This is a genomic window from Arthrobacter sp. 4R501, assembly GCF_002929755.1.
In the GTDB taxonomy this organism is placed as follows: Bacteria; Actinomycetota; Actinomycetes; order Actinomycetales; family Micrococcaceae; genus Arthrobacter.
In genome coordinates this window covers 1-228,938 of the sequence record NZ_PJIW01000001.1, presented here as the reverse complement: position 1 = coordinate 228,938, position 228,938 = coordinate 1, and the positions used below count along the sequence as shown (strand labels likewise).

Here is a 228,938-nt window from a genome sequence, read left to right as displayed (position 1 = left end):
GGAAACACCCATCCCACGGGATGAAACGCCGCCGGAAACCCCAACCCAACCCACGGAGAACCCCTTGACCCTGGACCTGCATGCGAACAGCACACGTCCCTTCCTGGCCGCCGGGATGGAGATCTCGATCGACCCCGCGCGTCAAGTCCTCACCCTGGCCACCCCCGACGGCGCATCCCTGGCGCGCCTTCGCCTGCTTGCCAGCGTCAACACGACCGCCGGCACTGACGAAATCCGCGTCACAGACGTCAACGTCAACGCCCCCAACGGGAACTTCACCCAGGTGGGCATCACCGCAACGAGCTCACTGTGGCAGCACCACCACACCCAGCTGCGCGCCGGCGTCGACGCCCTGGAACTGACCACCACCGTTCAGGGCGCAGGCCGCATCACCTCCATCCGCCAGCTCGGCGCCCACGTGGCCGGCTCCGGCCTGCTGCCCAGCGACCTGCTCCACAGCACCGTCTTCTCCCCCAACCCGGACCGGCCATGGCAGGTCCACCGCCCCGCAGGGGAATCCGCAGCCCTGGGCGTAGTGGGAGACGGTGGTCAGCCCGGCGTCGGAAGATGGCTCTTCACCCCACCACCACTGTGCCTGGCCCTCTCCTCCGCGGACCCCGACGCGTCCCCGGCGTCGGGCGGGCCCTGCCTGATGATCGGTGTCGCAGCCAAGCGGCGCCCTTTCACCCAACTCACCTACGATGCCCTCACCCCAGGCTTCTCCCTCCGATACGACTACGACGGACACACCGCAGTAGAGGGCCAATTCAGCACCCCCACACTCCTGCTGTTCCTCGCCGATGACCCCTACGACGGGCTCAAACGCTACCGCGAGCTGCTCGACGCGCGAGGTCTACTGCCCGCCCGCACCCAGGCCACGCCCTCACCAGCGTGGCTCGAGCCGATGTTCTGCGGCTGGGGCGCCCAAAACGCCGACGCAATGGCCTCCATTGGCGGGCAGCGCCCAGCAGTGGACCGGGCACGCCAGGCAGACTACGACGGCTATCTCAACACGCTCGCCATGCACGGAATCGTGCCCGGAACCATCGTCATCGACGACAAATGGCAGCAGGACTATGCCACCTGCCGGCCCGACACCGAAAAATGGCCGGACATGGCCGGATGGATCCGGGAACGGCAAGACGCCGGCCAGCGGGTCCTGCTCTGGTACAAGGCCTGGGACACCGAGGGCGCACCACCGGAAGCCTGCGTCCGTGACCACACCGGTCAGCCGGTCGCCCTCGACCCCGAATCACCTGCCGGGCGCAAGCTGATCCGGCAAGCAGCACGGTCCATGATCGCCGAGCTCGGTGCCGACGGGATCAAAATAGACTTCACCGCCTCCACCCCCGCCGGCTCCGCCCTCACCCATGCCGGGCCGTCATGGGGAATCGACCTGCTCCACGAACTGCTCGCAGTGCTGTACCAGGCCATCAAGGAGATCAACCCCGACGCCCTCGTGGTCACCCACACACCAGACCCCGGCTTCCGCGACGTGACCGACATGCTCCGCCTCAACGACGTGCTCATGCTCGACCAGCCAGGCGGCCACACCGAACCACCCAACACCACCCCCGGCACCGGCGTCGTCGACACCATGACCCACCGGGCCCGCGTCGCCACCTCTGCATGCCCGGAACTGCTGATCGACACCGACGGGTGGGCACTGCCCAGCCAAGCCGCCTACCTGAGCTGGACCTCGGCACAAGCCGGTCTCGGGGTTCCCAGCCTCTACTACACCGACCGCCTCGACGTGCCCGACTCCAGCGAACAGCCCATCCCGCCCTCGTCCCTGCACGCCACCGCACAGCACTGGGCAACCTACCGGGCCACGCTAACCGCCGAGGTTGAATAACATACGAAAAAAGGGGGGCGTGCAGCCTCGGAACGCGGAAGACTGCCCAGCGCAAATTACCGTTTGGGCTTCGATCGACGCATCTCAATACTGTCTGCACCAAGGCGTCAGAGCGACCATGACTTTGTTGCGGCCCTGACGTACCTGCTGTCCTCCTGCACTGAACCATCCGGCCGGTTCAAACTGGCCCTTAACCTCCCGCACCCATGCGCCGGACCGCTTCTTGCCGCGGCCGGCAGAAAGGCACCGATGACTTATTCGGCTGCGAACACCCGCTATGAATCCATGCCCTACCGCCGCGTCGGACGCAGCGGCCTCAAACTTCCCGCCATCTCGCTAGGCCTGTGGCACAACTTCGGCGACGACAAGCGCTTCGATGAACAGCGCGCCATCCTCCGCCGCGCCTTTGACCTCGGCGTCACCTACTTTGACCTGGCCAACAACTACGGCCCGCCGGACGGCTCAGCCGAAACCAACTTCGGCCGCCACCTGCAGGACGACTTCGCCCCTTACCGGGATGAACTCGTCATCTCCACCAAAGCCGGCTACTACATGTGGCCCGGCCCGTACGGCGAGTGGGGCTCCCGCAAGTCCCTGCTCTCCAGCCTGGACCAGTCGCTGCAGCGCATGGGCCTGGACTACGTGGACATCTACTACAGCCACCGCCCGGACCCGGACACCCCGATGGAAGAGACTATGGGCGCCCTGGACCATGCGGTGCGCTCCGGCAAGGCGCTCTACGCGGGCATTTCCTCCTACACTCCGGAGCAGACCATCGAGGCTGCCCGGATCCTGAAGGAACTCGGCACGCCGTTGCTGATCCACCAGCCCAGCTACTCCATGCTGAACCGCTGGACCGAAAACGGAACGCCGAACCTTTACGAGGCGCTGGAAGAGGTGGGAGCCGGGTCCATCGCGTTCTCCCCGCTGGCACAGGGCATGCTGACGGACCGCTACCTGGTCGGAATCCCGGCCGATTCGCGGGCGGCCAAACAACGGTTCCTGTCCAAATCTGCCCTGACGGAGGACAAACTGGACCGTGTCCGCGGGCTCAACAGGATCGCCGCTGGCCGCGGGCAATCACTGGCGCAGATGGCGATCGCCTGGATCCTCCGCGACCAGCCCAAGGGGTCGCCCGTCACCTCCGCCCTCGTGGGTGCATCCAGCGTCAAGCAACTGGAAGACACGGTATGCGCCATAAACAACCTTGCATTTACCGGCGAGGAACTCGCGGCCATCGACGAATTCGCAGCCGAATCAGAGATCACCGTGACCGTCCGCACCTGATGCCCCGCCTATATCCCCGTGGCGCCATGATAGGTGGCATCGAGATGATTAAGTCCTATGGATGAAGGAGTCGAAGGCGATGTGTGATCGTTTCCGTGGCGTGTCGACGTGCCAGTTGTGCCAGATCGCTGCGGCGAGTGCGGAGAGTCTGGCTGCGACTCTCGCGTAGACCCCCGAACGCTGCAAAACCCCGCCAGCTCACTCACCCAAGCCAACGAACAAGTCAACGCCCTCTCCAAATAACGACCCGCCATACCTACTGCGGCCGCGGGCATCGAATCCCCCCCCAGCGCGCAGCCCCACCCCGTTACTCCCACGCAGAAGGACAACATCAATGGATCCCCTCCACCTCCGTTCCGCCGGTACCAGCCTGGTGATCAGCTTCGACAGTGGGGAGGCCGAGGTCATCCACTGGGGCGCGGACCTTGGCAGTACGCTGCCAAACCTCGCTATCCTCACGGCGGCCATCCCGCCGTCGTCCGCCGACGCCACTGTGCCCGCCGGTCTCCTGCCGCAGGCATCCTCCAGCTGGCGGGGCCGTCCTGCCCTGCGCGGTCACCGCATCGCCGATGGCGTGTCCGGCCTGGACTTCTCGGCCCGCCTCCGCGTCGTGAGCGCCGGTGCCGAGCGGACCTCCGCGGTGATCGTGCAGTCCGACGCCGACACTGGCCTGACCGTCTCGTCCGCACTGACACTGCACGACGGCGGCCTGCTGGAACTGCGCCACACCCTCACCAACGATGGCAGCACGCCCTACCAGCTCGACGAACTGGCCACCGTCCTCCCGGTGGCGCCCGACGCCGTCGAACTCCTTGACCTGACCGGGCGCTGGTGCCGGGAACGCCACCCGCAGCGCCGCCCCATCCAGCAGGGCACCTGGGTGCGCACCGGCCGGCACGGCCGCACCGGCCACGACTCCTCACTGCTCTTCGCCGCCGGCACCGCAGGTTTCGGCAACCGACACGGAAAGGTCTGGGCCACGCACCTGGCCTGGAGCGGCAACCACGAACAGTTCGCCGACAGCATCGGCGACGGCCGCACCATGATCGGCGGCTCCGAACTCCTGGGCCCGGCCGAGGTCATCCTCGCACCGGGCGCCAGCTACACCACCCCGGCCCTGTTCGCAGCGTATTCAGACCGCGGCTTGGACGGCATCAGCGAGGCGTTCTACAGCTGGTTCCGGTCCCGCCCGCACCACGTGCTCCCGGCCGCCGCCGCGGGTCTGCCCTCCGGAAAGCCGCGCCCCGTGGTGCTCAACACCTGGGAAGCTGTCTACTTCGACCACAACCTGGCCACCCTGATCGAGCTGGCAGACTCCGCCGCCGAACTGGGCGTGGAGCGGTTTGTCCTCGACGACGGCTGGTTCCGCGGACGCCGCGACGACCACGCCGGCCTGGGCGACTGGTACGTCGACGAAACCCTCTGGCCTGACGGACTCACGCCACTGATCGACACCGTAACCTCCCGCGGGATGGAATTCGGGCTCTGGGTGGAACCGGAAATGGTCAACCTGGACTCCGATATTGTCCGCGCGCACCCCGAATGGATCGTCGGTCCCGCCGCCGCATCGCACAAGGACGGCGGCCGCCTGCCGATCGAGTGGCGGAACCAGCACGTGATCGACCTCGTCAACCCCGACGCGTGGCAGTACATCTTCGACCGCGTCGACGCCCTGCTGCGCGAGAACAACATCAGCTACCTCAAATGGGACCAGAACCGGGACCAGCTGGAACACGGCCACGCCGGCCGCTCCTCGGTCCACGAACAGACCCTTGCCGCCTACCGGCTCTTCGACGAACTCAACAAGTCCCACCCCGGCGTCGAAATTGAAAGCTGCTCCTCCGGCGGCGCCCGCGTGGACCTGGGCATCCTGGAACGCACCGACCGGATCTGGGCCTCGGACTGCAACGACGCCCTCGAACGGCAGACCATCCAGCGCTGGACCGGGCTGGTAGTCCCGCCGGAGCTCGTGGGCGGTCACATCGGACCCACCACCTCGCACACCACGGCCCGCACGCACGATCTGTCCTTCCGCGCCATCACAGCGCTGTTCGGCCACTTCGGCATGGAGTGGGACGTCCGTGAAGTCCAGGGCGCCGAGCGCGAGGAACTCAAACGCTTCATCGGGATCTACAAGGAACACCGCAGCCTGATCCACTCCGGACGCATGGTCCGCGCGGACGTCCCCGACGATTCCCTGATGCTCCACGGCGTGGTTGCTCCCAGCGGTGCCTCGCAGGGCACCGATCTCCCGGGCACGACGGCGGCGCTGTTCGCCCTGGTCAGCACGGGCACCGCGTTCGCGGAACAGACCGGACGGATCACCATCCCCGGTCTGGAACCGGACCGGGACTACCGGGTGGAAGCCATCTTCCCGGCGCCCGGAGACGCCGACTATGCCCACACATTCACTCAGGTCCAGCCCCCCGCTTGGCTAGCGGACGGGGCGGTGGCCGGTGGCCGTTTCCTGGCCGAAGTGGGCCTGCCGATGCCCGCCCTCAACCCGGAACACGCACTGCTGCTGGAATTTACCGCACTGTAGCAACTGAAAGGCCTGCCCCGCCGTTGCCCCTGCTCTTCGCAGCAGCGGAAACGGCGGGGCAGCCTCCACGCAGTCAAAGGAAATCCATGAAGGTTCTGGTCACTGGCGGCACCGGGTACATCGGCTCGCACACTGTGCTGTCCCTGCAGGAGCCGGCCACGATGTGGTGGTGATAGACGACCTGGTGAATTCCAGCGAAGAGTCCCTGCGGCGCTTCGCCGAGCTCAGCGGCAAAACCGCCGAGTTCCACAACGTGGACCTCGTGGACGAGGCCGCCGTCGACGCCGTCTTTGCCGGGCACTCGATCGACGCCGTCATCCACTTCGCCGGCCTCAAGGCCGTCGGCGAATCAGTCCGCGAACCCCTGAAGTACTACTGCAACAACCTCACCGGCACGCTGAACCTCATCCGGGTCATGGACCGCCACGACGTCCGCGCCATGGTCTTCAACTCCTCGCCACCGTCTACGGGGGGCACAACCCCAAACGTTGCGCTTATGTCACGCGCGTAGAGTCGCGGCCAAGTGCTGCCCGCCTCACAAGAGAGATCAAAGATGACCACCACTGTCACCAGCCGGGCCGCCAGAGCGGCTGCGGAAAACCGCTACGAAACCATGCCCTACCGCCGCGTCGGACGCAGCGGCCTCAAACTTCCCGCCATCTCCCTGGGCCTGTGGCACAACTTCGGCGACGACAAGCGCTTCGATGAACAGCGCGCCATCCTCCGCCGCGCCTTTGACCTCGGGGTCAACCACTTTGATCTGGCCAACAACTAGGGCCCGCCGGACGGCTCAGCCGAAACCAACTTCGGCCGCCACCTGCAGGACGATTTCAAGCCGTACCGGGATGAACTCGTCATCTCCACGAAAGCCGGCTACTACATGTGGCCCGGCCCCTACGGCGAGTGGGGCTCCCGCAAGTCCCTGCTCTCCAGCCTGGACCAGTCGCTGCAGCGCATAGGCCTGGACTACGTGGACATCTTCTACAGCCACCGTCCGGACCCCGAGACGCCGATGGAAGAGACCATGGGTGCGCTGGACTACGCCGTGCGTTCCGGCAAGGCGCTGTACGCGGGCATCTCCTCCTACACGCCGGAACAGACCATCGAGGCTGCCCGGATCCTGAAGGAGCTCGGCACCCCGCTGCTCATCCACCAGCCCAGCTACTCCATGCTCAACCGCTGGACCGAGAACGGTGCACCGAACCTTTACGAGGCGCTCGAAGAGGTGGGCGCCGGTTCCATCGCGTTCTCCCCGCTGGCGCAGGGCATGCTGACGGACCGCTACCTGAACGGCATCCCGGCCGATTCGCGGGCGGCCAAACAACGGTTCCTGTCCGAATCGGCACTGACCGAGGACAAACTGGACCGTGTCCGCGGGCTCAACAAGATCGCCGCCGGCCGCGGGCAATCACTGGCGCAGATGGCCATCGCCTGGATCCTCCGCGACCAGCCCAAGGGCACACCCGTCACGTCCGCCCTCGCGGGGGCATCCAGCGTCAAACAACTGGAAGACACGCTATCCGCCATCAACAACCTGGAATTCACGCAGGACGAGCTGAAATCGATCGACAAATTCGCCGCCGAGTCCGACATCAACCCCCGCGCGGAGAAGAGCGCCGCTGTCGGCAGGTGAAGTCAAAGTGTCCGGCTGCGACTACGTTCCGGTGCACGCGCCGCATCGTCACTGAAAACGATCGCCGCGGTCGTCAAGAGCCGGGTGAGTTCGCCAATGGTTCCCTCGCTTCGGGTTAGCAAATACTGCGCCATATCGGGGGTAGCGATGTCCGAGGGGCGCTGCAGCGGCAGGGCGGCGGCGAAGCTGACCAATAACGACAGTGTGTCCTCACCCGTATTCCACAGGGGAAGGACGATGGGCTCGAACCGGTTCTCCAATTGATCATCGGATCTGACCGCAAGATACGCCTCCCGTGTTCCGACGCCGATAATCGGCATGCGCAGCTCGTTGCCCAGGAATCGCAGGAGATTGAGGAACTCCCGGCGGCTGTTGCACTGCCCGGCGAGGACATTGTGCAGCTCGTCGATGACAAGAAACGCCAGCTCGAAGGCCAGGTTCTGGACCGGGTTTTCGAGGACACGGCTTCCGGCAGGGACACGGCCAGGCCCCAGCTCACGGAACTGCTGCGGTTCGCCCGCGACGGGGACACCGTGGTCGTGCACAGCATGGACCGGCTGGCCCGGAACCTCGATGACTTGCGCGCCCTGGTTCAGGGCCTGACCCGCAAAGGCGTGCGGGTGGAGTTCGTCAAAGAGAGCCTGGTCTTCACCGGCGAGGACTCCTCCATGGCCAACCTCATGCTCTCCGTCATGGGTGCCTTCGCCGAATTTGAACGCTCCCTCATCAGGGAACGCCAGAGGGAAGGCATCGCGTTGGCTCAGCAGCGCGGCGCCTACAAAGGGCGTAAAAAGACCCTGACGCCGGAAAGAGCCGCCGAGCTGGTCACACGCGCCGGCAGTGGAGTCCCGAAAGCCGTCCTCCCCCGTGACAGGGAGACGGTCTACCAGTACCTGCGGCAAGCCAAGCTGGGGTGAAACCTTTTCCCTGCCGGCGACGCCGTTAAGCCGTTGCCGAAGCGGCGATAGCTTGACGGGACGTCCGCTATCGCCAGTTAAGCAACGGGAATGGAAGTAGCTGCGAGTACTCCCGTTCCACGAAGAAATCGGCGTTTCTGCAGATAAGACCCCTTTGTGGCGATGATTGCTTTGGACGCAGAACGTGAATTTACTCCTGGATGCCGCTAGGTTTCCTGCATTCATGCAAGTTTCCATGGCGTACATGGTTGCGTTGAGTGGAGCCGTTCTGGGTTCCCGGCGGAACTAAGCCGAGCAGGCCTCCGTCAGTGCGTCGACTGACTCAGCCGGCACCTGGTCTCCGGCTTCGGCGATCTGGCCCAACGGCGTCGTAATTTCAGCGGGCACGCCGGCAGCGTCCGCGGCGGACACCAGCCCGCCCAGGAGCGCCTTGTCCTGAACGCTGACCAGGCCGTCCTCCACCACTGTGCAGACCTGCTTCTTGACCTCGTCCGAGGCCGCGGTTGCCACCTTGGAGGCGGCGTCGTTCGCGGTGTTTTGGGCGACTTCCTGAACCGATCCACAGGCGGAGAGCAGGAGCATCAGGGGGACGGCGGACAGGGCTGCAAGGCGGCGTTTCATCACTTCACCCTACCGGCTCAGTCTGTTCCGGCTTCGCCATGCACTTCGCTCAGGTTGTCTTCGGAGCGGTCCAGGTACGCCAGGAGAAGGTCAGCCGCGCGGTCCAGTTCCCCGGCTTCCAGGGCCAGGCAGATCGCTTCGTTGTCCGGCAGGTAGTGCTGGTAAAACTGCGCGTCCACGGTGGCTTTGTGGAAGAAAAGGCGCATCTCGGCCAGGACCTGGCCCATGATGCTGTTCAGCCGCGGGCTTCCGGCCATGGCCACAATGGCGCCGTGGAAGTGCTGGTTGGCGGTGCCCAGGGCTTCGTCGTCACCGGCTGCCGCAGCTCGTTTGCCTTCCTCAACGGCGGCCCGGACGGCGGCCACGTCCTCCGGGCTGCCTCCGGCACGCAGCGCGCTGACCTCGATGGCGCGCCGGACGGTATAGACGTCGTGGACGTCCCCTGCCTCCATGCTTGCCACGAAGACGCCTCGGTTGGGATGGCGGACCACCAGGCGTTCGCTGGCAAGCTCAACGAAGGCCTCGCGCACCGTGTTGCGGGAGACGCCCAGGTCCTCGGCGATGGTGGATTCGGTGAGCCGCGTTCCGGGAAGCAATGCTCCCTCCGCCAGCTGCAGGCGGAGTTCATCCGCCACCCGCTCAGCCACGGACGGAACGGCCACCCGCAGGCGGCCTGAGGCGGTCCGCGTCGCCGCGTGATTCGCCGAAACGCGGGAAGAGGGGACGATCGGTTCTGAAGAGGCCATACTCGAGAATTTACACGATCGTCACATTGTTGAATCGAAGGATTGTTGAACAATCCGTAAATTTAGTGCATCCTAGTAGGACCACTCAATGAGACGGGGATCACAAATGGCAACGATTGACCTGAACAGCGACGTCGGCGAATCCTTCGGCCGCTGGAGCCTCGGCGATGACCTGGCCATGTTCGGCTCGGTTTCGAGCGCGAACGTGGCCTGCGGATTCCACGCCGGCGATCCCAGCGTCATCCGCAGGACCTGCCGCGAGGCTGCTGCTGCCGGCGTTGTCATCGGTGCCCACGTCGGCTACCGGGATCTCGCCGGTTTCGGACGCCGTTTTATGGACATCAGCCCCGCGGAACTGGCCGACGACGTGGTGTACCAGATCGGTGCCCTGCAGGCCCTGGCCGCCGTTGAAGGAACCCAAGTCCGGTATGTGAAGCCGCACGGCGGACTGTACAACGCCATCGTGACGCACACAGCGCAGGCCCAGGCCGTCGTCGACGCCGTGAAAGCGGTTGACCCCAGCCTTCCGATCCTCGGCCTGCCAGGTTCGGAAGTCCTGCGGCTTGCCGATGCAGCGGGACTGCGCGCCGTGACCGAAGCGTTCGCGGACCGGGCCTACAACCCGGACGGCACCCTGGTGTCGCGCTCCCTCCCCGGAGCAGTCCTTGAGGATCCGGAACAAGTGGCGGAACATGTCCTACGGATGGCCACTGAATCAGCGGTCCGCGCAATCGACGGTTCCATCCTTAGAATCCGCGCGGAAAGCATCTGCATGCATGGTGACTCACCGGGGGCCGTAGCGATGGCCACTGCAGTGAAGTCCGCTCTCGGAGACGCCGGTGTGAGCATCGGCTCGTTCCTCTAGCCCCATCCCATGGCCGCACTCAGGCCCCCCGCACCACCCCTCATCCCCCCGGAGGAAACCATGACCAGCACGAACAAGGCCGCAAAGGCCGCGGCGCGGAAGCCGCCGCCCGGCGCGCTCAAGGCGTACGTCGCCAGCCTCACCGGCACCTCGCTTGAGTACTACGACTTCGCCATCTACTCGGTGGCCTCAGCCCTCGTTTTCCCCAAGATCTTCTTCCCTTCGGACGATGAATTCGTGGGCCTCCTCCTGTCCTTCTCCGCCTTCGCGGTGGGATACCTCGCCCGCCCGATCGGCGGCATCATCTTCGGCCGCCTCGGCGACAAAGTGGGCCGCAAGTACGTCCTGGTCTTCACCCTGGTGCTGATCGGCGTCGCCACCGTCCTCATCGGTGCGCTGCCTGACTACTCCGCAATCGGCATCTGGGCCCCCATCATCCTGGTGCTCCTGCGCCTGGCCCAGGGCATCGGCGTCGGCGGTGAATGGGGCGGCGCTGTGCTGCTGTCCAGCGAATTCGGCGACCCCAACAAGCGCGGTTTCTGGTCCTCCGCAGCCCAGATCGGGCCGCCCGCCGGCAACCTGATGGCCAACGGCGTCCTGGCCATCCTCGCGGCCTCGCTGAGCACCGAAGCGTTCCTCTCCTGGGGCTGGCGGGTAGCCTTCCTGGCCTCCGCCCTCCTGGTGGTCTTCGGCCTGATCATCCGCCTCAAGCTCGAGGAAACCCCGGTCTTCAAGGCCATCGCAGCCCACGGCGACCAGCCGAAGGCGCCCATCAAGGAAGTCTTCACCACCCAGCCCCGTGCGCTGATCGCCGCTGCCCTGTCCCGAGTCTGCCCGGACGTGCTCTACGCGCTGTTCACCGTTTTTGTGGCCGTTTACGCCACCAAGGAACTGGGCATGACCACCGGCAACGTGCTGGCCGCCATCCTGATCGGCTCCGCGTTCCAGCTCTTCCTCATCCCGCTCGCCGGCGCACTCACTGACCGGTTCAACCGCCGCTGGGTCTACGGCATTGCCGCCGCCGCCACGGCCGTCTACATTCCCCTGTTCTTCCTGATGATCGCGGGCAAGTCCGTGGTAATGCTGATCATCGGCGTGGTGATCGGACTGGCCCTGCACGCCTTTATGTATGGCCCGCAGGCAGCCTTCATCACCGAGCAGTTCCCGGCCCGCCTCCGCTACGCCGGCAGCTCCCTGGCCTACACCCTTGCCGGCGTCATCGGCGGCGCTGTGGCTCCGTTGATCTTCACCGCCCTTTACGGCGCAGCGTCCGGCGGCTGGTACCTGATCGCCGGGTACATCCTCCTGACGGCCATCATCACGATCGTGGGCATGCGCCTCGGCCGCGACCCGCAGCCGGAAGAGGACCTCCGCCTGCTGCACGGCGATGACGCGCAGGAGAGCCACGCCTGAGCGGCGCGGCCTGATCCCCATGGAAACAGTCAGCAAGCCCGCTGCCCCGGCCCGGGTGCTCGCCGTCAGGCCGGTAGGTACGACGGCGGTGCTCGCCGAACTCTCCGGGCTCCACGACGTCCTGGCTCTCCAGGCCCTCCTTCTGGAGCAGCCGCTGCCCGGCCAGGTGGACGTCCTGGCCGCCGCCGAAACCGTGATGGTCAAGGCGGATTCACCCGCTGCGGCGCGCCGGATGGCGGCCCGGCTGCTGGAGATGGACCTGACGGTCCAGTCCCACGCCGAAGGCAAACTGGTACAGATTGAGACCGTATACGACGGCGACGACCTCGCCGAAGTGGGGCGGCTCACCGGGCTGGGCGCTGACGGCGTCATTGCGGCCCACACCGGGCAGGTCTGGACGGTCGCATTCGGCGGCTTCGCGCCGGGCTTCAGCTACATGGTGGGGGAAAACCAGGTACTTGAAGTCCCGCGCCGGAGTTCGCCCCGGACCGCCGTCCCCGCAGGTTCCGTGGCCCTGGCCGGCAACTATTCGGCCGTGTACCCGCGGAAATCCCCGGGCGGCTGGCAGCTGATCGGTCGCACCGCAGCCCAAATGTGGGACCTCAGCCGGGAGCAGCCGGCCCTGGCCGCGCCCGGTGACCGCGTGCAGTTCAGTGCGGTACGCGAGCTCATTGAAGTCGCGGTGCCGCACGCTGCCGTGGACGCCGCCGCCCTTGCTGCCCGGGAACCGGATATTCAGTCCGGCCTGCTGATCCTGTCGCCGGGGCTCCAGAGCCTGATCCAGGACCTCGGCCGCCCCGGTCACGCCGGGCTCGGCGTGTCCTCAGCCGGGGCACTGGACCGCTCCTCCCTGCGCCGCGCCAACCGGATCGTGGGCAACGACCCGTCGGCCGCCGTCGTCGAATCCGTTGCCGGCGGGCTGCGCGTCCAGGCCGTGGGGGACCAGGTGCTGGCAGTGGCCGGTGCGCCCTCGGCACTGACTGTGGTGACGCCGTCGGACGTTCCCGACCCGGACGCACCGGACGACGCTGACCAGTCCGATTTTGACCAGTCCGAGCAGGTGCGCGAGGTGCCCATGGCCACCGCGTTTGCCCTGCTGGACGGCGAGATCCTGACCATCGGCGCGCCCGAGCGCGGCTTCCGGAGCTACCTGGCCATCCGCGGCGGGGCAGCTGTGGACGCGGTGCTGGGGAGCCGGTCCACGGACACCATGTCCGGGATTGGACCTGCACCGCTGGCCGCCGGGCAACTGCTGGGAGCCGGCGCCGCCACGTCCTCCAACGTGGTGGGCAACCCCGAACTGCAGCCCGACTTTCCGGACAGCGGCGTCACGGTCCTGGACATCGTTCCCGGTCCCCGCGATGACTGGTTCGACGCCGCCGCGCTGGAATCGCTCTGCGCCCAGGAGTGGGCGGTGACCCCCCGCTCGAACCGCGTGGGCATGCGCCTGGACGGTGAGGCGCTCAGCCGAAGCCGCGACGGGGAGCTGCCCAGCGAGGGAACCATGGCCGGCGCGCTCCAGATCCCGCCGGAGGGACAGCCGGTGCTCTTCCTGGCCGACCACCCCATCACCGGCGGCTACCCGGTCATCGGCGTGGTGGTGGACCACCAGCTGGACCTGGCCGCCCAGGTTCCCATCGGCGGGTCCATCCGGTTCCGCTGGGCTCCCGGCTACGGACTGCCCACCGGCTTTTCCCATTCTTCCCCAGACAAAGTGAGCAACTGATGCGCAAGGTCCTGATCGCCAACCGCGGAGAAATCGCCGTCCGCATCGCCCGCGCCTGCGAGGACGCCGGACTGGAGTCCGTGGCTGTCTACGCGGACGTGGATGCCGACGCCATGCACGTGGGCGCCGCCACCGAGGCGTACAGCCTGGGCGGCAATGCGCCCTCGGAAACGTACCTCGATATCCCCAACCTCCTGCGCGTGGCCGCCGAGTCCGGGGCGGACGCGGTGCACCCCGGCTACGGCTTCCTGTCCGAGAACGCCGGCTTTGCCCAGGCGGTCCTGGATGCGGGCCTGACCTGGATCGGGCCCAACCCGGAGGCCATCCGGCAGCTCGGCAACAAGATCACGGCGCGCGAGATCGCCGTCCGCGCCGGCGCCCCCTTGGTGGCCGGCACCGACGGTCCGGTTGCTTCGGCCGCGGAGGTCCGCGAGTTCGCCGAACAGCACGGCCTGCCGATCGCCATCAAGGCGGCCTTCGGCGGCGGCGGACGCGGGCTGAAAGTGGTCCGCGAGATGGACCAGATCGAGGAGTCCTTCGATTCCGCGGTCCGTGAAGCGGTGGTGGCCTTTGGCCGCGGCGAGTGCTTTGTGGAGCGGTACTTGGACCGGCCCCGGCACGTGGAGGCCCAGGTCCTGGCGGACGAGCACGGCAACGTGGTGGTGGTGGGCACGCGCGACTGCTCGCTGCAGCGCCGGCACCAGAAACTGGTGGAAGAGGCTCCCGCACCCTTCCTGACCGAAGAACAGACCAAACTGATTTACGACGCCGCCAAGGCTGTGTGCCGCGAAGCCTCCTATTCGGGGGCCGGGACGGTGGAGTTCCTGGTGGCCGCCGACGGCACCGTCGCGTTCCTTGAGGTGAACACCCGCCTGCAGGTGGAGCACCCCATCACCGAGGAGACCGCCGGCGTGGACCTGGTCCAGGAACAGCTCCGCATCGCCGCCGGCGAGCCGCTGCGCTTCACCGCCGATCCCACACCGCGCGGCCACTCCTTCGAGTTCCGGCTCAACGCGGAGGACGTGGGCCGGGGCTTCCTGCCGTCGCCCGGAACCATCGCCACCTTCAGCGGCCCGACGGGTCCGGGTATCCGGCTGGACTCCGGGGTCCGTTCCGGTTCGGTTGTGGCGCCGCAGTTCGATTCCCTGCTGGCCAAGCTCATCGTCACCGGCGCCGACCGGCAGCAGGCGCTCCGCCGGGCCCGCCGGGCCCTCGCCGAAATGGAAATCACGGGCGTGGCCACCGTCCTGCCGTTCCACCGGGCCGTTGTCCAGGCGCCGGACTTCACGTCCGAGAGCGCGCTCGGCATCCACACGCGCTGGATCGAGACTGACTTCGCGGATTCCATCGCGGCGGATCCGGAGTTCGGCACGTCCGTTCCGGACGGTGAGCGGCGCACCATTACCGTTGACATCGACGGCCGGCGCCTCGCCGTCGGCCTTCCCGCTGACCTGCTGGATGGCTGGGCGCGCTCCGGTGCGGGCGTTCCGGCGGGGGTTTCCCTTGACGGGGCTGGCTTGGATGGCGCTGCCGACGGCGGTGCTGCCGCTGATGCCGGCGAGCTGCGCGCCGACATGGCCGGGACTGTCGTGAAGTGGCTCGTAGAGCCGGGCGCCGAGGTTTCGGCGGGGGACGCCGTCGTCGTTCTTGAAGCGATGAAGATGGAGACCCAGGTGACCGCCCACCGCGCCGGAATGCTGACCGGGATCCGCGCAGAAGCCGGCGGTGTTGTGAACGCCGGGGCCGTACTGGCGCTGATCGGCTGAGCCGTTCGGGCATGCCTGGCTCCAGCGAAAAGGTCCGGCCGTTGTCCCCACCCGGCCGGGCCTTTCCTGGCTTGTGGAGGTGCTTCAGTCGACGTGCTTGGACAGGGCCACCAGGACGCCTGCCATGGCAGAGTACCTGTTGCTGCCGAGATCGCGGACCGTCTTGATCCCCATGCCAGCAAGGACTTCAGCGTGCTTGTCCGTGAGCCGGCCAGTGCGGACGGCGGGGCGTCCAGGACTTCCTCCAGGCTCTTGCGGCGCAGCCTGGATCCGCGCCGGTGGGGATGAAAGACGAAGGTGCTTGACTATGCGTCATGACACTAAATCGAAATCCGGTGGTCGACTCGTTCCTTGAGTCGCTGGACCACCCGTTGAAGCCTGCGATTGAGCGCCTTCGGCTGGCCATCCTGGACGCGGATGACGCCATCACGGAGCACATTAAGTGGAAGGCGCCGAGCTTCTGCTTCAACGCTGTTGACCGGGTCACCTTTAACTTGCGGCCGCTTCATCACGTGCAGCTGATTTTTCACCGCGGTGCAAAGACCATCGAGGATGACTTCCATTTTGATGCCGCAAAATGGAGCGGGCTGTTGGAAATGATCGCGCAGGACCGCGGCCAGGTGATTTTTCCAAGCGCGGAGGTAGCGGCAGCCCGTCAGGCGGAATTCGTGACGATGGTGCGGGAGTGGGTTCGGGCCTGACCTGCGGGTTGACCTGCGCGCACCGGTAGCGGGTGACACGATTCGACCGCCCTGGCGGGGGTGGGACCCCGGCGGGATTCTGATAGTCTTCAGTCATCCACGGGCCTCCCGGGCGCTTCTTTGGCCGGTTGTAGATAACGAGTGGGAACTCGCGTTTTATCGCGAATGATTAGGAGGCTTTTTATGCATCTAACGCCACGCGAAAGCGAAAAACTGATGATTGTGGTTGCTGCCGATCTTGCACGACGGCGGCAGAAGCGCGGACTTAAGCTCAACCATCCGGAATCCATCGCGATTCTTACGTATGAGCTGGTCGAGGGCGCCCGTGACGGACGCCGGGTCGCGGATCTCATGAGCTATGGCACCACCATCCTGACCAGGGACGATGTTATGGAAGGCGTCGCCGACATGATCCATGACGTCCAGGTCGAGGCGACGTTCCCGGACGGCACCAAGCTCGTCACCGTGCACAACCCCATTCGCTAGGCGAAGGAGAACCCATGAAACCCGGCGAATACGTCCTCCGCCCGGAGCCCATCACGTGCAATGCGGGCCTCATTCCCCGCGCCCTGGCCGTGATCAATCGCGGTGACCGCCCCATCCAGGTGGGGTCCCACTATCATTTCTTCGAGGTGAACGATGCCCTCGAGTTCGACCGGGATGCGGCCCACGGCTTCCGGCTGGACATCCCGGCAGGCACTGCTGTGCGGTTCGAGCCCGGTGATGCCAAGACGGTCAACTTGCTCGCTCTCTCGGGCGAGCGTGCGGTGTTCGGATTCCGGGACCGCATCAACGGCCCGCTCGAGCCGAGCCGCAGCCTGATCTCCCTGCAGGACGACACCAAATGAGCTTCGAGCTGAGCCGCAAACAGTACTCGGACCTCTACGGCCCCACCACGGGCGACGCCGTTCGCCTGGCTGATACTGACCTGTTCCTCGAGATTGAGCACGACCACACCAACTACGGTGAAGAGGTGGTGTTCGGCGGCGGCAAGGTCATCCGTGACGGCATGGGCCAGAACGGGCAGCTGGTCCGCGACGACGACATCCCGGACACCGTGATCACGAACGTGATCGTGTTGGACTACACCGGCATCTACAAAGCCGATGTGGCCCTGCGCGACGGGCACATCTTCAAAATCGGCAAGGCCGGCAACCCCCAGATTTCCCGTGGCGTGAACATCACCATCGGCGTCGCCACCGACATCATCGCGGGCGAGGGCAAGATCCTCACCGCAGGCGGCATTGACACGCACGTGCACTTCGTGAGCCCCGATCAGGTGCCCGTGGCGCTGGCGTCAGGGGTCACCACCATGATCGGTGGCGGCACCGGACCGAGCGATGCGAGTAAAGCCACCACCGTCACGCCGGGTGCCTGGCACATTTCACGCATGCTTCAGGCCATGGAGAACCTGCCGATCAATATCGGACTGCTCGGCAAAGGCCACGCCAGCGCAATGGAGCCCCTCGCGGAGCAGATCCGGGCGGGTGCCATCGGGCTGAAGGTGCACGAAGACTGGGGCGCCACCACGTCCTCGATCGACATGTCGCTGCGCGTGGCCGACGAGTATGACGTGCAGGTGGCCATCCACTCCGACACCCTCAACGAGTGCGGCTTCGTCGAAGACACCATCCGGGCCATCCGCGGCCGCGTCATCCACACGTTCCACACCGAAGGCGCCGGCGGCGGGCATGCCCCGGACATCATCAAGATCGCGGCGCTGCCCAACGTCCTGCCGGCGTCGACCAATCCCACCCTGCCGTACACGGTCAACACCATCGACGAACACCTCGACATGCTGATGGTCTGCCACCACCTGAGCCCGGACATCCCCGAAGATGTGGCCTTCGCCGATTCGCGTATCCGCAAGGAGACCATCGCAGCGGAGGACGTGCTGCACGACATGGGCGTCTTCTCCATCACCAGCTCCGACTCCCAGGCCATGGGCCGGGTGGGCGAGGTGGTCCTGCGCACCTGGCAGGTAGCGGACGCCATGAAGCGCCAACGCGGAAAGCTCGACGGCGATCCCGAAGTGGGGGACAACTTCCGGCTCAAGCGCTACGTGGCCAAATACACGATCAACCCGGCGATCGCCCACGGCATCGCGGACTCGGTCGGAAGCATCGAGGAGGGCAAATTCGCCGACCTCGTGCTCTGGGACCCGATGTTCTTCGGCGTCAAGCCCGAGCTCGTTCTCAAAGGCGGGCAAGCGGTCATGAGCGTAATGGGGGATCCCAACGCCTCGATCCCCACCCCGCAGCCACGCACCCTGCGCGGCAACTTCGGGGCCCTCGGCACCGCCGTACATGCCGCATCGATCACGTTTCTTTCCCAGGCCGCCATCGCCGCCGGAGTCCCCGAGCAGCTGGGCCTGCGCCGCGTGATCCGGCCGGTGAGCGGGATCCGCACGCTCACCAAGGCAGACATGAAATACAACGGCGCAACGCCGGATATCGGCGTTGACCCGGAAACCTATTCGGTGACGGTCGACGGCGAGCCCATCACGGCGGAGCCCTCGACGGTGCTGCCCATGGCGCAGCGCTACTTCCTCTTTTAGACACATATTCCCAAGGGGGCATACATGATCATCGACCACATCATCGCCAACCGGCACGATCTCCCCGACGACGAGCTGGCCGGCCTGCACGAGGAGCAGGTCCTGCTGCCGAGCGCGGAGCTCGTCAAGAAAGTCCAGCGGGTGACCACAGACCACGGCCGCGACCTGGGCATCCGGCTCAGCGATTCCGCGGGCCCGGTACGGGATCTCCGCGACGGCGACATCCTGTTCCGCGACCACAAAACGGTCATCGTGGTGACTGCCCTGGCAACGGACGTCCTTGTTATTGCTGCCCGCAGCATCCGTGAAATGGGGGTCGTGGCGCACAACCTCGGCAATCGGCACATGCAGGCGCAGTTCTTCGACGCCGACAGTGAATATGCCGCCGAGGTGATGGTGGTGCAGTACGACCACACGATCGAGGACTACCTGATCCACGTTGGTGTGCCGTACACGCGCCAGGAACGTGTGGTGCCCGTGCCGTTCCGCCATGCCGAACACACCCACTGAGCGCGTGAACGAGCCGCCGTCGTACCTGCTGCCGCTGTTGCAGCTCTCTGACTCCGCGCTCCCCACCGGCGGGTTCAGCCATTCCTTCGGAATGGAAACGTTCCTGGAACGTGGCCTCATCGACGGCGAAGCGGGCTTCGCCCGCTGGCTGAGCCAGTTTGTGGGCATCCAACTGACGTACAGTGACGGGTTCGCCCTGCGCCTGGCGTACGAGGCGTCCTCGGTGGATGACACTGCCCGCGTCGACCGGATGATCGCCGCTGCGGCGCTGCCCCGTGAGGTCCGCGAGGCGGGGACCAAGATGGGCGCACGGATGCTGGCCATCGCCGGTACCGTGGCGCCAGGTGCGCGGCTCGCGGGCTACGCGGCCGACGTCGGATCCGGGCGTTGCGCCGGGCATCCGGCCGTCGCGTTCGGCGTCGCCGGCCGGCAGCTGGGTGTCCCGCTGGAGGAATTGCTCGCGAGCTACCTCTTCACGGCGGTCACGTCGCTGACCCAAAACGCCATCCGGGCCATCCCCATCGGGCAGGACGCCGGGCAGCGTGTCCTGCTGGGAGCGCATCCGAAGATCATGGACGCAGTCCGCCGGATCCAGGGACTCGAGGCCGACGACTTCGGGATCACGGCCCCGGGCCTCGAAATCGCCCAGATGCGCCACGAACGTCAGCGCGTCCGCATGTTTATGTCTTAGCAGTCCGCGGTTCGCCGCACCCCATACGTAGCAAGGAGCACCATGGAACTCATTAAAATCGGCGTCGGCGGTCCTGTCGGCGCAGGCAAGACCCAGCTCGTGGAACGTCTGACCCGCCACCTCAGCGCCGAGATTTCGATGGCCGCGATCACCAACGACATCTACACCATCGAGGACGCCAAGATCCTCGCGGCCAACGGGGTCCTGCCACTGGACCGCATCATCGGCATCGAAACCGGCGGCTGCCCGCACACGGCCATCCGAGAGGACACGTCGATGAACTCGGCCGCTGTGGAGGAGCTGCGGCTGCGCCACCCCGGCCTCGAAGTCGTCTTTATCGAAAGCGGGGGAGACAACCTTTCGGCCACGTTCAGCCCGGAGCTTGTGGACTTCTCGATCTACATCATCGACGTGGCGCAGGGCGAGAAGATCCCGCGCAAGGCCGGCCAGGGTATGATCAAGTCCGACTTCTTCATCATCAACAAAAAGGACCTGGCCCCGTATGTGGGTGCTGACCTCTCCGTGATGGAGGCGGACACGCTCGAGTTCCGCGGCAACAAGCCCTACTGTTTCACCAATCTCAAGACCGATGAAGGCCTGGAGCACGTCGTCAACTGGATCAGGCGCGACGTGCTCATGCTTGACCTCCGCCAGTGACGGGGGCTCCTGCGCCCGAACTCCCGGTGCGCCGCGCCGCCGTCGAACTCGCCGGTACGCTCGCCCTCACCGTGGGTGTGCGGGGCGACCGCTGCATCGCCACGAGCCAGTACCACCAGGGCGCTCTGCGTATCCTGCGGCCGCACTACCTCGATGACACCAGCCAGGTCTGCTACGTGGTGGTCAATCCCGGGGGCGGGTACGTCGGTGGCGACGAGTATGAAATCGACATCACTGTGGAAACAGGGGCACGGCTCCTGCTGACAACACAGTCAGCGACGAAGGTCTACCGCACTCCCGGGACCCGCGCCGAACAGCGGACGCACATTCGGCTCGGCCCCAACGCGAGCCTGGAATCTGTGCCGGACCCGCTGATCGCCTACCGCGGGGCGACCTACCGGCAAGCCACCGTGATTGAGATGCATGGCAGCGCCTCGCTGGTGATGGCCGAGATCGTCACGCCGGGCTGGTCACCGGACGGCGCCCTGTTTGGCTACGACGAAATCCGCCTGCGGAACGAGATCTCGGTCGACGGGCGCCTGGCGGTGCTCGACAACCTGCTGATCCGTCCGCTGACCGGTGCCGCCCCGATAGACGGCATGGCCTTCCTCGAGGACTACACGCACGTCGGTTCCCTCCTGGTCATGGATGCCCGCGTGGACGCCGCGCTGCTGAACGAGCTGCATGAGCTGCTGGTGCCGCTTGCCGACGGCTGCAACCTGGGAATGTCACTGCTCGACGGCGGCCTGGCCATCCGGGCCCTGTCCCACGCCACCGAGCCGCTGGACGCCGTTATCCGCGCCGGCATCGATTTTCTGCGGTTCCGCTGGCACGGCCAGCCCCGCCTCAACCTTCGAAAGTACTAAATGAAAGCCCTCTTGAACCATCACGAGCGGGAAGCCCTCCCGACGGCCCGCCGCCTGGCGGCCACCTTCGCGGCAGTCGCCGCCCTCCACATCGTTATGCTCGCGCTGCTGGCCGATTCGCTGCGGACAAACCACAACCCTGTGGTGCTCGGCCTGCTCATCACGGCTTACCTGGCCGGTGTGAAGCACAGCTACGACTGGGACCACATTGCGGCGATCGATAACTCCACCCGCCGGTTCGCGGCCCAGGGCCGCAGTCCCGTCAGCGTAGGCTTCGCCTTCAGCATGGGCCACAGCATGGTGGTTGTGCTTGCCGGGGTACTTGTGGTCAGTGGAGCCGGCATCATTCAGGACGCACTGAGCGACGGCTCGTCCGCGAACATGGTTTTGAGCATTACCGGGGCATCTGTCTCGGGCCTGTTCCTGCTGACCATCGGTGTTTACAACGCCGCCGCGTTCCGGCGAACCGCGTTGCTGTACCGCCGGGTCAAGGACGGTGCGACCGTCACCCGCGAGGCGCTGGCACCGACCGGGCTCGTGGCCCGCCTGCTCGACAAACCGCTCTCCCACGTTAACCGCCCACGTGACATCTTTGTCCTGGGCTTCCTCTTCGGACTCGGCTTCGACACGGCCTCGACCATCGCGTTCCTGCTCCTCACGGCGACGGCCGCCCTCGCCGGCATCTCCCCGGTCGCGCTCATGGCCCTGCCCTTCGGCTTTATGGCGGCGATGACCCTCTGCGACACGGTGAACGGCGTCGCGATGATGAAGATGTACCGGAGCGCGGTTGTGGACGCCCGGCGCCGGATCGGTTTCAACATGGTCATCACAGGTGTGTCCGCAGCCTCCGCCCTGTTCATCTCGGTCATCACCATCGCAGGCGTACTGCACGCGATGCTCGGACTCACCGACCCGGTGACCGCATTCCTTGCCGAGCTCGACCTTGGCCACGCCGGGCTGGCCCTTGTGGCGCTGCTGCTGTTCATCTGGGGTGCGCATACCTGGGTGCGCCGCGTCGGCGAAGCCGGCTCAGCCACAACCGGCGGAAACCCGCAGGAATAGGGCTCGACGGCGGGGTCACCGTTTGGTCCCGCCGGCGGGACCGCTGGGCGGCGCTACTCGGCGGACGGCCGCTGCCGTTGCCGTTTCGTCGCCGACCGCTGTTCCTTGGCGGCCAGGCGACGGCGGTTCGAACCCCGGGTGGGTTTGGTTGCCCGGCGCTTGGGGCCTTCGGGTGCCAGGCCTTCCGCCACAAGCTCGGCGAGCTTCGCCAGGGCGGTCTCGCGGTTGCGCAGCTGGGAGCGCTGCTCGGAGGAGGCCACGGTGATCACCCCGGCGACGAGGCGCGGTGCGAGACGTGTCAGCAGCATCTGCCGTTGGGCATCCGTGAGCACGGCGGAGCCGGCGATGTTCCACGAGACTTCCGCACGGCTGTCCGTCGTGTTGATGTGCTGACCGCCTGGCCCGGATGAACGCGAGAACCGCCAGCGGAGTTCTGACGCGGGAATCGTGAGCGCGGGCGACACCTCAAGATCCATGCCACCAGCGTTGCACACTATGGGCGGGATCCAGGCCCGCAGCCTCGCGCAGCAAAGGGAGGTACTGCCAGACCCCTGATAAACAGAGCCCTCGCTAGGTCCGGTGTGACCGGGTTGTATTGACCGTGAACCCCAATCGTTCCCCGTACCCATAGACCGGAGCCAGCGTGACCGCCGTCGTAACCCCGATTCCCGCACGCGAGCAGGCGGTCGGCCGCCCCCTGGCGATCGTGCTTGGCCTGCTGACCATTTTCGGGCCCATCTCCATGGACCTCTACCTGCCGGTCCTCCCAACGCTCACCGTTGAGCTTCAAAGCACGACGTCGGTGGCCCAGTTGACCATCACCGCCTGTCTGCTGGGGCTCGCCATCGGCCAACTAGTGGCAGGGCCGCTTTCGGACCGCCTGGGGCGGCGGATACCGCTGCTGATCGGCATCGTTGCCTACACAGTTACCTCTGCGCTCTGTGCGCTGAGCCCTACCGTCGAGACGCTCATCATCGCAAGGTTTGTCCAGGGCCTGGCCGGAGCCGTGGGCATCGTCATTGCGCAGGCCGCCGGGCGGGACGTCTACTCGGGCGCCAAGCTGATTCGCTACTACGGCCGCCTTACGGTTCTCGGGGGACTGGCTGCCATAATTGGCCCGGTCATCGGCGGGCAACTGGCAACCGTCACCGACTGGCGCGGAGTCTTCCTGTTCCTCGCAGCCGTCGGCGTCGCCGTCCTGGTGGCATCTTTGATGATCTTCCGGGAGACCTTGCCGGCGAACCGTCGGGTGACCGGAGGCCTCTCCCACACAATCCAGGATTTCCGCCGGCTCCTCGCTGACCCGGTGTTCGTCGGAGCAGTGCTGATCACGGGCTTCACGTACTCGGCGGTCTTCGCCTATTTGAGCGGGGCAACTTACATACTCCAAGGCATATATGGGCTCTCCCCACAGGGTTACTCGTTCGCTTTCGGCCTGAATTCACTGGGTTTTGTGGTCTTTGGATTCGTCGCCGGCCGTCTCGCTGAACGGTGGTCCGAACGCGGAACGCTCACCGTGGGCCTGCTCATGACGGCGGCCGGCGCCCTGGGGTTGCTGGCCACGGCGCTCCTGCACCTACCGCTGATTGCCATCGTCCTGGCCCTGTTCACCATGGTCAGCGGGGTTGCGGTGACCAGCCCGCCAGCCACCTCACTTGCGCTCAAGGATTATCCCGATATCGCCGGGACGGCCTCCTCATTGCTGGGGCTGGCCCGGTACGCCTTCGGCGGCATCGCCGCTCCGTTGGTGGGCATCGGCGGCGCCAACGACGCCGTCCCGTTCGGGATCGTTGCGGCCGTTTCCGCGGCAGCGGCCGTCCTTTGTCTGGGGCTGGTCAGGGAGCAGCGGAAACAACACGCCGCGCGGCGAATCCCGTGAGGACCGCTACGGTGCCCGCCATGAGGAGCCCTGCCAGCAGGTAGACGCCGAACAGGGCCGGTGCAGGGGTGTTTTCGTCAATGAACGGCGACGGCACCAGGGTCCACACGATGCCGGCAGCCCAGGCGCCGGCGTTGACAGGAATCCAGAACGCGGTGCGCCGCCGCGGAACCAGGCGGCGAAGGACCAACCACTGGAGCGTCGGGATGGACAGCAGAAGCGCACAGCCGAGCACGGCACCAAGGACGATCATCCCTGGCGAGCCGAAGTCGATCCCGCCCAGGCTGCTGGGGAGCATCCCGATCGACCAGGCGGTGGCCGCACCAGCCACCGTCACCAGGATCCAGCGACCCCTGGGTACCGTCGGCCCGAAACCGATTGACTGGCCGAGCCCCAGCAGGCAACCTTCACCTGCGCCGGCGAGGACCATTGCGGGATAGACGACGCCGGCCGGCGCAGCGAGGACGCTCAGGATGCCGCCGACAATCACGGGAATAGCAAACCCCGCAGCTTCGGCGAGCGTTACGGAGACGAACCAGCGGCGAAGGAAGGGGTCCCGGAGCACCGTCACCCCGTCCGCTCCACCGCCGCCAGGATGGCCTGGCCCAACTCCACAGGCTTGGTGAACTGGGGCCAATGGCCGGTGGGGAGGTCCACGTACTCGACGTCGCGGATGCGGGCCAGCTCGGCGGTGAAGGGATGGCCGGCGTCGATCCATTCGGGGAGGAGTGACGACGGGAACTGGCACGCGATCACAGTCGCCGGAACGTCGTACCTGCGGACGTCATGCAGGCGCTGCCGGCCATGCGCAACGCCCCTGGGCTCGGGGATGGCGCGCGCCCGGAACGACGCGCGCAACTCATCGGTGAGGTCCACCAGATCGGCGTCATCGAAGCCATCCCACGGCGGCAGGGGCACGTCGTCGCCCTCGGTGGGCAGCCCGTCATTGATGACGCCGCCCTCGCCCAGGGGTCCGCTGTCCACGTAAATGTTCCGAGCCACCCGGTCAGGCCGCGCGTCCGCCACGCCGTGGATGACCGCGCCACCACCGGAGTGCCCCACCAGAACCGCCTTTCCGTCGAGACCGTCCAGAACGTCTACGACGGCGGCAATATGGTCCTTCAGAGTGATGCCGCCACGCCGTGCGTCCACAGATTCAAGGCCGGGAAGCGTCAGTGGGTGGGGTGTGTGCCCCGCCGCCGCCAGGGCCGGCGTCACCTTCTCCCAGGATGAGGCGTCCAACCAGAAACCGGGTACCAAGATGATGTCCATGACGGAACCCTACTCCGCGACCCCGGCGCTAAGTAAGGCGCCCGGCAACACCGGGGCGGTCAGGCCGCCGTCGCGCATTACAGCGACGTCGTCGGTCAGCGGCACGAATTCGGTGTCATGCGTGACCATCACCGTGGCCACCTGGAACTCGTCCGTCACCCGGCGCAGCAGCCCGACGATCGAAGCGCTGCGCGCGTGGTCCAGCGCCGCCGTCGGCTCGTCCACCAGCAGCACCTTCGGGCTGCCCATCAGGGCCCGGGCAATGTTCACCCGCTGCCGCTGCCCGCCCGAGAGCTGATGCGGACGCTTGTCCGCGGACGCAGCGAGCCCCACCAGGTCCAGGAGTTCCGCGGCGTGCGAACGCGCGGCCTTCAGGGACTTGCCGCGCAGGTGGTGGCCAATCATCAACTGCTCGACGGCGGTCAGGGAAGCCAAGAGGTTGGGCTGCTGGAAGATGATGCCCACCTTCTCCCGCCGCAGCGCGGTCAGTTCCCTGTCCTTCAGCCCCGCAGTGTTGACCCCGTCGATCATTACGTCCCCGTTGGTGGGGCGGACCAGGGTGGCGGCGACGGCCAGGAGGCTGGATTTGCCCGAGCCGGACGGGCCCACCAGCGAGACCATCCGGCCCCCTGCGGCCCGGAGGCTGACGCTGTCCAGGGCCTTGATGGTTCCGCCCCCGTCCGGGTATTCGAGGGTGACGTTGGTGAGGGTCAGCGGGTGGGCGAGGACGGAGCCGGCAGTTGGCGTTGCGAGCGGTGCACCTGCAGTAACAGACATGAGAGTACCTTTCGGGAGGGTGGAGAAGTGGTCAGTTGCCGCCGAGGGCGATCAGCGGATCGACGGTGGTCACCCGGCGTACGGCCAGCGCGGCGCCCGCCATGCCCAGGGCCACTATTCCCAGCACGGGCAGCAGCGTGGTGGCCGGCGTGACCAGGAAGGGCGCGGCCTGGGCTGCGGCGAACCCGCCCAGAATTCCGACCGCCCCGCCCAGGCCTGCACCGGCCAAGAGCACGATGGCAGCCTGGGTCATGGCATCGCGCAGCACGTATCCGCCGGACGCGCCCATGGCCTTGAGGACGGCGATATCGCGGGTGCGCTGCACTGTCCAGACCGTCAGGAACGCCACGATCACGAGCGCCGAAATCCCGTAGAGGAACGCCTGCATCAGCATCAGCGACCCGTTTTCGCTCTTGAAGGAACCCAGCGCCTGGAACGAACCGGTGCGGGTGGTGCTGACCGTCCGCGCCATCGCATTGGCCGCTTCCTCGTCCACCACGGCGCCGTCCTGGTAGGTGACGGCGACGACTGTGGCCACCGGCAGAGTGCCCGGTGCGCTGCCGGCAGCCGGAGCCAGGTGCGCCACTTCGGCCCAGGTGGGCAGCGCCGTCCACACCACACCGGTGTGCGAATACCACTGGTCATCCACGACGGCGGCGACGGTCACCCCAGTGCCACCCACCGTGGCCGTGTCTCCGACGTCGAGCGAGAGATCCGCGGCGACGGTCGCACCGATCACCACCGACCCCGCCCGAACCGGCGACGGCGCCAGAAGCCCGTCCTCTGCAACGCCGAACACCGCCACATTGGTGGTGCCGCCGTCGCCGCCCTGGAGGCGGGTCTGGCTGATGCCCAGGGCCTCGGCCCGGGCCACCCCGGCGGTGTGCTTCCAGGTGTCCACCTGCGCGGCCGTCACTTCACTTTCGGTGAAGGATGCCGTGGGCTGGTTGGTGCCGGGTGCGCCGAAAACGATGCTGTCCACCGGCTTGGTCGCAGCGCCGGAGCCAGCACCGGAGCCAGCACCAGACCCGGCACCCAGTTTCCCGATGGCGGACGTGGACTGGTCGCCCAGCCCGGCGGTGAGCCCGGACAGCAGCACCAGCAGCAGCGTCACCAGGGCCACCACGCCGCCCATCAGGGCAAACCTGCCCTTGGCGAACCGGATGTCGCGAATAGCGAGAAACACGTTGTACTTCCTTCAGTCGGGGTGGAATTCCTTCTGAATCCACTCTCCGGCGCATCGGCCCGGCCCACATCGTGGACTTGGTTGAGCCGGGCGGGACAAAAGACTGAAGGGGCGGTCAACCTTTTGGTTGATCCGCACGGCCCCGTCGGCGCATAAGCTGGTGAAATGCCTGCCGCGGACCCACAGACCACCCCGTCGGGGGCCGCCATCCTGCGGTTTTTGCGGGTGACGCTGCATGTCGGGTTTGCCGTGCTGCTGCTGGTCGCCATCCTGCGGCTGCACTTCGCTGACGGAGCCGCCGGCACGGACGGCGCCACCGAAGCGGCCGGGCCCGCCACAGCGGACGGCACGGCAGCCGGTCAGCGCCTCGTCTGGTCCGCCCTCGCCCTTGCATTGGCAGCCGCGTATCTCGCCGGCACCGTCCTGGAGAAGCGATTCGCCGCCGGCCGCTCCAGCTTCAACCCGCACCCCTACGCCGCCCCCTGGCTGGGCCTTGTCACGGCACTGTGGGGCGTCCTCCTCGCGGGCAGCGCCGAATTTTCCTGGGTGGCCTTTCCGCTCTTCTTCCTCCACCTGCATGTCCTGCCGCGTCGGATTGCCCTGTTCACCATCGCCGCGATGACGGCTGCCGTCGTGGCTTCGCAGTGGGTGGCCAGCGGGCTGCCGTCGCCCACCCTCCCCATGGTCATGGGGCCGGGGCTGGGTGCCGTTTTCGCCGTGGTCACCGGGCTGGCTTACCGGGCGCTCTACCAGGAGAGTGAAGCCCAGCGGCTGGCGGCGGACGAACTCCGGCGCACCCGCGCAGAACTTGCCAGAACCCAGCATGAGGCCGGCGTCGCAGCTGAGCGTGAGCGCCTCGCCCGCGAAATCCACGACACCTTGGCGCAGGGCCTGTCCAGCATCGTCCTGGTGGCGCGGGCGGCAGAGAAGTCCCTGGCCAGCGGCGACCTTGCCACCGCCGCCGAGCGGTTCGCGATGGTGCAGCAGACGGCGTCGGAAAACCTCGCGGAGGCCCGCAGCTTTGTCCGCGGCCTCACCTCGCCGCAGCTCCAGGAGTCGTCGCTCCCGGAAAGCCTGCAGCGGCTCTGCGGCGAAACCGAAACGCTCGCCGCCCCGCGAAGTGACGGGCTCCGCTGCCGCTTCGAACTGGTGGGCGACCCCGCGGAGCTACCGCCGCAGTACAGCGTCACCCTGCTCCGGGCCGCCCAGGCCAGCCTTGCCAACGTCAGGCTCCACGCCAAGGCAAGCACCGCCGTCGTCACCCTTGCGTTCCTCGGGGACGAGGTCACCCTGGACGTGTACGACGACGGCACGGGCTTTGTGCCGGAAGCGCCCGGTTCCGGCGTGGCCAGCCGAGCGGACGGCAGCGGGTTCGGGCTGCGTTCGCTGGCTGCCCGGGTGGCTGAGCTGAACGGCTCCCTGGAGGTGGAGACGGCACCCGGCGAGGGGACCGTCGTCGCCATCCGGCTGCCGCTCATCGGCGGGGGCGCCGAGGGGGAGCGGGACTGATGAGTAATCTCCGCATTCTCCTGGTGGATGACCACCCTGTGGTCCGCGCGGGCTTGCGCGCCATGCTCACCGAATTCGCTGACTTCGGCGTGGCTGCCGAGGCATCCGACGGGGATGCGGCGCTGCGCGAACTCGCGCGGCTGCGGACGCTGGGGGAGCGCGTGGATGTGGTGCTGATGGACCTGCAGATGGGCGCCGGGATGGACGGTGTCACCGCCACCGCCGCGATCCGGCAGCTGGACGCCCCGCCGCCGGTCCTGATCCTGACCACCTACGACACTGAGGCGGACATCCTGGCCGCCGTCGAGGCAGGCGCCAGCGGCTACATGCTCAAGGACGCGCCGCCGGAACAGATCCGCCAGGCGGTCCTGTCGGCGGCGGCCGGCCAGACGGCGCTGGCTCCGAAGGTCGCGGCACTGCTGATGTCGCGGATCAGCAGCCCGGAAACTGCCCTCACAACCCGCGAGGTCCAGCTGCTTGAACTGCTGGCCACCGGCCTGACAAACCGCGCCATCGCCCGGCGGCTTTTCATTTCCGAGGCCACCGTCAAAACCCACCTCGTGCACATCTACGGCAAGCTCGGCGTGGACAACCGGACCTCGGCCATCGCCTTTGCCACGCGACGCCGGATCATCCGTACACCGGACCAGTAACGGTGCCATACTGAGGTCTGCATCACTCGGCGGTCGGGGGGAACTTCCGAAATGGTCCTGGATACAGCGACTTCGTCTACCGCACCACGCACCCACGGACACGCTGCCGGCGACCTTGCTCTCCAGGCCTTCGCCGACGCGTGCCGGGATACGGTGAGATCCGCGGACCTCGTGGGCAGGTACGGCGGGGAAGAGTTTGTCCTCCTCATCCCGGGTGCCTCCGCCGGGCGGGCGGAGGAAATCGCCGAGGAGGTCAGCAGGCGGCTCGCCGAGGTTCCCACAGCGACCCGCGGGGCTAGCCCGGGCCTTCCGGTGGTTGAGCTTGTCGAAACCCCTGGATCTCGACAAGCTCGATCACCGGGCCGCCGCGGCCATACGTCAGTTGAGCTTCCCCGCCAGCCGTTCCCGCATGGCCACGCTGGCTGCATTCAGCCCGATCAGCTCCACGTCCCGCCCGTGCCGGCGGTATTTCTCGGTCACGGCGTCCAGCACCGCGACGGTTGAGGCGTCCCAGAGGTGCGAGGCGTGGAGGTCCACAGTCACCCGGCTGACGTCCGGCCCGGCGTCCAGTACGTACTCGAACTGCGTGTACAGGTCGTTGGACGAGGCAAAGAACAGCTCGCCGTCCACCGTGTAGGTGGCCACGTTCTCGCCGTTAAGTTGGACGACGGTCCGTTCCACCGTGACGAAGTGCGCCACCCGCCGGACGAACAGCGCCGTGGCCGCCAGCACGCCCGCCCCGACGCCGATGGCCAGGTTGTGGGTGGCCGATACGACTGCCACGGTGATCACCATGACGGCCGTCTCGGACTTGGGCATCCGGCGCAGGGTCCGCGGAGCGACGGAGTGCCAATCGAAGGTAATGGCGGAAACGAAGATCATTACGGCCACCAGCGCGGCCATCGGAATCAGGCCCACAACATCGCCGAGCACCACCACAAGGACCAGCAGGAAAACGCCGGCCAGGAACGTGGACACGCGGCTCCGGGCCCCGGAACCCTTGACGTTGATCATGGTCTGGCCGATCACGGCGCAGCCGCCCATGCCGCCGAAAAAGCCGGTGACGATGTTCGCCACGCCCTGGCCCCAGGACTCGCGGGTCTTGTTGGAGCGCGTGTCCGTGATGTCGTCCACCAGCTTGGCGGTCATCAGCGATTCGAGCAGCCCCACCAAAGCCATGGACAGCGAGAACGGCGAGGACCTGGAACGTCTCCCACGTCAGCGAGACACTGGGGAGAAACACCGAAGGCAGGCTGTCGGGCAGCTGGCCTTTGTCCTGGACGGTGGGCACATCCACGCCGGCCAGCACGGCAAACAGGGTGAGCACCACGATGGCCACCAAAGGTGAGGGCACCGCCGTCGTAATTCTTGGCAGTCCCACCACGATGACCAGGCCCACGGCCACCAGCGGATAGACCATCCACGGCATGCCGATCAGTTCGGGGATTTGGGCCATAAACACCAGGATGGCAAGGGCGTTGACAAAGCCCACCATCACCGAGCGCGGGATGAACTGCATCAGCCGGGTGACGCCGAGGACCGCCAGGAGGATCTGGAAAAGGCCCGCAAGAATCACCGCCGCGATCAGGCGGTCCAGGCCGTGGCTGCGCATCAGGGGGCGATGACGAGGGCGACGGCGCCGGTGGCGGCGGAAATCATGGCGGGCCGGCCGCCCACAAAGGAGATGGTGACAGCCATGGTGAACGAGGCGAACAGGCCGATCCGCGGATCCACGCCGGCGATCACCGAGAAGGCAATCGCCTCCGGGATCAGCGCTAGCGCCACCACCAGGCCTGCCCGCGCCTCGGTCCTCAGCCGCGTGGCGAACGAAGGGTGGCGGGGACTGATTGGAGCTGCTGAGGCGTGCTGGTCCGGGCATCGGGGACGCGTGGTACGGCCATGGCTGGGTCCAGTCGTGCTGGTGAAGACGGCAGTGGGGGGCTTCATTCTGAGGCGGGGATGGGGCGGCGGGACGCCTCATTGCGAAATAGGGGGCACGTCCGCCCCTACCAGTCTGGGGTACGCGCCAAGCCAACTGCTAAAATAACTGGGTTGTAGACCGGCCTATAGCTAGTCCAGCCAGCGCCGTAACGTAAGTAGGGGACCACACAAGACATGACGGCAGGCGGTTCACACATCAGCACTTCGGAGAGCGTCCCCGGTCCGTCGAAAAAGACTGCGGCCGGCACGGAGCTTCCGAAGTCTGCCGCGCCCGCTGTAGCTCCCCCCACCAAGCGCCGGGTGTACATCGCCACCTGGCAGGGGTTCCTCGGCGCCCTCATGATGTTTGTGGGCTCCATCGGAACGGGCTGGATCGCGAACGGCTCACCCATGATCCGCCAGCCGGTGGTCATCGCGCTGCGGACCGAGGGCTGGGGCGTGACGCTGTCCACCGTGCTCCTGACGGTGGGGGCGATGCTCCTGATGCGGTCCTGGCTCCGGCTGGGCCAGCGGCTGGGCGACTGGGGCGAACACTCGCTGCGGTCGGTGGTCATAGCCATCTCCGCCTGGTCCCTGCCGCTCCTGCTGGCCGTCCCGATCTTCTCTCGCGATGTCTACGCCTACACGGGACAGGGCCGCCTGGTCATGGAAGGCCAGAACCCCTACACCGTGGGCATCTCCACCCTCAACAACTGGTTTGCCCTCGGTGCGGACCCGGCGTGGGCCGAGAACAGGACCCCCTACGGGCCTTACTTCCTATGGCTCGCCCGCGGCGTTGTGGAGCTGACAGGGGCACAGCCCGACGTGTCCGTTCTGCTGTTCCGCCTGATCGCCGGCGTCGGGGTTCTGCTCTGCGTCATTTACGTGCCCAAACTGGCCGAACTGCACGGAATCAACGGCGCGCGGGCACTCTGGATCGCGGTGGCCAACCCGCTGTTCCTGATCAGTTTCGTGGCCAGCGCCCACAACGACGCGCTCATGGTGGGCCTCGCCGTCGCCGGTGTCTACTTCGCCGCGACGAAGCGCTACCTGGCCGGAATCCTGCTGGTCACCGCCTCCATCGGGATTAAGCCGATCACCGTGCTGCTCCTGCCGTTCATCGGGGTCATGTGGGCGGGGCACGCCGCCTCGTGGACGCGGAAGTTCCTTATTTGGGGAGCGACGGCGGGAATCAGTTTCGCCGTTCTGGCCGTCAGCGGGATCCCGTACAACCTCGGGTTGGGCTGGGTCTGGGCCATCATGGACCCGACGCCGGGGTACACCGGCTATTCGCCGTCAGGGTTCCTGGGGCAGCAGGTGGAGTTCCTCGGCAACGTGCTGGGACTGCCGGGCGGCACCATCGCGGACCTGCTGCGGACGGGCATGAAGTGGGCGGCCATCGGGCTGGTCCTGCTGCTGATGTTCCGCGGAGACTACTCGCGGGCGGTGCGCCGGCTGGCCCTGGCGTTCACCGCCGTCGTGATGCTTTCGCCCATCATCCAGCCCTGGTACATCCTCTGGTTCCTGCCGTTCCTGGCTGTGACGGGCATCCGGAATGACTGGCAGATCCGGTGTCTCTACGTAGGCGTGACGTTTTTTGTGGTGTTCGGCGCACAGGACCAGCTCTCGGTCTGGTCCTTTGTGGAGCTGGCCATTGACGCGTCGTCGCTGGCGTTCGTGACGGCGCTGCTGTTCACGTTCTATCTGCTGGTCCTGGACATCCACACGCGGAAGCTGCTGATCGAGGGTAAACCGTTGGACTGGGCCCGGCGTGGTTGGCGTTGGGTCCTGGACCAGCGCCGCAGCGCCCGCTGAGGCGAAATCCCGCCACATGGGAATTGGGAACTGCTAAAAGGCAGCTGGCAGACTGACACTGCTTACGCGAGGGTTTCCGGCCCGGCCATCACGAAGGGCCCCTGCCATTCTTGCGGCAGGAGCCCTTGGGTAGGAACTTGGCGGTTTTTAGCTCAGGCCCTGCCGTGTGCGGATCGAGACCGGCGGGAGACTGAGTCGAGGGTTACTGCCAGGAGCAGCACCACACCGGTGACCATGAAACGGAATGACGAGTCGAGATTCAGCAGGGTGAGGCCGCTGGAGATTGACTGGATGACGATGATCCCCAAGATGGCAGCGAAGGCGCTGCCACGGCCCCCGAACAAGCTCGTTCCGCCGATGACAGCCGCAGCGATTGCGTTCAGGTTTACGTCGCCGGTGCCGCTTCCCTGGTTGGCGGCTGCGAGGCGGGCGGCTCCTAGGAGTCCTCCTACCGCTGCGAGGGTTGAGCAGGTGATGAAGACGGATGTGTAAATGGCTTTGACGTTTATGCCGGCGCGCCGGGCTGCTTCTGGGTTGCCGCCGACGGCGTAGACGGAGCGGCCCCACTTGGTTCGTTTGAGGAGGTAGTTGAGGATCAAGGTCAGTGCGATGAACAATATGAACATCCAGCCGACTCCGCGGCTTTGGTTCAGGTAGGAGACAGCTACTCCGAGGACTACCAGCAGGAGAATGGCGCGCAGGGCGACGTTCTGCATGGACATGGCGGACAGTCCGGCGATTCTGCGGGCTCGTGAGTGGAAATAGTCGGTGGCGAACAGGCCTGACGCTGCGGCTGCTACCAGAACGTAGGACAGCCAGATGGGCACGAATGCCAGTTGGGCGAAGTACACCAGGGGTGAGTCGAACGGCAGGTTGATGGATCCCTTGGCACCCAGGATGTAGAGCTGCAGTCCCAGGAATCCGAGTAGCCCGGCGAGGGTGATGACGAAGCTGGGAACGCCGAACCGGTTGAAGATCTGTCCGTAGATCCAGCCGATGGCTGCTCCGAGGGCAACTGTGGTCAGGATAACCAGCCAGACGGGCCAGCCCATGTTGACCGAAGTGACTGCGACGACAGCGGCGGCCAGTCCGCTGACGGAGCCGACGGAAAGGTCGATTTGGGCTACCAGGAGGACGGAGACGATGCCGAGGGCGATGATCCCTACGGCTGAGCTTTCCATGGTGAGGTTGACCAGGTTTGCGGGGGAAAGAAAGATCGGGTTCAGGGCCTGGAGGACTGCCCAGATCACGATCAGTCCGCCGATGACGGGCAGGACACCGAGGTCGCCGGAGCGGGTTCGGTCCAGGAATGCCTGGAACTGGCCTTTGAGTCCTGTCCGGTCTTGCAGCCGTTCGTCCTGCAAGTCCATGGCGAGGGAGGCGGGAGCGGTTTGTGTCTTGTTTTTCATGATGCGTCGGTCTCCTGGGTCGGTCCCTGGCCGGTGCCGCGTGCTGCGGACCGTCGTGAGACGACGTTGTCCGTTGCTCCGGTAATGGCGGCGATGATGTCCTCGGTTGAGACGTCGCGGACCCTGAAGTCTCCGTTGTTGCGGCCAAGGCGCAGTACAACCACCCGGTCCGCGACTGCCTTCACGTCGGCCATATTGTGGCTGATCATAATGACGCCGTGGCCGCGTTCGCGCAGTCTTTCAACGAGGTTGAGTACTTCGGCGGTCTGCGCGACGCCGAGCGCTGCGGTCGGCTCATCGAGGATGACGATTTTGGGGTCTCCGAGCAGGGACCGGGCGATGGCGACGGTCTGCCGCTGGCCGCCGGACAGCGCTGCAATGGGTGTCCGGACAGAGGGGATCTTTGCCGAGAGCTGCCTCAGCAGCTCCCATGAACGGACTTCCATGTCCACTTCGTTCAGCCGGAGCGGTGATATTTCCCGGCCAAGGAAGAGGTTGTCGACGACCGTGAGGTTGTCGCAGAGCGCCAGGTCCTGGAAGACGGTCGCGATGCCGAGGTGCTGGGCGGCCGCTGGACTGGAAATCGTTACTTCCCGGCCTTCAAAGGCGATGGTGCCGGAGTCGGCTGAATGTACTCCCGAGAGTACCTTTACCAGCGTCGATTTGCCGGCGCCGTTGTCACCGACGACAGCGACAACTTCGCCTTCGGCTACGTCCAGCTCAATGTCCATTAGCGCGGCGACGGCACCGAAGGACTTGTTTATGCCGCGCAGTGACAGCAGTTGGGGGCTTCCTGCTGCGGCGATGGGTTCTGATGGCATGTTTTTCCCTGTTGTTCTCTGGGGCTAGTGATGTTGGGGTTGGAGGTTCCGGTGTCCGGACCGGGACACCGGAACCTCCTTGCCGTGATGCCGGCTCTACTTGATGCCGGCCTTGGCGCAGGCTGCCGCGTAGGCGGAGGTGCAGAGCTCGGACGCCTTCACGATTCCGGTGTCCACCAGCGACTCTTTGAGGTTTTCGGCGGTGACCACTGTCGGGACGAAGAGTTCCGACGGGGTGTTGAACAAGGTGGTTTTGCCCGCAGGCTTCTCGCCCTTGGCAAATGAGTAGGCTATCTGTGCGGCGGCTTCAGCCACGGTCTTGATTGGCTTGGAGATGGTGTTGTACTGGTCCCCGGCCACGATGCGCTGGGCGGCGGCGAGCTCGGCGTCATTGCCCGTTACAGGGGGCACTTCGGTTCCGGCAGCTTTGAACGCCGCGATGACGCCGCCTGCCGTGCCGTCGTTTGCCGCGACAACGCCTGCGATTTTCCCGGAGAACTGGGTGATCTGGCCGCTGACCCAGTCCTGGGCCTTGGTCGGTTCCCAGCCCGGGGTGTCAAACTCGGCGAGGAGCTGGAACCCGCTCGGGTCAACGGCGGAGTGGATGCCCTTCTTGATCAACCCGGCGGCTGCGTCAGTAGGGGAACCGTTGACCTGCAGCAGTCCTCCCTGGACGTTGCTCGCCTTGAGGTGGTCGACCAGGGACTGGGCGATCATCGAACCGATTTTTTCGTTGTCGAAGGAAACGTAGTAATCGGCGGGGGCATCGGGGATCGGGCGGTCGTAGGCGATGATCGGCACGTTCTGCACCTTGGCTGAGTTGACGATCGTCGCGGCAGCTGCAGAGTCGACCGGGTCAATCACAATGGCCTTTACACCCTGGGCGAGGGCGGAGTTGGCCTGTTCCTGCTGCTTTGCCGCGCTGGCGTTGGCGTTTGAATACACCACGGTGCATCCTCCGCAAAGCTCCTTGATCTTTGCCTCAAACAGGGGCTTGTCGAACAGCTCATACCGGGTTGAGGCGATATCCGGCATCAGAAACGCTATTTTGGCGGCCGAGGCGTCGCCCGTGCCGGCTCCTGCAGTGCCCTGGGAACCGCAGCCGGTGACGGCAGTGCCGAGAATGGCAGCCGTGGCGGCTGCCGTCATGATGCGCGCGTAGAAGTTCTTCATTGAATTCTCTTTCGTGAGGTGAGCCTAGTGAGTTGGGTTCCCCATGACCTCAACTTGTATGTCGAGAATAACAGAAAAAGTGTGAAATTGGTCACGAAGATTGATAAATTGTTTCATGGCTTGTGCGGGGCATATCCTAAGCACAGGCCTGCCGTATGGGTCCACGCAGTGGTGGAAACCCGCGCGCAGCGACGAAAGTGAGCATGATGAACGACAACCCCGGACTCAAAAAGCCGCGCATCACCCGGCAGCGGCGGATCATCGAACATGTTGTGGGCGCAGGGTTTTCCAGTGCCGCCGATCTTGCGACCCTCACCAACGTCAGTCTGATGACCATCCACCGCGACATCGATGATCTGGCAACTCGGGGAATCCTGCGCAAAGTCCACGGCGGAGTGTCGGCGCTGCCCTCCACTGTCTTTGAGGCGAGCTCTGAGATCCGGATGCAGATCCAGCCGCAGGCCAAGACGGCGCTTGCGCGGAAGGCCCTGGAGATGGTCGAGCCAGGCATGTCCGTGATGCTGGATGACTCCACAACCGTGTTCGCCCTTGCCCGGTTGCTCAACGATGTTGGACCCATGACGGTCATCACCAACTACAGGCAGGCGATAGAGCTGTTCCGGGAGAACGATGACATCCGGCTGATCGTGACCGGAGGCCAGTACTCACGCACCCATGACTCTTTCATTGGCCTGCCGAACGACGGCTCGTTCAGCTCCTACGCGGTGGATGTCGTGTTCCAGTCCACCTCAACGATGGGATCCGAGATGACGTATCACCAGGAGCAGGATGTCGTTCATATGAAGCGGGCCATGCTGAAGGCCGGCACACGACGCGTGCTGATGATGGACGGGTCCAAAACGGGGCGGACATCGCTCCACCACTACGTTCCCGTGAGCGATTTCACCGACCTCATTCTTACTGACGATGTCTCTTCCGAGTTCAGGGAAGCAGTGTCTGAGCACACCACCTTACACATCGCCCCGCTGCATTCCACGCACAGCCAGACAGGTTAATCCGGTCTGCATGAGGGCATTCTCGACGATTCCGATCCGGCACCGAAATGGCGCCGAGGGTTGCGGGCGGGGCCAAACGACCATGCCGGCCCCCGAACCGCGGGAGCCGGCGCGCCCGGGGTGCCAGCGTGGTTCTAGGCCGTGCGAGCTGGCATGAGGGCTTCGGGGTTGGCGCAGTGGGCGAGGGGTTCGCCGTTCAGGTACCTCCGCACATCCGCGGCCACGATCTGGGCGGCCTTGTTCGCGGTCGCTTTGCTGGCCCCGGCCAGGTGCGGGGTCATGACGATGTTGGGGGTGGTCAGCAACCGGGAGGCTGCGGGAACGGGCTCCTCGGGGAAAACGTCAAAGGCGGCGCCGAAGAGGTGGCCGGAGTCGAGGGCGTCGCAGAGTGCGTCGTAGTCCAGGAGGGCGCCCCGTGCGCAGTTGACGATGATGGAGCCGGGTTGCAGGGCGGCGATTTGTTCGGCTCCGATCATGCCGGTTGTCTCGGGCGTGACGCGGGCATGGAGGGTGATGACATTGGAGCGGGCCAGTAATTCGTCGAATTCGACCTTTTCGGCCTGTCCGGCCAGTGCGTCTTCTGTGACGTATGGGTCGTGGACCAGGACTGTTGCCCCGAAGCCTTGAAGCATGCGGGCAACGCGGCTGCCGATGGCTCCGTAGCCGACCAGGCCGACAGTGCTGCCTTCGAGTTCCGGGCCGACGTTTTCGTGCAAGTAGTAGTCACCACGCCAGGTTCCGGCGGACAGATCGGCGTTGGTCTGGGGGATGCGGCGCATGGCGGCCAGCATCATGCCAAGGGTGTGCTCGGCTGTTGCTGCAGCGTTCCGTCCCGGTGCTGACGTTACGGCTACACCGTGCCGGGTCGCTGCTTCCAGGTTTGCATTGACGGGGCCTCCGCGGCTGATGCAGAACAGTTTGAGGTCGGGGCATGCTTTCAGGACTTTTTCGGTCAGGGGGGCCATTTGTGTGATGCAGATTTCCACTCCCTGCAGGGCTTCGATGAGTTCATCTTCGGTCCCGGAGGCTTCATCGACTTCTGCGACTCGGCCGAAGGGCACGACGGGCCAGGGGAGGGTGAGCTCGGTGAAGGACAGGCTGCGGCCGGTGACTTCCTTGGCTACGGCGCCAGTGAGCAGGTCATTGAGTACGAAGTGGTCGCCTGCGGCGAGAATGCGGGTGGTCATGATGGGGATCTCCTTGCTGGATCAGGGGTGGGGCTGGGAGGCCGGCACGCTGCTGGCCGCGACGGGGGTGTTGAACTCGAGCACGGAAACGTAGCCGTCCCTGATGCTGATTTCAGTGAGTGAGCAGTTCCGGATGGCGGGGAAGACCCGCCGGTATTCCCGCAGCGGGATGCCGATCAGCTGGCAGAGGGCGAGCCGGATTGCCGTGGTGTGGGCTACTACAAGCACCCGTCCGTCCGGATGCTCCTTTGTGATGTCCTGAAGGCAGTCCACGAATCGGTCAGCGGCTTTGAAGGGGTCCTCTCCGCCGGGGAGATGGTGCTTCGCCGGATCCGATCGGAAATGGGCCAGGGCCTTCGGGAAACGCTGTTCCATCTCGGAGGTTGTCAGGCCTTCGCCTTCACCGAAGTCCAGTTCACGCAGGCGCGGGTCCACTTGCGCGCTGAGGCTGGTGGCCTTCGCGCTGGCCCCGGCCGTGGCCTGGGCGCGGCTCAGAGTGGAAGTGTAGATCGCGGAGAGCCCGGCTGTTTGGGCCCAGTTTGCGAGCTGGGCTGCCTGGTCATGGCCTCTGGGGGTCAGGTCGATGTCGCTGATTCCGGCGTAGCGGTTTTCGGCGTGCCAGACGGTCTCGCCGTGGCGGCACAGGATGATGTTGGTCATGCGTTAGTCCTTTTGATGGCGTGTTCAGCAGCGGTGGGATCCAGCCAGCCGCGTTGTTCCAGTTCGGTGATGAGGCGGATGTATGAGTCGTCGAACCGCCCGGCTACCTCCGGGCGGGGCTCTATGACTTGGCGTACCTTGACCATTTCTGCTGCGACGTCAGCGGTTTCCCGGTCCGGGGAAGCGGCGAGGACAGCCATGCCTAGTGCGGGTTCTGCATTTTGGGGGAGTGTCACCGGGCGGCCGAGGACATCAGCACGCAACTGGTTCCAGTAGGGGCTTTTGGTGGCGCCGCCGGTGAGCACGAGGCTGCCGTCGGTGGGGGCGCCCAGGAGGTCCAGATAGTCAAAGCAGAGCCGTTCGATGAACGCCACGCCCTGCAGGGCTGCGGCGTAGCGGTCGCCCTCATCTTCGGATGTTCCAAGAGTGAATCCCCGGGCCTGTGGTGCCGCGAACGGGAACCTTTCCCCGGATGACACCAGGGGATAGGTCAGGACGGGCGCGGGTTCCCGTGTTTTTGCCAGGGCCTCCAGGATGCCCAGGTCCATTCCGGCGAAGTCACGGGAAATCACACCTGCCCCGGTGCTGGAGGCGCCTCCTGGCAGCCAATCACCGTCAGGGCTTTTGTGGGAGTAGACCACCCCGAGGGGGTCCTGGATCAGGTTTCGGGTGACCCCTTTGAGGATCAAGGTGGTGCCCAGAACGGAATTCCAGCTGCCGACTTTCAGTGCCCCGGAGCCCAGCTGTGCGGCACATCCATCGGTTGCCCCTGAGATGACAGGGGTGCCGGCCGGGATTCCCGTGGCGCGGGCAGCGTCGGGGGATACGGTCCCGATCCGGGTGCCTGAGCGGACGAGACCCGGAAGCATTTGGCGAGGGACGTCCAACGCGTCCAGCACGTCTTCTGGCCATTTCTCCTCAATCAGGTGTGCGCCCGTTTTGAGGGCGCTGCTCAGGTCCGTGGGGACCGGATGGCCTGTGAGGCGCTCATTGATGAAGTCTGACTGGTGCAGCAACCGTGTCCCGGCAGTCGGCGTTCCTGGATCGTTGAGGAGCCAGAGCAGCTTGGGAAGTGCCCAGGGAGTCTGCATTCGCTGGTAGCCCAGCTCGTTCCAGACATGGGATCCTGCCTGGTTCACCCGGTCGGTTTCGCCGCTGGCACGGCCGTCGTCATACATGAGTCCGGGTGTAACGGGGTTGCCCCGGGCGTCGGCGAGGAGGATCGTTCCCGAGGTGGCGTCCACTGCGACGCCGAGGACGTTGCGGTGTTCGAGGCCCCGAAGTGCTTCCGACGCCGCCGCTGAGACGGCTTTCCACCATTGGTCCGGGTCCTGCTCATGCCTATGTCCGTCGCGGCGGCTGGTGAGCTTTTGGGTGCCGGAGCCGAGGACGTCGCCGTCGGCGTTGACTGCCAGGGCGCGCACGCTCTGTGTTCCCAGGTCCAGGCCAACCCAGATGCTGCCGCCGTTCGTTGCTGTCATGAGGTTCCTTCTAGGGTGGCCGGGTACTTCTTCCCGGGAACAGTCAGGTCGTCGGATCCTTCGGACGGGTGTTCCGGGAGGATGACCGGCAGTGGGTCTGTGGTCTTTGTCCGCGGGCTTCGGCCCCGCATGGCCGCAAGTCGCGGCCAGGCCTGGCTCACGGTGGTTCTGAGAGACAGGAAGTCCTCGTACAGCTCCGAGTATTGAGTGGCCTTCTGCGGGTTCGGGGTGAAGGTGTCCCGGATCCTTACGTACCAGGAGGAAACGTCCTCGACGCGGGCGGCGCCGCCGGTGGCGACCAGTCCGACGAGGAAAGCTCCCTTGGCGCCTACTTCCGTGTCAGTGGACCTCTGCACCGGAACGCCCGTGATGTCGGCGATGAGCTGAAGCCAGATGGGGTTGGCGGCCCCGCCGCCGCAGACCCGGAGTTCGGTTGGGGTGACTCCTGAGGTGCTGAGGCAGTCGCGGATGACCAAGGTCAGGCCTTCCATCACGGCGCGTGCGATATGTTCACGTTTGTGATCGAAGGAAAGGCCCAGGAAGGACCCGCGTGCCTGCGCGTTCAAGAAGGGTGCGCGTTCCCCGGCCGGCGACAGATACGGTATGAACGCCAGGCCGCCTGCCCCCGGGGGGCATGTATCGGCGAGGTCGGCCAGCTCTGTCGGGTTATCCAGATCCAATAGCTGACAGGCCCATTGGATGACTTCACCGCCCGCCAGCGTCGGAAAGGCATTGAGGTATTTGCCGGAAAGGCCCAGGGCCACAGTCAGCCCGGCGGATTTTCCTTCCGTGCTCACGGTGTCGGCGACAATTTCCGTGCACAACGTCGTGCCGAGGATGCAGCAGGCCTGGCCGGGTTCTACCGCCCCGACTCCTATTGCCGTGGATGCGATGTCGTACGAGGACATGACGACCGGCAGGCCGGCGGGCAGGCCCATCTCCAGTGCCGCGTGCTGTGTCAGCGAGGCAACCCGGCGGTCGTCGCCCCGCAGCTCCGGCAGGAAGGGCAGGGCCCACTCCATGTCATAGAGCTTCAGTAGTTCCGGTGAGTACTGGCGGGTGCGGATATCCATGAACGGGGCAGCGCCGTCTGATTCATCGATGGCGAACTGTCCGGTCATCCGGGCAAATAGCCACCCTCCGCAGGTGAGGGAGACGTGGGAGCGTTCGAGCCTCTCGGGGTCGTTCTGCTGCAGCCAGGTGAGTATGGCGTTGGGCAGCCCGGGGAAGGTCTGGGATCCGTTGATTTGGAATGCCTGTTTGAGCAGTCCCTGGCGTGACCATTCCTCCACGATGTCGGCGGCGCGTCCGTCGTTCCACAGGATCGCGGGCCCTGTGGGTTCCGCTGCCTCGTCAACGAGCCAGCATCCGTCACCTTGGGCGGTGATGGCCAGGAAATCGATGTCCGACTTCAGTTGGCGCTGGACGCTGCGGACGCTGAAGACGACGGCATCCCAGACGGCGAGCATGTCCTGTTCGGCCCAGCCCGGGTGCGGGCGGCTTACGGAGGTCGACTGGCGGACGACCACCATTTCTGTGCCTTCTTCGTCGTAGCCGACTGCCTTGATCATTGTGGTGCCGGCATCAACAGCGATGACCGCCATGGCTTGGGCCTTTCTATTGGTGGAAGTATCTTCCTCGTGCGGGTGTGCTTTGGAGTTTGCGGTGGTCGTGGCGGGGGATGCCGTACGGGATGTGGCGGCAGGAGTCCGCCCGCAGCCACTTCAGGTGTAACGCAAACTACTGAGCGTTGCTAGGTGCTGCAGCGTGGCGGGAGGCGGCGGGGAGCTTCAGCTGCCAGGTCAGGACGGCACTGAGCAGATAGAGCCCTGCGAAAATCCACATAACGCCGCCGACTCCGATCAAGGAAAGGAACAGCGTTGCGATCAGCGGGCCAAGGAAGACCGACATGCCGGCGCCGAAGTTCAGGGCGGACATGGCTGCGCCTTTGTGTTCCGGTGCCAGTGACGGCATCAAGGCTGACAGCGGGACGAAACCGGCCAGGGTGGCGCCATAGGCGGCACCAACAGCCATTGCCACGATCAGGTTCGGACCGGCAGCGAGCGGTACGTAGTAGAACGCCAGAGTTGTCACGGCGCACCCGACGCCGCCGAAAAGAGCGATCGTCTGCCGCCAGCCAAACTTGTCGCCGACGATTCCGAAGATCAGGTTGAAGAAAATGTTGGTGAGGAACACCACGCTGAGGATCTGAAGCCACTCGCCAAGTTCGAACCCGATTTCCTTGGTGAAGAAGACAGGGAGGAAGACCAGGAAACCGAACTGGGAGGCGGTGTTGATGGCCCGGACAGCTGCGCCCATGCCGATTCTCGGATTACGCCAGAGGATGGTCAGGCTTGAGGCCAGCGTCGCAACGGGCTTCTCGCCCTCAGGAGCCAGTCGTGAAAAGCCTGTGCGTTCCCGGACCGTAGTGAGAACGACAAGGCCGCCGACAATAACAAGCCCAAAAGCGATCCAGAGTGTATTGAAAGCCCCGAACGCCGGGATGGTCGCGCTTGCCAGCAAGGAACCGAGCGTGGGCAGGCCGCCGGTGAAAGCGAACCAGAACCATCCCACGGCTGAACCCAGCCGGATTGATGGAGTGCAGGCCGCGATCCACACCAGGAAGCCATAAGCAAAGAGCGGATACCCCAGCCCCCGCAGTCCGTAGCTGACCAGCAGCAGGGTGAAGTCCATCGACGGGAGCGCGACCGTCAGAAGGACAAGCTGGAATATCACCCAAAGGACGAGTCCCAGGATCATGACGCGGCGGGGACCCCAGAGATCCGACAGGGCGCCCGAGGCCCAGGCAGCAACGCCGGCCGCGACTCCGTACACCGTGAACAGAAGCCCGACCTGGCCCTGTTCCAGCCCCCGGTCCAGCAGGAAAGTCGAAAGATACCCGGACTCAACTCCGTCGCCGATCATGAAGATCAGCAGCCCGACAAAGCCCCAGCGCAGAAAGTGGGGCATGCCGAGCCGGTCTGCCCAACTGTGGGACGGCGTCAGTTGCGATGTTGACGGACTGGTGGAGGAAACGGAAGGTGCGGCCATTGCAATCTCCTGGGTGGTGCGGCACGAACCGCTTCGTTGCGGAAGGCTTCTGGTGCCGACGGGAAACTAAAGAGTATGTGATCTATCTAACGTCAGATAAGCCATTCTGTCAATTTTTACGTTAGAACTCACATTTTTAATGTTAGTCCGAACGGCCGCCGACATGACAGGTGCGATTCAGCAAGGAGGGAGCTGACGTGAAATTGCGGTGACCGTTTCCCGATGGGCGCCTTGGTGACCTCAGGGTTCCTGGGGAACCAGGCCGGGTTCGTCGGGCTGGTGCTGCTGATGTTCTGTGGTGATTACTCGTGGGCGGTGCGCCGTCTGGCCTTGGCGTTCGCCGCCGTCGTGATGCTTTCGCCCATCATCCAGCCCCGGTACATCCTGTGGTTTGTGCCGTTCCTGGCCGCCACGAATAGGGCCAGCCGGCCGACGGCACGAACTAAGACGCCGCCTTGCGCCGAGCGCCCAAGCGGTATCCGAACCAGAACGCCAGTGTCAGCAGGCCGATTGCAATGAGTAAATAACCGGCCCGTGCACCGCTGTCCATCAGGACTATCGTGTCCGATGTGAAGGTTTGGTGGGACAGGGGCGCGTAGGCGAACCACCCGATCTCCTGCCGGGGCGCCAGGACTGCAGCAAGTCCTGTAGCAACAGCTGCTGCCGCGAGGAGCGGTGCCAGCAGCGGCAGCCAGCGGCGGAGCCCCGGCCTGTTTGTGTTGTCTTCCCCCACAGTCATGGCACTACCCCAGTGCGGCCCGGGTCAGGCGACCCACATCAGGCGGACTGCGGCACAGTCTGTGACTTCCGGCCGAGTTCCGCGGTCCGCTTCACCGACCACCACAGCAGCACCACCAGGAGCACGTTGCGCGTGGTCAGGATGGCGGCCATGACCGGGTGGGCGTGGATGAGGGGCGTGTAGAACAGCGGGTAGATCACAAACGTCGTGATGGCGATCCCCATCAGCAGCGCAGCCGGGACCTTCCACCGCTCCCAGTCGTGCGTCAGGCCGGCGATGATCACCGGGGCCAGCCAGATGATGAACTGCGGCGATCCCACCTTGTTGAACACAATGAACGCCGTGGTCATCATCAGGGCGCCCTCGAGGAAGAGCTCCTCCCGCTCGGCGCCGCGGTTCAGTGCCCGGACCAGCAGGACCGCGGCCACCACGGCGGCGAGGATCAGCAGCGGCTGCATCAGGAACGCGGCCACGTCGGCGCCGGGGCCGTAGACCTCGGTGGAGTTGATGGCCGTGTTGTCCGCCATCTTGGAACCGGCGATGTTGAAGACGCTGAGCCACACCCACGGCGTCGAGAACGTGGCTTCAAGCTGCATGCCACGCTCGCCCTGGTTGGTCAGGAAGTCCATGATGTGCGGCAGCCCGCCGGACAGGTACGTGCCCAGGCCCACGACGGCGGTGACCGCCACGCCGGAGGCCAGCACCTGGATCCGCTTGCGGCTGGCAATGACGATCGGCACCAGGACCGCTGCCGGCCACACCTTGAGCCAGGTGGCCACGCTCAGCAGGATCCCTGCCACCACGGGGCGTTCGGCTGCGTACAGCAGGGCAATCAGCACGATGGGGGCGGTGATGCCCTCCACCCTGGCGAAGCTGAGGTAACCCATAAAGACGGTGAAAAACAGCCACCACCAGGCCGGGGCGATGCCCTTCACCTTCCGCGGTCCGCGCGTCAGGAAAGCAAGCCCGACGGCGTTGAGCGCTGTGATGATCAGGAACCAGCACAGGAGGTACAGGCTGGGTCCGGCAATGTTCGCGAGGAAGATCGGGATCTGCGCCAGCACCGGGTATACCCAGGGGCTGATCTTGCCGTCCAGGCTGTCCGGGTTGTAGCCGTCCATGGCCCACTGGCGGTACTGCTCGGTGTCGCTGAACGTATCGCCGTTGAGGAAGAAGGACGCCATCCAGCCCAGGAAGTAGAGGTGGATGACTGCGAAGCCCCACCAGACGCTGGATGGACGGGCGAACCAGTCCACCACGCGGGCGGGCAGGACGGTGCTGCGGACGCTGACCAGCCGGTCGAAGAACTTCGTGGAAATCTCAGGACTCCTTGAGCGCGGGGACGGTCGCTGAAGTCTTCTTGCCCAGCGAGTACAGGCGCCGGACCGACCACAGGAACAGGACCACCAGGAGGACGTTGCGGATAGTCAGCACGCCGGCCATGAGGGGGTTGTTGTGGCTGAGGGCATCGTAGAACAGCGGGTAGATGAAGAACGTGGCCACCGCGATGGCGATGAGCATGGCCGCGGGGACCCGCCACTCACGCCAGCTGTGCGCCAGGCCCACCGCCACGGCCGGGGCCAGCCACACCATGAACTGGGGCGAGCCCACCTTGTTGAACACCACAAAGGCGGTGGCCAGGGTGAGTGCCCCCGCCAGCAGCAGCTCGGTGCGGTCCACGCCGCCGTCGGCCTTGCCGTTGCCGTTGAGCTTGCCGTTGTGCAGCGCCCAGAACGTCAGGCCGGCCACGAGCAGCGCGGCAAGGATGAGGAGCGGCTGCATCAGCACGGACATCACGGCGGTGCCGGGGCCGTCCACCTGCATGGAGTTGATATCGGTGTTCATGTACATCCGGGAGTCGCCGATGTTCAGCACGGACAGCCACAGCCACGGGGTGGTGAACGTTGCCTCGAGCTGCATGCCCCGGTCACCCTGCTGGGTCAGGAAGTTCAGCAGCTTGGACACACTGCCAACCGCGGCGGCGAGTGCCACCACCACCGCTGACGTGGCTACTCCGGCCAGCACCACCAGCAGGCGGTTCTTGACCACGGCGAACAGGGCCAGCATGACCGCGGCGGGCCAGACCTTCACCCAGGTCGCGGCGGCGAGGATGACCGACGCGATGAACGGCCGGCCCACACCGTAGGCCAGGGCCACCAGGACGATCGGTGCGGTGAGGCCGTCCACACGGGCGAAGCCGAGCCAGCCCATCAGCAGCGTGAAGATCAGCCACCACCAGCCCGCGGGGATCGCGTCCTGGTTGCGGCCACGGTCCGTGAGCTTGGCCAGGGCCCAGCCGTTGAGGAGGGTGGTCATCAGCACCCAGAGGAAGAAAAACGGTCCGGGACCGGCCAGCCCTGCCAGTGCCATGGGGATCAGCGCGAGGATGGGGTACACCCACGGGCTGGGGCCGCCGCTGAGGTGGGTTTCGTCAAAACCCGCCCGGGCCCACTCGCGGTAGATGAAGGTGTCGCTGAAGGCCTCACCGCGCAGGGACAGCAGCGCCGCGAAAATCAGGAAACCCAGGTGCACCAGGATGAAGCCGGTGAGGAGCCCCCGCGGCGTGTTCAGCCAGGACCGTACGGCCGCTGGGAGGATGACGTTGCGGATCCGGGTGAGCGTGGCGAAGAATGCGTCCGTGGAAATGGCGGAATCCTTGTCAGAGAGGGGCATAATCAGGTGCCGGATCTTGCCGCGGGGCTGGAACCGGGAGCATCGGAGGTCCGTGTACAACAGCCTCCACCATGAGTCAAGGGTAGTTGAATGTCAGTGGTGGCCAATAATCCTGCGGCTCCGTGGACGGTCTACTCGGACTTGGCCAGGCGGTAGCGCTCGATCTGTTTCAACCGCCGCAGGAGGCTGTCGCGCCGCGGGTGCGGCACGGCGTCGGGCGCCTCTGCGGTGAGGTCAATGTGTTTGGTGCCGTACTGCCAGAGCAGGAGGTCATCGAGCAGGCGGTCCGGTCCGGGGGAGTAGCGGTGGTCCAGCGCCTTGCGGACCTCGGTGATCCGCTGGGCGCTGAGCAGGCCGGCCAGCTGGACGGTCTGGTTGAGGCCGTGGGCGGCCATGAGCTCGGCAGCCCAGCCCCAGTCGTCATCGACTTTGCGGTCCACGTGCGGCAACAGCGTGCGCCAGACGTCACGGATCCGGTTGGGTGTGAGCTGCGCGGCCCCCTCACCCTCGACGTCCCAGTAGCTGCGGACTTCCTCGTAGCGTTCGTGCAGGTCCGCGAAGGCGCTTTCCACGGTTTCCAGCATGGCGGCGGTGGCGGTGAACTGGCGGTCGAAATGCGGCGTCCAGGCGCGGGGGTCCTCGGCCTTGAAGCGGATGTCGTGCTCGATCTCGCTCCAGGCGTGGGCGAAGACGGTGCGGATCTGGCATTCGAAGAAGTAGCTGCCGTTGGCCGGAATGTCCGGGTTGAAGGCCTGCTGGTAATCCTTGACGGCCTCGTTCTGGATGGTGCGCAGGATGAGGTGGCGGCTGGAATAGCCGTACGTGCCTGACTCGATGGAGCCGATGTCCTTCTCGCGGTCACCGCGGCAGTCGAATATCTGGCGCTGGCGCTTGATGATGTTGGCTACGAGGGCATTCTCGGCCGGCAGCTTGGTGATGACGCGCACGCCCACCATGTCGTTGAGGGTGCGGAACGGGTCCGGGAACTTCAGCACCGGGGGCCCGCCCGGTTCCAGCGGTTCCTCAATCCGGGAAATTTTCTCCCGGAACGATTCCACCGACTTGGTGCGCCCCGTGACAAACAGCGGCGTGACCTCGGTGTCCTTCAACATGTCGCGGAGGATGTGGAGAACGTCCTTGGTGACCAGCTTCAGGGCAGGGCGGACGCGCTCGTAGATCTCCACGTTCTCCTGCACGGATTCGCGCAGGCTGATGTCCAGGCTGTCCCAGTTACTCGGCATGCACCCAGCTTACGGCGGGGGTGTGACACCGGCTCGTCATGCCCGGCGCAGTGTTACGCCGACGTGGAGTTGCGGATCACCAGCGAGCTCTCCAGCGTCAGCTGCGGCTGCTCCAGCTGGCGGCCTTCCATGAGCAGGCGCAGCTGTCCGCCTGCTTTCAGCCCCAGCGAGGTAGCCGGCAGGTGCACGCTGGTCAGGCTGGGATTGCTCGTGGCGGAGTAGGGCAGATCATCGAAGCCGGCGATGGCCAGCTGGCCCGGGATCTGCACGCCTGCCACCCGTGCTTCCTGCAGCACCCCGTAGGCGTGGGTGTCCGTGCAACAGACGACGGCGGTGACCCCGGCCTGCTGCCATGCCGGCCAGGCGGCGGCGAATGCGGCGGCGGACGCCCCGACGTCGATGGTGGTCCTGATGATGTGGCCGGGCCCCACCGATATTCCGTGGGCCGCTGCCTCGTCCAGGAAGGCTTCGCGGCGGATGGCGAACGTCGCTGTGCCGGTGACACTGTCCACGTAGGCCACCTGCCGATGCCCTGCATCTGCCAGGTGTCCCGCCAGCTCCCTCGCGCCGTGCGCAACGTCCAGGTTGACGGACGGCGCATAGGCCTCCAGCCCCGGGGCATCGAGCAGGACCACGGGGCCGGCGGCGGAAAGTTCTTCCAGGAATTCGGCGTTGGGGGCACCCACCAGCAGCCCGGCCGGCCGGAGCGCCATCAGCTTCCGGACGTCGCCGGCCTGCGGAAATTCGCCCGCGTCGGTGACGGACAGCAGCAGCTGGTACTCAGCCCCGAGTGACTCCCGGACACCGGCGATCACCTTGGCGAAAAACGGGTTGGAGATGTCCGGAGACACGAGGATCACGATGGAGCTGACGCCTTTGGCCAGCGAACTGCCCACGCTGTCCACCACGTACCCGAGCTCGGAAATGGCCTCCCGCACCCTGGCGATGTTGTCCTCCGAGACGCGGCCGGCAGTCTTGCCGTTGGCCACCAGAGAAACCGTCGCCGTCGAAACGCCGGCGCGGGCCGCGACCATGGCCGCCGTGATCCGCCGCGAGCGGACGGATTGCTGCACCTGCTCCGCGGATTCCATACCTCGATCGTAGTAGCCAGGCCGCAGGCATGCGCCGCCTTCCGCCCGCCGGTCTTCTAGACGAGAGTGGAGGTGTCGATGACGAACCGGTAGCGGACGTCGGAGGCAAGGACGCGTTCGTAGGCATCATTGATCTTGCTGGCCGGGATGACTTCGATTTCGGCGCCGAGGTTGTGCTCGGCGCAGAAGTCGAGCATTTCCTGGGTTTCGCGGATCCCACCGATCATGGAGCCGGCGAATGAGCGGCGGCCCATGATGAGGGCGAACGCGTTGACCGGGAGCGGTTCAGCGGGAGCGCCGACGTTGACCAGGGCGCCGTCGAGGGTCAGCAACTGCAGGTAGGCGCTGATGTCGATCGATGCGCTCACGGTGTTGATGATCAGGTCGAACGTGCCGGCGAGATCCTCAAAGGTGGTCTCGTCGCTGGTGGCGTAGTAGTGGTCCGCGCCCAGCTTCAGCCCGTCCTCCTGCTTTTTCAGCGACTGGGAGAGTACGGTGACTTCGGCGCCCATGGCGTGGGCGAGCTTGACGGCCATGTGGCCGAGGCCGCCGAGGCCGACGACGGCGACCTTCTTCCCGGGGCCGGCACCCCAGTGCCGCAAGGGGGAGTACGTGGTGATTCCTGCGCACAGCAGGGGAGCGGCGGCGTCGAGCTCTATCCCTTCGGGGATCCGCACAACAAAGTCTTCGGTCACGACGACGTGCGTGGAGTAGCCGCCCTGCGTGATGGTGCCGTCGCGGTCCACGGCGCCGTAGGTGCCGATGTTGCCGTTCAGGCAGTACTGCTCTTCGCCCTTGAGGCAGTTGACGCATTCGCGGCAGGAGTTGACCATACAGCCGACGCCGACCCGGTCTCCGATAGCGTGCTTGGTGACGGCGGAGCCGATTTCGGTGACGATACCGGCGATTTCGTGGCCGGGGGCGAGCGGGTACTGCTGGGGTCCCCAGTCGCCGCGGACGGTGTGGATGTCCGAGTGGCAGATGCCGGCGAACTTGATGTCGATCAGGACATCGTGCGGTCCGACGTCGCGGCGTTCGATAGTGGTGGGGATCAGGTCCCCGGCGGCGGCCGGAGCGGCGTAAGCATTAGCGGTAAACAATATTTTCTCCTGTTTTAGGGTGCCTTCCATCAATATCACCCCATTTTCATCGGCTGAAGAAGGCTGCGTTTATGGGGGTACAAGCTCTCCCCCCTTTAGCCTGGTGAACCGGGGCTATCGTGGATTTATGGACAACCAGCCCGACAACCGCACCGACATCCGGGACTTCCTGGCCAGCCGCCGCGCCAAAATCCGCCCGGAGCAGGTGGGGCTGCCCGCGGGCAGCCGTCGCCGCGTTCCTGGACTGCGCCGCGAGGAGGTGGCGGTCCTCGCCGGGGTGAGCACCGAGTGGTACGCGCGGCTGGAGAAGGGCAACATCAGTGGCGTGTCTGACGACGTCCTCAAGGCCGTCGCCGGGGCACTGCATCTGAACGATGAGGAATGCCTGTACCTTTTCGAGCTGGCACGGGCCGCCCGGCCCATGCGCCGGACGCATTCCCGCCGCAAGGAAGTGGGGCTGGCGGTGCCTGTCCTTTGGCTGCTTGACTCCGTCACCATGTCGGCCGCGTTCGTCCGTAATGGCCGCCTCGATATCATGGCCTCTAATGCGCTGGGGCGTGCACTCCACGCGCCCATGTTTGCCAGCGACACCACCGCTGCCAACGGCCAAGCAAACTTCGCCCGCTTTCACTTCCTCGACCCGGCCGCACGGGAGTTCTTCGTCGACTGGGACGCCGGCGCCGCGGCCACCGCCGCTCTGCTGCGCGCCGAGGCCGGCCGCGAGCCCAACGACCGCTCTCTGCGCGAACTCGTAGGCGAACTATCCACATTGAGCCCCGAGTTTCGCACGCTGTGGGCATCGCATGACATCCGTTTCCGCCACGAGGGAACCAAACGGCTGCGACATCCCGTGGTGGGCGAGCTGGAGCTGACCTACCAGTCCCTGGCGTTGACCGCCTCCCCGGGTGTCGTCTACGACGTCAGCTTCTACACGGCCGAACCCGGGACGACCCACGAAGAGCGCATCAAACTCCTCGCGAGCTGGGCGGCCACGGCGGTTTCGGAAGCAGCAAAACCGAACAATTAGCGTGTTGGCACACGCGTTACGAGTCTTGACTGAAAGGACAGCATGGAACTCGCCGATCTTCTTGAGGAACTGAATGCCGGACATACCATCACCGGGGACTCGCCGTTGCATGAGGTCATGCACCGGGTCAGCCAGGATGCCCTGCGCATCACCGGGGAACTCAATGGCGGATACCAGGAACCGGCGCGGATCCGGGAGCTGTTAGCTCAGCTGACCGGCAAGCCGGTTGACGAGTCCGTGACTGTCTTCCCGCCCTTCTACTCCGACTTCGGGAAAAACATCTCCCTCGGGGAACGGATCTTTATCAATTCCGGCTGCAAATTTCAGGACCAGGGCGGCGTGGTCATCGGGGACGACTGCCTGATCGGGCACAACGTGGTGATCGCCACGCTCAACCACGACCTCATGCCGAGCCGTCGCGCGGATATGCACCCAGCCCCTGTGGTTATTGGCCGCAATGTTTGGATCGGGGCGAACGCCACAATTCTGCCGGGCGTGACTATTGGTGATGATGCCGTGGTGGCGGCCGCGTCAGTGGTCACGAAGGACGTACCGCAAAGTGCCATTGTGGTGGGGTCGCCTGCACAGGTAGTTCGCTCGCTGACCGACTGAACGCGGCGGGGTGGGAAGCAGCCCACCAGGACATCAAGCGCTTGACGTGTGAGGACGTTAAGCGCTTGACGCGCGGCTTGGGCAGGTGTCATGATCTCCGTGAATGCTTTCGGCCACTGCTCCGGCAGGCCCCAATGACGTGGAGATTTAACGTGGAATCCAAACCGACAAAACCCGCCCCCAAGAAGATCATTCTTGACTGCGACCCCGGGCACGACGACGCCGTGGCCATCCTGCTTGCACACGGCAACCCTGACATTGAACTGCTGGCTGTCACCACCGTGGTGGGCAACCAGACGCTCGAAAAGGTCACCCGCAACGCCCTGTCCGTGGGCACCATCGCAGGCATCACCGGCGTGCCTTTTGCCGCCGGCTGCGGCCGGCCCCTGGTCCGCACCATCGAAACCGCGCCGTCCATCCACGGCGAGACGGGCATGGACGGCCCCGCGCAGCCCGAGTCCACCATCGAGCTGGACCCGCGCCACGCCGTCGACCTCATCATCGACACCGTGATGGCCCACGAACCGGGCACGGTCACCCTCGTCCCCACCGGCGGCCTCACCAACATCGCGCTGGCAGCCCGCAAGGAACCGCGCATCGTGGAACGCGTCAAGGAAGTTGTCCTGATGGGCGGCGGCTACCACGTGGGCAACTGGAGCGCCGTGGCCGAATTCAACATCATCATCGACCCCGAGGCCGCCCACATCGTGTTCAACGAAAAGTGGCCCGTGGTGATGGTGGGCCTGGACCTCACGCACCAGGCCCTCGCCACCCCGGAGGTGGTGGAGAAGATTGCGGCTGTGGGTACCGCACCCGCCAAGTTCGTGATGGAACTGATGGAGTTCTTCACCCAGACCTACAAGGACGCCCAGGGCTTTGACTTCCCGCCCGTCCACGATCCGTGCGCCGTTGCCTACGTGATCGATCCCAGCATCGTCACCACCCGCAAGGTTCCGGTGGACATCGAACTCCAGGGCACGCTGACCCTTGGCATGACCGTGGCCGACTTCCGCGCCCCCGCACCGGACGACTGCACCACCTCCGTGGCCATTGACCTGGACCACGCCCGTTTCTGGGACCTCGTCACGGATGCCCTCGTGCGCATCGGCGAACCGGCCGTTCTTGAACCCGCCGGCCTTGCAGCAGCCACGGGAGGCAAGTAGATGAGTGCCACCCTCACCGAGGCAAAGACCAGCCGCGGCAACGTCACCGCCCTGATGGTCGCCCTGCTGGCCGCGTGCGTCGCGTTCCAGCTCAACGCCTCCATGCTCAGCCCTGCCCTGGTCACCATGGGCAAGGAACTGAACACCGATCAGGCCGTCATCGGCCTCTCCCAGACCTGGTTCTTCACCGCGGCTGCCCTGTTCTCCCTCTTCCTTCCCCGCCTGAGCGACATCATCGGCCGCAAGAAAATCCTGATCGGCATGATGCTCCTGATGGCCGTCGGTTCGGTCATTGCGGCCATGGCCCCCGACGTGACCTGGCTCTTTGTGGGCCGCATCATCCAGGGCGTCAGCGGCCCCACCGTGCCGTTGTGCCTGATCATGCTGCGCTCCGCCGTCAGCAACCCCCGCAAATACGGGACGCTTATGGGCCTCATCACCGCCGTCAACGGCGGCGTGGCCGGCGTGGACTCCTTTGTGGGCGGCTACTTCGCCGAGCACTTCGGGTTCCGCAGCATCTTCTGGCTGATGGTGGTCCTGGCCCTCGTCGCCACCGCCCTCATCGCGTTCCTCGCCGGCGAGAGCAAGCCGGCCGCCGGCACCTCCATGGACTGGCTGGGCGTGTTCTTCATTGTCGTCGCCGTGGGTGCACTGCTCACCGCCCTCAACGAGGGCTCCAAGCTGGTGGGAGCCTTCGCGCCTGGCACCCTCCTGCTGGCCATCGGGCTGGTGGTGGTTGCCGCCGTCGCGTTCTACTGCTTCTGGACCGTGGAGAAGCGGGCCAAGCAGCCGATGGTGGAAACCGTCCACCTGCGCCAGCGCTCCACCTGGGCGCCGCTGCTGACCACCACGCTGACCATGACCGGCATCTTCGCCGTCATCAACGGGATCGTGCCGGCGTATGTGCAGGCCGCGGACCCGGGATTCGGCATCGGCCCGACCGAAATGTCGCTCATCATCCTCACCCCGTACGCCCTGCTCGGCTGGCTGGTGGGTCCCCTCAGCGGCAGGCTCGCGCCCATTCTCGGCTACACCAAGGTCCTGCGCATCGGCATGCTGGGAAGCATCGCCGCCCTGGCCATCATCGCGTTCTTCGGCCTCAGCAGCCTGCCCATGATGATCGCCGGAACCGTCTTGCTGGGCATCATGTACGCCGGTACGGTCAACATCATGCTGAACGGACTCGGAGTTGTCCTCTCGCCCTCCGGAAACCCGGGATTCCTTCCCGGCATGAACGCGGGCGCCTTCAACCTGGGCGCCGGCCTGAGCTTCCTGGTGCTGCCGGCAGTGCTGGTGGCCACCTCGGCCCTCGGCGACGCCCAAGCGTCCTACCTCTCCGTGGTGGTAACGGGCCTGGTCATCACGGTGGCCGCGTTCGCCGCGTCGCTCCTGATCCCCAAGCCCGTCGAGGCTGAGGTGACCGAATGAGTTCCGCAACGGCCGGCACCCAAGGCCGGATCGTCGTCGTCGGTTCCCTGAACGCGGACCTGACCATCTATTGCGAGCGGCTGCCGCTGCCCGGCGAGACGGTGCATGGAAACGGATTCGCAGTGAACCCGGGCGGCAAGAGCGCCAACCAGGCCGTCGCGGCCAGCCTGCTGGGCGGGAACGTCAGCCTGGTGGGTGCCGTCGGTGCGGACGCCAACGGCGACATGCTCCTGTCCTCCGCTGCGGGCGCCGGGGTGGACGTCTCCGGCGTGCGGACCTCAGCAACGGAGGCCACCGGCGTCGCCGTCATCGCCGTGGATTCCAACGGCGAGAACAACATCATCATCTCGGCCGGCGCCAACGGCACCCTCTCGCCGGCGGACGTCGCCGCCGCGGCGGAAACGTTCGACGGCGCCGCGGTGGTCTGTCTCTGCCTGGAGGTCAGCCTTGACACGGTTGAGGCCGCCGCCCGGGCAGGGCACGACGCCGGCGGTACAGTTCTGCTTAACCTCTCGCCTTACGCGGAGATCCCGCAGCAGCTGGCGGACCTGACCGATGTCCTGCTGGTCAACGCCCATGAGGCGTCGCTGTTCCTCGGCTCCGCCGGGAATCCTGTCTCCGCCGAAATTCCCGGCAGTGATGCGGATGCCAGCGACTGGGAAGCGGTCAGGCTGCGTTTCGCCGAGCGCGGGCTCGAGCGGGTCCTGGTCACGCTGGGGGCCCACGGCTCGGTGGTGCTGGATTCGCTGGCGCCTGCCGGGCAGCAGCTGGTCCGGGTGGCACCCATCAAAGTCAAGGCCGTGGACACCACCGGCGCGGGCGACGCCTTCACCGGTGCCGTGGCCGCCCGTCTGGCAGCCGGTGCGCCGCTGGCTGACGCCGCCGCCTTCGCCTCGATTGCCGCCGCGCTGGCCACCACCCGCAAGGGAACGCAGGCAGCCTATCCGCAGGTGGCGGACGTGGAGCGCCTGCTCGCTTCGGGTGCCGGCGCACTTTAGCGGACTGAGGGACGGAAACGCGGGAAACGCCGACGGCGACAGGTGACTGTCGCCGTCGGCGTTCCTTGTATTTGGGGTTGCGGAGTTGGGGTTGTGGAGCCGGGGTTACCGGCTTTGGCTACCGGCCGGCTTCAGCTGTCGGACCGCCGCCGGCGTGAACCGGGCCCCCGTGTCCGGGAACGAAGGGACCTCGATCCGGGCGTGCGTATGGACCTCCTCGACGGTCCTGCGGGCGTGTTCGGCGATCTCCTCCATGGTGGTGACCCACATGCCGTCCATTGATTTCACCCGGTCAATCAGCTTTTCCAGGGCGACGGCCTTGGATGGCCGCCCCGAGATGAACGGGTGGTTGGTCAGGACAAAGCAGCTGCCCTGGGCATGGTGTGCCTCCGCCTCGAGGGTCCACATTTCCAGGACCTTGGCCGGGCTTTCGATGACGCCGCTGCCGGTGACTCCGGGGTAGAACGCGTACTGTTCCCAGTCGTCCAGGGTCCAGTCGACCGGGATCTCCACGATGTCCCGACTGTCGCCGGGGGCGACGCTGAAACGGTACGGTGCGTCGCCGTCGAGCAGGCTCGAATCGTAGAGGAAACCTCGGTCCGCCAGGAGCGCAGGGGAGTGCCAGTTCAGTTCCCACCACGGCGCGCGGTAGCCCACCGGTTCCACGCCGACCTTCGCGAGGGCCTCGAGCCCGCGGTCGATGTACCGGGCCTCAGTCTCGGCGTCGATCCCCTGCATGGGTTCGTGCAGGTACCCGTGGTGGGCCACCTCGTGCCCGGCGTCCACGATGCGCCGGACCGTGTCCGGGTAGCAGTCTGCCGTGAAGCCGGGAACGAAGAAGGTGGCCCGGATGTCCTGTCGCTGGAGGATCTGAAGCAGCCGCGGGACCGCCACCTTGGGCCCGTACGACTGGTGCGTCATCAGGGACATCCGGCGCGTGCTCTTCGGATCGTGGGCGATGGTGCAGGATTCGGCGTCGACGTCGAACGTGAACGAGGCTGCTGCCCGCTTGCCCTCAGGCCAGGTGATGGGGTGGGCGGAATCCGCGAATGCTTCAAAGGTCATGTCGTGTTTCCTTGAGGTTCAGTGTCCGGGAAATTTCAGGTCGGGAGCGTTTCAGAGTCCGGCCGGTGCGCTGGGCTGGGTGGCGAATTTCAGGTCGGCGGTGGCCTGCGCAACGGTGGCGGCCGGCAGGGCGGAGTCCAGGTGCCTGCGGTGGAACTTCGGGCCAAGGATGGCGTAGCTGCCGGCGCTTGCCAGGCCGCCTGCGAGCCAGGAGAGGTCCCAGCCGCCCAGCGCCACGGCAATGGGGCCCTGCATGGCCGGAACCAGACCGTACATAAACAGCCAGGTGGCGAAGATGCCCACCAGGAGGGAGACGACGCCGGCCCAGTTGACGTCTGGGAGGCGCTTGGTGCCCACTGCGTCGAAGAGCCTGTCCGGGTTACCCGGCCAGCGCTTCTCGAGCCAGAAGTAGTGGACCAGCATGACTCCGCCCCACGCGGCAACCCAGGCGACCAGTCCGATGAGCCAGGCGTCGAGCACGGTGGCGAAGTCTTCCTGGAAGATGAAGAAGACGACGGCGGCGAGGGAGAATACGCCCACAAAGAGATTGAGTTTGCGGCGGCTGATGGTGATGTCCAACGACTGGGTTGCCACGGAGAACGTGTAGATGTTCAGGATATTGGTGGCGATGGGGCCGTGGAGCACCATCAGCAGCACCGGCAGTGCGAGGATGCCGAAGTTCTGGACGATGAGTTTTCCGGGGTCGATCTCACCGCTGTTGGTAGCCAGGCTGGCGCCCAGGATTCCGAGCCACACCACGGGGATGAACTGGCCCAGAACGGAGGCCAGGTAGACCCTTTTCTTGGGAACTTCCGTGCTCACGAACCGGGAGTAGTCGGCGGCGTAGGTGAACCAGGTGATGCCCCAGCCAATGCCGATGGCGGTCATCACGGCGCTCATGGCCGCGATGCGTTCTGAGCCCTCGAGGATCTGTCCGGCAGGGCCGGCGTAGCCCCAGTCGATCTTCATGCCGAACCAGGCGACGGCGGACATCACGGCCAGGATGATGATGGTGGGCGGCACAGTCCACTTTTCGAACGCGGCGATGGCCTTATAGCCGAACCACGCGATGGCTACCTGCGCGGCCATAATGGCGGTGGCAACGCCGATCTTCCAGCCATAGTTGTGTGCTGTGGGATCCACCCAGCCGAGCGTGCCGAACAGGGCCATGACCAGGTCAAGGATGATCCACGTGTTGACCGCGCACCAGCCGATCACCAGGAGTGCCTGGATGGCTGCCGGGAGGTAGTTGCCGCGGCGTCCGAAGGCTGCCCGGGCCAGGACCATGCCAGTGGCGCCGGTCTTCTGGCCAAGCAGGACGAAGCAGCCGAACAACAGCATGCCGATCAGGTTCCCCAGAACCAGAACGGTGACCGTGTCCGCGAAGCCGAGGCCGAGATGGATGCCGAGGGCGCCCAGTACCCAGTTGATGGGCGCCAGGTTGGCGCCCGCCCAGATCCAGAACTGTCCGGAGACCTTGTGTGTCCGCTGGGATTCGGGGATGGGCTGGAGCCAAGCTTCGCAGTCCTCGGTCGGCGTCATTGCCGACCCTGGCTGCGTTGTGGAGAGGTTGTCTTGCATGGGGGAGCCTCCATGAGTAAAAGGGATAAGCCCAGATTATGTGGCCCAGGCCACATGCACCACATACAATGTGTCTTGAAGTTTATGAGAAGACGCGACGGAGTGTCATGCCAATACGCCTGCAGGATGTTTTGAAACATTCCACCCTCACGCCCGCGGATCCGGTGATCCGCGCAGCGGCGGCCGTTGCGGCCCAGACGCAGCTGCGCTGGATTCATTCCAGTGAGGTTTTGGATATTGCCCCGCTGCTTGGCGGCGGTGAACTGTTGCTGACCGGCGGCCAGGCTCTTGCTTTGGCAACGGACAAACGTCGCGCGGACTACATCTGGGAGCTGGCAGAACGCGGCGTGGCCGCGCTGGCCATAGAGACTGGCACGGAGCTGGCCTCGATACCGTCGTCGATGGTGGCAGCAGCTGAAGCGGCCGGCCTTCCGCTGATAGAGCTTCGCAAGGTGGTGCCCTTTGTAGGCGTGATGGAAGCCATCAACTCACTCCTGGTGAGTGAATCTGCTGCCCAGCTGCAGGAGGCTGACCGGGCCAGTCACGCGATGGCGGTGGAGTTGGCCCACGGCGGCAGCCTTAACCGGATCCTGGCTGTCCTGGCGGACGCTACCGGCGCGGAAGTTGTCCTGACGTCCACCGCGGGCGCCCCGCTGGCCAGCGCACTGCCGGCTGTTCATACGGGGGAGCCGGAGCCCGCAGAATCCGGCGACGCGCCGGACCGTGCCCGGACCATCCAGATTGACGTGTCCGTGCGTGGCATCCCTTCAGCCCGCCTCAGCCTTCATGCCCTGGCGGGAGCGGACGTGAACCTGGCGAGGATCGCGGGGAACCGCTCGGTGGACATTCTGGCGTTGGCCCTGCTGCAGCGCATGCCCCCCGGCCTGAAGGAGATGGCGGGTGCGGCGCTGATCCGCGCCGTCGATTCCGGAACTCAAAACTGGCGTCTCCAGCAGCTCGCTCCGGCGGCCGGGATCCCGTTGGCCGCGCAGCTGGTGGCTGTTGTGGTTCGTTCCCCCGGCTCGCGGCAACCCCGGATGGCTGTGGAGCACCTGCTGGAGCGGGTGGGGCATCACAGTGCAAGCTACGCCGACAACGCGGAACTCTTGGCGCTGGCCGTGCTCCGCCCCGGGAAGACGCAGGAAGACCGGGATGCAATTCTGGCCGGACTGCAGTCGCTGGCGTTGCCGGAGGGAACGGTCAGCGCTGTCGGTCCGGTGGCGACCGGAATATCCGCCGCGCCATGGTCCCTGGCGGAAGCACGGCTGACGCTGGACCTCGCGGCCGGCGCCGGACCGCTCAGGGATGGTTCGCTCAAAGCCGGACAGGGTCGGTCCGGAGTGGTCCTCGACGCCGAGGCGTTCGCGGTGGAGCGGTTCGCTTTCCATTCCCTGGATGACACCCAGCGCACCGAATTTGTCAGCCAGCAGCTCGGTGCCGTCCTGCTCCACGATTCCCAACGAAACTCCGCTCTGGTTGAGACGCTGCGGGTCTGGCTGGATTCCGGCTGCAACACGGCCCAGGCTGCGCGTGAGCTGCACCTGGAGCGGCAGTCGATGCATCTGCGGCTGCAGCGGATCTTCTCACTCTGCGGCGGCGATCCCCGCGGAACGGGCCGTTTGGCAGCGCTGCACCTGGCCACCCGGCTGGCAGCGCTGTAGCCCCGCCCCCCGCAACGCTCTCTCCGTAGTCCGGACTAGTGAGCGAGCGTCGGGGGAGGGGGACCACGAAAGGGGAGCGCGGGGACTACTTCAGCACTACCGTCCTGTTGCCCTGCAGGATCACGCGGCCTTCGCAGTGCCAGCGCACGGCGTTGCTGAGCGCCTTGCACTCGGTATCCCGGCCGGCGGCAACCAGGTCCTCGGGCCCGTACGTGTGGTCCACTTCCACCGTCTGCTGCGAGATGATCGGCCCCTCGTCCAGCTCGGCATTCACGTAATGGGCAGTTGCCCCCACGGTCTTCACGCCGCGCGCGTAGGCCTGGTGGTACGGCTTTGCGCCCTTGAAGCTGGGCAGGAACGAGTGGTGGATGTTGATCGCCCGCCCGTCCAACCGCCGGGTGAGCTCGTCGCTGAGCACCTGCATGTACCGGGCCAGCACCACCAGCTCCACGTCGAACGTGTCCACCAGTTCCAGCAGCCGGGCCTCGGCCGTCGGCTTGGTGTCGGCGGTGACCGGCACATGGAAGAACGGGATGCCGTGCCATTCCACCAGCGCCTGGTGGTCCGTGTGGTTGGAGACCACCGCCGCGATCTCCACCGGAAGCTCGCCGGTTCTGGCCCGGAACAGCAGGTCGTTGAGGCAGTGTCCGAACTTGGACACCATGATCAGCACGCGGCGCTTGGCACCGAGCCGCTCCAGCCGCCAGCTCATCCCGAACCGTTCCGCCACGGGGCCAAAAGCGGCCCGCAACGTGTCCGCGGTGGAGGCATCGCCGTCGGAGGCGAAGTGCACGCGCATAAAGAAGTGCGCCTCAGACCGTTCGCCGAACTGCTTGCTGTCCACGATGTCGCAGCCGTGCTCCAGCAGGAAGCCGGACACGGCGTGGACAATCCCGGGCTGCTCCGCGCAGTCCAAAGTCAGGACGTGTTCCACGGTGGTGACGGGCTGGGGGAGGGACGTTTCAGTCTGGATGGCAGTCATGGCTAGCACTCGATCACGTTGACGGCGAGGCCCCCGCGGGAGGTCTCCTTGTATTTGGTTTTCATGTCCGCTCCTGTCTCACGCATGGTTTTGATGGCCTTGTCCAGCGACACCTTGTGGCTGCCGTCCCCGTGGAGGGACAGTCGCGCGGCGTTGATGGCTTTCACGCTGGCGATGGCGTTCCGTTCGATGCAGGGGATCTGCACCAGGCCGCCCACCGGATCGCAGGTCAGCCCGAGGTTGTGTTCGATCCCCACTTCGGCGGCGTTTTCCACCTGCTCCGGCGTTCCTCCCAGGACCTCGCACAGGCCCGCGGCCGCCATGGAACAGGCCGAGCCCACCTCGCCCTGGCAGCCCACTTCGGCGCCGGAGATGGAGGCGTTGATCTTGAACAGAATCCCGACGGCGGCTGCCGCGAGGAGGAAGCGGACCACACCGTCGTCGTCGGCTCCCGGAACAAACTTGACGTAGTAATGCAGGACGGCAGGGACGATGCCCGCGGCGCCGTTGGTGGGGGCGGTGACGATGCGCCCGCCGGCGGCGTTTTCCTCGTTGACCGCGAGTGCGAACAGGTTGACCCATTCCATGGCGCGGAAGGGGTCGGTGACGCCGGTGTCCGCGGTGAGGGTGCGGAATAATGACGGCGCCCGGCGCCTGACGTTCAACCCGCCGGGCAGGATCCCTTCCGCGGCGCAGCCGTTGTCCACGCATTCGCGCATGACCGCCCAGAGTCCCAGCAGCTTTTCGCGGAGTTCCGCTTCGCTGCGCCACACCAGCTCGTTGGCGAGCATCACGTCGGAGATGGACATGCCTTCGCGGCTGCAGATCGCCAGGAGTTCGTCGGCGGTGGTGAACGGGTACGGCAGCACGGTGTCATCGGCCACCACCTTGTCGCCGGCGCCGGCATCCCCGTCCACCACAAAACCGCCGCCGATGGAGTAGAAGCTCCGCTCGCTGAGGACTCTGCCGGCGTGGTCGAGGGCCCGGAAGGTCATGCCGTTGGGGTGGGCAGGCAGGGATTTGCGGCGGTGCAGCACCACGTCCTCGTCCCAGTTGAAGTCCACCCGGTGGTCCCCGCAGATCCTGAGTTCGGCGTCGAGCGCGGCGGCGGCCACCTGGTCGTCGGCGGTGGACGTGTCCACCGTTTCCGGGTCCAGGCCCTGCAGGCCCAGCACCACCGCCTTGTCGGAGCCGTGGCCCCGGCCGGTGGCACCGAGGGAGCCGAACAGCTCGGCCTGGACCCGGGTGGTGGAGCTCAGGTGTCCGTCGCCCTTAAGCCCGTCGGCGAACAGCTTCGCGGCCCGCATCGGGCCGACCGTGTGTGACGACGACGGCCCGATGCCAACGGAGAACAGGTCCAGGGCGCTCAGCGCCATCAGGGCACCTCGGGGGAAGCGAACTCCCTCATGGCGTCCAGGAGCCACCGGCCCAGGAAGTCCGCGAACGAGGCCCGGGAGAAGAGCCGGAAGCTCTCCTCGCCGGTCTTCTGCAGGACCACCGGGATATTGCCGATCTCCGTGGACAGGGCGGTTCCCACGGTGAAGCTGCGCGGGTGCAGGTCCAGGGCACAGCCCTTTTCCAGGGCGGCGCGGGCCCGCGGGCCGGAAAGCTCGAACGTGGTGCGGTTCGCGGAGAGGTCCACCACCTGGCCCGGAGCCTCACCCAGCGCGGCCACGAGGGAGCCGATGAGGTCACCGCCGAGGGAATCGTGGGCTTCTTCGGGTGCCACCACCAGGAACTCGGAGGGTCCCAGCCAGAGGACGGTGACGCGGTCGGTGCCGCCCACGTCGCCGCAGCGGGCCGGCAGGCCGCCGGTGACGGCGGCGATCCGTGCGCCTTCCTCGGAGCGGGGGTCCACGCGGACGCCCGCCATGGTCTGGAACGGGCCTTCGTTCAGGACCACCGTCCCCTGGATGGAGCCGGCCTCCAGTGCAGCGGCCAGGTGGGAGGCAGGGCTGCGGCGGATGTCCCGGAGTCCATTGATGCCGTTGATTGCTGCTGTGTTAGCCATCTTTGCGGGTCCCTTCGGGGTCAAAAAGTACGGTTTCTGCGACAACAACGTCAACCAGCTGGTCGCCGGCGGCGGCCACCAGGGTCTCGCCGATGCGGTTGCGGCCATTCTTGATCAGTGCCAGCGCGAAGGACCTGCCCAGCGCGGCGCTGTGGTAGCTCGAGGTCACGAAGCCCTGCATGGGCACCGGGCCGTAGGCGGGGTTCGTGGTGATCCCCTTTTCCACGAGCTGGGTGCCTTCCGGCAGCCGGATGGAGCCGTCCACGGGCAGGACGCTGACCAGGTGCTTGCGGTCCCCGCGTTGGGCATCGGCCCGGGCGTAGGATCGCTTGCCGATGAAGTCCTTGGCCTTGGACACCACCCATTCCATGCCCGCGTCCTGCGGGGTGACCGTGCCGTCCGTGTCCTGCCCGACGATCGGGTAGCCCTTCTCGGCGCGGAGGACGTGCATGGTTTCGGTGCCATACGGGGTGATGTTGAATTCCGCCCCTGCCGCGGCCACGGCTTCCCAGGTGTTCAGCCCGTACCAGGCCGGCACGTTGATCTCGTAGGCCAGTTCGCCGGAGAACGAGATCCGGCAGATCCGCGCCTGGACTCCGGAGGCGAGGGTGGTTTCGCGGAACGTCATGAACGGGAAAGCTTCCGCGTCCAGCCCGCCGCCCGCTGCCAGGTCCGGTGCCAGTTTGGTGAGCACCGCCCGGGATTTGGGCCCGACGACGGCAATGGTGCTCCACTGTTCGGTCACCGAGGTGCAGTGCACGTCGAGTTCGGGCCATTCGGTCTGCAGCCATTCCTCCAGCCAGTCCAGCACCTTCGCGGCGCCGCCGGTGGTGGTGGTCATGAAGTACCGGTCCTCATCGAGGCGCAGGGTCACGCCGTCGTCGAAGATCATGCCGTCCGCCATGCACATCACGCCGTAGCGGGCGGAACCCGGCGCGAGCTTCTTGAACGCGTTGGTGTAGATCCGGTTGAGGAACTCGCCGGCGTCCTTGCCCCGGATTTCAATCTTGCCGAGAGTGGTGGCGTCCATAAAGCCCACGGAGTCGCGGACGGCGGCGCACTCGCGCAGCACGGCGGCGTCCATGTCCTCCCCGCCCTGCGGGTAGTACCAGGGCCGCTTCCACTGCCCGACGTCCTCGAACAGTGCACCCTTGGCCTCGTGCCACGGGTGGATGGACGTCTTGCGGGCGGGGTCGAACAGTTCGCCCCGCTGGCGTCCGGCGAGGGCCGCGAAAGCCACCGGCGTGAACGGTGCCCGGTAGGTGGTGGTGCCGATGTCGCCGATGCCACGGGACGCCTCGCCGGCGGTACGGAGCGCGGCGGCGATGACGCCGATCGCGTTGACGCCGGAGGTTTTGCCCTGGTCATTGGCGGTGCTGATGGAGGTGTAGCGCTTGATGTGTTCCACGGACCGCATTCCGGCGCCGGTGGAGCGCAGGACATCGGCCACGGACTGGTCCCGCTGGAAGTCCACAAAGTGGTGGTGCCAGTCGTCCGGGGTGCCGGACTGGCCGGGGACCAGCCAGAGCTGGCGGGTCGGAGCGGAAGCCTTCGGCTCGCCGATCACGGAAGGCTCGACGGCGGACTCGAACCCGGCGGCGATGGCGGCCGAAGCTCCGGCCGAGATGCCCTCGGACAAGACGTCCGCGAGTTCAAAGCTGCCGCGGCCGGAACCGATGGTCTGCTGGTTGGGAACCACGGTGCTCGGCACAAAAGCGGCCAGCTCATCGTCCCAGCGCAGCTTGCCCTGCCGCTGGGAGTGGAGGTGCACCAGCGGGCTCCAGCCGCCGGAGACTGCCAGCAGGTCGCAGGCGATCTCTTCGACGCCGGAGGTCAGTTCGCCGTCGTCGTTAATGCTGCGGACGGTGACGGCGTTCAGCCGGCCGGTGCCGTTCGCGGCGGTATCCGCCACCGCGCTGCCGATCAGCACGCGGGTGCCGGCTTCGACGGCGGCAGCTGCCACTTCAGTGAGGGCGGGACGGGCGTCGACGACGGCCGCCACCTTGACGCCGGCGGCGCGCAGGTCCGCGGCGAGGGCGTAGGCGCTGTCGTTGGTGGTGCTGATGACCACGCGCTGCCCGGCGGCTACGGCGTAGCGGTTGAGGTAGCTGCGGACGGCCGAGGCGAGCATGATGCCGGGGCGGTCGTTGTTCTCGAAGACCAGGGGCCGTTCGTGGGCGCCGGGAGCCAGCACCACCTGACTAGCACGCACGTGCCAAATCCGCTGCCGGGATACGCCGGGCGCGGCCGGGCTGGACAGGTGGTCGGTGCGGTTCTGGACCGCGATGACGTAGTTGGCATCGTAGGCGCCGAAGGCCGTGGTGCGGTTCAGGACCGTGCTTTCGGCTCCGGAAATGAGTTCGGCTTCCACATCAGAAACCCATTCCAGCGCCGGCTTGCCTTCGATGGTTTCGGCCAGCTCAGGTGAGGTGGAACCTGAGAGGAGGCTGCCGCCGAGTTCGGGCTGGTCGTCCATGAGGATGACGCGGGCGCCGGTGCGGACAGCCTCGCGGGCTGCGGCCAGGCCGGCGGGGCCGCCGCCGATGACCAGGACGTCGGTGTGGACGTACTTCTTGTCGTACTCCGCACGGTCTTCCTCCGGGTCCAGCTTGCCCAGGCCGTTAAGCAGTTCAGCCTTCAGGCCGTCCACCAGGGTGACGGTGGTGGCAGGGAGCATGGACTCGGCAACGTCGCCGGGGAAGCGCGGGGAGATCTTGACCATCGCGTTGGATTCCTCAACGCCGGCGGACATGATGCCGCGGGCGCGGTTCTCGTACAGCGAGTTGCCGGCGGAGATCCGGCCGTTGGCAATCAGGGCCGAGGCGAGGGTGTCGCCGGGGTGGCCCGTGAATTCCTCGCCGTCCACGGTGAAACGCCAGGAGATGGTGCGGTCGATGCGTCCGCCGGCGGCGAGGCGGGCGTTCTGGGAAGTCACTTGGTTGCTCCTTCCGGGGCGGTGGTGCTGGGGGCGGTTGCGGAGGCCGGTTGCTCTATCAGTTGTGGTTGCTTCCGGGCCCCGATAGGGACATCAACTGATAGGGCATCGGGGGAGGTGCTGGGCGCGGCGAGGCTGGCGGTGCCGGATTCGGACGCTGCCGGATTCGCGGTTGCGGGCCGGGGCGTGCCCATCGCGTAGACGGCCTGGATGTCGTAGGTGACTGTGTCGCGGAGCATGTTGAACCACTGGCGGCAGCCGGTGCTGTGCAGCCAGCGCTCGGCGAAGGCACCCTTGGTGTTGTCGCGGTAGAACAGGAACTCGGCCCATTCGCGGTCGTTCAGCTCGGTGGGGTTTTCCGGGTAGGCCACGTGGGCCTGGCCGCCGTAGTGGAACTCGGTCTCGTCGCGCGAGCCGCAGTTGGGGCAGGGGATAAGCAGCATGTGCGTCTTCTTTCTAGGGGACGGCGGCTAGTGGGCGACGGCGGCTGCGCCGTGTTCGTCGATCAGGGCGCCGGTTTCGAAGCGTTCCAGCGCAAACGGCTTGTTCAGCTTGTGCGGGGTCCCGGTGGCGATGGTGTGCGCGAACGTGAGCCCGGCGGCCGGGGTGCCCTTGAAGCCTCCGGTGCCCCAGCCGCAGTTCACAAACATGTTGTCCACCGGGGTGAGCCCGACAATCGGGGAAGCATCCAAGGTGGTGTCCACGATGCCGCCCCAGGTCCGGAGCACGTGCGCCCGGGCAAAGATGGGGAAGAGTTCGACGGCGGCCGCCATCTGGTGCTCGATCACGTGGAAGGAGCCGCGCTGGCCGTAGCCGTTGTAGGAGTCCACTCCGGCGCCCATGACGAGTTCGCCCTTGTGTGCCTGGGAGACGTAGACGTGCACGTGGTTGGACATCACCACCGTGGGATGGACCGGTTCGTGCAGTTCGGAGACCAGGGCCTGGAGCGGGTGGGACTGGATGGGGAGCCGGAAGCCTGCCATTTCGGCCAGGACCGAGCTGTGCCCGGCGGCGCACAGGCCCACCTTTTCGGTGTTGATGGTGCCCTGGTTGGTCTTGACGCCCACCACACGGTTGCCATCCTTGACGAAGCCGGTGACTTCGCAGTTCTGGATGATGTCCACGCCCAGCTCGTCGCATTTGCGGGCGAAGGCCCAGGCCACGTGGTCGTGCTTGGCGATGCCGGCGCGCGGCTGGTAGGTGGCGCCCATGACGGGGTAGCGGATGTTGTCGTTGATGTTCAGGATGGGGCAGAGTTCCTTGACCTGCTTCGGATCCAGCCACTCAGCGTCCACGCCGTTGAGCTTGTTGGCCCCCACGCGCCGGATGCTTTCGCGGACGTCACCCAGGGTGTGGGCGAGGTTCATCACGCCGCGCTGGCTGAACAGGAAGTCGTACTCGAGCTCCTCCGGGAGGATTTCCCAGAGCTTGAGCGCGTGCTCGTAGATGGCCGCGCTCTCGTCCCAGAGGTAGTTGGAACGGATGATGGTGGTGTTCCGGGCCATATTGCCGCCGGCCAGCCAGCCCTTTTCCAGGACGGCGATGTTGGTCATCCCGTGGTTCTTGGCCAGGAAGTAGGCGGTAGCCAGGCCGTGCCCGCCGCCGCCCACAATCACGGCGTCGTAGGAGGACTTGGGTTCGGGGTTCCGCCAGAGGAAATCCGGGTGTTCCGGGAGCTGTTGGTTGCTCACTGGGCTGCTCCAATCATGTCTGTATCGAGTTCGGTGAAGGCGGCGATCTCGGCGCCGCTGCCGTCCTGGGAAAGGTGCGCGTAAAGCGGGAACTGGCCGGCCAGGGCGGTGACCCGGGCTCGGAGTACGACGGCGGCGTCGTCGCTGAGGCGTGCACCGCCGGAGGTGCCGTCCCCGGCGTCGTTGTTGGCAGTGCCAGTGACGGCGGCGATGAGCGCCGTCGCGATGATGTCCGCAACCTCGGCGAACTCCACGGCGCCGAAGCCCCGGGTGGCGAGGGCGGGTGTGCCGATGCGGAGCCCGGAGGACACCATCGGCGGGCGGGGGTCGAACGGTACAGCGTTGCGGTTCACCGTAATGCCGATCCGGTGCAGAGCGTCTTCGGCCTGCTGGCCGTCCAGTACAGAGTTCCGCAGGTCCACCAGGACCAGGTGCACGTCGGTACCGCCGTTGACCACGGAGATGCCGGCTGCGGCGACGTCGTCGCGGAGGAGCCGTTCGGCCAGCAGCTTGGATCCCTGCAGGACGCGTTCCTGGCGTTCCTTGAATTCGGGCGTGCCGGCGAGCTTGAAGGCCACGGCCTTGGCGGCGATGACGTGCTCCAGCGGGCCGCCCTGCTGGCCGGGGAACACGGCGCTGTTGATCTTGCGGGCGTACTGTTCCTTGGCGAGGATGACTCCGCCGCGCGGGCCGCCGAGGGTCTTGTGCGTGGTGGTGGTGACCACGTCGGCGTAGGGGACCGGGTTGGGATGCAGCCCTGCGGCGACGAGGCCGGCGAAGTGCGCCATGTCCACCATGAGGTAGGCGTCCACGAGGTCGGCGATCCGGCGGAACTCGGCGAAGTCGAGCTGGCGGGAGTAGGCGGACCAGCCGGCGACGATCAGCTTCGGGCGGTGTTCCAGGGCCAGCGCCTCGACCTCGGCCATATCGATCCGGAGGTCCGATTCACGCACGTGGTAGGGGACCACGTTGTAGAGCTTGCCGGAGAAATTGATCTTCATGCCGTGGGTGAGGTGGCCGCCGTGGGCCAGGCTCAGGCCCATGATGGTGTCGCCCGGGTTCAGCAGGGCGAACATGGCGGCGGCATTGGCCTGGGCGCCGGAGTGCGGCTGGACGTTGGCGAATTCGGCGCCGAACAGGGCCTTGACGCGGTCGATGGCGAGCTGCTCGATGACGTCCACGTGCTCGCAGCCCCCGTAGTAGCGCTTGCCCGGGTAGCCCTCGGCGTACTTGTTCGTCAGGACGGAGCCCTGTGCCTCCATAACGGCGGACGGGGCGAAATTCTCCGAGGCGATCATTTCCAGTGTTGACTGCTGGCGGACCAGCTCATTGTTAATGGCCTGCTGGACCTCGGGATCGACTGCGGAAAGTCGCTCGTTCAACTGCTCAACCACGGATGCTCCTTTGAAATACCACTGTTGTTATGACTGATATATCAGTGTGAGGTCAATGGTATGGTTGGGATCACAGCAGAGTCAATAGCTGGAACCAAAGTGGCATGGGGCTTCCGCTTGTAAGTCGGAGCCTGAAAAGTGAAGAACGGAGCGGCGCCTTGAATGCACTTCTTGCCCTGCCTCAGACGGAAGACGAGGCGCCGTCGCAGGCAGAGGCCGCGTACAGGCAGCTGCGCGACAAACTGATCATGCTGGAGATTAGGCCAGGTGAACCCATCAATGACGGGCAGTTGGCCGCCGAGCTCGGATTTGGGCGCACGCCCGTGCGCGAGGCGATCAAACGGCTGGAGGTGGACCACCTGGTGGTCTCCTATCCGCGCCGCGGGACATTTGCCACCAATGTGGACTTCACGGAGCTCGCCGACGTCTCGGAGATCCGGGAACTGCTGGAGCCGCTGGCCGCGCGCCGGGCATCCAGCAGGGCAAGCGAAAGCATGCGCCGCGAACTGCTGCGCGTCGCCGATGCCATCGCGGAGTTGGCTCCCGGCCAGGGGGAGTCGCGCGACCTCATGCGTTACGACCTGATGGTGCACCGGCTGATTTACAAGGCCGCCGCCAACCCGCACCTGGAAAGCACCCTGATCCGCTACGACAACCTGGCCACGCGCATCTGGTGCGTCGTCCTGGACAAGGTGCCCTCCGTGACCGGCCACATCACCGAGCATGTGGAGCTGCTCAAGGCCGTAGCTGCCGGGGACGCTGACAAAGCCGGCGAACTGGCCCTGCACCACGTCACCAGCTTTGAGGAAACCATCCGCAAGGTGTTGTAACTACCCGGTGATCGTGCTTCGCCGGTGATCGAGCTTGTCGAGATCCGGCGGTGCCTCGGAGCCCCTATTTGTGAAGGCTGGCCATCATCAGCCGGGTGTCCATCGCCGAGCTGGACCACCTCAGGGCGGGGTCGTCGGCGCTGTAGATGGACCCGCCGACGACGGCGACGGCGACACCTGGCGCGGAGAAGCAACGCTCGGCGGCGAACCACGCCCGGTCCTGGCAGTGTCCTCACCCAGCAACGCCGTGCTGGTCCTCGCCAATCCAGAGCCCCGGCCGGACCCCGCCGGCCACGAAGAGGCCGAACGCATGCTCCGCTGTCTCTGGACGCTGGCGGCCGAACGGATCCGGGAAAAGGTGGCTGATGCGCCGCCGTCGTACCTCATCGAATCCCGCGCGGCGTCGGCCGAACGCTTAAGGGTGACCGCCGAACTGGTGGACCGCCACTCCACCACCTTGGAAACCGTGCTTGCCGCGCTGAGATCGCCGGCACTGAGTGACGATTTGGCGCGGGAGTCCGCCACCGACGTCGCCCGGGCACTCGTAGGGCTACGCAGGCTCAGCGACCGCACCACGGAACTCGTGGAGGAACCCGTCGCCACAGCGTTCCAGCGTCTCCGCGAGGACCTCAAACCACTGATGAACTTCAGCGGCATCGACGTCCAGTTCATCGAGCCTCCCGTCAACGGCCGTGCCCTGCCCGGCGAAGTGGCCCATGCTGCCCGGGCGATCGTCCGCGGGCTGGTTCTGGCCATGATGGACCAGGCCGAAGTCCGCCGGATCCGCACGCAGTGGGATTGCGACGGCGAGAACCTCCTGGTCAACGTCCGCGACGACGGGCCCGGCGAACTTTCCGCGACAGCACCTTCCATGGCACGCCTGGCCCAGCGCGTCGAAGCCCTGGACGGCAGCATGTCCGTGGACGTGCTGCCCGGCTGGGGTGCCGACGGCGCCGTCTCCCTCCCGCTCGACCCGCCGGCGAGGCAACTGGCCGACGTCTCCGATTGGAAGCTCGGGGACCGCGAACTGGAGGTCCTCCAGCTGCTGGCATCCAGACAGCGGAACCGCGCCATCGCCGCGAAACTGCACATCAGCGAAAACACGGTGAAGTTCCACCTCCGCAACATCTACCGGAAGGTGGGTGCCTCGTCGCGTACCGAAGCCATCGCGATGGCCCACAACAACGGCCTGCGCTGACTACCGGCCGCGTAACGCAATGCCGGCTCCTGCGCGCCTGGCGGCATAGGATCAAAGCGTCGAACTAACTGATAGGACGCTCTAAGCGGCCTTCGTGGCGGGCAGGCAAGCCGCACATTACTTGAGAGTATGGATCATGGCTTCGAACAATGACCGCGAACCCGACGTCGATGCGGACTCAGGCCAGCACGGCGGTGTCCAGTCCGTGGACCGGGCCCTGGCGGTCCTGGAGATCCTGGCGCGGGACGGCCATGCCGGCGTGAGCGACATCGCCGAAGAGATGGGCATCCACAAGTCCACCGTCTCCCGGCTGCTGGGTTCGCTGGTGAGCCGGGAAATGGTCCACCAGAACAGCGAGCGGGGAAAGTACCAGCTGGGCTTCGGCATCCTCCGGCTGGCCAGCTCCATCCCCGGGCGGCTCAGCCTGGTCCGTGAAGCCCGGCCGGTGCTGGAAAGCCTCGCGGAGGAATTCAAGGAGACGGTGAACCTCGCGGTCCTGCGTTCCAACTACGCCGTCAACGTGGACCAGGCCATGGGCCCGTCCACGCTGGCCACGTATGACTGGGTGGGCAGCCTGACACCCCTGCACGCGACGTCGAGCGGGAAGGTCCTGCTGGCGGCGCTGCCCGCGGACGAGCGGGACCGCGTCCTGAAGGAGACCGGGCTGCCGCCGCGGACTCCGCGGACCATCACCAACAGGAAAGAGCTCGAAACCCAACTGATCGACGTCGCCCGTGATGGTTACGGGGTGGTGCGGGAGGAGTTCGAAATCGGGCTCAACTCGATGTCCGTGCCCGTGTTGAACCATATGGGGGCGGTCATCGGTGCAGTGAGTATCTCCGGGCCGGCCTTCCGCTTTGATCCGGAAACGGCGCCGGGACTCCTCGAGGCACTGAAGCAGGCGGGGCTGCAGATCAGCGCCAAGATGGGCTACACCGGGACCCGGTGACCAGGCCTTCCGGTGATCGAGCCCGTCGAGATCGGTTTCGACTAGCTCAACCACCGGGTTCGCTCAACCGCGGGGCGTGACGTCCCCGACCTTCTCCTGTACCCAGTCGTGGAAGGCGCCGATGTGGTGCTCGCTCGGCACCAGCACACCGCCCTTGGCGTAGACCTTCGAGCCCATGGCCGGCTGGCAGCGCTCGCAGGCGTCGAAGTCCTGCTGGTTGACGCGGTGGAACAGCTCCACCGAGGCGCTGACGTCCTTGCCGCTCTCCACCACACTGGGCAGGTACAGCCAATCGCATTCCACGATGGTGTGGTCCGCGGCCATGGGGAACATGCGGTGGATGATCACGTGGTCCGGGACCAGGTTCACAAACACCGTGGGCTTGATGGTGATGGCGTAGTAGCGGCGGTCCTGGCCCTCCTCGATTCCCGGAATCAGGTCGAGCCCCTCGGAGCCATCGATGGTGAAGCCCTTGACGTCCTCACCGAACTCCGCGCCGTGCCCCACGAAGTACTGCGCGGCCAGGCCGTCCGCGAACTCCGGCAGGACCTCCGTCAGTTCCGGGTGGATGGTGGCGCAGTGATAGCACTCCATGAAGTTCTCAATGATGAGCTTCCAGTTCGCCTTCACGTCGTAGCGGATGCGGCGGCCCAGGCTGAGGTTGGCAACGTCGTAGCCCTCGATCGCCTTCAGGTCGCCGAGCCGCTCCTCGATGGCACCCATCACGTCCTCTTCGAACGACGGCGGCTCGTCCGCCAGGCACACCCAGACGTAGCCCAGGTATTCGCGGATGTGGACCTTCACCAGGCCGTACTCGTCCCGGTCGATATCCGGCATCTTGGTCAGGTTGGGCGCCGCGATGAGCTTGCCCTCAAAGTCGTAGGTCCAGGCGTGGTACGGGCACTGGAACGAGCGTGCAGCTTCACCCTGCTCTTCCATGCACAGCTTGACGCCGCGGTGCCGGCAGACGTTGTAGAAGGCGCGGATCCCGCCCTTGCGGGTGCGGCTGATCAGCACGCTCTCCCGCCCGATCTGGACGGTCCGCCAGGCGCCCGGCTTGTCCAGGTCGGCCGAGCGGACGGCACAGAACCACATCTGCTCGAAGATCCGCTCCTGCTCGGCCCGGAACACGCCCTCATCCACATACGTGTGGCCGGGAAGGGTGGGGATCAGACTCGGGGCACTTACCTCAACAGACAATTTGTCCTCCTAACGAACAAAGATCAACTAACAACACAGGCCATAACGCGGGGTTTCAGGTTTGTAGCGGCGGAGCAGGGTTTCAGGACACGACGGCGGCCCCCACGAGTCCGGGAACGTCCAGCCGGACGGGTGCTGCCACGCCGGGTGCCGCGGCAGGTGCCGCGAGGCTCCGTCGCCACTTGGTAAACAGCCGCGGCTGGTTCATGCCGAGGACCGCCACTGCCACATCATCGCGGTAGTAGACGGCCAGGCAGCAGTGCGCGTTGACGTCGCCCACTTCGATCTCCACCCGGTCGTAGCCGGCGGAATGGCCGGCGAACTGCAGCTTCACGCCGTACTGGTCGGACCAGAAATAGTGCGGCTTGGCCGGGCGGGGCGCGGCGTCGGCATCCAGGAGTGCCTCGACGGCGACGGCGGCCCGCTCCAGGGCGCCGGTCCAGTGCTCCATCCGGCGGTGCGTGCCCGACGCCTGGTCGAACCAGGCGGCGCAGTCGCCCACGGCCACGATTCCTGGCATGCCGGTCCGTCCCATGGCGTCGCACAGCACGCCGCCGCGCAGCTCCAGGCCGGAGCCCTCCAGCCAGCCGGTGTTGGGCTCGGCTCCAATGCCAACCACGACGACGTCGGCGGCCACGTAGCGTCCGCCGGCCAGCCGGATTCCGGTGACATTGCCTTCGCCGCTGTAGAAGTCCTCGATCACGGCAGAGGAAATGAGCTCCACTCCGTTGACGGCGTGCAGGCCGGCGACCACGCCGCCCATCTCGGTTCCGAGCTGCGCGGCGAACGGCACGGGCTTGGTGTCGATCATGGTCACTTCCATGCCCCGCGACGCGGCGGCTGCGGCAACTTCGGCGCCGATGAAGCCGGCACCGATCACGGCCATCCTGCTTCCGGGCACCAGCTCGGGGGCAAGGCTCTGTGCGTCCGCGAGCGTACGGAGCGTAAAGACATTGCTGAGACCGGCCAGCGTGGGCAGTCGCCGCGCCCTGGCGCCCGTCGCGATCACGATGCCGTCCGACTGTATGGTGCGGCCGTCCTTAAGGAGGATGGTCCGGGACGACGCATCCAGGGAAACGGCCTCGGCACCCAGCACCCACTCGGCCGCCAGCTCGTCGGCGTCGGTCTCCAGGAAGAGGTCCTCTGCCGAGATCGCGCCGAGCAGGAAGTCCTTGGACAGGGGCGGGCGGTCGTACGGCCGGTGGGGTTCATCGCCGATGATGACCAGCCGTCCGGTAAAGCCTTGGGCGCGGGCCGCCCGGGCGGCGGAAAGGCCCGCCAGGGAGGCTCCGATAATCGCAAGCGTCTGCATCAATACAGCCTCTTTCAATTGCTTCTTACGCAACAACAATCGCTATATGCAACAGCGTGATCTATGCCACGGTCGCTGTCAAGGGTGGAATGTAGGAAGTCGGGAGCCCGCAACAGAAAGGAAAACCCTTGACAAGCACTGTGAGCTGGCGCACTGTGTTGCATATGGCGATTGCTGTTGTTCACTACGGAACGTTGCGGCCATCGCGGCAGACATAAGGGTCCCCGAAGAAAACAAGAGGTCCACCCATGCACAAGGCATGCCCGCTCAGTGAATTGGCTCCCGGGGAAGCGCTGCGGCTCAATACGTCGCCGCCCATCGCCGTCTTCCACACCGAGGAAGGCGAGCTCTTTGCCATCGACGACACGTGCACCCACCAGGACGCCTCGCTGGCGGACGGCTGGGTGGAGGACTGCTGGGTGGAGTGCCCGCTGCACGCCTCCAGGTTCAACCTGCGCACGGGGAGCGTCGACGCGCCGCCGGCCAAGCTGCCGGTGCGCTCCCACGAAGTAACAGTGATCGACGGCGACATCATGATCACCGAATCCACGGAGGTCCCCAACCTTCCCCCCGGCCTGACAGTGGACGGCCACGTCTAGCACCAGCCCATGCATCCGAACCAAAGGACTTGCTCATGGCTTTGAACAGCGACACCCGCGCGGTCAACGAAATCAGCGTTGACACAGACTCCCTTCCGATAACTGTCCAGGATCAGCTCGCCGAGGCCGAGGACACCGAGCAGATCATGCAGGAACTCCGCCAGGCCCGGTCCGAGCAGGCCGTAGCGGAACGGCGGAACCGCAAGCTCACCCTCGACAAAACCACGTTCGGCATCACCGGAGCCCTCGCCCTGGCGTTTGTGGCCTGGGGCTTCCTCGGCCGGGACAGCCTGTCCGCCACTTCAACAGTCGCCCTCAACTGGGTCATGGAGTACACGGGCTGGCTCTTTATGCTCCTGGCCTCGCTGTTTGTAGCCTTTGTCCTCTGGCTGGCCCTTGGTAAATGGGGCAACATCCCGCTGGGCAAGGATGGCGAAAAGCCCGAGTTCAGGACGGTCTCCTGGGTCTCCATGATGTTTGCCGCGGGCATGGGCATCGGCCTCATGTTCTACGGCGTGGCCGAACCGCTCTACCACTACATCTCCCCGCCGCCCGGAACCGTGGACGGGAGTACTCCCGCAGCCATCCAGACGGCCATGGCCACCTCCATCTTTCACTGGACCCTCCATCCTTGGGCCATGTACGCCGTCGTGGGCATCGCCATGGCCTACGGCACCTACCGCCTGGGACGCAGGCAGCTGATCTCCGCAGCGTTTACCTCGCTGTTCGGCATCAGGACTGTGGAAGGGCCGGTGGGGAAGTTCATCAACATCCTCGCGATCTTTGCCACGCTCTTCGGCACCGCCGCTTCGCTCGGCCTAGGTGCACTGCAGATCGGCAGCGGCCTGACATCGAACGGCTGGATCGGCGAAATCGGCACCCCCGTCCTGGTGGCCATCGTCGCCATCCTGACGGCCTGTTTCGTGGCCTCGGCGGTGTCCGGCATCAGCCGCGGTATCCAGTGGCTGTCCAACATCAACATGGTCCTGGCGGTGCTCCTGGCGCTCATCGTCTTCATCGCCGGGCCCACCCTGTTCATCCTCAACCTCATCCCCGCCGCAGTAGGAGACTACGCCAGGGACCTGGCCGAAATGTCCTCCCGCACGGAGGCCGTCGGTGACGAGGCATTGCGCAAGTGGATGTCCGGCTGGACCATTTTCTACTGGGCCTGGTGGGTATCCTGGACGCCTTTTGTCGGCATGTTCATCGCCCGGATCAGCCGGGGACGAACGATCCGCCAGTTCGTTACCGGCGTCCTGCTGGTCCCCAGCATCGTCAGCGTCATCTGGTTCGGAATCTTTGGCGGAACCGCCTTCCACGTCCAGCAGGAAGCGGACAAGGCGGGCACGCCCGGCCTGGTGTCCATGGCTAACGGAACGCCTTCCATATCCTTCGACGGCGCCCTCTTCGATCTGGTAAAGAACATGTCCATGCCTGCCTGGCTGACTACGGCGGTCATCATCCTGGCCATGGTACTGGTGGCCATTTTCTTCATCACCGGAGCCGACTCGGCGTCGATCATCATGGGGTCACTGAGCTCCAATGGGTCCTCCGATCCGAAACGAGGCCTCGTGATTTTCTGGGGCCTCCTCACCGGTGCCGTAGCGGCGGTCATGCTGCTGGCCGGCGGTGACGAGCCCTCGGAAGCCCTGTCCGGTCTACAACGCATCACCATTGTGGCGGCGCTGCCGTTCGTTCTGGTCATGCTGCTGCTGTGCTTCGCCCTCGTCAAGGACCTGCGCCGGGACCCAATGTCCCTCAGGCGCCGGCTGGCGGACTCGGTGGTAGAACGTGCCATCCGCGAGGGCGTGGACCAGCATGGGGGAGTCCAGTTCGACCTGGTGACCAGGCATGAGTGCGGCGGTCGCTGTTCAGCCGACAGCCCATGTCCTGGCGACGCCACCAAGCCCACACAGGCACTTTAGGAGAAAAACGTGACCACCATCATTGAAAGCCGCTCTCCGCGCAGCGTCACTGCCGTCACGGCCGCTGCGGGTGCTGCGACGGCGGCCGCCAAAACCCGCCGCGCCGAATTTGTCCTCACCCTGTCCTGCCCCGAACAGCCCGGCATCGTCCGGGCCGTGACGGCCTTCCTGGCCGACCGCGGGTTCGACATCGTGGAGCACCAGCAGTTCGACGACCACGTCAGCGGCAACCTGTACCTGCGCACGGCCTTCACCGGCGGCGCCGGTGACCAGGCTCGCCCGGATCCGTGTTTGGGCGGGCTTGACCAGCGGAACCCCAGCACCGCGGAGAGCCTCACCGCAGAGTTCGCGCCGACGGCCCACGAATTCGGGATGGATTTCAGCATCCACGACGGCAGGCCGCAGCGGCTGCTGGTGATGGTCTCGAAGTTCGGGCACTGCCTGAACGACCTGATTTTCCGCTGGCAGGCGGGCAGCCTGGGTGCGGAGATCGCCGTCGTGGTTTCCAACCACGAGGACCTGCGCGCCATGGCCGAAGCCGCTGGCCTGCCCTTTATCCACGTGCCGGTGACGGCCGGCACTAAACCCGAAGCGGAGGCCCGGCTGCTGGAACTCGTGGCCGAGTACAACGCGGACCTGGTGGTCCTGGCCCGCTACATGCAGGTGCTGTCCAACGACCTGTGCACCAGTCTGCGCGGCCGGGCCATCAACATCCACCATTCGTTCCTGCCCGGCTTCAAGGGCGCCAAGCCCTACCACCAGGCCTATGACCGCGGCGTGAAGCTCGTCGGGGCCACTGCGCACTACGTGACGCCGGACCTTGATGAGGGCCCCATCATCGAGCAGGAGGTCTTCCGGGTGGACCACAGCCTGGATGCCGAAGCCCTGGTGACCGTGGGACGGGACGCCGAAACGCAGGCCCTGTCCCGCGCCGTGAAGTGGCATTGCCAGCACCGAGTCCTGCTCAACAACACGCGCACCGTCGTATTCCGCTAACGCGAACACCCTCCAAGCCAACCAGGAGAACCACTTATGAGCGCATCACCACGCGTTGTCATCATCGGCGCCGGCATCGTCGGCACCAACCTCGCGGACGAACTCGCCACCCGCGGCTGGACCAACATCACGGTGGTTGAACAGGGGCCGCTGGAGCTGGCCGGCGGTTCCACTTCGCACGCCCCCGGCCTCGTCTTCCAGACCAACCCGTCCAAAACGATGACCGAATTCGCCAGCTACACGGTGGACAAGCTGCTCTCCCTCAAAAACGACGGAGAGTCCTGCTTCAACCAGGTGGGTGGCCTTGAGCTGGCAACCACCGAGGCGCGGCTGCAGGACCTCAAACGCAAGCTCGGCTACGCCACGTCCTGGGGCATCGAAGGCCGGATCATCGACCCCGACGAGTGCGAGAAGTATTACCCGCTGCTGAACGCGGGGGCGCTTGCCGATGGCCGCCGCATCCTCGGCGGCCTTTACGTCCCCACCGACGGCCTGGCCCGCGCGGCCCGCGCGGTCCAGCTGCTGATCAGCCGGGCACGCCAGGCCGGCGTGACCTTCCTCGGCTCCACCGCCGTGACCGGGATCGAACAGGCGGGCGGCAAGGTTACCGGCGTCGAAACGGCCGACGGCGTGATCCAGGCCGACATCGTGGTGTCCTGCGCCGGCTTCTGGGGCCGCGAACTCGGCAAGCTGGTGGGACTGAAGGTCCCGCTGCTGCCGCTGGCGCACCAGTACGTCAAGACCACCCCGCTGAACGAGCTGCGCGGCGTCAACGATCTTCCCAACGGGGCCAGCAAGCCCATCCTGCGCTACCAGGACCGCGACCTGTACTTCCGCGAGCACGGTAACCGGATCGGCATAGGCAGCTACGCACACAAGCCGATGCCCGTGGACATGGAACAGCTGCCCCGCGTCGGGGCGGAGGAGATGTCCGATCACCACATGCCTTCCCGCCTGGCCTTCACGCTGGAAGATTTCGCCCCGGCCTGGGAGGACTGCCAGGACCTGCTGCCGGCCCTGCACGCAACCCAGATCAATGACGGCTTCAACGGCATCTTCTCCTTCACTCCCGACGGCGGTCCGCTGATGGGGGAGTCGCCCGACGTCGGCGGCTTCTTTGTTGCCGAGGCCGTCTGGGTCACCCATTCGGCCGGCGTGGCCAGGGCGATGGCCGAGCTGCTGATCGAGGGCCAGTCACGCACCGACCTGCACGGCTGTGAGCTCAACCGCTTCGAGAAGGTCCAGACGTCCGACCAGTACGTCAGCGAAACGTCGCAGCAGAACTTCGTGGAAATCTACGACATCCTGCACCCGCTGCAGCCCAAGGAATCCCCGCGGGACCTGCGGGTCAGCCCGTTCAACGCCCGGCAGAAGGAGCTGGGGGCGTTCTTCCTGGAGTCCGCCGGCTGGGAGCGGCCCCACTGGTTCGAGGCCAACCGCGGCCTCCTCAACGAACTGCCGGCCGAATGGCAGGCGCCGGAGCGGGACGAGTGGGCGGCAATGTTCCATTCCCCGATCTCCGCCGCCGAAGCGTGGAAGACCCGCACCGCCGTCGGGCTTTATGACATGACGCCGCTGAAGCGGCTGGAGGTCAACGGGCCGGGTGCTCAGGCACTGCTGCACCGCCTGAGCACCGGCAATATCGCCAAGAAGCCCGGTGCCGTCACCTACTGCCTGCTGCTGGCGGACGACGGCGGCATCCGCAGCGACGTGACGGTGGCCCGGCTCGCGGAGGAGCAGTTCCAGCTGGGCGTGAACAGCAACGTGGACTTCGACTACCTGCGCGTCGAGGCCAGGAAGCAGTCGGCCGCGAATCCCGCCCAGTGGGTGCACGTCTCCGACATCACGGGCAGCACCTGCTGCATCGGGCTGTGGGGGCCGCTGGCACGCGAGGTGATCGGCAAGGTCAGCGGGGACGACCTCACTAAGGATGGGCTGAAGTACTTCCGGACCAAGGAAATCTCGGTGGGCGGCATACCCGTCACGGCCATGCGGCTCTCCTACGTGGGCGAGCTCGGCTGGGAGCTGTATACCACTGCCGAGTACGGGCTGAAGCTCTGGGACCTGCTGTTTGAGGCCGGGCAGGAGCACGGCATCATCGCGGCCGGGCGTGGTGCCTTCAACAGCATGCGGCTCGAGAAGGGCTACCGGCTCTGGGGCACGGACATGACGTCCCAGCACCACCCCTACGAGTCCGGGCTGGGCTTCTCGATCGCCAAGGACAAGGCAGGCTTCGTGGGCTACGAGGCGCTGGCCGCCCGCAAGGAGCAGCCGTCCACCCGGGCGCTGCGGTGCCTCACTGTCGACGACGGCACTTCCGTCGTGCTGGGCAAGGAACCGGTGTACGTGGCCGGGGAAGCGGCGGGTTACGTCACGAGCGCCGCTTACGGCTACTCGGTGCGCAAACCGATCGCGTACGCCTGGCTGCCGGCGACGGTCTCTGTCGGTGATTCCGTGGAAATCGAGTACTTCGGGAACCGCATTGCCGCGACTGTCACGGCCGAGCCGCTATTCGACCCCGGCATGGAGCGCCTGCGCGGCTGAGTTGCCGCCTGGGCCTCGGTGGTTGAGCTTGTCGAAACTCGGCAGGCTCAACCATGTCGCTTGAATGTCAGACCCTCCCGCGATGATGGGTATATGGGGAGAGAAGCGGTGGCGAAGGCATTTGCGGATATCAATGCCGCCGTTGCTGTGCTTGCTGCCGAGGTTAACGGGAACGGCTCGGGGGACGCAGTTGATGCCGACCCGCTGCGGGGCCTGGCGGATATTTGCCTAGACATCCTTGCTGGGACCGCCGGGTCGGAGCCGCGGTTTGCCGCGTTGAAGGCCCAAGGTGCGGCGAAGTACACGGAGATAATGCAGTCGATCGCACCTCCCACCGCGTGGGAGCAGGCGCAGGAGATCGCAGTAGCTGCGGAGATCGCGTGCGTCCTGACCATCGGGCCGCGCGCGGCGAGTGCGTTGCTGTCCGAGTCCCACGAACTCACCACCCGCTTGCCGCTGACCCTGTCCGCCCTGCAGGGCGGCACCATTTCCTGGCAGCACGCCCGAACCATGGTGGACGAAACCGCCGGCCTCGATCCGGCCGGCGCCGCGGCACTGGAAGCGCACTTCCTGGACCCGAACGCACCGAACCCGGCCCGCGGTTGCCCGGCCGGGGAAATGCCCGCCTCCCGGTTCCGCCACAATGCCCGCATCTGGCGCGAACGCCACCACACGGAGAGCATCGAGAAGCGCCACGCCAAAGGCGTCCTGGACCGGCGGGTCGAATACATGCCGGACAAGGACGGCATGGCCTGGCTCTCGGCCTACCTTCCCGCAGACCAGGCGGCAGCGATCTGGAACCGCACCACCGCCCTCGCGCGTGGTCTGCAGGGCCCCGACGAGAACCGCAACCTCACCCAGCTCCGCGCCGGCACCTTCGCCACCGCACTCCTCGGCGGCGGAAACGGCCGCAGTCTCGGCCACGGTGGGGACGCGGGGAACCCCGGCAAAGTCCCCACGCCCCGGGCCGAGGTCCTGGTGACGGTGCCCGTGTTCTCCCTGCTCGGCGCCACCGATGAACCGGCCATGCTCGACGGGTACGGCCCGATCCCACCGTCGATTGCAAGGGACCTCGTCGCCAACGGAGCAGACTCGTTCTACCGGGTCCTGGTTGACCCGCGGGACGGGGCCTCGCTGGAGATCGGCCGCAAGAGTTACCGGCCCAGCAAAGCGATGCGGCGTTGGCTGCGGATGCGGGACGGTCGATGCCCTTTCCCGGGATGTTCAAACCAGTCCCTGGACAACGAAGCGGATCACGTCCTCGCCTGGCACCGGGGCGGAACCACCGGCGTATCGAATTTGGGCCAGCCATGTCCCCGACACCACCGGCTCAGACACACCAGCGCTTGGAGGCCTACACCGGCCACCAAGAACGAGCCATCCGGCTGGATTTCACCCTCCGGCCGGCACTACAAAAGCGAACACCAGGACTGGGAACCACCTCACTGGCCCGGTGAACAAAAACCGGAACCCAAGCCGCAGCTGAAATCCGTGCTGACATCAGACGGGCGCCGGCGCCCAGCGCCGCCTGAAGGCCGCGGTCATCCCGACTTTGTCCACAATGCACTCTCCCTGGGAGAGAAAGGCTTGGAGCGTTTCCTCCACGCCGCCGTCTGACAAGTGCCCGAAAGCAGCGTGTTCCCGGTCTCGACTCGGCTGAGCACTTGAACGAACGTGGAGGCGGGCCGTTGGCTTTTCCTCGGCTCTTTGGCCGTACCCATGGTTGCCGCGGGCCGGAACGGGTACAACTAAGTGATGACGACTTCCCTGGTGCTTGGTCCCATGATGCGGTATGTGGATGAGACCTCGGCGAGCATCTGGGTGGAGACCCGGAGCGATTCCCGCGTCACCGTCCGGGCCGGACAGCAGAGCTGGGCGGCGCGTACTTTCGCCGTGCACGGCCACCATTACGCGCTCGTGGAGGCGGACGGGATGGAGCCGGGATCAGTGCTGCCCTACACGCTGGACATCGATGGCGAACAGGTCTGGCCCGCTCCGGATTCCGGGTTTCCGCCGCCGGTGATCGCCACGCTGAAGCCCGGCAAGCCGCTGCGCATGGCCTACGGCTCCTGCCGCACCAGTGTCCCGCACGACGAGACCGGCAACCGGACGCACGGCGTCGACTCGCTCCGCGCCTACGCACTGGCGATGGCCTCCAGCGGTGACCTGCCGTGGCCGGACCTGGTGGCCTTCCTCGGAGACCAGGTGTACGCCGACCTGACCAGCGAACAGATGCAGCAGTTCATCCGCGCCCGCCGCGACATCAGTGCACCGCCTGGCGAGGAGCTCAAGGACTACGAGGAATACGCCCACCTCTACAACCTCGCGTGGTCCGACCCGGCAAACAGGTGGCTGCTGTCCACCCTGCCCAGCACCATGATCTTCGACGACCACGACATCCGCGACGACTGGAACGCCTCGCTGAGCTGGAAGCAGAAGATGGAAGCCACCTCGTGGTGGCATGAGCGGATAGTCTCGGGGCTGTCCTCCTACTGGGTCTACCAGCACCTGGGCAACCTGTCGCCGCAGGACCGGCTTACCGATGCCATCTGGCAGCGGATCGCCCGGCACCGGGGCGAGGCTGAACTCGACCTCAGCGCGGAACTGGACAGCTTCGCTGAACGCGCTGACCGGGACCCGGAATCCTACAGGTGGAGCTTCTGCCGGGATTTCGGGGACACACGGCTGATAGTGGTTGACTCCCGAGCCGCCAGGAACCTGGTGCCGGAAGCCCGCGCCCTGCTTGATGATGAGGAGATGGCCTGGCTCGACGGCCGGATGCGCGGCGGATTCCGCCACGTGCTGGTGGCAACGTCGCTGCCTTTCCTGCTGCCGATGGGCCTGCACCACGTCGAGTCGTGGAATGAGGCCGTTTCGGAAGGCGCGTGGGGGAAGCGCGCCGCCCGGGTCGGCGAGAAGCTGCGCCAGGCGGTGGACCTGGAACACTGGGGCGCCTTCCAAAAAAGCTTCCAGGAGGTGGCCGTCATGACCGCCGAGGTCGCGGATGGCAAGCGCGGCCCGTCACCGGAGACAGTCACCTTCCTGTCCGGGGACGTGCACTTCTCCTACGTCGCGGAGGTGAAACGCTCCTCGGGCAGCCGGATCCTGCAGGCAGTCTGTTCCCCGATCCGGAACCCTCTTCCCCGCCTGATGAGATACTTCGGGGCCGCCATGGCCTACGGCCTGGCTGCTCCGATTGGGGCCCTGGTGGCCCGCTCGGCGCGTGTGCCGGACCCGCCGTTCCGTTGGACACGCGTCGAGGGACCCTGGTTCAACAACAATCTGGCCAGCCTGGAGATTGTCCCGGAAGGGCTGAAACTGTGGTGGCAGACAGGCGTCGTGGAAGACGGCGACGACCTTCACCCAAGGCTCGAGACTGTGGCATCCTTCACCGTGGCATCCCGGAGGGAAAGCAGGAGCCGATTTAGTGGGCGGGGTTTTGACCGGCTCAACCAACGCCGGGCGGCACGAAGCTAGGCCGCCAGCCACACCGTGCCTTCGAGGTACCGCACGCACGTGCCGGACAGCAGCGTGCGCTCCCCTTCCACACGGCAGAGCACGGTCCCGCCGCGTGCCGAGAGCTGGCGGGCGGCCAGTACCGTGCTGCCCAACCTGCCGGCCCAAAGCGGTGCCAGCTGGGAGTGCGCCGAGCCGGTCACCGGGTCCTCATCGATGCCGGCCCGGGCACCGAAGAACCGTGAAACGAAGTCGTAACCCGTTCCGTCACCCGCAGCGGTTACGACGACGCCCCGCACCGGCAGTCTCGCAAGCGCCCCGAAGTCGGGGGGCAGGTTGCGCACGGTCTCGGCATCCTTGACCACATGGATGAGGTCGGTTGCCAGGAAGGCCTCGAGAGCCGGGACCCCGAGGGCTTCTGATACGGAGGGGTCGACGGCCACGGGTTCAGGGACCTTGGAAGGGAAGTCCAGGATGAAGCCGTCACCATCGCGCTCTACAAACAGCCAGCCGCTGCGGCTCCAGAATTGCAGCCGTTTTGCGTCCGGGTGAACGTCCGTGAAGAGGTACGATGCCGTGGCCAGGGTCGCGTGCCCGCAGAGGTCCACTTCAATGGCCGGCGTGAACCAGCGGAGGTGGTAGGCGGGCTGCGAGGAGTCGAAGGGCGTGGCCTCGTCGGGGATCGCGGCAACGATAAAGGCCGTCTCGGAGAGGTTGTTCTCCTCGGCCAACTGTTGGAGGACGCCGTCACCCAGCCAGCCCTCCAAAGGCATTACGGCTGCTGGATTCCCTTCGAAGGGCTTGGTGGCGAAGGCGTCGATTTGGATCAGGGGTATATGCATGCCTTTCACCGTAGCGGCAAACTGGACTGCAAAGTTAGAGCCAGTTTGAAGAAGTGGCCTGCTTGCCCAGGCCTGGGCAAGCAGGCCCGGGCTCAGCCGCCGGCGTGCGGGACAAAGCGGACGAACATTGCTTTGAAGCCGGGGGTGTTGGATTCGCGGGCGACGTTTTCCTTGTGGACCAGGGCGTTGGCTTCGGGGAAGTATGCGGCGGCGCAGCCCTTGGCTGTGGGGTAGGCCACGAGTCGGAACTTGTCCGCCTGCCGGTCGTGGCCGCGGAAGGTGCTGACGACGTCTACGAGGTCCCGGTCCTGGAAGCCGAGTTCCGCCAGGTCCTCGGGGTGCACCAGGATCACGCGGCGGCCGCCCGAGATCCCGCGGTAGCGGTCATCGAGGCCGTAGAAGGTGGTGTTGTACTGGTCGTGGCTGCGGATGGTCTGGAGGACCAGGTGCCCGTCCGGCGGGGTCAGGTATTCCAGCGGGCTGACGGTGAAGCGGCCGCGGCCGATGTCCGTCTTGAAGGAACGGGTGTCCCGTGGCGGGTTGGGAAGCACGAACCCGTTTTTGGTCCTGACCCGGGTGTTGAAGTCCTCGAACCCGGGGATGACGCGGGAGATGTGGTCACGGACCACGTCGTAGTCCCCGGCCATGGCCTTCCAGTCCACAAGGTGGTCCGGCCCGAAAGTGGACTCCGCCATCCGCGCCACGATGACCGGTTCGGCGAGCAGGTGCTCGGATACCGGCGCCAGCCTGCCCTGGGTGGAGTGGACCACCGACATGGAGTCCTCCACGGACAGGAACTGCGCGCCCTTGGGGTGTTTGTCGTCCTTGTCCGTCCGGCCCAGAGTGGGCAGTATCAGCGACGTGCGCCCGTGCACCACGTGGGACCGGTTCGGCTTGGTGGAGATGTGCACCGTCAGGCCGATCCGCTGCATGCCCGCTTCCAGGGTTTCCGTGTCCGAGCAGGCGAGTGAGAAGTTGCCTCCCATGGACACAAAAACGTCCACGTCGTCGCGTTCGAAGGCCTCCATGGATTCCACGGCGTCATAGCCGTGGTGCCGCGGGGACGTGATCCCGAACTCGGTGTCCAGGGCGTCCAGGAGCCACTCTTTCGGTTTTTCCCAGATGCCCATGGTCCGGTCTCCCTGGACGTTGGAGTGTCCGCGGACCGGGCAGGCCCCGGCCCCGGGCTTGCCGAAGTTGCCCTGCAGGAGCAGGACGTTGACCATTTCCTTGATGGTGTCCACCGAGTGCGGCTGCTGCGTCACGCCGAGGGCCCAGCAGAAGATGGTGGCCTTGGACCTGATCAGCATCCCGGCCACGATTTCGATCTGTTCCCGGGACAGGCCCGTCGCCTTCTCGGTTTCCGCCCAGTCCAGCTCCCGGCGGGCGTCACTGTAGGCATCGAACCCGTCGGTTTGCGCGTCAACAAAGGAACGGTCGACGACGGTGCCCGGGTTGCGTTCCTCCTCCGCCAGGAGCAGGTGGCCCAGTGCCTGGAACAGTGCCAGGTCACCGCCGACCTTGATCTGAAGGTACTCATCGGCCAGCGGCGTGCCGCCGCCGACCACGCCGGAGACAGTCTGAGGGTCCTTGAAGTTGAACAGCCCGGCCTCCGGCAACGGGTTGACGGCCACTACCTTGCCGCCCTTGTCCTTGCATTCCTTCAGGGCTGAGAGCATCCGGGGGTGGTTGGTGCCGGGGTTCTGCCCCACGACGAAGATGAGCTCGGAGTCGTGGATGTCCTCCAGGGACACGGTGCCTTTCCCGATGCCGATGGTCGGATTCAGTGCCGAGCCCGAGGACTCATGGCACATGTTCGAACAGTCCGGCAGGTTGTTGGTGCCCAGGGCCCGCGCGAACAGCTGGTACATAAACGCCGTCTCGTTCGCGGTGCGGCCGGAGGTGTAGAAGACGCACCGGTCCGGCGTGGAGGCCCGGACGTGTTCACCGATCAGTTCGAAGGCTTCAGCCCAGGAGATCGGCGAATAATGCGTCTCGCCTTCGCGGATCACCACCGGTTCGCTCAGCCGGCCCTGGTTGCCCAGCCAGTACTCCGTCTTCGTTGAGAGTTCGGCGATGGAATGCGTGGCCCAGAACTCGGCCCCGACCGTGCGGAGGGTGTTCTCCTCGGCCACCGCCTTGGCGCCGTTCTCGCAGAACTCGGCCGCCTTGCGCTTCGTGGCCGATTCCGGCCAGGCACAGCCCGGGCAGTCGAACCCGCCCTGCTGGTTCAGCCGCAGCAACGACCGGGCTGTGCGGGTCACCCCGGCCTGCGCCACGGCACGTTCAAGGGCCACCATCACCGCCTTGACACCGGCCGCTTCCCTTTTGGGCTTGTGGACTTCGAGGTTGTCCTCATTGATGTCCGCGACGGGGGCGGGCTGCTTGCCGAGCTTCACTGAACCGACCTTCATTGGACTGCTTTCACTGGATCACACGGGTATTACCGGGCTGGTCTCACTAGGCCAGCTGCGCCAGCGTCTCCTGCTCGGCCCCGATGGTGGTGTTGTCGCCATGGCCGGTGCGGACCACAGTACCGGGCGGGAGCGTGAGGAGGCGTTCGCGGATGGAGGCGAGGATCGTGGGGTAGTCGCTGTAGGAGCGTCCCGTCGCACCCGGACCGCCGTTGAACAACGTGTCTCCCGTGAAGACCGTCCCTTCGCCCTCCAGCAGGAAGCAGGTGGAGCCGGGGGAGTGGCCGGGGGTGTGGATGGCCCGCAGGGTGGCGCCGCCCACCGCGAACACTTCGCCGTCGCTGATGCTGTTCTCTGGCTGCTGGTCCGGGTAGACCTGCTCCCACAGGACCAGGTCATCCGGGTGCAGATGGATGGGCGCTTGCACGGCCTCGGCTACGGCACGCGCGGCGCCGATGTGGTCGTTGTGGGCGTGGGTCAGCAGGATGGCCAGGACCTTCCGGCCGCGGACCTGGTTGATGATCGCGGCGGCGTCGTGCGGGCAGTCGATGATCACGCATTCGTCGTCGTTGCCCACGATCCAGACGTTGTTGTCCACATCCCAAGTGCCGCCGTCGAGCGCAAAAGTGCCTGAGGTGACCAGGTTTTCGATGGTGACTGTCATGAGAGGTCCTTTACAGACTGTATTTCAACCACTGAGCGCAGGACTTTGCCCTCGTGCATCTTGGCGAAGGCCTCCTCCACCTGGTCAATGCTGATCCGCTCGGTGACGAAGGCGTCCAGGTCCAGGTTGCCCTGCTTGTAGTGGTCCACGAGCATCGGGAAGTCGCGGGAGGGCAGGCAGTCCCCGTACCAGGACGACTTCAGCGACCCGCCGCGGCCGAAGACGTCCAGCAGGGGCAGCTCAAGCAACATGTCCGGCGTCGGGACGCCCACCAGCACCACCCGGCCGGCGAGGTCGCGGGCGTAGAACGCCTGCTTGTAGGTTTCGGGACGGCCGACGGCGTCAATCACCACGTCCGCTCCGTTGTCGTTCGTGAGGGCCCGGATGGCCTCGACGGGGTCTTCCTTGCTGGAGTCCACGCCGTGGGTGGCCCCGAGGGAGGTGGCCATGGCCACCTTGTTGGCGTCGATGTCCACGGCGATGATGGTAGTGGCCCCTGCCAGCTTGGCGCCGGCGATCGCGGCGATGCCCACCCCGCCGCAGCCGATCACCGCCACCGATTCGCCGCGCTTGACCTCACCGGTGTTGATGGCCGCGCCGATGCCGGCCATCACGCCGCAGCCGAGCAGACCGACGGCGGCGGGATCGACGTCGTCGTCAATCTTGGTGCACTGCCCCGCGGCGACCAGGGTCTTCTCCGCGAAGGCACCGATGCCCAGCGCGGGAGACAGCTCGGTGCCGTCCTCAAGCGTCATCTTCTGCGTCGCGTTGTGGGTGTTGAAGCAATACTGCGGCTGGCCCTTGGCACAGGCGCGGCATTCGCCGCAGACGGCACGCCAGTTGAGGATCACGCGGTCACCGGGCCCCACCTCGGTGACGCCGGGACCGACGGCGCTGACCACACCGGTGGCCTCATGGCCCAGCAGGATGGGGAAATTGTCAGTGATGCCGCCCTGCTTGTAATGCAGGTCCGTGTGGCAGACCCCGCACGTGAGGATGTCCACCAGCGCCTCCCCCGGACCGGGGTCCGGCACCAGGATGGTCTCCACCGATACCGGGGCATTCTTTTCCTTGGCGATGACCGCCTTGACTCTGTGAACCATTAGCTGGTGTTCCTTTCCTGAGTCCAGGGACTCCTGGGCGACGGCGCTCCGGGCAATCCGGCCGACCCGTCGGGTTCAAAAGGTTCTCACGCCGCAGCTCCGGGCCCTCAACCGATGGTTGCCGGAACTGGAGTTATTGCGTATTACACAACTCGGTGCACATAGCGCGTACTCGAAAATATGTCAGCCGTCACGGGGCGTGTCAATAGAACGCTCTTGTGCTGCGTTCGTCTGCTGTCCAAGCGAGGGCTTTGACGCATGCCATTGTCGCAACGTGACTTCATTCTACGCAACTGGGCGCCTTGTCTTCTCTGGATGGGCGCCACCGGGAAGCTAGGTGCTGTCCTCACGGGGATCCGTGTCACGAGCCACAAAATAACCATTGACTGTGTTGCTCATCACGCCTATTCTGGTGCAACAGCGTTGCGCTGATTGCAACCCCAAACAAACTTGGTGGATACATGAGTAACGAAACTTCCTCTCCCGCTCGTGCGGGAGGCCCTGACCCTCAACCGCATGATGTACATAAAGGCCCCCGGGCCGGCCGCAGCACCACGAGCGGCCAGAATTTTGAACCCGCTGACAACGTGGTCAGCAAAGAAACGCGCCGCAGAGTCATTGCGGCCAGCTTCATCGGCAACTTCGTTGAATGGTTCGATTACGCCGTTTACGGCTATCTTGCCGTCACGATCGCCACGGTCTTTTTCCCCGAGTCAGATCCCCAGACCGGACTTCTGCTGACCTTCGCCCTGTTTGCGATTTCGTTCCTGGTGCGCCCGCTCGGCGGGTTCGTCTGGGGCCACATCGGCGACAGGGTAGGCCGGCGGACAGCGCTCTCCCTCTCGATTTTGATCATGTCAGGAGCAACCTTCTGTATTGCCCTCATTCCGGGCTATGCCACGATCGGCATCTGGGCTCCCATCCTGCTTCTGGTCATCCGGGTAGCGCAGGGCTTCTCCGCCTCTGGTGAATACGCTGGGGCGTCGGCCTTCCTGGTCGAGTACGCTCCGGCCAACAAGCGCGGCCTATACGCCGCGGTTGTTCCCGCCAGCACCGCGGCCGGCTTGCTCCTCGGTTCCCTGATCGCAGGCCTGTTGACAGTCCTGCTCAGTTCCGATGCCATGCAAAGCTGGGGTTGGCGCCTGCCGTTCCTGCTCGCAGCCCCGATGGGACTGATCGGCCGCTACATCCGGACCAAGCTCGAAGACACCCCGGTGTTCCGCGAGCTGGCAGCGGAGGACGAGGCAATCAAGGCACCCGTGTCCAGCCTGTTCCGGAACCACTGGCGGCAGCTGCTGCAGGCCGTCGGCGCCGTGCTGCTCAACGCCGTCGGGTTCTACGTCATCCTCAGCTACATGCCCACCTATTTGTCCTCGGAACTGGGCCTTGGCGAAACCGAATCGTTCCTTGCGACCACCATCGCGCTGGTCACGTACATCGGCTTTATCTTCCTGACCGGCATGCTTTCGGACCGTTACGGACGCAAGAAGGTGCTGATCAGTGCATCCATCGCCTTCATTGTGCTGACCGTGCCCGCCTTCGCGCTGCTCGGAACCGGGAATTTCCTGGTCATCGTCCTCGTGCAGATCCTGCTGGGAGCGATGCTCACCCTCAATGACGGAACACTTCCCAGCTTCCTGGCCGAAATGTTCCCCACCCGGGTCCGCTACAGCGGCTTCGCGGTCAGCTTCAACCTCTCCAACGCCCTGTTCGGGGGTACCGCCCCGTTCATGGCCACGCTCCTGATCGCAGCCACCGCCAGCGATCTGGCACCGGCCTGGTACCTCGTCGGTGCCGCGGTCATCTCCCTGATCGCCGTTTCACTTTCCAGGGAAACCTGCAAAGAACCGCTGCGCCACGAATAGCCACCTCTTACAACTGCTTCTCCCCTCAACTACATGCATCAAGTACGTGCACCGCAGAAAGGCATCACCACAATGACCACCACAGCATCTGAAAACGCCACGTCCGTCGCCGAACTGGAGCGACTGAAGGTCCTCAAAAACGGCGAGAAAGTCAGCCTGACCTTCTCCGACACAGAGTTCGAGCGGCGCATTGCCGGTCTTCGCCGGATCATGGCCGAGAAGGACCTGGACGCCGTCGTCCTGACCAGCTACCACTCCATCAAGTACTACTCCGACTTCCTGTTCACCACCTTCGGCCGCTCCTACGCCATGGTGGTCACCAAGGATGACACCGTCACCGTCACCGCCAACATCGACGCCGGCATGCCCTGGCGCCGCAGCTACGGTGACAACCTGGTCTACACGGACTGGCGCCGCGACAACTACATCTTCGCCATCCAGGAAGTCCTGCGGACCCGCGGCATCAACCCGCGCCGCCTCGGCGTCGAGGACGACTCGCTGCCGCTGGATAACCGCAACAAGATCCAGGCCGCCTTCTCCGGCGCGACGCTCGTGGACGTGGCGCAGGCAGCGATGCGCCAGCGCATGATCAAGTCAGCGGAGGAAATCGAGGTCATCAAGCACGGTGCCCGGATCGGCGACCTCGGCGGCGAGGCCATCCGCAACGCCATCACGGCCGGCATCACGGAGTACGAGGTCGCCCTGATCGGCACCGAGGCGATGGTCCACGAGATCGCCAGGACGTTCCCCGACTCCGAAATCCGGGACACCTGGGTCTGGTTCCAGTCCGGCATCAACACGGACGGCGCCCACAACTGGGCCACCACCCGCAAGATCCAGGAACACGACATCCTGTCCCTGAACTGCTTCCCCATGACCAGCGGCTACTACACGGCCCTGGAGCGCACCCTGTTCTACGGCGAACCCGATGCACGCTCGCTGGAACTGTGGAACATCAACGTTGAGGTCCACAAACGCGGCCTTGAGCTGATCAAGCCCGGCGCCGTGTGCAAGGACATCGCCGCGGAGCTCAACGAGATCTACGTGGGCCATGGCCTGCTGGCGAACCGGACGTTCGGCTACGGACACTCTTTCGGTGTCCTCAGCCACTACTACGGCCGGGAAGCCGGGCTGGAGCTCCGCGAGGACATCGACACCGTGCTGGAGCCGGGCATGGTGGTCTCCATGGAACCGATGATCACCGTCCTGGACGGCCAGCCGGGTGCCGGCGGCTACCGCGAGCATGACATCCTCGTGGTGGGCGAAGACGGCGCCGAGAACATCACCAAGTTCCCGTTCGGCCCCGAGTACAACATCATCGGAGCCTAACCGGTGGTTGAGCCTGACTCGTCCGGTGGTTGAGCTTGTCGAAACCCCGCAGGCTCAACCCCTGACCCGGAAAGCGGCGCCGTGTCTGTCGCGGCGCCGCTTTCCGCTGACTATGCGCAATGATAGTGAGCATCATGACCACACCAGATTCCATTGACACCAACGGCAGCGACACCAACGGCAAGGGCGATACCAAGGGCGCCTCAGTCATCGTCAACGCCATCGCCGTCCTTCGATCATTCACGGCCGACGAGCCGCTGCTTGGCGTGACGGAGATCGCCAACCGGGTGGGCCTGCACAAGAGCACCGTGTCAAGAATCCTGGCAACCTTCGAACAGGAAAACCTCGTGGAACGCGATGCGGACACGCGCCGTTTCCGCCTCGGACTGGGCCTGATCGCCGTCGCCGGTCCGCTGCTGGCCGAACTGGAGGAGCGGCGCGTCGCCTATCCCGTCCTGCGCGAACTCACGGAACTGACCGGCGAAACCAGTGCCCTGATGATGTGGGAGGGCAACGAGTCGATCTGCGTGGAGCAGATTGCCAGCCGCCACCAGATCAAGCACACTGCGCCGCTGGGGGCCCGCTACAGCGACGCGTTGAGTTCCTCGGTCCAGGTGTTCCTTGGAATCCAACCGGAGGAGAGAGTGCGTGCCCTCCTGCGCAGCGGAGCCATTACCTACCCCGGGCTGGACGAGGCCTCCCTTGAGGACTATCTGCTCCGCCTTAAGGACGACTCCCGCCGCGGGTGGGCCATCAACTACGGCGAGTCCTCCTTGGATGAAGTCGGCGTCGCCGCCCCCGTCTACGATCACCGCGGCGACCTTGTGGCAGCAGTCCTCATCCCGGCCCCGCGGTTCCGGGTCTCCAAGGAGCGCCTGCAGAGCCTCGGCGAATCCTGCAGGGCAGCGGCGGACAAAGTCACCGCACGGCTGGGCGGCAACGCACCCGGCACCATCAAACGCTCTCTCACTTAACGCAGGAAAATCACCAACGTTCTCTCACTTGCCTCAAGAAAGCGAGAGAGCGTTGGGCTCAAAGCTGCATCAAGCGAGAGAGCGTTCGGCTAAAAGGACTAGTGAGAGAGCGTTTGGCCCGCTAGGGATCCTCGGGGCGGGATGGATCCCCAGACCCAAGCTCGTCCGCGTAGGGCGCGCGGGGGCTGGCCTGGTCATTGAACAGTTCGTTTGCCGCCATGGCCAGGAGGTCCCGTTGCAGTTCGGGGAGCGAGAGAAGCCCCTGCAGGTAGGCCTCCACTTCATACTCACCGACCGAACCGCCGATGCCGAAGTAGTAAAGCCACAGGTCACCCGTGCTGACTTGTGCTGCTGCCAGTGCTGCTTGGAGCCTGCGGCGTTGCTCCGGTTCGCTGCTATCGAAGCCCATCACTACTGCCTCTGCGCCGGTCGGAGGCCACCCCGGCCAGGACAATGGCGCTGACTTCCATAAGCGTGCTGCGCGTCGCGCGGGCCTGCCGCATCAGCTGCTGCAGGGCGGCGTCCTCGGTGATGGTGTGGCGCTCCATGAGGATTCCGCAGGCCCGGTTAATCAGGTCCCTGCTGTAGAGAGCCGATTGAAGGCTGTCACTGATGCGTTCCGGAGTTTCGGCAGTCTGGATATGAGACAGAAGGGTTGCCGCGGGGGAGGCAAAAAGCTCCATGAGGGCAGCGGTGGCATCCTCAAAAGCGCCGGGGGTGGCGGCGTAAATCTTCATCGCACCTATGGCCTGCCCGTCGGCGATCAGCGGGGTGCTGATCACTGAGCGGATTGGCAAGTCAACGACGGCGGCGCTCCAGTTTGGCCAGCGGGCTTCAGTTGCAACGTCATGGATGAGGATGCTCTCTTGGGTGGCCCAGGCTGTCAGGCAGGGCCCCTGGACCAGTTCATACTGAAGGGCGTCGGCGCGTTCCACCACGCTGTCGGTAGATCCGGAGCTGACCGGGCGGGCATGGGGATCAAGCATTGAGACACCTGCCCCAAGAGTCCCCGGGATGGAATCCCTGACGGCGCGGGAGAGATGCTGGACGGCGTGGTCCACTTTTTCTTCCGTGAGGAGCAGCCCCATAATCCTGCCCAAGGCAGTGGATAGTTCATCCAGGGGATACTTCTTGATCATGCTTTTTGCCTCCGGCCATTCTGCGTGACCGGCCTCCGGCGTGCCGGATGAGCCTGTTTGTGACCGTTCAGCGCTTCAGGTAAAGCCTAACGTGCGCGGTGGGCTGCGGACCCGGACCTGCACGAATACCGGCTTTGTGGCTATTCATCGTAAGTGGTGGGAAACACCCGTTCGCCGGCAATTCCAGAAATGATGCCGGCGGCCACCTCCTTTAGCTTCATATTGCGGTGACTGGACGCATTGACCAATATCTGGAATGCCGCATCGCGGCTGCACCGGCTCTGCGCCATTATGACCCCAATGGCCGTGTCAATGACGGTGCGGGACTTCAGGGCGGCGGCGAGGTCGTCACGGGCGTCGCGCAGCTGTGCGATGTTCAGGGCGAGGTCCAGCGCCTTGGCGGCGATGCCCGTCAGGCCAACAGCCGCATCCATCCCGTGATGCGGGAAGCCATCCGTGTTGGGGGAGTAGAGGTTTACCACCGCCTGCGAAGGAGCCTGCAGATGCATTGGGACCGCCAGGATGGAGCCGATGCCCGTCTTGCGGGCTTCCTGGTTATATTTCGGCCACCGGACATCGGCGTCCAGATCCGGGACATGGACCATGGATTTTGTCCGGAGGGCTGTCAGGCAAGGTCCATGGCCGAAGCTGTTTTGCAGTTCGTCCAGGTTCCGGGCGAGTGTATCGCTGCTGGCCACAGCGACGGGCCGCTTTTGCCGGACCACCGTGATCCCGCAGGACAAGTGGTTCCCGGGCTGTGACAGCTGCGTGGCAAAAATCGCGGCGGTGGCGGCCAGGAATTCACGGACGTCGGAGCTTGCCAGGACGAGGTCCTGCAGGTGGAGCACAAACTCATGCAGGCCCGCGCCGGCACGTCCAACTTTGCCGGATTGGGGTTCTCGGATATCAAAGTCCTGAGACATGTGCACTTCCCGGTCCGTCCGCCGTGATCTCCTTGATGGCGGTCTGGATGAGATCCATCTGCAGCGGGGCCAATTCCACCAGCTCGTGCAGATAGGCGTCCACCCCGAGCTGATCGACGTTTCCGCCGATCCCGTAATAGTAGGTCCATAGCGCCGGGAGGCTGATGTTCCCGCTCTGGAACTGGGCGGCCGCAAACTTGCGCTGGTCCGCCTCGAAGGCAGGCTGGGGGGTGCCCAATCCGCCGTCGTCCATCATTTCTCCCCGCCTCCGGTGATGACGGGGATATCTGAGGCGTGGTGCAGGATGTCCCCGGCAATGTCATGCAGCCGGCGGTTGCTGCTGCGGGAGGCAAGGTGCAGGAGCTTGACGGCGGTTTCATGGCTGCAGCGGTTCTGCACCATGATCAGGGCAACGGCCGAGTCCACAACGGCCCGGGACCGCAGCGCCGACCTCAAATGCTCCGGGTAGGGGTCCGAAGGGTGCACGCGGATTGCCAAGCGCAGGATCCGGGACAGCGATGCAGCGTGCTCCTCAATGGCGGTCACCGTGTCCGGGGCAAACGTATCCAGCTGGGTTGAGTAGCAGTTCAGGGCGGAGCGGGAACCGTTGTCGGTGGGGATGGGGACGGCCAGGATTGTCCGGATGCCTTCGTCTGCGACCGCCCCGGCATACCAGGCCCAACTCTCGTCCGCCTGAAGATCACGGATAAGGACTGTGCGCTGCTCCCGCAGCGCCGTAAGGCAGGGACCGTCGTCGAATGCGTACTGGCGTTCGTCCAGGCTCCGGGCCGTCTCCGTGCTGCTGGCTACCGTCGCTGGCCCGGTCTCCCGTTCCACCGTGATGGCACACAACAGGGGCGTCTCCCCGCCCAGCAAGGACGCGGAAATCGCGGTCAGTCCCAGGAGGAATTCGGTGAAATCCGGACTCTCAAGAAGCAGGTCCTGTAATTGCTCCGCCGTCGGCAGGGCATCATTCTCGGCCATGCGGCCTCAATTCCAAGCATCGCCGGGGTCACACGACCCGGCTGGCGGCTGAGCGCTCTCTTCGCGCGCGGCCCGTATATTCAACCCCGGACCTATATGCCACCCCCGAAATCTCCTACTCCTGACACTACGCCCTTCCCCGGTGGCCGCCGGTGGTCCCGGCGAAGTCTTAGCAGCGGGAGCGCCACGGAGCGCCCGCAGGAAACGCGCGACGGCGGCTGTTGCGTCCCGGTAGTCCCTCCAGGTCATCCCGAGGATGGAATTCACGGGCACAAATCTACGGTTTCCTGCTCGGCGACTTTGCCGGGAGGCACCACGCTGTAGGCTCTGCACATGGCTGATCTGCGGCGTCGGGCGTTTGTCTTTCGCACGCTGGTTGGTGCGGCGGCCGCGGCGGCCGTTGGAATTCTCGGCGCCGCGTGTTCGCCCGGCGCCGAGCGGGACGGTACCGCCGGCGGCGGTGCCAAGGGGGATGCAGTGAAGCGGCACAAGTACCAGTACGGCGAGGACGCCAGCCAATGGGGCGAGCTCTTCCTGCCGGAGCTGCCGGCCGGCGGCGAGCACCGCGGTGTGGTGGTGGTGATCCATGGCGGCTACTGGCGCTCGCAGTACGGCGCAGAGCTGGGGGAGCCCATCGCCAAGGACCTGGCCGCCCATGGCATGGCCGCCTGGAACCTTGAATACCGCCGGGCCGGAAACGGCGGCGGCTGGCCAAACACCTTCATTGACGTGCTGGCCGGTATCGACAAGCTGGGTGACCTCGCGGCCAAGCATGCCTTGAACCTGGGTGCGGTGGTGGCGCTGGGCCATTCAGCCGGCGGGCATCTGGCCGCCTGGGCTGCCGGCCGGGGGAAGCTTGCCCAGCTGGGAATGCCGGATGCTGACCGCCAGGTGCCCCGTACCTCAGATGCCTCCGCGGTGCACCTCACCGGGGTGGTCAGCCAGTCCGGCCTGCTCAACCTGGCCGAGGCGGAGAGGCTAAACCTCAGCAACGGTGCGGTGAGCAACCTCCTGGGCGGGTCGTCGTCGAAATATCCGCACCGCTACAGGTACGCCGACCCCATGACCGCCCTTCCGCTGGCCGTGCCGGTCATCGCAGTCCATGGATCCGAGGACACCACCGTTCCCTTGGGCCAGTCCGAGTCGTATGCGAACGCTGGAACCACGGCGAACATGGAGACCCGGCTGGTCAGGGTTGCCGGTGACCATTACGCCCTGATCGACCCCAAAACGCCTGGTTACCGGGCGTGCCGCGAGCTTGTTCGGTCCCTTTTGGGTTAGATTCGGCGCTCCTGGGTTAGATTCGGTCCCTCAGAGTTGGAACTGTTCAAAAAATACGTTCCCCATATCTAGACATTGGACGTCCCATCTCCTGTACTCTTAGATGTAGGACAAGTCGCGACCCCTAAGCGCGGCAAGGAGGAGACCCACGTGGCCATCGCATCGCAAGAAGTATCGCCCGCCCGTTTCAGTGCGCAGCTCCGTTCGCATGCCCTGCAGACGCGGATCATGGACCTCATTCTGGACCGCGGCCTGGACGTCGGTGACGCGCTGCCCACCGAAAGTGAGCTCTCCGCCGAGCTCGGCGTGGGCCGCAACACGGTCCGCGAGTCCCTGAAAGTACTCCAGGCACTGGGCGTCATCGAGATCCGGCATGGCTTTGGCATGTTCGTTGCACCCAACAACTTCAGCGCCCTGGTGTCCGGCCTGACGTTCCGCGGCCGGCTGTCCCTCCGCCACAAGGGCGAGGAAGCCATGGAGCTCATCGACGTGCGCCAGGCCCTGGAGTCCGGGCTGATCGGACCGGCCATTGACTTGCTCACCGACGAGCACGTGGCTGACCTGCGCTCCACCATGGAAGCCATGGAGGACGCGGCCAAGAAGGGGGAGCCGATGCATGAGCACGACGCCGAATTCCACCGCCGCCTGTACGCCCCCCTGAACAATGAGCTGCTGATCAACCTCATGGATGTGTTCTGGCAGGTTTACCGCAAGATCCACCTGGCCATCGGTACAGGCCCGGTCAACCTCGAGCAGCAGACGCAGGACCACTGGGACATCTTCGAGGCCGTGGCCAACAAGGACAAGGCTCTTGCGTCCGAACGCCTGCAGCGCCACTTTGACGGCATCCGCCTGAAACTCAAGGATGTCGCGGCCGCCTAGCCTGTTTCCCTCCGCCTTTCCTTCGCCGCCTGCGCCCGGGCGGATTTAGCCCTGCCCTTTTTCGTAGAGAGTGCCTTCGCCGTGGAAATTTTCGTTGTGCCTACCGCCTCAGCCACCGGTTCCGTCGCCGCCGGGATCCTCGCTGCCGTCATCCGCAGCAAGCCCGATGCCGTCCTGGGCGTGGCCACGGGCGGATCGCCGCTGCCCATCTATGCGGCGCTCGCAAACCACCGGCTCGACACGTCCTCCGTCCGGGCCTTCGCCCTCGACGAGTACGTGGGCCTGCCCGCCGGACACTCCGAAAGCTACGCCGAAGTTGTCCGGCGCGAAGTGACTGAACGGCTGCACCTGGATCCCGTCAATGTTGCCGTGCCGGACGGAAGCGCCGCAGACCCCGAGGCTGCCGCCGCTGACTACGACGCCGCCATTGCCGGCGTTGGCGGCATCGACGTGCAGATCCTCGGCATCGGCCATAACGGTCACCTGGCCTTCAACGAGCCCGGCTCCGCCCTGGACTCCCGGACCCGTGTGGAAGTCCTCACGGAACGCACCCGCGAGGCGAACGCCCGCTACTTCAGCACCACGGAAGAAGTGCCGCTCCGCTGCATCACGCAGGGACTGGGCACCATCCTGGAAGCCCGCCATCTCCTGCTGGTGGTCAACGGCGCGGACAAGGCCGGCATCCTGGCCGCCGCCCTCAACGGGCCCGTCACGCCTGACTGCCCGGGGTCGGTCCTGCAGCTGCACCCGCACGTGACGGTGGTGGCTGACGAAGCCGCCGCGTCGCAGCTGGCGCAGGGGAGCGGGCAGGTCGCCGTGCGCGTGTCTGGGGCGGCCGCCAGCGCCTAGGCGCTGGCTGCTTGCCAATTCTTACTGCGGACCTGATGACTCAGGAATGTGTGAATCGCAGCGGTATATGGCGTTGTTCTGGTCCTGCATCCACTTGTGGCTGATTAGTTGGGTGCTACCGGCTTCGCTGTATGTATGGGACCGTCTGGAACGAACCTGTCGGTAGGCGCCAGGCCACTTCCCGTTGGCAGGTCCGATGACGAACTCCCGACCGCTGCTTTGCCCCGTTGTGTCGTAGACGGGGACCGAGAATGACTTTCCGCGGCGTGCCTTCCTGCCAGGCCACTGCGTGGGCCGGGTTCCTGAAGGTTTTTCACCGCCGCTGTGCCGTCCGCTTCTTCCAACTCCGTTCTATGAACGTAGCAAGGGGTTCCATTTGTAGCCATAACTGGCCCTTCGCATAACTGCGGTCATGTCCGGTGTCCCATTTTCGCTCTGAGCGCCATAAGAGTCGCCCTTGGCGTGGGTTCCCAGTGGTCAAGCGCCAATCTATGTATGTAGCCATAGCATTCCACCGAGGAGTCCGGTCATGGTATTGAATGTACCGTTTGTCCCCCCGCGGGCATTTTTGCGGGCGGGTCCTACGGTAATCGACCCGCTGCGGAAATACAGTGATCGAGATCTGAAAGTTTTGAGAAATGTTTGCACCGGTGGGCGACCGGCTTAGGGGCGGGTCGAACTAGCTAATCTCGGTTGATGAGACTGGTGTGTCAATTTCGGTCTGCTCAACAAAAACATGATGGCCGTGCTTCGTGAGCGACTAAAGCGCCATTAGATGGGCTGCCGCCGGCTCTCTCGGACCCAAGGAAACAGGTAGAGAACGTGACTGGTTCCATCGAACTTCAGCTTGAACCTGCCGCACCAGACAGCTAAATGGTCCGGGGTAGGACGCCTCGTGGTGCACGTAGGCGACGATCACGGACTTTCGTCCCGTTTAGGGTTCGCCTTGCAAGCGTGCGTCAGAGCGATATTGCCTAGGGTTCGCATGGCGATCTTGTCGCGAACGGGACGGCGGTGCGGCTAAACGTCGGCGCCGATGGCCTTGCCGAGCTTGGCTATGGTCTGCTCGTTACGTCGGTAGTGGGAGAACTGGCCGATGCGAGTGCAGATCACAAGATCCGCGCGTTGCAACGTCGCCATGAACTGTGAAGCGGTGGACTGTGACACCTTTGCACGCGCCTGAATGTGTTTCAGACACACTCCGACCTCGTCCGCCGGCCGGTCCTGCGGCGGAAATGAGTCGCCGTCCTTGAGCCAGCTCAGAATTGCCAGGCGGGTTGGGTGGCCGAGCGCTTTGAATGCGCTCACCAGTTGGTCGTCACTGAGTTCTGCCATGCCTCCAGAGTAGCCCGACATCGTAATATCGCGATGTCGCGATGCTGTGCTACAAATTAGATCGGTAAATCACGTTTTTACGATGAAGGAGGAAGCATGGCACCGAGAACTGCATTAGTCGTCGGAGCACGGGGTGTGATCGGCGGAAACTTGATCGAGCACCTCGACCGCGTGGGAGGCTGGACGATCATCGGACTTTCTCGGCGGGGAGGGGCCAATCAGGGCTCGGTTCGGCATATCGCCGTTGACCTTCTGGACAAAGACGACACCGCTTTGAAACTCGCCAGCCTGACTGGGGTCACTCATGTCTTCTATGCCGCTTATCAGGATCGCGCCAGCTGGGCGGAACTGGTGCCGCCGAACTTGGCGATGCTCAGGAATGTCGTCGACGCGATCGAACCCGTGGCGCCGAACCTGGAGCACATCAGTTTGATGCAGGGGTACAAGGTCTATGGCGCTCATCTGGGACCCTTCTCGACGCCGGCCCGTGAGGACGATCCGCCGCATATGCCGCCGGAGTTCAACGTCGACCAGCAGCAGTTCCTTGAGCGCCGGCAGGCTGACGCCGGTTGGTCGTGGTCCGCACTGCGACCCTCGGTTGTGGCCGGCATTGGGCTCGGCAACCCCATGAACCTCGCCATGGTGATTGCGGTGTACGCCTCTATCAGCAAAGAGCTCGGCGTCCCGTTCCGGTTCCCTGGCAAGCCCGGGGCCTACACAAGCCTGATCGAGATGACGGACTCAGGGCTGCTGGCGGAAGCTACCGTCTGGGTTGCAACAAACCCCGGCAGCAGGAACCAAGCCTTCAACATCACAAACGGTGACATGTTCCGCTGGTCCTCGATGTGGCCGAAAATTGCCGCGTTCTTCGACCTCGATGTAGCGCCACCTTTGCCGATGAGCCTTAGCGACGTGATGGCAGACAAATCTGAACTCTGGGATGCAATGGTTGCGAAGCACGCTCTGGCCAAGACCCCCTACTCTGATGTGTCCTCCTGGCAGTTTGGCGACTTCGTCTTTGCGTGGGACTACGACGTCATCGCCGACACGTCAAAGTCGAGGCGTGCCGGCTTCCACACATATGTTGACAGCGAAGCGATGTTCTTGAGAATTTTCCAGAGTCTCCGAGACCAGCGACTGATTCCCTAAGCAAGCGGAAGGGGCCTCGCATTCAAAGCGCCTGCCCGGACGATGTTACAAACTTACGCGGCCGCTGCTCGGGCTGCGGCTGCGTCAGTCGTTCCCGCTGAGGGATCCGCTCGTTAGTGTCAGTTCGATTTTTGTGGAGGCCGGGCCACTTCTGGTGGCCGCGTAGCCCGTGATTTGCCCATAGAAACGGAATCAACCGGGGAGCACCCCTTCGGACCCGAGTGCGGCGAGCCTTTCAGGTTCAAGCCCGTGCAAGTGGCTTTTTACTGAAGCAGCGAAGCTGTCTCTGCCGATGAAGAAGGGCCGGGGTGAAACGATGACCCATGATTACAAGCGCAACGGCACGACGACCCTTTTTGCCGCACTGGACGTCGCCAGTGGAAAGGTCATCGGTTCCTGTTTGCCCAAGCACCGCCACAACGAGTTCCTGACGTTCCTGAAAACACTCGAGAAGGAAGTCCCCGCCGGACTGGCCGTGCACCTTATTCTCGACAGTTACGCGACACATAAACATGCCAACGTCAGGGCGTGGCTGGAGAAGCATCCAAGGTTCCACCTGCATTTCACGCCCACGTCCTCGTCCTGGCTGAACCTGGTCGAGCGTTGGTTCAGGGAGCTGACGGACAAGGCCCTGCGGCGCGGTGCGTTCCATTCCGTGCCCGACCTGATCTCAGCGATCGAGGGATACCTCGCCGCCCACAACGATGAGCCCAAGCCCTTGGTGTGGACGGCGACAGCGTAATCCATCCTCGAAAAAGTCGCCCGCGGCCGAGTCGCACTCCAAGCCGTCAAGCAAAACTGAGACACACCACTAGCGAGGAGGCTGGCGGTCTTTCTAATGGACACTGCGCTGTCTACGCAAGGACTGAGATTAGCCCACGGGTGAGGGGGAGATTCTCGCGGAGCTCGACGGTGTCACTCGCACGGAGGGCGTGCGGTAAGTGGGGCTTCCCGGTACTAACCTGTTCACGGAGAACCAGGGCCCGGCATGGTGGAAGTCCGCCGGCGATGACTGCGGCGAAACTTGAGGCAGCCAGAGACCTATGTCGTCAGGGTAAGAAAACTGCAGGAGATCGCGTACACCTGAGCGTGAGCGTGTCCCACCCGACCAGGGCCCTTGACCCGCGAACGCGTATGTCAGGACCGGTGTCTGAGGCCATCGTTCGGAGCGTCGCTTAAATCACTTCCGTCCGCGTCGGGAGTCGGGTCCGAGAGGTCGGCGATCAGACCCGTGCCCGCACATTCTCGTACGGCATCGATTCCGGCGACGGCTGCTAACCTGTCATCGAAACCGGACGACACGGCCATTACCGCTCCTCTGTCGTCGAGGAGCCGGAACCTGAACTGCGATTGCGCATCAACGAATAACTCAAAAAGACCAGCCATGGTGTTTCCCCCTGCAGGCGGGTGCACCCCGCGCGACAGCCCTCGGTAAGGGCCTGCGAAACCGCCTGCTGCTGGACGGATCCGGACTACTCGAACGCGGCGTTGCGTCGGAAGCGGTCCGTCAAAAAGATGTGGCGACCTGCCCGTCATCTCTCCTCATACAACCATGTCGTGTCAGGGGACCCAACAAGGGCCACAGGTTCCTAGGAAGCCGCTTCTCAAGCGGGCACAAAAACAGCGAGGATTTCCGGGTTTCCGCGCGACGGCGCGGAATTACGAGTTCATGGCCGCCGATGCTGCGGTGAGGGCGCTGGTCGGGGAGGTGGAGCTGTAGATCTGCCAGTCGGCTTCCTAGTTGCGAAGCGCCGGCCAACGGTCCGTCGAATGGTGGTGGCCACTCAGGCCCGATTCCGTGTGGATTTCACAACGGATCCCTGGGTTTCACCCCGCATTGCTTTCAATCCGGAACAATGAGAACCCTTCAAAAGTTGCTCATTCCATTCATTGACCTTCACGTTGTATTCGTGGATTGTTTGCTTCATGAGCCGGGGGACGCGAATCACCCTGACATTGATAGTTTCCACGTTAGTTCTTGTAGGCGTTGTCGCCGGTGTGCGGTTATGGGGCGTCCATCAACAGACATCAGACTGGGTCCTGTGGCCTGTGGCCTGAGGAAGTTCCTTCCAAAGTGCAGTTTGCCGACCGCGAATATAACTGTGGTCCCGACGCGAAGCCACGTGAACACGATATGACCGGCCTATCTGCACAGGGCAGGACAGTGGGAGGGGCTGAGGTATTTGCGCAGCCGCCGTCTGATGACGCCGGAGTCTTTATCGTCGTGCGCACCGATCAGGGCGCCGCCGGTTGCGGCCTAATGGGTGGACCCTAGCTGCTGTCAGACCCAAGGTAATGTCCGGCCTCTCATTTCTCCTCGTCGTCGCTGGCCTTTTGGCTTAGCCGTTATCGGCGTACTCCTTTACGGACAGTCCCGATCCGGTCTCGACTATTACTGCATAGTGACCATGCTGGCATTGGACATTCCGCGCGGTCGACTTCGGAAAATGAGCTGCCAAGCTGCGCCGGTCCGCGAGGATACTCGAGTCGATGCCCTCAAGTGAGCCCGCGTGCAGCTCTCGGAAATAGTGCTTGTCTCCGAAGACGATGTCGCGGAGCGCGATCAGGGTCCAGCGATCGCCGAACGCCTCCACCGCGCGTTGATCGGGCACCTTGACTGCGGCTCATCCGCTTCGCCCATAGTGCTTGCAATCTACTACCGCCAGCTAATACCGTCTCGACAAGGGGTTGCAAACCACAAGCGGAAGGCATTCCATGCTGGAGGAAGTCGCTGAGGGCGTTCTGGTTCACGAGAGCGAGTTCATCCAGAGTAATTCCGTTGTCGTGCAGGGCCGGGACGGTGTGTTGCTCATTGACCCCGGTATTACGGGCGATGAAATGTCGGCCCTCGCGAACGACCTTCGCGAGTTGGGCCAGCCCGTCGTGGCAGGCTTCTCGACGCATCCTGATTGGGACCACGTGCTCTGGCACGCGAACTTCGGCGACGCGCCCCGTTACGGTACAGCCCGCTGCGCGGCCTCTATCCAAGATCTGCTGTCGAACGCGGACTGGAAGGCCCGCATAGCCGAGGGGCTCCCGCCGGAGTACGCCGAGGATATCCCGATGGATCTGCTCGGTCTCATTACCGGTCTGCCCGCCGATACGGCGCAGATTCCTTGGGATGGCCCCACAGTCCGGATCATCGAGCATCAGGCTCATGCCCCCGGCCATGCGGCGCTGTTGATCGAGGAGCGCCGCGTCCTCGTCGCCGGCGATATGCTTTCTGACATCCTGATGCCGTTCCTCGACCTGGAGGCCGCGAATCCGATCGAGGACTACCTCGCCGCGTTGAGGCTGTTTGACAGCGTGGCCGACGACGTTGATGCCGTCATCCCTGGTCACGGCTCGGTCGGCGGAGCTGGGCAGCTACGAGCACGTATCAACCAGGATCGCGCGTACGTGCTGGCCCTGCGAGACGGCGGTGTTCCCGACGACCCGCGTGTCGGCCCATCGGCCCCGTTGGATTGGCTGCCCGACGTGCATAGATGGCAACTCCAGCGGCTCGCCGAAAGAGAACAGAACGAGACACCCAAATAGCGGTCGCATACCGGGCACTACGGGCTGTCCCGTGCAGGGTTCTTCAAACGGATACCGGCATCTACCGCTGACAGAACAAGGCCAAATGCCTCTTCGATTCACAACCAAGCAGGCTGCTGATTGCAACTCTAGTGGCAGCACTTCGCGACAAAGTCTGTCGGATTCGCTTGGGGTGGAGCAGCGCTCGACGACGGCCCGCCACCTGAGCTGGCCTGACCGAATGTCGCCGAATCCGTCTAGGCCACAACGAAGAGTCGACTGGCTCGCTGCGCATCGGTGGCGGATCCGTCAGCCATCTCGAAGAAGTAATTACACTGCCACTGCTGGGATTCTTTCGCCTGCCGATTCGTCGTAGCTGACCAGGGTGGATAGATGCGGAACCCTCGCTTGCCTCCGGCGCCGCCAACGGACACGACGCCGTGCTTGACCAGCGCCGCCTTCGGAAAAGCGAATGCTCCGACTCGGGAATCCTCCCGTACGCAGATCACCAGCACGTCGCTGCACTCCTCCGCAGGCAGAGGTTCGGTCGACCCATCGAGAGAACGCCGCCACACTGTCACGAACAAGCCCACCTTCGTCGCGGTCAGCTTTCCGACCCTGAAGCGAACCGGAGACCGACCGATTGCCGAGATCGCGGCACCGTACTCAGCGTTGTCGGCCTCGACTTTGGCGGGGGAACAGACGAGGCCGAGGTCGCCGAGAACCCTCATCACCATGGCGACATCCGGATGGACCTGAAGACCAGACATAGCACTCCCATCGAAAACGAATCCCCGACAGGAGCGACGGGGCTGTGCGCGAAGAACTCAGCCCTCACTACCCCGACGATATCCTCACGTGCACGTCTTCTGGAAAGGGGGTCCTGGACAACGAATCCTCTGGTTCACGAACGACCCGTAAGGGGTCGATTTGAAGGCTCAAAACGTGACACGTTCTACGGAACGCCATGACGGTCTATGCGGCACGTTGAACGCGCTCGGGATTCGCGCTTTGTGAGCTCCACCAGCCCAAGGCATTCGATCACAACGTGTTCAGGCTGCCGGGGATTGTCACCCCAAATGCGAACCGGAAGATCTACTGTGAGGGTCCTGATGCCGGCGATGCGGTCCGAATAAACAGTCTCGATCTCAACAAGCCTGCGGCTCGTGGAAGGATGCCATCGAAAAGCAGGATCATATCGGAAGAGGCGCTTCGTGAGTGATTCGGAGCTCAACGTCACCGTCTAGGTCGTGTTGGACCGCAAGGGCGCAGCATGCTCTCACTTTGCAGAATGTTGGCTGTTCCGTCGATGTCCGGAACGCTGGGTCGTCTTCGGTTATTAAGAGCACTAAGGCATTCGGATATGCCGCAGTGGTCTGAAATAGGGGACTCATATCGGGTGGTTCCCTCACTGTGATGGACAACCCAAGCCTAGAGTCCCGGGTCAATGGATCTCCTCAAGCGCTTCCGAGGCGCACTAAGGGACGTCTGGATTCTGAGAATGCTAAAGCTAGGCGCGCTGCCTCTTCCTTGAACGTGCTGAAGCCCAACCGGAATCGCTGGTGAGCTTCTCTTCACTCCCGAGTAGGCCAGCGCAAAAGGCCTGATCAGGCCTCGGCCTGCGGCAGCACCAGCAGGTAGCCCGCCGGCAGATCGCTGCTCCAGCGTCGCGGCTCACGGACCACGAACTGCGTCGCCAGCTGCTCGGGGCTGAGCAGGCTGTTGGGCGCAGGCGATGGACCCCACTGCCCGCTGCCGTGCGGGTAGAGCGGATCCTGGACGCGGACGCCGGTGACCGAGAACTCCGGGAACTGGCCGGGATCGCCGAGCGACTCGAACCCGCTCATCACCCAGGCATGGCGGCCGCTCCACATGACCAGCCCGACCGGCCGGCCCGTTTCGGTGATGGCACGCGCCGCCGTTCGCAGCGCGTCCTCGTAGTCGGCGATGCTGACAACGGCGTATGGCCCCATACCGACGTCGGTCAGCACCTCTGCCCAACCGAGCGGATTTGCACCGTTGAATGAGTTGGACGACCGTGTCCGTGCCATCTCCCATAGGTCGCCCTGCTGAGCGCGATCGGCCCACGTGCCGCCCCCCGTGTCATCGATGAGGTTGTGCGCGATCTGGATGCTCGCCGCCACACACCAGTCGAATGTGTACTGCGGCACGAAGTCCCCCTCCTGGTAGAGGTTCAGGGCAAACGCCTGGGGCACCGCCGTTGGCGTGGGAACCGGCGTCGGCGTGGGAACCGGCGTCCGGTGAGGGGCGGGGGCGACGTCGCCAGCGGCTGGCCGGGCCGAGGACGTTGCTATCGGTCGATCGGTGGCGGTCTCGTCAAAGCCGATCGCGGGCGCGCACGCCGTGAGGAGCATCGTCAGGGCAACGAGCCAAGCCAGAAGACGGGCAGGGGCACCGGTCATAATCGAAAGTCTAGCGCGATGCGGCCAGGTCTTGACGGGGTACAGAGGCGCCGTTCGCAGGGCGACTGTTGCCCGCCGTCGTTCACCTGGGACGCCTCCTGAAGGAGAAACGCCCGACGGCGGTGGCCGGGCGGTGTGCCTTGCCCCATGCCCGGCGGTCCAGCGCCACAGTGGCCAGAACCGTGAGGACGACGACCACGAAGTAGATCAGCTCCGCGCGGTCGCTGCGGACACCAGCGGAGGCCGGGACGCCTGAAGGAGGGGGAGGGCGTAGCCGCGGAACCCGGGTTCTTCGCCCAGTGGTCCGTCCATAGGATTGACCAGCCGGACGGCGAAGACGGTCAGCAGCCCGCTCCACGTCAGCTGCGCGAGGCCCGGGGCGGAGGCCCCGAGTGCCATGGTGATGAGTCCCGTGACCAGGGCAAGGACGGTGGGGAGGAGAAGCGCGACGGTGTACCAGACCCACGCGACGCGCCACCGGATGAGTCGCCTTCGCAGCTGCTGGCTACAGGGCGGGAGTGCGCAGCGACGCGTCTTCGGGTTCGTTGACGTCGTTGGGCTGTTGTGGGCTTAGGTTCTTCCGGTATCGCCATACGGCAATGCCGACGACGACGGCGGCGAGTGCCATGGAGAGCAGCAGCGATTCGCGGGTTGCGTCCAGGATCAGCATGCCGATGAGCAGTGCGACGATGCTGGCGATTGCGACCCACGTCAGGTACGGGAAAAGCCACATCTTCATGGCGAGGTCCTTGGCGGCTGCGCCCATGCGGCGACGCAGGATCAGCTGTGAGGTGGCGATGACCAGCCACACGAAGAGTGCGATGGCGCCGGAGGTATTGACCAGGAAAAGAAATACCGTTTCCGGGGCAACATAGTTCAGTCCGACCGTGATGAATCCGACCACGGTGGATGACAGAACGGCAGCAGCCGGAACGCCGCGCTTGGAGATCTTGGTCCAGGCCTTCGGGGCGTCTCCTCGCTGGGAGAGGGAGAACAGCATGCGGCTGGCGGTGTAGAGGCCGGAATTCAGGCAAGACAGGACCGATGTCAGCACGACGATATCCATGATGGTTCCCGCACCCGGGATGCCGAACAGCTCAATGACGGCCACATACGGGCTCTTGGCCACGCTGGCGGAGTTCCAAGGCAGCAGGGTTACGACGATGGCTATGGAGCCGATGTAGAAGACCAGGATGCGCCATACGGTGGACTGGACGGCCTTCTTGACCGCGTCCACGGGATTTTCGGACTCGCCGGCGGCGATCGTGGCGATCTCGGCCCCGAAGAAAGAGAACACCACCACCAGAATGCCGGCGAGTACGGCGCCTGGACCGTTCGGAAGGAACCCGCCGTTCTCAAGGAGGTTGCTGACTCCTGGGGCGGGAACCCCGGGGACAAGGCCCAGGATGGCGGCAATACCGAACAGCAGGAAAAGCACGATAGCCGTCACTTTGATGGACGCGAACCAGAACTCGAATTCACCATAGGACTTCACCGAGCCAAGGTTGGTCAGCGTCAGAAGGACCATGAGCAGTAGCGCCCACACCCATTGGTCGATGCCAGGCACCCAGCGGTGCATAATTGCTGCGCCGGCGGTCGCCTCGATTCCCAGGACTATGATCCAGAACCAGGCATACAGCCAACCGATGCTGAACCCCGCCCAGCGTCCCAGCGCTTTGTCGGCGTAAGCGGAAAAGGATCCGGTTTCCGGATTGGCCGCGGCCATTTCGCCGAGCATCCGCATGACCAGGATGACCACGAGTCCGGCTGCCGCGTAAGCCAGGAGTATGCCTGGGCCCGCTTGCTTAATCGCTGCTCCTGAGCCAACGAACAGCCCGGCGCCAATGACGCCGGCGATCGCGATCATGGAGAGATGCCGTGGCTTGAGTGTTTTTGACAGCTGTGTGTCCGTGTTCATGGTGACGAGGCTTTCGATAGGCGGACCGTCAGGTTCAACGCTGGGCGGCGGGTGACCTGAGCCACATGCCCTATAGACGCTAGACGCCGCACGCGGAAAGGGCGCTGTTCGTTTGCCCAACCACGCAGCGCGGCGGATGTGCGATTGCGAAATTCTTGACCTGGAGCCCGCCCTGCCGTGTCCTATAGGTAAACATTGAACACGGTCGCCTATGCACTTTCCGCCAGGCCCTCGTCACCACGGAGCGTCAGGCGGCCGGCGTCGGCGCTAAACCCCGACGGCGGGGCGGCTCAGGGTGCGCCCCTCGCGTAGGACCAGGACGCGGCGGAAGTTGCGGTCCACCACTACGACATCGGCCCGCAGCCCCGCGCGGAGGCTTCCGAATTCCTGCCCCTGGCCGATGATCGCGGCCGGAACCGCCGTGGCTGACAAAACAGCGGCGGCCGGCTCCACACCGGCGCCAATGGTCCGCCGCACAACGTCCAGCAGGGTGGCCGTCCCGCCGGCGAGGGTGCCGTTGCTCAGCCGGGCGACGGCACCGCTGACCGAGACGGCTGCGGGGCCAAGCTCGTAGTCGCCGTCGGGCAGCCCGGTGGCGGCCATGGAGTCCGTCACCAGGACCACGTTTTCAGCCCCCACCAGCTCGAAGACCATCCGGACCGTTTCGGGGTCCAGGTGCGCGCCGTCGGCGATGAGTTCGACGGCGATCGTGCCGGCCCCGGCCAGCCGGAGGCACGCGGCGACCGGTCCGGGGCTGCGGTGGTGCAGCGGCGGCATGCCGTTGAAGAGGTGTGTGATCGTGGGGCGCGATACGGTCCCCAGGCCGGAGGCCGCCAGCAGCTCCGCCGCCCCGGTGAGGGAGGCCGCCGACGTCCGCGCGTCCGCGTCAGTGTGGCCCAGCGACGGCGTGACGCCGTGCTCGGCGAGCGTCCGCACCACGGCATCGGCGCCGGGCAGCTCCGGCGCGTAGGTCATGGTCCGCAGGTGGCCGCCGGCCGCAGCCAGCAGCTCACCCAGCAGGGCGAGGTCCGGTTCGCGGAGGTACCGCGGATCCTGCGCGCCGCAGCGCGCGTGGGACAGGAACGGCCCCTCGGAGTGGATGCCCGCGATGAGCCCTTCATCGGCAAGCAGCCGCAGGGTTTCCAGGCCGCGCAGCAGGTCCTCACGGGACGCGGTCACCGTGCTTGCCAGCAGCGTGGTGGTGCCGCTGCGGTGCAGGAAGTCGACGGCGGTCCTGGCAGCCTCGCTGTCGCCGCTGGGGAAGTCGCCGCCCACAGCGCCGTGGCAGTGCAGGTCAACGAGGCCGGGCAGAATCATGCTGCCCGGCGGCAGGTCGAGTTCTTCAAGGCCGGGCAGCGACGCCTCATCAAGACCGGCGCGGGGCCCCACATACGCGATGCGGCCGTCCGCGACGGCCACCACTGCGTCGGCCTGGATCGAGCCGTCGGTGAGGACCGTGCCGGCCAGCAGGTAGTTCCCGGACTCAGCGGCGGTGGGCTGTGTTTGTTCCGGCTGTGCTCGTTCCGGCGGCGGCGTCACTTGAGGGCCTCGGCGAACCAGCCGGTGATGGTGGCCGGGTGCGTGATCGCGGTACCGACGACGACGGCGAACGCGCCGGCGTCGAGGCACTGCCGAGCCTGGGCGGGGGAGTGGAGGCGGCCTTCGGCGATGAGCGGCACGCCGAAGCCGGCCGCGGCGATCTGCTCCAGCAGTTCCAGGTCGGGGCCGTGCGTCTTGGGGCGCTCGCCGGAGTAACCGGACAGCGTGGTGCCGATCAGGTCGGCCCCGGCCTCGACAGCGGCGGCGGCGTCGTCGAACGAGCCGCAGTCCGCCATCACCAAGGCGTGGGAATCCTGGTGGATGCCCGCCACCGTCTGGGCCAGCGTCAGGCCGTCCGGACGCTTCCGGCGCGTGCCATCGATCGCCACCGCGTGGGCGCCCGCGTTGGCCACAGCCAAAGCGTGGCGGAGTGTGGGAGTGATGAAAACGCCGTCGTGCCCGTCCTTCCAGAGCCCGATCACCGGAACCTCCACCGCTGCCCGCGTGAACTGCACATCGGCCAGGCCCTGGACACGGATGGCAGCGGCGCCGCCGATCACGGCGGAAGCGGCAAACTGCGCCGTGGTGCGCGGGTCCCGCAGGGGCTCGCCCGGATACGCCTGGCAGGAGACGATGAGTTGCCCGCGCAGGGCTTCGAGGGCTTCGGGGGTCAGAATCACGGTCGGTTCCTCTGGAAGGTTGGCGGAGGGCTGAAGATCGGGGTGGGGCGAGGTGCTTGGGACAACGGTGCTTGGGACAACGGTGCTCAGGACGGAGTGGTGAGCACCAGGCGCGCGGCGCCCACAATTGCTGCTGCGTTGCCGAGTTTAGCGGGCAGGACGGGGAGGCCGAGCAGTGCCGGCAGGAGTTCGGCGCGCAGGGCGCGCTCCATGGGGCGCCACCAGGGGGCTCCGGCGTCGGAGAGCCCGCCGGAAACCACCACCACTTCGGGGTCCAGGATGTTGGCGAGTCCGCCCACGGCCTGGCCGGCCGCGGCGGCGCCCATGCTCACGGCTTTGATGGCTATGGCATCGCTGGCGCCGGCGAGGGCAAAGACGCCGCGGGCGTCCGACGCCGGCTCCTGGCCGCCCAGCCGCGCGTACGCCTCGCGGATGGCGGGCCCGGAGGCTATCGCCTCAACATGCCCGGCCCCGCCGCAGACGCAGGGCACAGGCTTGCCCTCGTGGAACGCATACGGGGAGGCGAAATGGCCCACGTGTCCGCCCGCGTAGCGGTGTCCGAGGACCGGGTGCCCGGCCAGGACAAAGCTGCCGCCGACGCCGGTGCCGAAGGCCACCAGGAGCGAGCTTGAGGTTCCTGCGGCGGAACCCGTCCACGACTCACCCAGGGCGTGCGCATGGACATCGTTCACGGCCTGGACAGCCTCCGGCGCCAGGCCGAGCCGGGCGGCCAACCCTGCGGTCAGCTCCGTCCCGGCCCACCCGAGGATGGCATCGGTAGCGGACACCACAACACCGCGCCCGGCATCGATAACGCCAGCTGAACCAACGCCAACGCCCGCAACATCGAGACCCTCTGCTTGTGCCCGCGACATAAGGGAAGAAACCAGCGCCGCAGTAGCGTCCAGGATCGCGTCGCCGCCCTCCCGGTTCAGGGTAGGAATAGTCTCCGAAAACAAGACCTCCCCGTCCCCGGAAACAACCCCGGCAGCAGTCTTAGTACCCCCAAGGTCAACACCGATCGCGTACATCATTCTCTTCCTAACAGGGGATCTCGACAGGCTCGATCACCGGTGTCGTTATACAGGCGGCCGCCAGCCACGAGGAACCTACATCAGGCCGTTGCGTTCCAGGATGGCGCGGATTGCCTTGGTCTCGTCCTCGTCCAGGGAGAGCATGGGGGCGCTCATGACGTTCGTCTTGATGATGCCCATGAGCTGCAGGGCGGTCTTGAAGGCGCCCAGGCCCGCGGCGTTGCCGGACATGCGGCCGGGCTTGGGGGTGTAAACGATCTCGAAGACGTCGGCCAAGCGGTCCTGCTCGGCTGCGGCCTGGGCCCAGTCGCCGGCCTGTGCGGCGTCGAACAGGCGGCGGTAGCCGGCCGGGTCAACGTTGCCGAGGCCCGGAACAACACCTTGGGCGCCGCCCAGGAGGGCGCCGTCCACAACCACTTCGTGGCCGGTGAAGATGTCGAAGTTGGGGATGTCCTTGGCCGCCAGCAGCAGCTGGCGGAACGAGACGTCGTCGCCGGAGGAGTCCTTCACCCCGGCAATGACGCCCTCGCGGCCCAGCTCGACCAGAAGGTCGGTGGGCAGCTTGAAGTGGGTGCGCACCGGCACGTCGTAGGCGAAGACGGGAACGTCGACGGCGGCGGCGATGGAGCGGAAATGCGTGCCGTTCTCCTGGGCGTTGGAGATGGCGTAGTACAGGCTGGTGGCCACGATCGAGTCGGCGCCCAGCGCGATGACGCGCTTTGCTTCTTCAATGACGCGGTTGGTGGTCTGCTCTACAGCGCCCACCATCAGCGGCACCTGGCTGGCGTTCACGCCTGCCACGGTCTGCACGACGAGGTCGCGCTCGGTGTTGGTCATGTGCGTGACCTCGCCGGAGGAACCGAGCACAAACAGGCCGCTGACGCCGCCGTCGAGCAGGTGCTTGGTGACGTTTTCCAGCGACGGAACGTCGATGGCTCCATCGGCGGTGCGGGGGGTTACGACGGGCGGAATGACGCCCTGGAAACGGGAAGCGACGGTGGTCACAGAGTTCTCCAAATATTGATGGTTAGACGAAAATTTGAGGTGGGAAAGCTAGATGTGGAGCAGGCTCGGGGCGGCGCCCAGCAGCTTCTTGGTGTAGTCGTTGGTGGGGCTGTCGAAGACCTGGCTGGCGGTGCCCTGCTCGACGATTTTGCCGAAGTACATAACGCAGATGCGGTCCGAGACGTAGCGGACCGTCTGGATGTCATGCGAGATGAACACCATGCCGAGGTTCAGCTGCGTTTTCAGGTCAGAGAGCAGGTTCAGCACCTGGGCGCGGACGGAGACGTCCAGGGCCGACGTCGGCTCGTCCGCCACGATGATGTCCGGGTCTAGTGCCAGGGCGCGGGCGATCGCCACACGCTGGCGCTGGCCGCCGGAAACCTGCGACGGCGTGACCTCGGCCGCGGACTGCGGCAGGCCCACCAAGGCCAGCAGTTCCTTGACCTTCGCCGCGCGCGATGCGGCGTTGCCGATGCCGTGGATCTGCAGCGGGTCGGTGAGGATGTCCTGGACGGTCATGCGCGGGTTCAGCGCGGTGGCCGGGTCCTGGAAGACCACCGACACGGAGCGGCCGAATTCCTTGCGCATGGCGGCGTTGCGCTTGATGGCGGGCTTGCCGTGGAACAGCACCTCGCCCGACGTCGGCGTCTGCAGTCCCACAAGCACGGACGCGAGCGTGGACTTGCCGCAGCCGGACTCACCCACGATGCCCACGGTTTCGCCGCGGCTGATGCTGAAGTCGACGCCGTCGACCGCTTTGACGATGTTCGGGCGGAAGAGCCCGCCGCCACGTGCGTGGTGGTAGACCTTAACGTCCTTGAGCTCGATGACCGGCTTGCCGGTTGAAACGCTCATTTTGCATCCTCCTTCAGGTGGCTCGCCCAGTAGTGGTCAGCGTCCCCACCGGCGGCTCCGACTGACGTCAGGACCAGCTGCTGGTTGGGGTCGGCGTCGGACCGCAGTGAACGCGGGGCGAAGCGGTCTCCCGGGGCGAAGTCGCGCGGGGACGGGACGGTGCCGGGGATCTGGTGCAGGCGCACGGCGTCGGCCTCGATGGAGAGGACGGCGCCGAGCAGGCCGCGGGTGTACTCGTGCTTCGGGTTCTGCAGCAGCTCCGAAGCCTGTGCGGATTCCACTACCTGGCCGGCGTACATCACGGTGATGCGGTGGGCCAGCGAGGCCACCAAAGCAAGGTCGTGGCTGACGAAGACCATGGCGAAGCCGAGCTGTTCGCGCAGCTCGTTGAGCAGGTCCACTACCTGCTTCTGGACGGTGACGTCCAGGGCGGTGGTGGGCTCATCGGCAACCACGATCTTCGGCGAACGGGAAAGGGCCATGGCGATCAGGACGCGCTGGCGCTGGCCGCCGGAGAGCTCGTGCGGGTAGCTGGCAAGCGTCCGGACCGGATCGAGCTTGACCAGTTCCAGCAGCTCGGTGGGGGTCTTGCGGCCGCCCCGCTTGGTCAGCTGCTCCATCTGGTCCTTGATCTTCATGGACGGGTTCAGGGAGCTCAGGGCGTCCTGGTAGACCATGGCGATCTGCTGGCCGCGGAGGCCTTCGTAGGCCTTGATGCTGCTGTGGCTGGTGGCCGGATCCAGCAGTTCCTTGCCGTCGAACTTGATGGACCCGGTGACCTGCGCGGTTTTGGGCAGCAGGCCCATGACCGCGAGGGACGTGATGGACTTGCCGCAGCCGGATTCGCCCACCAGGCCCATGGTTTCGCCTTCGCGGACCGTGAAGGAGACGTTGTCCACAATCGCGGTGTCGCCGAAGCGGCCCGGGAAGCGGATGGACAGGTTCCTGACTTCCAGGACGTTGCGGGCGCCGGCCGGCACCTGGGGGAGCCGGTCGGTGCGCGTGGCCTCGATGCCGGAGAGCAGTTCCAGTTCCTTGTCCAGCAGCAGGTGCGGGTTCGCCGCGGCCAGCTTCGGGTCGGAGAGGATGGCTGCCTCGTTGTAGTGCTCCTCGGTGAGGACATCACCGAAAGCGGCGCGCACGCCGTCGAGCTCGTGCTCTTCCACTACCGACGGTTGGGCCACAGACGTGGCGATCTGAGTGTCGACGCCGGCACCCACCGCTGCGCCGGCAACAACAGCCGACGCGCCGTCGTCGTCCTTTACTACAGATGCCTTGCGCAGTTTCGGGTTCACCATGGCGTCGGTGAGGCCCTCGGCGAGGATGTTCAGCGAGAGAACGGTGAGCAGGATGGTCACACCGGCGAAGGTGGTGGCCCACCAGCCGCCGGACAGGACCAGGTTGCGGCCGTAGGAGATCACGTTGCCCCATGACGGTGCGGGGTCCTGGACACCGGCGCCGAGGAAGGACAGCGAGGCTTCGAGGATGATGGCGTCGGCCACCATCACCGTGGCGAACACCAGCACGGGGGCGGCGGTGTTGCGGACGATGTGCTTGAGCAGGATGTAGAAGCGGCCTGCGCCGATCACACGCTCGGCACGGACGTAGTCTTCGCCGTACTGGGAGAGCACGTTGGCGCGGACCACGCGGGCCAGCTGCGGGGTGTAGATGATGGCGATCGCGATGATGATGGTGGGAACCGAGTTGCCGAACGCGGCCAGCAGCACTGCGGCCAGGGCGATGCCCGGGAACGCCATCAGGATGTCCATCAGGCGCATGATCAGTTCGTTGACGGCCTTGCTGGACGTTGCGGCGAAGGAGCCCAGCAGGGCGCCCACCAGGATGGCCAGGATGACGGCGCCGAGGCCGATCATCAGCGATGACTGGGCGCCAAAGAGCAGGCGGGAGAAGATGTCGCGGCCCAGCCGGTCGGTGCCGAAGAAGTGCTCGGCGCCCGGCGGGGTGGCGGGGATGAAGGTCTCCAGCGGATCGTGCGGCGCGATGACCGGTGCGAACACGGCGGAGAGGACGATCACGATGAGGAAGAGGAGGGCGATGCGGGAGCCCCAAGGCAGGGCCTTGAAACGGAGGCCCGGGGCACTCAGCCGTTCAGCAAGCTTGCTACGCATGGGCTATACCGTCCTGATTCGGGGGTTGATGAGCAGGTACAGGAGGTCCACCACGATGTTCACCAGAACGAAAGTAACGGAGATGGTGAGCACCACGCCCTGGACCAGGTTGACGTCCAGGTTGGTGATGCCGTTGAGGATCAGCTGGCCCATGCCGGGCAGGGCGAAGATCATTTCAATCACGACGGCGCCCCCGAGCAGGTAGCCCACGCGGAGTCCCAGCACGGTCACCGGGGTCACCAGGGCGTTGCGGAGGACGTTCTTGGAGACCACTTCGCGGTAGGGGACGCCGTTGCCGATGGCGGTGCGGACGTAGTCGCGGTCCAGCTCCTCCACCATCGAGGTGCGGACCACGCGGATCAGCGAGGCGGAGACCGGGATGCCCAGGGCCAGGGCCGGGAGGGCCATCGAGTTGAGCCAACCGCCGAAGCCGGATTCCGGCGTCGCGATTCCCCCGGAGGGGAACAGGGGGCTGGCGCCGAGGGCGAACCACTGGATGAGAAGGATGCCGAGCCAGAACGACGGCGTGGCGATCGCGGCGATCGAGAAAACGCGGACCAGCTGGTCCTGCCATTTGTCCCGGTAGAGGGCGCCGAGGATGCCGAAGGTCAGGGACAGGACGATCGCGATCAGCACGCCCAGGAAAGTCAGCTGCAGCGTCAGGGGGAACGCGGAGCCGATCATGGAGGCCACCGACTTGGCCGGCGGGGTGGTGACGCCGAGGTCCAGCTGCAGCAGCTTGCCGAGGAAGCTGAAGTACTGGATGACCAGCGGATCGTTCAGGCCGTTTTCCTGGCGGTACTGCTGCTTCGCTTCTTCGATGGCGCCGTCGCCGAGGGCGGAGCTTGCCTGGTCGCCGGGAGCGGCCTGCAGGACTAGGAAGACGAGCAGGGTGATGCCCAGGATCATCAATGGCAGTGCTGCGAGTCTGCGGCCAAGCAGACGCAATATCGTGACCAATTTGTTCTCCGGTTTGTTTGGGTGTGCCGCGGGGGGAGCGTCACGGGGTGGTGCTTCTCAGCCCAGAGGGGCCATGGCTAGCGGGCCACAGCCCCTCTGCTGCGTCGAGTTGGTGATGCCGTTTCCCGGGCGGTTCCGGGGTGCTGCGCTGGTTCTCAGCGCAGCTTAGGCGGTGCGGCCGACGTCGATGAACGACATGCCGGTGGTGGGCAGCGGCTTGAAGCCGTTGAGCTTCTTGTCGTCCCAGGCGGAGGGCAGCTGGCGGTGGAAGATCGGGTACAGGGGAACTTCGTCGGAGACGAGGTCCACGATTTCGCCGGTGATCTTCTTGGCGTCTGCTGCGGCAGCCTGCGAGCCCTTGTTCATGAGTTCCTGCAGCTTGGCGCGTTCCGGGGCGGTCCAGTAGGCGCGCTTTTCCATCCAGGTGGCGCCCGAGTAGAACCAGCTCAGGAGCAGGTCCGCGTCGTTGCCGAAGACTGAGGGGTCGCCGGGGGCTGCGACCACTGAGTAGTCGCCCGTACCGACGCGGTCGGTGTACAGCGCGCCGGACTGGATGCTCTTGACGGAGACCTTCACGCCCGGGATCTTGTTCCAGGATTCGAGGATCAGCGGGGCAACGTCCTTGACCCAGGCGGTGTCCGTGGTGAGCAGTTCGAATTCAAGGCTGGTGACGCCGGCTTGCTTCAGGAGGTCAGCGGCCTTCGCGGCGTCGTAGCCGTAGACGTTCTTGGCCTTGACGTAGTCCGGGTGGCCTTCCTGGAAGTAGGAGCTGGCGGCCTTGGCGTTGCCGAACAGGGCCTTCTTGATGATGGCTTCCTTGTCCAGCCCGTAGTGCAGGGCCTGTCGGACCAGCTTGTTGTTGAACGGCGCCTTGTTGCAGTTGAACATCAGGAACATCAGGCCGAAGGACTGGACTGATTCGACCTTGACCTTGGACTTGAGGCCGTCGATGTCGAGGTAGGGGACGTCCTCGATGGCCTGGACACGGCCGGACTGGACGGCGGTGACGCGGGCGGCCGCGTCGGAGAGCAGGAGCCAGGTCATGCCCTTGGCCAGCGCCGGCTTGGGGCCGTTGTAGTCCGCGAACGCTTCGAAGACGATCTTGTCGTCCTTGGCGGCGGAGATGAGCTTGTAGGGGCCGGTGCCGACGGGCTTGGCGTCGAAGGCCTTGAGGTCCGTGGCCAAGGCCTTGGGGACAACCTTGACCACGGAGATGCGGGGGCCGAAGCCGGGGAAGGCGTACTTGAGGGTGAACTCGACCGTCTTGGCGTCAACGGGCTTGACTTCCTTGATGAACGGGATGAACTGCGAGAACAGGGACTTGTTCGCCGGATCCATCACGCGGGTGAAGGAGAAGGCCACGTCTTCGGTGGTGACCGGAGTGCCGTCGTGGAACTTGGCGCCGTCGCGGATGGTCACCTGGTAGGTGGTGTCGTTGACCTTCTTGGGGTCCGATGCCGCCAGCGCGTTGTAGGGCTCGCGGGTGGCCGGATGCAGCTCGATGAGGCCTTCGAAGATGTGCAGGTTGGCGGCCATCGGCGTGGCGCCCGAGGAGCTCAGCGGGTCGAAGCCGGTGGAGAGGGCGTAGGAGATGCCCGCTTCGATGGTGAGGTCCTTGTTGACTGCCGCGGCGCCTGCCGAGCTGCCGGTGGTGGTAGCTGCCGGGCTGCCGCACGCGGCGACAGAGGCGGTGAATGCTGCGGCGGCGCCCATGGCCCCGGTCAGCTTGAGGAAGTTCCGGCGGCTGGCGTCATTGACCAGCGGCAGGTTCTTGGTGATGTTGTTCATGAGGGCCTCGCCATTCCAGAAGGTTTATCGGATGTAGGACGTCCGAGCTCGTATGTCGACTGTAAGCGTCATCACAGGTTCACGTCAAGCGCCAGTTTCCTTCGACGTTCTCTCACTTAACGTGGCTTTCCGCCGGACGCTCTCTCACTACGTGTGGGTTTTTCCCAAACGCTCTCTCACTTCGGCTTGCTGACATCGCCGGTGACGGTGTCAAACCTGAAAGCACGACGGCGGCGCACGGCAGTGCCGCCGCTCTCGGCGGTCACTTCGAACGCCACCTCGTAGGTCACCTCGGCATGGCCGCGCGCCACATCGGCGGCTGTGACGGTGTACGCGGGCGTGAAATAGAGCGACTCTTCCCCGGGGCAAAGATCCGCCGCCGGGAAGGCGTCCGAGCCGGGACCGGACAGCCGGACCGCGGTTGCCGGCAGGGGGCCTTCATTGCGTGCCCGGCCCGTGAAGGCCAGGATGTCCCCGGCCTTGTAGCCGGGAATGATCGGGCCGTAATTCAGGTCCTGTGCCTCCCGCGTGCCGATGACCTGCGCCGCTTCGGCCGAGTAGCCCTGGCCGATTTCCTTCCAGGTGTGCACACCCCAGTCCTCACCGCCGGACCGCATCACGTGAAACTCGCCGACGTTCTGCCAGGCCTTCGGGCGGCCGGGGGTGATGGAGCGCAGTTCCATGTCGAACACCAGTCCGGCACCGTCGTCCTGAGCCCTCGCATCGGCGGCGGCACTCCCGGCCGCGGGACGGGCGGTGAGTTGCTCGGTGAGTTGCCCTGCGGGCATCGAGGCGAACACGATTTCCCGGTAGCCCTGGCGTTCGTAGAGGACGCCGATGTTGCCGTCGGGGAGCCGGGTTGCCGTCGAATAGGCCGAGCTGCCCGGGCACAGGACCAGCTTGGCGGGCCAGCTGCTCCCGTTGTCGGGGGACAGGCTGATCACCGTGTTCCGCCGCAACGCGGTGTCCTGGTTGTTGGTGGCCAGCAGCCAGGAGTCCGTTGCCTCGTCGGCGAAGGAAATCGGGGACGGCAGGCCGTCGAAGCGGGCCAACGAGCCGTTATCGCCCGGGTCCGGGAGGTCTTCGACGGGGCGCAGGGCGCTCCAGGTGGCCCCGCCGTCGTCCGATATTGCGGCAAGGCGGCGCGGTGTGCCGCGGCTGTGCAGCAGGAGCCGGCCGTCCTGGAGGGCGGCAACCTTGTTTTCGTTGGGGGCGTGGCCGTGCGTCCGGGCGCCGATGAGCTCCCCGAGCGTCCAGGTGCTGCCATGGTCGTCGCTGTACGCGGAGGAGGCCATGATCTCGCCGCCGGCCAGGACCACAAACTGCTGCACCAGCCGGCCGCGGTAAGGGCCGGTGTGGATCTGGATGCCCTGCCCCGCCGCGGCGAAGATTCCGGTGATGTCCGGCTCGCCCGTACTTGGCTCACGCGTGTGAACGGGCGGGCGGAGTTTGAGCTGGGCGGTGATCCTGCGGTGCTGCCAGGTCAGGCCGTCGTCGTCCGAGTAGCTGAGATCGCAGTGCTGCACATCGTCATCTGGCTCCAGCCCGGCCGCCGCTTCGAAGAATCCGGCGTGCGTTCCGGCGGCGTGGAACATCAGGATCCGGCCGGTCTCAACGTCAACCAGGAGGCTCGGATCGCCGTAGCCGTTGAGGCCGCCGCCCGTCCTCACTACCTGCTGCCCGCCCCAGGTCCGGCCGTTGTCCGTGCTGCGCCGGAGCAGGAGGTCGATCGGGTTGGGCAGGTCGTCGAGGTTGGGGCGGCCGTCGTAGGCGGCCAGCAGGGTGCCCTGCCGCGAGACGGCCAGGGCGGGGATCCTGTATTGCCGGTAGCCGCCGGTGCCGCGGACCGCCAAGACGTGTTCGACGTCGGGCATGGCAGCCGTCATTGGCTGGAGGACATGGGATGTCATATCTCCATGGTAAGCGACGCGTAACACGCCTGTGTAGGCGGGCGCATCTCTGGCAGAGTATGACCATGCTCACAGTTATAGGCGAGGGCCTTGTTGACGTTGTCCAGCGCGCCTCCGGAATCGAAGCCCACGTGGGCGGCAGTCCCCTTAATGTTGCGGTGGGCCTGGCCCGCCTCGACCATCCCGTGCAGTTCGTCGGCCGTTACGGCCGCGACGCCTACGGGGATTCGGTGGCGGCGCACCTGCGCTCCAGCTCCGTTATGCTGCCGCTGGGCCCCGACGAGCTGCCAACCAGCGTGGCCACCGCCGTAATCGACGACGACGGCGCCGCCACCTACACGTTCGACCTCGCCTGGGAGCTTCCCGGCCTGGCGGACCGCCTCGCCTTTATGCTGCAGGGAACCACCTTGCTGCACACCGGCTCCATCGCCACGATGCTGGCGCCGGGGGCCGCGGCAGTGCTCGCCGCCGTCGAGCATGCCCACCCCGCCGCCACGATCAGCTTCGATCCCAACTGCCGGCCCAGCATCATCACGGACGTGGACTATGCGCGAACGCAGGCGGAGAAATTTGTCACCCTCGCGGACGTGGTCAAGGCCTCGGACGAGGACCTCGAGTGGCTGTACCCGGGCGTGGATGCGCTGGAATCAGCGCGCCGCTGGCTGTCGCTGGGCGGTTCCGAGGGCCCGGCCCTGGTAGTCGTCACGCGCGGCGCGGCCGGTCCGTGGGGAATTACTGCCGCCGGTGAAGCCGCGATTGACGCGCCTCGCGTGGAAGTGGCCGACACCGTGGGCGCCGGTGATTCCTTTATGGCCGCGCTGCTTTCGGGGATCGTGGACCGGGGCCTGGACGGCGCGCAGAACCGGAAGGACCTGCGCGAGCTTCCGGCCGAGGGCCTGGCTGAGCTGCTGGCCCACGCTGCCCGCGCAGCGGCCGTCACTGTTTCCCGCCCGGGTGCCAACCCGCCCACGCGAGCCGAACTGAACGCGGTTCCGGCGGAGTAGCCGGCGTCCTCATCGATTGCTCCTCCCCACCGGCCCCCTCGCCTCGCAAGCTCGGCCAGGGAACCCTGCCGGCGTGGGCCCATGCGCCGTTTTGAGGGGTCAAAAGGGCGTTTAAGGAGCAACCGATGGGCGCAGGTGCTCCTGGCAGCCCACAGCGTAGGCCTCGCGGAGCCAGGCGGCAAGTTCGCCGTTGACGTCGGATGCCTCGGTCACGCGCACCGTGTACAGATGTGTATACGGAGACAGTGTTTCGATCCGTCGGAATCTGGGCGACTCAACCCGGCGCGTAAGCCAGAACTCCACATCGAGCCATTTGTTCGCGGGTTTGACCCCGGCGAACCGGACCCGAACCATAAAGGCGACACGGTCCCGGTACGGAACAAGCGTTACCGGGCCGATCGCCTCAACCGTCCGGCGAACCACCTCGAACAGCCGGTGGATGCTGTCTGGCCTGCCGCGGAACGGCTCGTCGAGGGTGTGCTGTGAGCAGGAATGGTTCATGTTCCGCGTGACAAACTGCCGTCCGCAGGAGGGGCAGGTCCACAAGGCGCGGCCAGTGCGCCGGCCCGGTGGCGGGACGTCCGTGCCCAGCACCTGGGCCACGAGCTGTTCAACGCGGCGCGCCCGCGTCGACGGCGTCCGCGCGTCCTCGAGGAAACGCATCAGCTCCCGCCGCTGCGAAACGGGCAGCTGCCCCCAGTTGCCCGCCGCTCCCACGGCCGCGTCCAGGGCGGCAGCCAAATCTCCGGGCGGGATGACCTCGTCGGAGCCGAGCGCGTGAACGTCCACTGTGACCGTTTCCCCGACGCGCACGCCCGTTGCCGTCCGCAGGCCGCCGGAAAGATACAGGACGTGCTGGCCGGACCTGCCCGGCATCACCGTGGCGTTGAACTCGGCACCCCTGAGCGTGCCGGTCACCCTGATCCGGCCATGCTCCGCAAGCGGCAGCAGCTCAGCCACAGCCGCCGCCGGGACGTCCACGAATGGATTGGAGCCCCGCAGCTGAACGTCGGCGGTGAAGCGAACCATAGGGTCATTATCGACCCGGCCGGTCGGCTCGGAAAGGAACGCTGAGGGATCGCGAAAACCCGCCCACTTGTCTGCAATCCGGAGAAGTTGCAGGCAAGCGGGCGGGTTGAACGCGGACTATTCCTTGCCGAGCCCGGCCGCGGACGTCTTCTGCCCGGTGACCTCGTTGAGGGCCGTCAGGTCGAAGATGCCATTGATGTCTGCCTGCTTGGTGGTGCCGGCTTCCACGCCGTCCTTGAGCAGCTTGGGGTAGGTTCCGGCGAGCGGGTCCACGGTGAAGACGATGTTCTTCAGGGACCGCTCGATCACGTCGGCCTTGAGTTCGGCGCCGGCCGCCTCCTTGAGGGCAGCGTTGATGACGCTGGCCTTCTCGCCTGCAGCGGCGCTGTTCAGCCAGTCAACGGCCTTGGCGTGGCCCTTGAGCAGGGCCTTCACGGTGTCCGGGTGCTCGGCGGCGAACTTCTTGTTCACGATCAGGATGGTGGTGGGGAACTCGCCGGCCTTACCGGAGAGTGCGCCGTCCCAGAGGTCCTTTTCGTCCACCAGGACCTTGGCGCCGGCGGTCAGCACCAGGCGGGAGGCCCAGGGCTCGGGCAGCCACGCGCCGTCGAGTTTTCCGTCCTGGAACAGTTTCAGCGTCTGGGCATTTTCGGTGGGGTTGATGGCCACGTCGCCGCTGCCGTCCACGTTCGTTTTGTAGCCCTGGGTGGCGAGCCAGGCGCGGAGCGCCACGTCCTGCGTGCCGCCGAGCTGAGGCGAGGCGAGGGTCTTGCCCTTCAGGTCCGCGGCGGAGTTGATTTCCGGTTTGACCACCAGCTGCGCGCCGCCTGCGGCCGCTCCGGCAATGATGCTGATTGACTCCCCGGCGCTCTTGACGAACGAGTTGATGGCGGGGTTCGGGCCGATGTAGGTGGCGTCGATGGCGCCGGCGTTCAGGGCCTCGATGGCGGCGGGCCCGGCGTTGAAGACCTGCGTGCTGAGCTTGGTATCGCCCAGCTCCTTGGCGATGTGGCCCTGGCTGACACCCACCAATGCGGGTGCATGTGTCACGTTGCCGAAATAGCCGAGCTTGAGCTCTGCTGCCGGGTTGCCTGCCGGTGCGGGGGAGGACGCTGCGGACGTGGCGGCGTTGTTGCCGGAGACGGCCGATGCCACGGCCACCCCGCCGCCCACCAGGGCCAGAATGCCGGCCACGATGCCGATCTTCAGGCCGAGCGGACGCTTCGGAGCGGAAGTCTGGCCGGCCACGATGCGGGTGGCCGCCGGTTGGTTCTGCGGAGTGTTATCCGGGGGAGTTGTCACGGTGTTTCCTTTGCTTGCGGAGATGTTGGCGATGCGATTGCGGAGATGTTGAAGATGAGATTACGGATGGCGCCCACGCCCCACAACGGCGCCGGACACGGTCGTTCACGCAACGACCCGCAGGCTCAACAGAACGTAGCGCGGGGTCAAAAAACGTCGCGGGGCGACTCCCACGGGCCAGCGCTCCGGGACGACGCTTCACGGCCCGGGAAGCCCGCCGCCCCACGTAGGCCGCCCCACGTAGACTGGCAGCATGCGGCTGGTAGCAAGTGATATTGACGGAACGATTCTTGGGCACGACGGAAAGATCAGCGACCGCACCGTCCGGGCCTTCCACGCCTGCAGGGACGCCGGCATCGAGCTCGTTTTTGTCACCGGCCGCCCGCCGCGCTGGCTCCACCCGCTGGAGGAACAGCTGGGCCACACCGGCACTGTCATCTGTTCCAACGGCGCCGTGGTGTGGGACCTCGAAGCGGACCGGCTGGTTTCCGCCCGGACGCTGGGCATTGACGCGGTGCTGGAACTGCGGCGGATCATCAAGGAACTGCGCCCAGCTGCGCTCTTCGCCGCGGAAACACTGACCGGATTCCATCTTGAGCCCGGTTTCATCGAGAACGGCACCAGCGAGTTGCTGGCCGAATTTACCCCCGCCCCGCTGGCCGAAACGCTGACCCCGGACGACGCCGTCGTGAAGTTCCTGGCGATTGTCAGGGATGGCACCGCGGACGACTTCCTGGCCGCGGTGCGGCCTGCCGTCGCCCATCTGGCGTCGGCCACGCACTCTGCGCCCACCGTGGCGATGCTGGAACTGTCCCTCCCCGGCGTCAACAAGGCCGTCACCCTGGCCGAATACGCCAACTCCCTGTCTATTGACGCGGCCGACGTCGTGGCGTTCGGGGACATGCCCAACGACGTCGAGATGCTGCGCTGGGCAGGCCACGGGTACGCCATGGCCAGCGGCCATCCGGACGCCATCAGCGCCGCCGGGCAGCAGGCACCCCACTTTGACGACGACGGCGTGGCCCAGGTTCTCGAGGCCAGGCTCGCGGCGCTGGGCGTAGAGCTGTCCTGATCCCCGGCTCTGTAGCCGGAAATTCACAGCTTCCGCTCACCTTCCGTTCACGTTTGCCGCCTACCGTGGGCTACGGATACACATCCGCGGCTAAAGGGGAAGTCATGGCAAGGAACGGCAACCAACGCGCGGCCGAAGCGCCGCTGCGCCCGGCAGAGCCGGCAGCGCACTGGAAGGCACTGAAAGAGGGCGACCGCGTGCGCGTCCGCCTCACCCAGGGATACGAAACCAGCGGTTTCGTGGACGCCATCACCTGGGACCACACCGCTGTGTGGGTGGATCTGGACAACGGCCACGGCCGCACACTGCTGCACTGCAGTGACGGCGTGGAGATTGTGCCGCAGGACACATAGCCCAGCGGCTCCGGTACGCTCGCAAACGTGACTGAGCCGTTTTTTGATGCTTCCGGCGGTGCTGCCCGTCCCTCGCATCCCATTGCCATGGCCCACCGCGGATTCTCGCGGGAGGGGCTGGAGAACTCGATGGCCGCCTTCCGGGCCGCCGCCGAACTTGGCTATGGGTACCTGGAGACGGATGTGCACACCACCTCCGATGGCGTGCTGCTGCTCTTCCACGACGACACCCTGGACCGGGTCACTGACGGCCGTGGCCGGATTTCCGAGCTGACCGCCGCCGAGGTTTCCACCGCGCGGATCGGCGGGCGCGAGCCCGTGCCGCTCTTCGATGACCTGCTGATGGCCTTCCCGGCCGCCCGGCTGAACCTGGACGTCAAAGACTGGAACTCCGTGCAAAGCCTTGCCGCCGGCATCGAACGGCACGCCGCACATGACCGGGTCCTGGTGGCCAGTTTTTCAGACCGCCGACGCCGGGCGGTGCTGAAGCTGCTGAGCCGTCCGGTGGCGTCGTCGGCAGGGATGGTGACGAACGCGCTGCTTGTCCTCTTCGGCCCGGTGCTTCCGGCCGCGTGGCTGCGATTTGTCCTGCGGGGTCCGTTGCGGGATATCCAGGCGCTGCAGGTTCCGGTCCGGTACGGGGTGATCCGCGTGGTGACGCCTGCCTATGTGCGGAGGGCGCACGCCCTGGGCCTGGTGGTCCATGTGTGGACCATCAACCACCCGGCCGAGATGCACCGGTTGCTGGACCTGGGTGTGGACGGGATCGTGACGGACCGCGCGGATCTGCTGAAGCAGGTCCTGCAGGAGCGAGGCGAGTGGCCCGGCAGCTGACTTGCGTTAGTCGGAGCCGCCGGGACCGTGCGTGCCGTGATCGGCTGCGGCGGCGAGGCGGCGGAGCCCGTCGGGGTCAAGCGGCGTATTCCATGCCGCCCAATCCTTCGGCTGCACCGAGGGCCGGCCCAGCAGGTAGCCCTGGCCGGCGCTGAAGCCCAACTCGGTGAGGACCATCAGTTCCTCGGTGGTTTCAACACCTTCGGCCACCAGAATACTGCCGATCTGCTCCGCGAAGTCCACCAGGCAAGCGGCCAGGGCGTGCTGGGACTTATCCGTGTCCACGCCGCTGATCACGTTCCTGCCCAGCTTGATGAAGTCGGGCCGCAGATGGAGCATCCGGCTGAGGGCGCCCGCGCCGGGGTGTGAGTCATCGATTGCAATGCGCAGCCCGCGTTCCCGGAGCGGCGTAATTGCGGAAACGAAATGCGAGTATTCCTCGTCCGGAATTCCGTCCGTCAATTCGAGCACAATGCGGTCTATTGGCAGCTCGATGTGGTCGAACAATTCGGGCAGCCGGGGATCCAGGCATGACGTGGGGGAGATGTTCAGGGCGACGTAGACGTGCGGGGGGAGTTTTGCGGCAGCGGCGGCTGCGGCTGCGAGTGCCGAGAATTCCAGGTTGGCGCCCAATCCAACGGCGGCCGCCTCGGCGAACCAGAGTTCCGCGCTGGCGCCGTCGTCGCTGACAAAGCGGGACAACGCCTCTACGCCCACAACGGCCTTGGACTCGAGGCCGTAGATGGGCTGGAACGCGGTCATCAGCATCTGGTTTTCCAGCAGCGCGCTGATCCGCGACAGGCTGCGCAGGGAATCCAGCTGCTCGGCCACGTGTGGCGGCATGGCGCTGGGAGGCTGCGGGAAGCGCGCGGTGTCGGGCGTATCCGCGTCTGTGGTGTCTTGTTGCCGGCGTTCCAGAAGATATTCCAGCAGGGCCCGTTCCGGCATACCGGGGTTTTCCCCCAAGCGGTTGCTAAGGCGCTGACGTATTGCCGCCCCGGCAGGATCGGAATCCGCCAAAACCGCCGCAATAACTCCCCAAGCTTGTACCCGAACCGTCATTAGCAACGCCCCCAGTTGACGAAGTAATGGCTCCTTGGCCCCTTTATTTTCAAATTTCCAGATGCCTTCGGAATTCGTTACTTCTGATTAATGCCGATCTTCCTGGCCTCGAAGAATCGGATACCGCAACTTGATCGTATATCGGGATGATCCAAAAGCGCAGCCCTTAATCAATCAACCTCTATTACTTTCGGAAGAAGTTTCGGCCAACAGCGCAGGAATCCGCTCGGGCGGGACGGGCTTGCTGAAGAAGTAGCCCTGCGCGCTGAGGCACCCGAGGTTCCGGAGGTGCTCGGCCTGTTCCGCCGTTTCCACGCCTTCCCACACAGCTTCGAGCCCGCAGGCGCGCACCAACTGCAGGACTGCAGCCACCAGTGCCGGCTGGCTGGGGTCTGTGCCCAGGCCCTCGATCAGGGACCGGTCCACTTTTACCCGGTCCACGGGGAGCCGGCGCAGGTAGCTGATGGAGGAGTATCCGGTACCGAAGTCGTCGATCTCGATCCCTACCCCCAGCCCGCGCAGCCCGCCCAGGGAATACCGGTCCAGTTCGTTGCCCCTGACGATGGCCGCTTCGGTCAGCTCCAGGACAACCTGCTCGGGACGGACGCCTGTCTCCTTGAGCACGGCGCGGACGTCCTCGATGAACTGCAGGCTCTGCAGATCCGTTGCCGAGATGTTGACCCGGACGGAAAACCGGCTGTCCACCACGTCGGCATCAATCCAGGTGCGTAGCTGGCCTACAGCGGTGCTGAGCACCCACAGGCCCAGTTCGGAGATCAGGCCGGCATCTTCTGCCAGCGGGATGAACTCGTCCGGCATGATGCGGCCGCGGGTGGGGTGGTCCCAGCGGATCAGGGCTTCCACCCCTTCAATGCGGCCGGTGCCCAGTTCAACCACGGGCTGGTAGTGCAGCACCAGGCCGTTGCCCTTGATGGCGGCCCGGAGATCCTCCAGGAGTTGGCTGCGGAGCCTGCGGATGAGCAGGAGCCCGGGTTCGAAGACGTGAAGCCGGTTCTGGCCCTCGGCTTTGGAGGCGTACATGGCCACATCGGCCTCCATCAGCAGGTCCTCGGCCCTCCGCCCGGCCGCCCCGACGCTGAGTCCTACGCTCGCCCCGCAGCGGACGGTCCGGTCAGGCAGGTCAATGGGTTCCTTGATGGCGGCCAGGATGCGCTGGCCTACGACGGTGGCCTGGTCGGCGCCCGTGGCCGGCATAACGATGGCGAACTCGTCCCCGCCCAGCCGGGCAACCACGTCGCTGGTCCGGACGGCGCTGCGGATGCGTTGCGCCACGGTGATCAGGACCTGATCGCCGGCACTGTGGCCGAGGGTGTCATTGATGGATTTGAAGGCATCAAGGTCAAGGAGGAGGATGACAGGCTGGCTGAGGGGATCGCCGTCGTGGTCCTGGGCGGACTTCAGCGCGGACAGAAGCGCCGAGCGGTTGGCGAGGCCCGTGAGGGGATCCTGCATGGCCATCATCTGCATTTCGCGGTGGGCTTCGTGCAGCAGCTGTGTGCGGACCTCAACACGCTGCTCAAGCTCTTCGTAGATGATCTGCAGGTCCTCGGCCAGGAGGTTGGTGCCCATGATGATGGCGTCGAGCTCGTCCCGGGCCGGCGATACTTCTATCCGCGACTGGAGGTCTCCGGAGGCGAGCCGGACGATGCCATCGAGCAGCTGGGAGAGCCTGGGGTCATCGTCAGCGAACATCTGGTGCCTCCTTTCCGGGTTCAGGTTCCGTGGGACGCGTGGGCTCCAAGGCGGAGGTTCACGGTGACAGTGGTGCCAACGCCCAGCTCCGAGGTTACGTCAATGCGGCCGCCGTGGCGTTGGACGATGTCCTGCGTGATGGCGAGCCCAAGCCCGGTGCCCGGAACCGCCCCGGACATCGCGTTCGAGGCGCGGTAGAAGCGGGTGAAGATGTGGGCTATCTCGTCGCTGGAGATCCCTATCCCGCTGTCCGAGACGCTGACCGTCGCCCAGCGGGTGCCGTCTGCATCTGCCCGCGTCAGGCTGACGACGTCGATCTGTCCGCCGCTGGGGGTGAACTTGATGGCGTTGGAGACCAGATTCGTGAAAACCTGCTGCAGCTGAACCTCATCGGCAAGGATTTCCTGATCCTCCGAGGCGTGGGCCATCACAATGGCGACGTTCTGCACTGTCGCGAGCGGCCTGAGCGCGGCGGTGACGATCTCCAGAGTCCGAGCCAGCCGGACAGGGGTCAGGTGCAGCGGGCTTTGTTCATGCCCGTTGCGGGAAACGCTCAGCATGTCTTCGATCAGCAACCGCAGCCGTTCCGTGTTCCTGACCACGATGTCCAGCATCTGGTGGACCTCGCTGGACACGGGATCGGACGTATTCTCCTGGATCATGTCCAGGTACGCCATGATCGATGTCAGCGGCGTGCGGAGCTCATGGTTGACCGTGGCCAGGAAGTCGGTTTTGGCTTTGTCCAGCTGCTGGAGTTGCTTGACCACCTGCTGCTGGCTGGTGATCAGGTGGCTTTGGATCAGGCCGTGGGCGGTATTGCCTGCCACGTGCTGGATCAGTGCCAGCTCGGCCCGCGACCATTCCCTGGGCGAGTTAAGCAGGGCGATCCAAATAATTCCCAGGGACGAGCTGCCGTCCCCCATTGGGACGGCCACGGATGCCGCGGCGCGCAGCTTCGCGAGTTCGGCCGGCAGTTGGACGTCGCCGGTGCCCAGCGGTGCGAATGCTCCGTCAGCCGTCAGGGCCTCAGCCCGCGACCACAGTGCGTCAGCCGTCCTGCGCACCGGGTCTTCGTCCGTGAACAATCCTTCGGGCAGCGGAGCCAGGCCGGGCCGCTGCCACTGGGCGGTGATGGGTGGCACCCTGTCGTCGTCGAATGTGGTCAGCCAGACGCGGTCCGCGCCGAACGTCTCGCCGAACCCCCTGACCACAAAGTCGGCGATCTGTTGCGGATGGTTGGTTCCGCGGACCGCCGCGGATACCTGCCGCAGCCTTTCGCGGAGCGTCTCCGCTTCCTGCCGCGCTTCGTTCCGGCGGGAGACCAGGTTGATCAGGGCTGTGGCGCGGTGGACGAGTTCCTTGGCAGCAGGCGGCTTGGCGATGGAGTCCCGTACGCCGGCATGCTCCACTGACTTGACCTCTGCCGGACTGTCAAGATCCACGAGGACCAGCACAGGGGCGGTCGCGTCGACGTCGGAGAGTGAACTGTCCAGGATCAGGACGGAGGGCTCGCGCTGGTCCAGAAGCGCCGACAGGCTGGCCGCGTCGCCGGCAGTTTTGACCGTGAAGCCCGCCGCTTCCAGTGCCGCCCTGGTGAATTCCCGGCGCCCGGCGTCGGGGTCCGCAACGACAGCCAGGTATGGCACGGTTGCGAAATGTGGTGTGACCGCTGGCAAGCTGTCCCCCTTCGCTCCTGAGTGAGCACACGTTTGCTCCTGACTGAGTACATTGTAGGGTGACGGAGCACACCTGTTCCTATAAGAATGCGCGGAGGGTAATCGTGACGAGTCAGCCTGCAGAAGCGGACGAGGCGGACCTGACGCTGGATGAACGGGGTGTTATCCAGCTGAAGTGGCCGCGGGGTGTGTCCATCACGGAACCCGACGCCGAGGCGGCCATGCAGAAGGTCAATGACCTGTGCGGGGCCCGCCGGCTCCCCATGCTGGTGGATATGGCCACCACGGCCCAGGTCAGCCGGGGAGCCCGTACGGTTTTTGGCCGCCCCTGCCAGGCCTCCCGCATTGCGCTGCTGGGGGCGTCGCCCGTGGACAAAGTACTGGCCAACTTCATCCTGGGCATCAGCAAACTGCCCTGCCCCACCCGGTTCTTTACGTCCCGCGACGACGCCATGGCCTGGCTGCTGAAGGAGCCCTCGGCCACCGCCTGAACGGACCCGCCCGGCCAAACCGCTGCGAAATGTTCGGCGTCCTATATTTGTACAATGCCATCCCCAGCGAAACCGGTGCTCGCCGCCTTGCGGAAGTACTTGATCCTGCCCAAACTGATCAGGCTTTCCTGGTCGGCTCCCAAAAACAGGACCGTGGCCTGGGACAGGTATTGGGCCGGAATCGCCCGGACAGGCGCCCACAGTGACGTGCTGTGGGACTCCGGCACGGACCAGGAGCTGCGGGGCTACCGGGACATCCTGCAGCGGCACTTCGATCCCAGCCTTCCCGTGGTGGATGTGGGGTGCGGGCACGGCGCCTTCAGCCGCGCGCTGACTGCTTTTTCACCGCAGGTGCTGGGCGTTGACGTGTCTGCGCACGCGGTGGCCCGTGCCCGGGACGAATCGGCCGGCGTTGAGGGTGTCAGCTACCTGGTGCGTGACATGACCGAGCTGGGGGCGGCTTCCGGGCTGGTGGGATCCACGGATGCCAACGTCTTTGTCCGTGGCGTGCTGCATGTCCTGACCGAGGCCGATCAGGCCGCGCTGATGGAAAATCTGAGGCAGCTCGTGGGCGCCCGCGGCGCAGTCTTCCTGGCGGAGACTAACTTCCATGGCAACCCGGTGGAATACGTCGTGCATCTGGGTGCGTCGCTGCGGAGCATCCCGGCCCCGCTGGAGCTCGCGATCCGGACACTGCCCATGCCGGGCCACTTCGGACCGCAGGAGCTCGCCCGTGTGATGCCCAGGGACCGGTGGACGCTGGTGGAGGACGGGGCCGCGACCATCGAGACCAACCCGCTGATGGACGCCGGGGGGAACAGCCGCATACCGGGTTACTTTGCGGTGCTCAAGGCCAAGGATCCCGACGCCGGCAGGTAGGGGGCGTCCTATGATGTCCGCATGCCGGATTTGGCAAGCGCTTTCCCGAAGTTGGCTGGCATGATGGACCGCATGCGCATTCTCATCGCTCCGGACAAGTTCAAGGGCTCGCTCACCGCTGCGGAGGCCGCCGCCGCCATCGCCGAAGGTGCGCTGCGCGTCTACCCGGACGCGATCGCCAACCAGTTTCCAATCGCCGACGGCGGTGAAGGAACCCTGGAGGCTGCCGTTTCGGCCGGCTACGAGGAGCGGCTCAACGCCGTCGTGGGTCCCATCCTCGCCCCCGTGGGCGCCGCCTGGGCCATCCGGAAGAACGCCGACGGCGGTGCTACCGCCGTCATCGAGACGGCGCAGGCCTCCGGCCTGGCCGAGATGGAGCCCACCCCCGCCAACGCCCTGCGGGCCCACAGCTACGGCTGCGGGCAGCTGATCGCCGCGGCCCTCGACGCCGGAGCCACCGAGATTGTGCTGGGCCTGGGCGGATCGGCCATGACCGACGGCGGCAGCGGTGCCCTGCGTGCGCTGGGCCTCAAGCCCCTGGACGCCGCCGGCCACGTTGTTCCGCTGGGCGGCGGATCACTCGCCGACGTTGCAGCCCTCGACACCACCGGACTGGACCCGCGGCTGTCCGCCGCCTCGTTCAGGATCGCCGTGGACGTCCAGAACCCCCTCTATGGCGCCACAGGCGCGGCCTACGTCTTCGGGGCCCAGAAGGGCGCCGACGACGAGGCAATGGAACAGCTCGACGCCGGTCTCCGCAACTGGGCGTCTGTACTCCGGGAGGCCACTGGCCGGGACGTCAACATCCCGGGAGCCGGGGCGGCGGGCGGCTTCCCGGCGTCGTTCCTTGCCTTCACCAACGCCCGGCTGGAAGGCGGGTTCGCGCTCGTCGCCGGGCTCACCGGCCTCGCGCGCCAACTGGACAACGCCGACCTGGTGATCACCGGCGAGGGTTCCATGGACTCGCAGTCGCTGACCGGCAAGGCCCCCATCGCGCTCGCCGACGCAGCCCGGGAACGCGGGATCCCGGTGATCGTGGTGGCGGGGCGGATCATGGTGACGCCCGAGGACCTCGCGGCGCACGGCGTGGTAGCCGCCGCGCAGCTGCTGGATGTCGCGGCCAGCCCGGAAGACGCCGTCGCCAACGCGGCAAAACACCTGGCCTGGGCTACCAGCCAGGTTCTGGAAGGCGCCTGAAGCCAGCCCCCCGGCAATAAGCGGCCCCGACGGCAAGCGCCCCCGGGCGGCGCTGGGCTAACTGCTTGGGCGGCGGGTGCCTAGGCACGCGCCGCCCAGGCCCCGGTCGGAGCAAGGACAGGGAGTGTTCATGCAGCTTCAGCACCAGTCCGCGCTTCACCGGCCACGGCGCGGCCTTGCTGATGGTGGCATCGCGCGGATCCTGGTCCTGCGGCGCAGCCTTGCCCACGGGCTTGGATTCGGAGGACCCCTTCTGGAAAAGGAACACGGTCAGGATCACATACATGGCCATCTGCAGGAACTCGGATTCCCAGTTTTCAAACGTGGCCTCCAAAAAAATGTCCCGTAGACAGGTAGTCCAGAACCGTGACTCCCGGCTGCCCGTGGGCCGCCTGGTCGTCGCTGTACGCGGCAGCTCCGGAGAGGATCATGCCAGCAAAAAACGCCAGGAAAAGTCCGGCGTTGGCGAGCAGAAGCCCGTGTTCCTTGGCCCACGTGCGCATGTGCACTCCTTCGAATGAATCCCCCGCAGCTTGCTGGTTTGTTGGCCTGGCTATTGTTCGGCTGCGCGTCTATTGAGCCGTAGCGGGACGTAGATCAGCAGCACCAGGAGGACCGCTAGCAGGATTCCGCCGGCGGTCAGGCCGGCGGTGCGGCCGGCCGTCACATCAAAGACCAGAGCGGCTGTCCCGACACTGAGCATCCCCACGCCGGCCAAGGCAATTTTGGTAATGGTGTCTGCGCTGGAGACCAGGGTTTCCTTGAGCCTTTGGCGGAAGAGCCGGCGGTGGACGCTGACGGGCAGCAGGATAAAGGCGGTGGTCAGGGTCGCGATAACGACGTTGACGAGGTAGAGGCCCACCTGGAAATTGTCCAGGTCCTCGAACCGCTGCTGGAACGGCAGCGTCAGGAGAAAACCGGCCAGGATCTGGACGCCGGTCTGAAGCATCCGGAGTTCCTGCAGCAACTCAGACCAGTTCCGGTCAAGCTGCTCCTCGCGGGTTTCATTCCGGCCGGTGCTGGCGGTGAAGTCCTCCGCATCCGACATGTTTCTCCTTGCTCCAGGGCTAGCGTGTGCTCCAAAACTAGGCTGAAGTTGCGCCAAGGGCAACGTTTGATAAGTTTACTTATTATTTGCCGATTCAAATGATGAGGGCACGTCAGATTCACATCCACAACAAGGAGGAACCATGAGCCAGGACAACCAGGGCACGGAACCGGACGAGGAAGTGGGCGGCTACGGCACGCCGACGGCGGAACAGGAGCTGGGCGGCGCGGAGACGAATGCTCCCGTGGTCGAGCCGGGCGAACCGCCCGTCCCGCGCGATGCCGTCGTGCCTTCCGCCGAGGCGGAGATCAACGACGCCAACGCCGATTCGCAGGGTTCTGGACCCTTCTCGTCGGAATCCGGACAGGATGCTGCCGGCCTGCCGGACGGCAGCGGAACCGACCGCGCCAAGAACAAATCACCGAACGACGACGGCGACGAAAGTTTCGGCGCCGGGTAAGCACTGTTCTGTGCCCGGACTGCGGTTTTTATGTGGGTGGACCGCGCCCAGGGGGCCTTCACCGGACGTATCCTAGAAGCAGGTTTTGCAGTGGGCCACGCGTTTCGAACCTAGGCGTGGAACATGGCCGCGGAGACACCGGGGGAGCCGGGCTGGGAATCGCTTCCCGACCCCCAGGATGTGGTGTTCGACAGCACGGATGTTGAAGACTTCCTTGCTGCGGTTACCCGCGAGTTCATGCGCGACATCGAAGGCGATTCCCGCGGGATCAGCTGGGCTGCCACCTTCTTCCGCCGCGGATCGGCCCGAACCGCCGCCGCCGGCACCCCCGCGGCCCGCGCCGCAGACGAAGAACAGTGCTCGTTTGCAGACGGACCCGTGCTTGAGGCCGTGCGCACGGGGGATTTTGTGCACCTGGCCGACGTCGCCCGCGACCGGCGATGGCCGGGCTATGCCAGTGCTGCCGCGGACCACGGCGTCAGATCGCTGCTGTCAATGCCGATTGCGGCCGCCGCCGGCTGGAGCGCCGCACTAAGCCTCTACGCGTCCACTCCCCACGCCTTCACCAGCGAGGACATCATCAGGACGCGCCGGTATGCGCGGCAGGTTGCCCGGTCGCTGTGGATGGTGGTACGGGTGGCGGAGCGGGCCGAAGCCGGCGCGCAACTGGCGGTAGCCCAAAGCTCCATGGTGCTTATGGACCTGGCAGTGAGCGCCCTCAAATCCGATTACGGACTCGGCCATGAGGCGGCCCTGCAGTACCTCCGGACCGTCGCGCGGCACACCCGCCAGGGGCTTCGTGAGACCGCCTTGAGTATTGTGGCTGCCTCGCGCCTGGACCCGGCCGGACGTGGCCAGGAAAACGCCCCTTTCCGGGGACTCGCTGGACTTGAAACCCCCTCCCTCAGCGAGGGACCCTACAAAACAGGGAGCACGGCATGAACGTCTGGAAACAGGACATTGCAGCCAAGAACACCGCTGTGGAACCGGCGCCCCACCCGTGGCACCGCCTCGTGGCACTGGGCGATTCCTTTACCGAGGGGATCGGGGATCCCGAGCCGCGCAGCGAGGGTGGTTTTCGCGGCTGGGCGGACCGCGTGGCCGAGGAGCTCAGTGGAAACCAGCCTGATTTCGCCTACGCCAACCTTGCCGTCCGGGGCTTGCTGGTACAGCAGATCCTCGACCACCAGCTTGCCGCGGCGGTCGCCCTGAAACCTGACCTGATCACGCTCTCCGCCGGCGGTAACGACATTGTTTTCCGGCGCAGCGATCCTGACCGGCTCGCAGAAAAAATCGACGACGGTGTGGCACAACTGGCTAGGTCCGGCGCCACAGTGGTTCTCTTTGCCGGGCCGGACTGGGGTGCGACGCCGGTCTTCAGCCAGATCCGCGGCAAAGTGGCCATCTTCAATGAGAACCTCCACGCGGTGGCGGCCCGCCATGACGCGGTCATGGTTGACCTGTGGTTCCTGCGCGAACTGTCGAACCCGGGCATGTGGGATCCGGACCGGCTGCACTTCTCACCACTGGGGCACCACACCATCGCCGCGGCCGTGCTGAAGGCACTGGGTGTCCCGCACACGCTGGAGCCCCTGGCGCCCAAGCCGCCGCTGCCCCGCAGCTGGAAGGAAGCCAGGACCGAGGACCTCATCTGGGCACGGGAATACCTGGTTCCGTGGGTGATCCGGCAACTGAAGCACCCCGCAGCAGGGGAACTGACCGCCAAGCGTCCCGAGCCGCGGCCGGTCTTCGGCGTCGGAACCCCGCCCGGACCATTCATCGGCGGTCACGCGGCCTGACGCAACAGCCTGACCCAACAGCCGGACGCGGGTGCGGACGGGTCAGCGCTTCTTGTGCGCGCGTTTCGCTGCTGCGTTGACGGCTGCCTTGACGGCGGGAGGCAGGCCCGCCTGATCCGTTTCCGGTTCGGCCACCGAGCCGCGTGCCTTCGCGATGGCTTTCATGCCGTGGTAAATCACCAGGGCGGCGGCGGAGCCCAGGGCGATGCCCGTGAACGTCAGCTCCCCGATGGTCCACGTGTAGTCGGCAATGCCGATGATCAGGGCGACGGCGGCGGTGGTCAGGTTCACGGGGTTGGAGAAGTTCACCTTGTTCTGCACCCAGATCTTGACGCCCAGGATGCCGATCATGCCGTACAGCATGGTGGCCGCTCCGCCCAGCACGCCCTGCGGGACCGTGGCAATCAGTTCGCCGAATTTCGGCGAGAAGCTCAGCGCAATGGCGAAGACGCCGGCAACCCAGTACGCCGCCGTCGAATACACCTTGGTGGCCGCCATAACGCCGATGTTCTCCGCGTACGTGGTGGTGCCAGAGCCGCCGCCGATGCCAGCGAGGACCGTGGCGGCACCGTCGGCCATCAGCGCGCGGCCGGAGACGCCGTCGAGGTTTTGGCCGGTCATGGCCGCCACGGACTTTACGTGCCCGATGTTCTCCGCAACGAGGACCAGCACCACGGGGACAAAGAGGCCAAGCACGCCCACGTGGAATTCGGGGGTCTGGAAGTGCGGCAGGCCGACCCAGGCGGCGGCCTCCATTTTTTCGTAGCTCACTTCGCCGCGCAGCATGGCCACGAGGTACCCCACCACCACGCCCACCAGGATGCTGAGCCGGCCGACAATTCCGCGGAAAAGAACGCTGACCAGGATGATGGTGGCCAGCGTGATCACGGCGGTGACGGGGGCGGCGTCGAAGTTCGTTTTCGCCGCGGGGGCAAGGTTCAGGCCGATCAGTGCCACGATGGCGCCGGTGACGATGGGCGGCATCAGCCGGTTGATCCAGCCCGCGCCGAACTTCTGCACGATCGCGCCGATCAGGGCGAGTGCGACGCCGGCGAGCACCACTCCGCCCAGCGCGCCGGGCACGCCGAACTGCTGCTGGGACGCCATGATGGGCGCGATGAACGCGAAACTGGAACCGAGGTAGCTGGGAACGCGGCCCTTGGTGATCACCAGGAACAGCAGCGTGCCGATGCCGGAGAAGAAGAGGGTGGTGGCCGGCGGCATGCCGGTGATGATGGGCACCAGGAAGGTGGCTCCGAACATGGCCACGACGTGCTGCATGCCCACGCCGATGGTCAGGGGCCAGGCCAGCCGCTCATCCGGAGCAACCACATGGCCGGGCTTAATCGATTTGCCGGTACCGTGGAGCTTCCATTTCATTCCGAGCATGCTCATGGTCGGGGCCTTTCAAGGGGGTGCCGCTGGGGCTGGGATCTTCCGGTGCAACAATACCGCGCGGCCCGGTCCGGGTTCAGCAAGCGCTGTCGAGTGCCTTCCGCGCGATCCTCAATACTTCCCAGGCCAGCTCATTGCTGGGCGCGTACGGGGTGAGGTTTAGCGGTCCAGGTGGATACGCGAGATTAATGGTCAACTGGCGCCTGGCGTCCGGGGTTGTCAGGGCCATCGTTCCGTATCCTGCCGTGTCGCCCGCGTGGCCGTAGTAGAAGCCGCCTTCGCAGGCGTCGCCCCACCGGTCGAGGCCCAGCCCGTAGCCCTCGGGCGCCAGCAGCATCTCCTTGACGGTGTCGGGCTTCAGGAGCCGCCCGTCCATGAGCCCAGCGTAGAACGTGTTCACGTCGCCGACAGTCGAGACGAGGCCGGCCGCGGTGTTGCCGATGAGCCCGGCCAGGTACGCAGTGTCCAGCCGAACGCCGTCGACAGTGATGTAGCCATGGACCATGTTTGCGGGTTCCGGACCGGGGCCGGTCATATGCGTGCCGGTCAGCCTGAGGGGGTCGATAATGTCTGACCGGAAGATCTGGGCGATGGGCTGGCCGCGCAGGCGCTGCACGATGAGGCCAAGGGCAACGTAGTTCGCGTTGGCGTAAAGCATGCGGTCGCCGGGCGTCAGCACCCAGGGCACGCTCGCTGTCAGGGCAAGAATTTCTTCAGCCGTGATGGGCTGCGTCAGCGAATGCTGCAGCGTGCGCGACGTCAGCTGCGGGTCGTGATAGTTGGGCATTCCGCTGGTGTGGCGCAGGAGATGCTCCACCGTGACAGGGCCTGGCGGCTTCATCAGGGTGTCGAATTCGGGGAGGTGTCGTCCCACCGGGTCCTGGAGCTGGATGATGCCTTCCTCGACGAGCTTGAGGACCGAAACGGCGACCATGGACTTGGTGACACTGGCGACGTGGACCGGGTCGGTGACCTCGGCCGGCGTCGACGTTTCGAGGCTGCGGACCCCGCGAGCCGACGAAAATGTCTCGCCGTCGATCCGCGCCTCGATCAGGACTGCCGGGGCTCCGAGGTCCAGCATCCTCTTGCTGAATTCCGCCAGGATGGTCCGGTATGTCACGGACGCTCGGGTGACCTGCACAGGCGCCGGCGGTGCCGCTGTGCAGCCCGTCAGCACGACTGCCACGATGGCGGCCAGAACGGCGGAGAACCGGATCCGTGATGGGCGATTCCGAGGCTCCGACATGTCTTCACGTCCCTGCTGGGGTCGGGCGGCGCAGGGAGCACGATCAGGCAGGCTGCGCCTTTACCGCCCATGTTCCTCAGGCTTTCTGGAGGGGTCAAGCAGAAATCCCGCCTCCGCTGTGGTGAACGTCACCAGCCGTATTGGGAAGAGGTCCGGCCTGCTTGAAGTTACAACTAAGGAAAGCAGACCGCCGGCCCATCATTTGCGATGAGCGGCCCAGCGAAAGGTACGCCATGACTATTGCCCACGAAGAAGCGGTTATCGATTCGGCCGCCGTCGACGCCATTTTTGCCGAGGCCCGCACGGCCAACTCCTTCACCGGTGAGGTGACCGAGGACCAGGCCCGCGCCATCTACGAGCTCACCAAGTTCGGCCCCACGGCTTTCAACTCCCAGCCCCTCCGCGTGACTTACGTCCGCTCGGACAAGGCCCGCGCCACGCTGGTGGACACCCTGGCCAACGGCAACAAGGCCAAGACCGCCTCCGCGCCGCTGGTTGCCATCCTCAGCTACGACACCGCCTGGGCCGAGCAGTGGGACAACTTCCTCCCCGAATACAACGCTCCGAAGGCCATGTACGACGCCGCCCCGGACCTGGCTGCGTCCACCGGCAACAACAACGCGCATCTGCAGGCCGGCTACTTCATCCTGGCCGTCCGGTCCCTCGGCCTCGCCGCGGGCCCGATGACCGGAGCCGACTTCGGCGCCATCGACGCCGCGTTCTTCCCGGCCGGCGACCAGAAGAGCTTCCTGGTGGTCAACATCGGCCAGGCCGGCGCAGACGCCTGGGGCGCAGCGAAGCCCAAGTTCAGCTACGAGGATGTTGTCCGCACCGTCTAACGCTCTCTCACATAATGCGGTTTTAACACCGACGCTCTCTCACTTTCCTCAGGAAAGTGAGAGAGCGTCGGTCATTTAAGCGCACTTAGTGAGAGAGCGTTCGTGTTACCTGGCAGGCTAGGCGATGACGCCGTCCACCAGCGCCTTGGCTTCCGCCTGGACCTGTTTGAGGTGCTCTTCGCCCTTGAAGGACTCGGCGTAGATCTTGTAGACGTCCTCGGTTCCGGACGGGCGCGCGGCGAACCAGGCGTTCTCCGTGACCACCTTGAGCCCGCCGATCGACGCGCCGTTGCCGGGCGCCTCGGTCAGCTTGGCGGTGATGGTTTCGCCGGCGAGTTCCGTTGCAGTGACGTCCGACGGCGAGAGCTTGCCGAGTGCCGCCTTCTGCTCCCGCGTTGCTGCTGCATCAATACGCGCGTAGACGGGGGCGCCGAACTGGTCGGTCAGGCCCTTGTACAGCTGGGACGGTGACTTGCCCGTAACGGCGGTGATCTCGGAGGCCAGCAGCGCCAGCAGGATGCCGTCCTTGTCGGTGGTCCAGACGCTGCCGTCCAGCTTGTTAAAGGAAGCGCCGGCAGATTCCTCGCCGCCGAACGCGCCTTCGCCGGACAGCAGCCCCGGCACAAACCACTTGAAGCCCACGGGGACCTCAACCAGTTTGCGGCCCAGGCTTTCCGCCACCCGGTCGATGATCGAGGACGAAACCAGGGTCTTGCCCACCACCGAGTTGGGGTTCCAGCCGCTGCGGTTGCGGTAGAGGTAATCGATGGCGACGGCGAGGTAGTGGTTCGGGTTCATCAGGCCACCGTCGGGGGTCACGATCCCGTGCCGATCGGCGTCGGCGTCGTTGCCGGTGGCGACGTCGAACGCGGCTGAACTGCCGCCGTCGGACATCCTGTTGATCAGGGAAGCCATGGCGAACGGCGAGGAGCAGTCCATCCGGATCTTCTCGTCCCAGTCCAGGGTCATGAACGCCCACTGGGGATCCACGGTGGGGTTCACCACGGTCAGGTCCAGGTGGTGGCGCTCGCCGATCTCGCCCCAGTAATCCACTGCAGCCCCGCCCATGGGGTCGGCGCCGATGCGGACACCGGCCTCGCGGATGGCGTCCAGGTTCAACACGGACGGGAGGTCGTCAACGTAGCTGCTGAGGAAGTCGAACTTGCCGGTGCTATCCGCGGCGAGGGCGTCGGAGACGGGGACGCGCTTCACGCCCCGCAGGTCGTTTTCGAGGAGTTCGTTGGCGCGGTTGGCGATCCAGCCCGTGGCGTCGGAATCGGCCGGGCCGCCGTGCGGAGGGTTGTACTTGAAGCCGCCGTCTCCGGGCGGGTTGTGGCTGGGCGTGACCACAATGCCGTCCGCTTCCGGAGTGCCGGGCTGGCGGTTGTTGTTGTATTTGAGGATGGCGTGGCTCAGTGCCGGTGTGGGGGTGTAGCCGTGCCGCGCGTCGATCAGCACGTGTACGCCGTTGGCTGCGAGAACCTCCAGGGCGGAGTTCTGCGCCGGCTCGCTGAGGGCGTGGGTGTCCTTCGCCAGGAAAAGCGGGCCGGTGATGCCCTGCCCGGCGCGGTATTCCACGATTGCCTGCGTGATCGCGACGATATGTTTTTCGTTGAACGACGCCTTGAGGCTCGAGCCACGGTGCCCGGAAGTGCCGAACGCCACACGCTGGCCGGGATCACCCAGATCCGGCGTGATGTCGTAATACGCGTCGAGGAGCGCAGTGATGTCAACAAGGTCCTGGGGTTGGGCAACTGTGCCCGCGCGGCTAGCCATGGCACCAGCATGCCAGACGCGGGCGGGAGTCAAAACGCCGGGTCCATAATCCGGCCCCTATGACGCGGAAAAGTCCCCGCCAGACGCTTGGCAGCAAGTAGTTAAAGCAAGTACTGGCCCCAAAAGTACCTATATACCGGCTCCCCGCGGCGCTGCTACGTTCGGAAAACTGAGGAAAGAATGCCCGACGGCGGGGAGAGCCGCCGTCGGGCTCTGCAGTAAGTGTCTGGCACTGCAGTAAGTCGCACACTGCAGTGAGTTGGCATGCGGGAGCCAGGGGGTAGGTCATGGGGGCAGGAGAAGGCGCGGCCGAGCAGTCGAGGCTTGCTGCAGAACGGGTGCAGCGGCTGAAACGCCAACTCGATCACGCCGAACGAGCCACGAAGCCGTGGGACGCCGGTGCTATGGGCGAACGGCTCGTGGCGGACAGTTTGAGTCTGCTCATTCCGCACGGCTGGTACCTGCTGAACGACGTCCGCTGGCCCGGGCGGCCCAAAGCCATCCTTGACCATGTGCTGGTGGGTCCCGGCGGGGTGGTGGTGGTCGATGCCAAGAACTGGACCGGCGAGGTCAGCGTCGCCGCCGGGGTCCTGTGGCAGGGCCGGTTTGCCAGGACGCAGTCGGTTGACGGGGCATTGGCGCAGTGCGCCGCCGTCGCGTCCGTGCTGGCGCCGCCCCACCGGCGGTTCGTCCGCCCGTTGATCTGCCTCACCGGGCAGCCGGACCTCTTCGGCATCACCAATTCAGACGTCGCCGTGGCAGGAGCAGACCGCGTTGTTGCTGCCGTCCTTGCGCTGCCCCGGGTGCTGGACCAGCGGACCGTGGTGGGCCTGTATGCGCACCTCGGCGAGCAGCTCACGCAGGAATCTGCGGCGGAAAGTCCTGCGGTGAACTCGCTGACCGTGAAGCCTCTGACCGTGAAGTCACCGACCGTTAAGCCACCGACCGTGAAGTCACCGACTGTAGAGCCGGCGGGCGGAGGGCCGCCGGTGGCTGGGCCGCCGCGGTCCGGGCAGACAGGGGGCCAGAGCGGGCCCCGGCAGCCCGCCTATCGCACCCGCCGTGGGGCGCGCAGTGGGACGGGCAGCGGCGGCTCGGGACGCGCCAGGAAGTCGAAGGCGCAGCAGGACGCGGCCAGTGGAATGACCCGGCTGATGTTCCTGGCTGCCTTTGTGGTTTTTGCTGTCTACGTACTGCCGTATTGGGGACGGTAGGACTGGATGAGGGCGGCTGTAGGCCTGTAATGCAGGCGGCGGTAGGCTGGGAAGCGAAGACTTCGAATGGGGAAAATCATGACTGACCAGCCAACTCCGCGCCCTGATTCGCAAGGGTCCGGTGCGGGACCCGGCGATTCGCCGGCAGGCTACGAGCCGCCGCAGTTTGTGCCGCCCCATGGCCCAAGCATTCCGGCGCCGCCGCCGTATGACCAGAACCCGTACGGCCAGAATCAGTTTGGCCAGGACCAGTACAGCCAGAACCAGTACGCCCAGCCAGGCCACTACAACCAGCCAGACCAGTACAACCAGCCTGGCGATCCGTACAGCGCCACATATGCCCAGCCTGCAAGCCCCTACGGCCAGGGTTCCAGCCCTTACGGCCAACCGGCGTACGGACAACCCGCGTACTACGGTATGCCAGCCCAGGAGCCCAAGGGCCTGAGTATCGCCAGCATGGTGCTCGGCATTTCCTCGGTCATCCTTGGCTGGTTCATGATTCCGCAGATCGCTGCAATCATCACCGGCCATCTGGCCCTCCGCCGTGAACCCTCTGGCAAGGGCATGTCCATCACCGGGCTGGTCCTGGGCTACCTTTGCCTGCTGGGTTACGGAGCGTTCTGGCTGCTCCTGATTATCGGGCTGACATACGCTTCCAGCTACGGGTACTGATCCCGGGCTAAAGCAGGATGCCAGGCAGGGGAAAGGCCCCCGTCAGGGGGCCTTTCTTCAGGTGGGCCTGACTCGCAAAATCAGACCCTCTCGCGCCTGCGCTCAGCGGCCGGTTCCTGGGCTTCGTGGGTCCTCCGGCGACGCGGGAAGGCCCAGAAGGTGAAGTCCTGGGCCGTGTAATGCGGCTCCGGACGGTCCGGCGGTGTTTCCTGGCGCGCTTCGGGTTTCCGGTCGGCTTCTCTCTTGTTACGCCACCCGAAATCCTCCATCGATGAATAGCACATCACAGACCTCCTCATAGTGACTGCCCTTTAATCGTCCTCCGGATCGGCCCCGGAGTCGACACCCCGGAGCCGATCAAACTGGCATCAGAAGCCGAGCTGGGCCGCCACCTGGAGCAGGAGCAGTTCCGATCCCGCCCGCCCTACAAGCTGGATCCCCATCGGCAGGCCATGCGCAGGTTGCCCGCCGGTCCAGTGCACGGGAATGGTGATGGCAGGCAGGCCGCAGACATTCACCATAGAGGACCACGGGGCGAATTCGCACTGCCGGCGGTAGTCGCCGTCGGCGTCCCCGGGCCATTCTGCTGCCGGCCACGGTTCGTCGCCGTGCGTGGCGCCGGTAAACCAGCCCACGGGGCGCGGCGTCTGCGCCAGGGCCGGCATCAGCATCAGGTCCCAGCCGCCGTACTGCGTGATCGTGTCACGTTCGAATTGCCGCAGGAACGCCACCGATTCATTGAGTTTTGCGGCGCTGCGCTGCTGGGCCCGGCGTCTGAAGGTGCGGGTCAGCGGGGCCAGAAGTGCTTCGCGGTGCGGACTAATCCGGGCGGTTCCGACGCCGGCGGTCCATGCGGTGGTGAAGGCGTCCGGGTAGCGGTTGTCGTAGCGGATGGCGGCTTCGCTGACGGCGTGCCCGGCATGCTCCAGCATTTCGGTGCCAGCCTGCAGGGCGGCCAAGGCTTCGGGTTCGGGCGTGAACGGAAATGTGGCGAACCAGGGGCTGTCCAGGGTCAGGCCGATGCGCAGCGGGCGCGGCTCGTGTGCCACGGCGTCGAGATAACTGCTGTCACGGGACGGTGCCAGAGCATCCATCAGCAGGGCCGAGTCGGCTGCGCTGCGGGCCAGGGGCCCCGCTACAACCAGGCGGGCGGGGTCGCCTGAGCTCTCGCCCGACGGCACCACGCCGCGGCCGGGTTTGAGTCCCACGAGGCCGCAGGCGGCGGCCGGGATGCGGACCGAACCCCCGCCGTCGGTCCCTGGCGCGAACGGAAGCAGGCCAGCGGCCACCGCGGCAGCGCTGCCTCCCGAGGAGCCGCCGGAACTCCGGCTCGGGGCATGGGGATTGCGCGACGGCGGTGCGATGCGGTTTTCGCTGTAGGCCGTCAGCCCAAACTCCGGAACCTGCGTCTTGCCCAGTGAGACCACGCCAGCGGCCTTGAGGACTGCGGCGAGGGCGCCATCGGCGGGCGCCGGTTTGTGGTCAAGTGCAGCGCTTCCATGGGTGGTCACCACGCCGGCGACGTCGGTCAGGTCCTTGAATGCCGCCGGCATGCCGTGCAGAAGTGGCAGGGCGCCCGCGCTGCCTCCGGAGTCCCGCGCGGAGTCGTTCCCGGAGTCTTTTCGGAACTGGATGAACCGGGCATCGGCGGCGGCTGCGTCGGTCATCGCCTGATCCGCCGTGACCGTGACAAAGGCGCCCAGCAACGGGTTCTGCTCTGCGATCCGGGCCAGGAAATGGGCTGTGGCTTCCCGCGCTGAGAGCTCTCCCGCGCGGAGCGCATCCCGGAGCCGAACAGCCGGCAGTTCATGGATGTCAGCCAAGGAAGCGAGGCTCCAGGCGCCTCTCGGAAGCCGTGGTTCCATCCGCTCCACCGGCTTCCGCGGTGACGATGTAAGCGCCCTTGCCCCGTACCTCGGCAACCGCTTCCACAAGTTCCGTGCCGTGGTAGACCAGCCCCACGCCGTCGTCCGTGCAGTGCGTTTCCCCCAGCATTCCGTCAGCCACGAGCCGGTGCACCAGCGGTCGCCGCCTTTCCTCTGAGTCGTAATGGACGCCATTGGCGTACGGGAGGAAGGCCAAGCCATTGGTCACTGCACGCAGCTCCGGCCCAAACGAATCAGTGGTGCCGCCCTGGAACCAGCAGATTGATCCGGCCGAAACCCCCGCCAGCACAACTCCGTGCTGCCACGCGCGGTGGAGGATGCCGTCCAGCCCGTGGGCACGCCAGACGGCAAGCAGGTTCACCACGGAGCCGCCGTTCACCCACACCACGTCCTGTTCCAGCAGATGCGCCTCCGGGTCTGCGTGGTTTGGCATGGTGAAGAGGTTGAGGTGGCTGAAGTCGAAGCCCGCCAGCCGCGCGGCCTCATCCATTTCCGCATTGAACCCTCGTTGATCTCCGGCGGCCGTACCCACGTGGGTGACCCGCGGCGGCCGTCCGCTGGCTCCGGAAAGCTCCACGGCGTAGTGCAGCAGGCGGTCAAACTCCAGGCGTGTTCGAACACCCTGCCTGTAGCCTCCAGACGTGGCCAAAATGGTGGGCTGCTCAGCGGGCAAGGATCCTCCTACGGTCTTCAACAGCGTAACTTGTCCCTGGTTTCGGGATCGGCGCGATCGGCTGGCGCTAGGCTGGAAGGAGACCCGTGATTCTCCGAAAGAGGACTCTTATGAGCGATTTTGATACCGTGCCCGTCAACGGCGTCCCAGCCGACGCCGTGATCCTGGATGTCCGCGAAGACTACGAATGGGTAGCCGGACACGCCGAGGACGCTGTGCACATTCCCCTGGACCAGCTTCCGGCGCGGCTTGACGAACTGGACCCGGACCAGGACGTCTATGTCATCTGCCGCACTGGCGGACGGTCCTTCCGCGCCGCGCAATGGCTCACCGGACAGGGCTATACAGCCATCAACGTGGCCGGCGGAATGGACCAGTGGCTCGAGTCCGGCAAGCCACTCGTGTCCGACAACGGCCTCAAGCCGCTCATTCTGTAGTTCAGCCCGAACCTGCGTCCCGTCACCACAGAGGAATCTATGCCTGCGACACGTGCTACGTACACCTTCCTCGGGCCTGAGGGGACGTTCACCGAGGCGGCGCTGATGCAGGTTCCGGATGCCGCCGATGCCACCCGCATCCCGGCCTCCAACGTCAACGCTGCACTGGACATGGTCCGCGATGGCGCTGCGGACGCAGCGATGGTCCCTATCGAGAACTCGGTAGAAGGCGGGGTCACGGCCACCCTGGACGCCATCGCCAGTGGGCAGGAACTGCGAATCATCCGCGAAGTCCTGGTCCCCATCAGCTTTGTCCTGGTGGCCCGACCCGGTGTGGAGCTGGCGGATATTCGACGGATTTCCACGCACGGCCATGCCTGGGCACAGTGCCGTCTCTGGGTGGATGAGAATATTCCAGGTGCAGAATATGTTGCCGGCTCCTCCACAGCGGCGGCAGCCATGGGCCTCCTGGACGGCGACGCCCACTACGACGCCGCGATCTGTGCGCCCATTGTGGCCCAGGAGCAGCCAGGGCTGACAGTCCTGGCGGACAACATCGGCGACAATCCGGGAGCAGTGACGCGGTTCATCCTGGTGAGCAGGCCGGGCGCACTGCCCGAACGGACCGGTGCGGATAAGACCACGGTGGTAGTCCCGCTTCCGGAAGACCGCCCGGGTGCGCTGATGGAAATCCTGGACCAGTTCGCCACGAGGGGCGTGAACCTCAGCCGGATCGAATCCCGGCCTACGGGTCAGTACCTGGGACACTACTTCTTCAGCATCGACGCTGACGGGCACATCGCGGACGCCCGTGTGGCAGATGCTTTGGCCGGTCTTCACCGCATCAGCCCGGCCACCCGCTTCCTGGGCTCGTATGGACGGGCTGACGCCCAAAGCTCCAGCGTCGCGCAACACACCTCCGACGAGGCATTCCAGGCGGCGCATGAATGGGTGGGGCAGATTCTGCAGGGGGAATGAACGCCGCCTGACGCCGGCTACGGCTTCGCCCACAGCGTAGGCCAAGGTACTTCCGCGGGATAGTTACTGTGCGTATGCTTGCTTGATCCACTTGGGGGATGGCCCCTAATGAAGGGAACAGGTCATGAGCACCAGCAGCACAGACAACGACGGTCAGGGCATGATCGTTAATCCGAAGCCCACAGCCGACAACCAGGACTGGGACGGGGACGACGCTGACCGCGCCGACCGCCTGCGCTTCGAAGAGGAGCAGGCTATGATCCGTGAGCAGTCCGAGGCACGTGCCGCGAAGGCTGCTGCAGAGGCTAAAACTGCCAAGAAGGCAACTGCCTGAGGCCGGGCCGGCTCAGGCCGGTTGGCCCTTGACCCTTATCAGGAGCGAGCGCGGTTCCACCCGGACGGTGAGCTTGGTGGCCAGCCCGGATGTGTCGCCGTCGATTTGCGTGGGCATGGGCTCCGGGCACTTGATGACGATTCGGCCGGCCCGGTACATCGTCATGATGGGCAGGTTGCCCTTGTGTTTGAACAGGATTTTCGCGTACATGGCCAGCCAGCCGATGGCGCTGCGGGGGCTCATAACCACCACGTCCAGCATGCCGTCATCGATCATGGCTTCCGGGATGAAATCGATCCCGCCCGGGACCAGCCCACAGTTGGCAAAGAGGACGCTGCGGATGTTCCGGACCTGCTCAGGCTTGTCATCCAGCGCGACTGAGACCTTCCTTCGCCGCCCCGGCAGGTGACGCATTCCGGCTTCGGTATAAGCGAGCCAACCCACGGCTTTCTTTAGACCGGCATTGGTATCAGCGAGTATTTCGGCGTCCATGCCGATCCCGGCGATCACCAGGAACACGTGCTCGGAAGAGTGTCCCGTGCGGGAATTCTCGATGCCCATCCGCGCGGTATCGATGTAGCGCTGGCGGCCGAAAAGCGCTGTATGCACGTTTGCGTGAAGGTCGTTGACATCCAGATCCACGTTTCGCGCCAGGAGGTTGCCCGTCCCCAGCGGAATCAGGCCCATGGCCACATCCGTGTGCGCGAGGGACTCAGCCACCACCCGCACGGTGCCGTCGCCACCGCCCACCAGAACGACGTCGGCCTTGTAGTCCAGCGCCGACCGGGCCTGGGAATACCCCGGGTCCTCGGCGGTCGTCTCCAGGAAGAGGGGTTCGTCCCACCCCGCTGTCAGGCAGGCGCGCCGGATGGCTTCCTTCGCTTCGGGGGCACGTGCCTTGACGGGGTTGAGGATGACCACCACGCGTTGCTGAGTGAGTCCCGTTTCGTGCGCTTCTTCATGGACCGCGCTGCGGATGTGCAGGGCCTTGAGCTTCCGGACGCCCCACCAGCTGGAGACGGCGAAAGCCAGCGCCGCCGCGCTTAGGACGTAGAGAAGCCAGTCGTTCATGGTGCTTCAACAGTATCCCGGCCGGGGCGCCGCGATTCCCCCAGTCCGGCCGGGCAGTATTGGTCCCGCCGGATTCGATACTCTTGTCTGGTGATCGACGTAAAAGACCTCAGCGAAAACCCGGACAAGTTCCGTGCCAGCCAGCGCGCCCGCGGCGCAGACGAATCAGTGGTGGACGCGATCATGGCCGCAGACTCCGCCAGGCGTGCTGCCCTGATCCGGTTTGAAAACCTCCGCGCCGAGCAGAACGTCTTCGGCAAGAAGGTGGCGCAGGCCAAGGGCGATGAGAAGAAAGCCCTGCTCGCCGAGGTCAAGGAACTGGCCAACACTGTTAAGGCCGCATCGGCCGAAGCAGACGCTGCCCAGGCCAAGCAGGACGAACTGCTGCGCAGTATCCCGAACCTTATTGAGGCCGGCGTCCCCGAGGGCGGCGAGGACGACTACGTGGTGGTCAAAACCGTTGGAACGCCCCGCGAGTTCCCCGATTTTGAGCCGAAGGACCACTTGGAAATCGGTGAGCTGATCGGCGCCATTGACATGGAGCGCGGCGCGAAAGTTTCGGGCTCACGCTTCTACTTCCTGCGCGGAGTGGGTGCACGCCTGGAGATGGCGTTGCTGCAGATGGCCATGGACCAGGCCATCGAGGCCGGCTTCGTTCCCATGATCACCCCAACCTTGGTGCGCCCCGAAACCATGCAGGGCACAGGCTTTGATGTAAAGCACGACGCCGAGATCTACCGTCTCGCCGAGGACGACCTTTACCTGGTGGGCACCTCCGAGGTTGCCTTGGCCGGCTACCACGCGGACGAGATCCTGGACCTGGCGGCCGGCCCCATCCGGTTCGCAGGGCAGAGCTCCTGCTACCGCCGTGAGGCCGGCTCGCACGGCAAGGACACCCGCGGCATCATCCGTGTCCACCAGTTCAACAAGGTGGAGATGTTCGTTTACACCACGGTGGAGAAGGCCGCAGCCGAACACGAACGGCTCTTGGCCTGGGAAGAGGAGATGCTGGCCAAGTGCGAGCTCCCGTACCGCGTCATTGACACCGCCGCCGGCGACCTCGGCATGTCCGCGGCCCGCAAGTTCGACTGCGAAGCCTGGGTTCCGACGCAGGGCGCCTACCGTGAGCTGACCTCCACCTCGAACTGCACTACGTTCCAGGCGCGCCGCCTGAACATCCGCGAGCGTGTGGTCAACGACGAAGGCGTTGCCAAGGGCACCCGTGCCGTAGCCACCCTCAACGGCACGCTGGCCACCACCCGCTGGATCGTGGCCATCCTGGAGCACCACCAGAACGCCGACGGCTCGGTCAACGTCCCGGTCGCACTGCAGAAGTACCTCGGCGGCATGGAAGTCTTCCCCGTTCTCTAGCTTTCGCTCCGCGGCGCGGCACCATTCCTAGGCTTGTTCGCGGATCCGAACCTTGAAGGTCCGGTCCGCGAATAGGCCTGGGAATCTTCGTTCCGAGGCTTCCTCAATCGCCTGACTTGTCCACATAGGGCACGCTGCCTGCTGACAAGCGGCCCGGCGACGCGCGGAGCATGATATCCGTGGCGATATGACCGCCGAGGAAGCTGTGTAAGCGAAAAGCTCCGCGAAGGCCGGATCCGCGCGCTTGGATATGGGTTTGTTCGCTGGAGCTGGGCCGATGTGGATAACCCTGGCCGGCTGGGGCGCAAACTCCTGGCCGCGGGCGTGCGTCCACGGCACCGGAGCTACTTCGCGCATCTGTGCGTTCCAGGCTCGGATTTGCGAACAAGCCTGGGAATCCCGTGTCACGCGGCGGGGAATTGACCATCCGGCGGGGAATCTACGGCCGGCCGGGAGGCGGACAGCGTCCCGAAGGTTAATACTCACACCGGGGATAACCCTGTGAGTATTAACCGGGTGTTCATGCGCGCTGTGGCCTGCGTCCTAGCCGGTTTTAGGGGGTCTCTGGTCTACTGGATGTATGACTACATTGACTGAAACCACAGTCGCTGGCATCGATGACCAGCGGATCGCAAGCGAAAACAGCACCACCAAGTTCATGGTTGCCCTGGACGTGGACGGAACCCTGGTGGACCACGACGGCCACATGTCAGTGCCTGTCCGTGAGGCCGCCCAGGCCGTTGTCGCCGCAGGGCACGATGTCCTCATCGCCACCGGCCGCTCCCTGAACGCCACGCTGCCCATCATCGAGCAGATCGGCATCGACCGCGGCTACGCCGTCTGCTGCAACGGCGGCGTGACCCTCCGGCTGGATCCGGACCTGACTGACGGCTACGAAATCATCCACAAGGCCACCTTCGATCCGGCCCCGGCGCTCCGGGCATTGCGGCAGAAGCTGCCCACTGCGAAGTATGCGCTGGAGGACGAGGACGGCAATTTCCTGTCCACGGAACGATTCCAAGACGCCAGTTTCGGCGTCGAGGCCATCGGCGTCGACTTCCAGACTCTGCTCGAAGCCATCGCCGTCCGCCTTGTGGTGTTCAGCACCGAAAACACCCCGGAAGAGTTCACCGCAACCATCCAGGAGATCGGACTGGCCGGCGTCACCTATTCGGTCGGCTGGACGGCGTGGCTGGACATTGCCGCCGCCGGTGTGACGAAGGCCAGCGCGCTGGAACGGCTCCGTGGCCAGTTGGGGACTGAACCCCACCGGACCGTGGCTATAGGCGACGGCCGGAACGACATCGAAATGCTGGGCTGGGCCGGGCGGGGCGTCGCCATGGGCCAGGCCCCGGAGGAAGTGATCGCTGCCGCGGATGAGGTCACGCATTCCGTGTTCGACGACGGCGCCGCCCACGTGCTGCGCAGCCTCCTGCCGTAGGGCTGCCTCCGCCGCCGGAGCCTCGTTTGGAGTTTTTGTCCAGATAATGCTGCCAACCCCATTATCTGGACAAAAACCCGTGGGCGCTTGCCAAACGCTAGGCCCCCTCGAACCAGCCCCGGGAAGGGTTGCTCACGGCCGGTACCGAACGGTGCAGCTCAGGCTGGGCCGCCCAGCGCACGCCGTTTGCGAGAACCCGCTGGATCTGCGGGTGGTGGTAGACCGGGTATTCCTGGTCGCCGGGGCTGAAGTAGAAGATCCGGCCCTTGCCGCGGGTGAACGTGACCCCGGACCGGAACACCTCGCCGCCGGCGAACGAACTGATGAAGATCAGGTCGTCGGGGTCCGGGATGTCGAACAGCTCGCCGTACATCTCCTGCTCGGGGATGACGATGGGGCTGTCCACACCCTCGGCGATGGGATGCGACGGCTTGACGGTCCACACGAGCTCGCGTTCGCCCTCGTTCCGCCACGCCAGCGAGCAGCTGGTGCCCAGCAGCCGGGTGAATACTTTGGCGAAGTGCCCCGAGTGGAGCACAATGAGCCCCATTCCGCCCAGGACGTGCCCGTGGACGCGTTCGACGACGGCCTCGCTCACCTCGGCGTGGGCCATGTGGCCCCACCACAGCAGGACGTCGGTGTCGGCGAGGATGTCCTCGTCGAGGCCGTGCTCATCGTCGGTGGCCAGGACCGCCGTCGTGATCTCGGCGTCCGGGTAGTAGGAGCGCAGCCCGGCCGCGATGGCACCGTGGATGCCGTCAGGGTAGATCTCCCCGATGTGGGACGGCTCGTTGAGGGCCTCGTGGACGCCCTCGTTCCAGACCCGGATTCTCAGCTTGTTGTTCATTAGAGACGAACCTCCCTTTGCTCCTGCGCCGATTGGTAGCAGGCGTCGATGATTTGGGCCCGGTAGAGCGCCTGGGATCCGTCGTGCCGGCCCCAGCCGTCCGCACCGCCGCGCACCGCCGCCACGAAGTCGTCCACCACGGCCTGATGCGCCTTGCCTGGCAGGGTCTGCGGCATGTAGTCGGCGTTTTCGCCGTCCTTTTCCGTGAAGACCCTCAGCTTACCGACAGGTGCCAGCGGGGTGCCTTGGACCTTGAGCTCGGCTCCGCCGTCGGTCCCGTAGACCATGAAGTCCAGCACGTCGTCCGTCTCCCGGTAGCTGGCCCAGCCGGCCTCTATCAGCAGCGTTCCGCCGCCCTCAAGGCGCAGGAACGCGGACGCGAAGTCTTCCACCTCGAACGCGTGGCTGGTGGCCATCGCTGTGTAGCGGTCGTTGCCGCCCCGGCCCCGCGGACCCAGCTCTGAATGCGTGGTGGCGGACACGGCCACGACTTTCGGTTCGCTGAGCAGGTGCAGGGCGTAGTCGAGGGCGTGAACGCCGATGTCGGCAAGCGGCCCGCCGCCTGCGAGCTCGGGGTTGGTGAACCAGCTCCCCAGCATCGGGATGCCGGAGCGGCGCAGCCAGGAAGCCTTGGCGTAGTACGGGCGGCCCACGCCGCCGCCGTCGATCACTTCCTTGAGAGCCTGGATGTCACCGCGGCGGCGGTGGTTGAAGGCGATGTCCAGGACGCGTCCGGCCTTGCGGGCGGCGTCCACCATGGCCTGGCCTTCGACGGCGTTGCGTGCGATCGGCTTCTCGCTCAGAACGTGCAGGCCCCGCTCGAGGGCGGCGATGGCGATGGGTGCGTGCAGGAAGGTCGGCACTGCCACGCTGATCGCGTCCAGGCCACCGTGCTCCAGCATCTCTTCCCAGCCGGCGAAGGCGTTAGGAATGGAGTATTCGGCCTGCAGTGAGTCGCGGAGGTCCTGTTCCATCCCTGCCAGCGACACGATGCGGACGCCTTCCAGGGAATCGTAGGCCTTGAGGTGCTGCTGTCCCGCCCAGCCAATGCCGACGACGCCCACCCTCAGTTCCTGTACTCGTGGTTCTTCCAGGGCAGAAGCCTGCTGGCCGGGAGACTGCTCGTTGCTCACGGATATTTCCTTTTCTTGTATTGTTTGGGAACTTGATTGGTGAGGTTTTAGCCCTTGACGGCGCCGGCGGTCATGCCGGACACGATGCGCTTCTGGCACAGGAGTACCAGGATGACGAGCGGGACCGTGATGATCACCGACGCGGCACTGATGGTGCCCAGCGGCTGGTCAAACTCGCTGGTTCCGCTGAAGAACGCGATCGCTACCGGGACCGGACGGGCCTCCGGCGAGGTGGTCAGGGTGACGGCGAGCAGGAATTCGTTCCAGACCGAGATGAACACCAGGATCGCCGTGGTGGCAAGGCCCGGGACCGCCAGGGGCAGGATGACCTTGCGGAAGGCGGTGAACGGCGTGGCCCCGTCCATGTACGCCGATTCCTCGAGCTCACGCGGAATCTCCTTGAAGAAGGAGGTCAGCGTGTAGATCGCCAGCGGCAACGCAAACGTCAGCTTCGGGATGATGAGGCCCAGGAGCGTGTCGTACAGGCCGATTTCGCGCCAGATCGAGAACATCGGGGCCGCGATGGCGATGGCCGGGAAGGTGGTGACCGAGAGGATGAGGGTCAGGATCATGGCTTTGCGGCGCATCTTCAGCCTGGCCAGGGCGTAGGCGGCGAAGGAAGCGAACACCAACGCCACCGTGGTGGTGACGACGGCGATGATCACCGAGTTGCGCAGGGCAAGGAGGAACTCGGGGTTCTGGAACACCGCCAGGTAGTTCTCGAACGTGGGCTGGCTCGGGAACAGTTCGCCCTTGGACAGGCTCACGCCCTGCTTGAGGGACGTGTTGACCAGCCAATAAAACGGTATGAGCGAGAAACCCATAACGGCGAACACGAAGATCCACACGACCGGGTGCAGCTTCGCCTCACCGCGGAGCCTGCGCTTGGGTGACCTGCGCTTCGGTACCCGACCGGGGGCGGCGGGTGCCGCCGTCGTGCGCTGTGCAGTCAGGGTGCTCATTGTTCCTCCTTGGCGACTTCACGGATGTTGCCCCCGGCGAAGCGGATGTAGACCACCGAAACGGCCATGACGGTGAGGAAGGTCAGGATGGACAGCGCCGATCCTTCGCCCACCAGGCGGTTCTCGCGCAGCTGGGTGTAGGCGAGCATCGACATGGACTCGGTGCCGTTGGCGCCGCGGGTGAGCACAAACGGCAGGTCGAAGACGCGCAGGGCATCCATGGTGCGGAAGATCGCCGCCAGCACGATCGCGGGACGCAGCAGCGGCAAGGTGATGTTGACGAAGGCCTGCCACTTGCTGGCGCCGTCGAGTTCCGCCGCCTCGTAGGTCTCGGCCGAAATGACCTGCAGGCCGGCCAGGATGATGAGGGCCGCGAATGGCGTCGTCTTCCAGACGTCGGCAAGCACGATCACGGCCATCGCGTAGCCGTGCTCACCGAGCCAGACGACGTCGCCGTCGGGCAGGCCCAGCGTCGAGAGGACGTTGGTGACGAGTCCCAGGTTGGGCGCGAACATGGTTTCCCAGGTGATGGCGCTGACCACGGTCACCACCGCGTACGGCAGCAGGACCACGGTGCGCAGGAGTGCGCGGCCCTTGAAGGCGAGGTTGAGCAGCAGTGCCATCGCAGTGCCGAGCACCAGCTCGAGGGAAACCGAAAGTCCCGCGAAGAGGAAGGTCTGGCCGAAAGCGGCCCACCAGTGCGGCCCGCTGAGCGCCGTGATGTAGTTTTCCAGGCCGACGAAGCGGGACAGTCCGGCGGTGCGGACGCTGTACTGGTTCAGTGACAGCCAGAGCGCGTAGCCGATGGGGACCGCTGCCACCAGGGCCATGACGATCAGGGACGGTGCGGTCATCCGGAACGCAACGCGCCGCTCCGCCCGGTCGCGGCCGTTCCCGCCGCGGCTCTTCACCCCGCGACTGTTCAACCCGCGGACGGGGGACAGGGATTTGAGTGCCATGATCAGAAGCTCGCCTTTGCGGTCTTGATCTCTTCAGCCATGCTCTTCACCGCGTCCTCGGTGGAGGCGGCGCCGGAGAGCACGGCGTAGACGTTTTTGTAGATCGCCTGCGAGATCTGCGGGTAGACCGGGGAGATCGGGCGGGGCTTGGCGCCCTTGACGGAGGCGAGCAGTTCGGCAGCGAACGGCATTTTCGCCAGGACGGCGGCGTCGGAGTAGGCGGCTTCATTGACTGGGGCCTGCGAGAAGTCCATCGCCACGTGCTTCTGCCAGTCCGGGGTGGTGGCGAAGTCGATGAAGGACGCTGCCCCTGCCTGGTTGGTCGAGTGGGCCGAGATGGCCAGGTTCCAGCCGCCCAGGACGCCCGAGGCCTTGCCGCCCTCCCAGGCCGGAAGCGGAGCCACGCCGAAGCTGCCTGCCAGCGGGGTGGCGTTGAGCAGGCGGAATACGTGCGGCCAGTTGCGCTGGTACCCGTAGTTGCCGGACTCGTAGGCCAGCCGGGCCGGGTCCTCGTTGTAGGTCAGCACCGCACGTTCCGCCGAGCCGTCCTTGAGGCCTTGGCTCATGAAGTCGAACACCTCACGGGTCTCCGGTGAATCGATCTTGACCTCGCCTTTGCTGTCCAGTACCTCTCCGCCGGCGCTGTAGAGCATCTCCAGGAAGTTGACCGTGAGGCCCTCGTACTGCTTGCCCTGGTAGACGAAGCTGTTGCCGGGGGCCGCGGCTGCCTCAGCGTAGAGCTGCTGCCAGGTCTCCGGCTTAGCCACCTTGTCCTTCTGGTAGTACACGAGTCCCGCGTTGGTGAAGAACGGGGAAGCCCAGTACTTGTCCTCGTACTTGGCGGTCTCCACGGTGGAGGGGATGAGCCGGTCCTTGTTGGCCTCGACGAGCTTGGTCTGGTCCAGCAGCCAGCCCTGGGAGGCGAACTCGGACGTCCAGATGACGTCCGTGAGGAAGATATCGCATTCGGTGGACTTGCCTTCGAGCCGCTGCACGGCCTGCGCGCGGGCCTCGTCTGTAGTTGCTCCGATTTCGGTGTACTTGGCCGTGACCTTGCCGTTCGCCGTGGTGAAGGCCTCCGCCGTGCCTTTGTAGATCCCCGAGGCGTCCTTGCCGCCGCAGATGTTGATGCTGCCGGTGGCGCCAGCGGCCGACGCCGGATCGGCAGCCGCCGCGTTTTCCGCACCAGGGGTGGCGGCGCCGCCGCCGCACCCGCTCAGCAGCAGTCCCGCAGCCATGGCCGCAGCGGCGACGGCAACGGTGCGCGGACGCCGCCGGAAACTGCCGTGCAGGGCGGTGGTGCGCGCCACAGCCTGGGATGGTGTGGTGTCCTCCTGGAGCGGAGAAGAAGGTCGAATCAAGTCCACGAGTGGCTCCTTTGCCTGGCCGGCTTCTTTTCGAATTCTACTTTTGGAATCGATTCCAAATTGGAGCCAAAGCGCCCCGCCGGAATGCCTGGAATCGATTCCAAAGAAGTGTGACAGGCGCCACGTGAGGCTGTCAACCCCTGCTTAGTTCTTCGTCGAGTCCCGAACTACGAGCTCATGCGGGAGGAATATCCGGCCGCGGCGGTGAACCCCCGGCACTGTCATCCTCGCCAGGAGCTCTTCGAAAGCCAGACGGCCCATGTCATAAGCCGGCTGTCTGATCGTGGTCAGCTCCGGGACGCACATTTCCGCCTGCACTGAGTCATCAAAACCTGCCACGGCGATGTCGTCCGGCACGCGGAGCCCGGCGTCGGTGATTTCACGGACGCATCCGGCGGCGACGGTATCACTGCCGCAGAACACGGCGTCGGGAAGGGGGGCAGCCTTCAGCAGCTTCCTGGTGAGGCGGCGCCCGGTGTGGAAGTCGAACTCACCTTCCACGAACAGCGTCTGGGCCGGCGAGATGCCCGCTTCGGCGGCCGCCTGGCGGAAGCCTTCCTCGCGCAGCCGGCCGGAGCGGGCGGCTCTGTTGCCGATCATCGCCAAGCGGCGGCCGCCCGTTTCAATGAGGTGCGTGGTGATGTCGAAGGCGGCCTGCCGGTCGTCGATGGATACGCCGAACGCAGCCTCGGAGTCGGCGATCTCGCAGACCTGGACAACGCTCAGCTGCTCGGCCATTTCGTCGACATCCTCGTCCGGCATCGTCGGCGAAAACATAATCAGCCCGTCCACGGATCCGTTGCGGAGCATGTCCACCAGCTGCTGTTCCCGTTCCGGATCCCCGGCGGTCGGGGCGATGAGGCTGACATAGCCCGACGAGGCCGCGGCGTCGCCGACACCCCGGAAGGCTTCGCTGATGATGGGCGAGTTCAGGTTCTTGGCGAGGGCCAGAATGCGCATGGTCCGGTCCCGGCGCAGGTCGCGGGCAGAGGCGAGGGGGCGGTAATTGAGCTGCCGGATGGCCGCGGTGACCTTTTCCTTGCTCGACTCGCTGACGGCCGGACTCTTGTTCAAGACGCGGGACACGGTCCCTACGGACACCCCTGCTGTCTTGGCGACGTCCTGGACTGTCGCTCGCGCCATTCGGTTGTCCTTCCGCGACCAGTGCTGCTGGTCCTTGCCGCCATGCCCGTGCCGTGCCGTGCTGCGGCCGGTTTTTCCTCAGCATAGCCGCCCGCAGGCCCGGGTCGTGATCCACTGGGGCGCCCCCGGCCGGAACAGCGCGATCGCCGCGGCTGCATTGACCAGGGACCATTGCTTGCCATTTTCCGTGGTCACGATCCACTGTGCGGACGGCGTGGCTTTGGCCTGCTCGAGGCTTATGGTGGCCAGCGACGCGGCTCCCGACTGGCTCGCGTTCAGCACGCCGCCGTTGCCTGTGAGTACTCAGCCGTCCTTGTTCGTCAGGACCCAGCGGCGGTCGCTGGCGAACTCGTCATCACGGCTCACGGCGTTGAACGTCCACAGCTGCGGGCCGCCGCCGGCAGCGTCCGTGCCCAGCTCCTCGATCGAAGCGCCTCCGTTCGCACGCGCCGTCAGGTACTTGCGGCTGGTCTCGGCGGTGAGGTGGTAGGTGTGCCCGTCCAGAACTGGCGCGGCGTCCTCCGCAACCCCGCTGACGCCGTCGACGACGAACGTCACCACGGATGCGGCAGGAACCTCCAGCGTCGCGGACTTGGCCGCCGTGTTGACGGCGACCGGGGCACCCTTGACGAGCGCGTTGCGCTCGATGTCGTACAGGGTTGCCGGGCCAGAAGCCGCCCACCTCGCTCATCCACAGAGGCTTGTCAGTGGAGCTGGCCAGGTCGCGGACGCGGCGGCGGTCGTTGGTGCCGTACGTGTGGACATTCAGCTGTGGGATCGTTCCTGCTCGCAGCGGTGACGGCCGTTGTGCTCGCAGCGTTTATCGGCGACGGCGGTGCCGGATTCGGTGCCTTGGCCGGGCTGGCCGCGGGCGCGGCCTGGGTTGCGGCTTGCTTGGGCGTCAACTACCTCTTTGAACGCCGCAGCCTCATGCTGTTCGCCATCAATGCCAGCTACAACATCGTGACGTTCACGGCGATGGGGGCGATCATCGGCGCCATGCAGTAGCGGCGGCGTGAGTCAGCTGCGTTCAGCGCACCTCAAGGATGAGTGCCAGCAACCGTGCAGCAGCGGGGCGGGCAGCGTGTTCCTCGTTCCATTGGGACCGGGCCACTGCCTTGCTGACGGCCTGGGTGGTGATGCTGAGTTCCTGGGCCACCGCTTTCTGCTGTCCGCGGACGCCGGGGGTCATGAGGTCCAGCACGCGCCATTCAGCCCCGGATCTGTCCCGCACAATATGGCCCAAAAGCCGCAGCACGGACTCAGCTTCGTAGGCGATGTCCGCCAGCGGTCCTTCCACGGCAATCGGGATGCGTTCCTTGCTGTTCCGGAGCCGGTCCACCGCGCGCCGGGCATAGATCAGGCCGTGGCCGGAGGCGTCCTTGATCTGGTTGGGAAGCGGCTCGTTGACCGGCCCGACGCCGAGTCCCACGTACCAGGAACCGCAGCGCAGGGCGATCAGGACAGCCTCCACGGCCTGATGCGGGCAGTCCACAATGCCCTGGACTTCATCCTCCACCGACCGGTCGAAATCCAGGCGCGCGGGTATGTGCCGCAGGTCCTTCAGCAGCTGAGGGACGCGGTCGCCGTCGCGCCGGCTGTCGGTCTGGTTGATGGTCAACGTGAACATGTGAAACACAGACTACCGGTTAGTAGTTGGCCCGAGGCAAGTCTGCGAGGAGTCACTCAGGGCCAGGGTTGTGCAGCGTACCGATAGGTGTTGCGATGGAGGCTCGGCTGCCGACGGCGGCGCGCAGCTACGTGAGGATGGTCATGGCCGGCAGCATGGGGCAGGACAGTTTGGGGCAGGAAACACTGGACCTCGTGGACCGTTGGTGGCGGGCCGCGAACTACCTTTCCGTGGGGCAGATCTACCTGCGCTCAAATCCGCTGCTGCGGGAACCCCTTGCTGCGGACCACACCAAATCCAGGCTCCTGGGCCACTGGGGCACCACTCCCGGGCTGAACTTTGTGTACGCACACCTCAACCGTGTGATCCGCCGGGACCAACAGGAGATGCTCTTCGTTGCCGGCCCGGGCCATGGCGGTCCTGCTGTTGTGGCGAACGCCTGGCTTGAGGGCACGTACTCGGAAATCTACGGCCAGGTGGGCCCCGACGAGGCAGGAATGGCCGAACTCTTCCGCCAGTTTTCCTACCCCGGCGGCATTCCCAGCCACGCGGCGCCGGAAACCCCGGGTTCCATTAGCGAAGGCGGTGAGCTCGGGTACGCGCTGGCCCACGCCTACGGGTCCGTGTTCGACAATCCCCAGCTGATCACCGCCGTCGTGATCGGCGACGGCGAGGCCGAAACGGGGCCGCTCGCGGCGAGCTGGCACTCGCACAACTTCCTGGATCCGGCCGCGGATGGTGCAGTCCTGCCCATCCTGCACCTGAACGGCTACAAGATCGCCAACCCTACTATCCTGGCGCGCATGCCGCAGGAACAGCTGGAGCAGCTGCTACGCGGTTACGGCCACGAACCGTATTTCGTGACCGTCGAGGACCCGAACGACACGGAGCAGGCGCACCGGGACTTCGCGGCCGCCGTCGACACCTGCCTGACCGGGATCCGCGCCATCCAGGACTCCCGCCGGGGCGGGGCGGGCGGGACAGCGGACGACGGCGGCACTGCGGCCGGTGCCGCAGGAAGCGCCGCCACGCCGCACTGGCCCATGATTGTGCTGCGCTCGCCCAAGGGCTGGACGGGACCGCGGATAGTGGACGGACTCCAGGTGGAGGGCACTTGGCGGAGCCACCAGGTCCCGCTGGCGGAAGTCCGCACCAACGGCGCACACCTGAAACAGCTGGAGGAGTGGCTGAACTCCTACCGTCCGGAGGAGCTGTTCGACGCCGAGGGCAGGCTTAGGCCCGACGTAGCCACGAATGCGCCCACCGGAAACCTCCGGATGAGCGCCACCCCGCACGCCAACGGCGGACTCCTTCGCACACCGCTGAAGCTGCCCGCCTACGCAGCCCACGCCGTCGACGTTGCGGCGCCGGGAACCGAACGGATCAGCCCCATGATCACCCTGGGCTCGTGGATGCGGGACGTTATCTCGCTGAACATGGAGAACTTCCGCCTCTTCGGGCCGGATGAGACGGCATCTAACCGGCTTCAGGCCGTCTACGAAGTGACGGACAAGGTCTGGCAGTACCGGATTGACGACGTCGACGAGCACCTTGCGCGTTCGGGCCGGGTTCTGGAGGTGCTCAGCGAGCACCTGTGCCAGGGCTGGCTGGAAGGGTACCTCCTGTCCGGCCGGCACGGGGTGTTCAGCTGTTACGAGGCCTTCATCCACATTGTGGATTCCATGTTCAACCAGCACGCCAAGTGGCTCAAGGTCCACCGCAAGCTCCCGTGGCGCCAGCCCGTGGCGTCGCTGAACTACCTGCTCTCGTCCCATGTGTGGCAGCAGGACCACAACGGTTTTTCGCATCAGGATCCCGGCTTCATCGATCACGCGGTGAACAAGAAAGCCGAGGTCATCCGGGTGTACCTGCCGCCGGACGTGAACACGCTGCTCTCGGTCATGGAGCACTGCCTGGCATCCACCGATTACGTGAACATTGTGGTCAGCGGCAAGCAGCCGTCGCCCACCTGGCTGGGCCCGGCCGACGCAGCGAACCACTGCCGCCGCGGCCTGGGCATCTGGGAATTCGCGGGTTCGGAGGTGCCAGGGGAGGACCCGGACGTTGTTCTGGCCTGTGCCGGGGATGTGCCTACGGTGGAAACAGTGGCCGCGGCCGAACTGCTGAAGCGGGGCGTCCCGGGGCTGAAGGTCCGCGTGGTCAACGTTGTTGACCTGATGCGGCTCCAGGACGTAAGTGAGCACCCGCACGGCCTTCCGGCGTCGGACTTTGACGGCATCTTTACCCCGGACAAACCGATCATCTTCGCCTACCACGGCTATCCCTCGCTGATCCACCGGCTGGCCTACCGCCGCACCAACCAGGACGGCCTGCACGTCCGCGGCTACAAGGAGGAAGGGACCACCACCACGCCGTTCGACATGGCCATGCTCAACGGGATCGACCGCTTCCAGCTGGCCATCGACGCCATTGACCGCGTACCCGGCCTGGCCGAAAAGCACTCGCTGCTGCGGCAGGACCTTCAGGACCGGCGGATCCAGGCCCGCGGACACACCCGCACGCACGGCGAGGACCCGGAGGAGATCCGGAACTGGACGCTGATGGCCCAAAAGGAAAGCAGCTAGGCCAAGAGATCGGCCAGCTGGCCGGACGGAACGTGGATCCAGCCTTCGGTTAGAGCTGCGGCAGCATAAAGGTCCGGTGGACGGAGAGTCTGGGTCGCCGCCACGGCGCGGGCGGTCAAAGAGGCGATCACCGCGTCAAAAAGGTCGTCGGAGGCAGTCAGTCGGTCCTCGTTGCCGGCAAGGTCCAGCCATGGCGCCGCCGCGACCAGCTGCTCCAGAATCACGCCAAGACGCTCGGACTCAGAAGTGCCCCGGCCTTTGTAGCCACGGGCCTGGAGACCCCAGACTTTGAGGGACGCTGCAGGGTAGACCTCGGCTAAGCGGCCGGACCCGTCCCTGGCCTGCGGCCCGTGCTCAGCGGCGATCTTGGCCTGAATCACAGCACACCGCATGGCCGGGTGGGCGAGCCGGTCGGCGGAGACGCTTAGCGGAATCAGCCCGGTGTGCCCCGTGACGAAGCGGTCAGTTTCCCGGTAGGCCAGCAGTCGGCGTCCCTCGATGCCGTCGTGGTCCAGGACTGGATGCGCGTCAAAATTCAGGTGTCCTGTCAGGAACGGCAAGAAGGCGTCCGGCCAGCCAACTGGGCAGTCGATCGCGGTCATCGAACTGGCGCCGAACAGTTCCACAATTTCCCTGTCATGCACGTCGAGGGCGAGGTGCTCCAGACGCGCAATGCCAGCACCCCATTCCAAGACGGCGACGGCCGTCTTTTTGGTCGCCGCTGCCAGATCGACGCCCAGTGTCCTCATCGAGCCGCACGGTACTGCAGCGCGCCGGGAATCCCGCCAGTCTGACCAAGGCCGTCGCCGCGGGCAAATCCGGCCCACAGCCGGCGCATCTCGCGGCCCACGGCGTCGATCTCATCCCACGTTGCGCCCTTGAGGAGCCCGGCGGCGGCCCACGTCTGCTGGTTTCCGAAGAGCAGCGGCAAATCAACGGTGTGTGCGGCGCGGTAGGAGTTTCCCGGTGCACCCCAGGACAGCAGGTAGCTGTAGGCCTTGCCTCCCGCGCGGGCGTGGCGGCGGGCAAACTTGCGGGCGGATCGGCCGTAGACAGCCTCCGTCACCGCCCAGTTAATGGCCCGCACGGCGGCCGCGCCGAGGACCGGGACCTTGCCCAGCCGGCTGACCATCGGACTTCGGGGAAGGAACAGGCGGGCCTCGCCGGAGGTGTGCCCGATCAGCACTTCGATGCCCGGGGCCGTGGCGTTCCAGGCGGCCTCAACGCGTGATTCCGGCGGCAGCGGGGCGTGCCCGTACTGGGTGCCGAACGGCATGGCCGCCATCAGGCCAAACTTCCGGGCCACCTGAGACACGTGGTCTTCGATGGCCACAACGTCCAGCATCGGGGTGTCCTCCGTGACGGCTTCGGCGGCGATGCCCATGGCACGGCTCATCTTGTGCCGGCCGCGGGTGATCCCCAGCGGTGCACTCTGGATGATGGCCCGCTGGAACAGGGACGGTGCCTCGGGCGTCGCCATGAGGTGGGCTACGGAGTCGCCGCCTGCGGACTGCCCGAACGCTGTGACCCGCCCCGGATCCCCACCGAAGGCCGCGATGTTGCGCTGCACCCACCGGAACGCTTCCAGCTGGTCCAGCAGGCCGAGGTTCGCGGGCCGGCCGGTGCCGGTGGCCAGATACCCGAACAGGCCCAGCCTGTATGTAACGGACACCACAATGACCCGGTTCTCGGACACCAGGGACTTGGCGTCAAAGATCGCCAGGTCACCGGAGCCCGACGTGTAGGAGCCGCCGTGCAGCCATACCATGACCGGGACCTGCTCGCCGTCGGCAAGTCCGACCGGAACGGTGATCGACAGGCGCTGGCAGTCTTCACTTCCAGGGAGCTCGCCATACCGGGTGCCCAGGACGTCGTCCAGGAACGGAACGGGGCCCTGCGGGCAGGCGGGCGCGAGGGTGGTGGCGGCATAGCTGGCGGTCCAGTCGGACGCTGCAACCGGAGGTTGAAAGCGGCCTGCAGCGGCATAGGGAATGCCGGTGGCGCGAACCACCTCACCGTCCCGCCACCCTGTGATGGGCCCGCACGGCGGCTCAAAATGCGGCGGTTCAAAATACGGGGGATTCGAAGGCTCGGAACTCACCCTCCACCTTAAACCACAAACGTGGGCCCACGGCCGCAGGGTTCCCTGGCCGAGCTTGCGAGGGTAGGGCGCGGACGGGGAGGGTCACTTCCTGCCCAATTCCGGACGTGGAATGGGCGGGAAGTGACCCCGCGTTGCTGAGACCGCGCGGACTAGTGCGCTGCCGGCACGTAACGCTTGATGGAGGCTTCCAGCTCGGCCTCGGCGGCGGCGCGGTCGCCCCAGCCCTCAGCCTTGACCCACTTGCCCGGCTCCAGGTCCTTGTAACGGGTGAAGAAGTGCTCGATTTCCTTGATCAGGAATTCGCTGACATCGCTGATTTCCTGGATGTGGTCAAAGCGGGCGTCAACCGGGACGCACAGGACCTTGGCGTCGCCGCCGCCGTCGTCGGTCATGTTGAAAACGCCGATGGGGCGGGACTCAACGATGACGCCGGGGTGCAGATCGAAGTCCTGCAGGAGCACCAGTGCGTCCAGCGGGTCGCCGTCTTCGCCCAGGGTGTTCTCGAAGAAACCGTAGTGCGTGGGGTACTGCATGGAGGTGAAGAGGACGCGGTCCAGGCGGACGCGGCCGGTCTCGTGGTCAACTTCGTACTTGACTCGTGATCCCTTGGGGATCTCGATGGTCACGTCATGCTTCATGGAATGCTCCTCGGCAATTGCAGGGGGTTCGCGGCACAGGAGACGAACAACAAAAAGGAGTGTCCGTGCCGCCGACTACTATTGAGGATATAGCGAGAGGCCCAGGTTTCAGGAACTTGCGGGGAAATTTCAGGACTTGAGGACCAGCACCAGCATGAAGGAAACATCGCGTCCCGCAGGCATAAGGGCGGCGTTCAGGCGCACGGTCCAGCGCGGACTGCGTGCCTGGCCCACCGCGCTGCTCCTGGCCGTGATCGTAATGTTGGCCCTCCCCGCCGCATGGCTGGTTGCCCCTGCTTTCGTCAGCCCTCCTCCTGCGGCGACACCCGAAGTGCCCGCCTGGCAGCAGGCCCCCACCGCGCTTTCCGCCAGAATGGGCCTTTCTCCGCTCAGGGAGTCGGCGCCCGTGCCGCTGCCCTCCGCGGTCGCCGCTCAGTTGGGCGGATTGTTAAAGCCCGACGGCGACGGCAGCTTCACGGGGCTGGTCCAGGATGCGCTCACTGGCCAGGTCCTGTTTGACCGCGGCGGTTCGGAGAGCCGGATCCCCGCCTCCAATATGAAGCTGCTTACTGCCGTGGCCGCCCTCCGCGCAATGGGGCCGGACCACCGTTTCAACACCAAGGTCCTGGCCGGGCCCGCTGCCAACCAGGTGGTGCTCACCGGCGGTGGCGACGTCCTCCTGGGTGCCGGGGAATCCGCGCCCAACCAGGTGATGGGCCACGCGGGACTCGCCACCCTCGCCACCGCCACCGTGAACGCGCTCCAAACCGCAGGAACAACCGGCGAGCTGACGGTCCTGGTGGACGACTCCCTGTTCACCGGCCCAACGCTGAACCCCGCCTGGGCAGACGGGGACGTTGCCGCGGGCGAGGTTGCCCCGCTTTACCCGCTTGCGCTGAACTCGGCGCGCTTTGACCCGGCCGGGACCACCGGCCCCCGCCCGCAGGACTCAGCAATCACCGCCGCCGAGGCGTTTGCCGCGCAGCTCAAGACGGCGGGTGCCGCTGCGGGACTCACGGTAGCGGCCGGCGTCGAACGTTACACCGCACCCTCGGGCGATGCGCCCCGGGCAGAAGAGCCTGCGGTCCATGCCGAGGTCCAGTCCGCCACGGTCGGCCAGCAGGTGGACCTCATGCTGCAGACCTCGGACAACTACCTGGCGGAGGTCCTGGGCCGGATGGCCTCGGCGGCTGCGGGGGAGCCCGTCAGCAACGACGGCGCCACCGGAGCAGTCCGCGCACAGCTCGCGGATTTGGGCATCCCTACGGACACCATGCGGCTCGCGGACGTGTCCGGGCTGGCGCTGGGCAACCAGGTCTCTGCCCGCCAGTTCGCGGAAGTGGTGCGTGCCATCACCAGCGGGACCGACACGCGTTTGCGGGCCGCGTTGGATGGATTTCCGGTCGCGGGGCTGACCGGAACACTGGACACCCGCTACGTCAATGGCTCCACGGCCCGCGGCGCCGGCCTGGTGCGGGCCAAGACCGGGACCCTGAATTCGGTCATCGCCCTCAGCGGGTATGTGGTGGACGCCGACGGCCGGCTCCTGGTCTTCTCCTTCATCGGCAACGACCTGAAGCCTGGCGCCGCCGGGAACCGGGAAGCCCTGGACCGAGCCGCCACGGCGCTCGCCGCCTGCGGCTGCCGCTGACCTGCTCCTACCGCAACCGGGTTCCTACCGTAACCGCTGCCCTGCGCCGCAATAGTGTTGCCGGGCCCCCACTGTTCGTGCGGGTCCTGACCGCTGTTATGCGGGCCTGCTCTATTAGGAGCAATTACTTGCGGCGCGGCGGGCGGAAAAACAAGTACCGGCTACTCGTGACACTTGACGGAGGCCAGCCCTAGGCTCAACCACACGCGGACTTCGTGTGTTCGGCTACGCAAAGAACGTCCGCCGTCGAAACGGCATGAAGGGGGAGGCTGGTGTCCATTTCCGATCAAATTCCGTGATGCCGCCCCGACCCACTCCCGCCAGGACGCGGAAGGTATGACCTTGTGCTTGAGGCCGCGCGTTCGGCGGCTCGCCGCGCCCCATAGAGGGCGTCTTCGGATCGCCTCAGATCCGGCGCGGTTCCGACAGCGCTGCCCCTCGGTGGGCTCCGAAACGGGGCGCCCGTGGCAGTTGCTGAAAGCAATTAATTCCGACAGCGAAGGCCACAATCATGTTCCAGCCAAGTAGGCGAATATTAGCCCTCAGTTCCGCTTTCACGCTGCTCCTGACGATGTCGACTGTGGCGTCGTGCGCGGCGCCGGATGCCGGGCAGGCGCAGCCCAACTCCACCGGCACTTCGGCATCGCCGTCAGGGTCACCGACAGCGACAGCGACGTCGCAGGCGCCAGAGCTGTGCGGGCCAGGGTCTGCGGTCAACTTCGACAAGACCGCCTTCCCAGGCTCTCCGACGATCGATAACAAGTGGTTTCCGCTAAAGCCAGGCACCGTGTACACCACCACCGGCACGGTCGCCGCTGAAGATGACACCACCGAGCGGACGGTTACACACACCGTAACCGGCCTGACCAAGGTCATTGACGGTGTGAAAACCCTGGTGATGTGGGACCGCGATTACCAGGACGGGGCTCTGGTTGAATCGGAGTTGGCCTTCTTTGCCCAGGATAACGCTGGAGCGGTTTGGCTCTTCGGTGAGTATCCCGAGGAGTTCGAAAACGACAAATTTATTGGGGCGCCCAATACTTTCATCCACGGGATTTCGGGGAGCCAAGCCGGAATTGCAATGCAAGCGCAGCCACGGACCGGCACGCCGGAGTATGTGCAGGCTCACGCGGCTTCAGTGGGTTTCCTCGATTGCGCGCGTGCCTACGAGGACAACGTAGCGCTGTGCGTTCCCACCGACTGCTACGAAGGCGTGCTGGTGATTGATGAGCACAATCCGCTGGAACCGGATGTAGGCCACCAGCGTAAGTTCTATTCAGCCGGCACTGGGCTGGTAAGGGTGACAGCCGAGGGTGGCGTGAAACAGGAAACCCTGGACCTCGAAAAAATCGAACAGCTCTCCGACGCCCAACTGGCCGACGTCAATAAACAAGCACTTGAGCTCGACCAGCACGGATATGAGGTCAGTAAGGACGTTTACGCTAAGACGGCTCCTGCCGAAGATGCCACCAAGACTCCGTGACGCGAGTGAAGGACAGCGCAACCGGCCGATTTCTGGAACGAACCACAGGCGCAGGTCACCGGATGCCCCGAGCCGTTCGCCGGTCAGCGAACTTAAGGACCATCCGCCGTCCGCTGTGATGTGATGGGGACTATGGAGTCCACTGCGCGTGATTCGTCAGCCCCGGCATCATCCAGCCCGGCCCAGGCCCTGATCAACTGGGACCTGGCCGCGTCCACTGCGGCCCGGCTGGCCTCGGCGGGGCCAACCCTCAACTCGGCGGAAATCGGCGAAGCCGTGGACAGCCTGCGCCGCCTCGCGGACGCCTCCGTCCCGCACGTCCACGAAATCACGGGCCTCGAAGCCGCACGGGATCTCCGCGACTCCTCTGTCCTGGTGGTGGACCGGGCCAGCTGGGCCAAGGCAAACACACAGAGCTTCGCCGTGATGCTCAAACCCGCCATGGACAAAATGCTCGAAAGCCGCCGCGGCAACGTCAGTCCGGCGGCGGCAAGCGTCAGCGGCGCCATCACGGGCAGCCAGCTCGGCGCTGTCCTGGCGTTCCTGTCCAGCAAGGTCCTGGGCCAGTACGATCCGTTCGCCGCGTTGGCCGAGGGTTCCAAAGCGCCCGCCGCCGGCCGCCTGCTGCTTGTGGCGCCCAACATCGTGGCTGTGGAGCGCGAGCTCAACGTCGCACCGGACGATTTCAGGCTCTGGGTCTGCCTGCACGAACAGACTCACCGGGTGCAGTTCGCGGCCGCGCCCTGGCTCCGCCACCACATGCTTTCCGAGATCGACAACCTCAGCGGGCACCTGCTGGGCAACGTTGATTCGCTGATGGAGCGTGCCTCCGCCGCCGCACGTTCCCTCAAGGACCGGACCGCCACCGGCAATACTCCCGGCCGCGGCGCCATCCTGGACCTGCTGCAGAACCCCGAGGAAAAGGCGTCACTGTCGCACCTGACGGCCGTGATGAGCCTGCTGGAGGGCCACGCCAACGTTGTGATGGACGCCGTCGACGCCAGCATCGTCCCGTCCGTCAGGACCATCCGGCAGCGCTTCACCGACCGCGGCAAGGACCGCGGCGTGATGGAGAAATTCATTCGCAGCCTCCTGGGCCTGGACGCCAAGATGCGCCAGTATTCCGACGGCGCCAGGTTTGTCCGCGCCGTAGTGGACGTGGCCGGGATGGAGGGCTTTAACCGGGTATGGGAATCCGCGGACAACCTCCCGACTGAGCCCGAAATCCACGACGCCAAGCTGTGGGTCGACCGGATGGGCTTGTAGGTGCCGCACGCCCCAAACGTGCCGCACGCCCCAAACGTGCCGGACGCCCCAAAAGTGCCGGAAGCCCGCACGGCTTCAAGCGGACGACGACGGCCTGGCCGGCTCGCGCCCGTCGTCGGCAAGGCGCGCAAAATGGTCCAGAACGCCCTGGCGGACGCCGGCTATCCGGCCCATGTGCTGGTGGCCTGCAGCGGTGGCCCGGATTCGATGGCCCTCGCTGCGGTGGCGGCCTATTTCGCCCGCCGCGGCCACGTTGACGGGCACCCACTGACGGTTGGTGCCGTCGTGGTTGACCACCAGCTGCAGGAGGGCTCGGCCCAGGTGGCTGCGGCAACAGTCCAGACACTGAAGGAACTGGGTCTTTCCCCGGTGGACCTCCGGACCGTCACCGTCGCCAGCACCGGGATGGGCCCGGAGGCCGCCGCCCGGAATGCCCGCCATGCAGCGTTGGAGGCGGCGGCCCAGGAGCACGGAGCCGCGGCCATCCTGCTCGGCCACACCCTGGACGACCAGGCCGAACAGGTCCTGCTGGGTCTTGCCCGCGGCTCCGGCACGCGCTCGCTGGCCGGCATGCGGCCTGCCCGCGGCCTGTTGCTCCGGCCCTTCCTCGGCCTGCGCCGCGCAGACACCCTGGAGATCTGCGATGTCGAAGACCTCGAGCCCTGGCACGATCCCAGCAATGCAGACCCGTCATTTGCCCGCTCCCGGACCCGGGTGGAAGTGCTGCCGATGCTCGAGGAAAAACTCGGGCCCGGCGTGGCTGAATCCCTGGCCCGGACAGCGTCCATCCTGCAGTTGGACGCCGACTATCTGGAGGACGTGGCAGATCGCACATTTGCAGCCTTGGCCGAGCGGTCCGGACCGGAGGTCCGCCTCCCGGAGGAGGCCCTGGGGGAACTTTCCCCGGCCATCAGGTTCCGGGTCATCGCCAAGGCAGCGGCCGACGTCGGGGGCCAACAGCCCAGCCACCAGCGCCTTCTGGCAGCGGAAGCGCTGCTGCGCCGGCAGGGTTCTGCGGGTCCCGTGGAGCTGCCTGGCGGGGTGAGCGTGTACCGGCTGTCCCTCGCCGAGCTGGCCCAGCGGGACGCGGCGGAAACGCGGCCAGACGGTCCCGACGGCGCCGCCCCCGTTCCCCGTGAAGCGGCCCGCTGTGGGAAGCTAGTATTCCGGCCTCAAAAACCGCCCCAAGAATAGTCGCACCCCGCATCTACACAGGAGCCATTGGTGGATTCAAACGACGTCCAGGCAGACCTCAAGCACGTTCTCTACACCAAGGAACAGATCCAACAGCGGATCGCTGAGCTCGCTGCGCAGATCGACAAGGACTACGAAGGCCGCGAAATCCTTCTGGTCGGTGTACTCAAGGGCGCTGTGATGGTTATGGCCGACCTCGCCCGCGCGCTCCACAGCCACGTTTCGATGGACTGGATGGCAGTGTCCTCCTACGGCTCCGGCACCCAGTCCTCGGGTGTTGTCCGGATCCTCAAGGACCTGGACACGGACCTGATGGGCAAGGACGTCCTGATCGTCGAAGACATCATTGACTCCGGCCTGACCCTGTCCTGGCTCAAGACCAACCTGGAATCCCGCGGCACCGCTTCCGTGGAGATCTGCACCGCCTTCCGCAAGCCCACAGCCGCCAAGGTGGAGATCGACGTCAAGTACGTCGGCTACGACATCCCCAACGAGTTCGTAGTGGGCTACGGCCTGGACTACGCCGAGAAGTACCGCAACCTGGACTTCGTGGGCACGCTCGCCCCGCACGTTTACGAGTAGCCACTCTCGCCGAGATGGCATTTCACGGCAGTCGCACCAACGGAACACTGCCGTGAAATGCCATCTCGCTGCATTTAAGCGGTCGGGGGAGAGAAGCTGAGCAACAAGAACATTGGCATCAAGGACGTCGCAGTCGCCGCCGGAGTGTCCGTCACCACCGTCTCGCACGTGTTGAATGATGTCTCGTACGCGCGGATCAGCAGCGAGACCCGGGCGAGGGTGAAGTCTGCAGCGGCGCAGCTCGGCTACGGCCCCAACCGCCTGGCCCAGGCGCTCCGCACCCGGCGGACCGGAATGCTGGGCCTGGTCAGCGAGGACATCGCCACCACACCCCATGCAGGACGCATCATCGTGGGCGCGGACGAGGCCGCCCGTGCCCGCGGCTACAACCTGATGATCATCAATACGTCCGGATCCGCGAGCCCTGAATCCAGGGATGCCGACGTCGAGGCCCTCCTGGAGCGCCGGGTTGATGGCATCCTTTACGCCACCATGTACCACCGCCACGTGCAGGTGCCCATCAACCTTGGCAGCGTACCGGCGGTGCTGGTGGACTCCGTCAGCACCGGCGGCGGCATCACGGCCGTGGTGCCGGACGAGGAGGGCGGTGCCCGTGCCGCCGTCGGAATTCTCCTGGCGGCCGGCCATACCCGCCTCGGCTTCATCAACAACACCGACGACGTCCCTGCCACCCGGGACCGCCTCCGCGGCTTCCGGGCCACACTGAACGAGGCAGGGCTCGACGGCGACGCGGCACCTGTCGAGTCGGAGCTCTCCGAAGTGCAGGGAGGCTATGCGGCGGCCTGCCGGATGTTGGGGCGTGAAGACAGGCCCACCGGGCTGTTCTGCTACAACGACCGGATGGCCATGGGCGCCTACCGGGCCGCGGCGGAGCTAGGGCTGTCCATCCCCGGGGACCTGTCCGTGGTGGGCTTCGATGACCAGGAACTCATCGCGGCGAACCTGTACCCGGGCCTGACCACGGTGGCCCTGCCGCACTACGAAATGGGCGCCTGGGCGGCCGAGAACCTGATCGACGCCATCGAGGGCAAGACGGACCTTGCCCTCATGGCGCTCCACCCGACCATCCTGGACTGCCCGCCGGTGCGGCGCGATTCGGTGGCGGCGCCCGCGCGCTGACCCGTTGGCTGACCTGGGGAGTTCCGCTTTGCCTCCCACATCCCGCTACGCCCAGAGGGAACTTTTGCGCGGCACCGTGCGTGAATTACTCCGAACGGTGTATAGCTAGTAGCTGATGCAGCACCACACGCGCGTAGACTCACTCGCCGTGCAGCACTACCAGGAGGGACGGGGCCAGCCCCGAACAGATGAAAGCTAAGAGTTTCTTCAAGGGCCCGGGCATCTGGATCGTTGTTGTGATCGCCATGCTTCTCGTGGCTTTTGCAACACTGGCTCCCGGTGGTGCGGCGCGGATCGATACGGACAAGGGCCTTGAGCTCCTCGCCGACAGCGGCAAGGTTGAGCAGGCAAAGATCTTCGACGGCGAAAACCGCGTTGACCTGACCCTCAAGGACAACCTGGATGTCAACGGGCAGGACAAGGGCAAGAGCGTCCAGTTCTTCTTCGTCGACGCCCGCGCCATCGACGTCGTCAAGGCAGTCACCGCTGCCAACCCCGCGAACGGCTACACGGACCAGCCGATCGAAAGCAACTGGTTCTCCGGCCTGCTCTCGCTGCTCATCCCTGTCATCCTTCTCGGTGCGCTGTTCTGGTTCCTGATGACCCGGATGCAGGGCGGCGGCTCGAAGATCATGCAGTTCGGCAAGTCCAAGGCCAAGATGGTCAACAAGGACATGCCGCAAGTGACCTTCGTTGACGTAGCCGGCGCGGACGAGGCTGTGGAGGAGCTCCAGGAAATCAAGGAGTTCCTGCAGGAACCGGCCAAGTTCCAGGCCGTGGGCGCCAAGATCCCCAAGGGCGTGCTGCTGTACGGTGCTCCGGGAACCGGCAAGACTCTCCTGGCCCGTGCCGTCGCCGGTGAGGCCGGCGTGCCGTTCTTCTCCATCTCCGGCTCGGACTTCGTGGAAATGTTTGTCGGCGTGGGCGCGTCCCGTGTCCGCGACCTTTTTGAGCAGGCCAAGGCCAACTCTCCGGCCATTATCTTTGTCGACGAGATCGACGCCGTCGGCCGGCACCGCGGTGCCGGCATCGGCGGCGGCAATGACGAACGCGAGCAGACCCTCAACCAGTTGCTGGTTGAAATGGACGGCTTCGACGTCAAAACCAACGTCATCCTTATCGCTGCCACCAACCGCCCCGACGTCCTAGACCCGGCGCTGCTGCGTCCGGGCCGTTTTGACCGCCAGATCTCGGTGGACGCCCCGGACCTGATCGGCCGAGACCAGATCCTGCAGGTGCACGCCAAGGGCAAGCCGATGGCCCCGGGCGTTGACCTCAAGGCCGTGGCGAAGAAGACCCCGGGCTACACCGGTGCAGACCTCGCGAATGTCCTGAACGAGGCAGCCCTGCTGACCGCGCGCTCCAACGCCAACCTCATCGATGACCGCGCCCTGGACGAGGCGATCGACCGCGTTATGGCCGGCCCGCAGAAGCGCAGCCGTGTGATGAAGGAACACGAGCGCAAAATCACCGCGTACCACGAGGGCGGACACGCCCTGGTGGCGGCCGCGCTGCGGAACTCGGCGCCGGTCACCAAGATCACCATCCTGCCCCGCGGCCGTGCCCTGGGCTACACCATGGTGGTCCCGGAGAACGACAAGTACTCCATCACCCGCAACGAACTGCTGGACCAGATGGCGTACGCGATGGGCGGCCGCGTGGCGGAGGAGATCGTGTTCCACGATCCCTCCACGGGAGCCTCCAATGACATCGAAAAGGCCACCTCCACGGCCCGCAAGATGGTCACCGAGTTCGGCATGAGCGAGCGTGTCGGCGCAGTACGCCTGGGCCAGGGCGGCGGCGAACCCTTCCTGGGCCGCGACGCCGGGCACGAGCGCAACTACTCGGACCAGATCGCCTACGTGGTGGATGAGGAAGTGCGCCGCCTGATCGACCAGGCGCATGACGAGGCCTACGCCATCCTCACCGAAAACCGGGACGTCCTGGACCAGTTGGCCCTGGAACTCCTGGAACGGGAGACCCTCAACCAGGCCGAGATCGCGCACATTTTTACGGACATCCGCAAGCGTGACTTCCGCGAGGTGTGGCTGTCCAAGGAGACCCGTCCGGTCCAGCAGGCCGGCCCCGTGGAATCCCGCCTGGAGAAATCTGAGCGCGAAGCCCAGGAAGAAGCAAAACAGGCCCGCCTAGAGGAACCGCTGGACGCGCAGCCGCCGCACGCGCAGGGTGTCCCGGAAGACGCCGCGTTCCAGGTCGGCATCCCCGACTCGGGGCCTGACGCCACGCACGGCTAAGCTTTCTTCTGTGACTCACTTCGACGACGACGACGCTCCCGCCTCCGCCGGACACCCGGCGGAGGACGGCTCCCACCACAAAAAGCACGAGAAAGTGGACCGGCCACGGATCGAGGCGGCAGTCCGTGAAATCCTCCTGGCCATCGGGGAGGACCCGGACCGCAGCGGCCTCGTAGACACCCCCCGACGGGTGGCCAAGGCCTACGCGGAGGTGTTCTCGGGACTGCACCACGATCCCGCGGATGTCCTTTCCACCACCTTCGACCTGGACCACGAAGAACTGGTCCTGGTCAAGGACATACCGTTCTACTCAACGTGCGAGCACCACCTAGTGCCGTTCCACGGGGTTGCCCACGTCGGCTACATTCCCTCCCATGACGGCAAAGTGACCGGGCTCAGCAAGCTGGCACGCCTCGTGGACATCTACGCCCGGCGCCCCCAGGTGCAGGAGCGGCTCACCACCCAGATCGTCGAAGCAATGGTCAGCCACCTCAAGCCGCGTGGCGCGATTGTCGTTGTCGAATGCGAACACATGTGCATGTCCATGCGCGGTGTCCGCAAGCCCGGAGCTAAGACCGTCACCAGCGCGGTCCGCGGGCAGCTTCATGACCCGGCCACCCGTGCCGAAGCCATGAGCCTCATCCTCGGAAGGTAAGTAAGACCATGGACTCACTCGCTGCAGCCCCGGGAACCGGGCCCGCAACATCTCCGCTGCCCATCCTGCGGAAACCGCGCCCGGCCGCGAAATTCGCGGACCTGCCCACCGGCCGCACCCTGGTCATGGGCATCCTGAATGTCACCCCGGACTCCTTCAGCGACGGCGGAAAGCACTCGACGGCGGACACTGCCATCGCGGCGGGCCTGCGGATGTTCTACGCCGGAGCGGACATCATCGACGTCGGCGGCGAATCGACGCGCCCCGGCGCGGAGGACGTCAGCCCGGAGGAAGAACTGCGCCGGGTGATCCCCGTCATCGAAGCCCTGGTCAAAGCGGGCGCCCTGGTCAGCATCGACACCACCCACGCCGCCACTGCCGCCGCTGCCCTGAAGGCCGGCGCCGCCATCATCAACGATGTTTCCGGGCTGACCATCGAACCTGAGATGGCCGAACTCGTTGCGTCCTCCGGTGTGCCCTATGTGCTCACGCACCGCCGCGGCGACGCCCGCACCATGGACTCCCTCGCCCAATACCAGGACGTGGCCGGCGAAGTGGTGGCTGAACTGGCCGGCGTCCGCGACAAGCTCTACGCAGCCGGGGTGAGCAGAGAGCAGATCATCATTGACCCGGGCCTGGGGTTCGCCAAGAACGACGCCCAGAACTGGGAGCTCCTGCAGCACCTGGACCAGCTGGAAAGCCTGGGGCACAAAGTCCTGGTGGCCGCTTCCCGCAAGCGTTTCCTGGGCACACTCCTCACGGTCGCCGGCAAGTCCGCCGCCCCGGAGGAACGCGGCGCCGCCACAGCCGCCATCACCGCGATCAGCGCATTCCGGGGGGCCTGGGCCGTCCGCGTGCATGACGTCGCTCCAAGCCTTGACGCCGTCAAGGTGGCCGCGCGGATGGCCGCCGCCCCTACCACCACCTAGGCCGGGCACCCATGGACAGGATCACGCTGAGCGGTGTCACCGCCGTCGGCCATCACGGAGTCTTCGATTTCGAGCGCCGTGAAGGCCAGCCGTTTGTGGTGGATGCCGTGCTGCACCTGGACTTCGCCAAAGCGGCAGTATCTGACGACGTCCGGGACACCGCCCACTACGGCGAGGTGGCTGAGCGGATCAAGGACTGGATCACGGGGGAGCCGCTGAACCTGATCGAGGCCCTGGCCGTCCGGATCGCCGATGGCCTGCTCGCCGAATTCACCATCCAGGCCGTGGACATCACAGTGCACAAGCCCAAGGCACCCATCGAGGTGCCCTTCGGCGATGTGGCTGTCAGCGTGCACCGGGAGAGGCCATGAGCGGCGGGTACACCAAGGCCGTCCTGGCCCTCGGCAGCAACCTGGGCGAGCGGAACGACACCTTGTCCGAGGCCGTTGCCGACCTGGTGGACCCGCCGGAGGTCCGCCTGCAGGCCGTATCCCCCGTGGTGCAGACCAAAGCCGTGGGCGGCCCGGCCGGCCAGCCCGACTTCCTGAACATGATCATCACCGTGGAAACCACACTGTCCCCGGTGGAGCTGCTGAAGCACTGCCAGGCCGTGGAAAACAAGCACCTCCGGGTGCGTGAAGTGCGCTGGGGGGCGCGGACGCTCGACGTCGACATCATCACCTACGGCGACCTCATCAGTGACGACCCGGTGCTGACCCTGCCGCACCCGCGCGCGGCCGGACGCGCCTTTGTGCTGTATCCGTGGTCGCTGATCGAGCCGGCGGCCACCCTGGGCGGGGAACGCATCAGCGAGCTGGCTGCCCGCGCCCCCGACTTTGACGACCTTGCCCCGTTCGACGGTTTCGGCGATTACGACGGCGCCCCCACAGCCGGGGCGGTCGAGTAACCGGTGAAGCCCATCAACCCTGTCCGCCTGCTGCTGATCGGCCTGGTCCTGACCGTGGCGGGCTGGTCCACCACCGTGGTGACCACACGCTACAGCATGGCCACACCGGTTCTTCCGGCTACCGCGCTGGCCACCATGGGCGTGATTGTCGCCATCACCCTGGTGCTTGGCATCCGTGTGCTCCGGTGGCGCAACAGCACCAAACGCAAAAAGGCATTGGACCCGATCCTGGCCGCCAGGACCCTGGTGCTGGCCCAGGCGTGCGCTTACGCGGGCACCGTCCTGCTGGGCTGGCATGTTGGCATCTTCCTGGACCAGCTGCGGATCTGGAACCTGCGCAGCGACCAGGGCATCACCTGGGTGGCAGTCGCGATCGCTGCCGGCGGTCTGGTGATGATCGTCGTCGGCCTGCTGGTGGAGCGGTTCTGCAAGATCCCGCCCGAAGACACCGATGCAACGCCCGGTGAGGGGAAACCCGGCCGCGGCGTACGCGGCGAAGCCGCAGGGGAAGGCGAATATGCGTACAGAGGCGATTGATCCGCCGGGCATTACCTGGCAGCGGGTATCCCCGAAATACGTCACGGTGCGGCTGGTGCAGTGGGCCATCGGGAACCTGGTCACGGTGGTTGTCCTGAGCCTGCCCCTCGTTCTTGTCCTGCTCGGCTGGTGGCGGTGGCCCCCGCTGTGGCTGGCTATCACCGTCCCGGCGGTAACTCTGGTTCTGGCCATCTGGCGGCTGCTGCTGATTCCGCGCCAGGTGCGCGCCATCGGTTACGCCGAGCGCGACGATGACCTGCTGATCCGGGGCGGCATCTTTTTCCAACGGACCATGACGGTTCCCTATGGCCGCATGCAATATGTGGACATCGGCGTTGGCCCGGTGGAACGCGGGCTGGGACTCTGCACGCTCAAACTCCACACCGCCTCGCCTGGAACCAACGCCACCATCCCCGGCCTGCCCGCTGCGGAAGGGGCACGCCTGCGCGAGCAGCTCGCCGCCCGCGGTGAAGCGAGGCTGGCGGGGCTGTGACGTCAAACGTTCCGGAGGCCGGGGCACCGAGTGCGGTTCCGGTGGCGCCCGACGGCGAGTGGCTGCGTGTGCACCCGGCGTCCCCATTTGTGCGCGGCTGGGTGGCCCTGGCGGCCATCGGTTTCTTCTTCGGGCGGGACTTTTTCGAACGGTTGCTGCAGGGCCGTCCTCTGTTCGAGGAGGACTTCGCCGGCCGGGCGCCCTGGCTGGTGGCCGGCGGCGGCATCGTCCTTGTGGTGACCGTGCTGGGCTTCATCCTGACCTGGTACTTCACCAAGTACCAGGTCGCCGAAGGGTACGTCCGGGTCAACTCCGGCTTCCTCTTCCGCCAGCAGCGCCAGGCCCGGCTGGACCGCGTCCAGGCCATCGACATCGTGCAGCCCCTCCTGGCCAGGATCTTCGGCCTGGCCGAACTCAAGTTCGAGGTGGCCGACGCCGGTGAATCGGCCGTCAAACTGGCGTACCTGCGGATGGACGACGCCCGCCAGCTCCGGGCCACCATCCTGGCGCGGGCCGCAGGCGTGGTCCCGGACCCGGCCCGGCCGCAGGAGGCCGCACCCGAGGCGCCCGAATATCCGGTGCTGTCCGTGCCGCCGTCGCGCCTTATCGGTTCCCTGCTGCTCAGCGAGCAGAGCTTTTTTGTGGTGGTGGGCGGCATCGCCGCCGTGATCCTGTCCGCCGTGACGGACAACCGGGGCTTCTTTTTCTACCTGATCCCGGCGGTGCTGGGCCTCGCCGCCAGCTACTGGGGCTTCTTTAACAAGGGCTACAACTTCACCGCCGCCATTTCGCCGGACGGGATCCGGCTCCGCTACGGGCTGTTGGACACGCAGGCGCAGACGCTGCCCCCGGGCCGGGTCCAGGCGCTGAAAGTGGCCCAGTCCCCACTTTGGAGGATCTTCGGCTGGTACCGGATCCAGGTCAACGTGGCCGGGTACGGCGCAGTCGGGAGCAACGGCGAGACAGCGTCCCGGACCACGCTGCTGCCCGTGGGTAAACTGGCCGACGTGATGTCCATGCTCGCACTCGTCCTGCCGGATCCCGGCACACCTGAACCCGGACGCATCTTCGCTGCCGGGCTCTCGGGGCTGGATTCCGACGGCGGATTTGTCACCACGCCGCACCGCGGCAGGTTCCTCGCGCCGCTGGGCTGGCGCCGCAATGGATTCGCCACCACTGACACCGCCCTGCTGATCCGCTCGGGCCGGTGGTGGCGGGAACTGGTGGTGGTCCCGCACCAGCGCACCCAGTCAATGGCACTGCACCAGGGTCCGCTCGCACGGCGGTTCCGTGTGGCGGACCTTGTCCTGCACACCACGGCGGGGCCGGTCTCGCCACGGCTCACCCAGGCCGGACTTGACGAGGCCCGGGGCCTTTTTGATGCCCAGTCCGCCCGCGCGCGGCTCGCCCGCAAGCGGCAGACCAGCGAACAATGGCTGGCAACTGTGGCGCCCGCTCCGGTGGCGCCCGCCCCGGTGGTTGAGCCTGTCGAAACCCCTAGCCCGGTGGTTGAGCCCGCCCCGGTGGTTGAGCCCGCCGAAACCAGTCCCCAACAGGAAGGCCCGCAACGTGGCTAAGCCCGGGCGCCTTGGCGTCGGAATCATCGGTGCCGGGAAAGTGGGCGCCGTCCTCGGTGCGGCGTTGCGCTCGGCCGAACACGCCGTCGTCGGCGTTTCCGCGGTGTCCGAGGCCAGCCGTGAACGGGCGGAGACGCTGCTGCCCGGCGTGCCCATCCTGGAGATCCAGGAGATTGTGGAACGGTCTGAACTCGTGCTCCTGGCCGTGCCCGACGACGCCTTGGCCGGACTGGTGGACGGGCTCGCCAGACTCGGGGCGTGGCAGCCAGGACAGATCGTGGCGCATACCTCAGGAAGGTTCGGCGTGGGGGTGCTTCGCCCGGTGCGCGCCGCCGGAGCCATCCCCCTTGCACTGCACCCCGCCATGACGTTCACGGGCATGAGCCTGGACCTGACACGACTGCTGGATTGCACCTTTGGCGTGACCGCTGATGCAGCGATGCTGCCCATTGCCCAGGCGCTGGTGGTGGAGATGGGTGCCGAACCCGTGGCCATCGCCGAGGGGGACCGGACGCTTTATCACACGGCCCTCGCCCATGGCTCGAACCATATGGTCACCCTGGTGGCGCAGGCTTCGCAGCTGCTCCGCGACGTTGGCGTCGACGCGCCGGAGCGGATGCTGGGGCCTTTGCTGCGGGCCACGCTGGAGAACGCGCTCGCCTCCGGCGAATCGGCGCTGACCGGTCCGGTGGCCCGCGGCGATGTGGGGACAGTGGCGGCCCACGCCGAGGCGTTGCGGGAGTACGACGCCGGTGCGCACGGCGATGTGCTGGAGGCTTACTTCGCCATGGCCCGCGCCACGGCACGGCGGGCCAGCAGCCGGGGGCTGCTCAAAGAGGATCAAGTGGGGGCCCTCCGCGCGGCCCTGGAAGAGGGAAACTGACATGGCCACGCAACTGGTGACAACGGCCGCGGAGCTCAGGGAGGCGAGTGCCCGGCTGCTCGCGCAGAAGGCGGGCAGGTCCCAGGGCCTGGTGCCCACTATGGGCGCGCTGCACGAAGGCCACGCCCGGCTGGCGCGCACCGCCGTCGAACAGAACGACGTAGTGGTGGCGTCCATCTTTGTGAACCCGCTCCAGTTCGGCGATGCGGTGGATCTGGACCGGTACCCGCGCACGCTCGACGCCGATCTTGCCCTGCTTGAGGAACAGGGCGTGGACCTCGTGTTTGCGCCTCCGGTGGAAGAGGTCTATCCCGGCGGCGAGCCGCTGGTCCGCGTGACCGCCGGCTCCCTGGGGGAAAAGTGGGAAGGCGCTTCACGGCCGGGCCATTTCGACGGCGCCCTCACCGTGGTTGCCAAGCTGCTGCACTACTGCATCCCCGGTTCAGGGCTTCCGCCGGCCGGTGCTTTTGCCTCCGGCGTCGGGGGACTGCCGGCCTACCGGGCCTATTTCGGGCAAAAGGACGCCCAGCAGCTGGCGCTGGTGCGCCGTATGGTGGCGGACCTGAACTTTCCCGTCGAAATTGTTGCCGTGCCCACCGTCCGGTCCGCGGATGGGCTGGCCCTGTCCAGCCGCAACCGGTTCCTCTCCGCAGAGGAGCGCGAGGCCGCCCTGGTGTTGTCACGGGCGCTGCGGCTCCTGGCGGAGCGGGCAACAGCCCACCAGCCGCTTGATCTGGAATCGGCCCGGGCCATGGTTGAATCGCAGTCATTGGTGGGCCTGGACTACTTCGACGTCGTGGATCCGCTCACGCTTGAGCCGCTGGCCGAGAACTGCCGGAACGTCCCGTTCCGCGGCGAAGGCCTGGCTCTCATCGCCGCCAAGGTGGGGCCGGTCCGGCTGATCGACAACGTGCCGCTCAGCAGCTGATAAGCAGGGTCCGCTTCCGGGGCACGCAAGGCCTCGGATCCCTGTCCGTCTGTCTCGGCATCGGCTATGCTGAATTTGTTGCCCCAGACCCTGGCATCGCCTTATTTCGGCGTACTCCAGGAGGACAAATTTCACCCAGGGCACCCATACATCTTCCGCAGTTATCCTCGGCCTTCTGTGCTGCCCGGCTCTTGTCTGCCCGGCGCAGCCGCATGCACGGCAAGCGGGACGCTCGCGTGCATTCCCCCATCCCCGTGGCCTACCGGCCACGCTCAAGTCAGGAGCGAATCCAATGATCCGCACAATCGATGACGGGCTGTCCTATTTGGTCAAAGTGAAACACGCGTCCGTCCTGGACGACTATTTGAATTCGGCCGTTGACCTGGCCCGCCAGTATGCCTCCAGCACTGGCCTGTGCGGGATTCTGGTAACCCGCCACGCGCACGACACCTATACCGTTGCGGTCAGCGAGGCTGTACCTTTCGGAGAGACCCGTGAGCGCCACGATCCCTAAGGTGGAGGAGGCGATGGCCAACCACATCGCAGCTGACGGATTCACTCCGATCGGATGGCAAGCCTACGAAATCATGTACTCGATCCTGGAGGACCCGGCACCGGATCTGGCCGAGGTCAAATGGCGCCTTCGCAGGTGTATGGCCGCCCACCCGGGCGAACCGGAACGGGCGTTGCGTGACCACCTGATGGTCACCTCAGAGATGGCCAATGCCAACGGCCAGGGAGGGCCGGACTGAGGCCCGGTCTTGGACGACGGGCGGGTTCGCCGCAATCTGTATCCTTGAAGTGACAACTCCGCCGTTCCGGTTCAGCCTGCAGCCGGATCTTTCACCGCGGGATGATTCAGGGATCAGAGGCTCACCATGGACATTGCACCCGATATGGTTGCCAGTGACCAGAACGTGTGTGCTCCATATCTGGAGAAGCTGCCCATTACGGGTGCTGCGGTGTCCCTCTTCGGCGGCTCTGCCGCGGAGACCCTGGTCTCCGCCAGCGACGAACTCGCCGCCCGCCTGGACGAACTGCAGTTCAACCTTGGCGAAGGCCCGCGGTGGCGGGCCCACAAGACCCGCTTGCCCGTGCTGATCCCCGACGCACAGTCCACCGCCGACGACGAATGGCCCATGTTCCGGCAGGCGATCGCTGGGACGGACGCAGCCGCGCTGTTCGTTTTTCCACTCACAGTGGGCGCGATGGACCTCGGTGTTGTTGAGCTGTATCACGCCGTTTGTGGAAACCTGAATCGGTCGGACCAGTCGATGGCGGCCGTACTTGCCGGGCAGACTTCCTGGTACCTCCTGCGCAAGATCCTGAGCCTCAGCTCACCGGATACGGACCCGGCCCTGGAGCCGGCGCTTATGTCGCGCCGCGAGATTCACCAGGCCACCGGGATGGTCCTGGCGCAGTCCGGCGCTACGGCAGCGGAATCCTTGCTTTTGTTGCGGGCCTACGCTTTTGCCAATGACCTCACGTTGGGGGAGACAGCCGCCGCTGTGCTCGAAAGAAGGCTCAGCTTCGACACCGACAAGGGTGGGGCCAGCGGACCTGCCCTGCAGTAAAATAGGGCCATGGTAATCAGTACCCGCGCCGAGCGCGCCAGTGCGGCGTTCGTCAAGCTCACTGACACGCTGGTGGCCGACTACGACGTCGTGGATCTTCTGCATATCCTGGTTGAGGAATCCGTGGGTCTTCTTGACGTCGCAGCCGCGGGTCTGCTGCTTGCCGATCCCAGCGGAGAACTGCAGGTTGTCGCATCCACCAGCGAGCAGAGCCAACTCGTCGAGGTGCTCCAGCTTCAGGCCGGAGCCGGTCCCTGCGTTGAGTGCTACGTGACCGGGGCAGTAGTCTCAGTGGACGACATTGCGGGGCTTACCAAGTGGCTGGGCTTCCGCCAAGCCGCGCTGTCGCAGGGCTTCCGCTCTGTGCATGCGGTGCCCATGCGCATTCACGGCAGGATTATCGGGGCCATGGGTCTGTTCGGCGCCCAGGAGGGTTTCCTGACTGCAGAGGATGCCGCGATCGGCCAGGCGCTTGCCGACGTCGCCACCATCAGCCTTATGCAGGAACGCACCATCAGGGAAGCGGTACTGGTCAACGAGCAGCTGCAGCTGGCCTTGAACACCCGGGTGCTGATTGAGCAGGCCAAGGGCGTCATTGCGCACACTGCCGGAGTGGATATGGACGCAGCATTCAACCTGCTCCGGAACCATGCACGCGCCAACAGCCAGAGCCTGCATGCGACCGCCGGGCGCATTGTGGACCGCAGCCTCACGTTGTAAGGCCGGCCGTTACTGCGTTGATTCACCCCGCGGGTCGCGGTTGAGCATCAGCTGCTGCAGGAGGGCACGTTCGGGCTTGCCGGGGTTCTGGGCGACGCAGCGGCGCAACCGGGCCCGGGCAAGTTCCTCGCCGGGAGACGTTCCGCGGAGCACTTCATCAATGATTTCCTGGGCCTGCCACCGCAGGGATTCGCGGGCGAAGTGCCGGACTTCGGCGGACGCAGCGGTACTTTCTATCCACGGGTCGGTGTCGGCACACGGGATAAAATCGTACGTTCGCTCTGCTGACATCGGGGCCTCCTTGCACCAAGCCGACGGGGCCTTTCGGGGGTCCCCTCGGCGTCATAGCACTGCGTCTGGGAAAGACATTACAGCGAGTAAGACCGGTCTGTCTGCACCTGGGAGTAAACTATTCCTACGATGATTTCCAATGCAGACCACACTGCAGAACCCGCGCTGTCTCCTGCGGATTTACCCGCCGAGGCGGCAGTTCTTCGCGCCGACTCCCGGGGCCGGATCCTGGCTGTGGCTTATGAACTGTTTTCCCGCCGCGGTGTGCGGGACGTAGGCGTAAATGAACTGATCGACCGCTCCGGCGTGGCCAAGGCAACGTTCTACCGGCATTTCCCGTCCAAGGACGCGCTGGTTCTGGCGTTCCTGGAGCAGCGGGACCAGTTATGGACGGTCGATTCCATCGTTGGCCAGGCCAAACTGCGCGGCACTACCCCCACTGAACAGCTCCTGGCCATCTTCGACGTCTTCGGCGACTGGTTCCTGCGCGACGACTTCGAGGCCTGCTCCTTCATCAACATCCTGCTGGAAATGGGCCCGGCCCATCCCCTGGGCCAGGCCAGCATCGACTACCTGGCCAGGATCAGGGGCCATGTGCAGGACCTCGCGGAGCAGGCAGGGTTGGACCGCCCCGAGGATTTCGCCCGCTCCTGGCACATCCTTATGAAGGGGTCCATCGTCTCAGCCACCGAAGGGGACACCCAAGCGGCAAAGCGGGCCCAGCAGATGGCCGGCTGGCTGATCGAGCACCACCGCAGCTGACCACCCCGGCGGTCACTTAAGCCCCGGCGCGAACGGTCACTTAAGCCCCCTGCCCGCGAATGCTCCGTTCCCTCGATGCCGAGCGCCGGATTACAAGGAGTCAGCAGGAGCTCGGTTAACCCGCGGGAAAGAGCGTCCCGACGACTGCCCGCGTCAGATCGTGGATTATTTCGGTGCGTTCGGACTCGTCGGTGCTATCGGCGCCTTCCGTGAAGATCACCAGCGCATACGTTGTCCCGCCGTGTTCCAAGAGGGCTGCGTCATGGAGGTTTCCTCCAAGCTGGCCGTATTTGTGGTAGACGGTAATGCCGGGCCCCGAGGCGGCGGCGATAAGTTCCTCGTTGTTGGTTTCCTGCATGTACCCCAGCAACTGCGCGGTGTCATTGGGGTTAAGCAGCTGTCCGGAGTAAAGCTTCGTCAGGACCGGGGCCACTTCCCCGGGAGTCAGCCGGTTGTCTTCGGGATCGTAGGCGATGCCAATCGAGGCTGCGTACTGGATCAGCCGCTGGTAGCCGATCCTACCCATCAACAGGAGCCAGGAATCATTGTTGCTGCTGTTGATCATGGACTTGAGCTGGAAAGCAGCAGTGTAGTTCCCCAGCGTCTCATCGAGTCGCGCTTCACCGGCCGCCACAAGCCTGAGATAGGCCGCTGCGGTGATGAGCTTGGCAGTGCTGGCCGCAGTATAGGCCGCCGTGTCGCCAAAAGTGCGGACCGGTCCGCCCGCTGTATCCGCGACGGCCACGCCAACGCGGAAGCCGGAGACCCTGCTGATAATCCTCGCGACGCTTCCGTCCTCGGTGCCTGCACCAACCGCGGCCATGGCGCCAACCTCGGCGCCTGCACCAACCTCGGCCATGGCGCCAACCGGCCCGGTCCCGGCGAAGGCCGCATTCACGGTTCCAGTGACGCCCTCAGAGCGGACCACGGCCGAAGTGACGGCAGCCAGCAAAACCATCAAAGCGGCAGCCACCGAAAGAACCAGGGACAACGGGCTTCGGCCAGCGCCGTGGTAGTGGCGCCCTGCCGGATATGCGGGGGAGTACGCGTCCAACCGGGGCTCCTGCCTGACCGCCTGCGCGGTCGAACACCACTAGAGGCCCCAGCCCCGACTCATAACTCAGTGCGCTGATTAAACCACACCGGCCAGCCAAAACGACCGCTCAGAAAAATCCGTGCCGAAGAAAAATCCTGGTCGCCGGAATTACTCCGGCCGGTAGAGTGTTTGAATCTGCAGCGACGATGCTCGCGAGCCACTTCATTCTTACTCCCTGGGGGAACACCCATGTCTACAGAAGTCTCTTCGAACGCCTCCGGGCGGCCCGGGCCGGTTGCGGCGCCGAAGTCCTCCGTGCCGGAGAAGATGTCCCGCGAGTCGGTGACCATCATCGCCACCTTGCTCGTGGCGACCTTTGTGGTGATCCTGAACGAGACCATCATGAACGTTGCCCTGCAGCGGCTCATGGTTGACCTTGGCGTGGATGCGCCCACCGTTCAGTGGCTCTCCACCGGCTTTATGCTCACGATGGCCGTGGTCATCCCCACTACCGGGTTCATCCTGCAAAGCCTGTCCACGCGGGCCGTTTTTATGCTGGCTATGGGCCTGTTCGCCGGCGGCACCGCCCTGGCGGCAGTGGCTCCCGGCTTTGAGATCCTGCTCCTGGCCCGCATCGTCCAGGCGGGCGGCACTGCCATCATGCTGCCGCTGCTGATGACCACCATCCTCACGCTCGTCCCGATCGCCAAGCGCGGCGCCGTCATGGGCAACGTCAGCATCGCCATCTCCGTGGCGCCCGCGATGGGGCCCACCGTCTCCGGGCTGATCCTGGAGCACTTCACCTGGCGCTTTATGTTCGTCTTTGTCCTGCCGGTCGCCCTGGCCGCGTTGGCCATCGGCGCCAAGTACCTGACGAACGTGGGCGAAACCGAGAAGTCCAAGCTCGACTTCCTCTCCGTACTCCTCACTGTTCCTGCCTTCGGCGGCCTGGTGTACGGTCTCAGCCAGATCGGCGGCGGCCCCGGCGGCCAAAGCGGTCCGAGCACGGTGGCCATCGCCGCGCTGGTCATCGGCGTCGCCAGCCTGACGGTCTTTGTGCTCCGCCAGCTCCGGCTGCAGAAGGCCGAAGCCCCGCTGCTGGACCTCCGCGCCTTCAACTTCAGGATGTTCACGGTCTCCGTACTGCTGATGGTGGTGGCCATGATGGCGCTCTTCGGCGGCGTGATCCTGCTGCCGCTCTACCTGCAGGAAATCCGCGGCCTGGGGTCGCTGGAGACCGGGCTAGCGCTGCTTCCCGGTGGCCTGGCGATGGGCCTGCTGGGCCCGTTCATCGGCCGGCTGTTCGACAAAGTGGGCCCGCTGCCGCTCACCGTTAGTGGTTCCGTGCTCATGGTGCTGGCCCTGTGGCAGTTTTCAATGCTCGACGCCGGCACTCCGGTCTGGTGGATCGTCACCCTCCACGTGGGGCTCAGTTTCGGCCTGGCGCTGCTGTTTACGCCGGCATTTACCACCGGTCTGAACCCGCTGCCGCCGCATCTCTACTCGCATGGCTCGGCGATCATGAGCACGGCCCAGCAGGTAGCCGGTGCCGCCGGCACGGCGCTGCTGGTGTCCATCTTCGCCGTGGTCTCGGCCGCGTCCGGGCTCGTTGCCGGCATGAGCGCAGCGTTCCTGACGGCAACCGTCATAGCCCTCGCCGCCGTCGTGCTTTCCGCGATGATGCGCAAAACAGAAGGCGCCGCCCCGGGCCACGCCGCACACTAACAAATACCTCCGCCACCCATTAAGCGCGAACGGACACTTGAGGCCCTGTTTTCCAAGGAAAGCAGGGCCTCAACTGTACGTTCGCGCAGGAGTGGTGGGGCTTAAGTGTCCGTTCGCGCCGGGGCGGCGACGGCGCTAGCCGGCGAAGAAGTCGCTCAGCTCGGTGATGAGCTTGTCCGGTGCGCGGAGGACGCCGTCGTGGCCGGCCCCCTGCAGGATGGTGTAGCTGGAGCCGGACAGGACATCATGGATCTGGCCGCAGGCCACACCGAAGTACGCGGGGCTCTTTTCGCCCACAATAATCAGCGTTTCCAGGGGCAGTTCCAGGAACGGCTCGGCCGGCATGTCCGCTGCGATGATGGCCTTGATTTCCCGGACGCCAGTGCGCATCAGTTCACGCTGCTGCTTGCCTTCGGAAGTGCCCGCGGTGAGTTTGTTGGCCAGGGTCAGCATGGACAGCGGCATGCGGGATGAGAACGCTCCGCCCGCCTCAAGGCCGCGCTGCAGCACGGCCAGGGCGCGGTCGTCGTCCCCGGCGGCCGTGGCGCGTTCGTATTCAGCAGTCCAGTCGGCCTTCACGCTGTGGTTCACGGACACGGCAGGGTCATACACGGCCAGCCGCTCCACCGGAAGGGTCCGGGCGGCGTGCAGGGCCACCGCGCCGCCGAAGCTGTGGCCAAAGACGTCCGTGCTGGACGTGTGTTTCATAACGGCGGCCAGGTCCCGGATGTCCGCGTCCAGCGTGTAATCCTCGGCCTGCGGCGAGGACGAACCGCGGCCGCGGCGGTTGAACGTGTGCACGGGGCGGCCCAACGCGGCGCTGAGTTTCTGGGCGAACTTTGTGTAGTCGGCCGCGGTCACCATGGAGGCCGGGACCACAACCACGCCGGAACCGGCGGACGCCAGTCCAGCACCCGTGGAGAAGAGCTCCAGCGTGCCGCCGTCGGGGGTCTTGATGTTCTTGCTCGTCATGATCCGAGCCTAGCCGAGCAACCTGCGGAAAGCCTTAGCCCTTGAAGTATTCGGCGATGTCCGTGACAAGTTCCTTTACTGCGGCAGGAATGGAGCCGTGGAAGCCCTTGGGTGAGAGTTCGAACGTGCTCCCCGGGACGGCCGCATGAAGGCGCTGGGCTGTGACCTTGTAGTAGCTCGGGCTCCTGCCGCCCACCATAAAGTGCGTGTTGGCGGGAAGGACCGCGAAGTTCCTGACGTGCTCGGCTTCGTCGTACGCGGCGCGCAGTTCACCGACGCCGGTGGGCATCAGTTCCTTGAACATCCTGTTCACTTTGGTGCGGGACACCACGGCCATCAGCCCGGCCAGGACCGGCTCGGGGATCTTTGACAGTGCAGTGCCCGGCTGCATGCCTTTTTTCATCCGGGCCATGGCATGCCCCACCTTGCCCGCGTTCACTGCTTCTTCGAAATCGTCCAGCCACGACATGTCGATGCTGCCGTCGATGTTGACCGCAGCATCGTAGACCGCCAGCTTGTCCAATTCGTAGGGGGTGCCCGCGAACTCCTGGACGGCGTTCAGCGCCACCGACCCGCCCAGGCTGTGGCCCAGGACGTTGCGGGCGCCCGTCGCATCCATGACAGTACGGACATCGGCAATCTCCGTGGCCATGGAATAGTCGGTCGGCTGCTCGCTGGAGTTGCCCCTGCCGCGCCGGTCATAGACATCCACGGCCCACCCGTCGCCCAGCCCGTCGGCCAATGCCATCGAGAACGGCCGGTAGATCAGGGCGGTGAGGAACGCCCCGCCGATGACCACCACCCGGCGCTCACCCGGCGCATCCTCGGTTCCGTAGCTGTACAAAGCCAGCCTGCCGCCGTCGTGCGTGGGGACTTCCTGCTCTTTCACGCTACCCATCCTAGGCGCGCCCCCAGGAACCCCACCGGCAAAGCGACCTACCGGCGCCTCCCCAGCGTCCGGGCCTGGCCGTCGCTGCCGTTGATGAACCGGGCCATCCGCACGGCCAGGCCCTTGCCTGGGCGGATGGGTCCTTCGTGCAGCTGGCCGGGGACCACCTGGAAGTTGATGGATGGCACGGCGGCCGCCAGTTGGCGGCCTGTCTCGGCAAAGTAGGCCGGACTCCAGCCTCCGCTGAGCATCAGGACGGGGGTGGTGAGGGCGGTGAAATTCTCCAGTTCGGCGTCGGCGTCCAGTACGGCCCGCATTTCGGTGACGGCCGTGGGCAGCAGCTGCCGCATCTCCGCGCCCAGGTTGGTCCTGGCCGAGAGGATGCTCAGCATCCGCAGCGCGCCCAGCGGGAGGTAGGACAGCGGACCGGCCGTGGCCAGGCCCTGGACCAGGTGCGCCCAGGCGTGGTTGAGCTGGCCCGCCGTGACGGCATCCTCAAGCTCCGGACGCCAGCGGTGGCTCAGGTTTCCGGACAGCGACACCGCGGCGTCATAGGTCACCAGCCGGCCCACGGGCAGGGTCCGGGCCGCCTGCAGCGCCACGAAACCGCCGTAACTGTGGGCCACCAGGTCCGTGGAGCCCGTCCGCCCCATGACCGCCGCAAGGTCGCTGACCTCCGTCTGCACCGAATAATCCGCCGGCTGCGGGGCTGACCCCGCCCGGCCGCGCCGGTTGTAGCAGTGCACCGGCCGGCCCAGCAGGACGCTGAGCTTCCGGGCAAAAGGCCGGTAGAGGGCGTCGGTGACCAAAGTGCCGTGGATGAGTACGACGCCGGGAGGTCCCGCCGTCGTCGGGTGCAGCCCCGCGGGGGTGCGGAAGGAGTGCACGTCGAGGCGCCCGCCGTCCTCCGCTTCAACATTCCACGTCTCCACAGCCCGAGTCTATGCCTGGCGTCTGCCGGGAGCCGGCGGCGCGAACTCCCGGTAAACTTGGGGATTGTGACTTCCCAAAACACCCCCACCCCAAAAAATGCCCCAGAACCGATCGACGCCAGCGAGCAGATGCGCATCCGCATGGACAAGCGTGCAAAGCTGATCGAGCGCGGCACCGAGGCATATCCGGTGGGTGTGGAACGCACGCATTCGCTCACGGAGATCCGCGAAAAGTACGCGCACCTTGAGGCTGACGACACCACGGGCGACGTTGTAGGTGTCACCGGCCGCGTGGTTTTTGTGCGTAATACCGGCAAGCTCTGCTTCGCCACGCTCCAGGAAGGCGGCGTTGACGGCAAGGGCACCCGGCTCCAGGCGATGCTCAGCCTGGCCAACGTGGGCGAGGAAGCGCTCGCTGACTGGAAAGCGCTGGTGGACCTCGGCGACCACGTGTTCATCAAGGGCGAAGTGATTTCCTCCCGCCGCGGCGAGCTGTCCGTGATGGCCGAGTCCTGGTCCATGGCCTCCAAAGCGCTCCGTCCGTTGCCGGTGCTGCACGCGGAACTGAACGAGGAAACCCGCGTCCGCCAGCGCTACGTGGACCTGATGGTGCGCGACGAAGCCCGCGAAATGGTCTACACGCGCGCCGCGATTACCCGTTCCATCCGCGAGAGCCTCCACCGCCACAGCTACGTCGAAGTGGAAACCCCCATCCTGCAACTGGTCCACGGCGGCGCCCTGGCCCGCCCGTTCGAGACGCACATGAACGCGTTCGACCAGAAAATGACCCTCCGCATTGCCACCGAGCTTTACCTCAAGCGTGCTGTCGTGGGCGGGATCGACCGCGTCTACGACATGGGCCGCGTCTTCCGCAACGAGGGCGTGGACTCCACCCACAGCCCCGAATTCACCACCCTGGAGTGCTACGAAGCCTGGGCGGACCAGTTCGTCATGGCCGAGCGCATCAAGGAGATCATCCTCGACGCCGCTGACGCCGTGGGTGTGGGTCGAACCCTCCAGACCGAAGCCGGGGAAATCAACCTCGACGGCGACTGGGCCTGGGTTTCGGTTTACCCCGGACTGTCCGACGCCGTTGGCCAGGAAGTCACGCCGGACACTTCGCTGGAGGTGCTGCGCCAAATCGCAGAAAAGCACGAGGTCAAGGTGGACCCGAAGTGGGACGCCGAGAAACTGGCCGTGGAACTGTTCGGCGAAATTGTGGAGCCCACACTGCTGAACCCCACGTTTGTGTACGACTACCCGCCGTCTGCCCAGCCGCTGGCCCGCCCGCACCGGGAGGACGGCCGGCTGATCGAAGCTTGGGACCTCATCATCGGCGGCATGGAACGCGGCACGGCCTTCTCCGAGCTGATCGACCCCGTCATCCAGCGTGAGCGGCTGACCGAACAGTCGCGGCACGCTGCTGCGGGCGATGTCGAGGCCATGCAGCTGGACGAGGACTTCCTGCGGGCCCTCGAATACGGCGCGCCGCCCATGGGCGGCATCGGTCTGGGTATTGACCGGCTGGTTATGTTGTTCACCGGCGCCGGTATCCGCGAAACCATCCTTTTCCCGCTTCTGAAGCCCGAAGGCCACTAATCATGGAATATGTAGCCGTACTGCTGCCGTCGCTCGTGGTTGGCCTGCTTTTCTGGTTCGCCATGAAATCCATCTTCAATGCCGATAAGTCCGAGCGTAAGGCCGAAGCGCGGGCCCAGGCCGAGGCGGAATCGCGTTCCGCGGCGCCATTGAACGAACAGAACCCGGAAACGGACAAATAGCTCGAAAGAGCTTTCAGCGGGTTCCTGTGGATTTCCACAGGAACCATCCGACGCTTTGACGCGTTGCCATAAAGAGGTTCATACTTTTAATAGGAACATCCTCATTTTCTGACAACCGAACCCTTTCCAAGAGGAAGACATATTTAATGGCACAGAAAGTAAACATCATCCTCGTCGATGATCTGGATGGGGGATCTGCGGACGAGAACGTCCGTTTTGGCCTCGATGGGGTCAGCTACGAAATCGATCTGTCCTCGGCGAACGCGGCCGAGCTCCGTTCTGCCTTGGAGCGCTTTGTTGCCGCCGGGCGCAAGACCTCGGCCGGCAGAGCCACCCGCACCAAAGCGGTGGTAGGCCCCCGTACCAACGACTCCGCGCAGATCCGTCAATGGGCGCGGGATAACGGCTACACGGTTAACAGCCGCGGCCGAATTCAGGCTGAAATCCAGGAAGCCTACCAAAAGGCAAATTCCTGACCTGCGCCTCTCCGACGGCGTATTATGCCCTGTCTTCACCTTCGGGTGGGGGCAGGGTTTTTTGATGCCAATTGTGAATGCGCAAAGACGGACTTGAGTATGCGCAAAATCCTTGCTGGCTAACGGCCTCCGGGCGTACCGTTGGGCTAATCGTCGCGCAATTTCCTTGGGATGAGCCGGCGATTCGGTTTGAGCCTTCGGTCTGGGACGCCCGCTCGAATTAGCCCACTCGAATGTATACGCGGCGGGAGCCTGGAATGTCTGGAATTAGCGGGTCTCGGCGATTTACGGCAGTCCTGGCGACGCTGATTCTGCTGCTGGCTGTGCCTCTCGGCGCTCCGGCATTCGCGGATGATGAAGTGCGCCTAAGCGTCGTCCTGGATTCGACGGAGCTCCTGGCCAGCATCAATGCGAGTCCGGGCTCCGCAATTGCCACCGACGTCACCTTTGAGGTCTTCAACGCCATTGATGGCGGCCTTGTGCTTGCGATCCCGCAAACGGCAAGTTCGGGCGTGGCAAGCACGTCGTTCGATCTGACGGATGGAACTTACAAGATCAGGGCCACCGCCGCAGGGTTCCTTGAAAGCTGGTACACAGCATCTTCAGGCCGCGATGACGGCGCTTTCGCGGAATTGCTTGGCTACCAGGACAGGGACACGTTCGCAACGGCGGATGAGATTGTGGTGGGCTCCGTTACCGGCACCTCAAGCTGGAATTCCGAGAGTTGGACGGTGCTGCATCGCACATCGTCTTCCATCTCCGGGGCTGTGGCAAAGGACTTTTCGGTGGCGGAAGAATCCATGCTGGCAAACGTGAGTGTTGAGCTCCACGACGAGGCCGCGACTGATCCTGACACCCAGCCGGCCTCCACAACGCACACCGACCTGAACGGCTACTATACTTTCCTGGACGTGGCACCTGGAGCCTACAAAGTTCGCTTCCAACACGAGGGAGTGGAGCGCTGGTGGCCCGAAACGCCTAACCGGGCCGAGGCTGAGCCCATCAACCTAACCGGCGCCAATAACTTCAACCTCGCCTACGCAATTTTCCTGGCCACTCCGGCAGTAATTGATCCGATACATATCCTGGCCCTCGCCGGTGAGCCTGCCGTCGGCGCCACCCTGACAGCGTCACCTGACGGCGTCGGAGTTGGTTGGGCCAACGAGGATTGCCTGCAGCGGTACAGCTGGTTTGTTGGCGCTGAAGAGGTTTCGGGCGCCTTTGGCCCAACGTTTGTGGTGCCCCTCGCCGCCGGCGGGAAATCAGTGACCGCGCGCTTGGACATCGCCGGCGTCGGCTGTACCTACACGACGATGGAGAGCAACGCCGTGGGGCCGGTGGACCCGAGCCTCACCATCTTTGGAACGGACGTCGTCGTGGCGCCCGTGGATAACGACGGAAGGACCGATGTAGCCCTGAAGTTCGCTGACGTGGGAACGCCCGGCATCACCACTGTCACGCGGCTCGGGTCCGGAGATGCCTACCCCGACGGCGGATTCTCCTCGCTCACGAACCCTCCGCTGTACTACGACATCGAAACCACCGCGGTCTTCAGCCCAGCGCTCGGGGTCCTGGTCTGCATCACTTTCGACACCTCTGCCATGACAGAAGAGCAGGCCGCAGGACAGCATCTGTACCACTACGTGGGTGGGGCCTGGGCTGACATCACTGATACCGCACTCAGCGGAACTGGCAAGGTGTGCGGCCGGACCACTTCCTTCTCACCATTCGCCGTCGGCCAGCCGCATTGGCCGTTCCGTGGGTTCCTGCAGCCGGTGGATAACGGCGGCGCCTTGAACTCGATGAAGGCGGGCGCCGCGGTTCCCATTAAGTTCGGGCTTGGCGGGAACCGGGGGCTGGGCATCCTGGCGGCGGGAGCGCCGTCGTCGTCCGTCATTGCGTGCCCGGGTGGCACGGCACTGGATGACATCGAACAGACTGTCGCGGCAGGAAGCAGTTCGCTGAGCTACGCGGCCGGCTCCGATACGTACACGTACGTGTGGAAAACCCAGAAGGCCTGGGCGGGAACGTGCCGGCAGTTCACTCTGGGATTGAATGACGGAACAACTCACACGGCGCTGTTCGACTTCCGGAAATAGCACGCTGGTGCAGTCTCACGGCTGACGCAAGGCTGCCCAGCCAACACTGAGCGCGACCAGCGCGGCCAGAGACAGCCAGGTGCGGTGGATGTTCCACCGGGCCCACCGGCGTTCGAACGATTTTCTGGCGGCCGCGGCATCTCCAGACGCGGCCGCCAGGTCCAGAGCGTTATTCAAGGGGATATTCGCGGCGAAGGTGATGACCAGGGTGGCCGTGTAGCAGGCCAGCGAAACAGAGAGGGGGAGTGCGCTAGCAAGCCCGTCGGCCCACGAAAAGGCTGCCGAGCCCGCCAATGCGAGGAAGGCACCGACGAAGCTAAGCGCGAACACCGGATTCTGGATGGCGGCGTTGATCCCGGACATGGTACCGACAAATGTCCCATCATCGGTGGCGCGCAGCCCCGGCATCACCGAGCAGGCGTAGGAGTAGTAGAGCCCGCCGATCCCGGCGAGGGCTACGGTCGCGGCGGTCATGAGCACGGTGATGACTTCGATGACGTTCTCCTAGCTTGAGGTTCTTGCATTGATCCAAGCGGTGCAGGGTGACGGGAGGTTGAACACGTCATGTTTCCCCTGTGGCGAACACGCTCCCCAAGAGTGGGTCTGCCACGTAGCATCAAAGTACGTCGTAGCTAGGAGTGTGGCGAAAATGTTTGAGCGATTTACGGACCGTGCCCGTCGCGTAGTTGTGCTTGCCCAAGAAGAGGCACGCATGCTGAACCACAATTACATTGGTACCGAACACATCCTCTTGGGTCTGATCCACGAAGGTGAGGGCGTTGCCGCCAAAGCTCTTGAGTCCTTGAGCATTTCGCTCGACGGCGTGCGCGAGCAGGTACAGGAGATCATCGGCCAGGGCCAGCAGGCCCCGTCCGGCCACATCCCCTTCACCCCGCGCGCCAAGAAGGTGCTGGAACTTTCCCTGCGGGAAGCCTTGCAGCTGGGCCACAACTACATCGGCACGGAGCACATCCTGCTGGGCCTTATCCGTGAGGGTGAAGGTGTTGCCGCCCAGGTGCTGGTCAAGCTCGGCGCAGACCTCAACCGGGTCCGCCAGCAGGTCATCCAGCTCCTCTCCGGCTACCAGGGCAAGGAAACCACCGGCGCAGGCGTCGGACCGGGCCAGCCCGAGGGCACGCCAGCCGGCTCCGTAGTCCTGGACCAGTTCGGACGCAACCTCACCCAGGCTGCGCGCGAGAACAAGCTGGACCCGGTGATCGGACGCGAATCCGAAATGGAACGCGTTATGCAGGTCCTTTCGCGCCGCACCAAGAACAACCCCGTCCTGATCGGTGAGCCCGGCGTCGGCAAGACCGCCGTCGTCGAAGGCCTCGCCCAGGCGATTGTCCGCGGCGATGTCCCGGAAACCATCAAGGACAAGCAGCTGTACACCCTGGACCTCGGTTCCCTGGTGGCCGGCTCCCGGTACCGCGGTGACTTCGAAGAGCGCCTGAAGAAGGTCCTCAAGGAAATCCGTACCCGCGGCGACATCATCCTCTTCATCGACGAAATCCACACGCTTGTGGGTGCCGGCGCTGCTGAAGGTGCTATCGATGCTGCGTCCATCCTGAAGCCCATGCTGGCCCGCGGTGAACTGCAGACCATCGGTGCAACCACCCTGGATGAGTACCGCAAGCACATCGAGAAGGACGCCGCGCTCGAGCGCCGCTTCCAGCCGATCCAGGTCAAGGAGCCCTCCGTCGCGCACGCGATCGAGATCCTCAAGGGCCTGCGTGACCGCTACGAGGCGCACCACCGCGTCACCATCACCGACGGCGCCCTCGCCTCGGCGGCGAATCTTTCCGAACGCTACATCTCGGACCGCTTCCTGCCGGACAAGGCGATCGACCTGATCGACGAGGCCGGCGCCCGGCTGCGTATCCGGCGGATGACCGCCCCGCCGGAGCTGAAGGCCATGGACGAGCGTATCGCCAAGCTCAAGATGGAGAAGGAATCAGCCATCGACGCGCAGGACTTCGAAGGCGCCGCTTCGCTCCGCGACAAGGAGCAGAAGCTCATCACCGAGCGCTCCGAGAAGGAACGCCACTGGAAGTCCGGCGGCATGGACGATATCTCCGAGGTGGATGAGGATCTCATCGCCGAAGTGTTGGCCAACTCCACCGGCATCCCGGTCTTCAAGCTGACCGAGGAAGAGTCCTCGCGCCTGCTGAAGATGGAAGACGAACTGCACAAGCGTGTGGTGGGCCAGAACGAGGCCATCAGGTCCCTGTCGCAGGCGATCCGTCGCACCCGTGCCGGCCTGAAGGACCCGAAGCGTCCGGGCGGCTCGTTCATCTTCGCCGGCCCTACCGGCGTCGGCAAGACCGAGCTGGCCAAGGCCCTGGCCGAATTCCTGTTCGGTGACGAGGACGCCCTCATCACGCTGGACATGTCCGAGTACTCGGAGAAGCACACGGTGTCGCGGCTCTTCGGTGCCCCTCCGGGCTACGTCGGCTACGAAGAGGGTGGCCAGCTCACCGAGAAGGTCCGCCGTCGTCCGTTCTCCGTGGTCCTGTTCGACGAAGTGGAGAAGGCGCACGCTGACCTCTTCAACTCACTCCTGCAGATCCTGGAAGACGGCCGCCTGACCGACTCCCAGGGCCGCGTGGTGGACTTCAAGAACACCGTGATTATCATGACCACCAACCTGGGCACCCGGGACATCTCCAAGAGCGTTGCCACCGGCTTCCAGTCCGGCACGGACACGCAGACCGGCTACAACCGGATGCGCGCCCGTGTGACGGAAGAGCTCAAGCAGCACTTCCGTCCGGAGTTCCTGAACCGTGTGGATGACGTTGTGGTGTTCCCGCAGCTCACCCAGGACGAGATCATCGAGATCGTGGACATGTTTGTTGGCCGCCTGGAGAAGCGCCTCAAGGACAAGGACATGGGCATCGAGCTCACCACCGCGGCCAAGGTGCTCCTGGCGACCCGCGGCTACGATCCCGCCATGGGTGCCCGGCCGCTGCGCCGCACCATCCAGCGCGAGATCGAGGACCAGCTCTCCGAGAAGATCCTGTTCGGCGAGCTCCACGCCGGCGACATCGTTGTAGTGGACGTGGATGGCGAAGGCGACGACGCCAAGTTCACGTTCGCCGGCAACGCCAAGCCGCGCATCCCGGAGATCGCCCCCAGCGTCTAAGGCAAGACAGCCAGGCCCCGCCACTCCCCACAAGGAAGCGGCGGGGCCTTCGCCTTGCCCTTTTCGAGCCAGTGGTGAGTCCGGCGACTTGGCGAGCGGCCAGCGAAGCGAGCGTGCCGGGGTCATTTGTGTAGCTTGCGTCAGAGCGACGAAGGAGCAGCAAGCGGCAAATGGCGCCGGTACGGGAGCGCCCCAAGCCCGTACCGGAGCGCCACAGGCCGGCCTGTCGCCACCGTAGGATTGTGGAGTGACCGACTCTGACTCCTTCCATATCCGTTCTGCACGTACCAGTGACGTGGCCGCCATCAAGAGACTGGTGGCGCCGCTGGCGGAGCAACGGATCCTCATGGCGAAAGAGACGGTTGCCTATTACGAGAGCCTCCAGGAATTCCGGATCGCAGAAGCCGACGACGGCGAAGTCATCGGCTGCGGGGCCCTACACGTTATGTGGGAGGACCTCGCCGAAGTCCGCACGCTGGCCGCATCGGACGCGTGGCGCGGCAAAGGCGTAGGGCACGTGCTGGTTGAAAGCCTGCTGGACGAGGCCCGTGAACTGGGTGTGGCCCGGGTCTTCTGCCTTACGTTCGAGGTGGATTTTTTCAAGCGCCACGGCTTCGAGGTCATGGCCGACCAGACAGCCGTGGACCCGGTGGTCTACTCCGAGCTGCTGCGCTCCCATGACGAAGGCGTTGCCGAGTTCCTGGACCTGGCGCGGGTCAAGCCCAACACCCTGGGCAATACCCGCATGATCAAGACCCTGTAGACACCCCCAATCACCCTGCCGCGGGCAATAGCGGCAAGAAGTCACCCTGTGACATAAATAGCTTTATGTCGAATCGATGGATAAACTGTCAGGGTTGCAGTGTGGGGCCTGCCGTAAGGGACAGTCATTGGGGGCTGTCCCTTACCGCTTCCGCCGCATCGCCGCATCGCCGCGGGCTACCGGACTTCAGGCGGCGGTAGTAGGGTCAAAGTGCATCCTCCAGGAAGCACCCACACCCCAGGAGTTCTGCCATGAAAAAGCTCATCAATGATCCCCGTTCCGTGGTTGACGAATCCGTCGAGGGATTCGGTCTGGCCCACGCGGGACTCGTCACCGTCACCGCCGATCCGAAGTACGTCACGCGCAAAGACGCGCCGGTGGCGGGGAAGGTCGGACTCGTTTCCGGCGGGGGAAGCGGCCACGAGCCACTCCACGCCGGGTTTGTCGGGCTGGGAATGCTCGACGCCGCCGTGCCGGGGGCGGTGTTCACCTCGCCGACGCCGGACCAGATTCTTCCGGCGACGCTCGCCGTTAACTCGGGTGCCGGCGTCGTCCATATCGTGAAGAACTACACCGGCGACGTCCTGAACTTTGAGACCGCAGCGGAGCTGGCGCAGGCCGAAGGTGTGGACATCCGCACGGTCCTGGTCAATGACGACGTCGCGGTGGAGGACTCCCTGTATACCGCAGGCCGCCGCGGAGTGGGCGGCACCGTTCTGGTGGAGAAAATCGCCGGCGCCGCGGCTGAGCGGGGCGATAGCCTCGATGCCGTGGCCGCGATCGGTGACCGCGTCAACAGCAACGTCCGCACCATGGGGGTTGCGCTGTCCGCGTGCACAGTACCGCATGCGGGAACGCCCAGTTTCGACCTGGCGGATGATGAGATCGAGATCGGCATCGGCATCCATGGCGAGCCCGGCCGGCACAAAATACCGATGGAGAACGCTGACGGCATCACCGACCGCCTGCTGGACCCGGTCCTCAGCGACCTGGGCATCACCGGGGGAGAGAAAGTCCTGCTGTTCGTCAACGGCATGGGCGGCACCCCCCTGAGCGAGCTGTACATCGTCTACCGCCGCGCTGCCCAGGTGATCGCACAACGTGGAGCCGCCGTCGAACGCTCGCTGGTAGGGAACTACATCACGTCCTTGGAAATGCAGGGCTGCTCCATCTCGGTGCTCCGGCTGGACGATGAACTGACGCAGCTGTGGGACGCTCCGGTACTCACTGCAGCCCTGCGTTGGGGCGTGTAACCGTGGTGCTGGACGTGACGTGGGCCGTCAGATGGCTGACTCTCTGCGCCCAGGCCATGGCGGAAAACCGGGTGTGGCTAATCGAACTCGACCGTGCGATCGGGGACTCGGACCACGGCGAGAACATGGACCGCGGCTTCCAGGCCGTGCTGGAGAAACTGGCCGAAGCGCGGCCGGAGACCCCCGGCGCCGCCCTGAAACTGACTGCGATGACCTTGATGTCCAAGGTGGGTGGCGCCGCAGGTCCCTTGTACGGAACCGCGTTCCTGCGCGCCTCCACCGCGTTGGGCGACGCCGCCGAGATTGATCCGGGGCGCCTTGCCGATGCGCTTGTGGCTGCCCGTGACGGGATCGTGGCCAGGGGCAAGGCCGAGTCCGGCGACAAGACCATGGTTGATGCCTGGACCCCCGCCGCGGAGGCGGCGCAGGCCGCTGCGGCGGACGGCGCAGGCACCGTCCTTGGAGTTCTGGTCGCAGCCGCTGAGGCGGCTGAGGCCGGCGCCGTGGCCACCGAGCCCCTGGTCGCCCGCAAGGGCCGCGCCAGTTATCTGGGGGAGCGGAGCGCGGGCCACCGCGATCCGGGGGCCGCCTCCAGCGCCCTTATTCTGCGGGCCGCCGTGGGGGCCGCAGCATGACGGTGCGCCTGGTGGTGGTGTCCCATAGCGAAAAAATAGCCGACGGCGCCGTGGAGCTTGCCGCCCAGATGGCGCCCGACGTCGTCATCCTCGCCGCCGGGGGCACCGCCGACGGCAGGATCGGAACGAGCCTGGAAAAAGTCATGTCTGCCCTGGACAAGGCGGCCGGCGGCTATGGCGTGGTGGTCCTGACGGACCTGGGATCTGCAGTGATGACGGCGGAATCGGCACTGGAGCTCGTGGAGGAGCCGGCCGGTGTGCTCCTGGCGGACGCGCCCCTGGTGGAAGGCCTCGTGGCTGCTGCCGTGGCCGCACAGGGCGGCGCCGACGTCAAGGCAGTCAAACGTGCCGCCGAAGCGGTCTACGGATTGGGCCCGGAAGTGGCGGCTGCTTCGCGGGTGCTCGCCGAAAGCACCGTGGCTGAAGGGTCCGTCACCGGTTCAGGGCCGGACTTCACCGGCGACTTCGAACTGGTGAATGAGGCCGGCATGCACGCCCGTCCGGCCGCCAAGATCGCGGGCGGTCTGGCGTCCCTCAACGCCGAGGTCACGGTCAACGGGGTGGATGGCGCGTCAATGACATCCCTGATGACCCTGGCGGCAGGCAAGGGATCCTTGCTCCATATCGAGGCTTGGGGGCCCGACGCCGAGCGTGCCCTGAACTACGTCGGCGGCCTGGTGCAGGCAGGCTTCGGCGAGCCGTAGGCCGTGGCCTGAGTTGCCTATTTGACTTGGCTGTTGCGGCCCAGACTAAAGGACCGCTTGTCCACGAGCAGGTACGTGCCGGCTCCCATCAGCAGGAATCCGCCGACGCCGACCGCGATGATCTGCGTGCTGACCCCGGCTATGAGCAACACCAGCCCGAGCAGGCATGCGATGGCACCGAGGTAGATACGGCGCCCAAACCTGAGGCCCACGGAGCCGGTCGAGAGTTCCTCGGCGAGCCTCGGATCCTCTGCGGTCAGGCCAGATTCCAGCTCCTCGAGCTGTTTCCGCTCCCTATCTGAAAGTGGCATCCTTACCCCTTCCCGGCGGGGAACCTGTGCTAAATCCAACGTTGCCGATGCTGGTAATACAGACCGTAGAAGTGTCCTGAGTGGAAGTCAAGGGCGGGGTTTGGCGGGGCTTATTTGTCGCCAGCGAGGGCGGTCAAACGGCTTGCCGCAGTCCCTCGGCGTCGAGAATCACCGAAGCCGTGACGAACCTCCCGCAATGCTCACCGTAGGGATTGGCGCCGCGGGGCCGGAAATCCAGGGTGCGCACAGGGAGGGCCGATCCGCCGGGAGAAGTACCCGTGGCCGTCAGCGCCATCGGGGCTTCCGTGAGGGACTCGAGCATCAGCATCCCGATCATGGTCCCGTCCGGGGAAGCGGTGGCGGAGCAGGCGCCGTCTGGTGTGCAGCCCTGGTCAATCGAGGCAGTGCCGGGAGAAAGTTCGACGGGGGCTTCCTTGCAGACGCCGTCCTGGCAGGCCTTGAGCCGCAACGATCCCACGTGCGCCACGTACTCCCGGGCCACGGTCACCGAGACCACTGACGCCTGGGCAATCATCGGGCACGGCGGCGGGACGGGGTAGTAGTAGTAGCAACCGGAGGTGAGAACCGCCGTCGTCATCAATGCCAGAAGTACACCGGGCTTGCCCATACTTCAGCGTAAATCCGGAGCCGGAAGCCGGCACTGCTACCAGGAAATTGATGCAAACATTGTTATGGCTGTTGCGCCGAAGATCACCATAATGAGACCCGTCGCCATCCGGCCCTTGGCAACAACAAAGACCGGCAGCGTGGCTTCGGCGGGATTGGCCGGGTTGTAGACCACCGGGATGTGGGTGCCGATGATCGCCTGGTCCTGGCTGTAGATATCGGACTGCCCCAGCCAGCGCTTTCCGCCGGCGTCCGCGAATTCATACGACGGCGCAAACCGGTTCCGGCCGTTGCTCGCGGGTCCGTCCGTGCCGTGGAGGTTTCCCGTGACGGTGGCCGAAGCCTTCTGCCACCCCGCCATGGAACGTTTCCGGCGGAGGGACGCGGCCAGGGACAGCCCCATCAGGATCAGGCCCGCGGCAAGGAAAAGCCCGGGCAGGACGATGAACAGCATTTTTAGGGAGTCCACGGCTCAGCCCAGCGGAAAAGCGCCGGCGACCCAGAACAGCAGCAGGGCGAAGAATGCGAAGACCGGCATCAGGCACCCGATCACCATTTTGGATTCGGACGCCACCTGGAACGACTGGTTGGGATTCGCGGGGTTGTAGGCCACTTCCAGGGGCGATCCCGGTACCTGCTGGTTGGCGTACGAGACCTCGGATTCGCCCGCATACAGGGTCCCGTTGGGGTCGGCGAACTGGTAGGTGGGGTAGAAGCGCCGGCTCCGCGTTGAGCCGCCTCCGCCATGTGTCCAGCCCGCCACGTTGCCGGTGACGGTCGCTTGGACCTTTGGCCAGCTGGCGATCAGTTTTTCCTGCCGCTTCGTTTTCCGCAGTGAACGGACCAGCGCAAAAATGACGCCCGCAACAAACAGCGCCCAGATGACGTACAACACGATTCTCATGAATTTCCCCCGGTTTGAGTCACCAGAAAGTATGCCATCCGTGCGCGGGCCACCCTAAAGGGACCTCAGGCTGGCAGCCGGTATCCGCCCTGGTGCAGCTCGGCCAGCCCGTCGCCAAGGAGGCCGGCAATGGCCCGTTCGAGCTGTTCCGGCGCCGAGTTCAGCTGGTGCAGCGCGGACAGCGGCACGCCGATTCCGTCCGCCGCGAAGCCCAGGTCAGCAGGCTCCCGCTGGAACATTTCCGCTGGCACCGGTGCGTCCGCAAGCCGGAGCACAGCCATCACGGCACCCCGGACCTGCCGGTCAGTTCCGTGCCACGCCTGACCTTTGGGAACGTACGACGGCGGCGGCTCGCCGGCTGCCAGCCACGCACACGAGTCCCGCACCGGGCAGTCCGCGCACTTGGGCGCCCGCGCCGTGCAGACCAGCGCCCCCAGTTCCATCACCGCAGCATTCCAGTGCACGGAGGTCCCGACGTCGTCCGGCAGCAGTTCCGCCGCGAGCCGCATCTCCGCAGCGTTCAGCGATGGTGAGGGGAGTGCGACGCCGGATACCAGGCGCGCGTGCACACGCCGGATGTTCGTGTCCACCACAGTCTCCCGGCGTCCGAAGGCAAAGGCGGCAACGGCCGCGGCCGTGTAGCTGCCAACCCCGGGCAGGGCCAGCAGCTCGGTGTAGTTGCCGGGGACCCTGCCGCCGTGGTCGCTGACGATGGCAGCGGCGGCTGCGTGCAGGCGGAGTGCCCGGCGGGGGTAGCCGAGCCTGCCCCAGGAGCGGACGGCTTCCCCTGCAGGCTCGCCGGCGAGGGCGGCGGGGGTGGGCCAGCGCTCGAGCCATTCCCGCCAGACAGGCAGCACCCGCACCACGGGGGTCTGCTGCAGCATTATCTCGCTGACCAGGACTCCCCACGGTGAGCAGAGGTGTTCTCGCCAGGGCAGGTCCCTCGCCGTCTCGGCGAACCAGCCGGTGATCCTGCGGTGCAGGGCGGTGAGCTGGTCGGGGCGGAGGTCATCCGTGCCGGACGAACCGTCCACGGGGGCGCCGTCCGTGCGCATGGCTGGGGAAAGGGTTGTAGCGTCGATCCCAACACTGTAGTGGATTCCCGGGAGCCCGCGCGAAGATGCCGCGGACAAACTGTGACCTAGCGTTGGACGGGGGACCGGCGTGGTGGGACGGCAGAATCCGGTGGGTTCTCTAGCCTAGAAGGATGGGCAGGCAAGGCAATTCATCACCGCGCAAGACGGCATCCGCATCCGGTTCCCGGGGCGGTTCCGGCGCTACCCGGCAGCCGAGCGCAGCCGTGTACCGCCGCCGCCGGCTGTTTGTGGGAACCGCCCTGCTGATGGCGGTGGCGCTCACGTTCGGTGGCTTTGCCGTGGCAGGCGCCTTCAGCGGCACGCAGCAGGCATCCTCCACCGACGGCGCCAGCGAATCCGCCGCCGCCCCCGGTGCCTCGCCGTCGGAAACTGCGGGCAGCGAACCCACTCCCACACCCACGCCTTCCTGCAACCAAAACCTGGTGACGGTGTCCGCTTCGACCGACAAAGCCGCCTACGGCCCCGAGGAGAACCCGCTGCTCACCCTGAAGGTGACCAACGGCGGAACCATGCCGTGCGAGGTGAACATCGGAACGTCCCAGATGGAGTTCCTGGTGACCAGCGGCGCGGACAGGATCTTCTCGTCCAAGGACTGCCAGGCCGAAAGCGAAGACCTGGTGAAGACGATTGCCCCGGGCGCCAGCGAAACGGCGAACTTCCCGTGGAGCCGGAACCGCACGCTGGAAGGCTGCAGCCCCATCGAGGCCAAACCCGGAGCAGGCGGGGCGTACTACATCTTCACGGCCAAGCTCGGCTCGAGGGCCAGCCCCAAGGCCGTGTTCCAGCTCAGCTGATCCGCCCTATCCTGAGCCCACGACGGTGGGGATTAGAGGAAGCGGTCCAGCAGGCTGGCTTCGGCCATCCGGCTCAGGCCTTCGCGGACGGTCCGGGCGCGCTGGTCGCCGATGCCGTCAACGGTCATGAGGTCGTCGATGGTGGCCGCCATCAGGAACTGCAGGCCGCCGAAGTGGTCCACCAGGCGGTCGGCAACAGCCTTGGGGACTGCCTTGAGGCCGGACAGCAGCCGGTAACCGCGGGGCTGAACCACGGCGTCGAGGTTTGCCTCGCCGCCGGCAAAACCCACGATCCCGGAGATCTTGCCCAGGTCGATCAGCTCCGTGGGGCCGAGGTTCACCAGCGCGCTGACCGCCCGTTCGATGTCCTCCGCGGACGCGTCCGGTCCGGCGTAGTCGCGGATGATGACGTCGCTGCCGGGGCCGCGGCCCACTGTCAGCTCATCGAGCTGGAGGGAAAGCAGGCGCCCGTCCTCGCCAAGTTCCAGGACGTACTGCGAGATTTCCTCGGAGATCCGGCGGACCATTTCCTGGCGCTGCAGGGTGACCGCGACGTCGCGGACGGTCACCATGGCCTCGATCTCCAGGGCGGACAGGGAACTGGTCACCTGGTCCAGCCGCGAACGGTACCGTTCCAGCGTGGCGAGGGCCTGGTTGGCGCGGGCCAGGACCTTCTCGGATCCCTCCAGCACGTGCCGGAGCCCGTTCACGTACAGGGCGATGATCTGCATGGACTGGCTGACGGAAATCACCGGAACGCCGGTCTGGATGGCCACACGTTCCGCCGTGCGGTGCCGCGTGCCGGATTCCTGCGTTTCGATGCTTGAGTCCGGGACCAGCTGGACCGCGGCGCGCAGAATGTTGCCGGCGTCCTTGTCGCAGATGATGGCGCCGTCCATCTTGGCCAGTTCACGGAGCCTTGTGGGGGAGAAGTCGATGCCGATGTCGAACCCGCCGGAGCAGATGGAATCGATGGTTCGGTCCGAGCCCAGCACAATCAGCGCACCGGTCCGCCCCCGGAGGATGCGTTCCAGACCATCGCGCAGCGGCGTGCCTGGAGCCACTCTGCCCAGAGTCGCCTTGAGCGATTCTTCGGGGCTCCGAGCCATAGGTGTTCCCTTCCAAGGTGCGGACTGCCGCCCGCAGGTACGCCGGTTTTACACTCAGCCGGCAGGATCAAAAGTACTCAGTTTCCCGCAAGCTCAATGATAGAGGTAAGAAGCGGCAACAACCGCACGGACAAGCCCCAAAGTGCCTCGTTAGGGGGTGCCGCGAAGTGCCTCAGGAACGCGTACGACGGCGGCTGGCCGGGTGGGCATTTCTGGCCTGTTTGGGTGCATGGCGGGCTCTGCACCCCCACCACATCAGAATGAGGCAACGAGGCGGGCGAGCGGCGGGGGTGCAAGCCCAGCTGGCAATGCGTCGACGAGCAGGGGCGCGTACCGGATCTTGTTACCGCTGCGTCCACCGAAGAACCGGCGCAACTGCGCCGTTATCGGCCGCTCTCGCTGTGATGGCTGGCGTTGAAGGATCCGGAACGACGCGAGCTCGTCCTGAGCCGCGATGACGTCGAGCACGGCATCGACCCCAAGGCACCGGATGAGTTCGTCCTCCAAGTCGGCGTGACAGACGTGGAACCCAAGCTCGGCCAGCGAACCGGACCCGATGCCTGCCCGGGCGAGCGCTCGAGCGATGCCACGAGACTCCCCTGCATCACACAAGCCGAGCAACCGGTGGCCTGCGCCGTCCGGGCCGTAGCGGTCGAGGAAGTGGACGATGCTGGTCGCGCCTCCCATCGGCACGACTGTCACCCGCTCGGCTGTCAGATCATGGCCAACGCGAAGGGCCAGCGTCTCGACCGCCATCCGGTCACTCTCGCCCTCGACCAACACCGTCGTCGCCTGCATAGATCCAGTATGGCGAAGGCCGGCCCGGGCGACTCGCACGCCGCCTGATCCGGCGGGGTCTGGACCGGCGTTACTCCAGACCGGCCAGGGCGCTTTTCTGGGTGAAACATCCTTCCTCAATGTCGTTTCAGGATCGACGGATGAACTCATCACCACTTCCAGGCGTATCCTGTCCCCGCGCCCATAAACTGAGAGCCTCAGACAAATCAGCGTGAAAGACTCACACGGTGAATGACGAGTCAGAAGGTGCCCTGCACCATATCGAACTGTGGGTGCCGGATCTTACTAGGGCCACGATTGAGTGGGGCTGGATCTTGTCTACCTTGGGGTACGCGACCCATCAGACTTGGCCCCATGGATTCAGTTGGCTGAAAGGCTCTACGTACATAGTTCTTGAAGAATCGCCGGACTTGAGTGGCCGGCATCACCAACGAACAGCGCCTGGTTTGAATCACCTGGCATTCATAGTGGCCAGCCGGCTACGTGTGGACACGCTGGCTAACGCCGGTGCTGAGTACGGCTGGACGCAGTTGTTCCGGGAGAAGTATCCATATGCAGGAGGCAGCGGGCATTACGCCGCCTACCTCGAGAATTCAGACGGCTTCGAAATAGAGCTCGTGGCCACTCAATAGGACCACTCGCCAGCCATGTCTTTATCGATGTCCAGCTATGGCCCCTCATTTTCGGCGTCTATTCCAAACGCCGGCTCCCGGTCTTGCGAAAGCACAGCTGCCCGGGACGGCCTAAGCGTCCGAACCGTTGGCTGCCCGGAGGGAGAGAATCGCCCTCGCGGCGAAAGCGATGCCCGCGAGAAGAAGTACGACGGCCGAAACGATGAGGTACCAGACCCCGTTGGAGCCCAGTGCCGTGGATACGCCGATGAGAGAGAAAATAACTGCCCCCAGCGACCAAATGAGCGTGGCTCGCTTGGTGTTATTCATGGCCTCGGCCTAAAGCCCGCCGCTGCGATAAACTTGGAACTTGGCTGTCACAGAGCCATGCTTCCCCTTGAGGCCTGCCGAGCGCCTTGGGGTGACCCCACCGCAGCGAAAGTAGCACCGTGTCCCAAGATGTCCTTAGCCCCGCCCGGGTCAACGAGATTCACAAACAGGCGGCCCGGCGTCGGACCTTTGCTGTCATTTCGCACCCCGACGCCGGCAAGTCCACGCTCACCGAGGCCCTGGCCCTGCACGCGAAGGTGATCGGCACCGCCGGCGCCTCCAGCGGCAAGGCCAACCGCAAGGAAACGGTCTCGGACTGGATGCAGATGGAGAAGGACCGCGGCATCTCCATCAGCTCCGCCGCCCTGCAGTTCTCCTACCGGGACACCGTCATCAACCTGCTGGACACCCCCGGCCACGCGGACTTCTCCGAGGACACCTACCGCGTCCTGGCCGCCGTCGACTGCGCAGTGATGCTCGTGGACGCCGCCAAGGGCCTGGAAACGCAGACCATGAAGCTGTTCGAGGTCTGCAAGGCGCGCAACTTGCCCATCATCACCGTGATCAACAAGTGGGACCGGCCCGGCCTGGACGCCCTGGCGCTGATGGACGAGCTCACCGAGCGCACGGGCCTGCAGCCCATGCCGCTGACCTGGGCCGTGGGCATCTCCGGTGACTTCCGCGGTGTCTGGGACCTCCGCCAGGACCGCTTCGCCCGCTTCCAGCGCAACAATTCCGGCGCCAACATCGCGCTGACCGAGTACTTCACGCCGGAAGAGGCCGAGGAGACGCAGGGCAGCAACTGGACCGACGCCGTGGACGAAGCCGGGCTGGTCATCGAGTCCAACCTCGAATTCGACGTCGAAGCCTTCCACGCAGGCACCGCCACCCCCATCCTGTTCAGTTCCGCCGCCCTGAACTTCGGCGTGAAGGAACTGCTGGACGCCCTGGTTGACTTCGCGCCGCACGCCGCACCCCGGCCCGACGTTGAGGGCAGCCCGCGCCCCGTTGAATCATCCTTCTCCGGCTTTGTCTTCAAGGTCCAGGCCGGCATGAACAAGGCCCACCGCGACCACGTCGCCTTCATCCGCGTCTGCTCCGGCGTCTTTGAACGCGGCATGGTGGTCACCCAGACCCGCACCGGAAAGTCCTTCGCCACCAAGTACGCCCAGCAGGTGTTCGGCCGCGAACGCGAGGTCATCGACGAGGCCTACCCCGGCGACGTCGTGGGCCTGGTGAACGCCTCCACACTTCGCGTGGGCGACAGCCTCTTCCTCGAAGGCGCGGTGGAGTACCCGGCCATCCCGCTGTTCGCCCCGGAACACTTCCAGGTGGCCCGGTCCAAGGACCCCAGCAAGTTCAAGCAGTTCCGCCGCGGCATTGAGCAGCTCGAGCACGAGGGCGTCATCCAGGTGCTCCGCTCCGACGTCCGCGGCGACCAGGCGCCGGTGCTTGCCGCCGTCGGCCCCATGCAGTTCGAGGTGGTGGAGGACCGCATGGCGCATGACTTCAGCGCGCCCATGCGGCTCGAACGCCTGCCGTACTCCATCGCCAGGATTTCGACGGCGGACGCCATGCCCGCGCTGGCCAACGTGCCCGGCGCCGAGGTGCTGTTGAGGTCCGACGGCGAATACCTCGCCCTGTTCAACGACGTCTGGGCCCTGCGCCGGATCGAGAAGAACCACCCCGATCTGACCCTCGTGCCCATCGGCACCCACAACCCCGCAAAGTAGCGACCAATGCCTGCAGACCAACCCCGCGCGCTGATCACCGGCGCCGGCACCATCAACCCGCTCGGCTCCTCTGTGGCGGAAACCTGGACCGGCCTCCTGGCGGGACAGTCCGGCATCGCCGCACTGGACGAGGACTGGGCGGAACAACTGCCCGTGCGCATCGCCGGACAGGTCACCGCGGATCTCTCGGAGCATCTCACCACCCGCGAGCTGAAGCGGATGGACCGGTGCGGGCAACTGGCGCTGGTGGCTGCCCGGGAAGCCTGGCAGCAGGCCGGGGCGCCCGACGTCGACCCCGAACGGTTCGCCGTGGTGATCGGCTCTGCCTATGGCGGCCTGGGCTCCACCCTCGAACAGGACCGTGCGCTCGCCAGCGGCGGCCCGCGCCGGGTCTCGCCGCATACCCTCACCCGCCTTATGGTCAACGGCCCCGCGGCCTGGGTCTCCATTGACCTCGGCGCCCGCGGCGGAGCCCGGACCCCGGTCAGCGCCTGTGCGTCGGGCGCGGAAGCAATTGTCCAAGGCGCCGAAATGATCCGCTCCGGCGCGGCCGACGTCGTGATTGCCGGCGGCGTGGACGCTTCCGTCAACGACCTGGTGATCACCGGTTTCTCCCAGATCCGGGCACTCTCCACGCGCAACGGCGAACCCCAGCTCGCCTCCCGCCCGTTCGACGGCGGCCGCGACGGCTTTGTCCTCGCCGAAGGCGCCGGCATTGTGGTGCTTGAGAGTGAGACCCACGCCCGGGCGCGCGGTGCCGCCATCCTCGGCGCAGTGGCCGGCGGGGCGGTAACCTCCGACGCCAACGACATCGTGGCCGCGGACCCGGCCATGCAGCGGCGGGTCATGCAGAAGGCCCTGGAGTCGGCCGGAATGCAGGCTTCGGAGATCGGCTTCGTCCATGCGCACGCCACCTCCACCCCAGTAGGGGACCGGCTTGAAGCCCAGGCCATCAACGCCATTTTCGGTGCCGACGTGCCCGTGACCTCCACCAAAGGCCACACCGGCCACCTCCTGGGCGGCGCCGGTGCGCTCGCGGCGGTTGTGGTGGTCCAGGCCCTGCAAACCGGACAGCTCCCCGGAACCGCGAACGTCGAGGCGCTGGACCCCGAAGTGAACCTGAACATCGTCACTGAAAATGCCCACACGCTGGCGGCCGGCTCCGCCCCCGCCGGCCTGGTGAACGCTTTTGGCTTCGGCGGACACAGCGTTGCCCTGGTGATCACGGCCAGCTAACCGGTTAGCCGGTTGCGCGGTGGTCCGTGAAATTCCTGCGGGGCTGCGCCGCGACACCGCGGGTCATTTTCTTGATCTGTTCAGGCCTGAGCCCCGTCAGGGATGCCAGCTGAAATTCGTCCAGAATCTGCCGCTTGCTTGCCTCGGCAAGCAGGTGCAGGCGCTCCGTTACGACTGCTGCCTTCGAGTCCTCCAAGGCGGTCAGTTTCCGCAGCAGGTGTGAGATCGCACTGAGGTGCTCGGCCGCCGCCAGCCCTGTCGGTTGCAGATCGTCGAAGGCGCGGCCGGTCCGCCGCACGGCCAAGGCGGACAGATGGGTGATCCGGGCCAGGTCGGCGACGGGAGTACCGTCCCGGAGGGCCTGCGCCACAAGTTGGTTGAGGCTTGCCCCGAGAGCCCGGATCCGGCTCGACCGGAAGCGGATGGCGCCCTGCTTGTCCGTGAGCAGCCGGCTGAACTCCACCCGTTGCTGGTCCGCCGCTTGCCGGCGTTGATCGCCTCGGTAGCGGTAATGTCCCCGGGCTGATGAGCGCACCGGTCGCCGGAGTGCCCCGCCGTCCCTTGCCGTTGCTGGTTGGTGGCGGGCCATCGGTTCCTCTCCCTTGAACAGTACGCACAACGCTAGGCGTGTCCGCGGCTCCCGGGAAATACCTAAATCCGGTGCGGCAATAAGTGAATCGTGTGGTGTCGGGGCCATAAGGCTTCCTTATCCGTCCACGCAGAATACGTCTTATCCACAGCCGCCTGCAGTCCATAGGCTCGAATGACACAAGTCCCCTCACTGATGAACCATTGGAAGAGAACATGTCTGATTTCGTGCCTGCATCGCGTGTTTCACGCATCAAATCGTCTCCAAGCGTGGCCGCTGCCGCCCGCGTCCGGGAGCTCAAAGCAGAGGGCCGCAGCATTCTTGACCTCACCGTGGGGGAGCCGGACTTCGATACGCCGGAACACATCAAGGCCGCAGCCGTGCAGGCAATAGCGGACGGCGAAACCAAATACACCTCCGTGACCGGGACGCCCGCATTGCAGAAGGCCATCCTGCAGACCCTGGAGCTGAACACCGGCCTGCACTACTCCGCCAACGAAATAACCATCGGCGGCGGGGCCAAGCAGGTCATCTTCACCGCGTTTATGGCCTCCCTGGACGACGGCGACGAGGTCATCATTCCCGCCCCCTACTGGGTCTCCTACCCGGACATGGTCCTGGCCAATGACGGCCGGCCCGTGATCGTCCCCTGCGGCGAGGACTCGGGGTTCAAGCTCACCCCCGACGCCTTGCGCGCTGCCATCACCGACCGGACCAAGTGGCTGATCCTCAACACCCCCTCCAACCCCACCGGGGCCGTCTACTCACGCACCGAACTGCGCGCGCTCGCGGACGTCCTGGCCGCCTTCCCCCACGTCCTTGTCCTGACCGACGAAATCTACGACCAGATCTACTTCGGTGCAGGCAAGCTGACAGGCCTCGTGGAAGCGGCTCCCGAACTGAAGGGCCGCGTCCTGGTGGTGAACGGCGTCTCGAAGGCGTACGCGATGACGGGCTGGAGGCTCGGCTACGGAGCCGGTCCGGCCGGCCTGATCGGGGCCATCAACAAGCTGCAGTCACAGATCTCCTCGTGCCCGTCGTCGGTCAGCCAGGCTGCGGCCGCGGCCGCACTCACGGGAGACCAGTCCTTCATCCGCACCAGCGGCGAGGTCTACCGCAGCCGCCGGGACGCCGCCGTCGCAGGCTTGAACGCGATCTCCGGGCTGTCATGCTCGACGCCGGAGGGGGCCTTCTACGCGTACGTGAACTGCGGCGGGGTACTTGGGAAGACGACGCCGGACGGCCCCGTCATCCGCGATGACCAGGACTTTGTGCTCTACCTCCTCGACCACGCATCCGTCGCTGCGATTCCGGGCTCCGCCTATGGGCTCGGGCCGTACTTCCGGATCTCGTATGCAACCAGCCTGGCCGTCATCGAAGAGGCTGTGGCCGCCATCGACAAAGCCGTCCAGGCCCTCAGCTGATCAATCCCCAAACCGAAGGACACAACATGATCCACGTCAAGACTAACGTTGACAGGCCGACGGCGGACGCCGTCCTCAGGCTGTCCAAGTTCTCCTCTGCCACAATCCACGAAGCCCAGGGCAGGAAGGGTGCGCTCAGCTCGAAGATCAAGCCGATTGACCGCAGCATGTCCTTCTGTGGACCCGCCACAACGGTCCGCTGCGCACCCCGCGACAACCTGATGCTGCAGGTTGCCATCCATTATGCGGAGCCGGGCGACGTTGTCCTGGTTGCCGCGGGCGAGTTCGAAGAGGCCGGGACGTTTGGCGACGTCCTGGGCAACGCCATGAAGGCCAAGGGCCTTGCCGCCATGGTGACCGACTCAGGGGTCCGGGACACCCAGGACCTGATCGAACTGGGCCTGCCGGTGTTCTCCGGCAGCGTCAGCATCAAGGGAACGGTCAAGGAAACCATCGGCCCCATCAACCACCCTGTGGTTTTTGGCGACGAGATCATCTACCCCGGTGACATCCTGCGCGGCGACGCCGACGGCGTGGTTGTGGTGCGCAAGGACGAAGTGGAAGAAGTCATCCGGCTCTCCCAGGAACGGGACGACGCCGAGCGCGAACTTATCGGCCTGTACAAGGCCGGCGGCACCACCATCGAGCTGTGCAACCTCACCGAGGTACTCAAGGCCAAGGGCCTGCTGGTCGAAGAGGCCTAGCAGCATCTCCTCCGCGCCTGGCAGTGCAGCCGCAGGCCTGACAGTGCCGCCGCAGAGTCGACCGCCGGGTTGATTCTGCGTGGTGCTGTCTGTCTGTCCGTCTTGGCTGTCCGTCTTGGCTGTCCGTCTTGGCTGTCCGTCTTGGCTGTCCGTCTTGTCTGTGTGTCGGGCAGCCTGTCAGGCGCTCAGGTGCGGGCGTGGAGGAACCGTTCCAATCGGCCCTCACCGAGGGATATCCCGAGGTGCACAATGTCCGGCTGGCAGCCGGGGGCATCACGCGGGGCGGAGTAGGGCGCGTGCCCGTTCCTGCGCGCTTCCGGTTTTGGTTCTTTTGGCCAGTGTGGTGGTTCCCAGTCCTGGTGTTCGCTCTTGTAGTGCCGGCCAGTGGGCGATATCCAGCCAGGTGGTTCGTTCTTTGTGGCTGGTGTGGGCCGCCAGGCGCTGGTGTGTCTCAGGCGGTGATGCCGGTGGCAAGGCTGTCCCAAATTCGAGACGCCGGTGGTTCCGCCCTTGTCCCAGGCGAGGATGTGGTCTGCTTCGTTGTCCAGTGAATGGTTGGAACATCCAGGGAAGGGGCACTTGCCGTCGCGTAGCCGGAGCCAGTTCCGCATGGCCTTGGTGAGACGGTAGTTGGCCCGGCCGATCTCCAGGGGTGCCCCGTCGCGGGGGTCAACCAGGACCCGGTAGAACGAATCGGCCCCGTTCGCCACGAGGTCCCGGGCCATCGAGGCCGGGATCGGGCCGTAGCCGTCAAGCATCGCCGGTTCCTCGGTGGCGCCGAGCAGGGAAAACACCGGGACCGTCACCATCACGAGGGCCCGGGGTGGCGGAACCTGCCCGGGATCATGTTCTGCGCGGTTCCCGCTGCTGAGGAGGGCGGCGGCGAAGATGTCGGCCCGGAGCTGTGTGAGGGTCAGGGGCTCGTCCGGGCCCTGCAGACCGCGGGCGACGGCGGTGGTCCGGTTCCAGATTGCTGCCGCCTGGTCCGCGGGGAGGTAGGCCGAGAGCCATGCCATCCCGTCCTGATCCGGGGCGTACTCGACCCGGCGGTCCAGGACACCTTTGGCGTGCCGCTTCTCGATGCTCTCGGTGTGGTGGCGTTCCCGCCAGGTGCGGGCCCTGTGACGGAACCGGGACGCCGGCATTTCCCCTGCGGGACAACCACCGGCCGCGTTCGGCGCAGCCGGGTCCAGAAAGTGGGCCTCCAGAGCCGCGGCACCGGCCGGGTCAAGGGTTGCGGCTTCATCCACCATGGCCCGCGCGTGCTGCCACGAAATGGTGCCCGCTTGCAGGGCGGACAGCGTCAGCGGCAAGGCGGTCGTCAGCAGTTGGGACTGGTTCAGCAGCGCTCCCGCAGCCCGTTCGCCGATGGTCAGGACGCAGGCGACCTCCGCGGTCACCGCCATCTCCTGCGCCGAACCTTCTCCCGGTGAGGCGCCGGGCGGCGCTACAGATTCCGCCGTTTTAGCGAATTTCGCGGCGGTCTGGGCTTTCAGGGCAGCCATCCGCGCATCCGAGGCCGCCGCCCCGGCCAGAACGGCCAGGCAATCTTCGGCCAACCCATGCCGCGGATCGCCCCGATAAAACGCATCGGAGCCTGATTCAGCCACAACGGCAGTAAGCGCAGCAATGGCGGCATTGATGTCCTTGAATGCCTTCGCCACTGCTGGGTTTCCCATGTCTAAATCATCCAGCGGGGGTCTGACATTTTCCGCGGCTGGCCCAGGCTTACCCTGCCTTCACGGTCGTCGACGCCACAGGTGTCCGGTTACGCATGGTGTCGATCCTGCCTATTTCTGCCGACCAACGAGTTCAGCCGACCAGCGAGTGGGCCCTGGAAACGGCAAGCTGTGGTCCGGGCAGGGGATAGGCGGCCGGGCCGGTGGCTGTTTCGTCCAGGAGCCAGAGCGTCGCCCCTGACGCGCCCCTGGGCATGATGCTGCCTTCAAACACAAACACGGCCTGACCGGGCTGTCCTTCGGGAAGCCAGAACCCGTTGGCGGGGCAGTGGGATCCGGTTCTCGCCGCCAAGCGGCTCCCGCTCGAAGGGACCCGGTGCGCACTGCTGATCGTTTTCACGATGTGCTCCCAATCAACTAATTCCACTGAAGAAATGTTTGCCGGTTCATCCGGCATTTCATATTTCAAGATTAGTTTCACGGAAGCGCGTTTACTAAGACCAAATCCACGTGCCCTGATAAGGAAAAGCTTTGGATCCAAAGCTACCTTGCGTATTTAGCGCTCAGCATCTCCTGGAGCATTTCCTTCAACACCATCAGGACGGCCGATGCCGCCTCTGACAGTGGTTCGTGATCCGGCGTGCAGAGTGCTATTTTGCACTGCAGCCCGGGATCAACAATCCGCAGGACCCGGAAGTCTTCCTCGTGGAAAAGTGCGTCGGCTGCTGACTTCGGCAAGATGGTGGCGCCCATGTCCGCCCGCAGGAGCCGGGTCAGGGAAGGCACGGATTCCACCTCGCCCACCAAGCGAAGGCTGAGTCCCTTGTCCCGCATGCCGGTCTCGACAATCTGGCGCAGGGTGTGGTTCTGCTCGGGAAGGAACAGGCCGAATTCCGCTGCCTCCCCCAGGGTGATCTCGCCCGACTTGGCTGCCGCCGTGTTCTTGCCGTTCACCACCAGGTGAAGATCCTCCACGATCATGGTGGTGAACTGCACGCCGCGGATGGGCCCAGGCTCGTAGATCAGGGCCATGTCCAGCCTGCCGTTCTTGATGGCCTCGCTCAGCACACCGCCGTAGATCTCCGTCAGGTGGAGCACGATGTCCGGGTAGCGCCGCGCTACTTCACTGATAATGCGCGGCGTCAGGCTCGAAGCCATGCTGTACGGTGCGATCGCTATTGACACGCGGCCGGCAGGGGCGGCCCCCGAACTCGCCACATCCTGGCGTGCCTGTTCGACCAGCCGAAGGATGGTCTGAGCGTGCCGGTAGAGCGTGTGGCCGGCGGCTGTGGGCTGCACGCCCTGCTTGCTGCGGATGAGCAACCGCTGCTTCAGCTCGGTTTCCAGTGCAGAGACCTGCTGGCTCAGGGCAGGCTGGGCCACATGCAGGGCTGCGGCGGCCTTCGTGATGCTCCCTGAGTCAACAATCTTCACGAAGTAGGCGAGTTTTCGAGTGTCCATACCGGCGTTTCTTTCGTCTGCGGCGCCCTGAAGCCCCGACGGGTCATATCCGGATTTTATGGAGGGATACGCAATAGGTCTTTGTGTGATCCACATCTCGGACACTAGGTTGATCTTCAGAACACAATTTCTGTGACAAACAGATTATACCCCTCCATCCATAAGCGGCGATGATGCCCCTATATGGCTTTTGCATAGTCACTCCGTTTACAGAAAGCGTCGCTTTCTTTTACATCCCCGAAATATACGCTCCATACCTTTTAGAAGCATCCTCCAGAATCCGACGGATTCCCTCCTGACTAAGGAAGAGACTCAAATGAGAGTTATCACTAAAGGCAAAATCGCATTAGCCGCTGCCGCGACAGCCGCAGCCCTGGTGCTGACCGGCTGCGGGGGCAGCGCAGGGTCCAGCAGCGGCGGAAACTCCAGCGCCACGTCGGGCGAGCTGAACCTGATTGCCTACTCCGGTGTCTGGCAGGACCAGTACACGGCTGCCGTGATCGAACCTTTCAAGGCCAAATACCCGGACATCAAGATCAACTACTCCTCCAAGCGCTCCTCCGCCGAAATGCTGAGCGCACTCCAGGGCCAGAAGAACAATCCGGCCACTGACGTGGCCATCATGGACAACTCCGTATCCACCACGGGCAACACGCAGGGTCTCTTCGACAAGATCGACCCCGTCGCGGTTCCCAACCTGGCGAACGTACCCGAGCAGTTCAAGAACAAGGACGGATTCGGTCCGGTAGTCATGCTGGACGCGGTTGGCCTGCTCTACGACACCGCAACTTTCCCCAAGGCCCCTGAGAGCTGGGATGTGCTCTGGGATCCCGCCTACGCAGGCAAGATCAACGTCAACGCTCCGCCCTCCCTGCTGGGCCTGTCCCTGACCGCGATCACGTCCAAGATGGAGGGCGAGGACTACACCAAGAGCATCGACAAGGCGGTTGCCCGCCTTAAGGAGATGGCGCCGGGCGTCCAGACGTTCGCCCCCAACCCGGACGAATACCAGAACGTGATCACCGGCCAGACGGTACTGGGGCTGGGACAGAACGCCCGCGGCCAGTTCTACAGCGATCAGAGCAACAAGAAGATGGGTGTGACCTTCCCCCAGGAGGGCACCGTCTACCAGATCAACACCGTCAACGTCGTCAAGGATGCGCCCAACAAGGCCGCCGCCCAGACTTTCGTTGACTACGCGCTCTCCGCCGAAGCGCAGACCGCCTTCGCCAAGGCTCTCTTCTACGCCCCGTCTGTGACCAACGCCGTCCTTCCGGCGGACGTCAAGGACCGCGTGGTTCCCACTGACGGCTCCCTGAACATCGTCCCCCTCGATGTTGAGTTCCTGTCCTCCGCCCGGGACAAGTGGACTGACACCTGGAAGCGCCAGATCATCACCAAGTAGCCGTCCCCACGGCGCCCCTCCCCCCACCTGCTTCAGGAGAACTGAAATCGTGACTGAATCAAAACTGTCGATCGTGGATCTGACCAAGAGATACGCAGCCGGTCTTGACCCGGCCGTCGACCGCCTGAACATGGAGGTGGAGGAGGGGCACCTGGTGGCGCTCCTCGGCCCGTCAGGCTGCGGCAAAACCACCACCCTGCGGATGGTGGCCGGCCTGATGGACCCCACCGCCGGCTCCATTGTGGTGGATGGCAAGGAAATTACCCACACTCCTGTGAACAAGCGCGGCATGGGAATGGTGTTCCAGTCCTACGCCCTCTTTCCGCACATGAATGTGGAACAGAACGTGGCTTTCGGGCTGCAGATGCGCCAGACCTCAAAGTCCGAACAGAAACGCCGGGTGGCCGGGGCGCTGGACATGGTCCAGCTCGGCCACCTGTCCAAGCGCCAGGTCAAGGAACTGTCCGGCGGGCAGCAGCAGCGCATCGCCCTGGCACGCGCCCTCGTGGTGGAGCCCACGCTTCTGCTCCTCGACGAGCCCCTGTCCAACCTTGACGCCAAGCTCCGCGAGACGATGCGGACCGAGATCCGCTCCATCCAGCAGCGGACCCGGGCCACCACGCTGTTCGTGACCCACGACCAGGACGAGGCGCTGGACATGGCCGACCGCATCGCCGTGATGAACGGCGGCCTGATCGAACAGTTTGGGTCGCCCACCGACGTCTACGAACGGCCACGGACGCGGTTCGTGGCGAACTTCATCGGCCAGGCGAACTTCCTCAACGCCCGGGTCCTTTCCGAGGCGGGTTCCGCCGCCAAGGGCGAAACCCACTACCGTGTCTCCATCGACGGGCTCGGCCAGTTCGGTGCGGTGGGCGCGCCCGGTCTGAGCGGATCCACGCATGAAGTCGTCATCCGCCCCCACCGGCTCAGGGTGTCCCTGCAGCCGGCCGGGACCGAAACCATTGCGGGCGTCATCGAACGGGTCAACTACACCGGCGATGCCCTCTCCGTAGCCGTCAAGGCCGGCGACCGCGTCCTGCAGGCCCAGATGCCCACGTCCAGCGGCGACCTGCCCCGCACCGGCGATGCAGCCTATCTTTCGTGGAACGAGCAGGATGCCTACCTGCTGCCCACCCCAGTGAAAGAGCCGGCAGCGTGACCGTCACCCAGACCGAGGCCCCCGCCACCCGCCGGGCCGGCGCAGCTGAAGGCGAGCTGGAAAAGTCGACCGGACGCCGCAACCGGCGGACCTATCTCGCCCTCCTGATTCCGGGCGTCCTCGGACTCGTCGTCAGCTTTGTTTTCCCGCTGGCCTACATGGTCCGGATGTCCTTCAACAAGGGTGCGCCGGACGGCGTCATCGAGGAAACCTTCACGCTGGACACCTATATCCAGCCGCTGACCGATCCGTACTACTGGCGGGTCACGCTGGACACTTTCCAGATGGGTGTCACCGTGGGCCTGCTCTGCGTCCTGGTGTCCTACCCGGTGGCACTCTTCCTCGCCCGGAGCACCAGCAAGTACCGCGGGCTGCTCATCGCCGTCGCCATCGCACCCCTGCTGACCTCGGCGGTTGTGCGGACCTACGGGTGGATGGTCATCCTGGGCACCAACGGCCTGGTCAACTCCACGCTGGACGGAATGGGCCTGATCGATACGCCGCTCAAGCTGACCAACAACATGACCGGCGTAACCATCGGCCTTGTTGAGATCTTCATGCCCTATGCCATCCTCGCGATGATCTCGGGCTTCGGGCGCCTCAGCCCGCAGCTGGAAGAAGCCGCCGGATCGTTGGGCGCCAGCAAGCTGCAGATTTTCACCCGGGTGACTCTGCCGTTGAGCCTGCCCGGCATCCTCACGGCATTCCTGCTGGTCTTTGTGTTGTCGATCAGCACGTTCATCACCCCGCGCCTCCTCGGCGGCGGCAGCGTCCAGGTGCTCGCCACGGAAATCTACGATCAGACCACCGGGCTGCTCAACTGGCCGTTTGCGGCAGCACTCTCCGTCATCCTGCTGGTCCTGTTCGGCCTGATCATCGCCGTTTACCAGCGCCTCACCAAAAAGATCGGAGGCTAGCCATGTCCGAGGCCCGCCTGTTCAAGCCGCGGTTCAACCCGGCCAAGCCCGCGTTCGGGATCTTGGTATTCCTGCTCTACCTGTTCCTCCTGGCGCCGTTGCTGATCGTCTTTGTTGTCTCGTTCGCCTCCAACCAGTACCTGTCCTTCCCGCCGGAGGGCCTGACGTTCAAGTGGTACGAGATGCTGCCGGAGGAAAGCACCTTCATGAACGGCATGCGGGTCAGCCTCATAGTCGCCGTGATCGTCACGGCCATCGTTTTGGCGCTCGGGGTTCCGGTGGCACTGGCGCTGGACAGGTTTGAGTTCAAGGCCAAGGCAGCGGTGCAGTCATTCTTCCTCTCGCCGCTGCTGATCCCCAGCATCGTCCTGGCGCTGGGCATGGTCCTGCTGTTTGGTCCGCTGAATCTGAACAACACCTACACCGGCATCATCATCGGCCACGTGGCCATCACCATCCCGTTCGTGATCAGGACAACGCTGATGAGCCTGGCCACCACCGACACGTCCTGCGAGGCGGCGGCAAGGATCCTCGGGGCAGGGTCCTGGACGGTCTTCCGGCGGATCACCCTGCCCATCATCCAGCCCGGGGTCATCGCCGGCGGCGTCATAGCGTTCATCGTCTCCTTCGACGAAGCAGTCATCTCGCTGTTTGTGGCCGAATCAGGGCTGCCGACGCTGCCCGTGCAGGTCCTGCGGTACGTGGAGAACTCTGCCGACGCAGCCGTGGCGGCACTGTCCGTCATCCTCATCCTGATCTCCCTCGCCGTCGTCGTAGTCGTTGAGCGTGTCATGGGCCTGCGCAAAGCCCTGCGCTAGGCGCCCGGGATAGGCCCGGGTCATAACCGTGGCCTATCCCGTGACATGGATTACGTCTTTGTGTGGGGCAGCGCACGGTGCCAGACTTTTGGGTAGGGCCGGAACCGCGGTTTGCAGCCATAAGCCATGGCGATGACTCACCACGCGGCGGCCGCTTCCCCCGCAAGTTTTACCGGCCCCCACGGGGCACAACAGCTCAGAACACCACGAAGGAAGGCACACACTATGGGTCGCACGGTTGATCTTGTGGCAGATCTCGGTGAAGGCTTCGGTGCCTACTCCCTGGGTGACGACAGCGCACTTCTGGAAATCGTCTCCAGCGCGAACATCGCCTGCGGATTCCACGCCGGCGACCCGGACATCATGGACCGCACCGTTGCCGAATGCGTCCGGCGCGGCGTCAGCATCGGTGCACACCCCAGCTTCCCGGACCTGCGGGGCTTCGGACGGCGCGCCATGGATCTCACCGCGGCTGAAGTCCGCAACGACGTCCTCTACCAGCTCGGAGCCCTGTCCGCCTTCGCCGCCTACCACGGCACCAGCGTCGCCCACATCGCCCCCCACGGCCGGCTGGGCAACCTCGTCGCTACCCGCCGGGACTACGCCGCCGCCGTCGCCGATGCCGCCAGCCGGTACCGCCCGGACCTTATTGTCCTGGCCCAGGACGGCGAGCTTGCCCAGGCCGCGGCCAGCCGTGGTTTGCCCATAGCCATCGTGGGCATCGCAGACCGGGCCTACGAGGACGACGGAACACTCGTGCCGCGAAGCCAGCCCGGCGCCGTCATCCATGACCCGGCAACCATCGTCGACCGCACCATCCGCATGGTGTGCGAAGGGATCATCGAATCGGCGTCCGGAATAAAGCTCCCCGTCGTCGCGGACACCGTCCTGCTGCACGGGGACAACCCGGGCGCCGTGGACCTGGCCCGCCTCATCCGCAAGGAGCTCACCGCGGCCGGCGTGACCATCGCCCCGCTGCCCCAGGTGCTCGCAGCCAAAGCGGAAGCCGCCTGAGATGACCGCTGCAACCCCTATCGAGGTATACGAATCAGGCGACGCCGCCCTCCGCGTCGTCGCCACCTCCCCTGACCGGGAGCGGAACTGGGCCGCAGTCCACGCCCTGGCGACCTGGCTTGAGACGGCCGACGTCGACGGTGTACACGGCGCGGTTCCCACCTACGATTCGGTGCTGGTGGAGTTCGACCCCTATGTCACCTCAGCCCGCCAGATCAGGGCCTTTGTCCTCCTGGGCATGCGCCAGCTGGATTACGTCGGTGCCCCGGCCCGCACGCCCCGGCAATTTGATGTCCCCGTGGTCTACGGCGGCGAATACGGACCCGACCTCCAGAAGGTTGCGGACCACGAGGGACTCTCCGTTGCCGAGATCATCGCCCTCCACACGGCCAAGTCCTACGTCATCCGCTGCCTGGGTGCCCCGGCCGGATCGCCCATGATGGACGGCCCGGACTTCCCGCTGCCCGTCCCCCGGCTGAAGGATCCCCGGCTTTCCGTGCCCGCAGGCGCCGTCTCCGTCGCCGGCCGGCAGGCAGTGATCGCTCCGGCCTCAGCTCCCGGCGGGTGGTGCGTGATCGGCCAAACGCCGCTGACCGTTCTGAACCCGGACAAGCAGCCCTTGGTGTCCTACATGCCCGGCGACCTGCTCCGGTTCCACGAGATACCGGCCGCCGAGTTCCAGCGCTTTGCCGGCCTTGAACTGGGAGCATCCGCATGAGCGGGACCCTGACCATCCAGCAAGCCGGCCACGCCGTCGTCACAGACCTCGGCCGGTTCAAGGGGCCGCGCTACGGCCTCCCCGTGAACGGGGCCTTGGACCAGTTTTCTGCACGGGCAGCCAATATCCTGGCCGGCAACCTGGACAACGATCCGCTCCTCGAAGTCACAGCACTGGACTTCCGGATGCGGGCAGACTCAGACCTGCTCATCGCCGTCACCGGTGCGCCACTAACACTGACCGTCGGCGGACGCGAATGTCCGCAGTGGGAGCCGGTGTCCGTCCTGGCCGGGGAAACCGTGGCACTGCGCGGCATGAACACCGGGCTGCGCGCCTACATCGCCGTCCACGGCGCCCTGGACGCCCCGACGCTGCTGGGCAGCTGCGCGCCGGACACCGTCGTCGGGTTCGGCCTGAAACTTGCGGAAGGCACTGTCCTCGGTGCCCGCAAAACCGTGCCGCCGATCAGGCAGCCGTACTTTGATCTTCCGCTGTTCCGGCTGGGGCTGACCCGCCCCGGAACCAGCTCCAGCCCGGTCATCGACGTCACTGACGGACCGGACATCGCCGAATTCGGCGACACCGCCGATCTCCTGTTCAAGACCAGCTACACCGTGAGCGGTCGGAGTAACCACATCGGCCTCCGCCTCGGCGGGGCGCTTCCGGAACGGCAGTCGACAGCGGAAGTCCTTTCCAGGGGCGTTCCGGTCGGGGCCATCGAGGTCCCGTCCCGGGAGGAACTCCTGGTGCTTCACCGGGGACGCGGCGTAACAGCCGGATACCCGGTGCTCGGCGTCGTCACCAGCCGCTCGCTGGATGTTCTTGCCCAGGCCAGGCCCGGGCACACCATCCGGTTCCGCAAAACCACAGTGGCCGAGGCCACTGCGCGTCACCGTGCCGCAATGCGTGAACTTGAGGCGCTGCGCACGTCAGTAAATACAGTCTTCGGCTTACTGGGTGTGGGAGCCCCGGCAAGCTGGCGGGAACTCCTGCCAGCGTCCGGAACCTGAGATCCCGTTATGTCCCGCCTCAGTCATCAGAAACAAGTAAGGATCAAGATGTCAACGTCAACACGAGCGGCCGGTCCGCAGAACGACCGCCTGGATGCCAGGCAAACCCGGAAGGTGGTTACCGCCGGCTGTGTGGGCATCTTCGTGGAACTCTACGACAACGGCATCTTCGCCTTTATGGCCGGAACCCTTGCCTTGGTCTTCCTCGCCCCCGGCAACCCGGACAACGCCCTCCTCTTTGTTTTCGCCGGCTACGCCGTGTCCTTCTTCGTGCGCCCCCTGGGCGCCGTGGTCTGCGGATACCTGGGGGACCGCATCGGACGGCAAAAGCTACTGGTCTTCGTCATCCTGCTGATCAGCGTTGCCACGGCGGGCATCGGCCTGCTGCCGGCCTACTCGGCCATCGGCATCGCCGCCCCGATCCTCCTCGTGCTGCTCCGCATGCTGCAGGGCTTCTCCGTCGGAGGCGAAGCCGCCGGCGCCATGACCTTCCTCGCCGAACACGCCCCGGAAGGCAAGCGCGGCATCATCACCTCCTACGCCCAGATCGCCTCCTTCGCAGCCCTTCTCACCGGCACGCTGGTCGCCTTCTCCATGTCACCCTGGCTCACCCAGGCAGCGATCGACGGCGGCGGGTTCGGTTCGTTTGCATGGCGCATCCCGTTCCTGGTCGCCATTCCCATGGGCGTCATCGGCTGGTACATCCGCAAGGCGATCAGCGACACCCCGAACTTCGTGAAGCTGAAGGAAGAGGGCGGCCTGTCCAAGAACCCCCTCAAGGAAGCCTTCAAGTCCGCCGAACACCGCCGCGCCATGCTGCTGGCCCTCTTCATCCCGCTGATGAACGGCTCCGGCTACTACGTCCTCTTCTCATACATGCCCACCTTCCTCAAGGGCAAGCAGCTCAACTTCACCATCGGCGATGCTCTCCTCGTCACCGCCTGCAGCCTGGTTGTCATCTGCATTGCCATCCCCTTCATGGGCGCCCTCTCGGACCGCGTCGGCCGCAAGAAGGTCATCGCCGGCTCCGCAATCGCGATGGCCGTCGTCGGAATTCCTGCCTACGCCCTCATCGCCACCGGCGAGATGGCACTGGCCATCCTGGGTGCCTGCATCATGGCCGTGGTCTTCGCCGGCCACACCGCCGTCATCCACATCCTGATCGTCGAACTGTTCCCCACCCGGGTGCGGTACTCGGCCTACGGCCTCGGGTACAACGTCTCCTCGGCTCTCTTCGGCGGCACGGCGCCGTTGCTGATGACCTGGCTGATCTCCACCACAGGCAACATCTACATGCCGGCGTTCTACGCCGTAGTCACCGCCCTGGGCACCCTTGCCGCCGTCAGCACGGTCAAAGACCGGGCGCACCAGCCCCTCCGGGACGCCTGAACCACACACCGAGCCGGGGGCTTTGGCCCCGCGTCCAAGCCGTCATTCTTTGCCAAACCCCACTCATTGGAGACTTCCATGTCATTTTCAGACTATTCAACAGCGCTCGTGACCGGCGCCTCCACCGGCATGGGCGCCGCCATCGCTGAACGCCTGGCCAAGCGCGGACTCCAAGTACATGCCTTCGCCCGCAACGAAGAACGCCTGCAGGAACTGGCGGACCGTACCGGAGCCGTCCCGCACGCCGTCGACCTGACCGACACCGCGGCGCTGACCGCAGCGGTGGAGGGCCTGAAAGTGGACGTCCTTGTCAACTGCGCCGGCGTCTCCCGTCCCGGAAACATCCTGGACTCCACCGAAGACGACATCGACGAGTTGGTGGACGTCAACCTCCGCTCCCTCCTGCAGCTGACCCGACTGGTGCTTCCCGGCATGGTGGAGCGGGACAAGGGCCACATCGTCAACATCAGCTCCATCGCCGGCGTCTATAACTTCTATGGCCACACCGTCTATCACGCCACCAAGGCGGCAGTGCACCAGGTCTCCCGGCAGCTGCGCAACGATACGGTGGGCAAGCGCATCCGGGTCACGGAGATCTGCCCCGGCCGGGTGGAGACCGAAATCTTCGGCCGGAACATGGGCGGCACGCCCGAGGCCATGGAGGAAGCATGGAAGACCTACTACGAGGGATATGAGTCCCTCACGACTGACGACATCGTCAATGCCCTGGATTACGCCGTCGAAACACCCCAGCACGTGAACGTCGGCATGCTGGAACTCATGCCCACCTTCCAGGTCCCCGGCGGACTCACCTTCGACCGCCGCTGACCTGACTACCGCTGACCAGCAACCGTCCCCGCACCGCGCCGCCCTGCCAACAGCAGAAAACGATAGGTCCCCTGATGCACAACATCCGTACGGTCAGTTTCCCCGACCAGCAGCTGCTCGCCGATCTGGAGCCGCTTCCGGTCGGGCTCCGGGGCGTCGTCTGGGACCTCCGGTCCGATCCCCAGGGCGGAACCCTGGCTGAGATCGATGCCGTGATCCTGCCCTACATCGACGCCGGGGCGGTGCTGCCGGCGCTGGCCAACGTTCCGGGGCTCAAGTTCGTCCAGACGCAGTCCACGGGCTTTGACGGTGTCCGGGAAGCAGCCGGTCCGGTGGCCGCTGTGTCCAGTGCCGCCGGTGTGCACGCTGCGGCCACAGCGGAACTGGCGGTGGGACTCATCCTTGCCAAGCTGAGGGGGATTGACCAGGCGGTGAGGGATCAGCTGCAGGCGGCCTGGCGGCCGGAGCGCCGCCAGTCCCTCGCGGACCGCCGGGTGCTTTTGGCCGGCGTCGGCGGCATCGGGCAGGAGATAGCAAAGCGCCTGGAACCCTTCGAGGTGACAGTCACGCGGGTGGGGAGCGCCGCGCGCGACGACGACCACGGGCACGTGCACGCGTCCTCCGAACTGGCAGAACTCGCCGCCAGCCACGACATCCTTATTTCAGTCCTGCCACTGAGTGACCAGACGCACCACCTGATCGGCGAGAAGGTCCTCGCAGCATTGCCCGACGGCGCGCTGGTGGTCAACGTGGGCAGGGGAGCTGTGGTGGACACGGCCGCGCTGACCAAGGAAGTCACGGCCGGCCGGCTGCAGTGCGCCATCGATGTGGTGGATCCGGAACCGCTCCCGGCTGACCACCCGCTGTGGGGTTCGCCGAACGCACTGATCACGCCCCATATTGGGGGTAACGCGTCCGCCTTCGAACCACGGATCGTCAAGCTCCTGTCGCAGCAGCTGGAAGCGCTGGCAGCTGGCCGCCTTCCGGCCAACCTTGTGCAGAACGGCCCCTTCTAGGGAGCAGCGCGGAAAGAACAGCCGTCCCAATGTTGGACGGCCAGGAACAACCACCGCGCCCCAGCCAGGGGGCGCCCAACAGCACAAACCGCGGCGAAGGAGCTGCTCAACTATGAATCCACTTTTTGATCTGACGGGGCGGGTTGCCCTGGTGACGGGTTCGAGCCGGGGCATCGGGAATGCGTTGGCGCGGGCGTTGGCTGATGCCGGGGCGACGGTGGTGCTGAACGGGATTAATGCGGAGCGGTTGAAGGCGGCGGAGGTGGCGATGGCCGCGGACTTCGC

The 228,938-nt window shown here is 65.6% G+C and carries 213 protein-coding genes and 6 pseudogenes; 117 read left to right on the top strand and 102 right to left on the bottom strand.

Going from position 1 to position 228,938, the window contains the following annotated elements; all coding sequences use genetic code 11:
• The first annotated feature begins 64 nt into the window (after positions 1-64).
• From CXR02_RS01100 to mgrA (CXR02_RS01080), 5 genes and pseudogenes are all read left to right on the top strand, one after another.
• Positions 65-1,855, top strand: a complete 1,791-nt coding sequence (locus tag CXR02_RS01100) for a hypothetical protein (protein ID WP_104060304.1) — start codon at positions 65-67, stop codon at positions 1,853-1,855.
• 249 nt (positions 1,856-2,104) lie between these two features.
• The gene (gene mgrA, locus CXR02_RS01095) at positions 2,105-3,142 is read left to right on the top strand and encodes an L-glyceraldehyde 3-phosphate reductase (RefSeq protein ID WP_104060303.1); all 1,038 of its coding nucleotides are present in this window, start codon (positions 2,105-2,107) and stop codon (positions 3,140-3,142) included.
• Between the two features lie 334 nt (positions 3,143-3,476).
• Positions 3,477-5,684: an alpha-galactosidase gene (locus CXR02_RS01090; protein ID WP_104060302.1), complete on the top strand. Its 2,208-nt coding sequence runs from the start codon at positions 3,477-3,479 to the stop codon at positions 5,682-5,684.
• Positions 5,685-5,770: 86 nt separating this feature from the next.
• A pseudogene (locus tag CXR02_RS01085) lies at positions 5,771-6,197 on the top strand (SDR family NAD(P)-dependent oxidoreductase); the annotation flags it as partial.
• A 40-nt stretch (positions 6,198-6,237) separates the two neighbouring features.
• Positions 6,238-7,317, top strand: a pseudogene (gene mgrA, locus CXR02_RS01080) (L-glyceraldehyde 3-phosphate reductase).
• A gap of 2 nt (positions 7,318-7,319) precedes the next feature.
• Here the strand turns inward: mgrA (CXR02_RS01080) and CXR02_RS01075 are convergent.
• A pseudogene (locus CXR02_RS01075) lies at positions 7,320-7,733 on the bottom strand (TniB family NTP-binding protein); the annotation flags it as partial.
• Here CXR02_RS01075 and CXR02_RS01070 point away from each other — a divergent pair.
• Positions 7,695-8,234 carry a recombinase family protein gene (locus tag CXR02_RS01070; protein ID WP_104060385.1) on the top strand — a complete coding sequence of 180 codons (540 nt, stop codon included), beginning with the start codon at positions 7,695-7,697 and terminating at the stop codon, positions 8,232-8,234. The pseudogene CXR02_RS01075 and the gene CXR02_RS01070 sit on opposite strands and share 39 nt — an antisense overlap.
• Positions 8,235-8,519: 285 nt before the next feature.
• On the opposite strand, the gene CXR02_RS01065 is transcribed toward CXR02_RS01070, so the two are convergent.
• Together CXR02_RS01065 and CXR02_RS01060 are read right to left on the bottom strand one after the other, a co-directional pair.
• On the bottom strand, positions 8,520-8,855 hold the full coding sequence (locus CXR02_RS01065; protein WP_104060301.1) for a hypothetical protein: 336 nt from the start codon (positions 8,853-8,855) through the stop codon (positions 8,520-8,522).
• 17 nt (positions 8,856-8,872) lie between these two features.
• Complete coding sequence (locus tag CXR02_RS01060) at positions 8,873-9,601, bottom strand: GntR family transcriptional regulator (RefSeq protein ID WP_104060300.1); 729 nt, start codon at positions 9,599-9,601, stop codon at positions 8,873-8,875.
• A gap of 106 nt (positions 9,602-9,707) precedes the next feature.
• On the opposite strand from CXR02_RS01060, the gene CXR02_RS01055 reads away from it, so the two are divergent.
• The 13 genes from CXR02_RS01055 (at position 9,708) to CXR02_RS00995 (ending at position 22,415) form a co-directional block, all read left to right on the top strand.
• Complete coding sequence (locus tag CXR02_RS01055) at positions 9,708-10,466, top strand: LamB/YcsF family protein (RefSeq protein WP_104060299.1); 759 nt, start codon at positions 9,708-9,710, stop codon at positions 10,464-10,466.
• 60 nt (positions 10,467-10,526) lie between these two features.
• Entirely contained in the window at positions 10,527-11,879 is a 1,353-nt protein-coding gene (locus tag CXR02_RS01050; RefSeq protein WP_104060298.1) for an MFS transporter, read from the top strand.
• 19 nt (positions 11,880-11,898) lie between these two features.
• Entirely contained in the window at positions 11,899-13,605 is a 1,707-nt protein-coding gene (locus CXR02_RS01045) for a carboxyltransferase domain-containing protein (protein WP_104060297.1), read from the top strand.
• On the top strand, positions 13,605-15,371 hold the full coding sequence (locus CXR02_RS01040) for a biotin carboxylase N-terminal domain-containing protein (protein ID WP_104060296.1): 1,767 nt from the start codon (positions 13,605-13,607) through the stop codon (positions 15,369-15,371). The genes CXR02_RS01045 and CXR02_RS01040 overlap by 1 nt, the downstream gene beginning before the upstream one ends.
• A 335-nt stretch (positions 15,372-15,706) precedes the next feature.
• Positions 15,707-16,072: a DUF1801 domain-containing protein gene (locus tag CXR02_RS01035; protein ID WP_219816375.1), complete on the top strand. Its 366-nt coding sequence runs from the start codon at positions 15,707-15,709 to the stop codon at positions 16,070-16,072.
• Between the two features lie 183 nt (positions 16,073-16,255).
• Entirely contained in the window at positions 16,256-16,558 is a 303-nt protein-coding gene (locus CXR02_RS01030; protein ID WP_104060294.1) for an urease subunit gamma, read from the top strand.
• A 14-nt stretch (positions 16,559-16,572) separates the two neighbouring features.
• On the top strand, positions 16,573-16,920 hold the full coding sequence (locus CXR02_RS01025; protein WP_104060293.1) for an urease subunit beta: 348 nt from the start codon (positions 16,573-16,575) through the stop codon (positions 16,918-16,920).
• A complete protein-coding gene (gene ureC / locus CXR02_RS01020) occupies positions 16,917-18,629 on the top strand; it encodes an urease subunit alpha (protein WP_104060292.1) in 1,713 nt (570 codons plus the stop codon). The genes CXR02_RS01025 and ureC overlap by 4 nt, the downstream gene beginning before the upstream one ends.
• A 24-nt stretch (positions 18,630-18,653) precedes the next feature.
• Positions 18,654-19,139, top strand: a complete 486-nt coding sequence (gene ureE / locus CXR02_RS01015) for an urease accessory protein UreE (protein ID WP_104060291.1) — start codon at positions 18,654-18,656, stop codon at positions 19,137-19,139.
• A complete protein-coding gene (locus tag CXR02_RS01010) occupies positions 19,120-19,830 on the top strand; it encodes an urease accessory protein UreF (protein ID WP_104060290.1) in 711 nt (236 codons plus the stop codon). The genes ureE and CXR02_RS01010 overlap by 20 nt, the downstream gene beginning before the upstream one ends.
• A 42-nt stretch (positions 19,831-19,872) precedes the next feature.
• Entirely contained in the window at positions 19,873-20,487 is a 615-nt protein-coding gene (gene ureG, locus CXR02_RS01005) for an urease accessory protein UreG (protein ID WP_104060289.1), read from the top strand.
• Positions 20,484-21,353 carry an urease accessory protein UreD gene (locus CXR02_RS01000; RefSeq protein ID WP_258060651.1) on the top strand — a complete coding sequence of 290 codons (870 nt, stop codon included), beginning with the start codon at positions 20,484-20,486 and terminating at the stop codon, positions 21,351-21,353. The genes ureG and CXR02_RS01000 overlap by 4 nt, the downstream gene beginning before the upstream one ends.
• Entirely contained in the window at positions 21,354-22,415 is a 1,062-nt protein-coding gene (locus CXR02_RS00995) for a HoxN/HupN/NixA family nickel/cobalt transporter (RefSeq protein WP_104060288.1), read from the top strand. It abuts the gene before it with no gap.
• A gap of 53 nt (positions 22,416-22,468) precedes the next feature.
• Here CXR02_RS00995 and arfB read toward each other — a convergent pair whose 3' ends face one another.
• Complete coding sequence (arfB, locus tag CXR02_RS00990; protein WP_104060287.1) at positions 22,469-22,891, bottom strand: alternative ribosome rescue aminoacyl-tRNA hydrolase ArfB; 423 nt, start codon at positions 22,889-22,891, stop codon at positions 22,469-22,471.
• Positions 22,892-23,079: 188 nt separating this feature from the next.
• Between arfB and CXR02_RS00985 the strand changes: the two genes are divergently transcribed.
• The gene (locus tag CXR02_RS00985; protein ID WP_258060656.1) at positions 23,080-24,294 is read left to right on the top strand and encodes a multidrug effflux MFS transporter; all 1,215 of its coding nucleotides are present in this window, start codon (positions 23,080-23,082) and stop codon (positions 24,292-24,294) included.
• Here the strand turns inward: CXR02_RS00985 and CXR02_RS00980 are convergent.
• From CXR02_RS00980 to CXR02_RS00965, 4 genes are read right to left on the bottom strand one after another with little or no spacing between them, the layout of a single operon-like run.
• Positions 24,251-24,865 (bottom strand): hypothetical protein, encoded by a 615-nt coding sequence (locus CXR02_RS00980; protein WP_104060285.1) that lies wholly within the window; start codon positions 24,863-24,865, stop codon positions 24,251-24,253. The genes CXR02_RS00985 and CXR02_RS00980 overlap by 44 nt on opposite strands.
• Complete coding sequence (locus tag CXR02_RS00975; protein ID WP_104060284.1) at positions 24,862-25,566, bottom strand: alpha/beta fold hydrolase; 705 nt, start codon at positions 25,564-25,566, stop codon at positions 24,862-24,864. Before CXR02_RS00975 ends, CXR02_RS00980 begins: the two co-directional genes overlap by 4 nt.
• 9 nt (positions 25,567-25,575) lie before the next feature.
• Positions 25,576-26,343, bottom strand: coding sequence for an ABC transporter ATP-binding protein (locus CXR02_RS00970; protein ID WP_104060283.1), 768 nt, complete (start codon positions 26,341-26,343; stop codon positions 25,576-25,578).
• A 31-nt stretch (positions 26,344-26,374) separates the two neighbouring features.
• A complete protein-coding gene (locus tag CXR02_RS00965; protein ID WP_104060282.1) occupies positions 26,375-27,529 on the bottom strand; it encodes an ABC transporter permease in 1,155 nt (384 codons plus the stop codon).
• Between the two features lie 165 nt (positions 27,530-27,694).
• Between CXR02_RS00965 and CXR02_RS00960 the strand changes: the two genes are divergently transcribed.
• The 3 genes and pseudogenes from CXR02_RS00960 to CXR02_RS22740 form a co-directional block, all read left to right on the top strand.
• Positions 27,695-29,038, top strand: a complete 1,344-nt coding sequence (locus tag CXR02_RS00960; RefSeq protein ID WP_104060281.1) for a sensor histidine kinase — start codon at positions 27,695-27,697, stop codon at positions 29,036-29,038.
• Positions 29,038-29,691, top strand: a complete 654-nt coding sequence (locus tag CXR02_RS00955) for a response regulator transcription factor (RefSeq protein WP_104060280.1) — start codon at positions 29,038-29,040, stop codon at positions 29,689-29,691. Before CXR02_RS00960 ends, CXR02_RS00955 begins: the two co-directional genes overlap by 1 nt.
• Positions 29,692-29,781: 90 nt before the next feature.
• A pseudogene (locus tag CXR02_RS22740) lies at positions 29,782-30,195 on the top strand (GGDEF domain-containing protein); the annotation flags it as partial.
• Here the strand turns inward: CXR02_RS22740 and CXR02_RS00945 are convergent.
• A pseudogene (locus CXR02_RS00945) lies at positions 30,076-31,592 on the bottom strand (SulP family inorganic anion transporter); the annotation flags it as partial. The pseudogenes CXR02_RS22740 and CXR02_RS00945 sit on opposite strands and share 120 nt — an antisense overlap.
• 214 nt (positions 31,593-31,806) lie before the next feature.
• Between CXR02_RS00945 and mptB the strand changes: the two are divergent.
• The gene (gene mptB, locus CXR02_RS00940) at positions 31,807-33,426 is read left to right on the top strand and encodes a polyprenol phosphomannose-dependent alpha 1,6 mannosyltransferase MptB (RefSeq protein ID WP_104060279.1); all 1,620 of its coding nucleotides are present in this window, start codon (positions 31,807-31,809) and stop codon (positions 33,424-33,426) included.
• Positions 33,427-33,578: 152 nt separating this feature from the next.
• On the opposite strand, the gene CXR02_RS00935 is transcribed toward mptB, so the two are convergent.
• The 3 genes from CXR02_RS00935 to CXR02_RS00925 all read right to left on the bottom strand — a co-directional run bounded on the left by CXR02_RS00935 (position 33,579) and on the right by CXR02_RS00925 (position 36,829).
• A complete protein-coding gene (locus CXR02_RS00935; protein WP_104060278.1) occupies positions 33,579-34,835 on the bottom strand; it encodes a sugar ABC transporter permease in 1,257 nt (418 codons plus the stop codon).
• A complete protein-coding gene (locus CXR02_RS00930) occupies positions 34,832-35,656 on the bottom strand; it encodes an ATP-binding cassette domain-containing protein (RefSeq protein WP_104060277.1) in 825 nt (274 codons plus the stop codon). Before CXR02_RS00930 ends, CXR02_RS00935 begins: the two co-directional genes overlap by 4 nt.
• A 96-nt stretch (positions 35,657-35,752) precedes the next feature.
• Positions 35,753-36,829, bottom strand: coding sequence for a sugar ABC transporter substrate-binding protein (locus CXR02_RS00925; RefSeq protein ID WP_104060276.1), 1,077 nt, complete (start codon positions 36,827-36,829; stop codon positions 35,753-35,755).
• A 206-nt stretch (positions 36,830-37,035) separates the two neighbouring features.
• On the opposite strand from CXR02_RS00925, the gene CXR02_RS00920 reads away from it, so the two are divergent.
• Complete coding sequence (locus tag CXR02_RS00920) at positions 37,036-37,845, top strand: DeoR/GlpR family DNA-binding transcription regulator (protein WP_219816374.1); 810 nt, start codon at positions 37,036-37,038, stop codon at positions 37,843-37,845.
• A 134-nt stretch (positions 37,846-37,979) separates the two neighbouring features.
• Here the strand turns inward: CXR02_RS00920 and CXR02_RS00915 are convergent, their stop codons facing one another.
• From CXR02_RS00915 to CXR02_RS00865, 11 genes are all read right to left on the bottom strand, one after another.
• Positions 37,980-39,032 carry a 2-hydroxyacid dehydrogenase gene (locus tag CXR02_RS00915; protein WP_104060274.1) on the bottom strand — a complete coding sequence of 351 codons (1,053 nt, stop codon included), beginning with the start codon at positions 39,030-39,032 and terminating at the stop codon, positions 37,980-37,982.
• Positions 39,033-39,053: 21 nt separating this feature from the next.
• Positions 39,054-39,692 (bottom strand): histidine phosphatase family protein, encoded by a 639-nt coding sequence (locus CXR02_RS00910; protein ID WP_104060273.1) that lies wholly within the window; start codon positions 39,690-39,692, stop codon positions 39,054-39,056.
• Entirely contained in the window at positions 39,689-41,173 is a 1,485-nt protein-coding gene (locus CXR02_RS00905) for an FGGY-family carbohydrate kinase (RefSeq protein WP_104060272.1), read from the bottom strand. Before CXR02_RS00905 ends, CXR02_RS00910 begins: the two co-directional genes overlap by 4 nt.
• Positions 41,170-42,777, bottom strand: a complete 1,608-nt coding sequence (locus tag CXR02_RS00900) for an FGGY-family carbohydrate kinase (RefSeq protein WP_104060271.1) — start codon at positions 42,775-42,777, stop codon at positions 41,170-41,172. Before CXR02_RS00900 ends, CXR02_RS00905 begins: the two co-directional genes overlap by 4 nt.
• Before the next feature lie 136 nt (positions 42,778-42,913).
• Positions 42,914-44,224 carry an MFS transporter gene (locus CXR02_RS00895; protein ID WP_104060270.1) on the bottom strand — a complete coding sequence of 437 codons (1,311 nt, stop codon included), beginning with the start codon at positions 44,222-44,224 and terminating at the stop codon, positions 42,914-42,916.
• Between the two features lie 442 nt (positions 44,225-44,666).
• The gene (locus tag CXR02_RS22240; RefSeq protein WP_181037089.1) at positions 44,667-44,963 is read right to left on the bottom strand and encodes a hypothetical protein; all 297 of its coding nucleotides are present in this window, start codon (positions 44,961-44,963) and stop codon (positions 44,667-44,669) included.
• Between the two features lie 38 nt (positions 44,964-45,001).
• On the bottom strand, positions 45,002-46,222 hold the full coding sequence (locus tag CXR02_RS00885; protein WP_181037088.1) for a glycosyltransferase 87 family protein: 1,221 nt from the start codon (positions 46,220-46,222) through the stop codon (positions 45,002-45,004).
• 61 nt (positions 46,223-46,283) lie between these two features.
• Positions 46,284-47,636, bottom strand: a complete 1,353-nt coding sequence (locus tag CXR02_RS00880; protein ID WP_104060383.1) for a glycosyltransferase family 87 protein — start codon at positions 47,634-47,636, stop codon at positions 46,284-46,286.
• 131 nt (positions 47,637-47,767) lie between these two features.
• The gene (locus tag CXR02_RS00875; RefSeq protein ID WP_104060267.1) at positions 47,768-48,877 is read right to left on the bottom strand and encodes a GTP pyrophosphokinase family protein; all 1,110 of its coding nucleotides are present in this window, start codon (positions 48,875-48,877) and stop codon (positions 47,768-47,770) included.
• Between the two features lie 53 nt (positions 48,878-48,930).
• Positions 48,931-49,968 (bottom strand): LacI family DNA-binding transcriptional regulator, encoded by a 1,038-nt coding sequence (locus CXR02_RS00870; protein ID WP_104060266.1) that lies wholly within the window; start codon positions 49,966-49,968, stop codon positions 48,931-48,933.
• Between the two features lie 56 nt (positions 49,969-50,024).
• Complete coding sequence (locus CXR02_RS00865; protein ID WP_104060265.1) at positions 50,025-51,068, bottom strand: NAD(P)-dependent alcohol dehydrogenase; 1,044 nt, start codon at positions 51,066-51,068, stop codon at positions 50,025-50,027.
• 127 nt (positions 51,069-51,195) lie between these two features.
• On the opposite strand from CXR02_RS00865, the gene CXR02_RS00860 reads away from it, so the two are divergent.
• The 5 genes from CXR02_RS00860 (at position 51,196) to CXR02_RS00840 (ending at position 56,296) form a co-directional block, all read left to right on the top strand.
• Positions 51,196-52,095: a helix-turn-helix domain-containing protein gene (locus CXR02_RS00860; RefSeq protein WP_104060264.1), complete on the top strand. Its 900-nt coding sequence runs from the start codon at positions 51,196-51,198 to the stop codon at positions 52,093-52,095.
• 42 nt (positions 52,096-52,137) lie between these two features.
• Complete coding sequence (locus CXR02_RS00855) at positions 52,138-52,707, top strand: DapH/DapD/GlmU-related protein (protein ID WP_104060263.1); 570 nt, start codon at positions 52,138-52,140, stop codon at positions 52,705-52,707.
• A 134-nt stretch (positions 52,708-52,841) separates the two neighbouring features.
• Entirely contained in the window at positions 52,842-53,870 is a 1,029-nt protein-coding gene (locus CXR02_RS00850; protein WP_104060262.1) for a nucleoside hydrolase, read from the top strand.
• Positions 53,871-55,298, top strand: coding sequence for an MFS transporter (locus tag CXR02_RS00845; protein ID WP_104060261.1), 1,428 nt, complete (start codon positions 53,871-53,873; stop codon positions 55,296-55,298).
• The gene (locus CXR02_RS00840) at positions 55,295-56,296 is read left to right on the top strand and encodes a ribokinase (RefSeq protein ID WP_104060260.1); all 1,002 of its coding nucleotides are present in this window, start codon (positions 55,295-55,297) and stop codon (positions 56,294-56,296) included. Before CXR02_RS00845 ends, CXR02_RS00840 begins: the two co-directional genes overlap by 4 nt.
• Before the next feature lie 105 nt (positions 56,297-56,401).
• Here the strand turns inward: CXR02_RS00840 and CXR02_RS00835 are convergent, their stop codons facing one another.
• Together CXR02_RS00835 and CXR02_RS00830 are read right to left on the bottom strand one after the other, a co-directional pair.
• Positions 56,402-57,361: a polysaccharide deacetylase gene (locus CXR02_RS00835; protein WP_104060259.1), complete on the bottom strand. Its 960-nt coding sequence runs from the start codon at positions 57,359-57,361 to the stop codon at positions 56,402-56,404.
• A gap of 51 nt (positions 57,362-57,412) precedes the next feature.
• A complete protein-coding gene (locus CXR02_RS00830; RefSeq protein ID WP_104060258.1) occupies positions 57,413-58,942 on the bottom strand; it encodes a cytosine permease in 1,530 nt (509 codons plus the stop codon).
• A gap of 107 nt (positions 58,943-59,049) precedes the next feature.
• Between CXR02_RS00830 and CXR02_RS00825 the strand changes: the two genes are divergently transcribed.
• Positions 59,050-60,603 carry a PucR family transcriptional regulator gene (locus CXR02_RS00825; RefSeq protein ID WP_104060257.1) on the top strand — a complete coding sequence of 518 codons (1,554 nt, stop codon included), beginning with the start codon at positions 59,050-59,052 and terminating at the stop codon, positions 60,601-60,603.
• Positions 60,604-60,688: 85 nt separating this feature from the next.
• On the opposite strand, the gene purU (CXR02_RS00820) is transcribed toward CXR02_RS00825, so the two are convergent.
• From purU (CXR02_RS00820) to glyA, 7 genes are read right to left on the bottom strand one after another with little or no spacing between them, the layout of a single operon-like run.
• Positions 60,689-61,585 carry a formyltetrahydrofolate deformylase gene (purU, locus tag CXR02_RS00820; RefSeq protein WP_104060382.1) on the bottom strand — a complete coding sequence of 299 codons (897 nt, stop codon included), beginning with the start codon at positions 61,583-61,585 and terminating at the stop codon, positions 60,689-60,691.
• Between the two features lie 2 nt (positions 61,586-61,587).
• Entirely contained in the window at positions 61,588-62,961 is a 1,374-nt protein-coding gene (locus tag CXR02_RS00815; RefSeq protein ID WP_104060256.1) for an L-serine ammonia-lyase, read from the bottom strand.
• Positions 62,961-63,596 carry a sarcosine oxidase subunit gamma gene (locus CXR02_RS00810; protein ID WP_104060255.1) on the bottom strand — a complete coding sequence of 212 codons (636 nt, stop codon included), beginning with the start codon at positions 63,594-63,596 and terminating at the stop codon, positions 62,961-62,963. Before CXR02_RS00810 ends, CXR02_RS00815 begins: the two co-directional genes overlap by 1 nt.
• Entirely contained in the window at positions 63,589-66,531 is a 2,943-nt protein-coding gene (locus CXR02_RS00805) for a sarcosine oxidase subunit alpha family protein (protein WP_104060254.1), read from the bottom strand. Before CXR02_RS00805 ends, CXR02_RS00810 begins: the two co-directional genes overlap by 8 nt.
• A complete protein-coding gene (locus CXR02_RS00800; RefSeq protein WP_104060253.1) occupies positions 66,528-66,974 on the bottom strand; it encodes a sarcosine oxidase subunit delta in 447 nt (148 codons plus the stop codon). The genes CXR02_RS00805 and CXR02_RS00800 overlap by 4 nt, the downstream gene beginning before the upstream one ends.
• Positions 66,975-67,001: 27 nt before the next feature.
• Positions 67,002-68,222 carry a sarcosine oxidase subunit beta family protein gene (locus CXR02_RS00795; protein WP_104060252.1) on the bottom strand — a complete coding sequence of 407 codons (1,221 nt, stop codon included), beginning with the start codon at positions 68,220-68,222 and terminating at the stop codon, positions 67,002-67,004.
• Positions 68,219-69,616: a serine hydroxymethyltransferase gene (gene glyA / locus CXR02_RS00790; protein ID WP_104060251.1), complete on the bottom strand. Its 1,398-nt coding sequence runs from the start codon at positions 69,614-69,616 to the stop codon at positions 68,219-68,221. Before glyA ends, CXR02_RS00795 begins: the two co-directional genes overlap by 4 nt.
• A 158-nt stretch (positions 69,617-69,774) precedes the next feature.
• On the opposite strand from glyA, the gene CXR02_RS00785 reads away from it, so the two are divergent.
• The 3 genes from CXR02_RS00785 (at position 69,775) to CXR02_RS00775 (ending at position 72,593) form a co-directional block, all read left to right on the top strand.
• Positions 69,775-70,446, top strand: a complete 672-nt coding sequence (locus CXR02_RS00785) for a GntR family transcriptional regulator (RefSeq protein WP_104060381.1) — start codon at positions 69,775-69,777, stop codon at positions 70,444-70,446.
• 70 nt (positions 70,447-70,516) lie between these two features.
• Positions 70,517-71,644: a response regulator transcription factor family protein gene (locus CXR02_RS00780; protein WP_258060650.1), complete on the top strand. Its 1,128-nt coding sequence runs from the start codon at positions 70,517-70,519 to the stop codon at positions 71,642-71,644.
• A 136-nt stretch (positions 71,645-71,780) separates the two neighbouring features.
• Positions 71,781-72,593 (top strand): IclR family transcriptional regulator, encoded by an 813-nt coding sequence (locus CXR02_RS00775; RefSeq protein ID WP_104060250.1) that lies wholly within the window; start codon positions 71,781-71,783, stop codon positions 72,591-72,593.
• 63 nt (positions 72,594-72,656) lie between these two features.
• On the opposite strand, the gene CXR02_RS00770 is transcribed toward CXR02_RS00775, so the two are convergent.
• Both CXR02_RS00770 and CXR02_RS00765 read right to left on the bottom strand, forming a co-directional pair.
• On the bottom strand, positions 72,657-73,793 hold the full coding sequence (locus CXR02_RS00770) for an aromatic ring-hydroxylating dioxygenase subunit alpha (protein WP_104060249.1): 1,137 nt from the start codon (positions 73,791-73,793) through the stop codon (positions 72,657-72,659).
• Between the two features lie 82 nt (positions 73,794-73,875).
• A complete protein-coding gene (locus tag CXR02_RS00765; RefSeq protein ID WP_104060248.1) occupies positions 73,876-75,105 on the bottom strand; it encodes an NAD(P)/FAD-dependent oxidoreductase in 1,230 nt (409 codons plus the stop codon).
• 248 nt (positions 75,106-75,353) lie between these two features.
• Between CXR02_RS00765 and CXR02_RS00760 the strand changes: the two genes are divergently transcribed.
• The 6 genes from CXR02_RS00760 to CXR02_RS00735 all read left to right on the top strand — a co-directional run bounded on the left by CXR02_RS00760 (position 75,354) and on the right by CXR02_RS00735 (position 84,646).
• The gene (locus tag CXR02_RS00760; RefSeq protein WP_104060247.1) at positions 75,354-75,704 is read left to right on the top strand and encodes a bifunctional 3-phenylpropionate/cinnamic acid dioxygenase ferredoxin subunit; all 351 of its coding nucleotides are present in this window, start codon (positions 75,354-75,356) and stop codon (positions 75,702-75,704) included.
• Between the two features lie 35 nt (positions 75,705-75,739).
• Positions 75,740-77,629: a BCCT family transporter gene (locus CXR02_RS00755; protein ID WP_104060246.1), complete on the top strand. Its 1,890-nt coding sequence runs from the start codon at positions 75,740-75,742 to the stop codon at positions 77,627-77,629.
• Between the two features lie 9 nt (positions 77,630-77,638).
• Positions 77,639-78,625, top strand: a complete 987-nt coding sequence (gene purU / locus CXR02_RS00750; protein ID WP_181037086.1) for a formyltetrahydrofolate deformylase — start codon at positions 77,639-77,641, stop codon at positions 78,623-78,625.
• Between the two features lie 36 nt (positions 78,626-78,661).
• A complete protein-coding gene (locus tag CXR02_RS00745) occupies positions 78,662-81,169 on the top strand; it encodes an FAD-dependent oxidoreductase (protein WP_104060245.1) in 2,508 nt (835 codons plus the stop codon).
• A 93-nt stretch (positions 81,170-81,262) separates the two neighbouring features.
• A complete protein-coding gene (locus tag CXR02_RS00740; RefSeq protein ID WP_104060244.1) occupies positions 81,263-82,786 on the top strand; it encodes an HNH endonuclease signature motif containing protein in 1,524 nt (507 codons plus the stop codon).
• Positions 82,787-82,924: 138 nt separating this feature from the next.
• The gene (locus tag CXR02_RS00735) at positions 82,925-84,646 is read left to right on the top strand and encodes an alkaline phosphatase D family protein (protein WP_104060243.1); all 1,722 of its coding nucleotides are present in this window, start codon (positions 82,925-82,927) and stop codon (positions 84,644-84,646) included.
• On the opposite strand, the gene CXR02_RS00730 is transcribed toward CXR02_RS00735, so the two are convergent.
• From CXR02_RS00730 to CXR02_RS00715, 4 genes are all read right to left on the bottom strand, one after another.
• Complete coding sequence (locus tag CXR02_RS00730; protein ID WP_104060242.1) at positions 84,643-85,467, bottom strand: PhzF family phenazine biosynthesis protein; 825 nt, start codon at positions 85,465-85,467, stop codon at positions 84,643-84,645. The two genes, CXR02_RS00735 and CXR02_RS00730, sit on opposite strands and share 4 nt — an antisense overlap.
• Before the next feature lie 92 nt (positions 85,468-85,559).
• Positions 85,560-87,881, bottom strand: coding sequence for an FdhF/YdeP family oxidoreductase (locus tag CXR02_RS00725; RefSeq protein WP_258060649.1), 2,322 nt, complete (start codon positions 87,879-87,881; stop codon positions 85,560-85,562).
• A 46-nt stretch (positions 87,882-87,927) separates the two neighbouring features.
• Positions 87,928-88,545, bottom strand: coding sequence for an MBL fold metallo-hydrolase (locus CXR02_RS00720; protein WP_104060241.1), 618 nt, complete (start codon positions 88,543-88,545; stop codon positions 87,928-87,930).
• Positions 88,542-89,648, bottom strand: a complete 1,107-nt coding sequence (locus CXR02_RS00715; RefSeq protein WP_104060240.1) for an S-(hydroxymethyl)mycothiol dehydrogenase — start codon at positions 89,646-89,648, stop codon at positions 88,542-88,544. Before CXR02_RS00715 ends, CXR02_RS00720 begins: the two co-directional genes overlap by 4 nt.
• A 461-nt stretch (positions 89,649-90,109) precedes the next feature.
• On the opposite strand from CXR02_RS00715, the gene CXR02_RS00710 reads away from it, so the two are divergent.
• From CXR02_RS00710 to CXR02_RS00700, 3 genes are all read left to right on the top strand, one after another.
• Positions 90,110-91,513 carry an MFS transporter gene (locus tag CXR02_RS00710; RefSeq protein WP_104060239.1) on the top strand — a complete coding sequence of 468 codons (1,404 nt, stop codon included), beginning with the start codon at positions 90,110-90,112 and terminating at the stop codon, positions 91,511-91,513.
• A 72-nt stretch (positions 91,514-91,585) separates the two neighbouring features.
• Positions 91,586-92,842: an aminopeptidase P family protein gene (locus CXR02_RS00705; protein ID WP_104060238.1), complete on the top strand. Its 1,257-nt coding sequence runs from the start codon at positions 91,586-91,588 to the stop codon at positions 92,840-92,842.
• A gap of 134 nt (positions 92,843-92,976) precedes the next feature.
• On the top strand, positions 92,977-93,816 hold the full coding sequence (locus CXR02_RS00700) for an IclR family transcriptional regulator (protein ID WP_104060237.1): 840 nt from the start codon (positions 92,977-92,979) through the stop codon (positions 93,814-93,816).
• Between the two features lie 121 nt (positions 93,817-93,937).
• Here CXR02_RS00700 and CXR02_RS00695 read toward each other — a convergent pair whose 3' ends face one another.
• The 5 genes from CXR02_RS00695 to CXR02_RS00675 all read right to left on the bottom strand — a co-directional run bounded on the left by CXR02_RS00695 (position 93,938) and on the right by CXR02_RS00675 (position 96,862).
• Positions 93,938-94,225 carry a hypothetical protein gene (locus tag CXR02_RS00695; RefSeq protein ID WP_104060236.1) on the bottom strand — a complete coding sequence of 96 codons (288 nt, stop codon included), beginning with the start codon at positions 94,223-94,225 and terminating at the stop codon, positions 93,938-93,940.
• Positions 94,212-94,955, bottom strand: coding sequence for a GAF and ANTAR domain-containing protein (locus CXR02_RS00690; protein ID WP_104060235.1), 744 nt, complete (start codon positions 94,953-94,955; stop codon positions 94,212-94,214). The genes CXR02_RS00695 and CXR02_RS00690 overlap by 14 nt, the downstream gene beginning before the upstream one ends.
• Before the next feature lie 140 nt (positions 94,956-95,095).
• Positions 95,096-95,878, bottom strand: a complete 783-nt coding sequence (locus tag CXR02_RS00685; RefSeq protein ID WP_104060234.1) for a GAF and ANTAR domain-containing protein — start codon at positions 95,876-95,878, stop codon at positions 95,096-95,098.
• Positions 95,862-96,134, bottom strand: a complete 273-nt coding sequence (locus CXR02_RS00680; RefSeq protein WP_258060648.1) for a hypothetical protein — start codon at positions 96,132-96,134, stop codon at positions 95,862-95,864. The genes CXR02_RS00685 and CXR02_RS00680 overlap by 17 nt, the downstream gene beginning before the upstream one ends.
• Positions 96,131-96,862 (bottom strand): GAF and ANTAR domain-containing protein, encoded by a 732-nt coding sequence (locus CXR02_RS00675; protein WP_104060232.1) that lies wholly within the window; start codon positions 96,860-96,862, stop codon positions 96,131-96,133. The genes CXR02_RS00680 and CXR02_RS00675 overlap by 4 nt, the downstream gene beginning before the upstream one ends.
• A gap of 477 nt (positions 96,863-97,339) precedes the next feature.
• On the opposite strand from CXR02_RS00675, the gene CXR02_RS00670 reads away from it, so the two are divergent.
• The 3 genes from CXR02_RS00670 to CXR02_RS00660 all read left to right on the top strand — a co-directional run bounded on the left by CXR02_RS00670 (position 97,340) and on the right by CXR02_RS00660 (position 99,874).
• Positions 97,340-98,143: an alpha/beta hydrolase gene (locus tag CXR02_RS00670; RefSeq protein WP_104060378.1), complete on the top strand. Its 804-nt coding sequence runs from the start codon at positions 97,340-97,342 to the stop codon at positions 98,141-98,143.
• Between the two features lie 150 nt (positions 98,144-98,293).
• Complete coding sequence (locus CXR02_RS00665) at positions 98,294-99,025, top strand: FadR/GntR family transcriptional regulator (protein ID WP_246848675.1); 732 nt, start codon at positions 98,294-98,296, stop codon at positions 99,023-99,025.
• 81 nt (positions 99,026-99,106) lie between these two features.
• A complete protein-coding gene (locus CXR02_RS00660; RefSeq protein ID WP_104060231.1) occupies positions 99,107-99,874 on the top strand; it encodes a glucosamine-6-phosphate deaminase in 768 nt (255 codons plus the stop codon).
• 1,020 nt (positions 99,875-100,894) lie between these two features.
• On the opposite strand, the gene CXR02_RS00655 is transcribed toward CXR02_RS00660, so the two are convergent.
• Positions 100,895-101,209, bottom strand: coding sequence for a helix-turn-helix transcriptional regulator (locus CXR02_RS00655; RefSeq protein WP_104060230.1), 315 nt, complete (start codon positions 101,207-101,209; stop codon positions 100,895-100,897).
• A 96-nt stretch (positions 101,210-101,305) separates the two neighbouring features.
• Here CXR02_RS00655 and CXR02_RS00650 point away from each other — a divergent pair, with 96 nt between their 5' ends.
• Together CXR02_RS00650 and CXR02_RS00645 are read left to right on the top strand one after the other, a co-directional pair.
• Positions 101,306-102,358: an SDR family oxidoreductase gene (locus CXR02_RS00650; RefSeq protein WP_104060229.1), complete on the top strand. Its 1,053-nt coding sequence runs from the start codon at positions 101,306-101,308 to the stop codon at positions 102,356-102,358.
• A gap of 277 nt (positions 102,359-102,635) precedes the next feature.
• Positions 102,636-103,100 (top strand): annotated as a pseudogene (locus CXR02_RS00645) (IS630 family transposase); the annotation flags it as partial.
• Positions 103,101-103,495: 395 nt separating this feature from the next.
• Here the strand turns inward: CXR02_RS00645 and CXR02_RS00640 are convergent.
• On the bottom strand, positions 103,496-103,744 hold the full coding sequence (locus tag CXR02_RS00640) for a DUF1508 domain-containing protein (protein ID WP_104060228.1): 249 nt from the start codon (positions 103,742-103,744) through the stop codon (positions 103,496-103,498).
• Between the two features lie 1,329 nt (positions 103,745-105,073).
• Between CXR02_RS00640 and CXR02_RS00630 the strand changes: the two genes are divergently transcribed.
• The gene (locus CXR02_RS00630) at positions 105,074-105,895 is read left to right on the top strand and encodes an MBL fold metallo-hydrolase (RefSeq protein WP_104060227.1); all 822 of its coding nucleotides are present in this window, start codon (positions 105,074-105,076) and stop codon (positions 105,893-105,895) included.
• Positions 105,896-106,131: 236 nt separating this feature from the next.
• Here CXR02_RS00630 and CXR02_RS00625 read toward each other — a convergent pair whose 3' ends face one another.
• The 13 genes from CXR02_RS00625 to CXR02_RS00565 all read right to left on the bottom strand — a co-directional run bounded on the left by CXR02_RS00625 (position 106,132) and on the right by CXR02_RS00565 (position 122,115).
• A complete protein-coding gene (locus CXR02_RS00625) occupies positions 106,132-106,644 on the bottom strand; it encodes a MepB family protein (protein ID WP_104060226.1) in 513 nt (170 codons plus the stop codon).
• 837 nt (positions 106,645-107,481) lie between these two features.
• Entirely contained in the window at positions 107,482-108,297 is an 816-nt protein-coding gene (locus CXR02_RS00620) for a hypothetical protein (RefSeq protein ID WP_104060225.1), read from the bottom strand.
• Between the two features lie 207 nt (positions 108,298-108,504).
• On the bottom strand, positions 108,505-108,696 hold the full coding sequence (locus CXR02_RS00615) for a hypothetical protein (RefSeq protein WP_104060224.1): 192 nt from the start codon (positions 108,694-108,696) through the stop codon (positions 108,505-108,507).
• 106 nt (positions 108,697-108,802) lie between these two features.
• Positions 108,803-110,215 (bottom strand): amino acid permease, encoded by a 1,413-nt coding sequence (locus CXR02_RS00610; protein WP_104060223.1) that lies wholly within the window; start codon positions 110,213-110,215, stop codon positions 108,803-108,805.
• 267 nt (positions 110,216-110,482) lie between these two features.
• Positions 110,483-111,754 carry an N-acetylglucosamine-6-phosphate deacetylase gene (gene nagA / locus CXR02_RS00605; protein WP_104060222.1) on the bottom strand — a complete coding sequence of 424 codons (1,272 nt, stop codon included), beginning with the start codon at positions 111,752-111,754 and terminating at the stop codon, positions 110,483-110,485.
• On the bottom strand, positions 111,751-112,434 hold the full coding sequence (locus tag CXR02_RS00600) for an N-acetylmannosamine-6-phosphate 2-epimerase (RefSeq protein ID WP_104060221.1): 684 nt from the start codon (positions 112,432-112,434) through the stop codon (positions 111,751-111,753). The genes nagA and CXR02_RS00600 overlap by 4 nt, the downstream gene beginning before the upstream one ends.
• 86 nt (positions 112,435-112,520) lie before the next feature.
• A complete protein-coding gene (locus tag CXR02_RS00595; RefSeq protein WP_104060220.1) occupies positions 112,521-113,468 on the bottom strand; it encodes an ROK family protein in 948 nt (315 codons plus the stop codon).
• A gap of 75 nt (positions 113,469-113,543) precedes the next feature.
• Positions 113,544-114,473 carry a dihydrodipicolinate synthase family protein gene (locus CXR02_RS00590; protein ID WP_104060219.1) on the bottom strand — a complete coding sequence of 310 codons (930 nt, stop codon included), beginning with the start codon at positions 114,471-114,473 and terminating at the stop codon, positions 113,544-113,546.
• 48 nt (positions 114,474-114,521) lie between these two features.
• Positions 114,522-115,328 carry an ATP-binding cassette domain-containing protein gene (locus CXR02_RS00585; RefSeq protein WP_104060218.1) on the bottom strand — a complete coding sequence of 269 codons (807 nt, stop codon included), beginning with the start codon at positions 115,326-115,328 and terminating at the stop codon, positions 114,522-114,524.
• The gene (locus CXR02_RS00580) at positions 115,325-117,457 is read right to left on the bottom strand and encodes a dipeptide/oligopeptide/nickel ABC transporter permease/ATP-binding protein (RefSeq protein WP_104060217.1); all 2,133 of its coding nucleotides are present in this window, start codon (positions 117,455-117,457) and stop codon (positions 115,325-115,327) included. Before CXR02_RS00580 ends, CXR02_RS00585 begins: the two co-directional genes overlap by 4 nt.
• 3 nt (positions 117,458-117,460) lie before the next feature.
• On the bottom strand, positions 117,461-118,417 hold the full coding sequence (locus CXR02_RS00575; RefSeq protein WP_104060216.1) for an ABC transporter permease: 957 nt from the start codon (positions 118,415-118,417) through the stop codon (positions 117,461-117,463).
• Positions 118,418-118,582: 165 nt separating this feature from the next.
• On the bottom strand, positions 118,583-120,205 hold the full coding sequence (locus CXR02_RS00570; RefSeq protein WP_104060215.1) for an ABC transporter substrate-binding protein: 1,623 nt from the start codon (positions 120,203-120,205) through the stop codon (positions 118,583-118,585).
• A gap of 176 nt (positions 120,206-120,381) precedes the next feature.
• The gene (locus tag CXR02_RS00565) at positions 120,382-122,115 is read right to left on the bottom strand and encodes an exo-alpha-sialidase (RefSeq protein WP_104060214.1); all 1,734 of its coding nucleotides are present in this window, start codon (positions 122,113-122,115) and stop codon (positions 120,382-120,384) included.
• A gap of 65 nt (positions 122,116-122,180) precedes the next feature.
• Here CXR02_RS00565 and CXR02_RS00560 point away from each other — a divergent pair, with 65 nt between their 5' ends.
• A complete protein-coding gene (locus CXR02_RS00560; protein ID WP_104060376.1) occupies positions 122,181-123,119 on the top strand; it encodes a PfkB family carbohydrate kinase in 939 nt (312 codons plus the stop codon).
• Positions 123,120-123,230: 111 nt separating this feature from the next.
• On the opposite strand, the gene CXR02_RS00555 is transcribed toward CXR02_RS00560, so the two are convergent.
• Positions 123,231-124,148, bottom strand: coding sequence for a DUF1905 domain-containing protein (locus CXR02_RS00555; protein ID WP_104060213.1), 918 nt, complete (start codon positions 124,146-124,148; stop codon positions 123,231-123,233).
• 117 nt (positions 124,149-124,265) lie between these two features.
• On the bottom strand, positions 124,266-125,450 hold the full coding sequence (locus CXR02_RS00550; protein WP_104060212.1) for an ABC transporter substrate-binding protein: 1,185 nt from the start codon (positions 125,448-125,450) through the stop codon (positions 124,266-124,268).
• Positions 125,451-125,703: 253 nt separating this feature from the next.
• On the opposite strand from CXR02_RS00550, the gene CXR02_RS00545 reads away from it, so the two are divergent.
• The 3 genes from CXR02_RS00545 (at position 125,704) to CXR02_RS00535 (ending at position 127,709) form a co-directional block, all read left to right on the top strand.
• On the top strand, positions 125,704-126,522 hold the full coding sequence (locus CXR02_RS00545; RefSeq protein WP_104060211.1) for an HAD family hydrolase: 819 nt from the start codon (positions 125,704-125,706) through the stop codon (positions 126,520-126,522).
• 104 nt (positions 126,523-126,626) lie between these two features.
• Positions 126,627-126,875 (top strand): hypothetical protein, encoded by a 249-nt coding sequence (locus CXR02_RS00540; protein WP_104060210.1) that lies wholly within the window; start codon positions 126,627-126,629, stop codon positions 126,873-126,875.
• Positions 126,876-126,962: 87 nt separating this feature from the next.
• A complete protein-coding gene (locus CXR02_RS00535; RefSeq protein WP_104060375.1) occupies positions 126,963-127,709 on the top strand; it encodes a glycerophosphodiester phosphodiesterase in 747 nt (248 codons plus the stop codon).
• A gap of 6 nt (positions 127,710-127,715) precedes the next feature.
• Here the strand turns inward: CXR02_RS00535 and CXR02_RS00530 are convergent, their stop codons facing one another.
• From CXR02_RS00530 to CXR02_RS00520, 3 genes are all read right to left on the bottom strand, one after another.
• Positions 127,716-128,657: an EAL domain-containing protein gene (locus CXR02_RS00530; RefSeq protein WP_104060209.1), complete on the bottom strand. Its 942-nt coding sequence runs from the start codon at positions 128,655-128,657 to the stop codon at positions 127,716-127,718.
• Between the two features lie 288 nt (positions 128,658-128,945).
• Positions 128,946-130,484, bottom strand: a complete 1,539-nt coding sequence (locus CXR02_RS00525) for a bifunctional diguanylate cyclase/phosphodiesterase (protein ID WP_104060208.1) — start codon at positions 130,482-130,484, stop codon at positions 128,946-128,948.
• A gap of 20 nt (positions 130,485-130,504) precedes the next feature.
• Positions 130,505-132,130: an ATP-binding protein gene (locus tag CXR02_RS00520; protein WP_258060647.1), complete on the bottom strand. Its 1,626-nt coding sequence runs from the start codon at positions 132,128-132,130 to the stop codon at positions 130,505-130,507.
• Positions 132,131-132,264: 134 nt separating this feature from the next.
• On the opposite strand from CXR02_RS00520, the gene CXR02_RS00515 reads away from it, so the two are divergent.
• The 3 genes from CXR02_RS00515 (at position 132,265) to CXR02_RS00505 (ending at position 134,727) form a co-directional block, all read left to right on the top strand.
• A complete protein-coding gene (locus tag CXR02_RS00515) occupies positions 132,265-132,651 on the top strand; it encodes an STAS/SEC14 domain-containing protein (RefSeq protein WP_104060206.1) in 387 nt (128 codons plus the stop codon).
• Between the two features lie 54 nt (positions 132,652-132,705).
• Positions 132,706-133,530 (top strand): class I SAM-dependent methyltransferase, encoded by an 825-nt coding sequence (locus tag CXR02_RS00510; RefSeq protein ID WP_181037085.1) that lies wholly within the window; start codon positions 132,706-132,708, stop codon positions 133,528-133,530.
• A gap of 72 nt (positions 133,531-133,602) precedes the next feature.
• On the top strand, positions 133,603-134,727 hold the full coding sequence (locus tag CXR02_RS00505; protein WP_104060374.1) for a glycerate kinase: 1,125 nt from the start codon (positions 133,603-133,605) through the stop codon (positions 134,725-134,727).
• On the opposite strand, the gene CXR02_RS23130 is transcribed toward CXR02_RS00505, so the two are convergent.
• From CXR02_RS23130 to CXR02_RS00495, 3 genes are read right to left on the bottom strand one after another with little or no spacing between them, the layout of a single operon-like run.
• Positions 134,699-135,061 carry a DUF6766 family protein gene (locus CXR02_RS23130; protein WP_308470653.1) on the bottom strand — a complete coding sequence of 121 codons (363 nt, stop codon included), beginning with the start codon at positions 135,059-135,061 and terminating at the stop codon, positions 134,699-134,701. The two genes, CXR02_RS00505 and CXR02_RS23130, sit on opposite strands and share 29 nt — an antisense overlap.
• Positions 135,045-135,230 (bottom strand): DUF6766 family protein, encoded by a 186-nt coding sequence (locus CXR02_RS23125; RefSeq protein ID WP_308470652.1) that lies wholly within the window; start codon positions 135,228-135,230, stop codon positions 135,045-135,047. The genes CXR02_RS23130 and CXR02_RS23125 overlap by 17 nt, the downstream gene beginning before the upstream one ends.
• 50 nt (positions 135,231-135,280) lie before the next feature.
• Positions 135,281-135,775, bottom strand: a complete 495-nt coding sequence (locus CXR02_RS00495) for a DUF6328 family protein (RefSeq protein ID WP_104060204.1) — start codon at positions 135,773-135,775, stop codon at positions 135,281-135,283.
• A 142-nt stretch (positions 135,776-135,917) separates the two neighbouring features.
• Between CXR02_RS00495 and CXR02_RS00490 the strand changes: the two genes are divergently transcribed.
• The 3 genes from CXR02_RS00490 (at position 135,918) to CXR02_RS00480 (ending at position 138,034) form a co-directional block, all read left to right on the top strand.
• Positions 135,918-136,235 (top strand): hypothetical protein, encoded by a 318-nt coding sequence (locus CXR02_RS00490; RefSeq protein ID WP_104060203.1) that lies wholly within the window; start codon positions 135,918-135,920, stop codon positions 136,233-136,235.
• A gap of 123 nt (positions 136,236-136,358) precedes the next feature.
• On the top strand, positions 136,359-137,177 hold the full coding sequence (locus CXR02_RS00485) for a GAF domain-containing protein (RefSeq protein WP_104060202.1): 819 nt from the start codon (positions 136,359-136,361) through the stop codon (positions 137,175-137,177).
• Positions 137,174-138,034 carry an SGNH/GDSL hydrolase family protein gene (locus CXR02_RS00480; RefSeq protein ID WP_104060201.1) on the top strand — a complete coding sequence of 287 codons (861 nt, stop codon included), beginning with the start codon at positions 137,174-137,176 and terminating at the stop codon, positions 138,032-138,034. The genes CXR02_RS00485 and CXR02_RS00480 overlap by 4 nt, the downstream gene beginning before the upstream one ends.
• Positions 138,035-138,076: 42 nt before the next feature.
• Here the strand turns inward: CXR02_RS00480 and CXR02_RS00475 are convergent, their stop codons facing one another.
• Positions 138,077-139,429, bottom strand: a complete 1,353-nt coding sequence (locus CXR02_RS00475) for a uracil-xanthine permease family protein (RefSeq protein ID WP_104060200.1) — start codon at positions 139,427-139,429, stop codon at positions 138,077-138,079.
• Between the two features lie 76 nt (positions 139,430-139,505).
• Complete coding sequence (locus CXR02_RS00470) at positions 139,506-140,675, bottom strand: serine hydrolase (RefSeq protein ID WP_104060199.1); 1,170 nt, start codon at positions 140,673-140,675, stop codon at positions 139,506-139,508.
• Positions 140,676-140,908: 233 nt separating this feature from the next.
• On the opposite strand from CXR02_RS00470, the gene CXR02_RS00465 reads away from it, so the two are divergent.
• The gene (locus CXR02_RS00465) at positions 140,909-141,514 is read left to right on the top strand and encodes a malonic semialdehyde reductase (protein ID WP_104060198.1); all 606 of its coding nucleotides are present in this window, start codon (positions 140,909-140,911) and stop codon (positions 141,512-141,514) included.
• A 117-nt stretch (positions 141,515-141,631) separates the two neighbouring features.
• Here CXR02_RS00465 and pgm read toward each other — a convergent pair whose 3' ends face one another.
• Positions 141,632-143,290: a phosphoglucomutase (alpha-D-glucose-1,6-bisphosphate-dependent) gene (gene pgm, locus CXR02_RS00460; protein WP_056347655.1), complete on the bottom strand. Its 1,659-nt coding sequence runs from the start codon at positions 143,288-143,290 to the stop codon at positions 141,632-141,634.
• 287 nt (positions 143,291-143,577) lie between these two features.
• Between pgm and CXR02_RS00455 the strand changes: the two genes are divergently transcribed.
• Positions 143,578-144,504 (top strand): nuclease-related domain-containing protein, encoded by a 927-nt coding sequence (locus tag CXR02_RS00455; RefSeq protein WP_104060197.1) that lies wholly within the window; start codon positions 143,578-143,580, stop codon positions 144,502-144,504.
• 78 nt (positions 144,505-144,582) lie between these two features.
• On the top strand, positions 144,583-145,176 hold the full coding sequence (locus tag CXR02_RS00450) for a DUF4190 domain-containing protein (protein WP_104060373.1): 594 nt from the start codon (positions 144,583-144,585) through the stop codon (positions 145,174-145,176).
• A 368-nt stretch (positions 145,177-145,544) separates the two neighbouring features.
• Here the strand turns inward: CXR02_RS00450 and CXR02_RS00440 are convergent, their stop codons facing one another.
• Both CXR02_RS00440 and CXR02_RS00435 read right to left on the bottom strand, forming a co-directional pair.
• On the bottom strand, positions 145,545-146,999 hold the full coding sequence (locus CXR02_RS00440; protein WP_104060195.1) for an amidase: 1,455 nt from the start codon (positions 146,997-146,999) through the stop codon (positions 145,545-145,547).
• Entirely contained in the window at positions 146,992-147,735 is a 744-nt protein-coding gene (locus CXR02_RS00435; protein WP_104060194.1) for a peptidase E, read from the bottom strand. The genes CXR02_RS00440 and CXR02_RS00435 overlap by 8 nt, the downstream gene beginning before the upstream one ends.
• A 110-nt stretch (positions 147,736-147,845) precedes the next feature.
• On the opposite strand from CXR02_RS00435, the gene CXR02_RS00430 reads away from it, so the two are divergent.
• The 3 genes from CXR02_RS00430 to CXR02_RS00420 all read left to right on the top strand — a co-directional run bounded on the left by CXR02_RS00430 (position 147,846) and on the right by CXR02_RS00420 (position 149,484).
• Positions 147,846-148,172 carry a rhodanese-like domain-containing protein gene (locus tag CXR02_RS00430; protein WP_104060193.1) on the top strand — a complete coding sequence of 109 codons (327 nt, stop codon included), beginning with the start codon at positions 147,846-147,848 and terminating at the stop codon, positions 148,170-148,172.
• A 39-nt stretch (positions 148,173-148,211) separates the two neighbouring features.
• The gene (gene pheA, locus CXR02_RS00425) at positions 148,212-149,150 is read left to right on the top strand and encodes a prephenate dehydratase (protein WP_104060192.1); all 939 of its coding nucleotides are present in this window, start codon (positions 148,212-148,214) and stop codon (positions 149,148-149,150) included.
• A gap of 124 nt (positions 149,151-149,274) precedes the next feature.
• Positions 149,275-149,484: a hypothetical protein gene (locus tag CXR02_RS00420; RefSeq protein WP_104060191.1), complete on the top strand. Its 210-nt coding sequence runs from the start codon at positions 149,275-149,277 to the stop codon at positions 149,482-149,484.
• A gap of 12 nt (positions 149,485-149,496) precedes the next feature.
• On the opposite strand, the gene CXR02_RS00415 is transcribed toward CXR02_RS00420, so the two are convergent.
• The gene (locus CXR02_RS00415; protein WP_104060190.1) at positions 149,497-150,555 is read right to left on the bottom strand and encodes a diacylglycerol kinase family protein; all 1,059 of its coding nucleotides are present in this window, start codon (positions 150,553-150,555) and stop codon (positions 149,497-149,499) included.
• A gap of 90 nt (positions 150,556-150,645) precedes the next feature.
• Here CXR02_RS00415 and serS point away from each other — a divergent pair, with 90 nt between their 5' ends.
• On the top strand, positions 150,646-151,926 hold the full coding sequence (serS, locus tag CXR02_RS00410) for a serine--tRNA ligase (RefSeq protein WP_104060189.1): 1,281 nt from the start codon (positions 150,646-150,648) through the stop codon (positions 151,924-151,926).
• Between the two features lie 580 nt (positions 151,927-152,506).
• On the top strand, positions 152,507-153,367 hold the full coding sequence (locus CXR02_RS00405) for an HAD family hydrolase (protein WP_104060188.1): 861 nt from the start codon (positions 152,507-152,509) through the stop codon (positions 153,365-153,367).
• A 97-nt stretch (positions 153,368-153,464) separates the two neighbouring features.
• Here the strand turns inward: CXR02_RS00405 and CXR02_RS00400 are convergent, their stop codons facing one another.
• The 8 genes from CXR02_RS00400 to CXR02_RS00365 form a co-directional block, all read right to left on the bottom strand.
• On the bottom strand, positions 153,465-154,214 hold the full coding sequence (locus CXR02_RS00400; RefSeq protein ID WP_104060187.1) for a ThuA domain-containing protein: 750 nt from the start codon (positions 154,212-154,214) through the stop codon (positions 153,465-153,467).
• Positions 154,214-155,308, bottom strand: coding sequence for a Gfo/Idh/MocA family protein (locus CXR02_RS00395; RefSeq protein WP_104060372.1), 1,095 nt, complete (start codon positions 155,306-155,308; stop codon positions 154,214-154,216). Before CXR02_RS00395 ends, CXR02_RS00400 begins: the two co-directional genes overlap by 1 nt.
• 86 nt (positions 155,309-155,394) lie before the next feature.
• Positions 155,395-156,309, bottom strand: coding sequence for a carbohydrate ABC transporter permease (locus tag CXR02_RS00390; RefSeq protein ID WP_104060186.1), 915 nt, complete (start codon positions 156,307-156,309; stop codon positions 155,395-155,397).
• Positions 156,306-157,268: a carbohydrate ABC transporter permease gene (locus tag CXR02_RS00385; RefSeq protein ID WP_181037083.1), complete on the bottom strand. Its 963-nt coding sequence runs from the start codon at positions 157,266-157,268 to the stop codon at positions 156,306-156,308. Before CXR02_RS00385 ends, CXR02_RS00390 begins: the two co-directional genes overlap by 4 nt.
• A gap of 2 nt (positions 157,269-157,270) precedes the next feature.
• Entirely contained in the window at positions 157,271-158,635 is a 1,365-nt protein-coding gene (locus CXR02_RS00380; protein WP_258060645.1) for an ABC transporter substrate-binding protein, read from the bottom strand.
• A 144-nt stretch (positions 158,636-158,779) separates the two neighbouring features.
• Positions 158,780-159,778: a LacI family DNA-binding transcriptional regulator gene (locus CXR02_RS00375; protein ID WP_104060184.1), complete on the bottom strand. Its 999-nt coding sequence runs from the start codon at positions 159,776-159,778 to the stop codon at positions 158,780-158,782.
• A 78-nt stretch (positions 159,779-159,856) separates the two neighbouring features.
• Positions 159,857-160,060, bottom strand: a complete 204-nt coding sequence (locus CXR02_RS00370) for a hypothetical protein (protein ID WP_104060183.1) — start codon at positions 160,058-160,060, stop codon at positions 159,857-159,859.
• A 21-nt stretch (positions 160,061-160,081) separates the two neighbouring features.
• The gene (locus CXR02_RS00365; protein WP_146072458.1) at positions 160,082-160,339 is read right to left on the bottom strand and encodes a hypothetical protein; all 258 of its coding nucleotides are present in this window, start codon (positions 160,337-160,339) and stop codon (positions 160,082-160,084) included.
• A gap of 210 nt (positions 160,340-160,549) precedes the next feature.
• On the opposite strand from CXR02_RS00365, the gene CXR02_RS00360 reads away from it, so the two are divergent.
• A complete protein-coding gene (locus CXR02_RS00360; RefSeq protein WP_104060181.1) occupies positions 160,550-160,786 on the top strand; it encodes a DUF1761 domain-containing protein in 237 nt (78 codons plus the stop codon).
• Positions 160,787-160,808: 22 nt separating this feature from the next.
• Here the strand turns inward: CXR02_RS00360 and CXR02_RS00355 are convergent, their stop codons facing one another.
• Entirely contained in the window at positions 160,809-161,408 is a 600-nt protein-coding gene (locus CXR02_RS00355) for a hypothetical protein (RefSeq protein ID WP_104060180.1), read from the bottom strand.
• A 143-nt stretch (positions 161,409-161,551) separates the two neighbouring features.
• Between CXR02_RS00355 and CXR02_RS00350 the strand changes: the two genes are divergently transcribed.
• Complete coding sequence (locus tag CXR02_RS00350) at positions 161,552-163,993, top strand: phosphoketolase (protein ID WP_104060179.1); 2,442 nt, start codon at positions 161,552-161,554, stop codon at positions 163,991-163,993.
• On the opposite strand, the gene CXR02_RS00345 is transcribed toward CXR02_RS00350, so the two are convergent.
• The 3 genes from CXR02_RS00345 to CXR02_RS00335 all read right to left on the bottom strand — a co-directional run bounded on the left by CXR02_RS00345 (position 163,990) and on the right by CXR02_RS00335 (position 166,735).
• Entirely contained in the window at positions 163,990-164,742 is a 753-nt protein-coding gene (locus CXR02_RS00345) for a DUF429 domain-containing protein (protein ID WP_104060178.1), read from the bottom strand. The genes CXR02_RS00350 and CXR02_RS00345 overlap by 4 nt on opposite strands.
• Positions 164,739-166,094 (bottom strand): carboxylesterase family protein, encoded by a 1,356-nt coding sequence (locus CXR02_RS00340; protein ID WP_258060644.1) that lies wholly within the window; start codon positions 166,092-166,094, stop codon positions 164,739-164,741. The genes CXR02_RS00345 and CXR02_RS00340 overlap by 4 nt, the downstream gene beginning before the upstream one ends.
• A 152-nt stretch (positions 166,095-166,246) precedes the next feature.
• A complete protein-coding gene (locus CXR02_RS00335) occupies positions 166,247-166,735 on the bottom strand; it encodes an inorganic diphosphatase (protein WP_056347687.1) in 489 nt (162 codons plus the stop codon).
• A gap of 154 nt (positions 166,736-166,889) precedes the next feature.
• On the opposite strand from CXR02_RS00335, the gene dacB reads away from it, so the two are divergent.
• The 20 genes from dacB (at position 166,890) to CXR02_RS00235 (ending at position 185,509) form a co-directional block, all read left to right on the top strand.
• A complete protein-coding gene (gene dacB / locus CXR02_RS00330; RefSeq protein ID WP_104060177.1) occupies positions 166,890-168,386 on the top strand; it encodes a D-alanyl-D-alanine carboxypeptidase/D-alanyl-D-alanine-endopeptidase in 1,497 nt (498 codons plus the stop codon).
• A 787-nt stretch (positions 168,387-169,173) separates the two neighbouring features.
• Positions 169,174-169,869, top strand: a complete 696-nt coding sequence (locus CXR02_RS00325; protein WP_258060643.1) for a hypothetical protein — start codon at positions 169,174-169,176, stop codon at positions 169,867-169,869.
• A gap of 132 nt (positions 169,870-170,001) precedes the next feature.
• Positions 170,002-171,135, top strand: coding sequence for a zinc-dependent metalloprotease (locus tag CXR02_RS00320; RefSeq protein ID WP_104060175.1), 1,134 nt, complete (start codon positions 170,002-170,004; stop codon positions 171,133-171,135).
• A gap of 132 nt (positions 171,136-171,267) precedes the next feature.
• Complete coding sequence (tilS, locus tag CXR02_RS00315; protein WP_104060174.1) at positions 171,268-172,329, top strand: tRNA lysidine(34) synthetase TilS; 1,062 nt, start codon at positions 171,268-171,270, stop codon at positions 172,327-172,329.
• Positions 172,330-172,359: 30 nt separating this feature from the next.
• On the top strand, positions 172,360-172,911 hold the full coding sequence (gene hpt, locus CXR02_RS00310; RefSeq protein ID WP_056347981.1) for a hypoxanthine phosphoribosyltransferase: 552 nt from the start codon (positions 172,360-172,362) through the stop codon (positions 172,909-172,911).
• 96 nt (positions 172,912-173,007) lie between these two features.
• The gene (locus CXR02_RS00305) at positions 173,008-174,051 is read left to right on the top strand and encodes a LacI family DNA-binding transcriptional regulator (protein WP_104060173.1); all 1,044 of its coding nucleotides are present in this window, start codon (positions 173,008-173,010) and stop codon (positions 174,049-174,051) included.
• A gap of 188 nt (positions 174,052-174,239) precedes the next feature.
• Positions 174,240-176,306: an ATP-dependent zinc metalloprotease FtsH gene (gene ftsH / locus CXR02_RS00300; RefSeq protein ID WP_104060172.1), complete on the top strand. Its 2,067-nt coding sequence runs from the start codon at positions 174,240-174,242 to the stop codon at positions 176,304-176,306.
• Positions 176,307-176,316: 10 nt separating this feature from the next.
• Positions 176,317-176,961, top strand: a complete 645-nt coding sequence (gene folE / locus CXR02_RS00295; RefSeq protein WP_056347709.1) for a GTP cyclohydrolase I FolE — start codon at positions 176,317-176,319, stop codon at positions 176,959-176,961.
• 8 nt (positions 176,962-176,969) lie between these two features.
• Positions 176,970-177,890 carry a dihydropteroate synthase gene (folP, locus tag CXR02_RS00290; RefSeq protein ID WP_104060171.1) on the top strand — a complete coding sequence of 307 codons (921 nt, stop codon included), beginning with the start codon at positions 176,970-176,972 and terminating at the stop codon, positions 177,888-177,890.
• Between the two features lie 11 nt (positions 177,891-177,901).
• Entirely contained in the window at positions 177,902-178,261 is a 360-nt protein-coding gene (folB, locus tag CXR02_RS00285; RefSeq protein ID WP_058930401.1) for a dihydroneopterin aldolase, read from the top strand.
• The gene (gene folK, locus CXR02_RS00280) at positions 178,258-178,797 is read left to right on the top strand and encodes a 2-amino-4-hydroxy-6-hydroxymethyldihydropteridine diphosphokinase (RefSeq protein ID WP_104060170.1); all 540 of its coding nucleotides are present in this window, start codon (positions 178,258-178,260) and stop codon (positions 178,795-178,797) included. Before folB ends, folK begins: the two co-directional genes overlap by 4 nt.
• A 3-nt stretch (positions 178,798-178,800) precedes the next feature.
• A complete protein-coding gene (locus CXR02_RS00275) occupies positions 178,801-179,334 on the top strand; it encodes a DUF3180 domain-containing protein (RefSeq protein ID WP_104060169.1) in 534 nt (177 codons plus the stop codon).
• A complete protein-coding gene (locus CXR02_RS00270) occupies positions 179,315-179,827 on the top strand; it encodes a PH domain-containing protein (RefSeq protein WP_104060168.1) in 513 nt (170 codons plus the stop codon). Before CXR02_RS00275 ends, CXR02_RS00270 begins: the two co-directional genes overlap by 20 nt.
• A complete protein-coding gene (locus CXR02_RS00265) occupies positions 179,824-181,404 on the top strand; it encodes a PH domain-containing protein (protein ID WP_104060167.1) in 1,581 nt (526 codons plus the stop codon). Before CXR02_RS00270 ends, CXR02_RS00265 begins: the two co-directional genes overlap by 4 nt.
• Positions 181,397-182,287, top strand: a complete 891-nt coding sequence (locus tag CXR02_RS00260) for a Rossmann-like and DUF2520 domain-containing protein (RefSeq protein ID WP_104060166.1) — start codon at positions 181,397-181,399, stop codon at positions 182,285-182,287. The genes CXR02_RS00265 and CXR02_RS00260 overlap by 8 nt, the downstream gene beginning before the upstream one ends.
• A 1-nt stretch (position 182,288) precedes the next feature.
• Positions 182,289-183,215: a pantoate--beta-alanine ligase gene (locus CXR02_RS00255; RefSeq protein WP_104060165.1), complete on the top strand. Its 927-nt coding sequence runs from the start codon at positions 182,289-182,291 to the stop codon at positions 183,213-183,215.
• A 292-nt stretch (positions 183,216-183,507) separates the two neighbouring features.
• Entirely contained in the window at positions 183,508-183,729 is a 222-nt protein-coding gene (locus CXR02_RS00250; protein ID WP_104060164.1) for a hypothetical protein, read from the top strand.
• On the top strand, positions 183,710-183,967 hold the full coding sequence (locus CXR02_RS00245; RefSeq protein WP_146072457.1) for a hypothetical protein: 258 nt from the start codon (positions 183,710-183,712) through the stop codon (positions 183,965-183,967). Before CXR02_RS00250 ends, CXR02_RS00245 begins: the two co-directional genes overlap by 20 nt.
• A gap of 126 nt (positions 183,968-184,093) precedes the next feature.
• Positions 184,094-184,789 (top strand): GAF and ANTAR domain-containing protein, encoded by a 696-nt coding sequence (locus CXR02_RS00240; protein ID WP_104060162.1) that lies wholly within the window; start codon positions 184,094-184,096, stop codon positions 184,787-184,789.
• Positions 184,790-184,798: 9 nt separating this feature from the next.
• On the top strand, positions 184,799-185,509 hold the full coding sequence (locus tag CXR02_RS00235; RefSeq protein WP_104060161.1) for a GAF and ANTAR domain-containing protein: 711 nt from the start codon (positions 184,799-184,801) through the stop codon (positions 185,507-185,509).
• Positions 185,510-185,518: 9 nt separating this feature from the next.
• Here CXR02_RS00235 and CXR02_RS00230 read toward each other — a convergent pair whose 3' ends face one another.
• Complete coding sequence (locus CXR02_RS00230) at positions 185,519-185,800, bottom strand: hypothetical protein (protein ID WP_104060160.1); 282 nt, start codon at positions 185,798-185,800, stop codon at positions 185,519-185,521.
• 129 nt (positions 185,801-185,929) lie between these two features.
• On the opposite strand from CXR02_RS00230, the gene CXR02_RS00225 reads away from it, so the two are divergent.
• Positions 185,930-186,562: a TetR/AcrR family transcriptional regulator gene (locus CXR02_RS00225; RefSeq protein WP_104060159.1), complete on the top strand. Its 633-nt coding sequence runs from the start codon at positions 185,930-185,932 to the stop codon at positions 186,560-186,562.
• 115 nt (positions 186,563-186,677) lie between these two features.
• Here CXR02_RS00225 and CXR02_RS00220 read toward each other — a convergent pair whose 3' ends face one another.
• Positions 186,678-187,616 carry a class A beta-lactamase-related serine hydrolase gene (locus tag CXR02_RS00220; RefSeq protein WP_258060642.1) on the bottom strand — a complete coding sequence of 313 codons (939 nt, stop codon included), beginning with the start codon at positions 187,614-187,616 and terminating at the stop codon, positions 186,678-186,680.
• A 231-nt stretch (positions 187,617-187,847) separates the two neighbouring features.
• Between CXR02_RS00220 and CXR02_RS00215 the strand changes: the two genes are divergently transcribed.
• Positions 187,848-189,323, top strand: coding sequence for an MDR family MFS transporter (locus CXR02_RS00215; RefSeq protein ID WP_104060158.1), 1,476 nt, complete (start codon positions 187,848-187,850; stop codon positions 189,321-189,323).
• A gap of 135 nt (positions 189,324-189,458) precedes the next feature.
• Here the strand turns inward: CXR02_RS00215 and CXR02_RS00210 are convergent, their stop codons facing one another.
• Genes CXR02_RS00210 through CXR02_RS00200 form a run of 3 tightly spaced genes read right to left on the bottom strand, consistent with a single transcriptional unit; the run spans position 189,459 to position 192,116 of the window.
• Positions 189,459-190,295 carry an alpha/beta fold hydrolase gene (locus CXR02_RS00210; RefSeq protein ID WP_104060157.1) on the bottom strand — a complete coding sequence of 279 codons (837 nt, stop codon included), beginning with the start codon at positions 190,293-190,295 and terminating at the stop codon, positions 189,459-189,461.
• A gap of 34 nt (positions 190,296-190,329) precedes the next feature.
• Complete coding sequence (locus CXR02_RS00205) at positions 190,330-191,184, bottom strand: alpha/beta fold hydrolase (RefSeq protein ID WP_104060156.1); 855 nt, start codon at positions 191,182-191,184, stop codon at positions 190,330-190,332.
• A 47-nt stretch (positions 191,185-191,231) separates the two neighbouring features.
• Entirely contained in the window at positions 191,232-192,116 is an 885-nt protein-coding gene (locus CXR02_RS00200; RefSeq protein ID WP_104060155.1) for an alpha/beta fold hydrolase, read from the bottom strand.
• Positions 192,117-192,182: 66 nt separating this feature from the next.
• Between CXR02_RS00200 and lysS the strand changes: the two genes are divergently transcribed.
• From lysS to CXR02_RS00180, 4 genes are all read left to right on the top strand, one after another.
• A complete protein-coding gene (gene lysS, locus CXR02_RS00195) occupies positions 192,183-193,715 on the top strand; it encodes a lysine--tRNA ligase (RefSeq protein WP_104060368.1) in 1,533 nt (510 codons plus the stop codon).
• Between the two features lie 2 nt (positions 193,716-193,717).
• Positions 193,718-193,897, top strand: coding sequence for a hypothetical protein (locus tag CXR02_RS00190; protein ID WP_058930387.1), 180 nt, complete (start codon positions 193,718-193,720; stop codon positions 193,895-193,897).
• A 146-nt stretch (positions 193,898-194,043) separates the two neighbouring features.
• On the top strand, positions 194,044-194,373 hold the full coding sequence (locus tag CXR02_RS00185; RefSeq protein WP_104060154.1) for an Lsr2 family protein: 330 nt from the start codon (positions 194,044-194,046) through the stop codon (positions 194,371-194,373).
• A 257-nt stretch (positions 194,374-194,630) separates the two neighbouring features.
• Positions 194,631-196,472, top strand: coding sequence for a PxKF domain-containing protein (locus CXR02_RS00180; protein ID WP_181037082.1), 1,842 nt, complete (start codon positions 194,631-194,633; stop codon positions 196,470-196,472).
• A 15-nt stretch (positions 196,473-196,487) separates the two neighbouring features.
• Here CXR02_RS00180 and CXR02_RS00175 read toward each other — a convergent pair whose 3' ends face one another.
• On the bottom strand, positions 196,488-196,946 hold the full coding sequence (locus CXR02_RS00175) for a DUF1772 domain-containing protein (protein WP_104060152.1): 459 nt from the start codon (positions 196,944-196,946) through the stop codon (positions 196,488-196,490).
• Positions 196,947-197,121: 175 nt separating this feature from the next.
• Between CXR02_RS00175 and CXR02_RS00170 the strand changes: the two genes are divergently transcribed.
• The 5 genes from CXR02_RS00170 (at position 197,122) to dhaM (ending at position 202,969) form a co-directional block, all read left to right on the top strand.
• Entirely contained in the window at positions 197,122-199,614 is a 2,493-nt protein-coding gene (locus tag CXR02_RS00170; RefSeq protein WP_104060151.1) for an ATP-dependent Clp protease ATP-binding subunit, read from the top strand.
• A 247-nt stretch (positions 199,615-199,861) separates the two neighbouring features.
• A complete protein-coding gene (locus CXR02_RS00165; RefSeq protein WP_104060150.1) occupies positions 199,862-200,377 on the top strand; it encodes an amino-acid N-acetyltransferase in 516 nt (171 codons plus the stop codon).
• Between the two features lie 251 nt (positions 200,378-200,628).
• The gene (dhaK, locus tag CXR02_RS00160; protein ID WP_104060149.1) at positions 200,629-201,630 is read left to right on the top strand and encodes a dihydroxyacetone kinase subunit DhaK; all 1,002 of its coding nucleotides are present in this window, start codon (positions 200,629-200,631) and stop codon (positions 201,628-201,630) included.
• A gap of 2 nt (positions 201,631-201,632) precedes the next feature.
• On the top strand, positions 201,633-202,265 hold the full coding sequence (gene dhaL, locus CXR02_RS00155; RefSeq protein WP_104060148.1) for a dihydroxyacetone kinase subunit DhaL: 633 nt from the start codon (positions 201,633-201,635) through the stop codon (positions 202,263-202,265).
• Positions 202,262-202,969: a dihydroxyacetone kinase phosphoryl donor subunit DhaM gene (gene dhaM, locus CXR02_RS00150; protein ID WP_104060147.1), complete on the top strand. Its 708-nt coding sequence runs from the start codon at positions 202,262-202,264 to the stop codon at positions 202,967-202,969. Before dhaL ends, dhaM begins: the two co-directional genes overlap by 4 nt.
• Positions 202,970-202,986: 17 nt before the next feature.
• Here dhaM and CXR02_RS00145 read toward each other — a convergent pair whose 3' ends face one another.
• The 5 genes from CXR02_RS00145 to CXR02_RS00125 form a co-directional block, all read right to left on the bottom strand.
• Entirely contained in the window at positions 202,987-203,280 is a 294-nt protein-coding gene (locus CXR02_RS00145; protein ID WP_104060146.1) for a DUF3040 domain-containing protein, read from the bottom strand.
• A gap of 133 nt (positions 203,281-203,413) precedes the next feature.
• Positions 203,414-203,908, bottom strand: coding sequence for a hypothetical protein (locus CXR02_RS00140; RefSeq protein ID WP_104060145.1), 495 nt, complete (start codon positions 203,906-203,908; stop codon positions 203,414-203,416).
• Positions 203,909-203,944: 36 nt separating this feature from the next.
• Entirely contained in the window at positions 203,945-204,376 is a 432-nt protein-coding gene (locus CXR02_RS00135; RefSeq protein WP_146072455.1) for a DUF3592 domain-containing protein, read from the bottom strand.
• Positions 204,377-204,379: 3 nt separating this feature from the next.
• Entirely contained in the window at positions 204,380-204,811 is a 432-nt protein-coding gene (locus CXR02_RS00130; RefSeq protein ID WP_104060143.1) for a DUF3592 domain-containing protein, read from the bottom strand.
• A 65-nt stretch (positions 204,812-204,876) separates the two neighbouring features.
• Positions 204,877-205,866 (bottom strand): A/G-specific adenine glycosylase, encoded by a 990-nt coding sequence (locus CXR02_RS00125; RefSeq protein WP_104060142.1) that lies wholly within the window; start codon positions 205,864-205,866, stop codon positions 204,877-204,879.
• 152 nt (positions 205,867-206,018) lie between these two features.
• Between CXR02_RS00125 and CXR02_RS00120 the strand changes: the two genes are divergently transcribed.
• Positions 206,019-206,702 carry a hypothetical protein gene (locus CXR02_RS00120; RefSeq protein WP_104060141.1) on the top strand — a complete coding sequence of 228 codons (684 nt, stop codon included), beginning with the start codon at positions 206,019-206,021 and terminating at the stop codon, positions 206,700-206,702.
• Between the two features lie 32 nt (positions 206,703-206,734).
• Here the strand turns inward: CXR02_RS00120 and disA are convergent, their stop codons facing one another.
• Positions 206,735-207,811, bottom strand: coding sequence for a DNA integrity scanning diadenylate cyclase DisA (gene disA / locus CXR02_RS00115; RefSeq protein ID WP_104060140.1), 1,077 nt, complete (start codon positions 207,809-207,811; stop codon positions 206,735-206,737).
• Between the two features lie 255 nt (positions 207,812-208,066).
• Positions 208,067-208,609: a TOPRIM nucleotidyl transferase/hydrolase domain-containing protein gene (locus tag CXR02_RS00110; protein WP_104060139.1), complete on the bottom strand. Its 543-nt coding sequence runs from the start codon at positions 208,607-208,609 to the stop codon at positions 208,067-208,069.
• 227 nt (positions 208,610-208,836) lie between these two features.
• On the opposite strand from CXR02_RS00110, the gene CXR02_RS23240 reads away from it, so the two are divergent.
• Entirely contained in the window at positions 208,837-209,241 is a 405-nt protein-coding gene (locus CXR02_RS23240; RefSeq protein ID WP_104060138.1) for a VOC family protein, read from the top strand.
• A 111-nt stretch (positions 209,242-209,352) separates the two neighbouring features.
• Here the strand turns inward: CXR02_RS23240 and CXR02_RS00100 are convergent, their stop codons facing one another.
• Positions 209,353-209,550, bottom strand: a complete 198-nt coding sequence (locus CXR02_RS00100) for a hypothetical protein (RefSeq protein ID WP_104060137.1) — start codon at positions 209,548-209,550, stop codon at positions 209,353-209,355.
• A 119-nt stretch (positions 209,551-209,669) separates the two neighbouring features.
• On the opposite strand from CXR02_RS00100, the gene CXR02_RS00095 reads away from it, so the two are divergent.
• On the top strand, positions 209,670-211,283 hold the full coding sequence (locus tag CXR02_RS00095; RefSeq protein ID WP_104060136.1) for a peptide chain release factor 3: 1,614 nt from the start codon (positions 209,670-209,672) through the stop codon (positions 211,281-211,283).
• 6 nt (positions 211,284-211,289) lie between these two features.
• Positions 211,290-212,519, top strand: coding sequence for a beta-ketoacyl synthase (locus tag CXR02_RS00090; RefSeq protein WP_104060135.1), 1,230 nt, complete (start codon positions 211,290-211,292; stop codon positions 212,517-212,519).
• A gap of 4 nt (positions 212,520-212,523) precedes the next feature.
• On the opposite strand, the gene CXR02_RS00085 is transcribed toward CXR02_RS00090, so the two are convergent.
• The gene (locus CXR02_RS00085; protein WP_104060134.1) at positions 212,524-212,982 is read right to left on the bottom strand and encodes a hypothetical protein; all 459 of its coding nucleotides are present in this window, start codon (positions 212,980-212,982) and stop codon (positions 212,524-212,526) included.
• A gap of 341 nt (positions 212,983-213,323) precedes the next feature.
• Here CXR02_RS00085 and CXR02_RS00080 point away from each other — a divergent pair, with 341 nt between their 5' ends.
• Complete coding sequence (locus tag CXR02_RS00080) at positions 213,324-214,532, top strand: aspartate transaminase (protein WP_104060133.1); 1,209 nt, start codon at positions 213,324-213,326, stop codon at positions 214,530-214,532.
• A 26-nt stretch (positions 214,533-214,558) separates the two neighbouring features.
• Positions 214,559-215,236, top strand: coding sequence for a 4-carboxy-4-hydroxy-2-oxoadipate aldolase/oxaloacetate decarboxylase (locus tag CXR02_RS00075; RefSeq protein ID WP_104060132.1), 678 nt, complete (start codon positions 214,559-214,561; stop codon positions 215,234-215,236).
• A 185-nt stretch (positions 215,237-215,421) separates the two neighbouring features.
• On the opposite strand, the gene CXR02_RS00070 is transcribed toward CXR02_RS00075, so the two are convergent.
• The 3 genes from CXR02_RS00070 to nac all read right to left on the bottom strand — a co-directional run bounded on the left by CXR02_RS00070 (position 215,422) and on the right by nac (position 218,376).
• Positions 215,422-216,915, bottom strand: a complete 1,494-nt coding sequence (locus CXR02_RS00070) for an HNH endonuclease signature motif containing protein (protein ID WP_104060131.1) — start codon at positions 216,913-216,915, stop codon at positions 215,422-215,424.
• 133 nt (positions 216,916-217,048) lie between these two features.
• Positions 217,049-217,315, bottom strand: coding sequence for a hypothetical protein (locus CXR02_RS00065; RefSeq protein ID WP_258060641.1), 267 nt, complete (start codon positions 217,313-217,315; stop codon positions 217,049-217,051).
• Between the two features lie 143 nt (positions 217,316-217,458).
• Positions 217,459-218,376, bottom strand: a complete 918-nt coding sequence (nac, locus tag CXR02_RS00060; RefSeq protein ID WP_104060130.1) for a nitrogen assimilation transcriptional regulator NAC — start codon at positions 218,374-218,376, stop codon at positions 217,459-217,461.
• Positions 218,377-218,692: 316 nt separating this feature from the next.
• Between nac and CXR02_RS00055 the strand changes: the two genes are divergently transcribed.
• The 11 genes from CXR02_RS00055 to CXR02_RS00005 form a co-directional block, all read left to right on the top strand.
• On the top strand, positions 218,693-219,781 hold the full coding sequence (locus tag CXR02_RS00055; RefSeq protein WP_104060129.1) for an ABC transporter substrate-binding protein: 1,089 nt from the start codon (positions 218,693-218,695) through the stop codon (positions 219,779-219,781).
• Positions 219,782-219,830: 49 nt separating this feature from the next.
• Positions 219,831-220,943, top strand: a complete 1,113-nt coding sequence (locus CXR02_RS00050; RefSeq protein WP_104060128.1) for an ABC transporter ATP-binding protein — start codon at positions 219,831-219,833, stop codon at positions 220,941-220,943.
• Positions 220,940-221,860, top strand: a complete 921-nt coding sequence (locus CXR02_RS00045) for an ABC transporter permease (RefSeq protein WP_104060127.1) — start codon at positions 220,940-220,942, stop codon at positions 221,858-221,860. The genes CXR02_RS00050 and CXR02_RS00045 overlap by 4 nt, the downstream gene beginning before the upstream one ends.
• Positions 221,861-221,862: 2 nt before the next feature.
• The gene (locus tag CXR02_RS00040; RefSeq protein WP_104060126.1) at positions 221,863-222,678 is read left to right on the top strand and encodes an ABC transporter permease; all 816 of its coding nucleotides are present in this window, start codon (positions 221,863-221,865) and stop codon (positions 222,676-222,678) included.
• 225 nt (positions 222,679-222,903) lie between these two features.
• Positions 222,904-223,692 (top strand): LamB/YcsF family protein, encoded by a 789-nt coding sequence (locus CXR02_RS00035; protein WP_104060125.1) that lies wholly within the window; start codon positions 222,904-222,906, stop codon positions 223,690-223,692.
• A 1-nt stretch (position 223,693) separates the two neighbouring features.
• Positions 223,694-224,410: an allophanate hydrolase subunit 1 gene (locus CXR02_RS00030; RefSeq protein ID WP_104060124.1), complete on the top strand. Its 717-nt coding sequence runs from the start codon at positions 223,694-223,696 to the stop codon at positions 224,408-224,410.
• A complete protein-coding gene (locus CXR02_RS00025) occupies positions 224,407-225,420 on the top strand; it encodes a biotin-dependent carboxyltransferase family protein (RefSeq protein ID WP_104060123.1) in 1,014 nt (337 codons plus the stop codon). Before CXR02_RS00030 ends, CXR02_RS00025 begins: the two co-directional genes overlap by 4 nt.
• 48 nt (positions 225,421-225,468) lie before the next feature.
• Positions 225,469-226,809: an MFS transporter gene (locus CXR02_RS00020; RefSeq protein ID WP_104060122.1), complete on the top strand. Its 1,341-nt coding sequence runs from the start codon at positions 225,469-225,471 to the stop codon at positions 226,807-226,809.
• A gap of 78 nt (positions 226,810-226,887) precedes the next feature.
• Positions 226,888-227,637, top strand: coding sequence for an SDR family oxidoreductase (locus CXR02_RS00015; RefSeq protein ID WP_104060121.1), 750 nt, complete (start codon positions 226,888-226,890; stop codon positions 227,635-227,637).
• A gap of 74 nt (positions 227,638-227,711) precedes the next feature.
• A complete protein-coding gene (locus tag CXR02_RS00010; protein WP_104060120.1) occupies positions 227,712-228,653 on the top strand; it encodes a 2-hydroxyacid dehydrogenase in 942 nt (313 codons plus the stop codon).
• A 112-nt stretch (positions 228,654-228,765) separates the two neighbouring features.
• A partial coding sequence (locus tag CXR02_RS00005) for an SDR family NAD(P)-dependent oxidoreductase (RefSeq protein ID WP_146072454.1) occupies positions 228,766-228,938 on the top strand: 173 nt, incomplete at its 3' end.

Excerpts from the sequence above, each read along its gene's own strand:
- CXR02_RS00870 (WP_104060266.1), bottom strand. The coding sequence starts at position 49,968 with ATGGAATCCGCGGAGCAGGTGCAGCAATCCGTCCGCTCGCGGCGGATC.
- CXR02_RS00825 (WP_104060257.1), top strand. The coding sequence starts at position 59,050 with ATGCCAATACGCCTGCAGGATGTTTTGAAACATTCCACCCTCACGCCC.
- CXR02_RS00475 (WP_104060200.1), bottom strand. The coding sequence starts at position 139,429 with ATGAGCATGCTCGGAATGAAATGGAAGCTCCACGGTACCGGCAAATCG.
- CXR02_RS00915 (WP_104060274.1), bottom strand. The coding sequence starts at position 39,032 with ATGACCACCCGCATTCTCGCCGCAGGCGACCACTTCGTACTCAATGAC.
- CXR02_RS00710 (WP_104060239.1), top strand. The coding sequence starts at position 90,110 with ATGAGTAACGAAACTTCCTCTCCCGCTCGTGCGGGAGGCCCTGACCCT.
- CXR02_RS00655 (WP_104060230.1), bottom strand. The coding sequence starts at position 101,209 with ATGGCAGAACTCAGTGACGACCAACTGGTGAGCGCATTCAAAGCGCTC.
- CXR02_RS00715 (WP_104060240.1), bottom strand. The coding sequence starts at position 89,648 with ATGGTTCACAGAGTCAAGGCGGTCATCGCCAAGGAAAAGAATGCCCCG.
- CXR02_RS01040 (WP_104060296.1), top strand. The coding sequence starts at position 13,605 with ATGCGCAAGGTCCTGATCGCCAACCGCGGAGAAATCGCCGTCCGCATC.
- CXR02_RS00505 (WP_104060374.1), top strand. The coding sequence starts at position 133,603 with ATGCGCATTCTCATCGCTCCGGACAAGTTCAAGGGCTCGCTCACCGCT.
- CXR02_RS00355 (WP_104060180.1), bottom strand. The coding sequence starts at position 161,408 with ATGTTCACGTTGACCATCAACCAGACCGACAGCCGGCGCGACGGCGAC.
- CXR02_RS00495 (WP_104060204.1), bottom strand. The coding sequence starts at position 135,775 with ATGTCGGATGCGGAGGACTTCACCGCCAGCACCGGCCGGAATGAAACC.
- CXR02_RS00530 (WP_104060209.1), bottom strand. The coding sequence starts at position 128,657 with ATGCCGGAACGGGCCCTGCTGGAATATCTTCTGGAACGCCGGCAACAA.
- CXR02_RS00610 (WP_104060223.1), bottom strand. The coding sequence starts at position 110,215 with ATGAACACGGACACACAGCTGTCAAAAACACTCAAGCCACGGCATCTC.
- dacB (WP_104060177.1), top strand. The coding sequence starts at position 166,890 with ATGAAGGAAACATCGCGTCCCGCAGGCATAAGGGCGGCGTTCAGGCGC.
- purU (WP_104060382.1), bottom strand. The coding sequence starts at position 61,585 with ATGACTGCCATCCAGACTGAAACGTCCCTCCCCCAGCCCGTCACCACC.
- CXR02_RS00630 (WP_104060227.1), top strand. The coding sequence starts at position 105,074 with ATGCTGGAGGAAGTCGCTGAGGGCGTTCTGGTTCACGAGAGCGAGTTC.
- CXR02_RS00850 (WP_104060262.1), top strand. The coding sequence starts at position 52,842 with ATGACGTGGAGATTTAACGTGGAATCCAAACCGACAAAACCCGCCCCC.
- CXR02_RS00705 (WP_104060238.1), top strand. The coding sequence starts at position 91,586 with ATGACCACCACAGCATCTGAAAACGCCACGTCCGTCGCCGAACTGGAG.
- CXR02_RS22240 (WP_181037089.1), bottom strand. The coding sequence starts at position 44,963 with ATGACTGTGGGGGAAGACAACACAAACAGGCCGGGGCTCCGCCGCTGG.
- CXR02_RS00270 (WP_104060168.1), top strand. The coding sequence starts at position 179,315 with ATGCGTACAGAGGCGATTGATCCGCCGGGCATTACCTGGCAGCGGGTA.
- CXR02_RS00415 (WP_104060190.1), bottom strand. The coding sequence starts at position 150,555 with ATGAACGACTGGCTTCTCTACGTCCTAAGCGCGGCGGCGCTGGCTTTC.
- dhaM (WP_104060147.1), top strand. The coding sequence starts at position 202,262 with ATGACGGTGCGCCTGGTGGTGGTGTCCCATAGCGAAAAAATAGCCGAC.
- CXR02_RS00845 (WP_104060261.1), top strand. The coding sequence starts at position 53,871 with ATGAGTGCCACCCTCACCGAGGCAAAGACCAGCCGCGGCAACGTCACC.
- CXR02_RS00020 (WP_104060122.1), top strand. The coding sequence starts at position 225,469 with ATGTCAACGTCAACACGAGCGGCCGGTCCGCAGAACGACCGCCTGGAT.
- CXR02_RS00880 (WP_104060383.1), bottom strand. The coding sequence starts at position 47,636 with ATGCCCCTCTCTGACAAGGATTCCGCCATTTCCACGGACGCATTCTTC.
- CXR02_RS00110 (WP_104060139.1), bottom strand. The coding sequence starts at position 208,609 with ATGCAGGCGACGACGGTGTTGGTCGAGGGCGAGAGTGACCGGATGGCG.
- arfB (WP_104060287.1), bottom strand. The coding sequence starts at position 22,891 with ATGGATCTTGAGGTGTCGCCCGCGCTCACGATTCCCGCGTCAGAACTC.
- CXR02_RS00465 (WP_104060198.1), top strand. The coding sequence starts at position 140,909 with ATGACTATTGCCCACGAAGAAGCGGTTATCGATTCGGCCGCCGTCGAC.
- CXR02_RS00930 (WP_104060277.1), bottom strand. The coding sequence starts at position 35,656 with ATGCCATCAGAACCCATCGCCGCAGCAGGAAGCCCCCAACTGCTGTCA.
- CXR02_RS01025 (WP_104060293.1), top strand. The coding sequence starts at position 16,573 with ATGAAACCCGGCGAATACGTCCTCCGCCCGGAGCCCATCACGTGCAAT.
- CXR02_RS00650 (WP_104060229.1), top strand. The coding sequence starts at position 101,306 with ATGGCACCGAGAACTGCATTAGTCGTCGGAGCACGGGGTGTGATCGGC.
- mptB (WP_104060279.1), top strand. The coding sequence starts at position 31,807 with ATGACGGCAGGCGGTTCACACATCAGCACTTCGGAGAGCGTCCCCGGT.
- CXR02_RS00975 (WP_104060284.1), bottom strand. The coding sequence starts at position 25,566 with ATGGACATCATCTTGGTACCCGGTTTCTGGTTGGACGCCTCATCCTGG.
- CXR02_RS00535 (WP_104060375.1), top strand. The coding sequence starts at position 126,963 with ATGGCCCACCGCGGATTCTCGCGGGAGGGGCTGGAGAACTCGATGGCC.
- CXR02_RS00755 (WP_104060246.1), top strand. The coding sequence starts at position 75,740 with ATGGCTTTGAACAGCGACACCCGCGCGGTCAACGAAATCAGCGTTGAC.
- CXR02_RS00745 (WP_104060245.1), top strand. The coding sequence starts at position 78,662 with ATGAGCGCATCACCACGCGTTGTCATCATCGGCGCCGGCATCGTCGGC.
- CXR02_RS00190 (WP_058930387.1), top strand. The coding sequence starts at position 193,718 with ATGGAATATGTAGCCGTACTGCTGCCGTCGCTCGTGGTTGGCCTGCTT.
- CXR02_RS00680 (WP_258060648.1), bottom strand. The coding sequence starts at position 96,134 with ATGATGGACGACGGCGGATTGGGCACCCCCCAGCCTGCCTTCGAGGCG.
- CXR02_RS23125 (WP_308470652.1), bottom strand. The coding sequence starts at position 135,230 with ATGCGCACGTGGGCCAAGGAACACGGGCTTCTGCTCGCCAACGCCGGA.
- folP (WP_104060171.1), top strand. The coding sequence starts at position 176,970 with ATGGACTCACTCGCTGCAGCCCCGGGAACCGGGCCCGCAACATCTCCG.
- pheA (WP_104060192.1), top strand. The coding sequence starts at position 148,212 with ATGCCTGCGACACGTGCTACGTACACCTTCCTCGGGCCTGAGGGGACG.
- CXR02_RS00560 (WP_104060376.1), top strand. The coding sequence starts at position 122,181 with ATGCTCACAGTTATAGGCGAGGGCCTTGTTGACGTTGTCCAGCGCGCC.
- CXR02_RS00130 (WP_104060143.1), bottom strand. The coding sequence starts at position 204,811 with ATGAGAATCGTGTTGTACGTCATCTGGGCGCTGTTTGTTGCGGGCGTC.
- CXR02_RS00855 (WP_104060263.1), top strand. The coding sequence starts at position 52,138 with ATGGAACTCGCCGATCTTCTTGAGGAACTGAATGCCGGACATACCATC.
- CXR02_RS00700 (WP_104060237.1), top strand. The coding sequence starts at position 92,977 with ATGACCACACCAGATTCCATTGACACCAACGGCAGCGACACCAACGGC.
- CXR02_RS01010 (WP_104060290.1), top strand. The coding sequence starts at position 19,120 with ATGCCGAACACACCCACTGAGCGCGTGAACGAGCCGCCGTCGTACCTG.
- CXR02_RS00775 (WP_104060250.1), top strand. The coding sequence starts at position 71,781 with ATGGCTTCGAACAATGACCGCGAACCCGACGTCGATGCGGACTCAGGC.
- CXR02_RS00730 (WP_104060242.1), bottom strand. The coding sequence starts at position 85,467 with ATGCATATACCCCTGATCCAAATCGACGCCTTCGCCACCAAGCCCTTC.
- CXR02_RS00525 (WP_104060208.1), bottom strand. The coding sequence starts at position 130,484 with ATGTTCGCTGACGATGACCCCAGGCTCTCCCAGCTGCTCGATGGCATC.
- CXR02_RS01030 (WP_104060294.1), top strand. The coding sequence starts at position 16,256 with ATGCATCTAACGCCACGCGAAAGCGAAAAACTGATGATTGTGGTTGCT.
- CXR02_RS00895 (WP_104060270.1), bottom strand. The coding sequence starts at position 44,224 with ATGGCCGCACCTTCCGTTTCCTCCACCAGTCCGTCAACATCGCAACTG.
- CXR02_RS00905 (WP_104060272.1), bottom strand. The coding sequence starts at position 41,173 with ATGACAGCAACGAACGGCGGCAGCATCTGGGTTGGCCTGGACCTGGGA.
- CXR02_RS01060 (WP_104060300.1), bottom strand. The coding sequence starts at position 9,601 with ATGGCCTCTTCAGAACCGATCGTCCCCTCTTCCCGCGTTTCGGCGAAT.
- CXR02_RS00145 (WP_104060146.1), bottom strand. The coding sequence starts at position 203,280 with ATGCCACTTTCAGATAGGGAGCGGAAACAGCTCGAGGAGCTGGAATCT.
- CXR02_RS00675 (WP_104060232.1), bottom strand. The coding sequence starts at position 96,862 with ATGGCCGAGAATGATGCCCTGCCGACGGCGGAGCAATTACAGGACCTG.
- CXR02_RS00490 (WP_104060203.1), top strand. The coding sequence starts at position 135,918 with ATGAGCCAGGACAACCAGGGCACGGAACCGGACGAGGAAGTGGGCGGC.
- CXR02_RS00595 (WP_104060220.1), bottom strand. The coding sequence starts at position 113,468 with ATGATGTACGCGATCGGTGTTGACCTTGGGGGTACTAAGACTGCTGCC.
- ureG (WP_104060289.1), top strand. The coding sequence starts at position 19,873 with ATGGAACTCATTAAAATCGGCGTCGGCGGTCCTGTCGGCGCAGGCAAG.
- CXR02_RS00470 (WP_104060199.1), bottom strand. The coding sequence starts at position 140,675 with ATGTCGGAGCCTCGGAATCGCCCATCACGGATCCGGTTCTCCGCCGTT.
- CXR02_RS00075 (WP_104060132.1), top strand. The coding sequence starts at position 214,559 with ATGATCCACGTCAAGACTAACGTTGACAGGCCGACGGCGGACGCCGTC.
- CXR02_RS00725 (WP_258060649.1), bottom strand. The coding sequence starts at position 87,881 with ATGAAGGTCGGTTCAGTGAAGCTCGGCAAGCAGCCCGCCCCCGTCGCG.
- CXR02_RS00830 (WP_104060258.1), bottom strand. The coding sequence starts at position 58,942 with ATGCAAGACAACCTCTCCACAACGCAGCCAGGGTCGGCAATGACGCCG.
- CXR02_RS00250 (WP_104060164.1), top strand. The coding sequence starts at position 183,508 with ATGATCCGCACAATCGATGACGGGCTGTCCTATTTGGTCAAAGTGAAA.
- pgm (WP_056347655.1), bottom strand. The coding sequence starts at position 143,290 with ATGGCTAGCCGCGCGGGCACAGTTGCCCAACCCCAGGACCTTGTTGAC.
- CXR02_RS00580 (WP_104060217.1), bottom strand. The coding sequence starts at position 117,457 with ATGCGTAGCAAGCTTGCTGAACGGCTGAGTGCCCCGGGCCTCCGTTTC.
- CXR02_RS00015 (WP_104060121.1), top strand. The coding sequence starts at position 226,888 with ATGTCATTTTCAGACTATTCAACAGCGCTCGTGACCGGCGCCTCCACC.
- CXR02_RS00125 (WP_104060142.1), bottom strand. The coding sequence starts at position 205,866 with ATGCGCACGGACGGCGCCCCCGTGGACGGTTCGTCCGGCACGGATGAC.
- CXR02_RS00910 (WP_104060273.1), bottom strand. The coding sequence starts at position 39,692 with ATGACCAACATCATCCTGTGCCGCCACGGCGAGACCGTCTGGCACGCC.
- CXR02_RS00420 (WP_104060191.1), top strand. The coding sequence starts at position 149,275 with ATGAGCACCAGCAGCACAGACAACGACGGTCAGGGCATGATCGTTAAT.
- folK (WP_104060170.1), top strand. The coding sequence starts at position 178,258 with ATGAGCGGCGGGTACACCAAGGCCGTCCTGGCCCTCGGCAGCAACCTG.
- CXR02_RS00625 (WP_104060226.1), bottom strand. The coding sequence starts at position 106,644 with ATGTCTGGTCTTCAGGTCCATCCGGATGTCGCCATGGTGATGAGGGTT.
- CXR02_RS00185 (WP_104060154.1), top strand. The coding sequence starts at position 194,044 with ATGGCACAGAAAGTAAACATCATCCTCGTCGATGATCTGGATGGGGGA.
- mgrA (WP_104060303.1), top strand. The coding sequence starts at position 2,105 with ATGACTTATTCGGCTGCGAACACCCGCTATGAATCCATGCCCTACCGC.
- CXR02_RS00900 (WP_104060271.1), bottom strand. The coding sequence starts at position 42,777 with ATGGCGGTCATCGCTGTTGATGCCGGCACCACAATGATCAAGGCAGTC.
- folB (WP_058930401.1), top strand. The coding sequence starts at position 177,902 with ATGGACAGGATCACGCTGAGCGGTGTCACCGCCGTCGGCCATCACGGA.
- CXR02_RS00390 (WP_104060186.1), bottom strand. The coding sequence starts at position 156,309 with ATGAGCACCCTGACTGCACAGCGCACGACGGCGGCACCCGCCGCCCCC.
- CXR02_RS00925 (WP_104060276.1), bottom strand. The coding sequence starts at position 36,829 with ATGAAGAACTTCTACGCGCGCATCATGACGGCAGCCGCCACGGCTGCC.
- CXR02_RS00540 (WP_104060210.1), top strand. The coding sequence starts at position 126,627 with ATGGCAAGGAACGGCAACCAACGCGCGGCCGAAGCGCCGCTGCGCCCG.
- CXR02_RS00800 (WP_104060253.1), bottom strand. The coding sequence starts at position 66,974 with ATGCTGCTTATCCCCTGCCCCAACTGCGGCTCGCGCGACGAGACCGAG.
- CXR02_RS00030 (WP_104060124.1), top strand. The coding sequence starts at position 223,694 with ATGACCGCTGCAACCCCTATCGAGGTATACGAATCAGGCGACGCCGCC.
- CXR02_RS00170 (WP_104060151.1), top strand. The coding sequence starts at position 197,122 with ATGTTTGAGCGATTTACGGACCGTGCCCGTCGCGTAGTTGTGCTTGCC.
- CXR02_RS00225 (WP_104060159.1), top strand. The coding sequence starts at position 185,930 with ATGATTTCCAATGCAGACCACACTGCAGAACCCGCGCTGTCTCCTGCG.
- CXR02_RS01050 (WP_104060298.1), top strand. The coding sequence starts at position 10,527 with ATGACCAGCACGAACAAGGCCGCAAAGGCCGCGGCGCGGAAGCCGCCG.
- CXR02_RS00970 (WP_104060283.1), bottom strand. The coding sequence starts at position 26,343 with ATGTCTGTTACTGCAGGTGCACCGCTCGCAACGCCAACTGCCGGCTCC.
- CXR02_RS00860 (WP_104060264.1), top strand. The coding sequence starts at position 51,196 with ATGGACAACCAGCCCGACAACCGCACCGACATCCGGGACTTCCTGGCC.
- CXR02_RS00810 (WP_104060255.1), bottom strand. The coding sequence starts at position 63,596 with ATGGCTAACACAGCAGCAATCAACGGCATCAATGGACTCCGGGACATC.
- CXR02_RS00100 (WP_104060137.1), bottom strand. The coding sequence starts at position 209,550 with ATGAATAACACCAAGCGAGCCACGCTCATTTGGTCGCTGGGGGCAGTT.
- CXR02_RS00920 (WP_219816374.1), top strand. The coding sequence starts at position 37,036 with ATGAACGACAACCCCGGACTCAAAAAGCCGCGCATCACCCGGCAGCGG.
- CXR02_RS00255 (WP_104060165.1), top strand. The coding sequence starts at position 182,289 with ATGGCCACGCAACTGGTGACAACGGCCGCGGAGCTCAGGGAGGCGAGT.
- CXR02_RS00180 (WP_181037082.1), top strand. The coding sequence starts at position 194,631 with ATGTCTGGAATTAGCGGGTCTCGGCGATTTACGGCAGTCCTGGCGACG.
- CXR02_RS00385 (WP_181037083.1), bottom strand. The coding sequence starts at position 157,268 with ATGGCACTCAAATCCCTGTCCCCCGTCCGCGGGTTGAACAGTCGCGGG.
- CXR02_RS00350 (WP_104060179.1), top strand. The coding sequence starts at position 161,552 with ATGGCCGGCAGCATGGGGCAGGACAGTTTGGGGCAGGAAACACTGGAC.
- CXR02_RS00080 (WP_104060133.1), top strand. The coding sequence starts at position 213,324 with ATGTCTGATTTCGTGCCTGCATCGCGTGTTTCACGCATCAAATCGTCT.
- CXR02_RS00210 (WP_104060157.1), bottom strand. The coding sequence starts at position 190,295 with ATGACGAGCAAGAACATCAAGACCCCCGACGGCGGCACGCTGGAGCTC.
- CXR02_RS00140 (WP_104060145.1), bottom strand. The coding sequence starts at position 203,908 with ATGGGCAAGCCCGGTGTACTTCTGGCATTGATGACGACGGCGGTTCTC.
- ureE (WP_104060291.1), top strand. The coding sequence starts at position 18,654 with ATGATCATCGACCACATCATCGCCAACCGGCACGATCTCCCCGACGAC.
- CXR02_RS00735 (WP_104060243.1), top strand. The coding sequence starts at position 82,925 with ATGACGACTTCCCTGGTGCTTGGTCCCATGATGCGGTATGTGGATGAG.
- CXR02_RS00120 (WP_104060141.1), top strand. The coding sequence starts at position 206,019 with ATGGGCAGGCAAGGCAATTCATCACCGCGCAAGACGGCATCCGCATCC.
- CXR02_RS00760 (WP_104060247.1), top strand. The coding sequence starts at position 75,354 with ATGCACAAGGCATGCCCGCTCAGTGAATTGGCTCCCGGGGAAGCGCTG.
- CXR02_RS00480 (WP_104060201.1), top strand. The coding sequence starts at position 137,174 with ATGAACGTCTGGAAACAGGACATTGCAGCCAAGAACACCGCTGTGGAA.
- CXR02_RS00955 (WP_104060280.1), top strand. The coding sequence starts at position 29,038 with ATGAGTAATCTCCGCATTCTCCTGGTGGATGACCACCCTGTGGTCCGC.
- CXR02_RS00485 (WP_104060202.1), top strand. The coding sequence starts at position 136,359 with ATGGCCGCGGAGACACCGGGGGAGCCGGGCTGGGAATCGCTTCCCGAC.
- CXR02_RS00035 (WP_104060125.1), top strand. The coding sequence starts at position 222,904 with ATGGGTCGCACGGTTGATCTTGTGGCAGATCTCGGTGAAGGCTTCGGT.
- CXR02_RS00615 (WP_104060224.1), bottom strand. The coding sequence starts at position 108,696 with ATGGCACTCGGGGCCTCCGCCCCGGGCCTCGCGCAGCTGACGTGGAGC.
- CXR02_RS00240 (WP_104060162.1), top strand. The coding sequence starts at position 184,094 with ATGGACATTGCACCCGATATGGTTGCCAGTGACCAGAACGTGTGTGCT.
- CXR02_RS00840 (WP_104060260.1), top strand. The coding sequence starts at position 55,295 with ATGAGTTCCGCAACGGCCGGCACCCAAGGCCGGATCGTCGTCGTCGGT.
- CXR02_RS00545 (WP_104060211.1), top strand. The coding sequence starts at position 125,704 with ATGCGGCTGGTAGCAAGTGATATTGACGGAACGATTCTTGGGCACGAC.
- CXR02_RS01065 (WP_104060301.1), bottom strand. The coding sequence starts at position 8,855 with ATGAAACGCCGCCTTGCAGCCCTGTCCGCCGTCCCCCTGATGCTCCTG.
- CXR02_RS00335 (WP_056347687.1), bottom strand. The coding sequence starts at position 166,735 with ATGAAGCATGACGTGACCATCGAGATCCCCAAGGGATCACGAGTCAAG.
- CXR02_RS00765 (WP_104060248.1), bottom strand. The coding sequence starts at position 75,105 with ATGCAGACGCTTGCGATTATCGGAGCCTCCCTGGCGGGCCTTTCCGCC.
- CXR02_RS00570 (WP_104060215.1), bottom strand. The coding sequence starts at position 120,205 with ATGAACAACATCACCAAGAACCTGCCGCTGGTCAATGACGCCAGCCGC.
- CXR02_RS00740 (WP_104060244.1), top strand. The coding sequence starts at position 81,263 with ATGGGGAGAGAAGCGGTGGCGAAGGCATTTGCGGATATCAATGCCGCC.
- disA (WP_104060140.1), bottom strand. The coding sequence starts at position 207,811 with ATGGCTCGGAGCCCCGAAGAATCGCTCAAGGCGACTCTGGGCAGAGTG.
- CXR02_RS00685 (WP_104060234.1), bottom strand. The coding sequence starts at position 95,878 with ATGTCTCAGGACTTTGATATCCGAGAACCCCAATCCGGCAAAGTTGGA.
- CXR02_RS00835 (WP_104060259.1), bottom strand. The coding sequence starts at position 57,361 with ATGACCTTTGAAGCATTCGCGGATTCCGCCCACCCCATCACCTGGCCT.
- CXR02_RS01045 (WP_104060297.1), top strand. The coding sequence starts at position 11,899 with ATGGAAACAGTCAGCAAGCCCGCTGCCCCGGCCCGGGTGCTCGCCGTC.
- CXR02_RS00025 (WP_104060123.1), top strand. The coding sequence starts at position 224,407 with ATGAGCGGGACCCTGACCATCCAGCAAGCCGGCCACGCCGTCGTCACA.
- CXR02_RS01090 (WP_104060302.1), top strand. The coding sequence starts at position 3,477 with ATGGATCCCCTCCACCTCCGTTCCGCCGGTACCAGCCTGGTGATCAGC.
- nac (WP_104060130.1), bottom strand. The coding sequence starts at position 218,376 with ATGGACACTCGAAAACTCGCCTACTTCGTGAAGATTGTTGACTCAGGG.
- CXR02_RS00960 (WP_104060281.1), top strand. The coding sequence starts at position 27,695 with ATGCCTGCCGCGGACCCACAGACCACCCCGTCGGGGGCCGCCATCCTG.
- CXR02_RS00040 (WP_104060126.1), top strand. The coding sequence starts at position 221,863 with ATGTCCGAGGCCCGCCTGTTCAAGCCGCGGTTCAACCCGGCCAAGCCC.
- CXR02_RS00720 (WP_104060241.1), bottom strand. The coding sequence starts at position 88,545 with ATGACAGTCACCATCGAAAACCTGGTCACCTCAGGCACTTTTGCGCTC.
- CXR02_RS00230 (WP_104060160.1), bottom strand. The coding sequence starts at position 185,800 with ATGTCAGCAGAGCGAACGTACGATTTTATCCCGTGTGCCGACACCGAC.
- CXR02_RS00320 (WP_104060175.1), top strand. The coding sequence starts at position 170,002 with ATGGAGTCCACTGCGCGTGATTCGTCAGCCCCGGCATCATCCAGCCCG.
- CXR02_RS00450 (WP_104060373.1), top strand. The coding sequence starts at position 144,583 with ATGACTGACCAGCCAACTCCGCGCCCTGATTCGCAAGGGTCCGGTGCG.
- CXR02_RS00400 (WP_104060187.1), bottom strand. The coding sequence starts at position 154,214 with ATGAACAACAAGCTGAGAATCCGGGTCTGGAACGAGGGCGTCCACGAG.
- CXR02_RS00690 (WP_104060235.1), bottom strand. The coding sequence starts at position 94,955 with ATGATCAAGAAGTATCCCCTGGATGAACTATCCACTGCCTTGGGCAGG.
- CXR02_RS00510 (WP_181037085.1), top strand. The coding sequence starts at position 132,706 with ATGCCATCCCCAGCGAAACCGGTGCTCGCCGCCTTGCGGAAGTACTTG.
- CXR02_RS00430 (WP_104060193.1), top strand. The coding sequence starts at position 147,846 with ATGAGCGATTTTGATACCGTGCCCGTCAACGGCGTCCCAGCCGACGCC.
- CXR02_RS00235 (WP_104060161.1), top strand. The coding sequence starts at position 184,799 with ATGGTAATCAGTACCCGCGCCGAGCGCGCCAGTGCGGCGTTCGTCAAG.
- CXR02_RS00175 (WP_104060152.1), bottom strand. The coding sequence starts at position 196,946 with ATGACCGCCGCGACCGTAGCCCTCGCCGGGATCGGCGGGCTCTACTAC.
- dhaK (WP_104060149.1), top strand. The coding sequence starts at position 200,629 with ATGAAAAAGCTCATCAATGATCCCCGTTCCGTGGTTGACGAATCCGTC.
- tilS (WP_104060174.1), top strand. The coding sequence starts at position 171,268 with ATGGTCCAGAACGCCCTGGCGGACGCCGGCTATCCGGCCCATGTGCTG.
- ureC (WP_104060292.1), top strand. The coding sequence starts at position 16,917 with ATGAGCTTCGAGCTGAGCCGCAAACAGTACTCGGACCTCTACGGCCCC.
- CXR02_RS00215 (WP_104060158.1), top strand. The coding sequence starts at position 187,848 with ATGTCTACAGAAGTCTCTTCGAACGCCTCCGGGCGGCCCGGGCCGGTT.
- CXR02_RS00055 (WP_104060129.1), top strand. The coding sequence starts at position 218,693 with ATGAGAGTTATCACTAAAGGCAAAATCGCATTAGCCGCTGCCGCGACA.
- CXR02_RS00640 (WP_104060228.1), bottom strand. The coding sequence starts at position 103,744 with ATGGCTGGTCTTTTTGAGTTATTCGTTGATGCGCAATCGCAGTTCAGG.
- CXR02_RS00090 (WP_104060135.1), top strand. The coding sequence starts at position 211,290 with ATGCCTGCAGACCAACCCCGCGCGCTGATCACCGGCGCCGGCACCATC.
- CXR02_RS00010 (WP_104060120.1), top strand. The coding sequence starts at position 227,712 with ATGCACAACATCCGTACGGTCAGTTTCCCCGACCAGCAGCTGCTCGCC.
- ftsH (WP_104060172.1), top strand. The coding sequence starts at position 174,240 with ATGAAAGCTAAGAGTTTCTTCAAGGGCCCGGGCATCTGGATCGTTGTT.
- CXR02_RS00585 (WP_104060218.1), bottom strand. The coding sequence starts at position 115,328 with ATGAGCGTTTCAACCGGCAAGCCGGTCATCGAGCTCAAGGACGTTAAG.
- CXR02_RS00565 (WP_104060214.1), bottom strand. The coding sequence starts at position 122,115 with ATGACATCCCATGTCCTCCAGCCAATGACGGCTGCCATGCCCGACGTC.
- CXR02_RS00935 (WP_104060278.1), bottom strand. The coding sequence starts at position 34,835 with ATGAAAAACAAGACACAAACCGCTCCCGCCTCCCTCGCCATGGACTTG.
- CXR02_RS00815 (WP_104060256.1), bottom strand. The coding sequence starts at position 62,961 with ATGGCGCTGAGCGCCCTGGACCTGTTCTCCGTTGGCATCGGGCCGTCG.
- CXR02_RS00070 (WP_104060131.1), bottom strand. The coding sequence starts at position 216,915 with ATGGGAAACCCAGCAGTGGCGAAGGCATTCAAGGACATCAATGCCGCC.
- CXR02_RS00875 (WP_104060267.1), bottom strand. The coding sequence starts at position 48,877 with ATGCCGAGTAACTGGGACAGCCTGGACATCAGCCTGCGCGAATCCGTG.
- CXR02_RS01055 (WP_104060299.1), top strand. The coding sequence starts at position 9,708 with ATGGCAACGATTGACCTGAACAGCGACGTCGGCGAATCCTTCGGCCGC.
- CXR02_RS00995 (WP_104060288.1), top strand. The coding sequence starts at position 21,354 with ATGAAAGCCCTCTTGAACCATCACGAGCGGGAAGCCCTCCCGACGGCC.
- CXR02_RS00455 (WP_104060197.1), top strand. The coding sequence starts at position 143,578 with ATGGGGGCAGGAGAAGGCGCGGCCGAGCAGTCGAGGCTTGCTGCAGAA.
- CXR02_RS00620 (WP_104060225.1), bottom strand. The coding sequence starts at position 108,297 with ATGACCGGTGCCCCTGCCCGTCTTCTGGCTTGGCTCGTTGCCCTGACG.
- CXR02_RS00555 (WP_104060213.1), bottom strand. The coding sequence starts at position 124,148 with ATGGTTCGCTTCACCGCCGACGTTCAGCTGCGGGGCTCCAATCCATTC.
- CXR02_RS00345 (WP_104060178.1), bottom strand. The coding sequence starts at position 164,742 with ATGAGGACACTGGGCGTCGATCTGGCAGCGGCGACCAAAAAGACGGCC.
- CXR02_RS00405 (WP_104060188.1), top strand. The coding sequence starts at position 152,507 with ATGACTACATTGACTGAAACCACAGTCGCTGGCATCGATGACCAGCGG.
- CXR02_RS00375 (WP_104060184.1), bottom strand. The coding sequence starts at position 159,778 with ATGGCGCGAGCGACAGTCCAGGACGTCGCCAAGACAGCAGGGGTGTCC.
- CXR02_RS00695 (WP_104060236.1), bottom strand. The coding sequence starts at position 94,225 with ATGGGCTTCGATAGCAGCGAACCGGAGCAACGCCGCAGGCTCCAAGCA.